General features: G+C 69.6%; 212 protein-coding genes, 1 tRNA gene and 1 riboswitch (1 of these 214 only partly in view). Of the genes, 104 read left to right on the top strand and 109 right to left on the bottom strand.

Features of this window, described 5'->3' with window-relative positions; genetic code table 11:
• Positions 1-3,452, top strand: the 3' portion of a protein-coding gene (locus tag M9917_RS15975; protein WP_297255292.1) for an apolipoprotein A-IV repeat region-like domain-containing protein. 2,440 nt of this gene lie to the left of the window's left edge; 3,452 of the gene's 5,892 nt are visible here — the last part of the coding sequence; its start codon lies off the left edge, out of view; its stop codon occupies positions 3,450-3,452.
• A 77-nt stretch (positions 3,453-3,529) separates the two neighbouring features.
• Here M9917_RS15975 and M9917_RS15970 read toward each other — a convergent pair whose 3' ends face one another.
• The 4 genes from M9917_RS15970 to M9917_RS15955 are packed head-to-tail and all read right to left on the bottom strand — an operon-like array spanning position 3,530 to position 7,237.
• Complete coding sequence (locus tag M9917_RS15970) at positions 3,530-4,129, bottom strand: ABC-type transport auxiliary lipoprotein family protein (RefSeq protein WP_297255291.1); 600 nt, start codon at positions 4,127-4,129, stop codon at positions 3,530-3,532.
• Between the two features lie 4 nt (positions 4,130-4,133).
• Positions 4,134-5,276, bottom strand: coding sequence for an MlaD family protein (locus tag M9917_RS15965; RefSeq protein ID WP_297255289.1), 1,143 nt, complete (start codon positions 5,274-5,276; stop codon positions 4,134-4,136).
• A gap of 3 nt (positions 5,277-5,279) precedes the next feature.
• A complete protein-coding gene (locus M9917_RS15960) occupies positions 5,280-6,089 on the bottom strand; it encodes an ABC transporter ATP-binding protein (protein ID WP_297255287.1) in 810 nt (269 codons plus the stop codon).
• 2 nt (positions 6,090-6,091) lie between these two features.
• On the bottom strand, positions 6,092-7,237 hold the full coding sequence (locus M9917_RS15955) for an ABC transporter permease (RefSeq protein WP_297255286.1): 1,146 nt from the start codon (positions 7,235-7,237) through the stop codon (positions 6,092-6,094).
• Between the two features lie 236 nt (positions 7,238-7,473).
• Between M9917_RS15955 and M9917_RS15950 the strand changes: the two genes are divergently transcribed.
• The gene (locus M9917_RS15950; protein ID WP_297255284.1) at positions 7,474-8,313 is read left to right on the top strand and encodes a hypothetical protein; all 840 of its coding nucleotides are present in this window, start codon (positions 7,474-7,476) and stop codon (positions 8,311-8,313) included.
• 26 nt (positions 8,314-8,339) lie between these two features.
• The gene (locus tag M9917_RS15945; RefSeq protein ID WP_297255282.1) at positions 8,340-9,140 is read left to right on the top strand and encodes a creatininase family protein; all 801 of its coding nucleotides are present in this window, start codon (positions 8,340-8,342) and stop codon (positions 9,138-9,140) included.
• Here the strand turns inward: M9917_RS15945 and otnK are convergent.
• Positions 9,125-10,411 carry a 3-oxo-tetronate kinase gene (gene otnK, locus M9917_RS15940; protein ID WP_297255280.1) on the bottom strand — a complete coding sequence of 429 codons (1,287 nt, stop codon included), beginning with the start codon at positions 10,409-10,411 and terminating at the stop codon, positions 9,125-9,127. The two genes, M9917_RS15945 and otnK, sit on opposite strands and share 16 nt — an antisense overlap.
• A gap of 199 nt (positions 10,412-10,610) precedes the next feature.
• Between otnK and M9917_RS15935 the strand changes: the two genes are divergently transcribed.
• The 3 genes from M9917_RS15935 to M9917_RS15925 all read left to right on the top strand — a co-directional run bounded on the left by M9917_RS15935 (position 10,611) and on the right by M9917_RS15925 (position 13,847).
• Positions 10,611-12,416 carry a gamma-glutamyltransferase family protein gene (locus M9917_RS15935; RefSeq protein WP_297255278.1) on the top strand — a complete coding sequence of 602 codons (1,806 nt, stop codon included), beginning with the start codon at positions 10,611-10,613 and terminating at the stop codon, positions 12,414-12,416.
• A 67-nt stretch (positions 12,417-12,483) separates the two neighbouring features.
• Positions 12,484-13,212, top strand: a complete 729-nt coding sequence (locus M9917_RS15930) for a DUF1028 domain-containing protein (protein WP_297255277.1) — start codon at positions 12,484-12,486, stop codon at positions 13,210-13,212.
• 68 nt (positions 13,213-13,280) lie between these two features.
• Positions 13,281-13,847: a DUF2345 domain-containing protein gene (locus M9917_RS15925; protein ID WP_297255275.1), complete on the top strand. Its 567-nt coding sequence runs from the start codon at positions 13,281-13,283 to the stop codon at positions 13,845-13,847.
• 117 nt (positions 13,848-13,964) lie between these two features.
• Here the strand turns inward: M9917_RS15925 and M9917_RS15920 are convergent, their stop codons facing one another.
• From M9917_RS15920 to M9917_RS15900, 5 genes are all read right to left on the bottom strand, one after another.
• Complete coding sequence (locus M9917_RS15920; protein ID WP_297257097.1) at positions 13,965-15,080, bottom strand: D-TA family PLP-dependent enzyme; 1,116 nt, start codon at positions 15,078-15,080, stop codon at positions 13,965-13,967.
• A gap of 2 nt (positions 15,081-15,082) precedes the next feature.
• Positions 15,083-15,541 carry a RidA family protein gene (locus tag M9917_RS15915; RefSeq protein ID WP_297255273.1) on the bottom strand — a complete coding sequence of 153 codons (459 nt, stop codon included), beginning with the start codon at positions 15,539-15,541 and terminating at the stop codon, positions 15,083-15,085.
• 15 nt (positions 15,542-15,556) lie between these two features.
• Positions 15,557-16,051: a GNAT family N-acetyltransferase gene (locus tag M9917_RS15910; protein ID WP_297257096.1), complete on the bottom strand. Its 495-nt coding sequence runs from the start codon at positions 16,049-16,051 to the stop codon at positions 15,557-15,559.
• A 77-nt stretch (positions 16,052-16,128) separates the two neighbouring features.
• On the bottom strand, positions 16,129-17,292 hold the full coding sequence (locus tag M9917_RS15905; RefSeq protein ID WP_297255271.1) for an amidohydrolase/deacetylase family metallohydrolase: 1,164 nt from the start codon (positions 17,290-17,292) through the stop codon (positions 16,129-16,131).
• 97 nt (positions 17,293-17,389) lie between these two features.
• Positions 17,390-18,811, bottom strand: coding sequence for an amidase (locus tag M9917_RS15900; RefSeq protein WP_297255269.1), 1,422 nt, complete (start codon positions 18,809-18,811; stop codon positions 17,390-17,392).
• A gap of 249 nt (positions 18,812-19,060) precedes the next feature.
• On the opposite strand from M9917_RS15900, the gene M9917_RS15895 reads away from it, so the two are divergent.
• Positions 19,061-19,828, top strand: coding sequence for a L,D-transpeptidase (locus M9917_RS15895; RefSeq protein WP_297255267.1), 768 nt, complete (start codon positions 19,061-19,063; stop codon positions 19,826-19,828).
• Between the two features lie 91 nt (positions 19,829-19,919).
• Entirely contained in the window at positions 19,920-20,603 is a 684-nt protein-coding gene (locus M9917_RS15890) for a DUF2076 domain-containing protein (protein WP_297255266.1), read from the top strand.
• 10 nt (positions 20,604-20,613) lie between these two features.
• Here M9917_RS15890 and M9917_RS15885 read toward each other — a convergent pair whose 3' ends face one another.
• Positions 20,614-21,417, bottom strand: a complete 804-nt coding sequence (locus M9917_RS15885) for a L,D-transpeptidase (protein ID WP_465246386.1) — start codon at positions 21,415-21,417, stop codon at positions 20,614-20,616.
• A gap of 167 nt (positions 21,418-21,584) precedes the next feature.
• A complete protein-coding gene (locus M9917_RS15880; RefSeq protein ID WP_297255264.1) occupies positions 21,585-23,015 on the bottom strand; it encodes a lipopolysaccharide biosynthesis protein in 1,431 nt (476 codons plus the stop codon).
• Positions 23,016-23,298: 283 nt separating this feature from the next.
• Between M9917_RS15880 and M9917_RS15875 the strand changes: the two genes are divergently transcribed.
• From M9917_RS15875 to M9917_RS15855, 5 genes are all read left to right on the top strand, one after another.
• Complete coding sequence (locus tag M9917_RS15875) at positions 23,299-24,141, top strand: DMT family transporter (RefSeq protein WP_297255262.1); 843 nt, start codon at positions 23,299-23,301, stop codon at positions 24,139-24,141.
• Positions 24,142-24,323: 182 nt separating this feature from the next.
• On the top strand, positions 24,324-24,611 hold the full coding sequence (gene groES, locus M9917_RS15870; RefSeq protein WP_297255260.1) for a co-chaperone GroES: 288 nt from the start codon (positions 24,324-24,326) through the stop codon (positions 24,609-24,611).
• 49 nt (positions 24,612-24,660) lie between these two features.
• Positions 24,661-26,301, top strand: a complete 1,641-nt coding sequence (gene groL / locus M9917_RS15865; protein WP_297255259.1) for a chaperonin GroEL — start codon at positions 24,661-24,663, stop codon at positions 26,299-26,301.
• A 237-nt stretch (positions 26,302-26,538) separates the two neighbouring features.
• Entirely contained in the window at positions 26,539-27,648 is a 1,110-nt protein-coding gene (locus tag M9917_RS15860; RefSeq protein WP_297255257.1) for a branched-chain amino acid ABC transporter substrate-binding protein, read from the top strand.
• A 303-nt stretch (positions 27,649-27,951) separates the two neighbouring features.
• Complete coding sequence (locus tag M9917_RS15855; RefSeq protein WP_297255255.1) at positions 27,952-30,045, top strand: ABC transporter ATP-binding protein/permease; 2,094 nt, start codon at positions 27,952-27,954, stop codon at positions 30,043-30,045.
• A 30-nt stretch (positions 30,046-30,075) separates the two neighbouring features.
• Here the strand turns inward: M9917_RS15855 and M9917_RS15850 are convergent, their stop codons facing one another.
• From M9917_RS15850 to M9917_RS15835, 4 genes are all read right to left on the bottom strand, one after another.
• Complete coding sequence (locus M9917_RS15850) at positions 30,076-30,561, bottom strand: META domain-containing protein (protein WP_297255253.1); 486 nt, start codon at positions 30,559-30,561, stop codon at positions 30,076-30,078.
• Between the two features lie 188 nt (positions 30,562-30,749).
• On the bottom strand, positions 30,750-31,736 hold the full coding sequence (gene hisG / locus M9917_RS15845; protein ID WP_297255251.1) for an ATP phosphoribosyltransferase: 987 nt from the start codon (positions 31,734-31,736) through the stop codon (positions 30,750-30,752).
• Positions 31,733-32,896: an ATP phosphoribosyltransferase regulatory subunit gene (locus tag M9917_RS15840; RefSeq protein ID WP_465246385.1), complete on the bottom strand. Its 1,164-nt coding sequence runs from the start codon at positions 32,894-32,896 to the stop codon at positions 31,733-31,735. Before M9917_RS15840 ends, hisG begins: the two co-directional genes overlap by 4 nt.
• 105 nt (positions 32,897-33,001) lie before the next feature.
• Positions 33,002-33,907: a LysR family transcriptional regulator gene (locus M9917_RS15835; protein WP_297255247.1), complete on the bottom strand. Its 906-nt coding sequence runs from the start codon at positions 33,905-33,907 to the stop codon at positions 33,002-33,004.
• Between the two features lie 143 nt (positions 33,908-34,050).
• Between M9917_RS15835 and M9917_RS15830 the strand changes: the two genes are divergently transcribed.
• The 5 genes from M9917_RS15830 to M9917_RS15810 all read left to right on the top strand — a co-directional run bounded on the left by M9917_RS15830 (position 34,051) and on the right by M9917_RS15810 (position 40,715).
• The gene (locus M9917_RS15830; RefSeq protein ID WP_297255245.1) at positions 34,051-35,487 is read left to right on the top strand and encodes an FAD-binding oxidoreductase; all 1,437 of its coding nucleotides are present in this window, start codon (positions 34,051-34,053) and stop codon (positions 35,485-35,487) included.
• Positions 35,484-36,671, top strand: a complete 1,188-nt coding sequence (locus M9917_RS15825; RefSeq protein ID WP_297255244.1) for an FAD-binding protein — start codon at positions 35,484-35,486, stop codon at positions 36,669-36,671. Before M9917_RS15830 ends, M9917_RS15825 begins: the two co-directional genes overlap by 4 nt.
• The gene (gene glcF / locus M9917_RS15820) at positions 36,671-38,041 is read left to right on the top strand and encodes a glycolate oxidase subunit GlcF (protein ID WP_297255242.1); all 1,371 of its coding nucleotides are present in this window, start codon (positions 36,671-36,673) and stop codon (positions 38,039-38,041) included. The genes M9917_RS15825 and glcF overlap by 1 nt, the downstream gene beginning before the upstream one ends.
• A 135-nt stretch (positions 38,042-38,176) precedes the next feature.
• The gene (gene hisS / locus M9917_RS15815) at positions 38,177-39,751 is read left to right on the top strand and encodes a histidine--tRNA ligase (protein ID WP_297255240.1); all 1,575 of its coding nucleotides are present in this window, start codon (positions 38,177-38,179) and stop codon (positions 39,749-39,751) included.
• Between the two features lie 31 nt (positions 39,752-39,782).
• Positions 39,783-40,715 carry an SMP-30/gluconolactonase/LRE family protein gene (locus tag M9917_RS15810; RefSeq protein ID WP_297255238.1) on the top strand — a complete coding sequence of 311 codons (933 nt, stop codon included), beginning with the start codon at positions 39,783-39,785 and terminating at the stop codon, positions 40,713-40,715.
• Here the strand turns inward: M9917_RS15810 and M9917_RS15805 are convergent.
• The 4 genes from M9917_RS15805 to mscL form a co-directional block, all read right to left on the bottom strand.
• Positions 40,712-42,067: a protoporphyrinogen/coproporphyrinogen oxidase gene (locus M9917_RS15805; protein ID WP_297255237.1), complete on the bottom strand. Its 1,356-nt coding sequence runs from the start codon at positions 42,065-42,067 to the stop codon at positions 40,712-40,714. The genes M9917_RS15810 and M9917_RS15805 overlap by 4 nt on opposite strands.
• Positions 42,068-42,184: 117 nt before the next feature.
• Complete coding sequence (locus M9917_RS15800; RefSeq protein WP_297255235.1) at positions 42,185-43,261, bottom strand: AbrB family transcriptional regulator; 1,077 nt, start codon at positions 43,259-43,261, stop codon at positions 42,185-42,187.
• Between the two features lie 119 nt (positions 43,262-43,380).
• Positions 43,381-44,574 (bottom strand): pyridoxal phosphate-dependent aminotransferase, encoded by a 1,194-nt coding sequence (locus M9917_RS15795; RefSeq protein WP_297255234.1) that lies wholly within the window; start codon positions 44,572-44,574, stop codon positions 43,381-43,383.
• A 224-nt stretch (positions 44,575-44,798) separates the two neighbouring features.
• On the bottom strand, positions 44,799-45,218 hold the full coding sequence (gene mscL / locus M9917_RS15790; RefSeq protein WP_297255232.1) for a large conductance mechanosensitive channel protein MscL: 420 nt from the start codon (positions 45,216-45,218) through the stop codon (positions 44,799-44,801).
• Positions 45,219-45,509: 291 nt separating this feature from the next.
• Here mscL and M9917_RS15785 point away from each other — a divergent pair, with 291 nt between their 5' ends.
• From M9917_RS15785 to M9917_RS15745, 9 genes are all read left to right on the top strand, one after another.
• Positions 45,510-49,082 (top strand): hybrid sensor histidine kinase/response regulator, encoded by a 3,573-nt coding sequence (locus tag M9917_RS15785; RefSeq protein WP_297255231.1) that lies wholly within the window; start codon positions 45,510-45,512, stop codon positions 49,080-49,082.
• Positions 49,083-49,095: 13 nt separating this feature from the next.
• Entirely contained in the window at positions 49,096-49,608 is a 513-nt protein-coding gene (locus M9917_RS15780) for a tyrosine phosphatase family protein (protein WP_297255230.1), read from the top strand.
• A 135-nt stretch (positions 49,609-49,743) separates the two neighbouring features.
• The gene (locus M9917_RS15775) at positions 49,744-50,208 is read left to right on the top strand and encodes an Lrp/AsnC family transcriptional regulator (protein WP_297257094.1); all 465 of its coding nucleotides are present in this window, start codon (positions 49,744-49,746) and stop codon (positions 50,206-50,208) included.
• 74 nt (positions 50,209-50,282) lie between these two features.
• Positions 50,283-50,552, top strand: a complete 270-nt coding sequence (locus M9917_RS15770; RefSeq protein ID WP_297255228.1) for an exodeoxyribonuclease VII small subunit — start codon at positions 50,283-50,285, stop codon at positions 50,550-50,552.
• Between the two features lie 22 nt (positions 50,553-50,574).
• A complete protein-coding gene (locus M9917_RS15765; RefSeq protein WP_297255226.1) occupies positions 50,575-51,819 on the top strand; it encodes a hypothetical protein in 1,245 nt (414 codons plus the stop codon).
• A gap of 11 nt (positions 51,820-51,830) precedes the next feature.
• Positions 51,831-52,418 (top strand): hypothetical protein, encoded by a 588-nt coding sequence (locus M9917_RS15760; protein ID WP_297255224.1) that lies wholly within the window; start codon positions 51,831-51,833, stop codon positions 52,416-52,418.
• A gap of 93 nt (positions 52,419-52,511) precedes the next feature.
• Positions 52,512-53,432, top strand: coding sequence for a pirin family protein (locus M9917_RS15755; protein ID WP_297255223.1), 921 nt, complete (start codon positions 52,512-52,514; stop codon positions 53,430-53,432).
• Positions 53,433-53,505: 73 nt separating this feature from the next.
• Positions 53,506-55,416 carry a 1-deoxy-D-xylulose-5-phosphate synthase gene (gene dxs, locus M9917_RS15750; RefSeq protein WP_297255221.1) on the top strand — a complete coding sequence of 637 codons (1,911 nt, stop codon included), beginning with the start codon at positions 53,506-53,508 and terminating at the stop codon, positions 55,414-55,416.
• Positions 55,413-56,141 (top strand): TlyA family RNA methyltransferase, encoded by a 729-nt coding sequence (locus M9917_RS15745; protein ID WP_297257093.1) that lies wholly within the window; start codon positions 55,413-55,415, stop codon positions 56,139-56,141. The genes dxs and M9917_RS15745 overlap by 4 nt, the downstream gene beginning before the upstream one ends.
• Here the strand turns inward: M9917_RS15745 and M9917_RS15740 are convergent, their stop codons facing one another.
• Positions 56,142-56,642, bottom strand: coding sequence for a hypothetical protein (locus M9917_RS15740; RefSeq protein WP_297255219.1), 501 nt, complete (start codon positions 56,640-56,642; stop codon positions 56,142-56,144).
• A gap of 87 nt (positions 56,643-56,729) precedes the next feature.
• On the opposite strand from M9917_RS15740, the gene M9917_RS15735 reads away from it, so the two are divergent.
• From M9917_RS15735 to M9917_RS15725, 3 genes are all read left to right on the top strand, one after another.
• Entirely contained in the window at positions 56,730-57,476 is a 747-nt protein-coding gene (locus M9917_RS15735; protein ID WP_297255217.1) for an SOS response-associated peptidase, read from the top strand.
• Between the two features lie 277 nt (positions 57,477-57,753).
• Positions 57,754-58,743: a magnesium transporter CorA family protein gene (locus M9917_RS15730; protein ID WP_297255215.1), complete on the top strand. Its 990-nt coding sequence runs from the start codon at positions 57,754-57,756 to the stop codon at positions 58,741-58,743.
• A 33-nt stretch (positions 58,744-58,776) separates the two neighbouring features.
• Positions 58,777-60,555 (top strand): SLC13 family permease, encoded by a 1,779-nt coding sequence (locus M9917_RS15725; protein ID WP_297255213.1) that lies wholly within the window; start codon positions 58,777-58,779, stop codon positions 60,553-60,555.
• Here the strand turns inward: M9917_RS15725 and corA are convergent.
• Positions 60,552-61,607, bottom strand: a complete 1,056-nt coding sequence (gene corA, locus M9917_RS15720; protein WP_297255211.1) for a magnesium/cobalt transporter CorA — start codon at positions 61,605-61,607, stop codon at positions 60,552-60,554. The genes M9917_RS15725 and corA overlap by 4 nt on opposite strands.
• 82 nt (positions 61,608-61,689) lie before the next feature.
• Entirely contained in the window at positions 61,690-62,739 is a 1,050-nt protein-coding gene (locus M9917_RS15715; RefSeq protein WP_297255209.1) for a cysteine synthase A, read from the bottom strand.
• 141 nt (positions 62,740-62,880) lie between these two features.
• Here M9917_RS15715 and M9917_RS15710 point away from each other — a divergent pair, with 141 nt between their 5' ends.
• Together M9917_RS15710 and M9917_RS15705 are read left to right on the top strand one after the other, a co-directional pair.
• On the top strand, positions 62,881-64,119 hold the full coding sequence (locus M9917_RS15710) for a class I SAM-dependent RNA methyltransferase (protein ID WP_297255207.1): 1,239 nt from the start codon (positions 62,881-62,883) through the stop codon (positions 64,117-64,119).
• A gap of 16 nt (positions 64,120-64,135) precedes the next feature.
• Positions 64,136-65,548, top strand: coding sequence for an FAD-binding oxidoreductase (locus tag M9917_RS15705; protein ID WP_297255205.1), 1,413 nt, complete (start codon positions 64,136-64,138; stop codon positions 65,546-65,548).
• 24 nt (positions 65,549-65,572) lie between these two features.
• Here the strand turns inward: M9917_RS15705 and M9917_RS15700 are convergent, their stop codons facing one another.
• From M9917_RS15700 to M9917_RS15690, 3 genes are read right to left on the bottom strand one after another with little or no spacing between them, the layout of a single operon-like run.
• Positions 65,573-66,433 carry an SDR family oxidoreductase gene (locus M9917_RS15700; RefSeq protein ID WP_297255203.1) on the bottom strand — a complete coding sequence of 287 codons (861 nt, stop codon included), beginning with the start codon at positions 66,431-66,433 and terminating at the stop codon, positions 65,573-65,575.
• Entirely contained in the window at positions 66,417-67,298 is an 882-nt protein-coding gene (locus M9917_RS15695; RefSeq protein ID WP_297255202.1) for an SDR family NAD(P)-dependent oxidoreductase, read from the bottom strand. The genes M9917_RS15700 and M9917_RS15695 overlap by 17 nt, the downstream gene beginning before the upstream one ends.
• Positions 67,295-69,049, bottom strand: a complete 1,755-nt coding sequence (locus tag M9917_RS15690) for an acyl-CoA dehydrogenase (RefSeq protein ID WP_297255200.1) — start codon at positions 69,047-69,049, stop codon at positions 67,295-67,297. Before M9917_RS15690 ends, M9917_RS15695 begins: the two co-directional genes overlap by 4 nt.
• A 174-nt stretch (positions 69,050-69,223) precedes the next feature.
• Here M9917_RS15690 and M9917_RS15685 point away from each other — a divergent pair, with 174 nt between their 5' ends.
• Together M9917_RS15685 and M9917_RS15680 are read left to right on the top strand one after the other, a co-directional pair.
• The gene (locus M9917_RS15685; RefSeq protein WP_297255198.1) at positions 69,224-70,216 is read left to right on the top strand and encodes an L-threonylcarbamoyladenylate synthase; all 993 of its coding nucleotides are present in this window, start codon (positions 69,224-69,226) and stop codon (positions 70,214-70,216) included.
• A 63-nt stretch (positions 70,217-70,279) separates the two neighbouring features.
• Positions 70,280-71,185: a LysR family transcriptional regulator gene (locus tag M9917_RS15680; RefSeq protein ID WP_297255196.1), complete on the top strand. Its 906-nt coding sequence runs from the start codon at positions 70,280-70,282 to the stop codon at positions 71,183-71,185.
• 142 nt (positions 71,186-71,327) lie between these two features.
• On the opposite strand, the gene M9917_RS15675 is transcribed toward M9917_RS15680, so the two are convergent.
• Positions 71,328-72,563, bottom strand: a complete 1,236-nt coding sequence (locus M9917_RS15675) for an MFS transporter (RefSeq protein ID WP_297255195.1) — start codon at positions 72,561-72,563, stop codon at positions 71,328-71,330.
• A gap of 208 nt (positions 72,564-72,771) precedes the next feature.
• Here M9917_RS15675 and M9917_RS15670 point away from each other — a divergent pair, with 208 nt between their 5' ends.
• Positions 72,772-74,070 carry a cell wall hydrolase gene (locus M9917_RS15670; RefSeq protein ID WP_297255193.1) on the top strand — a complete coding sequence of 433 codons (1,299 nt, stop codon included), beginning with the start codon at positions 72,772-72,774 and terminating at the stop codon, positions 74,068-74,070.
• A 230-nt stretch (positions 74,071-74,300) separates the two neighbouring features.
• A complete protein-coding gene (locus M9917_RS15665) occupies positions 74,301-74,894 on the top strand; it encodes a hypothetical protein (protein WP_297255191.1) in 594 nt (197 codons plus the stop codon).
• Positions 74,895-75,003: 109 nt separating this feature from the next.
• Here M9917_RS15665 and M9917_RS15660 read toward each other — a convergent pair whose 3' ends face one another.
• The 6 genes from M9917_RS15660 to M9917_RS15635 all read right to left on the bottom strand — a co-directional run bounded on the left by M9917_RS15660 (position 75,004) and on the right by M9917_RS15635 (position 81,239).
• Entirely contained in the window at positions 75,004-75,270 is a 267-nt protein-coding gene (locus tag M9917_RS15660) for a hypothetical protein (protein ID WP_297255189.1), read from the bottom strand.
• 7 nt (positions 75,271-75,277) lie between these two features.
• Positions 75,278-75,547, bottom strand: coding sequence for a translation initiation factor IF-1 (gene infA, locus M9917_RS15655; protein ID WP_047578165.1), 270 nt, complete (start codon positions 75,545-75,547; stop codon positions 75,278-75,280).
• Positions 75,548-75,626: 79 nt separating this feature from the next.
• Positions 75,627-77,051 (bottom strand): DEAD/DEAH box helicase, encoded by a 1,425-nt coding sequence (locus M9917_RS15650; protein ID WP_297255183.1) that lies wholly within the window; start codon positions 77,049-77,051, stop codon positions 75,627-75,629.
• 283 nt (positions 77,052-77,334) lie between these two features.
• Entirely contained in the window at positions 77,335-77,544 is a 210-nt protein-coding gene (locus tag M9917_RS15645; RefSeq protein ID WP_297255181.1) for a cold-shock protein, read from the bottom strand.
• 234 nt (positions 77,545-77,778) lie between these two features.
• A complete protein-coding gene (gene ppdK / locus M9917_RS15640) occupies positions 77,779-80,463 on the bottom strand; it encodes a pyruvate, phosphate dikinase (protein ID WP_297255179.1) in 2,685 nt (894 codons plus the stop codon).
• A 281-nt stretch (positions 80,464-80,744) separates the two neighbouring features.
• Positions 80,745-81,239, bottom strand: a complete 495-nt coding sequence (locus tag M9917_RS15635) for a YcgN family cysteine cluster protein (RefSeq protein WP_297255177.1) — start codon at positions 81,237-81,239, stop codon at positions 80,745-80,747.
• A gap of 240 nt (positions 81,240-81,479) precedes the next feature.
• Between M9917_RS15635 and M9917_RS15630 the strand changes: the two genes are divergently transcribed.
• From M9917_RS15630 to M9917_RS15620, 3 genes are read left to right on the top strand one after another with little or no spacing between them, the layout of a single operon-like run.
• Complete coding sequence (locus tag M9917_RS15630; RefSeq protein WP_297255175.1) at positions 81,480-83,717, top strand: transglycosylase domain-containing protein; 2,238 nt, start codon at positions 81,480-81,482, stop codon at positions 83,715-83,717.
• 57 nt (positions 83,718-83,774) lie between these two features.
• Positions 83,775-84,350: a DUF1214 domain-containing protein gene (locus M9917_RS15625; RefSeq protein ID WP_297255174.1), complete on the top strand. Its 576-nt coding sequence runs from the start codon at positions 83,775-83,777 to the stop codon at positions 84,348-84,350.
• Positions 84,347-84,949, top strand: coding sequence for a DUF1254 domain-containing protein (locus M9917_RS15620; protein ID WP_297255171.1), 603 nt, complete (start codon positions 84,347-84,349; stop codon positions 84,947-84,949). Before M9917_RS15625 ends, M9917_RS15620 begins: the two co-directional genes overlap by 4 nt.
• A gap of 103 nt (positions 84,950-85,052) precedes the next feature.
• On the opposite strand, the gene M9917_RS15615 is transcribed toward M9917_RS15620, so the two are convergent.
• The gene (locus tag M9917_RS15615; RefSeq protein WP_297255170.1) at positions 85,053-85,805 is read right to left on the bottom strand and encodes a hypothetical protein; all 753 of its coding nucleotides are present in this window, start codon (positions 85,803-85,805) and stop codon (positions 85,053-85,055) included.
• Positions 85,802-86,011 carry a hypothetical protein gene (locus M9917_RS15610; protein WP_297255168.1) on the bottom strand — a complete coding sequence of 70 codons (210 nt, stop codon included), beginning with the start codon at positions 86,009-86,011 and terminating at the stop codon, positions 85,802-85,804. The genes M9917_RS15615 and M9917_RS15610 overlap by 4 nt, the downstream gene beginning before the upstream one ends.
• A gap of 173 nt (positions 86,012-86,184) precedes the next feature.
• Here M9917_RS15610 and M9917_RS15605 point away from each other — a divergent pair, with 173 nt between their 5' ends.
• Positions 86,185-87,309 carry a DUF2336 domain-containing protein gene (locus M9917_RS15605; protein ID WP_297255166.1) on the top strand — a complete coding sequence of 375 codons (1,125 nt, stop codon included), beginning with the start codon at positions 86,185-86,187 and terminating at the stop codon, positions 87,307-87,309.
• A 69-nt stretch (positions 87,310-87,378) separates the two neighbouring features.
• Here M9917_RS15605 and M9917_RS15600 read toward each other — a convergent pair whose 3' ends face one another.
• The 3 genes from M9917_RS15600 to M9917_RS15590 are packed head-to-tail and all read right to left on the bottom strand — an operon-like array spanning position 87,379 to position 90,109.
• Complete coding sequence (locus tag M9917_RS15600; RefSeq protein WP_297255164.1) at positions 87,379-87,714, bottom strand: DUF1491 family protein; 336 nt, start codon at positions 87,712-87,714, stop codon at positions 87,379-87,381.
• Positions 87,715-87,730: 16 nt separating this feature from the next.
• A complete protein-coding gene (locus M9917_RS15595; protein ID WP_297255162.1) occupies positions 87,731-88,282 on the bottom strand; it encodes a hypothetical protein in 552 nt (183 codons plus the stop codon).
• A 15-nt stretch (positions 88,283-88,297) separates the two neighbouring features.
• The gene (locus tag M9917_RS15590) at positions 88,298-90,109 is read right to left on the bottom strand and encodes a sensor histidine kinase (RefSeq protein WP_297255160.1); all 1,812 of its coding nucleotides are present in this window, start codon (positions 90,107-90,109) and stop codon (positions 88,298-88,300) included.
• A 328-nt stretch (positions 90,110-90,437) separates the two neighbouring features.
• Here M9917_RS15590 and M9917_RS15585 point away from each other — a divergent pair, with 328 nt between their 5' ends.
• Positions 90,438-90,695 (top strand): hypothetical protein, encoded by a 258-nt coding sequence (locus M9917_RS15585; RefSeq protein ID WP_297255158.1) that lies wholly within the window; start codon positions 90,438-90,440, stop codon positions 90,693-90,695.
• A gap of 40 nt (positions 90,696-90,735) precedes the next feature.
• Positions 90,736-91,164: a SufE family protein gene (locus tag M9917_RS15580; protein ID WP_297255157.1), complete on the top strand. Its 429-nt coding sequence runs from the start codon at positions 90,736-90,738 to the stop codon at positions 91,162-91,164.
• 7 nt (positions 91,165-91,171) lie between these two features.
• Here M9917_RS15580 and M9917_RS15575 read toward each other — a convergent pair whose 3' ends face one another.
• The 3 genes from M9917_RS15575 to M9917_RS15565 all read right to left on the bottom strand — a co-directional run bounded on the left by M9917_RS15575 (position 91,172) and on the right by M9917_RS15565 (position 92,984).
• Positions 91,172-91,945, bottom strand: a complete 774-nt coding sequence (locus M9917_RS15575; RefSeq protein WP_297255155.1) for a DUF6456 domain-containing protein — start codon at positions 91,943-91,945, stop codon at positions 91,172-91,174.
• Positions 91,942-92,310, bottom strand: coding sequence for a helix-turn-helix domain-containing protein (locus M9917_RS15570; protein ID WP_297255154.1), 369 nt, complete (start codon positions 92,308-92,310; stop codon positions 91,942-91,944). Before M9917_RS15570 ends, M9917_RS15575 begins: the two co-directional genes overlap by 4 nt.
• 257 nt (positions 92,311-92,567) lie before the next feature.
• Positions 92,568-92,984: a Ros/MucR family transcriptional regulator gene (locus M9917_RS15565; RefSeq protein ID WP_297255152.1), complete on the bottom strand. Its 417-nt coding sequence runs from the start codon at positions 92,982-92,984 to the stop codon at positions 92,568-92,570.
• 339 nt (positions 92,985-93,323) lie between these two features.
• Between M9917_RS15565 and M9917_RS15560 the strand changes: the two genes are divergently transcribed.
• Positions 93,324-95,468 carry a S9 family peptidase gene (locus M9917_RS15560; RefSeq protein WP_297255150.1) on the top strand — a complete coding sequence of 715 codons (2,145 nt, stop codon included), beginning with the start codon at positions 93,324-93,326 and terminating at the stop codon, positions 95,466-95,468.
• A 108-nt stretch (positions 95,469-95,576) separates the two neighbouring features.
• Here the strand turns inward: M9917_RS15560 and M9917_RS15555 are convergent, their stop codons facing one another.
• Positions 95,577-96,644 carry a hypothetical protein gene (locus M9917_RS15555; protein ID WP_297255149.1) on the bottom strand — a complete coding sequence of 356 codons (1,068 nt, stop codon included), beginning with the start codon at positions 96,642-96,644 and terminating at the stop codon, positions 95,577-95,579.
• 290 nt (positions 96,645-96,934) lie between these two features.
• On the opposite strand from M9917_RS15555, the gene M9917_RS15550 reads away from it, so the two are divergent.
• Positions 96,935-97,531 (top strand): superoxide dismutase, encoded by a 597-nt coding sequence (locus M9917_RS15550; protein ID WP_297255147.1) that lies wholly within the window; start codon positions 96,935-96,937, stop codon positions 97,529-97,531.
• A 70-nt stretch (positions 97,532-97,601) separates the two neighbouring features.
• On the opposite strand, the gene M9917_RS15545 is transcribed toward M9917_RS15550, so the two are convergent.
• Together M9917_RS15545 and M9917_RS15540 are read right to left on the bottom strand one after the other, a co-directional pair.
• Positions 97,602-99,287, bottom strand: coding sequence for a methyl-accepting chemotaxis protein (locus M9917_RS15545; RefSeq protein WP_297255145.1), 1,686 nt, complete (start codon positions 99,285-99,287; stop codon positions 97,602-97,604).
• Positions 99,288-99,388: 101 nt separating this feature from the next.
• The gene (locus M9917_RS15540; protein WP_297255143.1) at positions 99,389-100,231 is read right to left on the bottom strand and encodes a ChbG/HpnK family deacetylase; all 843 of its coding nucleotides are present in this window, start codon (positions 100,229-100,231) and stop codon (positions 99,389-99,391) included.
• Between the two features lie 229 nt (positions 100,232-100,460).
• On the opposite strand from M9917_RS15540, the gene M9917_RS15535 reads away from it, so the two are divergent.
• On the top strand, positions 100,461-101,420 hold the full coding sequence (locus M9917_RS15535; protein ID WP_465246384.1) for a glycosyltransferase family 2 protein: 960 nt from the start codon (positions 100,461-100,463) through the stop codon (positions 101,418-101,420).
• Positions 101,421-101,428: 8 nt separating this feature from the next.
• Positions 101,429-102,955, top strand: coding sequence for a murein biosynthesis integral membrane protein MurJ (gene murJ / locus M9917_RS15530; RefSeq protein ID WP_297255141.1), 1,527 nt, complete (start codon positions 101,429-101,431; stop codon positions 102,953-102,955).
• Here murJ and M9917_RS15525 read toward each other — a convergent pair.
• Entirely contained in the window at positions 102,948-103,934 is a 987-nt protein-coding gene (locus M9917_RS15525) for an NAD(P)H-dependent flavin oxidoreductase (protein WP_297255139.1), read from the bottom strand. The genes murJ and M9917_RS15525 overlap by 8 nt on opposite strands.
• Positions 103,935-103,951: 17 nt before the next feature.
• Entirely contained in the window at positions 103,952-104,824 is an 873-nt protein-coding gene (locus M9917_RS15520) for a branched-chain amino acid aminotransferase (protein WP_297255137.1), read from the bottom strand.
• Positions 104,825-105,101: 277 nt separating this feature from the next.
• Between M9917_RS15520 and M9917_RS15515 the strand changes: the two genes are divergently transcribed.
• Positions 105,102-105,710 carry a 4'-phosphopantetheinyl transferase family protein gene (locus M9917_RS15515; RefSeq protein ID WP_297255135.1) on the top strand — a complete coding sequence of 203 codons (609 nt, stop codon included), beginning with the start codon at positions 105,102-105,104 and terminating at the stop codon, positions 105,708-105,710.
• Between the two features lie 12 nt (positions 105,711-105,722).
• On the opposite strand, the gene M9917_RS15510 is transcribed toward M9917_RS15515, so the two are convergent.
• Both M9917_RS15510 and M9917_RS15505 read right to left on the bottom strand, forming a co-directional pair.
• Entirely contained in the window at positions 105,723-106,463 is a 741-nt protein-coding gene (locus M9917_RS15510) for a TerC family protein (RefSeq protein ID WP_297255132.1), read from the bottom strand.
• A 22-nt stretch (positions 106,464-106,485) separates the two neighbouring features.
• On the bottom strand, positions 106,486-107,190 hold the full coding sequence (locus M9917_RS15505) for a TerC family protein (RefSeq protein WP_297255131.1): 705 nt from the start codon (positions 107,188-107,190) through the stop codon (positions 106,486-106,488).
• On the opposite strand from M9917_RS15505, the gene M9917_RS15500 reads away from it, so the two are divergent.
• Positions 107,168-107,341: a hypothetical protein gene (locus M9917_RS15500; RefSeq protein WP_297255129.1), complete on the top strand. Its 174-nt coding sequence runs from the start codon at positions 107,168-107,170 to the stop codon at positions 107,339-107,341. The two genes, M9917_RS15505 and M9917_RS15500, sit on opposite strands and share 23 nt — an antisense overlap.
• Positions 107,342-107,445: 104 nt before the next feature.
• Here the strand turns inward: M9917_RS15500 and M9917_RS15495 are convergent, their stop codons facing one another.
• From M9917_RS15495 to pheS, 4 genes are all read right to left on the bottom strand, one after another.
• Positions 107,446-108,522 (bottom strand): tartrate dehydrogenase, encoded by a 1,077-nt coding sequence (locus M9917_RS15495; RefSeq protein ID WP_297255128.1) that lies wholly within the window; start codon positions 108,520-108,522, stop codon positions 107,446-107,448.
• On the bottom strand, positions 108,519-109,430 hold the full coding sequence (locus tag M9917_RS15490) for an alpha/beta fold hydrolase (RefSeq protein WP_297255126.1): 912 nt from the start codon (positions 109,428-109,430) through the stop codon (positions 108,519-108,521). Before M9917_RS15490 ends, M9917_RS15495 begins: the two co-directional genes overlap by 4 nt.
• 115 nt (positions 109,431-109,545) lie before the next feature.
• A complete protein-coding gene (gene pheT / locus M9917_RS15485) occupies positions 109,546-111,969 on the bottom strand; it encodes a phenylalanine--tRNA ligase subunit beta (RefSeq protein WP_297255124.1) in 2,424 nt (807 codons plus the stop codon).
• 29 nt (positions 111,970-111,998) lie between these two features.
• Positions 111,999-113,081: a phenylalanine--tRNA ligase subunit alpha gene (gene pheS / locus M9917_RS15480; RefSeq protein WP_297255122.1), complete on the bottom strand. Its 1,083-nt coding sequence runs from the start codon at positions 113,079-113,081 to the stop codon at positions 111,999-112,001.
• 95 nt (positions 113,082-113,176) lie between these two features.
• Here pheS and M9917_RS15475 point away from each other — a divergent pair, with 95 nt between their 5' ends.
• Positions 113,177-113,938, top strand: coding sequence for an LOG family protein (locus M9917_RS15475; protein WP_297255121.1), 762 nt, complete (start codon positions 113,177-113,179; stop codon positions 113,936-113,938).
• Positions 113,939-114,001: 63 nt separating this feature from the next.
• Here the strand turns inward: M9917_RS15475 and rplT are convergent, their stop codons facing one another.
• The 4 genes from rplT to M9917_RS15455 form a co-directional block, all read right to left on the bottom strand.
• Complete coding sequence (gene rplT / locus M9917_RS15470) at positions 114,002-114,376, bottom strand: 50S ribosomal protein L20 (protein WP_297255119.1); 375 nt, start codon at positions 114,374-114,376, stop codon at positions 114,002-114,004.
• Between the two features lie 28 nt (positions 114,377-114,404).
• Positions 114,405-114,605, bottom strand: coding sequence for a 50S ribosomal protein L35 (rpmI, locus tag M9917_RS15465; RefSeq protein WP_297255117.1), 201 nt, complete (start codon positions 114,603-114,605; stop codon positions 114,405-114,407).
• A gap of 226 nt (positions 114,606-114,831) precedes the next feature.
• Positions 114,832-115,374 (bottom strand): translation initiation factor IF-3, encoded by a 543-nt coding sequence (infC, locus tag M9917_RS15460; protein ID WP_047575650.1) that lies wholly within the window; start codon positions 115,372-115,374, stop codon positions 114,832-114,834.
• Positions 115,375-115,466: 92 nt separating this feature from the next.
• On the bottom strand, positions 115,467-116,684 hold the full coding sequence (locus tag M9917_RS15455) for a glycosyltransferase family 4 protein (RefSeq protein WP_297255115.1): 1,218 nt from the start codon (positions 116,682-116,684) through the stop codon (positions 115,467-115,469).
• Positions 116,685-116,854: 170 nt separating this feature from the next.
• Here M9917_RS15455 and M9917_RS15450 point away from each other — a divergent pair, with 170 nt between their 5' ends.
• The gene (locus M9917_RS15450; RefSeq protein WP_297257091.1) at positions 116,855-117,571 is read left to right on the top strand and encodes an alpha/beta hydrolase; all 717 of its coding nucleotides are present in this window, start codon (positions 116,855-116,857) and stop codon (positions 117,569-117,571) included.
• On the opposite strand, the gene M9917_RS15445 is transcribed toward M9917_RS15450, so the two are convergent.
• The 4 genes from M9917_RS15445 to M9917_RS15430 form a co-directional block, all read right to left on the bottom strand.
• Positions 117,558-117,824, bottom strand: a complete 267-nt coding sequence (locus tag M9917_RS15445) for a BQ00720 family protein (protein WP_297255113.1) — start codon at positions 117,822-117,824, stop codon at positions 117,558-117,560. The two genes, M9917_RS15450 and M9917_RS15445, sit on opposite strands and share 14 nt — an antisense overlap.
• A gap of 111 nt (positions 117,825-117,935) precedes the next feature.
• On the bottom strand, positions 117,936-118,364 hold the full coding sequence (locus M9917_RS15440) for an Hsp20 family protein (RefSeq protein WP_297255111.1): 429 nt from the start codon (positions 118,362-118,364) through the stop codon (positions 117,936-117,938).
• A 160-nt stretch (positions 118,365-118,524) separates the two neighbouring features.
• A tRNA-His gene (locus M9917_RS15435) sits at positions 118,525-118,601 on the bottom strand.
• Positions 118,602-118,727: 126 nt separating this feature from the next.
• Positions 118,728-118,964, bottom strand: a complete 237-nt coding sequence (locus tag M9917_RS15430) for a phasin family protein (protein ID WP_297255109.1) — start codon at positions 118,962-118,964, stop codon at positions 118,728-118,730.
• On the opposite strand from M9917_RS15430, the gene M9917_RS15425 reads away from it, so the two are divergent.
• Positions 118,945-119,340 (top strand): hypothetical protein, encoded by a 396-nt coding sequence (locus M9917_RS15425; RefSeq protein WP_297255108.1) that lies wholly within the window; start codon positions 118,945-118,947, stop codon positions 119,338-119,340. The genes M9917_RS15430 and M9917_RS15425 overlap by 20 nt on opposite strands.
• Positions 119,341-119,517: 177 nt before the next feature.
• Here M9917_RS15425 and M9917_RS15420 read toward each other — a convergent pair whose 3' ends face one another.
• A complete protein-coding gene (locus tag M9917_RS15420; protein ID WP_297255106.1) occupies positions 119,518-119,913 on the bottom strand; it encodes a phasin in 396 nt (131 codons plus the stop codon).
• Positions 119,914-120,137: 224 nt separating this feature from the next.
• Between M9917_RS15420 and M9917_RS15415 the strand changes: the two genes are divergently transcribed.
• Positions 120,138-122,867 (top strand): ATP-binding protein, encoded by a 2,730-nt coding sequence (locus M9917_RS15415; protein ID WP_297255104.1) that lies wholly within the window; start codon positions 120,138-120,140, stop codon positions 122,865-122,867.
• 67 nt (positions 122,868-122,934) lie between these two features.
• Here the strand turns inward: M9917_RS15415 and mgtE are convergent, their stop codons facing one another.
• Entirely contained in the window at positions 122,935-124,302 is a 1,368-nt protein-coding gene (gene mgtE, locus M9917_RS15410) for a magnesium transporter (RefSeq protein WP_297255102.1), read from the bottom strand.
• Between the two features lie 327 nt (positions 124,303-124,629).
• On the opposite strand from mgtE, the gene M9917_RS15405 reads away from it, so the two are divergent.
• From M9917_RS15405 to M9917_RS15380, 6 genes are all read left to right on the top strand, one after another.
• Positions 124,630-125,292 carry a glutathione S-transferase family protein gene (locus M9917_RS15405; RefSeq protein ID WP_297255100.1) on the top strand — a complete coding sequence of 221 codons (663 nt, stop codon included), beginning with the start codon at positions 124,630-124,632 and terminating at the stop codon, positions 125,290-125,292.
• 223 nt (positions 125,293-125,515) lie between these two features.
• Positions 125,516-126,502, top strand: a complete 987-nt coding sequence (locus M9917_RS15400) for a LysR family transcriptional regulator (protein ID WP_297255098.1) — start codon at positions 125,516-125,518, stop codon at positions 126,500-126,502.
• On the top strand, positions 126,499-127,017 hold the full coding sequence (locus tag M9917_RS15395; protein ID WP_297255096.1) for a tripartite tricarboxylate transporter TctB family protein: 519 nt from the start codon (positions 126,499-126,501) through the stop codon (positions 127,015-127,017). The genes M9917_RS15400 and M9917_RS15395 overlap by 4 nt, the downstream gene beginning before the upstream one ends.
• Before the next feature lie 3 nt (positions 127,018-127,020).
• The gene (locus M9917_RS15390) at positions 127,021-128,529 is read left to right on the top strand and encodes a tripartite tricarboxylate transporter permease (RefSeq protein ID WP_297255095.1); all 1,509 of its coding nucleotides are present in this window, start codon (positions 127,021-127,023) and stop codon (positions 128,527-128,529) included.
• A gap of 65 nt (positions 128,530-128,594) precedes the next feature.
• Positions 128,595-129,572 (top strand): tripartite tricarboxylate transporter substrate-binding protein, encoded by a 978-nt coding sequence (locus M9917_RS15385; RefSeq protein ID WP_297255092.1) that lies wholly within the window; start codon positions 128,595-128,597, stop codon positions 129,570-129,572.
• Between the two features lie 242 nt (positions 129,573-129,814).
• Positions 129,815-130,246 (top strand): DUF1236 domain-containing protein, encoded by a 432-nt coding sequence (locus M9917_RS15380; protein ID WP_297255090.1) that lies wholly within the window; start codon positions 129,815-129,817, stop codon positions 130,244-130,246.
• Between the two features lie 43 nt (positions 130,247-130,289).
• Here M9917_RS15380 and upp read toward each other — a convergent pair whose 3' ends face one another.
• The 4 genes from upp to M9917_RS15360 form a co-directional block, all read right to left on the bottom strand.
• On the bottom strand, positions 130,290-130,931 hold the full coding sequence (gene upp, locus M9917_RS15375) for a uracil phosphoribosyltransferase (RefSeq protein WP_297255088.1): 642 nt from the start codon (positions 130,929-130,931) through the stop codon (positions 130,290-130,292).
• Between the two features lie 130 nt (positions 130,932-131,061).
• A complete protein-coding gene (locus M9917_RS15370) occupies positions 131,062-131,223 on the bottom strand; it encodes a Thivi_2564 family membrane protein (protein WP_297255086.1) in 162 nt (53 codons plus the stop codon).
• Positions 131,224-131,341: 118 nt separating this feature from the next.
• Positions 131,342-133,588, bottom strand: coding sequence for a glycine--tRNA ligase subunit beta (glyS, locus tag M9917_RS15365; protein WP_297255084.1), 2,247 nt, complete (start codon positions 133,586-133,588; stop codon positions 131,342-131,344).
• Entirely contained in the window at positions 133,588-134,490 is a 903-nt protein-coding gene (locus M9917_RS15360; RefSeq protein ID WP_297257090.1) for a glycine--tRNA ligase subunit alpha, read from the bottom strand. The genes glyS and M9917_RS15360 overlap by 1 nt, the downstream gene beginning before the upstream one ends.
• A gap of 256 nt (positions 134,491-134,746) precedes the next feature.
• Here M9917_RS15360 and M9917_RS15355 point away from each other — a divergent pair, with 256 nt between their 5' ends.
• Together M9917_RS15355 and M9917_RS15350 are read left to right on the top strand one after the other, a co-directional pair.
• Entirely contained in the window at positions 134,747-135,004 is a 258-nt protein-coding gene (locus M9917_RS15355; protein WP_297255082.1) for a hypothetical protein, read from the top strand.
• A gap of 154 nt (positions 135,005-135,158) precedes the next feature.
• A complete protein-coding gene (locus tag M9917_RS15350) occupies positions 135,159-135,443 on the top strand; it encodes a hypothetical protein (RefSeq protein ID WP_297255080.1) in 285 nt (94 codons plus the stop codon).
• Here M9917_RS15350 and M9917_RS15345 read toward each other — a convergent pair.
• On the bottom strand, positions 135,434-136,207 hold the full coding sequence (locus M9917_RS15345; RefSeq protein ID WP_297255079.1) for a tRNA1(Val) (adenine(37)-N6)-methyltransferase: 774 nt from the start codon (positions 136,205-136,207) through the stop codon (positions 135,434-135,436). The genes M9917_RS15350 and M9917_RS15345 overlap by 10 nt on opposite strands.
• On the bottom strand, positions 136,200-136,424 hold the full coding sequence (locus M9917_RS15340) for a putative signal transducing protein (RefSeq protein WP_297255077.1): 225 nt from the start codon (positions 136,422-136,424) through the stop codon (positions 136,200-136,202). The genes M9917_RS15345 and M9917_RS15340 overlap by 8 nt, the downstream gene beginning before the upstream one ends.
• Positions 136,425-136,563: 139 nt before the next feature.
• Between M9917_RS15340 and M9917_RS15335 the strand changes: the two genes are divergently transcribed.
• The gene (locus M9917_RS15335; protein ID WP_297255076.1) at positions 136,564-137,580 is read left to right on the top strand and encodes a polyprenyl synthetase family protein; all 1,017 of its coding nucleotides are present in this window, start codon (positions 136,564-136,566) and stop codon (positions 137,578-137,580) included.
• A 68-nt stretch (positions 137,581-137,648) separates the two neighbouring features.
• Here M9917_RS15335 and M9917_RS15330 read toward each other — a convergent pair whose 3' ends face one another.
• A complete protein-coding gene (locus M9917_RS15330) occupies positions 137,649-138,524 on the bottom strand; it encodes a 4-(cytidine 5'-diphospho)-2-C-methyl-D-erythritol kinase (protein WP_297255074.1) in 876 nt (291 codons plus the stop codon).
• Between the two features lie 29 nt (positions 138,525-138,553).
• A complete protein-coding gene (locus M9917_RS15325) occupies positions 138,554-140,320 on the bottom strand; it encodes a tetratricopeptide repeat protein (protein WP_297255072.1) in 1,767 nt (588 codons plus the stop codon).
• Positions 140,321-140,523: 203 nt separating this feature from the next.
• On the opposite strand from M9917_RS15325, the gene M9917_RS15320 reads away from it, so the two are divergent.
• Positions 140,524-140,712, top strand: coding sequence for a hypothetical protein (locus tag M9917_RS15320; protein WP_297255070.1), 189 nt, complete (start codon positions 140,524-140,526; stop codon positions 140,710-140,712).
• Between the two features lie 78 nt (positions 140,713-140,790).
• Here the strand turns inward: M9917_RS15320 and M9917_RS15315 are convergent, their stop codons facing one another.
• Positions 140,791-142,470 (bottom strand): electron transfer flavoprotein-ubiquinone oxidoreductase, encoded by a 1,680-nt coding sequence (locus tag M9917_RS15315; RefSeq protein WP_297255069.1) that lies wholly within the window; start codon positions 142,468-142,470, stop codon positions 140,791-140,793.
• A gap of 125 nt (positions 142,471-142,595) precedes the next feature.
• Here M9917_RS15315 and M9917_RS15310 point away from each other — a divergent pair, with 125 nt between their 5' ends.
• The 3 genes from M9917_RS15310 (at position 142,596) to M9917_RS15300 (ending at position 144,881) form a co-directional block, all read left to right on the top strand.
• Positions 142,596-143,423, top strand: a complete 828-nt coding sequence (locus M9917_RS15310; protein WP_297255067.1) for a uracil-DNA glycosylase — start codon at positions 142,596-142,598, stop codon at positions 143,421-143,423.
• A gap of 114 nt (positions 143,424-143,537) precedes the next feature.
• Positions 143,538-144,419 carry a KPN_02809 family neutral zinc metallopeptidase gene (gene ypfJ, locus M9917_RS15305; RefSeq protein ID WP_297255065.1) on the top strand — a complete coding sequence of 294 codons (882 nt, stop codon included), beginning with the start codon at positions 143,538-143,540 and terminating at the stop codon, positions 144,417-144,419.
• An 87-nt stretch (positions 144,420-144,506) separates the two neighbouring features.
• Positions 144,507-144,881, top strand: coding sequence for a hypothetical protein (locus tag M9917_RS15300; RefSeq protein ID WP_297255063.1), 375 nt, complete (start codon positions 144,507-144,509; stop codon positions 144,879-144,881).
• A 182-nt stretch (positions 144,882-145,063) separates the two neighbouring features.
• Here the strand turns inward: M9917_RS15300 and M9917_RS15295 are convergent, their stop codons facing one another.
• Positions 145,064-145,189 (bottom strand): hypothetical protein, encoded by a 126-nt coding sequence (locus tag M9917_RS15295; RefSeq protein ID WP_297255061.1) that lies wholly within the window; start codon positions 145,187-145,189, stop codon positions 145,064-145,066.
• A gap of 117 nt (positions 145,190-145,306) precedes the next feature.
• Positions 145,307-145,792: a hypothetical protein gene (locus tag M9917_RS15290; RefSeq protein ID WP_297255059.1), complete on the bottom strand. Its 486-nt coding sequence runs from the start codon at positions 145,790-145,792 to the stop codon at positions 145,307-145,309.
• Positions 145,793-145,917: 125 nt separating this feature from the next.
• Here M9917_RS15290 and M9917_RS15285 point away from each other — a divergent pair, with 125 nt between their 5' ends.
• Positions 145,918-147,042: a PA0069 family radical SAM protein gene (locus M9917_RS15285; RefSeq protein WP_297255057.1), complete on the top strand. Its 1,125-nt coding sequence runs from the start codon at positions 145,918-145,920 to the stop codon at positions 147,040-147,042.
• A gap of 9 nt (positions 147,043-147,051) precedes the next feature.
• Here the strand turns inward: M9917_RS15285 and M9917_RS15280 are convergent, their stop codons facing one another.
• The 3 genes from M9917_RS15280 to M9917_RS15270 all read right to left on the bottom strand — a co-directional run bounded on the left by M9917_RS15280 (position 147,052) and on the right by M9917_RS15270 (position 151,756).
• Entirely contained in the window at positions 147,052-150,507 is a 3,456-nt protein-coding gene (locus M9917_RS15280) for a chromosome segregation SMC family protein (RefSeq protein WP_297255056.1), read from the bottom strand.
• A gap of 39 nt (positions 150,508-150,546) precedes the next feature.
• A complete protein-coding gene (locus tag M9917_RS15275; protein ID WP_297255054.1) occupies positions 150,547-151,167 on the bottom strand; it encodes a DsbA family protein in 621 nt (206 codons plus the stop codon).
• Positions 151,168-151,258: 91 nt separating this feature from the next.
• Positions 151,259-151,756, bottom strand: a complete 498-nt coding sequence (locus tag M9917_RS15270; RefSeq protein ID WP_465246383.1) for a DUF721 domain-containing protein — start codon at positions 151,754-151,756, stop codon at positions 151,259-151,261.
• A gap of 57 nt (positions 151,757-151,813) precedes the next feature.
• Here M9917_RS15270 and mutY point away from each other — a divergent pair, with 57 nt between their 5' ends.
• Positions 151,814-152,917 carry an A/G-specific adenine glycosylase gene (gene mutY, locus M9917_RS15265; protein WP_465246399.1) on the top strand — a complete coding sequence of 368 codons (1,104 nt, stop codon included), beginning with the start codon at positions 151,814-151,816 and terminating at the stop codon, positions 152,915-152,917.
• On the opposite strand, the gene M9917_RS15260 is transcribed toward mutY, so the two are convergent.
• On the bottom strand, positions 152,892-154,109 hold the full coding sequence (locus tag M9917_RS15260; protein WP_465246382.1) for a DNA methyltransferase: 1,218 nt from the start codon (positions 154,107-154,109) through the stop codon (positions 152,892-152,894). The genes mutY and M9917_RS15260 overlap by 26 nt on opposite strands.
• A gap of 205 nt (positions 154,110-154,314) precedes the next feature.
• The gene (locus M9917_RS15255; RefSeq protein WP_297255048.1) at positions 154,315-154,926 is read right to left on the bottom strand and encodes a ribonuclease HII; all 612 of its coding nucleotides are present in this window, start codon (positions 154,924-154,926) and stop codon (positions 154,315-154,317) included.
• Between the two features lie 348 nt (positions 154,927-155,274).
• Here M9917_RS15255 and M9917_RS15250 point away from each other — a divergent pair, with 348 nt between their 5' ends.
• The 5 genes from M9917_RS15250 to M9917_RS15230 all read left to right on the top strand — a co-directional run bounded on the left by M9917_RS15250 (position 155,275) and on the right by M9917_RS15230 (position 157,913).
• Positions 155,275-155,625 (top strand): AtpZ/AtpI family protein, encoded by a 351-nt coding sequence (locus M9917_RS15250; RefSeq protein ID WP_297255046.1) that lies wholly within the window; start codon positions 155,275-155,277, stop codon positions 155,623-155,625.
• A 41-nt stretch (positions 155,626-155,666) separates the two neighbouring features.
• Positions 155,667-156,431 (top strand): F0F1 ATP synthase subunit A, encoded by a 765-nt coding sequence (locus M9917_RS15245; RefSeq protein WP_297255045.1) that lies wholly within the window; start codon positions 155,667-155,669, stop codon positions 156,429-156,431.
• A gap of 64 nt (positions 156,432-156,495) precedes the next feature.
• Complete coding sequence (locus M9917_RS15240; RefSeq protein ID WP_297255043.1) at positions 156,496-156,723, top strand: F0F1 ATP synthase subunit C; 228 nt, start codon at positions 156,496-156,498, stop codon at positions 156,721-156,723.
• Between the two features lie 90 nt (positions 156,724-156,813).
• Entirely contained in the window at positions 156,814-157,425 is a 612-nt protein-coding gene (locus tag M9917_RS15235; RefSeq protein ID WP_297255041.1) for a F0F1 ATP synthase subunit B family protein, read from the top strand.
• Between the two features lie 11 nt (positions 157,426-157,436).
• Positions 157,437-157,913, top strand: a complete 477-nt coding sequence (locus tag M9917_RS15230) for a F0F1 ATP synthase subunit B family protein (protein WP_297255039.1) — start codon at positions 157,437-157,439, stop codon at positions 157,911-157,913.
• A 133-nt stretch (positions 157,914-158,046) separates the two neighbouring features.
• Here M9917_RS15230 and M9917_RS15225 read toward each other — a convergent pair whose 3' ends face one another.
• From M9917_RS15225 to M9917_RS15195, 7 genes are all read right to left on the bottom strand, one after another.
• A complete protein-coding gene (locus tag M9917_RS15225; RefSeq protein WP_297255037.1) occupies positions 158,047-159,273 on the bottom strand; it encodes a L,D-transpeptidase family protein in 1,227 nt (408 codons plus the stop codon).
• 81 nt (positions 159,274-159,354) lie between these two features.
• Positions 159,355-160,929: an aminomethyl-transferring glycine dehydrogenase subunit GcvPB gene (gene gcvPB / locus M9917_RS15220; RefSeq protein WP_297255035.1), complete on the bottom strand. Its 1,575-nt coding sequence runs from the start codon at positions 160,927-160,929 to the stop codon at positions 159,355-159,357.
• Entirely contained in the window at positions 160,929-162,269 is a 1,341-nt protein-coding gene (gene gcvPA / locus M9917_RS15215) for an aminomethyl-transferring glycine dehydrogenase subunit GcvPA (RefSeq protein ID WP_297255033.1), read from the bottom strand. The genes gcvPB and gcvPA overlap by 1 nt, the downstream gene beginning before the upstream one ends.
• Before the next feature lie 46 nt (positions 162,270-162,315).
• Complete coding sequence (gene gcvH, locus M9917_RS15210; RefSeq protein WP_297255031.1) at positions 162,316-162,690, bottom strand: glycine cleavage system protein GcvH; 375 nt, start codon at positions 162,688-162,690, stop codon at positions 162,316-162,318.
• Between the two features lie 49 nt (positions 162,691-162,739).
• Positions 162,740-163,894, bottom strand: coding sequence for a glycine cleavage system aminomethyltransferase GcvT (gene gcvT, locus M9917_RS15205; RefSeq protein ID WP_297255030.1), 1,155 nt, complete (start codon positions 163,892-163,894; stop codon positions 162,740-162,742).
• 159 nt (positions 163,895-164,053) lie between these two features.
• Positions 164,054-164,150, bottom strand: a riboswitch (glycine riboswitch).
• Between the two features lie 73 nt (positions 164,151-164,223).
• Positions 164,224-164,835, bottom strand: a complete 612-nt coding sequence (locus M9917_RS15200; RefSeq protein ID WP_297255028.1) for a hypothetical protein — start codon at positions 164,833-164,835, stop codon at positions 164,224-164,226.
• Positions 164,832-165,341 (bottom strand): invasion associated locus B family protein, encoded by a 510-nt coding sequence (locus M9917_RS15195; RefSeq protein ID WP_297255026.1) that lies wholly within the window; start codon positions 165,339-165,341, stop codon positions 164,832-164,834. The genes M9917_RS15200 and M9917_RS15195 overlap by 4 nt, the downstream gene beginning before the upstream one ends.
• A gap of 359 nt (positions 165,342-165,700) precedes the next feature.
• Between M9917_RS15195 and coxB the strand changes: the two genes are divergently transcribed.
• The 12 genes from coxB (at position 165,701) to M9917_RS15135 (ending at position 178,546) form a co-directional block, all read left to right on the top strand.
• Positions 165,701-166,579, top strand: a complete 879-nt coding sequence (gene coxB / locus M9917_RS15190; RefSeq protein ID WP_297255024.1) for a cytochrome c oxidase subunit II — start codon at positions 165,701-165,703, stop codon at positions 166,577-166,579.
• 20 nt (positions 166,580-166,599) lie between these two features.
• Positions 166,600-168,231: a cytochrome c oxidase subunit I gene (gene ctaD, locus M9917_RS15185; RefSeq protein WP_297255023.1), complete on the top strand. Its 1,632-nt coding sequence runs from the start codon at positions 166,600-166,602 to the stop codon at positions 168,229-168,231.
• Positions 168,232-168,331: 100 nt separating this feature from the next.
• A complete protein-coding gene (locus M9917_RS15180) occupies positions 168,332-169,276 on the top strand; it encodes a heme o synthase (RefSeq protein ID WP_297255022.1) in 945 nt (314 codons plus the stop codon).
• Complete coding sequence (locus tag M9917_RS15175; RefSeq protein ID WP_297255020.1) at positions 169,273-169,446, top strand: hypothetical protein; 174 nt, start codon at positions 169,273-169,275, stop codon at positions 169,444-169,446. The genes M9917_RS15180 and M9917_RS15175 overlap by 4 nt, the downstream gene beginning before the upstream one ends.
• Entirely contained in the window at positions 169,446-170,057 is a 612-nt protein-coding gene (locus M9917_RS15170) for a cytochrome c oxidase assembly protein (RefSeq protein ID WP_297255018.1), read from the top strand. The genes M9917_RS15175 and M9917_RS15170 overlap by 1 nt, the downstream gene beginning before the upstream one ends.
• A 29-nt stretch (positions 170,058-170,086) precedes the next feature.
• On the top strand, positions 170,087-170,950 hold the full coding sequence (locus M9917_RS15165; RefSeq protein WP_297255016.1) for a cytochrome c oxidase subunit 3: 864 nt from the start codon (positions 170,087-170,089) through the stop codon (positions 170,948-170,950).
• A 69-nt stretch (positions 170,951-171,019) separates the two neighbouring features.
• Positions 171,020-171,394 (top strand): DUF983 domain-containing protein, encoded by a 375-nt coding sequence (locus M9917_RS15160; RefSeq protein WP_297255014.1) that lies wholly within the window; start codon positions 171,020-171,022, stop codon positions 171,392-171,394.
• Positions 171,391-172,143, top strand: a complete 753-nt coding sequence (locus tag M9917_RS15155) for an SURF1 family protein (protein ID WP_297255012.1) — start codon at positions 171,391-171,393, stop codon at positions 172,141-172,143. The genes M9917_RS15160 and M9917_RS15155 overlap by 4 nt, the downstream gene beginning before the upstream one ends.
• A 69-nt stretch (positions 172,144-172,212) precedes the next feature.
• Positions 172,213-173,628, top strand: coding sequence for a threonine synthase (gene thrC / locus M9917_RS15150; RefSeq protein WP_297255011.1), 1,416 nt, complete (start codon positions 172,213-172,215; stop codon positions 173,626-173,628).
• Entirely contained in the window at positions 173,625-174,926 is a 1,302-nt protein-coding gene (locus M9917_RS15145) for a M16 family metallopeptidase (protein ID WP_297255009.1), read from the top strand. Before thrC ends, M9917_RS15145 begins: the two co-directional genes overlap by 4 nt.
• 6 nt (positions 174,927-174,932) lie before the next feature.
• Positions 174,933-175,532 (top strand): GNAT family N-acetyltransferase, encoded by a 600-nt coding sequence (locus tag M9917_RS15140; protein ID WP_297255007.1) that lies wholly within the window; start codon positions 174,933-174,935, stop codon positions 175,530-175,532.
• Between the two features lie 137 nt (positions 175,533-175,669).
• Entirely contained in the window at positions 175,670-178,546 is a 2,877-nt protein-coding gene (locus tag M9917_RS15135; RefSeq protein WP_297257088.1) for an EAL domain-containing protein, read from the top strand.
• 82 nt (positions 178,547-178,628) lie between these two features.
• Here M9917_RS15135 and M9917_RS15130 read toward each other — a convergent pair whose 3' ends face one another.
• On the bottom strand, positions 178,629-179,249 hold the full coding sequence (locus M9917_RS15130; RefSeq protein ID WP_297255005.1) for a YqgE/AlgH family protein: 621 nt from the start codon (positions 179,247-179,249) through the stop codon (positions 178,629-178,631).
• Between the two features lie 199 nt (positions 179,250-179,448).
• Here M9917_RS15130 and M9917_RS15125 point away from each other — a divergent pair, with 199 nt between their 5' ends.
• The 3 genes from M9917_RS15125 (at position 179,449) to M9917_RS15115 (ending at position 181,444) form a co-directional block, all read left to right on the top strand.
• Positions 179,449-180,312 (top strand): protein-disulfide reductase DsbD domain-containing protein, encoded by an 864-nt coding sequence (locus M9917_RS15125; RefSeq protein ID WP_297255003.1) that lies wholly within the window; start codon positions 179,449-179,451, stop codon positions 180,310-180,312.
• Positions 180,313-180,364: 52 nt separating this feature from the next.
• Entirely contained in the window at positions 180,365-180,850 is a 486-nt protein-coding gene (locus M9917_RS15120) for a peroxiredoxin (RefSeq protein ID WP_297255001.1), read from the top strand.
• 144 nt (positions 180,851-180,994) lie between these two features.
• Entirely contained in the window at positions 180,995-181,444 is a 450-nt protein-coding gene (locus tag M9917_RS15115; protein WP_297254999.1) for a GNAT family N-acetyltransferase, read from the top strand.
• Positions 181,445-181,455: 11 nt separating this feature from the next.
• On the opposite strand, the gene rnhA is transcribed toward M9917_RS15115, so the two are convergent.
• The 3 genes from rnhA to ispH form a co-directional block, all read right to left on the bottom strand.
• On the bottom strand, positions 181,456-181,899 hold the full coding sequence (gene rnhA, locus M9917_RS15110; RefSeq protein WP_297254997.1) for a ribonuclease HI: 444 nt from the start codon (positions 181,897-181,899) through the stop codon (positions 181,456-181,458).
• Positions 181,900-182,008: 109 nt separating this feature from the next.
• The gene (locus tag M9917_RS15105; protein WP_297254996.1) at positions 182,009-182,974 is read right to left on the bottom strand and encodes a homoserine kinase; all 966 of its coding nucleotides are present in this window, start codon (positions 182,972-182,974) and stop codon (positions 182,009-182,011) included.
• 21 nt (positions 182,975-182,995) lie between these two features.
• Positions 182,996-183,964, bottom strand: coding sequence for a 4-hydroxy-3-methylbut-2-enyl diphosphate reductase (ispH, locus tag M9917_RS15100; RefSeq protein WP_297254994.1), 969 nt, complete (start codon positions 183,962-183,964; stop codon positions 182,996-182,998).
• 149 nt (positions 183,965-184,113) lie between these two features.
• Between ispH and M9917_RS15095 the strand changes: the two genes are divergently transcribed.
• Positions 184,114-185,004 carry a DUF937 domain-containing protein gene (locus M9917_RS15095; protein WP_297254992.1) on the top strand — a complete coding sequence of 297 codons (891 nt, stop codon included), beginning with the start codon at positions 184,114-184,116 and terminating at the stop codon, positions 185,002-185,004.
• Positions 185,005-185,073: 69 nt separating this feature from the next.
• Here M9917_RS15095 and M9917_RS15090 read toward each other — a convergent pair whose 3' ends face one another.
• Complete coding sequence (locus M9917_RS15090; RefSeq protein ID WP_297254990.1) at positions 185,074-185,433, bottom strand: DUF1127 domain-containing protein; 360 nt, start codon at positions 185,431-185,433, stop codon at positions 185,074-185,076.
• Positions 185,434-185,610: 177 nt separating this feature from the next.
• Between M9917_RS15090 and M9917_RS15085 the strand changes: the two genes are divergently transcribed.
• Positions 185,611-186,492, top strand: a complete 882-nt coding sequence (locus M9917_RS15085) for a LysR substrate-binding domain-containing protein (RefSeq protein ID WP_297254988.1) — start codon at positions 185,611-185,613, stop codon at positions 186,490-186,492.
• Positions 186,493-186,504: 12 nt separating this feature from the next.
• Here M9917_RS15085 and M9917_RS15080 read toward each other — a convergent pair whose 3' ends face one another.
• The 3 genes from M9917_RS15080 to M9917_RS15070 form a co-directional block, all read right to left on the bottom strand.
• On the bottom strand, positions 186,505-186,684 hold the full coding sequence (locus M9917_RS15080; protein WP_297254986.1) for a Flp family type IVb pilin: 180 nt from the start codon (positions 186,682-186,684) through the stop codon (positions 186,505-186,507).
• An 89-nt stretch (positions 186,685-186,773) separates the two neighbouring features.
• Entirely contained in the window at positions 186,774-188,153 is a 1,380-nt protein-coding gene (locus M9917_RS15075; RefSeq protein ID WP_297254984.1) for a glutamate--cysteine ligase, read from the bottom strand.
• A gap of 148 nt (positions 188,154-188,301) precedes the next feature.
• Positions 188,302-189,048: a 16S rRNA (uracil(1498)-N(3))-methyltransferase gene (locus tag M9917_RS15070; RefSeq protein WP_297254982.1), complete on the bottom strand. Its 747-nt coding sequence runs from the start codon at positions 189,046-189,048 to the stop codon at positions 188,302-188,304.
• Between the two features lie 205 nt (positions 189,049-189,253).
• Between M9917_RS15070 and M9917_RS15065 the strand changes: the two genes are divergently transcribed.
• Complete coding sequence (locus M9917_RS15065; RefSeq protein WP_297254980.1) at positions 189,254-189,721, top strand: hypothetical protein; 468 nt, start codon at positions 189,254-189,256, stop codon at positions 189,719-189,721.
• A gap of 17 nt (positions 189,722-189,738) precedes the next feature.
• Complete coding sequence (gene ubiA, locus M9917_RS15060) at positions 189,739-190,710, top strand: 4-hydroxybenzoate octaprenyltransferase (RefSeq protein ID WP_297254978.1); 972 nt, start codon at positions 189,739-189,741, stop codon at positions 190,708-190,710.
• Here ubiA and M9917_RS15055 read toward each other — a convergent pair.
• Positions 190,707-191,228 carry a DUF6101 family protein gene (locus tag M9917_RS15055; RefSeq protein WP_297254976.1) on the bottom strand — a complete coding sequence of 174 codons (522 nt, stop codon included), beginning with the start codon at positions 191,226-191,228 and terminating at the stop codon, positions 190,707-190,709. The two genes, ubiA and M9917_RS15055, sit on opposite strands and share 4 nt — an antisense overlap.
• Positions 191,229-191,476: 248 nt before the next feature.
• Between M9917_RS15055 and M9917_RS15050 the strand changes: the two genes are divergently transcribed.
• The 5 genes from M9917_RS15050 (at position 191,477) to lpxK (ending at position 195,684) form a co-directional block, all read left to right on the top strand.
• Positions 191,477-192,304 (top strand): 3'(2'),5'-bisphosphate nucleotidase CysQ, encoded by an 828-nt coding sequence (locus tag M9917_RS15050; RefSeq protein WP_297254974.1) that lies wholly within the window; start codon positions 191,477-191,479, stop codon positions 192,302-192,304.
• Positions 192,305-192,395: 91 nt separating this feature from the next.
• Positions 192,396-192,638, top strand: coding sequence for a DUF4170 domain-containing protein (locus M9917_RS15045; protein WP_297254972.1), 243 nt, complete (start codon positions 192,396-192,398; stop codon positions 192,636-192,638).
• A 12-nt stretch (positions 192,639-192,650) separates the two neighbouring features.
• A complete protein-coding gene (locus M9917_RS15040; RefSeq protein WP_297254970.1) occupies positions 192,651-193,370 on the top strand; it encodes a lysophospholipid acyltransferase family protein in 720 nt (239 codons plus the stop codon).
• A complete protein-coding gene (locus M9917_RS15035; protein WP_297254968.1) occupies positions 193,367-194,671 on the top strand; it encodes a 3-deoxy-D-manno-octulosonic acid transferase in 1,305 nt (434 codons plus the stop codon). Before M9917_RS15040 ends, M9917_RS15035 begins: the two co-directional genes overlap by 4 nt.
• The gene (gene lpxK / locus M9917_RS15030; protein WP_297254966.1) at positions 194,671-195,684 is read left to right on the top strand and encodes a tetraacyldisaccharide 4'-kinase; all 1,014 of its coding nucleotides are present in this window, start codon (positions 194,671-194,673) and stop codon (positions 195,682-195,684) included. Before M9917_RS15035 ends, lpxK begins: the two co-directional genes overlap by 1 nt.
• Here lpxK and M9917_RS15025 read toward each other — a convergent pair.
• A complete protein-coding gene (locus M9917_RS15025; protein ID WP_297254964.1) occupies positions 195,662-195,883 on the bottom strand; it encodes a DUF2093 domain-containing protein in 222 nt (73 codons plus the stop codon). The two genes, lpxK and M9917_RS15025, sit on opposite strands and share 23 nt — an antisense overlap.
• Before the next feature lie 110 nt (positions 195,884-195,993).
• On the opposite strand from M9917_RS15025, the gene M9917_RS15020 reads away from it, so the two are divergent.
• On the top strand, positions 195,994-196,806 hold the full coding sequence (locus tag M9917_RS15020; RefSeq protein WP_297254962.1) for a dienelactone hydrolase family protein: 813 nt from the start codon (positions 195,994-195,996) through the stop codon (positions 196,804-196,806).
• Between the two features lie 3 nt (positions 196,807-196,809).
• Here the strand turns inward: M9917_RS15020 and xseA are convergent, their stop codons facing one another.
• A complete protein-coding gene (gene xseA, locus M9917_RS15015) occupies positions 196,810-198,396 on the bottom strand; it encodes an exodeoxyribonuclease VII large subunit (RefSeq protein WP_297254960.1) in 1,587 nt (528 codons plus the stop codon).
• A 94-nt stretch (positions 198,397-198,490) separates the two neighbouring features.
• Between xseA and purD the strand changes: the two genes are divergently transcribed.
• Genes purD through M9917_RS15000 form a run of 3 tightly spaced genes read left to right on the top strand, consistent with a single transcriptional unit; the run spans position 198,491 to position 201,558 of the window.
• Positions 198,491-199,768: a phosphoribosylamine--glycine ligase gene (gene purD / locus M9917_RS15010; protein WP_297254958.1), complete on the top strand. Its 1,278-nt coding sequence runs from the start codon at positions 198,491-198,493 to the stop codon at positions 199,766-199,768.
• Between the two features lie 33 nt (positions 199,769-199,801).
• Positions 199,802-200,716, top strand: a complete 915-nt coding sequence (locus M9917_RS15005) for an alpha/beta fold hydrolase (protein WP_297254956.1) — start codon at positions 199,802-199,804, stop codon at positions 200,714-200,716.
• An 8-nt stretch (positions 200,717-200,724) separates the two neighbouring features.
• Positions 200,725-201,558 (top strand): patatin-like phospholipase family protein, encoded by an 834-nt coding sequence (locus M9917_RS15000; protein WP_297254954.1) that lies wholly within the window; start codon positions 200,725-200,727, stop codon positions 201,556-201,558.
• On the opposite strand, the gene M9917_RS14995 is transcribed toward M9917_RS15000, so the two are convergent.
• Complete coding sequence (locus tag M9917_RS14995) at positions 201,555-202,019, bottom strand: nucleoside deaminase (protein ID WP_297254952.1); 465 nt, start codon at positions 202,017-202,019, stop codon at positions 201,555-201,557. The genes M9917_RS15000 and M9917_RS14995 overlap by 4 nt on opposite strands.
• A 123-nt stretch (positions 202,020-202,142) precedes the next feature.
• Between M9917_RS14995 and M9917_RS14990 the strand changes: the two genes are divergently transcribed.
• The 3 genes from M9917_RS14990 (at position 202,143) to M9917_RS14980 (ending at position 205,412) form a co-directional block, all read left to right on the top strand.
• Positions 202,143-204,041, top strand: coding sequence for a pseudouridine synthase (locus M9917_RS14990; RefSeq protein ID WP_297254950.1), 1,899 nt, complete (start codon positions 202,143-202,145; stop codon positions 204,039-204,041).
• Positions 204,042-204,044: 3 nt separating this feature from the next.
• A complete protein-coding gene (gene rsmD, locus M9917_RS14985) occupies positions 204,045-204,605 on the top strand; it encodes a 16S rRNA (guanine(966)-N(2))-methyltransferase RsmD (RefSeq protein ID WP_297254948.1) in 561 nt (186 codons plus the stop codon).
• 435 nt (positions 204,606-205,040) lie between these two features.
• Positions 205,041-205,412 carry a DUF2019 domain-containing protein gene (locus M9917_RS14980; protein ID WP_297254946.1) on the top strand — a complete coding sequence of 124 codons (372 nt, stop codon included), beginning with the start codon at positions 205,041-205,043 and terminating at the stop codon, positions 205,410-205,412.
• A gap of 143 nt (positions 205,413-205,555) precedes the next feature.
• Here the strand turns inward: M9917_RS14980 and M9917_RS14975 are convergent, their stop codons facing one another.
• From M9917_RS14975 to M9917_RS14935, 9 genes are all read right to left on the bottom strand, one after another.
• Positions 205,556-206,056 carry a hypothetical protein gene (locus M9917_RS14975; protein WP_297254944.1) on the bottom strand — a complete coding sequence of 167 codons (501 nt, stop codon included), beginning with the start codon at positions 206,054-206,056 and terminating at the stop codon, positions 205,556-205,558.
• A 7-nt stretch (positions 206,057-206,063) separates the two neighbouring features.
• Positions 206,064-207,857, bottom strand: a complete 1,794-nt coding sequence (gene mutL, locus M9917_RS14970; RefSeq protein WP_297254942.1) for a DNA mismatch repair endonuclease MutL — start codon at positions 207,855-207,857, stop codon at positions 206,064-206,066.
• Positions 207,858-207,873: 16 nt separating this feature from the next.
• Positions 207,874-209,199: a glucose-6-phosphate isomerase gene (locus M9917_RS14965; protein ID WP_297254940.1), complete on the bottom strand. Its 1,326-nt coding sequence runs from the start codon at positions 209,197-209,199 to the stop codon at positions 207,874-207,876.
• 36 nt (positions 209,200-209,235) lie between these two features.
• Entirely contained in the window at positions 209,236-210,531 is a 1,296-nt protein-coding gene (locus M9917_RS14960; RefSeq protein ID WP_297254938.1) for a M16 family metallopeptidase, read from the bottom strand.
• Positions 210,532-210,559: 28 nt separating this feature from the next.
• Positions 210,560-211,849, bottom strand: coding sequence for a M16 family metallopeptidase (locus M9917_RS14955; protein WP_297254936.1), 1,290 nt, complete (start codon positions 211,847-211,849; stop codon positions 210,560-210,562).
• A gap of 132 nt (positions 211,850-211,981) precedes the next feature.
• Positions 211,982-212,623 carry a hypothetical protein gene (locus M9917_RS14950; RefSeq protein ID WP_297254934.1) on the bottom strand — a complete coding sequence of 214 codons (642 nt, stop codon included), beginning with the start codon at positions 212,621-212,623 and terminating at the stop codon, positions 211,982-211,984.
• A 76-nt stretch (positions 212,624-212,699) separates the two neighbouring features.
• Entirely contained in the window at positions 212,700-213,182 is a 483-nt protein-coding gene (lspA, locus tag M9917_RS14945; protein ID WP_465246381.1) for a signal peptidase II, read from the bottom strand.
• On the bottom strand, positions 213,182-216,154 hold the full coding sequence (ileS, locus tag M9917_RS14940; RefSeq protein ID WP_297254932.1) for an isoleucine--tRNA ligase: 2,973 nt from the start codon (positions 216,152-216,154) through the stop codon (positions 213,182-213,184). The genes lspA and ileS overlap by 1 nt, the downstream gene beginning before the upstream one ends.
• Before the next feature lie 202 nt (positions 216,155-216,356).
• Positions 216,357-217,340, bottom strand: coding sequence for a bifunctional riboflavin kinase/FAD synthetase (locus M9917_RS14935; protein WP_297254930.1), 984 nt, complete (start codon positions 217,338-217,340; stop codon positions 216,357-216,359).
• Positions 217,341-217,558: 218 nt separating this feature from the next.
• On the opposite strand from M9917_RS14935, the gene M9917_RS14930 reads away from it, so the two are divergent.
• Entirely contained in the window at positions 217,559-217,945 is a 387-nt protein-coding gene (locus M9917_RS14930) for a response regulator (protein WP_297254928.1), read from the top strand.
• A 105-nt stretch (positions 217,946-218,050) separates the two neighbouring features.
• On the opposite strand, the gene M9917_RS14925 is transcribed toward M9917_RS14930, so the two are convergent.
• The 3 genes from M9917_RS14925 to M9917_RS14915 form a co-directional block, all read right to left on the bottom strand.
• A complete protein-coding gene (locus M9917_RS14925; protein WP_297254926.1) occupies positions 218,051-218,920 on the bottom strand; it encodes a TIGR01459 family HAD-type hydrolase in 870 nt (289 codons plus the stop codon).
• 201 nt (positions 218,921-219,121) lie between these two features.
• Positions 219,122-220,543, bottom strand: a complete 1,422-nt coding sequence (locus M9917_RS14920; RefSeq protein ID WP_297254925.1) for an EAL domain-containing protein — start codon at positions 220,541-220,543, stop codon at positions 219,122-219,124.
• Between the two features lie 106 nt (positions 220,544-220,649).
• On the bottom strand, positions 220,650-221,804 hold the full coding sequence (locus M9917_RS14915; RefSeq protein ID WP_297254923.1) for a tetratricopeptide repeat protein: 1,155 nt from the start codon (positions 221,802-221,804) through the stop codon (positions 220,650-220,652).
• Between the last annotated feature and the right edge of the window lie 97 nt (positions 221,805-221,901).

Genomic DNA, 221,901 nt, shown 5'->3' with positions numbered 1-221,901 from the left:
CGCTGGCTTCGCGCATCGCCGGCAGCATCGAGGCGGCCCAGAGCGCGCTCGAGCAGCAGCAGAGCGGCTTCCTCGCCAGCGTCAGCGAAACGGCCGAGAAGGCCGGCGCCCTCATCGGCGAGCAGAGCGAGGATCTGGCGCGCCGCATGAGCGAGGCGACCCGCAGCCTCGCCGAGACGATCAATGGCGACGGCCGCCAGGTCGCCGACCGCGTCGCCGAGGCGACGCAAGGCTTGCGCGAGAGCTTCACCGTCCATGCCGAGGAGGCGCGCAGCCTGCTCGCCGGCACCGGCCGCGAGATCGTGCTGGCACTGACCCAGCAGGGCGGGCGCGTCAACGAGGCGCTCTCGGCCAATGCCGAATCGATGCTGCGTTCGGTCGAAGGCCGCGCCCAGGCGCTGAACGAGGCGCTGGCGCTGCGCCACGACGCGCTCGTCAAGCTCTTCGACGAGCGCGGGCTGGAGATCGAGGGCGCGCTCGGCGCCCGGCTCTCGGCGCTCTCGGCGCTGTTCGAGACGCAAGGCCGCGACGTGGAGCAGGCGCTCGCCCAGCGGCTCAACGCCTTCGAGGACCTGATCGTCCACCAGGGCGGCACGCTGACCGCCAAGATCTCCGGCGACGCGCAGGAGCTCACCGCGGCGCTCAATGCCGGCATCGCGCAAGTCGAGAAGCTGATCTCCGAGGATGGCGTCGCGCTCGCCGACAAGGCCGGCACCCGCGCGCTCGAGGCGGCAGAGCTGCTCGCCGGCCGCACGCGCGAGGCGGCGGACGCGATGGAAAGCCAGATCAAGCTGTTCGAGGACCGCTCCGGCGCCAAGAGCGCCGAGATCGCCGGCACGCTCGACAGCCTGATCGCGCGCATCGACGGCAGCCTCGGCGCGCGCGCCACCGCCCTCAACGAGGCGCTGGTCGAGCGCACGGTCGACATCGCCCGCGTGCTGGCCGAGGGCGGGCGCGAGGTCACCCGCGCGCTCGCGGCCAAGGCCGACGAGATCGGCGAGGTCGTCACCTCCAAGAGCGAATCGCTCACCCGCACGCTCAGCGACAAGGCCGACACGATCAACGCGACGCTGGGCGGGCGCGCCCTCCAGATCGCCGATACGCTCGACCAGAGCGTCGCGCGCTTCGAGGAGCGCGTCGTCGGCCGGCTCGATACCGTGTCGCACACACTCGATACCCGCGGCGACGAGATCGCCGCCACGCTGCAAGGCCGTTCCGAGGCGGTCGCGGCCGTGCTTGGCGAGCGCGCCCGCGAGCTGCGCGCCCTGTTCGACGTCGAGGGCGGCGGCATGGTCTCGGCGCTGGCCGGCCAGGGCGAGGCCATCGCCGCCGCGCTCGACCAGCGGGCCGAGCAGCTGCGCACCCTGTTCGACGATCGCGGCCTCGGCATCGTCGCGGCGCTGGGCCGGCGCGGCGACGCCATCTCCAACGCGCTCGACCAGCGCGCCGAGCAGCTGCGCACGATCTTCGAGGACCAGGGCACCGGCGTCGTCGGCGCGCTCGAAAGCCAGGGCGCGGCCGTCGCCGCCGCGCTGGAGGAGCAGACCAAGGCCCTGCAAACCGCCTTCCAGGCCAAGGGCTTCAGCCTCGTCGCCACGCTCGGCCACCAGGGCGAGACGATCACCCGCTCGCTCGACGAGCGGGTCGAGGCGCTGCGCAGCGTCTTCGACGACAAGGGCAACGGCGCCGTCGAGGCGCTGAACCAGCGCGGCGAGGCGCTGGCCGTCGAGTTCGCCACGGTCGGCGAGACGGTGGTCAGGGCGCTGGAGCAGCGCGGCAACGCCATCGTCGCGGGCTTGCGCGACCGGGGCGCGGCCATCGCCAACGCGGTCGAGACTTCGTCCAACGCGCTGCGCGAGACGCTGGAATCCGGCTCGCGCCAGTCGATCGAGGCGCTGGTCGGTACCAACGACAAGCTGCGCGAGGAGCTCGGCGGCATGCTCGGGCGCCTCGGCGAGGCCAACACGCTGATGCAGCAGATCGTCAACGGCGCGAACCGCAACCTCGCCGCCGTCGAGAACAGCCTGTCGACCCGCGTCGGCGAGTTGCAGACCGTGATCGGCACCGTGATGGCCGAGGCGGGCTCCGCTTCGCAGCAGGTCACGGCCCAGATCGCGGAGCTGAAGAGCTTCTCGGAAGGCACGCTCAAGGAAACCGCGGCGCTGATCGACCAGCTCGACGACCGCGGCACCTCCCTCGGCGAGGCGACGCAGGCGAGCAGCGCCGCGCTCAATGCCGTCGCCGGCCGGCTGGAGCAGATCGAGGGCCGCGTCGGCAAGGCGCTCACCGAGCGCCGCGAGGCGCTGGAGCAGCTGCACGGCCTCATCGCCAACCGCACCGACGACGTCGAGGCGATCACCCGCTCCTTCGCCACGCTGATCGACGAATCGCTCGGCTCGGCCGAGGCGCGCGCCAGGCAGATCGGCGCGGTCCTGTCGGATTCGGCCGAATCGACGACGAACGCGATCGCCCAGCAGTTCGAGGCGATCCGCTCCGCCACCGGCCGCGAGCGCGAGCGCACGGCAGAGGCGCTGCGGGCGGCCTATGCCCAGGTCTCGACCGAGATCGGCGGCGAGATCGCCAAGGTCACCGAGCGCTTCCAGAAGGCGGCGCAGGAGATGCGCGGCATCACCGGCGACATCCAGCGCGAGCTGGAGGCGACCCGCGCCGAATTGAAGCGCGGCGTGCTCGAGCTGCCGGCGGAGGCGCAGGAATCGACCTCGGCCATGCGCCGGGTCGTGGCCGAGCAGATCAAGGCGCTGAACGACCTCACCGAGATCGTGACGCGGGCCGGCCGCCGCGGCGAGGTTTCGCTGCCGATCGAGCCCGTCGCGCCCCGGCGCCCGGCCGCGGCCGCTTCCGTACAGCCCGCCCGGGCCTTCGCGCCGCCTCGGCAAGCCGAGCCCGCCGCGGAGGAGCCGCTGCTGCGGCCCTCCATCGACGCGGTGCGCGAGCCCGAGCCGCCGGCGGCGCCGGTGCAGGAGGTGCGGCGCCGCGAGCCCGAGCGGGCCGCCCCGCAGCAGCCGGCCAAGGCCGGCTGGCTCTCGGATCTGCTCAGCCGCGCCTCGCGCGAGGACAGGCCGCCGGAACCGGCGCGGCCGACGACGCATTCGATCGAGAAGCTCGATTCGCTCTCCGTCGACATCGCGCGGATGATCGACCATGACGCCGCCGTCGAATTGTGGGACCGCTACAAGCGCGGCGAGCGCAACGTCTTCACGCGCCGGCTCTACACCTTGCAGGGCCAGCAGACCTTCGACGAAATCCGCCGCAAGTACCGGCGCGATTCCGAGTTCAAGGACACGGTCGACCGCTATATCGACGAGTTCGAGCGCCTCCTCGGCGAGGCCTCCAAGGACGACCGCGACTCGATGGTGGCCAAGACCTACCTGACCTCGGAGACCGGCAAGGTCTATACCATGCTGGCCCATGCCAGCGGGCGCTTCGAATAGGCGCAGGCGCCCGCGCGAAACGGGAAAGGCCGCCCGAGAGGGCGGCCTTTTGCTTTGCAGGCTAAACCGTCAGCGGCTCAGCGCGCCCAGCGCACGATCTCGACCAGGACCTGCGACAGCGCCTGGTCGAGCGCGCGGGTGGCACCCGGCCCGTCGACCGCGCCGGCCGGCACGCGCGCCGAAAACAGCCGCGCCCGCTCGATCCGCCCGCTCCGGTCGCCGACCATCCGCGCCGTGATCTCGACCACCGCCGTCCCGGTCGCGGCATCGATCGAGAAGCTGCGGATATCGGTGTTGAGCTGGAGATCGGGCGAAATGCGCTGGCCCGGCCCCGAGACCGAGCCGACACGCCCGGCATTCTCGAAAGTCTGGATCAGCCGTGCCTGTACCAGCGCCGGAACCCGGTCGGCCCATTGCGCCCCGCCGATGAAGGAGAGCGCGCCGCTCGAATCCCTGACGATGACGCGATCGGAATCGAGCGCCTGCACCGCCGTCGGCTCGGCCACGACCATCACGGCCCGCGAGCCCGCCGCCCGACTGAGCCCGCCCGGCGCCGAAAGATCGAAGGTGGTCGGCGTCGCCCCCCCGCCGCAGCCGGCGAGCAGCGCGGCCGCGGCGAGCACCGGCAGGAAGCGGTAAGCCCTGCGGGCCGCAGGAAATCGAACCTCGGTCGTCATGAGGCTAGCGCGTTCCGTTGTATTGCGGCAGCGGCGGCCTGCCGCCGAAAATGAACTGCTGCGGGTTGCGTTCGAAATTCCGCAAGGTGCGGTTGAGTTCCGTCAGCGTGCGTCGGCCGTCGGCCGCCAGCGTTTCGACGTCGCGCAGGCCCGGCCCGGTGAAGCGGCTGATGCCAGCGGTGATCTCTGCCGTGCGCTTGTCGAGATTGTCGGCTAGCGCGCGGATCGACCTGGCGGCGTCGGCGACCTCCTGGAAGGCGCTGCGGCCATCGGTGCCCGAGGCGGTGGCGAGGAAGGTCTGGGCCGCCTTCAGCACGCCCTCGACCTGATCGGCCGCCCTGTCGAGCTTGGCCGAGATCGAGGCGGCATCCTTGACCACCTTGGCGACATCGGCGCTCGAGCCGCCGAGCGCGCCGGTGAACCTGTCGACGTTCTCGACGATGCTCACGATCTTCTGCCGGTCGACCGAGCGCACCACGCCGGTCAGTTCCTCGCTGAGCGATTGCAGCTTCTGCGAGAGCGGCTGGATCGTCTCGGCGATGTTGCCGAAGCCCGCCATCAGCTTGTCGAGGCCGTCGGCATTGTCGCTGAGCGCCTTCGAGAAGGTCTCGACATTGCGCACCGTGTTGTTGATCGGCGCGGCGTTCTGCTTGATCAGCCCGTCCAGCGAGGTCAGCACCGTGTCGGCCCGCTGCGCGACGTTGCGCACGGTCTCGATGATATCCTGGATCTCGGAGCGCTCGGCGATGATCGTCGGCATCGGCTCGCCGGGCTTGGCCTTCAGGATCGGCGCGGCCGGATCGCCGCCGATGAGCTGCAGGGCGACCACGCCGGCGAGCCCTTGCGCCTCGATGCGCGCGCGCGTGTCCTCGCGCAAGGGCGTCGTGTTGCCGACCTGGATCACGGCGTAGATCCGGCGCGGATCGTCGGGCTGGAGCTCGATATTGGTGACCTCGCCGACGCGCAGGCCGTTGAACAGCACGCTCGACCCGCGCCCCAGCCCCGTCACTGTGCCGGTGAAGATGACGCGCACGTTCTCCTTGCGCCCGGCCCCGCCGCCGTTGAACCAGTAGACAAAGCCGAAGGCCGCCGCGAGGACCGCGAGCGTGAACAGGCCGACGAGTGCGTAGTTGGCGCGCGATTCCATCGTCTAGAGGCTCTGTCCCCGCTCTCCCGCCGGCAGCCGGGCCGTGGCGCGCTCGCCACCGAAATAGGCCCTCAACCATGGATGGTCGGACGCCAGCATCGTCGCCAGCGGGCCGACCGCGATCACCTTCTTGTCCGCCAGCGCGGCGATTCGGTCGCAGGCATGATACAGGCTGTCGAGATCATGGGTCACCATGAAGACGGTGAGGCCGAGCGTCTGCTTCAGCGTCAGGATCAGGTCGTCGAACTCGGCGGCGCCGATCGGGTCGAGCCCCGAGGTCGGCTCGTCGAGGAAGACGATCTCCGGATCGAGCGCCAGCGCACGCGCCAGCGCCGCCCGCTTGATCATGCCGCCCGAAAGCTCCGAGGGCGCCTTGTCGGCGGCGTCCGGCGGCAGGCCGACCAGATCGAGCTTCACCATCGCCAGTTCGTCGAGCAGATCGGGCGAGAGCTTGAGATATTCACGCATCGGCACCTGGATGTTCTGCTTGACCGTCAGCGCGGAGAACAGCGCGCCCTGCTGGAACATCACGCCGAAACGCCGCTCGAGCACGCGGTGTTCCTGGGGGGTGAGGCTGTCGACATCCTCGCCGAAGACCTCGATCGTGCCGCGCGCCTGGCGCACCAGGCCGAGGATCGTGCGCGTCAGCACCGACTTGCCCTGCCCCGAGCCGCCGACGAAGCCGAGGATCTCGCCGCGCATCACGTCGAGGTTCAGGCCCTCCATGATCACCTTCTCGCCGAAGGCGACCTTGAGGTCGCGGACCCGGATGACGACCTCCGGCGAGGCGGGGGTATCGTGTCGCTGCGCCATCGTCAGAACTCGATCGAGGCGAAGAACATGGCGAAGAGGCCGTCGACGACGATGACCATGAAGATCGCCTTGACCACCGAGGCGGTGACCTGCCGGCCGAGCGATTCGGCCGAGCCCTTGACCGCGAGCCCCTCGATCGAGGCGATCAGCCCGATGACGAAGGCCATGAACGGCGCCTTGATCAGGCCGACGGCGAAATGCTTCCAGGTGATGACCGATTGCAGCCGGGCGAGGAAGGTGTCGACGCCGATGCCGCCATAGAGCCAGGAGACCAGCCCCGCCCCGGTCAGCCCCGCCATCGCCGAGATGAAGGTCAGGATCGGCAGCGAGATGATCAGCGCCAGGATGCGCGGCACCACCAGGACCTCGATCGGATCGAGCCCCATCACGCGCAGCGCGTCGATCTCCTCGCGCATCTTCATCGAGCCGATCTCGGCGGTGAAGGCCGAGCCCGAGCGCCCGGCGATCATGATCGAGGTCAAGAGCACCGCGAGCTCCCGCAGGACCAGGATGCCGGTCAGGTCGACGACGAAGGCGGCGGCCCCGAACCGCTGGAGCTGGAAGATGCCCTGCTGGGCGACGATGCAGCCGACGAGGAAGGAGATCAGCATGATGATCGGCGCGCCGTCGAAGGCGATCAGCTCGACCTGGTTGACCAGCGACGGCCCCCGGAACCTGCGCGGGCGGAGGATGACGCCGGCCGAGCCGACCACCACCTCGCCGAGGAACATCGCCCCGCCGACCATGTCGCGGCCGAAGCGCACCATGCCCTCGCCGATGTCGACGAGGACGTCGACGATGCCGAAAGACCGGCGCGGCTTCGGCCGGTCCGCGTCATGGACCTTGACCTCGGCCAGGAGGATCGCGTGCTCGGGCCGGCTGCTGACGAGCTCGACCCCGGCGCCGCCCCGGTCCTGACGGGCCTTCAGCCGGTTGAGGACATAGGCGCCGAGCGTATCGAGCCGCGTCACCTGCGAGAGGTCGATGCGCGCGCGGGCGCCCGCGCGCAGGTGTCCGGCGATGTCGCCGACCAGCTTTTCGATGCGCGGGGCGCGGTCGGCACTCCACGAGCCCGAGAGCGTGACCGCGAGCGTTCCCGCATCGTCGCTGAGCGCCGCCTGCGGTTCAGCGGTGTCGAGGCTCGCCATGTCGCCGTGAGATCCTCATCCCCTGGCCGCGCGCCGGCCCTGCACCCCCGTCATCCTGTATTGCCGCGGCGCCCGCGCTTGGCAAGCATCGGGCGGCGCGGGCGCGCGCCGGCGTCGATTTCCTCTCCCTTTGAGCCGGGCGGCAGCAATTCCTTAAGCAATCGTAAGGCAGGTTCGGCCCCATGAACCTCACGGCCGCCGCCTGATTCGGCCGGCCCTTCGAAGGCAGATTCGTCATGGGCGACGCGCGCGCGCTGACACCGCTGAGCCAGACCGATTACGCGGCGATCGAAGCCGCGGTGATGGAGACCGGGCGCGGCCGCTGGTTCATGGCGGAATACGCCAGGCGCAACCGGCAGGCCGATACGCTGCAGCTGCTCGGGGCGATCCAGCGGATCGAGCGGGTCGTCGGCCTCAGCGTGCAGGAGACGAGCCGGGAGGCCAGCCTGATCGAGGCCGCCGCCCTGATCAGCGACCTGCGCACCGATCTCGAGCGCATCAGCGGCAAGGCCGAGGCCCGCTCCTCCGGGCTCGCGGCCCAGATCGAGAAGGCGGCCGGCGCCGCGCTCTCCGCCACCGAGAGCATCCAGGAGGCGGCCTGGCGCCTGCGCGAAAGCGGGGCCGACGCCGGCGCCTGCGACACGCTCGACCGGCGCACCGCCGAGATCTCGACGGCGATCGGCGTCGTCGACAGCGTCGTCCAGCGGATCGACAAGATCGCCGATACGATCGCGATGCTGGATTCGAGCCTCAGGGCCTTCGGCGAGGTTTCGCGCGAGACCGGCATGAGCTTCGAGACGATCACGGCCGAGACGATGACCGTGCCGCCGCCCTCCGCCGCTCCCAGCCGCCATCACGGCGATCTCGAGATGGCGCTCGACGGCCAGGAAACCGCCGCGCTCACCTTCAACGACCGGCCGGTCACCGAGGCGCGCCTCAACACCGTCCACCTGCTCGAGGACGACATCGTCTTCGACGACCCGGCCGGCGCGCCGCCGGAAGCGAGCTGGTCGGAAACGGCGCTGCGCGAGATCGACGCGCTGCCCGCCGATCGCAAGCTCGCCTATTTCGTCTGAGCCGCGCCGCGCTTGCAGGTCCGATCATGACCGCACGCTTCTGGGGCGAGCTGAAGAGCTCCGATTTCGCCTCGCTTTCGCCCGCGCGCACCGTCGCGGTCCTGCCCCTGGCGGCGATCGAGCAGCACGGCCCGCATCTGCCGCTCTCCGTCGACACCACGGTGATGGACGGGATGCTGGCGGAAGCGATGCCGCTGGTGCCGGCCGGTCCTGACGTGCTCGTCCTGCCGACGCAGGCTATCGGCAAGTCGAACGAGCACCTCAATGCGCCCGGCACGCTGACGATCGGCTGGGACAGCGCGATCCGCTCCTGGATCGAAATCGGCGAGAGCGTGAAGCGGGCGGGCCTGCGCAAGCTCGTGCTGGTCACCGCCCATGGCGGCAATGTCGACCCGATGAGGATCGCGGCGCGCGAGCTGCGCGTCGGCCACGGCATGCTCGCGGTCACCACGGCCTGGATGTCCTTCGGCCTGCCCGAGGGCCTCTATGGCGAGCTCGACATCCGCCACGGCATCCATGGCGGCGATGTCGAGACCTCGCTGATGCTGCATTTCCGGCCCGATCTCGTCGACATGGGCAAGGCCGCGCTGTTCAAGCCGCTCGCCGTGACCATGGCCGAGGAGGCTTACGCGCATCTGCGCCCGACCGGCCCGCACGGCTTCGCCTGGATGGCCGAGGACGTGAACCCGGCCGGCGTCGCCGGCGACGCCCGCCTCGCGACGGCCGCGAAGGGCAAGGCGACGGCCGCCTTCCAGGCCGAGCGCTTCGCCCGGCTGATGGCCGATGTCGCGCGCCTGCCGCTCGACACGCTCTACGAGGCGGGCTGAGCAGCGGGGCCCAGCAGCGTCCACGCCTTCACGAAGAAATCCGGAGCGCCGAAATTGCCGGATTTCAGCGCCACGACCATGCGCGGCCCGTCGACCACGCGCGTCCAGGGCACGCCGGGATCGATCTCGCAGCCGATCTCCAGGGTCCGGATCGCCAAGCCCAGCACGGCCGCGCCCGAGGTCTCGCCGCCCGCGACGAGAAGCCGCGTCACGCCACCCTCGGCGAGGCGCCGCGCCAGCTCCGCGAAAGTGTGCTCTACGAGACTGCCGGCCCGCTCGCGGCCGAGCCTCTCCTGCACGGCCGAGACCTCGGCCGGATCGCTGCTGGAATAGACCAGGAACGGCCTGTCGGCCGGCTGCGCCAGCGCCCAGGCGGCGAGGCCGGCCGCATCCTGGCGGCCCTCGGCCAAGGCGAGCGGATCGAGCTTCAGCGCCGGATAGCCCGCCGCCAGCGCCGCCTCGATCTGGCCGCGCGTCGCGGTCGAGCAACTGCCTGAGAGGATGCCGGCGCGACCGGGCGGCGCCGTGAACGCCGGCGGGCCGGCACGCTCCGGCAGGAGGCCGGCGCTGCGGAAATTCCGCGGCAGGCCCATGGCGATGCCCGAGCCGCCGGTCACGAGGACATCGCCCGATACCGCCCGGCCGAGCGTCATCAGATCCTCATCGGTCACGGCGTCGGTGACGGCGTAACGGACGCCGTCGGCCTCGAGCGTCGCCAGGCGCGCCTTCACCGCCTCGGGTCCGGCGAGGACCGTGGCGTAGTCGACGAGGCCGACCCCGGTCTTCGCCTGGGCGGACATCAGCCGCATCAGGTTCGAATCGCGCATCGGCGTCAGCGGGTGGTCCTTCATCGGGCTCTCGTGCAGCGGCAGCGCGCCGACGAAGAGGCAGCCCTGATAGATCGAGCGGCCATTGGCCGGGAAGGCCGGGCAGATGATGGCGCGCTTCGCGCCCAGCCGTTCCATCAGCGCGTTCGCCACCGGCCCGATATTGCCTTCAGCCGTCGAATCGAAGGTCGAGCAGTATTTGAACAGGATCTGGCGCGCGCCACCCTTCAGCAGCGCCTCGCAGGCGGCCAGCGAATCGGCGACGGCCTCGACGACCGGATTCGTCCGCGACTTCAGCGCCACGACGACGGCATCCGCCTCCGGCAGGCCCGCGCCCGCCGAAGGCGCACCGATGACCTGCACGGTGCGCATGCCGGCGCGGCTCAGCATCAGCGCGACGTCGGTCGCGCCCGTCATGTCGTCGGCGATCACGCCCAGCAGCATGCGTGTTTCCCCCCCTGTCCCCATGGCGACCGTCGCCGCATCCTGCATGTCCTCCGGCGGCTGGGAACCCCCGCCATCCGGGCATCATCGACGCCGGCGAAAATCCGAGTCAATTTGGCGCGGCGGAAAACGACTGCGACAAGGCGGGTTCGGGCGCTCGCCGCCACCGCGATTCGACGGAACACCAAATCTCAAGGGTATGCCCATGTTCACCACCCGGCCCGAAATCCTCGGCACCTTCGGCGTCGTCACCTCGACGCACTGGCTCGCCACCGCAGCGGGCATGGCGATGCTGGAAAAAGGCGGCAACGCCTTCGACGCCTGCGCGGCCTCGGCCTTCGTGCTGCAGGTGGTGGAGCCGCATCTGGTCGGCCCGGCCGGCGACATGCCGGCGGTGTTCTATTCGGCCGAGACGAAGAAGGTCGAGGTTCTGTGCGCGCAGGGGCCGGCCCCGCAGGCGGCGACGATTGCGGCCTACAAGGCGCTCGGCCTCGACCTGATCCCGGGTTCCGGGCTGCTCGCGACCGTCGTTCCCGGCGCCTTCGGCGGCTGGATGGCACTGCTGCGCGACCATGGCAGGCTGACGCTGCGCGAGGTGCTGGAGCCGGCGATCGGCTATTTCGAGAACGGCCATCCGATGCTGCCGCGCGTCTCGGATTCGATCCGGGAGCTGACCGATCTCTTCACCGGCGAATGGCCGACCTCCGGCGCGGTCTACCTGCCCGGCGGCCATGTGCCGCAGGCGCTGAAGCTCTTCGCCAACAAGGCGGCGGCGCAGACCTACAAGCGCATCCTCTCCGAGGCGGAGGCGAAGGGCAGCGACCGCCAGGAACAGATCCAGGGCGCCTACGACGCCTGGTACAATGGCTTCGTCGCCGAGGCGATGGACCGCTTCTGCCGCACGCAGGAAGTGATGGATTCCTCCGGCCGCCGCAACAGGGGCCTGCTCACCGCCGACGACATGGCCCGCTGGCAGCCGAGCTACGAGACGCCGGCCTCGGTCAGCTATCACGATTGGGAGGTGTTCAAGACCGGCCCCTGGGGCCAGGGCCCGGTCTTCCTCCAGACGCTGAAGATCCTCGAAGGCATCGACATCGCCGGGATGGGGCCGACGAGCCCCGATTTCGTCCACCATGTCGTCGAGGCGATGAAGCTTTCCTTCGCCGACCGCGAGGCCTATTACGGCGACCCGGATTTCGTGAAGGTGCCGCTCGCGACGCTGCTCTCGGAGGACTATGCCGCAGGCCGCCGCGGGCTGATCGGCGAGCGCGCCTCGCTGGAGCTGCGGCCCGGCGTCGTCTCCGGCTACGAGGCGCAGGTCGCGCAGGCGCTGAGCGCGCTCGGCGCCGTCGTCCAGCCGGGCGAGGGCGGCGCCAGCGTCGGCGAGCCGACCATGGCCTCGATGGTCGCGGCCGGGCGCAAGGGCGACACCGTCCATATCGACGTCGTCGACAGATGGGGCAACATGATCGCGGCGACGCCCTCCGGCGGCTGGCTGCAATCCTCGCCCGTCATCCCGGAGCTCGGCTTCCCGCTCAACTCGCGCGCCCAGATGTTCTGGCTGGAAGAGGGGCTGCCCGCCTCGCTCGCGCCCGGCAAGCGGCCGCGCACGACGCTGACGCCGACGCTCGCCTTCGAGAAGGGGGAGCCGCGCCTCGCCTTCGGCACGCCGGGCGGCGACCAGCAGGAGCAATGGCAGCTCGGCCTGTTCCTGCGCCGGGTCCATCACGGCCTCAACCTGCAGGAGGCGATCGATCTGCCGCTGTTCCACACGCAGCATTTCCCCTCCTCCTTCTATCCGCGCGCCTCGCGGCCGGGCCATATGATGGTCGAGGAGAGCATCGGCGCCGCCGCGCTCGCCGAACTGGAACGGCGCGGCCACGCGGTCGAGAAGGCGCCGGCCTGGACGGTCGGGCGGCTCACCGCGGCGGAACGCAGCAGCGACGGTCTCTTGCGCGCTGCCGCGACGCCGCGTCTGATGCAGGCCTACGCCGCCGGGCGATAAGGCTGCGGAGCGCCGTCGGCATGAGGGCTCGGCGGATGCGCGATCACCGCGACTGGAAGGAGCCCGCATGACCTGGTCCATCGTCGCCCGCGATGCCGCGACCGGCGCCTATGGCGTCGCCGTCTCGACCTGCGCCTTCGCCGTGGGCGCCCGGGTGCCCTATGGCTGCGGGCGGATCGGCGCCATCGCGACGCAGGCCTTCGTCAACCCGCTCTACGGCATCGACGGGCTGAGGCTCCTGCAGGAGGGGCGCTCGGCGGTCGAGATCATCGCGACGCTGACGGCGGCCGACGCAGGCCGCGCCCACCGCCAGCTCCACGTCATCGACCGCGACGGCAGGATCGCCGCCCATACCGGGCCCGAGTGCATCGACTGGTGCGGCGCCGTCGACGGGCCGCAGGTCTCGGTGGCGGGCAACATGCTCGCCGGGCCGCAGGTGGTGCAGGAAACGCTCAAGGCCTATATCGCCGCCTCGGGGCTGGATTTCGACGAGCGGCTGCTGGTCGCGCTCGAGGCCGGCGAGAAGGCGGGCGGCGACAAGCGCGGCAAGCAGTCCGCCGCCATCCGGATCTGGAACGGGGAGCCGGTGCCCGGCCTCGACATCCGCGTCGACGATCATGCCGATCCGCTGAAGGAATTGAGAAGGCTCTGGCGCGTGGCGCATCAGCGCGCGGTGCCGTTCCAGCAGGCGTCACCGTCACGCGGGCGCCCAGCCGGCGTCACCGACCGGGCCGAGCTCGACCGGATCTGCGCGGAATATGCGGCGGCGTGGAACGCACGGCACCCGGAAAGCTGAGCGGCGCGCGCATTCTCGCCGCGCCCGGCGCGTGATAGGCTGAGGCTCTTTGCCGCAGCGGGGATGCGATGGCCGATCGGGACAACGAAGCTCTGCAGAGGCGCATCGCCACGCTGGAGGCGCAGGTCGCAGCCCTCCTCCAGGCGATCTCGGCGGATCGCGGCGGCAATGTCGTCATCAACGCGCCGGGCTCGCTGACCGTCAATTGCGGGCACGGCATCGCGCTCACGACCGGCGGCGCGATGACGCTGACCGCGGGCGCCAACCTCGCCATCGCCGCCGGCGCCAATGCCGGCCTCACCGCCGGCAATCGCCTGCGCGTCAGCAGCGGCCAGGAAGCCTCGTTCGAGACACGCAGCTTCAACGTCGCCGCGGCTGTGGGCTGCACGATCAACAGCGGGCAGAACCTCGCCGTCACCTGCGGCAAGGAGATCGCGGTCACGGCCGGCAAGACGGTCTCGATCCAGGGCTCCGACGCGGCGGCGCTGAAGAGCGGCGCCGCCGCGCTGAACCTGAAGAAGGACGGCAGCGCCGAGCTTCAGGGGCGCGACATCACGCTCAAGGCTTCCGGACGCATCGATGCCAAGGCGTCCAGCCAGGTCGCGCTCAAGGGATCGAAGATCTTCCAGAATTAGAGCATTTTCGAGCGAAGTGGACACCGGTTCGCGTGAAGAAAATGCGATAAAACAAGGACCTGGAGCATCGGACCGAAAAGTGGAATCCACTTTTCGGTCCGATGCTGAGACAAAAGCTCAGGTCAGCTTGCCGCGCGCCGGCACCGGCAATTCCCCGATCAGCCTGTCGCCGCGCACGGTGATCAACCGACCGACCGTGTTGACGACGACGCAGACATGGTTGGGCACGATGCGCACCACCTCGCCGACCACGGGCCGCTCGTTCGTCGCCGTGAGGTCGAGGAAGCCGTGCTCCTCGGCGAGCTGCGCGATCCGCGCCCGCGGATATTCGAGGATGTAGCCGTGGCCGTCGAGGCCGCCGATGTCGCTCGTCAGCGTCTTCGAGCCGGAATCGAGGATGCCGCGCTCGGGCGCCGCCCGGCTCACCACCGAGGCGTAGACGCTCAGCGCGCAGTCCTCCAGCCTCGCCACCCCGGCCGCCATCTGCATGCGGTCGTTGAAGATCGAGGTGCCGGAGCGGTGCTCCGTCGCGCCCTTGAGCTTGCCCATGTTGGGGATGTTGGGCGAGCCGCCGGTCGAGACGATATCGGCCTTGAGGCCGGCGTCGCGCAGGCCCGCATTGGCGGTGTCGAGGAAGACTTGCGTCCGCTCCCAGCCATCCTCAGGCGGGTACATCAGGAAACCGGCGAAGCGCAGTCCCGGCGAGGCCGCGACCATCTTCGCCAGTTCCACCGCCTCGCCCGGCGTCACGACGCCGGCGCGCTTGCGCCCGGTGTCGCATTCGATCACCACCTCGAGGTCGCGCCCGGCGATCTCGGCTGAGCGCGGCAGGCCGGAGATGGTGACGGGGTTGTCGGCGGCGACGATCATCCGCACGCGGCGCTGGAGGGCGCCGAGGCGGCCGAGCTTCTCCTCGCCGAGGATGTTGTAGCTGATCATGATGTCGTCGAGGCCGCCATCGGCCATGACCTCGGCCTCGCCGAGCTTCTGGCAGGTGATGCCGCGCGCGCCGGCCTCGACCTGGAGCCGCGCCAGCTCCGGCGATTTATGCGTCTTGATATGCGGGCGGTTGGCGAGGCCGGCCGCATCGCAGGCGGCCTGGAGGCGGGCGATGTTGGCATCGACCCTGTCGAGGTCGACGACCACGGCGGGCGTTCCGTAGACGCGGGCGATCTCGGCGGCGAGCGGGGTCGAGGCCGGCTGGTCGACGGCGCTCGAGGTGGTCGCGGTCACGCTCACGGCAGCACCTTGACGATGACCTCGATCTCCACCGTCATGCGGTTGGGCAGCGAGCCCATGCCGACGGCCGAGCGGGCATGGCGGCCGCGCTCGCCGAGCACCGCGACGAACAGGTCCGAGCAGCCGTTGATCACCTTGGGATGGTCCGAGAAATCGGGCGCGGCATTGACCATGCCGAGGAGCTTGACCACCTCGATCCTGTCGAGCGAGCCCACCGCCTTCTTCATCGCCGCGAGCAGGCCGAGGCCGGTCTGCCTGGCATGGTCATAGGCCTGCTCGATGGTCACGTCGGCGCCGACCTTGCCGGTCGGATAGCTGCCGTCGGCGCGCCTGGGGCCCTGGCCCGAGAGATAGAGCATGTCGCCGACCTGCTTGAAGCTGACATAGGTCGCGACCGGCGTCGGCGCCTCCGGCAGCGTCAGCCCCAGTTCCTTCAGCCTGTCTTCGGCGCTCATCGCAATCCTCTCCTCTCAAGTCTCGTCGCGGCGCATGTAGCGGGCCGCATCGTCATAGCTCGCGAGCTTCAGCGCAAGCGCGGGATCATGCACCTCGCGAAAGCCCTGCCGCCGCCAGAAGCCGCCCGACTCATTGACCGCGACCAGCGTGAGGCTGGTATAGCCGGTTCCGGCGGCATGGCGGGCGATCGCGGCGACGATCGCACCCGCCGCCCCGCTGCCGCGCGCGGCCGGCAGCAAGGCGAGGTCGTGCAGGTACCAGTTCACGGTGCCGGGCCGGATGGCGCCGAGCAGCGAATTCAGCGCGGGAACGGCGCCCGCCGGCCAGGGATGGCTGACGAGATAGCCTTGAAGCGCCCCGTCGCGAGCCGCGAGCACATGGCAACCCTCCGGCGCCAGCCACAGCCGCTCGGCGAAGACCGCCTCGTCCTCCGGATAATCCGGATGCACATGGGCCGCGACCCTCATCACGGCCGGCAGATCGGCCGGCGCCATGGGGCGCCAGAGCATGTCCCGCAACAGACACCCCTCCGTCATTCCGGGGCGGCTTCGCGCCGGCGAAGAACCCGGAATGACGGGGGACGCGATCAGGCCGCCGCCTTCGGGAACTTGCTCGTCCGCTTCGGGTGCCACCATCTGCCCTTGAGTACGACGCCCTCGGAGAGGATCCGCCTGTCGCCGATGAGATGCTCGCCGGCCGCGTCGACATAGTCGAACCTGCCTTCCTTCACGGTCAGGATCGTCGCGTCGCCGAGCGAGCCGACCCTGAGCGAGCCGTATTCCGGGCGCTTCAGCGCCATGGCGGCGTTCACCGTCGCGGCGGCGATGACGTTGCCGAGACTCATGCCCATGCACAGGAACTTCGACATCGTCGTGACCTGGTCGAAGGCCGGGCCGTCGATGCAGAGCGCGTGCACGTCGGAGGAAATGGTGTCCGGCTCGAAGCCGTTGGCCAGCATGGCGCGCCCGGTCTTGAAGGCGAAGGAGCCCTGGCCATGGCCGATATCGAAGAGGACGCCGCGCTTGCGGGCGGCGATCACCTCCGGCTTCACCGTGCCCTGCGCGGTCGCCGGCGTGTTCGGGAAGGGGCGGAAGGCGTGGGTCAGCACGTCGCCGGGCCTCAGCATGGCGAGGACCTCCTCATAGGAGGGCGGCGGCTCGTCGATATGGCACATCAGCGGCAGACCGACCTCGTTGGCGACCTGCAATCCGATGTTGAGCGGCACCGCGCCTGAATTTTCCGAGGCGTGGAAGCCGACGCGGACCTTGATGCCGACGACGACGTCGCGGTTGGCCTCCGCCACCGCGGCGCAGTCGATCGGGTTCATCAGGCGCAGATCGCCGCTCTCGCCGACCATGACCCGCTTGTCGAAGCCGTAGATGCCGGCATGCGAGACGTGGAGATAGGCGAGGATGCGCGCCTGGCTTTGCTCGATCACGTGCTTGCGGAAGCCCGCCCAGTTGCCGGGCCCGGCCGAGCCGGTATCGACCGAGGTGGTGACGCCGGAGGCGCGGCAGAAGGCGTCGGCGTCGATGCCGAGCGAGGTGCCGCCCCAGTAGACATGGGTGTGCAGGTCGATCAGGCCGGGCGTGACGATGTAGCCGGAAACGTCACGGATCTCCCTGGCGCCCTTCAGGTCCTTGCCGAAGCCCGAGACCTTGCCGTCCTTGAAGGCGACGTCGAGGACGCCGTCGTGCTTCTGCGACGGATCGATGACGCGGCCGCCCTTGAGGATGAGATCGTGGGTCATGCGATTGAGGTCTCCGGAAAGAGCGCATTCGCCTTTCCCTTCGCAGGGAAGGGAGAGGGGCGAAAGCGAAAAGTCAAGGCGATCCGGAGCCTGCGTCCTATCCCGCCCGGGCGGGTTCGCGCGGCGCATCGATCCGCGCGAAGGGCCGCACCTGCTCGAAGGCCGCAGCCGCCCGCAGCACCAGCGCGTCCTTGCCGAAGGCGCCGACGATCTGCAGCCCCGCCGGCAAGCCGGCTTTCGTCAGGCCGCAGGGCACGGAGGCGGCCGGCTGCTCGGTGATGTTGAAGGGGTAGGTGAAGGGCGTCCAGGCCGTCCAGTCCTCGCCGTAGGCGCCGTGCGCCGGCGTGTCGCGCCCCACGGTGAAGGCCGGCAGCGGCAGGGCCGGCGTCAGCAGCAGGTCGTAGCGCTGATGGAACTGCGCCATGTGCAGGGCCAAGGCGCTGCGCCGGTTGAGCAGCGCATCGACATAGGTCGCGGCGGCAATCGCCTCGCCCCGCTCGGCCAGCGCGACGAGGCCGGGGTCCATCCGCGCACGCCCGGCCGCGCCGACGCCACCGAGCGCGAGCGCCGCGCCCGACGCCCAGAGCGTCATCAGGGTCTCGATCGGATCGGCGAAGCCCGGATCGGCCTCCTCGACCACCGCGCCGAGCTCCGCGAAGACCTGCGCGGCGGCGGCCGTCAGCGCCGCGACCTCGGGATCGACGGCGACATCCAGGCCCAGGCGCGGCGACCAGGCGACGCGCAGGCCCCTCAAGCCGCCCTTCAGCCCGTCGACATAATCTGGCGGGCGATCGACCAGCGCCGTCATGTCGCGCTGATCGGGCTGGCTGATGACCTTCATCGCCAGCGCCGTGTCGGTGACGCTGCGCGCCAGCGGGCCGAGATGGGCGAGGAAACCCATGGTCGAGATCGGCCAGGCGGGAACGCGGCCATAGCTCGGCTTCAGGCCGACGACGCCGGTGAAGGCGGCCGGGATGCGGATGGAGCCGGCACCGTCGGTGCCGATATGGATGCAGCCGAGATTGAGCGCGGCTGAGACGGCGGCCCCTGCGGAGGAGCCGCCCGGCCCCATGCCGGTGTCCCAGGGATTGCGGGTGATGCCGGTGAGCGGGGAATCGCCGACGCCCTTCCAGCCATATTCCGGCATGGCGGTCTTGCCGAGGAAGACGGTGCCGGCCTCGCGCAGCCGTGCCGCGACGGGGGAATCCTCGGTGAAGGGCGCGTCGGAGGTGACGTTCGAGCCACGGCGCATCGGCCAGCCGGCGACGCCGAGATTGTCCTTGATGGTGACCGGCACGCCGTCGAGCGGGCCGATCGCCTCGCCCTTCAGCCAGCGTGCCTGCGAGGCTTCCGCCATGGCGAGCGTCACGGCCTCGTCGCGCAGCGCGAAGGCGTTGACCGCGGGCTCGAAGCGCTCGATGCGGGCGAGCACATCCCTCGCGACCTCGACCGGGGAAAGCGTCTTGGCCGCATAGAGCGGGCCGAGATCGGCGGCGGAGAGCGAGGCGATCGTGGTCATGCGGGAACCTCCCGGGCGGCGGCGCGGCAGGATGCAGACCATGGCGGCGCTTGTCGACCCGCATCCGCTTCCGACGCGGCCGGAATGCCTGTTGCCGAACGGCCACAGCGTTGCGCGGACATAATTCGGCCATCTTCTGCCCACCCCGAGGCCATCTCGGCGACCTTGAACGAAAGCCCTCGACGGCGCATGGAACCAGGGCGCCGTCACCATCGTTCATTCCTGTCCGTCATGCCGAGTTGCCCGTCGATGCCCCCCGTCCGCCCGTTAGCCTCCCCCCTCGCCCGGCCGACCCGCCGCGCCTTCGCCGCCCTGAGCCCGCTCTTCCTCGCCGCCTGCGTGGCGAACCGACGGCCCGAGCCTGTCGAGGCCGCCTATCCGGGGCCGCATATCAGCGCCGAATATCTGGCGATGTACGGCGAGCGGCCCGATGAGCTGCACCCGCTGCCGGCGACGGACCTCAGCGAGGTCGACCCGCAGTTCCTGCGCCGCATCGTCTCCTACCCGACCCGCGAGCAGCCCGGCACGATCGTCGTCGATACCGACAACCGCTATCTCTATCTCGTGCAGGAGGGCGGCAAGGCGATCCGCTACGGCATCGGCGTCGGCAAGCAGGGCATGTCCTGGCGCGGCCGCGCCACGGTCGCGCGCAAGGCGCAGTGGCCACGCTGGACGCCGACCGCGGCGATGATCGCCCGCGAGCCGGAGCGCAACCGCCCCTGGGCGGCCGGCATGGCCGGCGGCCTCGACAATCCGCTCGGGGCGCGTGCGCTCTATCTCTACCAGGGCAACCGCGACACCATGTACCGCATCCACGGCACCTCGGAGCCGTGGTCGATCGGCAAGTCGGTGTCGTCGGGCTGCATCCGCATGTTCAACCAGGACATCATCGACCTCTACGGCCGCGTGCCGACCGGGACGGCCGTCCTCGTGCTCAACCGCGGCACGCTCCAGCCGGGCTCCGAGATCGACGAGATGCCGCCGCCGGACGACGACTACGAGTTCGGCCGCATCTGAGGCCGGGCGCGGCGGCGCCTTGATACCGCCGCGGACAACGCCCACCTCTCGCCTATGGCGCAGCCCGCGCCCCCAACGAGAGGAGATGACGATGACGCCGCAGGAACGCGACGTGATCGCCGGGATTTTCGACCGCCTCCGGCAGGCGGCCAACCAGCCCCGCGACCCCGAGGCCGAGTCTCTCATCGCCGAGCGCCTGCGCGAGCAGCCCTATGCGCCCTACGCCCTGGCCCAGGCGGTCTATGTCCAGGAACAGGCGCTGGCGAAGCTGAACCACGAGGTCGAGAGCCTGCGGGCACAGCTCAGCCAGGCCGGGCCGGCGCCGGCCGGCGGTTTCCTGTCCGGCATCTTCGGCGGCGCGGCGGCGCCGCGTGCGGGATCGGTTCCGCCGGTGCCGCCACGCGCCGATGCCACCGCCCCCTCCGCCGCCTGGAACACGCAGGCGCGAGGCGCTGCGGACCCATCCGAGCAGACGAAGCCCGGGCCGTGGAGCAACCAGCAGCAGCCGCGCGGCGGCGGCTTCATGGCGAACGCGCTGACCACGGCGGCCGGCGTCGCCGGCGGGGTGATGCTGGGCAACGTGCTGGCCAACGCCTTCGGCGGCGGCAAGCCGCAGACGGCGAGCGATGCCGGCAGCGGTTCCTCGGCACCGTCGCAGCAGGCCGCCGACGACCGGACGGAGCAGGATCGGCACGACGACGCCGGCTACGACCAGGCCAACTATGAAGACGACGATCCCGGCTTCGACGACGGCGGCGGGGGCGACTGGGCCTGAGGCCCGTGCCTCAGATCACCAGCACCTTCGCGCCGACACGGACGCGCTCGTAGAGATCGGTGACGTCGTCATTGGTCATGCGGATGCAGCCCGAGGAGACCGCCTGCCCGATCGTGTTCGGCTCGTTGGTGCCGTGGATGCGGTAGAGCGAGGAGCCGAGATACATGGCGCGCGCGCCCATCGGGTTTTCGGGGCCGCCGGCCATGAAGCGCGGCAGGTCGGGCCGGCGCTTCAGCATCTCGGCCGGGGGCGTCCAGCTCGGCCATTCCGCCTTGCGGGTGATGGTCTTCATGCCGGCCCAGGAGAAGCCCGGCCGGCCGACGCCGATGCCGTAGCGCATGGCCTTGCCGCGAGGCTGCACCAGGAAGAGGAAGCGCTGCGGCGTGTCGATGATGATCGTGCCGGGCTTGTGCGGCCCGTCATAGGCGACTTCCTGCTTGCGGAAGCGCGGATCGAGGATCTGCTGGATGCCCTGGCGCGTCTCGGCCGGCTCGCCGAGCGCGGCCATGCGACGCGTGGCGGGCTGCTGGCGCGCCGCCGCGAACGGATCGGGCGCATAGCCGGCCTCGGGCTGCACGCGCTGGCCATAAGCCGCGTAGCCGCCGGGACGGTTGTAGACCGCGCCGCCACGGCCATAAGGCGTCGGGTCGCGGCCGGTCATCAGCATCTCGATCAGCCCGCCGCCATATTGGCCGCGCCCTGCCGCCATCGGGTCGTTCGGCGCGGCATAGCCATGGCCCTGCGCGAGAGCCGGCCCGGCTGCGGCAAGCGCTCCGGCAAAGGCGAGGAACGGGAGGAGGATCTTTCGACGCATGACGCAGGCACTCTCGACATCGACTGCCGGAAGCCTGCGGCGGCGCCTCAAAGGAATGGTGAATCGCCGCCGCCGGGGCCGGAAAACCTGCCTGAAACCACGCAATTCGCGGAATTAACCTTAGCGTCCGGTCAAGCGACAGGGTGAAGGAAAGCTTGCCGGCCTCGTCACCGGCGCGCCGCGCGCCGGGCGAGCCAGCGCAGCTTCAGGCCGCTGCGCCAGCGGCCGACATCGCAGGCCAGGATCACCGCCGCATAGACGAGCGCGCCGAGCCCGGCCTGAAGCGGCAGCTCGAGGCCCGCCGGCAGCGTGCCGCGCAGGGGCCAGACCGCGAGCGCCATCGCCACGGCAGCGGCGAGGACGCAAGCGATCTCGCGCAGCGGCGGCCAGGCCGGCAGCATGCGCAGCGCGATGACCGCCATCACGATCAGCGCCGTCAGATAGGCGCCGCTCTGCGCCAGCGCGACTGTCGCGGGCACGGACGGTCCCGGCCAGCCGAAGACGAGGACGAGGTCGACGGCAAGCCCCGCGAGCGCGGCGAGCGCGGCGACGAGCGTGCGCTTGGCCAGGAGGAAGACGGGCGCGAGCGCCGCCTGGAACAGCGCGATCGCCGCGAAGCCCGGCAGCAGCAGCGTCATATGGCCGGCGAAATGGCCACGGAACCCGGCCGGAACGAGGAGCCGCTCGAAGGCCGGCAGGGTAAGCCAGAAGCCGAGCGCGACCGGCAGCACCAGGGCCAGCACGACGACCATGTTGCGGGCGATGCGCTTTTGCGCCGCGAGGCGCCCGCGCGTCTCGTCGAGGCGGATGACCTCGCGCAGCAGCACGATCTCCAGCATCGTCGCCAGTACGGGAAAAAGCCGCAGGCCGATATCGGAGGCGAGCGAGAAGAAGCCCGCCTCGGCGAAGCCATGGCTCTCGGCCAGCACCGCGCGGTTGAGGAGCGGGATCGCGGCATGGATCGCGTTGCCCGCCACCAGCGGCAGGCCGTAGCGCGCGAAGCCGCGCATCAGGTCGGTCCTGAACGGACCCGGCGCCGGCTTCGCATCGGCCAGCCGGCCACGGATGGCGAGCACGGCGCCACCGGCGCTGAGGAGGCCGCCGAGGAGGACGATGGTGGGGTCGCGCGTCGCCCAGGCGCCGCCGGCCATCAGCAGCAGGGCGGCCCCGCTCCTGACCAGGACGAGCCGGGCGTAGGCCGCGTCGAGGAAGCGGGCGCGGGCGATCGCCGCGTGATAGTCGAACCAGCCCGCGGCGACGCCGCCGGCGACCGAAGCCATCAGCAGCGCCGCCGGCAGCCCGGTATCGACGCCCGCCAGCAGCGCCGCCGCGAGCAGCGCTGAGAGCGACAGGCCGATGCCGGCGAAGAGCAGGTCGAGCGTCGCCCGGATGCCGGGATCGCTCTCACGGCTCTCGGCGGAATAGAAGCGGACGACGCAGAGCTTCAGCCAGTCGAGCAGCGCGGTGTTGACCAGCACGACGATGGCCGCGCCGATGGCGTAGCGCCCGAAGGCATCCGGCCCGAGGAACAGGGCGATGACGAGCCCGAGGACGAAATTCAGCCCGGCATTGACGATGAAGGGCAAAAGGACGCTCATCGTGCCTTCGTCATCCCATCCCGCTCGCGGCCCCGGCGACTCAGCCGGGCTTCCGGCGACGCACCTCCTTATACCAACGGCCTTCGTGCCCGCCTCATCGTCATTGCGAGCGCAGCGGGGCAGCGGCGGTTTTCCAAGCGGCCGCTTTCCCCGAAGACCCCCTGCAAGAACGGCATGGAGGGGCTGTGGCGCCCGGCCCTAGGCGAAACCTCCGATCCGCCCTAGACCGGAACGCGGTTCCCATGCCGTCCATGGGGCGCCCTCCCGGACGCAGCCCGACATCATGACATGGTCCATCGCCCTGCGCGCCACGCTCGGCATTGCCCTGCTCACCGTCATGGATGCGGTGGTGAAGGGCCAGATGCAGCACCACCCCTTCGCGATGGCGCTGTTCATGCGCTTCCTGATGGGCGGGCTGTGCGCGCTTGCCGTGCTCGCCATCGTGCGCCCTCCCCGGCCGACCCGCGCCAGCGTGATCGGCAACCTCGCGCGGGTTCCGCTGGTCGTGCTGTCCGCGGGAAGCTTCTTCTACTCGATCTCGGTGCTGCCGCTGGCGGAAGCGCTGACGCTCTCCTTCCTCGCACCGGTCTTCGTCGCCCTGCTCGGCGGGCTGCTGCTCAAGGAGAAGATCGACCGGCGCATCCTGCAGGCGCTCGGCTTCGGGCTCGCCGGCATGCTGGTGATGGTCTGGCCGCGCCTGCAGGGCCATGTCGGCGGGACGGGGCTCGGCGTCGCGGCCGCGCTGTTCTCGGCGGTGACCTATGCCTTCAACCTGATCCTGCTGCGGCGCATAGCGGTTCGCGAGCACCCGGCCATCATCGTCGCCTTCCAGAACGCCGGGCCGGCTTTTTTCATCGCCGTGCCGGCCTGGCACGTCTTCGTGCCGATGAGCCTCGGCGACCTCACCGCCTATTTCAGCGCCGGAGTGCTCGCCGTGGCGGGCCACCTCACGCTGACCTCGGCCTATGCCCGCGCGGCGGCTTCGCGGCTGGCGCCGATCGAGTACACGGCGCTGGTCTGGGCGAGCCTGCTCGGCTTCTTCCTGTTCGACGAGGTGCCGCTCTACACGACCTATCTCGGGGCGGTGCTGATCGTGGCCGGGACCATCGCGATCAGCCGGCGCTAGGCGGCTTCGCGCCGACGACCGGCCACATTTACTTTATTGCGGGAGGCATCCTTGACTCCGCAAACCCCCGCGCCTATCTCCGCTCCCATCTGTTAGCACTCTCATCAGGAGACTGCTAACAGCCTCCCCCGGGGCCTTTCAGCGGCGCCCGTAGCGAATGAGACCGAGAGGAAGACAGAACCATGAAGTTCCGTCCTTTGCATGACCGCGTCGTGGTCCGCCGCCTGGATGGCGAGGAAAAGACCAAGGGTGGCATCATCATCCCCGACACCGCCAAGGAAAAGCCCCAGGAGGGCGAGATCGTCGCCGTCGGCCCGGGCGCCCGTGACGATGCCGGCAAGCTCGTCGCCCTCGACGTCAAGAAGGGCGATCGCGTGCTCTTCGGCAAGTGGTCGGGCACCGAGGTCAAGATCGACGGCCAGGATCTCCTGATCATGAAGGAATCCGACATCATGGGCGTCGTCGGCTGATCGCCGCCCGGACGTTCTTTCCCGTTTCCATTTCCAAGGATTAGCTCTCATGGCTGCCAAAGACGTCAAGTTTTCCTCCGACGCCCGCGACAAGATGCTGCGCGGCGTGGATGTCCTCGCCAACGCCGTGAAGGTCACGCTCGGTCCCAAGGGCCGCAACGTCGTGATCGAGAAGTCGTTCGGCGCTCCCCGCATCACCAAGGACGGCGTCACCGTCGCCAAGGAGATCGAGCTCGCCGACAAGTTCGAGAACATGGGCGCCCAGATGGTCCGCGAAGTCGCTTCGCGCCAGAACGACCATGCCGGCGACGGCACCACCACCGCCACCGTGCTCGCCCAGGCGATCGTCCGCGAGGGCGCCAAGTCGGTCGCGGCCGGCATGAACCCGATGGACCTGAAGCGCGGCATCGACCTCGCCGTCGACGCCATCGTCGCCGACCTCAAGAAGAACTCCAAGAAGGTCACCTCGAACGCGGAAGTCGCGCAGGTCGGTACGATCTCGGCCAATGGCGACGCCTCGGTCGGCGAGATGATCTCGAAGGCCATGCAGAAGGTCGGCAACGAGGGCGTGATCACCGTCGAGGAGGCCAAGACCGCCGAGACCGAGCTCGACGTCGTCGAGGGCATGCAGTTCGACCGCGGCTATCTCTCGCCATACTTCATCACCAACTCCGAGAAGATGGTCGCCGAGCTCGACGACCCCTACATCCTCGTCTTCGAGAAGAAGCTCTCCTCGCTCCAGGCGATGCTGCCGATCCTCGAGGCCGTGGTGCAGACCGGCAAGCCGCTCCTGATCATCGCCGAGGACGTCGAGGGCGAGGCGCTCGCCACGCTCGTCGTCAACAAGCTGCGCGGCGGCCTCAAGGTCGCGGCCGTCAAGGCTCCGGGCTTCGGTGACCGCCGCAAGGCCATGCTCGAGGACATCTCGATCCTGACCGCCGGCCAGATGATCTCGGAAGACCTCGGCATCAAGCTCGAGACCGTGACGCTCAACATGCTCGGCCGCGCCAAGCGCGTGCGCATCGAGAAGGAGAACACCACGATCATCGACGGCGCCGGCAAGAAGAAGGACATCGAGGCCCGCGTCACGCAGATCAAGGCGCAGATCGAGGAGACGACCTCGGACTACGACCGCGAGAAGCTCCAGGAGCGCCTGGCCAAGCTCGCCGGCGGCGTCGCGGTGATCCGCGTCGGCGGCGCGACCGAGGTCGAGGTCAAGGAGAAGAAGGACCGCGTCGACGATGCCCTGAACGCGACCCGCGCCGCGGTCGAGGAAGGCATCCTGCCGGGCGGCGGCGTCGCCCTGCTGCGCGCGCTGAACTCGGTCAAGTCGCTCAAGACCCAGAACGACGACCAGAAGACCGGCGTCGAGATCGTCCGCAAGGCGATCGCCGCTCCGGCCCGCCAGATCGTCGACAACGCCGGCGATGACGGCGCGGTCGTGATCGGCAAGCTGATCGAGGCCAAGGACTACGCCTATGGCTACAACGCCCAGACCGGCCAGTACGGCGATCTGGTCAAGGCCGGCATCATCGACCCGACCAAGGTCGTGCGCACGGCGATCCAGGACGCGGCTTCGATCGCGGGCCTGCTGATCACCACCGAGGCGATGATCGCCGAGGCGCCGAAGAAGGACGCCCCGATGCCCCCGATGGGCGGCGGCGGTGGCATGGGCGGCATGGACTTCTGAGGAAGTCCAAACGCCCAAAGCGTACAAATGCCGAAATCGGGCAAGCCCGGTTTCGGAGGCGGCATGGACTTCTGAGGAAGTCCAGCTCCCACCGAAATGATGGAAGGCCCGGCGCAAGCCGGGCCTTCTTTTTTGCGCTGCCGGGACCAGCCTTCCGTTCCGTGGCCTTCCTCGCCTATAAAAGCGGCAAGCGCCTCCGCCAGGACGCGTGCCACGCAAAACGATCGGGAGAGGCCCATGACGACCTCCAAATTCCTCACCGGCGTCGCCTTCGCCGCAACGCTCCTCGCCACGCAGGCCGCGCGTGCCGACATCACCATCGGCCTCGTCGCGCCGCTGACCGGGCCGGTCGCCGCCTATGGCGACCAGGTCAAGAACGGCGCCCAGACCGCCGTCGACGTGATCAACAAGAATGGCGGCGTGCTCGGCGAGAAGCTCGTGCTGAAGCTCGCCGACGATGCCGGCGATCCGAAGCAGGGCGTCTCCTCCGCCAATCTGCTGGTCGGCGAGAAGGTCAAGTTCGTGGTCGGGCCGGTGACCTCCGGCGTCGCCATGGCGGTCTCGGACGTCTTCGCCGAAAGCGGCGTCGTGATGGTGACGCCGACCGCGACATCCCCGGCGCTGACGACGCGCGGCCTCACCAACGTCTTCCGCACCTGCGGCCGCGACGACCAGCAGGCGGAGATCGCCACGGCTTATGTCCTCAAGCATCTGAAGGACAAGAAGATCGCGATCGTCCACGACAAGGGCACCTACGGCAAGGGCCTCGCCGACGCCTTCCAGAAGGGCATCAATGCCGGCGGGCTGAAGGAGGTCGTCGCGCTCACCGTCAACCCCGGCGACAAGGACCTCTCGGCCGTGGTGACGCGGCTCAAGGCCGCGAATGCCGAGGTGATCTATTTCGGCGGCTACCATCCCGAGGGCGGGCTGCTCGCTCGCCAGCTCGCCGATGCCGGCGTCAAGGCGACGATCATCGGCGGCGAGGGCCTTTCCAACACCGAGTTCGCGGCGATCGGCGGCGAGCACGCCACCGGCACCCTCTTCACCAACGCGACCGACGCGCTGAAGAACCCCGATTCCGCCCAGGCCGTCGCGGCGCTGAAGGAGAAGGGCATCCCGCCGGAGGCCTTCACGCTCAACGCCTATGCCGCCGTCGAGGTGCTCAAGGCCGCGATCGAGAAGGCCGGCAAGCCCGCCGATGCGGCCGGCGCCGCCAAGGCTCTGGTCTCCGGCATGCCGATCAAGACCGCGATCGGCACGCTGACCTACGGCAAGACCGGCGATCTGAGCTCGCCGAGCTTCTCGATGTACAAATGGGACGCCGGCAAGATCGTCGCGGCGGAGTGATCCGGCGTCGACAGCCTGCGCGGGAACCCCTCTCCTGCATCGAAGTCGGCTGTTGCCGACTTCGACACTTTGAGTGCTGATCCCGGGCAGGCCCGAGATCAGGGAGAGGGGTAGGGGTTGAGGTGTAGGCCGTTGGTCCCGTGAAGCTCGACCTCACCGCCGCGCAGCGACCACGCTCGCTGAAGCCAGCCTCTCCGCCTGATGACAATTTGCTCATCCGGGCGCGGCGCCATTGAAAGGCCATCGGCGCTGCGACATGGTCCGAATCGTGGCCCCAACCGTCTCCCGCCAGGATTCCCGCCCATGCGCCTGTTGAGCATCCTCGTCGCCGTGCTGGCGGCCGTCGCGCTGGTCGTCGGCCAGCAGGCCGGGTCGGCCGGGGTCATCGGCATGGGCGTCATCGGCCTCATCCTGGCGGCGGTGACCTTCCGCTCGCCGACCCTGCCCTTCTTCCTGCGGATCTTCTCCAGCGTCTTCGCCATCGAATATCTGGTGTTCGGCGCGGCGGCGATCACAGCCGAGCTCGGCCAATGGCCCGCCGCCCTGCAGATCCCGCCGGTGCCGACCAGCCTGCCGACAACCGTTGGCGTCTTCGCGATCCTGATCTACGCGATCTCCTTCGTGCCGGTGATCGGGCGCATCGCTCGCATCGCCTCGCCCTATTTCGAATCCGACGAGATCACCACCGCCAATCTCTGGCCGATCGGCCCGTTCAGGATCAGGCTGGGCACGCTCGCGGTTGCGCTCTTCGTCTTCCTGATCGTGCTCAACCAGGTGCAGGTCGGCATCACGCTGCGCCTCTCCTTCTTCAACCGCGACATGTACGACGCGCTGCAGAACAAGGATGCGGCGGCGTTCTGGTACCAGCTCTTCTACGTGTTCTGCGTCTGGGCCGTGCTCTGGGTGATCTCGAACCTGATCGAGCTGTTCGCCAACTACACCATCCTGATCCGCTGGCGGCAGTACATGGCGAACGAGTACACGCGGCGCTGGCTCGACCATGCCACGCATTACCGGATCGCGCTCGCCGGCAGCGTCGACAACCCCGACCAGCGCATCGCCGAGGACACCCGCTCCTTCGTCAACCAGACCTACGGCTTCGCGCTGCCCCTGCTCTCGCAGGTCTCCACGCTGGTCTCGTTCTCGATCATCCTCTGGAACATCCAGGTCAGCTTCACGCTGCCCGGCACCTCCATCGCGATTCCGGGCTATATCTTCTGGGTGGCGTTCTTCTATGCGGTGGCGGCGACGTGGCTCACCCATGTCATCGGCCGCCCCCTGATCCGCCTCGAATTCGAGCAGGAGAAGCGGGAGGCGGATTTCCGCTTCGCCCTGGCCCGACTGCGCGAATATTCCGAGCAGATCGCGCTGATGGTCGGCGAGCCGACCGAGCGCGCCCATCTCGCCCAGCGCTTCCGCGACATCGTCGAGAACTTCTACCGGCTGGTCTGGCGCCGGCTGAAGCTGACCAGCTTCACCCTGTCCTACAACCAGCTCAGCGTCGTGCTGCCCTACATCATTCTGGCGCCGTATTATTTCGCCGGCACGATCACGCTCGGCATCATGATGCAGGTCGCCGGCGCCTTCGACCGGGTGCAGACGGCGCTCTCCTTCATCATCAACAGCTACTCCTCGATCGCCCAGTATCTCGCCTCGATCAACCGCCTGACCTCCTTCGAGAAGGCCGTCGCGGAGGCGCAGCACGGCGCGATCAGCGAGGAGGCGCTCGGCCGCGAGACCTCGCGCGACGAGAGCCTGCACATCCGCGACGCCACGCTCGCCCTGCCCAACGGCAAGCCGATCGTCAGGCTCGGCGCGCTCGATCTGGGCCAAGCCCGCTCGACGCTGCTGATCGGCCCCTCCGGCTCCGGCAAGTCGACGCTGTTTCGCGCCATCGCCGGCATCTGGCCCTTCGGCGACGGCAAGGTCGGCATCCCGGCGGAAGCCGAAATCATGCTGCTGCCGCAGCGCCCCTATCTGCCGCAAGGCTCGCTCAGGGCAGCGCTCGCCTATCCGGCCGCGGAAGACGCCTATGACGACGCCGCGATCCGCACCGCCATGGAAAAGGTCAAGCTCGGCCATCTCGCGGATCGGCTCGACGAGATCGATCTGTGGGGCCAGCGGCTCTCGGGCGGCGAGCAGCAGCGGCTGGCCGTGGCGCGCGCGCTTCTGAACCGGCCGGACTGGCTCTTCCTCGACGAGGCGACCGCCTCGCTCGACGAGAAGCTCGAGGACGAGATCTACGCGACGATCGAGCGCGAGTTGCCGCAGACGCGCATCGTCTCGATCGGCCACCGCACGACGCTGCGCGCCATGCACGAGGCCATCGTCGTGATGGAGCCGAATGCGGACGGCACCTTCACGCCGACGCCCGTCGTGAAAACGCCGGCCGCCTGAGGCGACCGGCGCGGAACGAAGAGGAGCCGATCAGAGCGAGCGGCTGAGGGTCAATTCGCCGGCCCCGCCCTTCAGCACGAGGCGGCCGTTGACGAGGTCCCATTTCTGGGTGGCGCGCAGCGCCATCAGGAAGGCGCGCTCGAAATCGAGGGCGCCCTTGTCGCAGGCACGCTTGGTAAGGGCGATGGGCCCGACCGCGAAGCTCTGCTCGCGCAGCGGATAGGCGGAGGCCGAGAAGGTGTTGCAGCCGCCGAAGCCGGTGCCGCGCAGGTTCTGGTCGACGATCAGGGTGGCGCGCCGGTCCTGGACCGGCTTGCCGTTCAACGTCATGAGGCTCCAGCTCGCGCCGAACGGAAACTGCTTCTCCTGCTGCGGCATCGGGATCGGCCGCGTTCCGCCGCCGAGCTCCTCGCGCGACGGCGTCTGCTGGCGGCGCTGCGCCGCAGCCTCGCCCGGCATCAGCATCGGTGCGGTCAGGGCCGCAAGAACGGCCGCAAGGCCAAGGCGTCGGATCATGATCGTCTTACCCGCATTCACGCGTGCGGCAGTGCGACCTGCCGCCAAATCGGTTAACGCCTAAAGCATCGGATCGGAAAGTGGTATCCACTTTTCGGAAAAATCCGATGCGTCGACAATCGGGTCCAATTGGTTCGGGATCAAGGCCGAAGCGTGGGCGATCCCGCCGTTCCGAAGCTGCCGCATGGTCAGATCCGTGCGTTCAGCCGCTCCAGCAGCGGGTTCGCGCGGCGGAAGACATAGGCCGGGGCGCTGACGGTGACATCGTCGGCACCGAGCCCGTCGAGATGTTCGACCAGCGCGAAGACCACCTTGTCCGGGCAATGCAGCGTCAGCGGCGCACCAGTGGCGGGCGGCCCGAAGGGCAGGCGCGCGCCGAAACGCTCCTTCAGCCCGGCGAGCGCCTCGGCCGTCAGATCGAGCCGGGCGCGGACCTCGCGCAGCGTACGCCCCTCCTCCTCGGCGGCGATGCGCGACAGGATCGTTCGCGCCGCCGCCCGCGCCCGCTCGCCCCAGGGCGCCCGCATCGCGGCGACGAGATTGGCTTCCGAGGCCAGCATCACCCCGTCGTCGAGCACTTTCAGCGCATTGGCGGCAAGCGTCGCGCCGGTCGTGGTGATGTCGACCACGATCTCGGCCGTTCCGGCGGCGGGCGCGCCCTCGGTCGCGCCGAGGCTTTCGACGATGCGGTAATCGGCGAGGCCGTGGGCGGCGAAGAAGCGGCGGGTCAGGTTCACGTATTTCGTCGCGACGCGCAGCTTCCGGCCGTGGCGTGCCCGCATCGCCGAGGCGACGTCGTCGAGATCGGCCATGGTTCGCACGTCGATCCAGGCTTGCGGCACGGCGACGACGACATTGGCATGGCCGAAGCCGAGGGGGGTGAGCATCTCCACCGCCGCATCGGCGTCGGAGAGCTGCTCGCGCACGAGGTCCTCGCCGGTGATGCCGATATGGGCGGCGCCGGAAGCGAGCTGCGCCACGATCTCGGAGGCCGAGAGGAAGGCGACCTCCGCCCCCTCGACGCCGGCGATGGCGCCGCGATAGTCGCGCTCGCCGCGCGACTTGACGAATTTCAGCCCGGCGCGGCCGAAGAAGGCGGTGGCGTTCTCCTGCAACCGCCCCTTGGAGGGCACGGCGAGGACGAGCGGGGCGTCGTCGGCTTGCGGCCGGCTCATGCGGCGTCTCCCGTCAGGCGGTCGAGCCAGAGCGAGGCGCCGACGGCCGCAAGCGGCCCGCGTGCGCCAAGCCGGCCGAGAAGGTTGTCATAGCGGCCACCGCCGGCGACCGGCTTGCCGTCGCCGCGGGCGGTGTCGTGCAGCTCGAAGATGAAGCCGGTATAGTAGTCGAGATTGCGGGCGAAGCCGGCCGAGAAGCGGATAGCGCCGATATCGACGCCGCGCGCGGCGAGGAAGCCGGTGCGCTCGTCGAAGGCGTCGAGCTCGCGGCCAAGATCGAGCGCCGCCTCCCCAGCGAGCGCGCGCAGCGCCGCCGACGCCGTATCGGGATCGCCGGAGACGGCGAGCACCCGCTTGAGCAGCGCCTTGACGTCGCCATTGACCGGGTTCTCCCGCTCGGCGGCGCGCGCCAGGAAGCGCTCGGCGATATCGGCGGCGGAGCGCCCGCCGACGGTCGAGATGCCGGCGATGGAGAGCACGTCCTCGACGAAGGCGCGGGCGGCCTTGGGATCCTGCCCCTCGAGCGCCTTGAGCAGGCCGGCATGGGCGGGCTCACCCTCCGCGGCCGGCGGATCGAGCGCGGCGACGGCGTCCGCGCCCCTGCCCTGCACCACGGCGCGCACCAGCCGGCGCCGCGCCCCTTGCGGCACGCAAAGCCCGTCGAGCAGCGCGCCGAGCAGCGCGACATCGCCCATGACGATGCGCGGCGCGTCAAGCCCCAGCGCCGCCGTCGCCTCGATGGTGAGCGCCATGATCTCGGCATCGGCGGCGGCGCGATCGTCGCGGCCGAAGGATTCGATGCCCGCCTGCTGGAACTCGCCGGGCTCGCCCGCGCGCATGCGGAAGACCGGGCCGGCATAGGCATAGGCCGCCGGCTCCGTCCGGCCCGAGGCGATGTGATCGAGCGCGACGGGGATGGTGTATTCGGGGCGCAGGCACCAGTCGCGGCCGTCGGCGTCCTGCGTCATGAAGATGCGGCGGCGGATATCCTCGCCCGAGAGATCGAGGAAGACGTCCGCCGGCTGGAGGATCGCCGGTTCGGCATGGGCATAGCCCTCGCTCGCGAAGAGCGCGATCACGGTCTCGATGCTGGCGCGGCTTGCGGGCACGGCTCGTCCTGTCCTGTTTTCGGCCGATGCTCCAACAATAGGATGGATCATCGTTATCGCGTCCGGTAGGACGCGCGATGATCTAGCAGCGATGCGGTGGATTTTCGAGAGTTTTGCGGGAATTGGGTGAACGGGAATCCGCAGGCCGCCGCGGGCTCACAGGGCAAGCCCCGCATCCCAATAGGGCGTGGCGCCGTAGAGCTCGCCGAGATAGTCGACGAAGGCGCGCACCTTCTGCTCGAGATGCCGGCGGCTCGGATAGACCGCGTAGACCGCGACGCGCGAGCCGACCGCATAGGCCGGCAGGACCCGCCGCAGCGCGCCCGATTTCAGCTCCGGCCCGACATCCCAGGTCGAGCGCAGCGCGATGCCCAGGCCAGCCAGCAGCGCCTCGCGCACGACCTCGCTCGAATTGGTGCGCAAGGGACCGTTGACCCTGACCGGGACCGGCCCCTCCGGCCCGTCGAGCCGCCAGTGGTCGGCATTGTGGGCGATCAGCCGGTGGCCGGCGAGGGCGGCGATATCGGCCGGCGTGCCGTGCTCGGCGAGGTACCCCGGCGTCGCGCAGAGCACCCGGTGGTTGGGCGCCAGCCGCTTGGCGACAAGGCTCGAATCCTGGAGATCGGCAATCCGGATCGCCAGGTCGAAACCCTCGCCGACGACGTCGACGAAGGCATCGCCGAGCACGAGATCGACCGTCACCAGCGGGTTGGCGTCGAGGAAGCGCTTGAGATGCGGCGCGATGTGCATGCGCCCGAACGAGGTCGGCGCCGAGACCCTGAGCGTCCCGCGCACCTGGCCGGCGCCGCTCGCGACCCAGGCTTCCGCCTCCTCGATCGAGGCCAGGATCGAGACGACGCGCTCGTAGAAGCCGTGCCCGGCCTCGGTGAGGGCGAGCTGGCGCGTCGTGCGCTGGAGCAGGCGCACGCCGAGCCGCTCCTCCAGCCGGCGGATGCGCTTGGAGATCACGGCCGGCGACAGGTTGAGCTGCCGCCCGGCCGCCGACATGCTCCGGGTCGTGACCACATGCGCGAAGACGTCTAGATCGCCGAACCGGTCCATCGATGCGCCACCTTTTCCAATCCGGAAATAATGTCTGGCTTTGGTCGCGCTGCAAGGGGCATTTAATTGTTCTAAACTCCGCCGCGCGGAGATGGCGGGTTTCAGCGGCGCCTTGCGCCTTACGAAAAAGCGGGAGAGAAAAGATGGGCGCGATCGCTTTTCCGATGCCGGATGCCGGCGTCCTCGCCCGCCGCGAGGCGATCATCGCCGGCCTTTCGCAGCTCGTCGCGCCGAACGCGCTGATCACCGGCGAGGACGAGCGCCGCCCCTACGAGACCGATGCGCTCAGCGCCTATCGCCGCATGCCGCTGGCGGTGGTGCTGCCCTCGACGACGCAGGAGGTCGCGGCCGTCCTGCGCTATTGCCGGCAGGAGGGCGTGCCGGTGGTGCCGCGCGGCTCGGGCACCTCGCTCTCCGGCGGGGCGATCCCGCAGGAGGACGCGGTGGTCGTCGGCGTCTCCAAGATGAGCCGCATCCTTTCGATCGACTACGCGAACCGCGTCGCCCGGGTCGAGGCCGGCGTCACCAATCTGGCGGTGACGGGGGCGGTCTCGGCCGAGGGCTTCTTCTACGCGCCCGACCCGTCCTCGCAGCTCGCCTGCTCGATCGGCGGCAATATCGGCATGAACTCCGGCGGGCCGCACTGCCTGAAATACGGCGTCACCACCAACAACGTGCTGGGCGTGACCCTGGTGACGCTCGAGGGCGAGATCGTCGAGATCGGCGGCTCCCATCTCGATTCCGCCGGCTACGACCTGCTCGGGCTGATCATCGGCTCGGAGGGCCAGCTCGGCATCGTCACGGAGGCGAGCGTGCGCATTCTGCGCGCGGCGGAGGGCGCGCGGCCGGTGATGTTCGGCTTCCCGACCAGCGAGCAGGCCGGCGCGGCGGTGGCGGCGATCATCGGCGCCGGCATCATCCCGGTCGCGATGGAGTTCATGGACAAGCAGGCGATCGACATCTGCGAGGCTTTCGCCAAGGCCGGCTATCCGATGGATTGCGGCGCGCTCCTGATCATCGAGGTCGAGGGCTCGGACGAGGAGATGGATGCCGGGCTCGCCCGCATCGTCGCCATCGCCCGCGAGCACGGCGTCACCACGGTGAAGGAATCACGCTCGGCGATGGAGGCGGCGGCGATCTGGAAGGGCCGCAAATCCGCCTTCGGCGCCACCGGCCGCGTCGCCGACTACATCTGCATGGACGGCACCATCCCCACGGGGCAACTGCCGCATGTGCTCAGGCGCATGGACGAGATCGTGAAGAGCTACGGGCTTCGCGTCGCCAACGTCTTCCACGCCGGCGACGGCAACCTGCACCCGCTTGTCCTCTACAACTGCAACGACCCGGTCGAGGCGCAGAAGGCGGAGGATGCCGGAATGGACATCCTCAAGCTCTGCGTCGAGGTCGGCGGCTGCCTGACCGGCGAGCACGGCGTCGGCATCGAGAAGCGCGACCTGATGAACGTCCAGTTCAACCCGGAGGACCTCGCCCAGCAGATGCGGGTCAGGGCGGTGTTCGATCCCGCCTGGCTGCTCAACCCGGCCAAGGTGTTCCCGCTGGAAGGCAGGGTGGTCGCGTGATCGTCCACACCCCCACCACCGAGGCGCAGGCCTGCGCCGTCGTGAAGTCGGTCGTCGACAGCGCCACGCCGCTGGCGCTGTGCGGCGGCGGCACGCGCGCCGGCCTCGGCCGCCCGGTGCAGGCCGCGAGCACGCTATCCAGCGCCGGCCTCACCGGCATCACGCTCTACGAGCCGGCCGAGATGGTGATCGCCGCGCGGGCCGGCACGCCGCTCGCGCTGGTGCAGGAGACGCTCGCCGCGCACGGCCAGATCCTGCCCTTCGAGCCGATGGACCACCGTGCCCTCTACGGCAGCGAGGGCGAGCCGACGATCGGCGCCGTCGCCGCCTGCAACATCTCCGGCCCGCGCCGGATCAATGCCGGCGCGGCGCGCGATTCCCTGATCGGTGTGCGGCTGGTCAACGGCCGCGGCGAGATGATCAAATCCGGTGGGCGGGTGATGAAGAACGTCACCGGCCTGGATCTGGTCAAGCTCATGAGCGGCAGCCACGGCACGCTCGGCTTCCTCACCGAAGTCACCTTCCGCGTGCTGCCGCGGCCTGAACGCATCGTCACGCTGCAATGGCGCGGCCTTTCGAGCGACGAGGGCGTCGCGCTTCTGTCGAAGGCGCTGGGCTCGCCCTTCGAGCCGATGGCCGCGGCGCATCTTCCCGCCGGCCTCGCCGGCGAGGCGGCGCTGACCCTGCTGCGGCTGGAGAATTTCGCGGATCCGATCGCCTACCGCGCAGGAGAGCTCGCCGCGCTGCTTGGCGCATACGGCGTGCCCGACCGTCTCGAAGGGGCCGGGCCTGACGCGCTCTGGCGCGACATCCGCGACGCGGCTTTCTTCGCCGATACCGGGGAGGCCGTCTGGCGGCTCTCGCTTGCCCCGACGAACGGCCCGAAGGCCACCGCCGCCATCGCGCGCGCGCTTCCCGCCGCGCGCTCATTCCACGACTGGGGCGGCGGGCTGGTGTGGCTTGCGGTTCCGGCCGATGGCGATGCCGGCGCCGCCGCGATCCGCGCCGCGCTGAGGCCGCTCGGGGGACACGCCACGCTGGTGCGGGCGCCTGACGCGGTGCGGGCTGCCGCCGACGTGTTCCAGCCTCTGTCCGGGCCGCTGATGCGCCTGACAGCCGGCATCAAGACAAGCTTCGACCCGGCCGGCATCTTCGAGCCCGGCCGGATGTATGCGGGGATCTGATGCAGACCAACTTCACCCCCGAGCGCCTCGCCTCCGATCCGCGCATGCCGGCCTCGGAGAAGATCCTGCGCACCTGCGTGCATTGCGGCTTCTGCACCGCGACCTGCCCGACCTATCTCCTGCTCGGCGACGAGCTCGATTCCCCGCGCGGGCGCATCTACCTGATCAAGGACATGCTGGAGACCGGCAAGCCCGTAACCGACGAGGTGGTGACGCATATCGACCGCTGCCTCTCCTGCCTCTCCTGCATGACGACCTGCCCCTCCGGCGTGCACTACATGCACCTCATCGACCATGCCCGCGCCCATATCGAGGAGACCTATGAGCGCTCCTGGCACGACCGGCTGCTGCGCAAGGTGCTGGCGGCGATCCTGCCCTATCCCGGGCGCTTGCGCGCCGCGATGCTGCTGGCGCTGCCGGCAAAGCCGTTCGCCTCCGTCCTCGGCCTGATCCCGGCCATCGGCCCGCGCCTGAAGGCGATGCTGGCGCTGGCGCCGGCGCGGCTGCCGACACGCTCGGCGATGGAGGGGCCGCAGAGCTTTTCGCCCGAGGCCGGGCGGGTGAAGCGCGTCGCGCTGCTCTCGGGCTGCGCCCAGCCGGTGCTCAACCCGGCGATCAACGAGGCGACGATCCGCCTGCTCAACCGCCACGGCGTCGAGGTCGTGCTGCCGAAGGGCGAGGGCTGCTGCGGCGCGCTCGTCCACCACATGGGGCGCGAGCACGACGCGCTGTCCTTCGCGCGCGCCAATATCGACGCCTGGACGGCGGAGATCGAGGGCGAGGGGCTCGACGCCATCCTGATCACCGCCTCCGGCTGCGGCACCACGATCAAGGATTACGGCTTCATGTTCCGGAACGAGCCGGCTTATGCCGAGAAGGCGGCACGGGTCGCCGCGCTGGCGAAGGACATCACCGAGTTCCTGGAGACTATGGAGCTTTCGCCCGTGCGCGACGTCGCCATGCCGATCGCCTATCATTCCGCCTGCTCGATGCAGCACGGCCAGCAGTTGAAGGACGGGCCGAAGCGGCTGCTGACGGGAGCCGGCTTCAAGGTGAAGGACGTGCCGGAGGGGCACATCTGCTGCGGTTCGGCCGGCGTCTACAACATCCTCCAGCCCGAGATCGCCGGGCGGCTGCGCGAGCGCAAGATCGGCAATATCGAGCGCACCAGGCCGGTACTTGTGGCGACCGGGAACATCGGCTGCATGACCCAGATCGCGAAGGGTTTCGCCGACAAGGGCTCGGGCGTGCCGGTGGTCCACACCGCCGAGCTGCTCGACTGGGCGACCGGCGGCCCGCTGCCGGAGAAGCTCGCACGGGCAGGGATCGCGGACAGGCCGTTGCGGGAGCGCGCCCCGGCGGCGGAATAGCGCCCTTCTCCCCTCGGGGGAGAATGACGCGCTTGCCCCTTACGTCCACGCAGGCTACCGAGCGCCTGTGTTGGTTCGTGTCGTCTTTTTGCCGAGCAACACACAACAACACACAACAACACGAAACGAACGCCCATGTCCGCCGACGCATCCGCCCCTGCCAAGCTGAAGGCCCGCCAGCCGCGCGGCTTCGTCGATCGCGGTCCGGCCGATGTCGCCGCCACCGAGCGCATGCTGTCCGTCATCCGCGAGAGCTTCTCGGTCTACGGCTTCGAGCCGGTCGAGACGCCCTTCGTCGAATACACCGACGCGCTCGGCAAGTTCCTGCCCGACCAGGACCGGCCGAACGAGGGCGTCTTCTCCTTCCAGGACGACGATGAGCAGTGGCTCTCGCTGCGCTACGACCTGACGGCGCCGCTCGCCCGCTATGTCGCGGAGAATTTCGACGCGCTGCCGAAACCCTATCGCAGCTATCGCGTCGGCTATGTCTTCCGCAACGAGAAGCCGGGGCCGGGCCGTTTCCGCCAGTTCATGCAGTTCGACGCCGATATCGTCGGCGCGGGCTCCGTCGCGGCCGATGCCGAGATCTGCATGCTCGCGGCCGACACGATGGAAAAGCTCGGCATCAAGCGCGGCGACTACGTCGTGAAGGTCAACAATCGGAAGGTTCTCGACGGCGTGATGGATGCGGCCGGGATCGATCCCGCCCAGCGTCTCACCGTGCTGCGCGCGATCGACAAGGCCGACAAGTTCCCGCTGGAGGAGGTCCGCAAGCTCCTCGGCGAGGGCCGCAAGGACGAAAGCGGCGACTTCACCAAGGGCGCCGGGCTATCCGCTGCGCAGTCCGACCGCGTCCTGCGCTATCTCGCCCTCGGCCAGAAGCTCGCCGAGCTGGGCAAGGCCAATACCGGGGACAGCGAAGGCTCGGCCGCGCTGTCCGCCGCGGCGCTCGACGACCTCCGTGGCCTCGTCGAAGGCGCCGGGAACGGCGAGGCCGGCATCGCGGAACTGGAGCAGATCCGCGCGCTGATCACGGCGGCCGGCTATCTCGGGCGCGTCATCATCGACCCCTCCGTCGTCCGCGGCCTCGAATACTATACCGGCCCGGTCTACGAGGTGGAGCTGACCTTCCCCGTCACCAACGAGGACGGGCAGGTTGTGCGCTTCGGCTCGGTCGCGGGCGGCGGGCGCTATGACGGGCTCGTCGGCCGCTTCCGGCCCGATCCCGTGCCGGCGACGGGCTTTTCCATCGGCGTCTCGCGGCTCTATGCGGCGTTGAAGGCGGTGAAATCCCCCATCGTCGACAGCCGCAACGAATTGCCGCTCGTCGTCGTCACCGCGATGGACAACAAGTCGCCGGAGTTCATGCCGGGCTATCAGGCTTTCGTCTCCGCGCTCCGGCAGGCGACGGATGCGGGGGGCAAGCCGCTGATGCGCGCCGATCTCTATCTCGGCACCTCCGGCTTCAACGCCCAGATGAAGTATGCAGACCGGCGCGGCGCCGTCTGCGCCGTCATTCAGGGCTCGTCCGAGCGCGAGGCCGGGACGGTCGTGATCAAGGACCTGATCCTCGGCGCGGCGCTCGCCGCCGCCGGCCGCGACGTCAAGGATTCGGCCGAGCACAAGGCGAGGCAGGCCGAGGCCCAGTTTTCCGTGCCGGTCGCGGATCTGGTCGAAGAGGTGAAGCGGGTGCTGGCGCGGCACGCGTGAAGGGCGCCGCCGCCGGCGAGGGAGGACAACCATGTTCGGCGTGCTCGAGGGCACAGGCGTCAGCGTGCTCGATCCGCGTTTCCAGGGCGTCGTCCCCGGCTCCGCCCGGATCGAGCGGCTGTGGACGGGCGGGCGCTGGACGGAGGGGCCGGTCTGGTTTGCCGCCCACAACACGCTCGTCTGGTCGGATATCCCGAACGACCGGATGCTGCGCTACGACGCGCTGTCGGGCCAGACGGGCCTCTTCCGCCAGCCGGCGCGCAACGCCAACGGCAATACGGTCGATGCCGAGGGCCGGCTCGTCACCTGCGAGCATGGCGGGCGGCAGGTGACACGCACCGAGCATGACGGCTCGCTCACGGTGCTGGCGAGCCATTATGGCGGCAGGCGCCTGAACTCGCCCAACGACGCCGTGGTGAAGTCGGACGGCTCAATCTGGTTCACCGACCCCGATTACGGCATCCTCAGCGACTACGAGGGCGACAAGGCGCCAAGCGAGATCGGCGCCTGCCATGTCTACCGGATCGATGGGGCAAGCGGCGAGATCGCCATCGTCGCCGACGATTTCGTCAAGCCGAACGGCCTCGCCTTCTCGCCGGACGAGAGCATCCTCTACATCGCCGATTCGGGCGCGAGCCACGATCCCGAGCACGGGCCGCGGCATATCCGCTCCTTCAGGGTGGGGGCGGACGGGCGCACGCTCAACCGCTCGCGCGTGTTCGCCACCTGCACGGCCGGGCTGTTCGACGGCCTGCGCCTCGACGTCGAAGGCCGGATCTGGACGAGCGCCGGCGACGGCGTCCATGTCTACGATCCGGACGGCACGCTGATCGGCAAGGTCGCGATCCCCGAGACCGTCGCGAATCTCACCTGGGGCGGGCCGAAGCTCAACCGCCTGTTCATCTGCGGCACGACCTCGCTCTATGCGGTGATGACCTTAACCAACGGAGCGGCGCGGCCTTAATCGTCCCGCCCGACATAAGCCGCAACGTCGCCCATCCGCTTCAGCGTGCGCCAGTAGATGTCCTCCATCAGGAGATGGGCGAACTCGCCGTTGCGGCCGATGCTGTAGAGGCCGTCGACTCCGGTGCCGCGGGCGAAATCGCGGCGTCGCTCCTCGTATCGCGACAGATAGACGGGATAGGCGAAGGGCGTCCTCAACATGCCGCCCGCGCCGAGATAGCGGGCGCGAAGATGCGGATAGATGCGGGCAAGCCCCTCGAGGCAGGCTTCGGCGAGCTTCTCGTCCGGCATGGTCCACCAGGCGTCGCCGACCTCGCAACCGATGTCGAAGGTGAGCTGCGTGCGCCCCTGCGGCGCGAGCCAGGGCATCGAGAACGGTGCTTCCGTCACGCGGAAGAAGGCTTGCGTCCTGTCCGGCACCCACAGCATCGTGTCGGGCAGGAGATGGCGGCCCTCGAAGCGCAGATTGACGAAGATCATCGGGCGGTAGCGGAAGCCGCGCAGCGCGTCGAGCGCGTCGGTGCCCTCGACCAGACCCGGCAGGACATGCACCGGCGCGGTCGAGATCACCGCCGAGACGCCGATCTCGCGGCCGTTGACCTTCACCGCCGCGACCTTGCCGTTCTCGACGAAGATGCGCTCGACCCTGGATTCGAGCGCGATGCTGTCGCTGAGGCCGGCGACGGTCGGCTCCAGCAGCTTCGCGACGCCGCCCTCGGGGTAGACATGGTAGACCGCCGGGCTTTCCGGCATCTCGTGCGAATAGCCGTTGCAGACCGCCTTGCCCGAAAGCCGCGACGCCGCCTTCAGATAGAGCGTCTTCATTACCCCGGCGGCGAGCTTCTCGCCGACCGCGGGCGAAAGCTCGGCCGCAGGCGCGCCCGACCAGGCTTCGGCCAGCGGGATCGCGACATCCTCGGCGAGCGCGCCGCCATAGGCGTTGCGGAACCAGTCGGCCGCGCTCGCGACCGGCCGGGGGCTGAGGCGGGCCGCGACGGCGCTTACCGCATAGCGCGGCGAGAGCGCGAGCCCGAAGGGATAGCCGTAGCTCCGGCCGCCCAGCATCACCGCCTCGCCGTAATGGCGGACCGTGCGCGAGACCGTGCCCGCCCCCATGGCGTCGGCCAGCCGGTTGGAGACGAAATGGGCGCCGAAATCATAGGTATAGCCCTCGGCGTCCTTGAAGGACGAGGCCATGCCCCCGACGGAGCGGCCGCTTTCGAAGACGGTGGCGCGAAGCCCGCGCCGCTCCAGCTCGAAGGCGGCGGTGAGCCCGGCGATGCCCGCCCCCACAACCGCGACCGGCCGGGCAAGGCGGCGCCAGACGGCGGGAGCCTGTACGGCGATGTTCATGGCGCTCGCTCCGCAATCATCGATCCCTGTCGATGACCGATGCCTAACAGGAGCGAATGAATTCGGATTTGCGCCGAAGCGACAATCAAAGACCCGAAATACAACGAATCTTTAAGCTTAACCGGCCGGCGGCCGGCGCCGCGGCGCATTCCCCATCCGGCCCATGACCAGCGGCACGGCCAGCCCGACGGCGACAAAGCGCATGAGATGATGCGCGCCGACATAAAGCGTATCGAGCCCCATGGCGAAGGCGAGCATCGCCATCGCCTCCAGCCCGCCGGGCGCGAAGGCCGCCATGCCGCTGGCATAGGAGACGCCGGCGAGCCAGGCCGCGGGCCAGGCGAACAGGAAGGCCACCACGATCGAGACGGCGAAGCTGCCGATGGCGAGCGGGAACAGCCTCCTAAGCTCGCTGCGCGGGATATGCGCGATGCGCCCGCCCATGGTGGCGCCGAGCAGGACCTGCACGGCGATCTGGATCTGCAGCGGCAGCCCCCCTTCGATGAGGCCTGTGGCGTGCAGCACGGAGCTGGCGAGCGTCGCGCCGAGCATCAGCGGGGCGGACAGGCCGAGCCGCTGGAAGACGAGCCCCAGCGCCAGCCCCGCCATCGTCACGCCGAACATGGTGCCGGCATCGATTGCGTTGACGACGGGAGCCGGCGTGCCGGCAACGGCGCCGCTCAGTTGCATCGCGCTCGGCAGGAGCGCCACCAGCACGAGCAGGCGAAACAGCTGGACGACCGAGATCCGGCCGATATCGGCGCCCTTGGTCTGCGCCACCGCGAGCACGGTCGCGAGCGCGCCGGGCGCGGTGGCGAGCAGCGCATCGACCCAGGGCCAGCGCGCGACATGCCTGAGATAGGCGCCGGTCACGAGCATGATCGCGACGATGCCGATCAGCAGGACGAGGAGGGAGGCGGGATAGCGGGCCGCCGCCGCCAGCGCCTCGGGCGTCGCCGCCGAACCGAGGATCACGCCGGACAGGACCATGGTGGCATCGAACCAGGACCGGCGCAGGCTCGGCAGCGGGCGCAGCAGCGCGACGGTCACGCTCAGCAGCGCCGAGCCGGAGAGCCAGGCTGCGGGCATGCCCAGGAGGGCGAAGCCCCCGCCCCCGATCGCCGCCAGCGCGATGACCAGGATCTCGCGCCGGAGGATAGCCAGCCGCTTCGAAGGATAGCCGAACGGTTTCATCGTCCTCCCGCCGCGCCAGGGGCAAGCGGCGCCGGGCGTTCATGACGATGGTCCGGCGACGGGTCAACCGGGCGGCTCCCCGCGGCGCGCAGGGCGGCGTTGCGCCGCGAGCGGCGGCGTCAGAGGCCGGCCAGCGCCTTCTGCAAGCGCGCCACGGCCTCGACCAGATCGGCGGATTTGCGGGCGAAGCAGAGGCGAAGGCCGCTCTCGCCGCCGGCCCCGAAGGCCGTGCCGGGTGCGAGGCCGACATTGGCGCGATCGATCAGATCGAGCGCGAGCGCACGTGAATCCGCGTGCCCGTCGACCGAGAAGAACTGGTAGAACGCCCCATCCGGCGCCGAGAGCGTGACGCGGTTCGTCGCCTTCAGCCCCTCGAAGACGATCCGGCGCCCCTCGGCCGCGCGCGCGATCTGCTCGGCGACGAAGCCCTCGCCCTCGTCGAGGGCGGCGACGGCGCCGCGCTGGACGAAGACCGGCGAGCCGGAGGACGAATACTGGATCAGGTTCTCGATGATCTGGCCGAAGGCCGCAGGGGCCTCGATCCAGCCGATGCGCCAGCCGGTCATCGCCCAGTTCTTCGAGAAGCTCTGGACGAAGACGACGCGATCCTGCGCCTCCATCACGTCGTGGAAGGAGGAGGCGCGCGGCGAGCCGTCATAGACGAAGCGGCCGTAGATCTCGTCGGCGACGATCCAGATGCCGTGCCTGCGCGAGAGCGCGAGCAATGCTTCCTGCTCGGCGCGCGTCGCGGTCCAGCCGGTGGGGTTGGAGGGCGAATTCACCAGGATGGCGCGCGTGCGCGGCGTGATCGCGGCGGCAAGCCTGTCGAGATCGAGGGTGAAGCGGCCTTGCGCATAATCCATCGGCACGCAGACGGGCACCGCCCCGCAAACGCCGACGGCCGCGCCGAAATTCGGCCAGGCCGGGGTCGGGACGACGATCTCGTCGCCGGGGCCGGCGACCAGCCGCACCGCGATCTGCACCGCATGCATGCCGGAGGCGGTGACGAAGAAGCTCTCGGGCGAGAAGCCGCGGCCGTAGAGGCGCTGGTGATAGCGGGCGAGCGCATCGCGCAGCTCGGGGATGCCGCGCTGCCAGGTGTAGAAGGTCTCGCCGGCCTCAAGCGAGCGCACCGCGGCATCGGTGATGAAGGCCGGGGTGGAGAGGTCGCCCTCCCCGACCCAGAGCGGGATCAGGCCCGGCCGCTGCCGGCCATGATCCACCACTTCGCTGATCCCGCTCGGCGGCGCGTTGCGGGCTTCGGGGCGAAGCCCGGCAACCAGGGTGCTGCCCGGCGGGATGGCGCTGTTCATCGGGATCGGCCTCAGCGATTGGAAGACCGACCTTTAACCGATCGCGGGACAGGAAAGCATCAAATCGCGAGATCAGGTCAATCGGCGGCCGTGATGATTCAAGACCGCGCTTGAGCACCGGACCGAAAAGTGGAATCCACTTTTCGGAAAGATCCGATGCTCCAACAATAAGACGGATCATCGTTATCGCGTCCGATAGGACGCGCGATGATCCAGCGACCGGCTCAGGCCGATTTCTGCCTGAGCAGATCGCGGATCTCGCCGAGCAGGACGACATCCTCGGGCTTGGCCGCGGGCGCCGCTTCCTCCGCCGGCTTCTGCTTCTGGAGCTGGTTGATGCCCTTCACCACCAGGAACAGCACGAAGGCGATGATCAGGAAGTTGATCGCCACCGTGACGAAGTTGCCATAGGCCAGCACGGCGCCCTGTGCGCGGGCCGCCTCGAGCGTCGTCGCGGTGACGCCGCTGTTGAGCCCGATGAAATAGTTCGAGAAGTCGACGCCGCCGAGCGCGCCGATGAAGGGCATGATGATATCGGTGACGAGCGAATCGACGATCCTGCCGAAGGCCGCGCCGATGATGACGCCGATGGCGAGATCGACGACATTGCCCCGCAGGGCGAATTTTTTGAATTCTTCCAACATGCTGCACCCCTTGAGAATCGCCAGGTCTGCCCCCACAGCCGCCGCTGGACGCTAGACCGGTCAGGCGCCGCAGGGGAAGCCCGAAAACGCTGACGCGACGGCACCGTTCGGGGTTCGGCGCCAAAGAGCTGGGGATGCATCGGGCTTCAGACTTGCGCCGATGGCCTCTGGCGGGCCGGCGGGTCGTCCGATAATCTGGAGCATCGGCCCGAAAAGCGGACGTTCGAAGCGGATCCTCATGGCGCCACCCTCCCGGCCTCGTTCGCGCATCGCACCCGACAGGGGGGCGGCATGATTCCCGCCTGGTCCGTGGTGCTGGTCGCGCTCGCCTATCTGTGCGGGCTGTTCGCCGTCGCGCATGTCGCCGACACCTCGGGGCGCAGGCTGATGGCCGGCCGGGCACGGACGACGGTCTATGCGCTGGCGCTCGGCGTCTACTGCACCTCCTGGACCTTCTACGGCTCGGTCGGCTTCGCCAACCGCGCGGGCTTCGATTTCCTCGGCATCTATGTCGGGCCGATCCTGGTCATCGGGCTGGGCCACCGCTTCGTCGCCCGCATCGTCGGCATCGCCCGGTCGCAGAACATCACCTCGATCGCCGATTTCGTCGGCGCGCGCTACGGCAAGAGCGAGCGCGTCGCGGCGCTGGTGTGCATCGTCGCGGTGATCGGGGCGCTGCCCTACATCTCCCTCCAGCTCAAGGCCGTCGCGAACTCGCTCTCGGTCTTCCTCGAAGCGGCCGGCAGCCATGCGCCGGCGCCGGATGTGCCTGTGCTGAGCGACCTGCCCTTCCTGGTCGCGATCGTGCTCGCCGGCTTCGCCTGCGCCTTCGGCACCCGCCATATCGACGCCACCGAGCACCAGGACGGGCTGGTGCTGGCGATCGCGGTCGAATCCCTGATCAAGCTCGTCGCCTTCCTCGTACTCGGTTTCTTCGTCGTCTACGGGCTGTTCGGCGGCCCCGGCGACCTCCTGGCCCAGGCGGCGAAACCGGCCGGCGGCGCCCCGCCGGTCTGGGAGCGGACATCGAGCTGGCCGAATTTCCTGACGCTGACGCTGTTGTCGAGCTGCGCGGCGCTGCTGCTCGCCCGGCAGTTCCACATGACGATCGTCGAGAACCGCCAGGTGCGCGACGTGCGCCGCGCCGCCTGGATGTTCCCGCTCTATCTCATGCTGATCAACCTGTTCGTGCTGCCGCTGGCGGCGGCCGGCGAGATCCTGATCCCCGGCGGCGGCGTCGACCGCGACATGACCGTGCTGCTGCTGCCGCTCCAGCGGGAGGCCGGGCTGATCGCGCTCTTCGTCTTCATCGGCGGGCTCTCGGCCGCCACCGCGATGGTGATCGTCGCCTCCGTCGCGCTCGCGATCATGATCTCCAACCATCTCGTGATGCCGCTCCTGCTGCGCGGCCGGCGGGGCCTGAGCGACCCCGGGCGCCCGACCAGGCTGTTCGGCAGGCGCGGCGGCGGCAACAGCAATCTCGGCGGCGACCTCGGCTCGCAGGTGGTGATCATCCGGCGGCTGAGCATCTTCCTGGTGATCCTGTTGGGCTATCTCTATTACCGCGCCTCCGGCGAGGCGGCGCTGGTCTCGATCGGGCTGCTTTCCTTCGCCGCCACGGCGCAGATCGCGCCGGCCTTCTTCGGCGGCCTCGTCTGGCGGCGCGGCACGGCGCTGGGGGCGGCGGCGGGGCTGACGATCGGGACGCTGGTCTGGGCCTATACGCTCCTGATGCCGAGTCTGGCGCTGCCCGGCGGCTGGTGGAGCAGCGTCGTCACGCACGGCCCGTTCGGGGCCGGCATCCTCAGGCCGGAGGCGCTGTTCGGCCTGGAATGGCCGGGGCTGCCGCATGGCGTGTTCTGGAGCCTCGGGCTCAACATCCTCGCCTATGTCGGCTTCTCGCTGCTGCGGCCCGCCAATGCGATGGAGCGGCTGCAGGCGAACGCCTTCGTCGAATCCCAGCCGGCGACGATGGCGCAGTCCTTCTCGCTCTGGCGCACCACCATCACCGAGGGCGAACTGCAATCGACGATCGCGCGCTATCTCGGGCAGGAGCGTACGCAACGCGCCTTCGAGGGCTTCAACAGCAGCCGCGGCGCGGCCTCGGAAAGCGGGCGCCAGGCCGATATCCATCTCCTGCGCTTCGGCGAGCACCTGCTCTCCTCGGCGATCGGCGCCGCCTCCTCGCGGCTCGTGCTGTCGCTGCTGCTCAAGCGGCGCAACCTCTCGACCGAGGCCGCCTTCAAGCTGCTCGACGACGCCTCGGCGGCGCTGCAGTACAACCGCGACATCCTCCAGCACGGGCTCGACCATGCCGGCCAGGGCATCACCGTGCTCGACCGGGACCTGAGGCTGCTCGCCTGGAACCAGGCTTTCATCCAGCTCTACGACCTGCCGCCCTCGCTGGTGCGCTTCGGCACCGGGCTCGACGAGATCGTGCGCTTCAACGCGGCGCGCGGCGCCTATGGCGACGGCGCGCAGGACGAATTGATGGCGGCGCGGCTGGAAAGCTTCATCAACGACCGCGAGCCGGTGCGCCTCAAGCTCTACCCGTCGCGGAAGGTCATCGAGGTGCGCACCAACGCCCTGCCCGATGGCGGCTTCGTCACGACCTACACCGACATCACCGAGACGGTCGCCGGCGAGGAGGAGCTCGAGCGCGCCAATGAGAGCCTCGAGCGTCGCGTCGCCGAACGCACCGAGGAACTGCTCCACGTCAATGCCGAGCTCCAGCGCGCCAAGGCGGAGGCCGAGGCCGCCAATGCCTCGAAGACGCGCTTCCTCGCCGCCGCCAGCCACGACATCCTGCAACCGCTCAACGCGGCGCGCCTCTATGCCACCTCGCTGGTCGAGCGCGACCGCGGCAGCGGCCAGCCCGAGCTCGCCGAGAACATCGACGCCTCGCTCGACGCCGTCGAGGAGATCCTGACCGCGCTGCTCGAGATCTCGCGGCTCGACGGCGGCGCGCTGAAGCCCGAGCTCTCCTCCTTCCGCCTCGACGAGCTGATGCGCCAGCTCCAGCGCGAATTCGAGCCGAGCGCCCAGGAAAAGGGCCTGAAGCTCGTCTTCATGCCGACCAGCCTGACGCTCCGCTCGGACCGGCGGCTGCTGCGCCGGCTGCTCCAGAACCTGATCTCCAACGCCATCAAGTACACGCCCGGCGGCAAGGTGCTGATCGGCTGCCGGCGCCGGGGCAACCAGGTCGCGGTCGAGGTGATCGATACCGGCCTCGGCATTCCCCAGCGCCAGCAGAAGACCGTGTTCCGCGAGTTCCAGCGGCTCGACCAGGGCGCGAAGGTCGCGCGGGGCCTGGGGCTCGGCCTCTCGATCGTGCAGCGCATCGCGCGCGCCCTCGACCACGGGCTGACGCTCGATTCCGCGCCGGGGCGCGGCAGCCGCTTCTCGGTCCTGGTCCCGCGGGCCGCGCCGCTGCCGGCGATGACGACCGCGACGGCGCCCCATCACACCCCGGCCGGGCAACTCGCGGGGATGCGGCTCATCGTCATCGACAACGAGCCGGCCATCCTCGACGGCATGAAGCGCCTGCTCGAAGGCTGGGGTTGCCAGGTCACGACCGCCGCCGGGCTGGAGGAGGCGCTGCCGCATGTCGGCGGCAGGAGCGAGCCGGATGTCGTGATCGCCGACTACCATCTCGACCACGGCAACGGGCTGACCGCGATCAGCGCGCTCAGAGCCCGCGCCCGCACGCCGATGCCGGCGATCCTGCTCACCGCCGACCGGACGCCGCATGTACGGGAGGCTGCCGCCGCGCTCGACGTGCATCTGCTCAACAAGCCGCTGAAGCCCGCCGCGCTGCGCGCCCTGCTGGCACAATGGCGCGCGACGCGGCTCGCGGCGGAATAGGCGGCCAACGCCCATGCCCACGCTGCACGTATCCCCGCTGTCGCGGCTCGAGGAGACCGTCGCGCTGACCCGCGCCCGGCATCTGGTGACGCTGATCAATCTCGGCACCCCCGTCCGGCGCCCTCAGGGCATCGAACCCGACCGGCATCTCCTCCTCGGCCTGTCCGACATCAGCCGGCCGCTGGACGGGCATGTGCTCGCGGGCGAGGGCGACGTCGCGCGCCTTCTTGCCTTCCTGCGCGGCTGGGACCGCGCCGCGCCGATGGTGATCCATTGCTGGGCCGGGATCAGCCGCTCGACGGCCGCGGCCTATATCGCGGCCTGCGCGCTCGAGCCCGCCCGCGACGAGGAGGAAGCGGCCAAGGCGCTGCGCGCCGCCGCCCCCTCCGCGACGCCGAACGCCCGGCTCGTCGCGCTCGCCGACGCGGCGCTTGGCCGGCACGGCCGGATGATCCGCGCGATCGCGGGAATCGGGCGCGGCGCGGACGCCTTCGAGGGCACGCCCTTCGCCATGCCGCTCGCCTGAGCACGCAGCTTCCTGCGGGCTTTCATTACTATTGCCCGTGGATGCTACGGCGCTTTTGCCGGATCGCTGCACAAGATTGCTTGCGCTGGCTGAATTTTGCGACGATGCATCGCGCGGGAGGTTTTCGCCGTGACCATGACGATCGAGCTCGATTCGCGCGACCGCTCCATCCTGCGGATTCTCCAGCAGGACGGGCGCATCACCAATTCGGACCTGGCCGAGAAGGTGCATCTGTCGCCCTCGGCCTGCCTGAGGCGCGTGCGCCAGCTCGAGGAGAGCGGCCTGATCCGCGGCTATGCGATGATGCTCGACGACAGGATCGCGGGCTTTCCCGGCACCGCATTCGTCTTCGTCACGCTCGACCAGCAGGGCCGCGCCTCGCTGGAGAGCTTCGAGCAGGCGGTGCAGGGCCTGCCCGAGATCCTCGAATGCCATCTGCTCGCCGGCGCGCATGATTACCTGATGCGGGTGATCTATCGCGACAGCGCCGATTTCGAGCGCATCCACACCGACATCATCACGCAGCTGCCGGGCGTGACGCGCGTGCAATCGACGCTGGCGCTGCGGACGATCAAGAAGACCTCGGCCCTGCCGGTCTGAAGGCCGCCCCGCCGAAGCGGGTTGCGGCAAGCGGCCGTCCGGCCGATAAGCTTGCGGCAAAGAGGAATCAGCCCGTGAGCGCAGAGAAGACCCAGGATACTCCCCCGGCCGATGTCGCAGCCCTCCCCTTCGAGGCGGCGATGAAGGAACTCGAAGGCATCGTGGCGCGGCTGGAACGCGGCGACGTGCCGCTCGAGGAATCGATCGCGATCTATACCCGCGGCGAGGCGCTGAAGGCGCGCTGCGACGCGCTCCTGAAGCAGGCGGAAGCGCGCATCGAGAAGATCACGCTCGGCGCCGACGGCAAGCCGACGGGAACCGCCCCGCTCGACGTCGAGAGCTGACGCACGCGCGCCCACGGACAGCATGCGCACGACACCGGCCATCGTGCTCCCCGGCGCCCCCGCCCCCGCGGAGCCGTTCACGGTCACGGCCGAGATCGGGCTCGAAGACCGGATCGCCGCCGCGCTCTTCTGCTATCGCGACCTGTTCGCCACCGGGCGCCGGCGCATGCTGCATGCCTTCGCCTGGATGATGCTCATGCTCGTCATCATGGCGGGCTTCCAGGCCTGGCAGACGAGCGGCAGGGACGGCATCGGTGCCTTTGCCTCCCGCTTCGGTTCACAGCTTCTCGGCTATGGTGGCCTGCCGCTTCTCGTCGTCGCGGTGCTGGCCTTGGCCTATGCTCTCGCCTGGCCGGCGATCACCCGCAGGCGGCTCAGGAACTGGTATCGCGACGAGGGGCTGGACCGGCCCTTCACCGGCATCTACCGGTTCGAGCCGGGCGGGCTCATCTCCAGCGGCTCCGGCCGATCGAGCGCCACGGCCTGCCGCCGCATCGCCGGCGTCACCAGGGCACCGGAGCATCTCTTCATCCAGCTCAAGGATATGGAGGACGCCATCGCCCTGCCGCTGCGGACGATGGACGCAGAGCAGGCCCAGCGCATCGAGGCATGGGCCGGCTCCTGCCATGCCGGCGCCGCGCGGGCAGAGCCCTTCCCGGAGCTGGCGGGCGAGCCGGCGCAGGAGCCGATCCTGACGGCCCGCTTCGTCCGGACCGAGGCCGACCGTGTCGTCGAGCTCGGCTGGCAGATGGAGCGGCCCGGCATGAAGCGGCGGCGGCGGCGCGGCTTTGCGCTCGCCTTCGTCGTCACGGCGCTGATCCCGCCGCTTCTCGTCGCCCTGCTCTGGCTGATCGATCCCGAGCGGGTGCCGCTGCGCCATTCCTTCCCGCTCTTCGTCGAGATGTTCGCGACCCATTTCTGGAAATGGGTGCTCGGCTTCTGGGCGGTGGTCGCCATCGTCATCGCGATCCATCCCCGGCTGCGGCGCATGCAGGCCCGGCAGATCGCGCGGCAATTGCAGAGGCGCGTGCAAGCTTATGAAACCGAAGTCAGGCTGTTCGAGGATCGTTTCGAGACGGTGCAGGACGGCCTGCGCAACCGCTTCGACCGGGCGGGGTTTGCGCGCGCCGAGCGGCAGAAGGAGCATATCCTGCTGCATCGGCGGGGTGACGAACCGCTGATCCTGCCGTTGCGGGCGCTGGAAGGCGACAGGCTGGCCCTGTTCGAGCGGATCGTCGATACTCATATCGGCCGGGGTGCCGGGTAATCGGAGGCAGGATGAGGATGAAGCTCGTCTGGTGGCTCGCGGCGGTTTTCACGGCGCCGATCCTGCCGGCTAAGGCCGAGACGGTGACGCTGCCGCACGGGCTCTCGATCACGCTGCCCGAAGGCTGGCGCGTCAATGGACCCTCCGAAGGCAGGGTCTCCGGGAGCGGCGGCCTCCGGCGCATCCAGCTCGTCTGCGAGAACGAGGCCTGCAAGCAGACGCAGGAGACCTGCACCATCCTGATGCGCGACGGGAAGGACGCCGAGGGCGCCGACGACGCGGCGAGGCTGCGGGCGCTCTATGCCTCCCCCCTCGACCGCTACTTCCGCCTGCGCGCCGTGCTGCGCTCGACCAGCAAGGACGCCGAGATCCGCAAGCCGCTGGAGATCACGCGCCTCGGCGGGCGGGAATGGTATCGCGTCGAGACCGATGCGCGGCACAACCGCAAGTCGGGGTTCTTCGCCGAGACGGTCGTCGACGGCCGTTATGTCGGCGGGATCTGCAAGACCTGCGAGACGGGCGAGGTGCGCCACCGCGACGGCGAGGCGATCCTGTCCGGCCTGACATCGGGCACCGTCAGAGCCGCGACGCTGCGCTGAGGATTGCGCCAGCGCCGGAAACCCTTTGCACGGCGGCGGCTTGCCCACCGAGCTCCCCGGCCCCAGATTCGGCTCCATGAGAAGGAGGCCGCCATGTCGCAACTGCCCGCCGACGATCCGACCCTGGGCGATGCCCGCTCCTGCGAGGCGATCGAGAAGGTGATCGTGTCCCGCTCCCATGATCTCGGCGGCTTCCAGGTCCGCCGGGCGCTGCCGGCGATCGGCCAGCGCATGGTCGGCCCCTTCATCTTCTTCGACCAGATGGGGCCGGCCGAGTTCCATCTCGGCGAGGGGCTCGACGTGCGCCCGCACCCGCATATCGGCCTCTCGACCGTGACGTATCTGTTCGACGGCGAGATCATGCACCGCGACTCGCTCGGCACCGCGCTCGCCATCAGGCCGGGCGCTGTCAACCTGATGACGGCCGGGCGCGGCATCGTCCATTCCGAGCGGACGGGGCTGGAGGCGCGCGCCACCGGCCCGAAGCTCTACGGCATCCAGGCCTGGCTCGCCTTGCCGAAGACGCATGAGGAGATCGCGCCGGAATTCGTGCATCACGGCGCGCCCGAATTGCCACGCATCGTCGAAGGCGGAAAACGCATCAGCCTGATCATGGGCCGGGCCTATGGCGAGACCTCGCCGGTCCGCTTCCCGTGGGAGGCGCTCTATGCGGAGGCCGTGCTCTCGCCCGGCGCGGTCCTGCCGCTCGACGCCGATTACGACGAGCGCGCGGTTTATGTCGTCTCCGGCCGGATCGACATCGCCGGCGAGGAGTTCGGCGCCGGCCAGCTCCTCGTCTTCAAGCCGGGCGACCGCATCTCGATCCTCGGCGTCGACCAGAGCCGGCTGATGCTCGTCGGCGGCGAGCCGATGGACGGGCCGCGCCATATCTGGTGGAACTTCGTCTCCTCCTCGAAGGAGCGCATCGAGCAGGCGAAGCAGGAATGGAAGACCGGCCGCTTCGACACCGTGCCGGGCGACGAGAGCGAGTTCATCCCGCTGCCCGAGCGTTAGAGCGCACCGGGTTTGCCAGCACGGCGCTGAGGCTCTATTCCGGAGCGGCCCCAGCGAAGGATTGAGACCGCTCGTGCCCCGCCCCTCCACACCGCTCCTCGACACGATCAACGATCCGGCCGATCTCAGGCAGCTCCGCGACACTCAGTTGAAAGAGCTCGCCGACGAGCTCAGGCTCGAGACGATCGATGCCGTATCCGCCACCGGCGGGCATCTCGGCGCCGGGCTCGGCGTGGTCGAGCTCACCGTCGCGCTGCACCACGTCTTCGACACGCCGCGCGACCGGCTGATCTGGGATGTCGGCCACCAGGCCTATCCGCACAAGATCCTGACCGGGCGGCGCGGGCGCATCCGCACGCTGCGCCAGCCCGGCGGGCTCTCCGGCTTCACCCGGCGCGCCGAGAGCCCCTACGACCCGTTCGGCGCGGCGCATTCCTCGACCTCGATCTCGGCCGGGCTCGGCATGGCGGTGGCGCGCGACCTCGCCGGGCGGCGCAACGCCGTCGTCGCGGTGATCGGCGACGGCGCCATGTCCGCCGGCATGGCCTATGAGGCGATGAACAATGCCGGCGCGCTCGATTCGCGCCTCATCGTCATCCTCAACGACAACGACATGTCGATCGCCCCGCCGGTCGGCGCGATGTCGGCCTATCTGGCGCGGCTGGTCTCGGGGCGGACCTACCGCTCGATCCGCGAGGCCGCCCGCGAGCTCGCCGGCAAGCTGCCGCGCTTCCTGCACGACAAGGCCAAGCGCACCGAGGAATATGCCCGCGGCTTCTGGACCGGCGGCACGCTGTTCGAGGAGCTCGGCTTCTACTATGTCGGGCCGATCGACGGGCATAACCTCGACCATCTGCTGCCGGTGCTGCGCAATGTCCGCGATGCCGGCGACGGGCCGATCCTCGTCCATGTCGTGACGCAGAAGGGCAAGGGCTACGCCCCGGCCGAGGCCAGCGCCGACAAATACCACGGCGTGGTCAAGTTCGACCCCGTCACCGGCCAGCAGGCCAAGGCGCCGGCGAACGCGCCGAGCTTCACCGGCGTCTTCGCCAATTCCCTGATCAAGGAAGCGCGGGAGGACGACAGGATCGTCGCCGTCACCGCCGCCATGCCGTCGGGCACCGGGCTCGACGCCTTCGGCAAGGAGTTTCCGGGCCGGACCTTCGATGTCGGCATCGCCGAGCAGCATGCGGTGACCTTCGCGGCGGGCTTGGCGTGCGAGGGCTACAAGCCCTTCGTCGCGATCTATTCGACCTTCATGCAGCGCGCCTACGACCAGATCGTCCATGACGTGGCGATCCAGAAGCTGCCCGTGCGCTTCGCGCTGGATCGTGCGGGGCTCGTCGGCGCGGATGGTGCGACGCATGCCGGCTCCTTCGACGTCGCCTATCTCGCCTGCCTGCCCAACATGGTGGTGATGGCGGCGGCCGACGAGGCGGAACTGACCCATATGGTCGCGACCGCCGCGGCTTACGACGACGGTCCGATCGCGCTGCGCTATCCGCGCGGCGAGGGCGTCGGCGTCGAGATCCCCGATGTCGGCGTACCGCTTCCCATCGGCAAGGGCCGCATCGTCCGCGAGGGCACGCGGATCGCGCTCGTCTCGCTCGGGACGCGGCTCGCCGACTGCCTCAAGGCGGCCGAAGGGCTGGCGCAGCGCGGGCTCTCGGCCACCGTGGCGGATGCGCGCTTCGCCAAGCCGCTCGACGCGGCGCTGATCCTCAGGCTCGCCCGCGAGCACGAGGTCCTCATCACGGTCGAGGAAGGCTCGGTCGGCGGCTTCGGCAGCCATGTGCTGCATCTCCTGGCGCAGAACGGCGCGCTCGACGCCGGGCTCAAGGTCCGGAGCCTGACGCTGCCGGACGTCTTCCAGGACCACGACAAGCCGGACGCGATGTATGCCGCCGCCGGGCTCGACGCGGCCGGCATCATCCGCGCCGTCGAGGCGGCGCTGGGCCAGCCGAGCGCGGTGAGGCTCGCCTGAAGAGCCGGGCCGACCAGCTGCTCGTCGCGCGCGGCTTCTTCGAAAGCCGGGCGCGGGCGCAGGCCGCGATCGCGGCCGGGCTCGTCACCGCGAATGGCGCCCCCGTGCGCAAGGCGTCCGAGATGCTGGCGCGGGATGCCGCGCTGAGCGCGCAGGCGCCGCACCCTTACGTCTCGCGCGGGGGGCTGAAGCTCGCCGGCGCGCTCGACGCCTTCGGCTTCGATCCGGCGGGCCGTGTCTGCCTCGATGTCGGCGCCTCGACCGGGGGGTTCACCGACCTCCTGCTGCAACGCGGGGCGCGCCATGTCGTGGCCGTCGATGTCGGCCACGGCCAGCTGCACGCCTCGCTCAGCGCCGATCCGCGCGTCTCGAGCTTCGAGGGGCAGGACATCCGCACGCTCGAGGCCGCCGCTCTGCCCCAGCGGCCGGATCTCGCGGCGATCGACGTCAGCTTCATCTCGCTCAGGCTCGTGCTGCCGGCCGTCGCCGCGCTGCTTACGCCGCAAGCGGACATCGCCGCGCTGATCAAGCCGCAATTCGAGGCCGGGCGCGCCGCGCTGAAGAAGGGCATCGTGCGCGACGAGGCGGTGCGCGCCCAGGTCTGCGAGGAGATCGTCGCGGTGCTGGAGGCGCTCGGCTTTCGCGTCGCGGCACCGATCCCCTCCCCGATCGAGGGCGGCGACGGCAATCGCGAATATCTCGTCGGCGCGCGGCGGGGCGCCTGATCAGCCCGCGAACAGGGCGTCGACCTGCGCCTGCAAGGCGATATCCTCGAACGGAGCGACATCGTCGGCGCCGTTGGTGTTGATGAAGCGCGTGGCGCGGGCGATCTGCCGGCGCAAGGTCTCGCCGGCGACCTCGACATAAGTCTCCAGCTCCGGCGGCGGCGTCTCGGCGAGGCGCGCCGTCACGGTGCGGATCAGCGCCGACATCGACAGGCACAGCGTATCGAAGGCCTCGGCCCGCCCTGCCTCCAGCCCATCATAGGCGGCCAGCGCCGAGGCGGCGCAGCGCAGGGTCGAGGCGACGAAATGCTCGCGATAGCCGACGCATTCCCAGGCCTGGAGATCGGCGAGCACGCTCTCGTCCATCGCCGCCATCTCGATCAGCATCAGGGCTTCGCTGTAGCGGTTGAGGAAATCCGTCGACAGGCGCGGCGACGGACCGCCGCCGTCGTGCCGGTCGGCCGTCGCCCCAGCCAGCATTTCCGTCGCGATGACGCTCATCGGCTACCCCAAACCGGCGGGACTCTATCGAGGCAACCGCAAATAAAGTGTTGCTTGGCGTCGCCCGCCGCACGCTAAACACCGCCCATGTGCGGACGCTATGCGATCACCCTGCCCCCGGAAGCCATGCGCGCGAGCTTCGGCTATCGCGAGCAACCGAATTTCCCGCCGCGCTACAACATCGCGCCGACGCAGCCCGTGCCCGTCATCCGGCCGCATGGAAGCGCGCGGCAGTTCCTGCTGATGCGCTGGGGCTTCATCCCCGGCTGGGTCAGGGACGCGAAGGATTTTCCGCTCGTCATCAACATCCGCGGCGAGAGCGCGGCCGAAAAACCCTCCTTCCGCAACGCGCTCGCGCGGCGGCGCTGCCTGATGCCGGCGGACGCCTTCTACGAGTGGCGGCGCAGCGGCACAGGCAAGCAGGCCCGCAACGACGCCTTCCTGTTCCGTCGGCCGGATCGTGGTTTCTTCGCCTTCGCCGCGCTGTGGGAGACCTGGTCCGCGCCCGACGGCTCGGAGATCGACACGGTCGCGATGCTGACCGGGCCGGCCAGCGGGCCGATGGCGGCGATCCACCATCGCGCTCCGATCATCCTCGCTGCGCACGACCACGACGCCTGGCTCGACCCCGGCGCGACGCCGCAGCAGACCCGGCGCCTCATCGAGCCGCCGCCGGACGATCTGCTCGAGATCGTCGCCATCGGCCCGGCGATCAACAAGGTGGCGAATGACGGGCCGGAGCTGCAGGAGCCGGCGAGCGCCGCCGCTCCGGCGGAGCCGGCGCGAAAAGTTGCGAAGCATCCGGAAGACGATCCGCAGGGCAGCCTGTTCTGAAAGAAAGCGGCGTCGCCCGAGCGAAGCGCGCCATACCGAACGAGGGAAGCACGGGGGACCACCCTGCCCTCCGGTAGAGGGCTAAGCGGCAGGCCGTTGGACGTTATCGCTGCGGCCTGACCGTTGCCGCGACGAGGAAATATGCAGCGGGCCCAAGGGCCTGCGCCTCTCGTTACAGGCGAGGGATTTCCGCGCGCGCCGTCATCGGTTTGACATGTACCTCGGATCGGAGTTCCTGCCGGTCTTCCGTCCCGACCGTGCAGCGAGTTATCCGCCCATGCTGACGATCCATGGCCCATGCCCCGATTCGCGCGACAGGCTGCGCCTCGGCACGCCCGGCGAGGATGGGGGCTTTCCCGACGACGCCGTCTGGATCGACATGCTCAGGCCGACGCCGGAGGAGGACAGGCGGGTCGAGCGCCATCTCGGCATCGAGATCCCGACCCGCGAGGAGATGCACGACCTCGAGCCCTCCGAGATCATCTATACCGAGAACGGCGCGCGCTACATGACCGCGCGCGTCATCTGCCAGTCCGAAACCATCGTGCCGCGGCTCGCCGACGTCACCTTCATCCTGACCGAGAAGGCGCTGGTGACGGTGCGCTACGACGAGCCGGGCGCCTTCGCCATCTTCCTCAACCGCGTCACAAGGCCCGGAGGCTGCGGCCAGCAGCCGGAAGCCGTGCTCGACGGGTTGATCGAGACCATCGTCGACCGCGCGGCGGAAGTGCTGCGCGGCGTCGGCGACCGGATCGACGTCGCCTCGCGGCGCGTCTTCGCCGGGCGCGGCCAGGATGTCGAGCGCGGCGGCGTCTATCAGGTCGTGATCCAGAAGATCGGCCAGTACGAGCACATCATCTCGAACGTCCGCGAGAGCATGGTCTCGGTCGAGCGCGTGTTGCTCTTCCTCTCGGCCAACTACACGAGGCCGAAGAAGGCCCAGACGGGGTTCTCGGCGGAGTGGCGCTCGGCGGTGCGCGACGTGCAGGCGATCGAGGAGCACGCCACCTTCCTCTCCAACAAGCTGCAATTCATGCTGGACGCGACGCTCGGCCTCGTCTCGATCGAGCAGAACAAGATCATCAAGCTGTTTTCGGTCGTCTCGGTCGCGCTGATGCCGCCGACGCTGATCGCCTCGATCTACGGCATGAACTTCAAGACCATGCCGGAGTTGGACTGGCAGCTGGGCTATCCCATGGCGATCGGGCTGATGATCCTGTTCGCGGTGCTGCCCTATCTGTATTTCCGCTGGAAGAAGTGGCTGTGAGGCGCGCGCCGTGAGCGATAGGTTGAAGGCCGGATGACCCAGCCGCAGATCCTTTCCATCCTTCTCGTCACCGGCATGATGGCGGGGTTCCTCTGGGGGCGGCTGCGCTATGACATCGTCGCGATGCTGGCGCTCACGCTCTCCGTCGTGCTCGGGCTGGTGCCGGCGGGCGACGCCTTCAAGGGCTTTTCGGACGACATCGTCATCATCGTCGGCAGCGCCCTCGTGCTCAGCGCAGCGGTGGCGCGCTCGCGCATCATCGAGCGGCTGTTCTCCAAGCTCGGCTCGGGGCTCACCTCGACGCAGCTCCAGCTGCCGCTGCTGGTCTTCGTCGTCGCGGTGATGTCGGCGATCATCAAGAACATCGGCGCGCTCGCGATGATGCTGCCGATCGCCTACCAGCTCGCCCGCAAGAGCGGGAAATCGCCCTCGATCTTCCTGATGCCGATGGCCTTCGCCTCACTGCTCGGCGGCATCGTCACGCTCGTCGGCACCTCGCCCAACGTCATCGTCGCCCGCGTCCGCCAGGAGCTCGGCGGCGAGCCGTTCCGCATGTTCGATTTCGCCCCCGTCGGGATCGTCGTGGCAGTTGCCGGCTGCCTTTTCCTCTGCGTCGGCTACCGCCTGCTGCCGCGCGACCGGCGCGGGGCGGTCTCGCTCGACCAGGCGATCGACATCAAGGATTACCTGACCGAGGCGAGGCTGCGCGAGAAATCGCCGCTCGCCGGCAAGGCGGTGGCGGATCTGAAGGCGATCGGCGGCAACGCCATCGAGATCGTCTCGATCCTGCGCGAGGAGCGCCGCGTCCAGGCGCCGCTTCCCGATGCCAGCCTGCGCGCCGGCGACATCCTGCTCCTGCGCGGCGACGCCGCCGTGCTGGAGCGGGTCGTCGCCGAAGGCGGGCTCGATCTCGTCGGCAAGGACCGGCCGACGCAGAAAGAGGACGCGCTCGATCCCGATCGCATCGCCGAGGCGATCATCGGCCCGGATTCGACGCTGATCGGCCAGTCGGCCGGCGACATGGCGCTGCACGCCCGCTTCGGCGTCAACATGATCGCGATCAGCCGCTCCGGCGAGCGCTTCAGCCAGAGGCTGCGCGACATCCGCCTCCGGGCCGGGGACATCGTCGTCATCCAGGGCGACGAGAAGCTCCTGGCCGAAAAGCTCTCCGGGCTCGGCCTCTTGCCGCTGGCCGACCGGCTGGTGCCGCTCGGCTCGACGCGCCGCGCCGTGCTGACCGCGACGATCGCGCTCGGGACGATCGTCGCGCTCGCCGCGGGGCTGGCGCCGGTGCCCTTCGTCTTCTTCACCGCGGCGGTGCTGCTGATCGCGTTGCGCTGCGTGCCGCTGCGCGAGGCCTACCGCAACATCGACGCGCCGATCCTGGTGATGCTGGCGGCGCTGATCCCGGTCTCCGATTCGCTGCGCACGACCGGCACCACCGATCTCTTCGCCTCCTGGCTCGCGACGATCGGCGGCGGGCTGCCGGGCTGGGCCGCGCTCGCGCTGATCCTGGTGGCGGCGATGGCGGTGACGCCCTTCCTCAACAATGCCGCGACGGTGCTGATCATGGCGCCGATCGGCGCCGGCTTCGCCAAAAACCTCGGCTACAACCCCGACGCCTTCCTGATGGCGGTGGCGATCGGCGCGGCCTGCGACTTCCTCACCCCGATCGGCCACCAGTGCAACACGCTGGTGATGGGGCCGGGCGGCTATCGCTTCAGCGATTATGCCCGGCTCGGCGCGCCGCTCTCGGTGCTGGTCATCCTGCTCGCTGTGCCGATGATCCTGCTGGTCTGGCCGTTGCGTTAAAGCCAGCCATTGCGCCTGAAGCGCCAGTACAGCACGGCGCAGGAGATCACGATCACGGCCAGCACCCCGTAATAGCCGTAAGCCAGCTCGAGCTCCGGCATGTTCCTGAAGTTCATGCCGTAGATGCCGGCGACCGCGGTCGGCACGGCGAGGATGGCGGCCCAGGAGGCGAGGCGCTTGGTGATCGCGTTCTCCTGGCTCTGGCCGACGAGCAGGCTCGCCTCGAAGGCGAAGGCCAGGACCTCGCGCAGGCTGTCGATCTTCTCCTGCACGGTGCGGACATGGTCGGTCACGTCGCGGAACATCGGGGCGAGCGTCGGCCTGACCTGCGGGACGGTGCCGTTCATCAGCCGCTGGCAGACGTCGACCAGCGGCGCGACCGCGTTGCGCAGGCGCAGAAGGTCACGGCGCAGCATGTAGAGCCGCTCGATATCGGCGCGCGCCATCGGCTTGGCGAGGACCTTGTCCTCGATCGCCTCGACCTCGTCGTGGATCGCTTCCAGCACCGGCATGTAGTTGTCGACGATGAAGTCGAGGATGGCATAGAGAATGAAATCCTCGCCCTTCGCCAGCGAGGTCGGGCAGGTCTCCCAATGCTGCCGGACCGAGGTGTAGGAGGTCGAGGCGCCGTGCCGCACGCTGACGAGATAGCCGCGGCCGACGAAGAGATGCGTTTCGCCGAAGGTGATGCGCCCGTCGATCAGCTGGGCCGTGCGGGCGACGACGAAAAGCGCGTCGCCATATTGCTCGAGCTTGGGCCGCTGATGCGCGTTGGTGGCGTCCTCGACCGCGAGCGGGTGCAGGTTGAACTGCTCCTGCACGCAGCCGAGCAGCTCGGGCTCGGGCTCGAACAGCCCGATCCAGACGACATGGTCGTCCTTGCGCGCCCATTCCCCGGCATCCGTGACCGGGATGTCGGCGATGCGCACGCCATCGACATAGACACCGGACGCGACGACGCCGGCCGCATGGGCCTGGCCCTGTTCGGCGGCGGGAGCGGGGAGCTGTTGCGGCGCCGCGACGGCGGCGAGCCTGATAGGTGAGACGGACATCCGGCCACTCGTCGCGCGCGGGATCGTCGGCGCAGGCTAGAACCGTTCCGCCGTCGTGGAAACCGTTTTTGCAGGCAGGCTGTTACGAAGCCATGACAGTAGCCATGACCTCATTCAGCGCCGCGCCGTCGCGCTCGAGCCAGCCTGGAACCGGCAGGCCCTTGGAGCGCAGGAAATCCGGGTTGAACAGCTTCGACTGGTAGCGCGTGCCGTAATCGGCGAGCACGGTCACGATGGTGTGGCCGGGGCCCATCTGCCGTGCCAGCCGGATCGCGCCGGCGACGTTGATGCCCGACGAGCCGCCCAGGCACAGGCCCTCATGCTCGAGTAGGTCGAAGACGATCTCGACCGCTTCCGCATCCGGGATCTGGAAGGCGGTGTCGATCGGCGCATCCACGAGATTGGCGGTGATCCGGCCCTGGCCGATGCCCTCGGTGATCGAGGAGCCCTCGGCCTTCAGCACCCCGCCGGTGTAGTAGGAATAGAGCGCAGCCCCCATCGGATCGGAAAGCCCGATCGTGACCTTCGGATCGCGCGCCTTCAGCGCCATGCCGATGCCGGCGAGCGTCCCGCCCGAGCCGACCGCGCAGATGAAGCCGTCGACCTTGCCCGCCGTTTGCTCCCAGATCTCGGGACCGGTCGTATCGATATGGGCCTGCCGGTTGGCGGTGTTGTCGAACTGGTTCGCCCAGACCGCGCCGTTCGGCTCGGTCTTCGCCAGGGCTTCGGCGAGCCGGCCGGAAACCTTCACATAGTTGTTGGGGTTGGCGTAGGGCACGGCCGGCACCTCGACCAGCGTCGCGCCGGCGAGCCGCAGCATGTCCTTCTTCTCCTGGCTCTGCGTCTGCGGGATCACGATCACCGAGCGATAGCCCAGCGCATTGCCGACGAGCGCGATGCCGATGCCGGTATTGCCGGCCGTGCCCTCGACGATGACGCCGCCCGGCCTGAGAAGCCCCCTGGCCTCGGCGTCGCGGATGATCCCGAACGCGGCGCGGTCCTTCACCGACTGGCCGGGATTCATGAACTCGGCCTTGCCGAGGATGGTGCAGCCGGTTTCCGCAGAGGCGCGCCGGAGCTTGATGAGCGGGGTGTTGCCGATGGCTTCGATGACGCCGTCGCGGATGGTCATGGCCGGATTTCCCAATTTCGTCCCGACCTGATAGGCGAAAGAGCCTCAGCGGTCACCAGCGGGCGGGCCTCGCACCCCGAGTTCGGAACAATGCCAGTCGCCAAGCGCCAGCCGGGAGAAAAGTCTTCTCCGCAGCTCGCCATGAACGAAATTCTCACCGTCGACCGTCTCGGCCAGCGCGGCGACGGCATCGCCGAGGCGCCGTCCGGGAGCGTCTTCATCCCCTATGCCTTGCCGGGCGAGACGGTGCGTGCCGTCGTCGACGGCGAGCGCGGCGGGCTTGTCGAGATCATCGTCCCGTCCGAATCGCGCATCGCCGCGATCTGCCCGCTCTTCACCCGCTGCGGCGGCTGCGCCGCCCAGCACATGGCGCCCGGCCTCTATCGCGAATGGAAGCGCCGGCAGGTCGTCACCGCGCTGGAGCGCGCCGGCATCGCGGCACCCGTGGCCGAGCTGGTCGATGCCCATGGCGCCGGGCGCCGGCGCGTCACCTTCCACGCCCGCCGCGAAGGCGAGGCGATGGTCGTCGGCTTCATGGCGGCGCGCAGCCACGACCTGATCGCGGTCGAGCATTGTCCGGTGCTGGCGCCGGGCCTCGCGCGCGCGCCCGTGGTCGCCGGGATGCTGGCGAGCCGCATGGGCGGTACCGGCAAGCCGCTCGACATCCAGATCACCGCCTCCGAGGCCGGGCTCGATGTCGACATCCGCGGCCATGGCCCGCTCGGCGACAGGCTCAGGCTCGCTTTGACGCAGCTTGCCGAGCGGCTCGATCTCGCAAGGCTCGCCAACCATGGCGAGATCGTCGTCGAGCGCCGCCCGCCCTTGCAGCGCATGGGCCGGGCGCTGGTCTCGCCCGCGCCCGGCGGCTTCCTCCAGGCGACGGCGCTGGGCGAGGAGACCCTGGCGGGGATCGTCATGGCGGCGCTGCCGAGGGGTAAGCGTGCCGCCGATCTCTTCGCCGGCTGCGGCCCCTTCGGCTTTCGCCTCGCCGAGCGCATGCAGGTCACGGCCGTCGAGAGCGACAAGGCGGCGATGCTGGCGCTGGCGAGGGCTGCGGGCGCGACGCAGGGGTTGAAGCCGATCGTGACCGAGACCCGCGACCTCTTCCGCCGTCCGCTGCTGGAGCATGAGCTCGGCGCCTTCCACGTCGTCGTGCTCGATCCGCCCCGCGCGGGCGCGGAGGCGCAGGCGAAGCGGCTGGCGGCCTCGAAGGTCAGGGACGTGATCTATGTCTCCTGCGATGCGGGAAGCTTCGCGCGCGACGCCGCGACGCTGGTTGCGGGCGGATATGCGCTGGAGGCCGTGACGCCGGTCGACCAGTTCCGCTATTCCGCTCATGTCGAGCTCGTCGGTGTGTTCCGGCGCGGCAGCAAGGGCTGAGGGGCAAGGCTTCAGGATGAGCGCAATTCTCGATCGCATGGCCGGCATCGTCGGCGTGAGGAACATCGTCGCCGATGCCGACGCGATGGTGCCCTATCTCAAGGAATGGCGCGATCTCTTCCGCGGCAAGGCGCAAGGCATCGTCCGCCCCGGCTCGACCGCCGAGGTGGCGGAACTGGTGAAGCTCGCGGCCGAGACCGGCACGGCGCTGGTGCCGCAGGGCGGCAATACCGGCCTCGTCGGCGGCCAGATCCCGACCGCCGAGGGCCGGGAGGTCATCCTCTGCCTGCAGCGCCTGGACAAGGTCCGCGCCGTCGATGTCGAGGGCGACACCATGGTGGTCGAGGCCGGCGTCACGCTGAAGCGCGCCCAGGAGGCGGCGGAGGAGGCAGGGCGCCTGTTCCCGCTCTCGCTCGCCTCGGAAGGCTCCTGCACCATCGGCGGCAACCTCTCGACCAATGCCGGCGGCACCGCCGTGCTGGCCTATGGCAATGCGCGCGATCTCTGCATGGGGCTCGAGGTCGTGCTGCCGGACGGGCGGATCTGGAACGGCTTGCGGCAACTGCGCAAGGACAACACCGGCTACGACCTGAAGAACCTCTTCATCGGCGCCGAGGGCACGCTCGGCATCATCACGGCGGCGGTCTTGAAGCTCTTTCCGTCGCCCGCGGCGCGCGCCACCGCCTTCCTCGCCGTGCCCGATCCCGCCGCCGCGCTCGCGCTGCTCAATGCCGCCAGGGCCGGCGCCGGCGGCACGCTCACCACCTTCGAGCTGATGCCGCGCATCGGGCTGGAATTCGTGCTGCGCCATGCCTCCGGCGCGCGCGATCCGCTGTCGGAGCCGTCGCCCTGGTATGTCCTGATGGAGGTCTCCGCCCAGAGCGCCGCCGGGCTCGACCAGCATGTCGAAGCCTTCCTCGGCGAGGCGCTGGAGCAGGGCATCGTCACCGATGCCGCGCTCGCCGGCTCGCTTTCCCAGCGCGCCGATTTCTGGAAGCTGCGCGAGATGATGTCCGAGGTGCAGATCCACGAGGGCGGCTCGATCAAGCACGACGTTTCGGTGCCGGTTCACCTCACGCCGGAATTCCTGAAGCGGGCGATCGCCGTGGTCGAGGCGATGGTGCCGGGCTGCCGGCCGGTGCCCTTCGGCCATCTCGGCGACGGCAACATCCATTTCAACGTCAGCCAGCCGGTGGGCGCCGACAAGGCGGCCTATCTCGCGCGCTGGAGCGCGATGAACGAGGCGGTCCACGCCATCGTGACCGAGCTCAAGGGCTCGATCTCGGCCGAGCACGGCATCGGCCGCCTGAAGCGCGACCTGCTGCCGGGCGTCAAGGACGAGGTCGAGCTCGACCTGATGCGCACGATCAAGCAGACGCTCGACCCGAAGGGCATCCTGAACCCGGGCGCGGTGCTGGCGACGGAATAGCCGGCTGGTGCAGCGTTCGTTACCTCAAACCCCGCCCTTCACGCCCTGCGGCGGCAGGCTGTCGGCCGGGACGAAGAAATCCGGCATCAGCGGCACGGACGGGTCGACGCGATAGGGCGTGAAATCGGTGACGCCCTCACCGGCCAGGAAGCTGTCGTCGATCAGGAAGTTGCCGGAGAAGGCGCGCGACGGCTTCGAGAACACCCTGCAGGCCGCATCGGCCAGGATCTCGGGCGTGCGGCTCGCCTGCACCATCCTGTCGCCGCCGAGCAGGTTCTTCACGGCGGCGGTGGCGATCGTCGTTCGCGGCCAGAGCGCGTTGACGGCGATGCCCTTGGCCGCGAGCTCGCCGGCCAGCCCCAGCACGCACAGGCTCATGCCGTATTTGGCGATGGAATAGGCCAGATGCGGCGCAAACCACTGCGTCTTCATGTCGAGCGGCGGCGACAGCATCAGGATATGCGGGTTTTCCGCCTTCTCCAGATGCGGAACGGCATATTTCGAGACCATGAAGGTGCCGCGCGTGTTGACCTGATGCATCAGGTCGAAGCGCTTCATCTCGGTCGCCTGCGTATTGGTGAGCTGGATCGCGCTGGCGTTGTTCACGACGATATCGATGCCGCCGAAGGTCTCGGCCGTCTTCGCGATCGCCTGCGCCACGCTCTCCTCGTCGCGGACATCGACCGCGAGCGGCAGGCATTTGCCGCCGGCCGCCTCGATCTCGCTGGCGGCGCTGTAGATCGTGCCCGGGAGCTTCGGATGCGGCGCGGCGGTCTTGGCGGCGATGGCGACGTTGGCGCCGTCGCGCGCGGCCCTCAGCGCGATCGCAAGCCCGATGCCGCGCGAGCCGCCGGTGATGAAGAGCGTCTTACCCTGAAGCGACATCGCCGCCTCCCTGGTCGGTCGTGATGAGGTAGCGGCCCGGCTGCGAGCCATCCTTGTCGGTGAAGCCGTATTCGCGCGCGAGATCGGCGACATGGAGGATCCGGCCGGCATGGCGCGCGACCTCAAGGTCGGCTGCGAGCGCAGCGACGGCGCGGCCGGCATAGAGCGGCGTCTCGGTGGCCTCGTGGCCAAGCCCGGCGTCACGGACGCGCTCGGTCAGGACATGGCCGGGCGATAAGCCCAGCGCGGTGACGCCGAAGGGCTTCAACTCCTCAGCCATCGCGAAGCTCAGCCGGTTCATCGCCGCCGTGGCGAGATCGTAGAAGGCATCGCCGAGATAGGCGCCGCCCATGTCGAAGCTCAAGCCGACGATGAGGCCGGAGCGCATCTGCGCCATCGCCGGCGCGACGGCCCGCGCCAGCAGGAGCTGGGCATAGACGCCGCTCTCGAAGCATTGGCCGAGCCTCGCGACCGGGCGGCGCCAGAACGGCGTGCCGAAGCCGGAGCCGTCGGGATAGCGCTCGCCGTCATAGCCCTCGTTGCCGCCCCAGACCGCATCGACGACGCAGTCGAGCCGGCCGAAGCGGCGCAGGGCCCAGGCGACGAGGCGGTCGACCTCGCGCTCGCTGGTGTGGTCGCAGCGGTAGGGATAGCCCTTGCCGCCGGCGGCCTCGACCTCGCGCGCCGTATCTTCGAAGGTCTCGGGCCGCTGGTCGGTGCGCGGGCCGGCCTCGCTGGAACGGCCGGTGACGACGACGGTCGCTCCCGCCTCGCCCAGCGCCCTGGCGATGCCGCGTCCGAGCCCGCGCGAGGCCCCGGCGACGAGGCAGATGCGGCCGGCGAGCGGAGGCGCGCCCTCGCTCATGCCGAAAAGACCGCGGCTGCATCGGTGACGGCGCCGGCGCCTTCCATCACCGTCAGCGCGAGCGCCGGCGCCTCGGTCGCAAGGCATTCGGCATGGAAGCGGGCGGTGGCGAGATCGGCTTGCGAACGCGTCGCGAGCGCCTTCCTCGCCAGCCCCGTGCCGCCCTCGGCCAGGGCGAAGAGCTTCAGATAGGGCGTCGCGCCCGCCAGCACCTCGGGCAGGCCGGCCGCCAGCAGCCATTCCGTCGCGCGCTCCAGCGCCTCGACCGCGGCGCCAAGGCGGGTGGCGGCATGGCCGAGGCCGGGCGCATCGGCGCGCGCGACCTCGGCGACGATGCCGCGCATCCCGGCGATCAGCGCCCTGACCGCCTCGCCGCCGGACAGGGGCAATTTGCGGGTGACGAGATCGATCGCCTGGATGCCGTTGGTGCCCTCGTAGATCGCGGCGATACGGGCGTCGCGCAGATGCTGGGCGGCGCCTGTCTCCTCGATGTAGCCCATGCCGCCATGGACCTGGATGCCGGTCGAGGCGACCTCGATGCCGATATCGGTGGCATAGGCCTTGGCGACCGGGGTGAGGATCGCGGCGCGCTCGGCCGCCGCCCGGCGCTGACCTGCGTCGGTCTCGCGATGCGCGCGGTCGAGCGCTTCCGCCACCCGATAGCAGATCGCGCGCGCGGCTTGCGTCCTGGCGCGCATCTCCATCAGCATGCGGCGCACGTCCGGATGGACGATGATCGGGCTCATCGGGGCACCTTTCGGCGCGTCGAGCGCGGTGCCCTGCCGGCGCTCATGGGCGAAGGCAAGCGCCTGCTGACAGGCTCGCTCCGCGATCGCGACGCCCTGCAGGGCGACGTTGAGGCGGGCGTTGTTCATCATCGTGAACATGCAGGCGAGGCCGCGATTCTCCTCGCCGATCAGCCAGCCGATGGCGCCGCCCTTGTCCCCGAAGGCCATGGTGCAGGTCGGGGAAGCATGGATGCCGAGCTTGTGCTCCAGCCCCGCGCAGCGCAGGTCGTTATGGGCGCCCAGAGAGCCGTCGGCGTTCACCAGATATTTCGGCACGAGGAAGAGCGAGATGCCGCGCGTGCCGGCCGGCGCATCGGGCAGGCGCGCCAGCACGAGATGGACGATATTCTCCGTCAGGTCGTGCTCGCCATAGGTGATGAAGATCTTCTGGCCGGTGATGCGATAGGTGCCGTCGCCCGCGCGCTCGGCCTTCGCTCGCAGCGCGTTGAGATCGGAGCCGGCTTGCGGCTCCGTCAGGTTCATGGTGCCCATCCATTCGCCGGAGATAAGCTTCGCGAGATAGGTCTCCTTCAGATGCTCCGAGCCATGGGCGTAAAGCGCCTCGATCGCGCCGACCGTCAGCAGCGGGCCGAGCGCGAAGGCGAAGGCGGCCGCATTCCACATCTCGGTGCAGGCCGATTGCAGCAGGAGCGGCAGCCCCTGCCCGCCATAGGCTTGCGGCGCCGGCAGCGCGTTCCAGCCGGCCGCCGCCCAGGCTCGGTAAGCTTCCTTCCAGCCCGGCGCGGTGGTCACAGCGCCGTCCTTCAGCGTCGCGCCATGGACGTCGCCGACGCGATTCAGCGGCGCGATCACGTCGGCGGCGAAGCGCGCCGCCTCGTCGAGGACGGCTTGCGCGAGATCGCCCTCCAGCTCCGGCGCCAGCCCCTCCGCGATCAACCGATCGAGGCCGGCGACATGGCGCAGGGTCGCCAGCATGTCGGAGACCGGGGCGCGATAGCTCATGTTTCGTCTCTCCTCGCGATTCCAGCCCGCCCGAAAGACGGCCGCGGCGCGCTTTTGCCGTTGCCGCGATGGTAGCGAGGAACTATCGCCTATGCCATGCCGCCGAAGCCGGCCCTGGTTTCGAGGCTGCCCATCAGTTAGTTTATATATAAACCATATCTGGTCAATCCCAGCGTGAGCGAACCCGGCCCCGCCATCCGCCAGACGAAGCGGCTTTCCGCCGATGCCGCCGGCATCGCCGAGGCGGCGGCGCTGCTGCGGGCGGGCGGGCTCGTCGCGCTGCCGACGGAGACCGTCTACGGGCTTGCCGCCGATGCGACCTCCGGCAGCGCCGTCGCCGGCATCTATGCGGCCAAGGAGCGGCCGAGCTTCAACCCGCTGATCGCGCATCTGCCCGACCTCGCCGGCGCGCGCCGGCAGGGCCTGTTCGATGCGAACGCGCTTACGCTGGCGCAAGCCTTCTGGCCGGGCCCGCTGACGCTGGTCGTGCCGGCTTCGCCCGGCTGCACGGTCAGCGAGCTGGCGCGGGCGGGCCTCTCCTCGGTCGCGCTGCGCGTGCCCGTGCATCCGGTCGCGCAGGCGGTCCTCGCGGCGGCCGGGCGGCCGATCGCGGCCCCCTCCGCCAACCGCTCCGGCCGGATCAGCCCGACCAGCGCCCGGCATGTGCTCGCCGATCTCGAGGGACGCATCGACGCCGTGCTCGACGCCGGCCCGGCCGCGGTCGGCGTCGAATCGACCATCGTCGCCTGCCTCGACGGGGCGCCGCGCCTGCTCCGGCCCGGCGGCGTGCCGCGCGAGGCGATCGAGCATGTGCTCGGCCGCCCGCTGGTCATCGCGAGCGAAACCGGCCATGGGCCGATCGCACCCGGCATGCTCGCCTCGCATTACGCCCCGGCGGCGCGGATGCGGCTCGATGCCGACGCGCCACATGACGGCGAAGCCTGGCTCGGCTTCGGCCCCGAGGCGCGGGCGCACCCGGCCGCGCTCAACCTCAGCCCGGCGGGCGATCTCGGCGAGGCCGCCGCCAATCTGTTCGGGCATATGCGCCGGCTCGACGAGGCGGGGCATGCGGTCATCGCCGTCGCCCGCATTCCCGAGCAGGGGCTGGGCGAGGCGATCAACGACCGGCTGCGGCGGGCGGCAGCACCGCGTCAAACAGGAATTTGAATTCCTCCAGCTTGCATCCATGCAAGATATCGGCTTGCGTACCGGGAGGAGGACGTCTTGCCGATGAACGCCAAGCTCGCCTGGGACGATTTCCGGCTGATCAAGGCCATTGCCGATCATGACGGGCTGACCGGGGCGGCAGCCGCGCTCTCGGTCAATCATTCGACCGTGTTCCGCCGGCTCGGCCAGATCGAGGAGATCGTCGGCGTGCCGCTGTTCGAGCGGCGCAAGACCGGCTATGTCGCGACGGTGGCCGGGGCCGAGATGGCGGCGCTGGCCGGACGCATCGACGAGGACGTCACCGCCTTCGCGCGGCGCCTCGCCGGGCGCGACGTCGCGCCCTCGGGCGAATTGCGCATCACCACCACCGACACGCTCTACCAGAACGCGCTGCTGCCAGTCTTCGCGGCCTTCCGCCGGGCCAATCCGCTGATCCGGCTCGACGTCGTCGTCGGCAACCAGGCGCTGAACCTGTCGAAGCGCGACGCCGACATCGCCATCCGCGCCAGCGACACGCCGGGCGAGACGCTGGTCGGGCGGCGCATCGCCACCATCGCCTGGGCGGTGTACGGCCGGGCCGAGGACGGCGTGAGCGAGGCGGAGAAGGCCGATCCCGCCCTGCTCTACCAGCGCGACTGGGTCGCGCTCGGCGACCAGCTCTCGCATCTGAAGGCGGCACGCTTCGTGCGCGAGCACGTCGCGCCGGAGCGGATCGCGCTCAGGAGCTCGGCCGTGCTCGGCATGGCCGAAGCCGTGGCGCAGGGCTTAGGCATCGGGCCGGTGCCGTGCTTCATCGCCGACCGGCGGCCGGACCTGATGCGGCTCCTGCCGCCACAGCCGGATTTCGCCACGGGCCTGTGGCTTCTGACCCACCCGGACATCCGCCATGTACCGCGCGTGCGGGCGTTCATGGATTTCTGCGGCGGCGAGCTCGCCCGGCAGCGCAGCCTGTTCGAGGGCAGACCCTAGACGGCGTGGACAGTTGACGGATCGCTCCCGGTCGACACCACCGCTGTCATTCCGGGGCGCGCCATAGGCGCGAAGCCCCGGAATGACGATCCTATGGCAAGTGTCCACACCCCGGATCGCCAGCCCATGAGCGCCTTTCGGTTCAGGCCGGCTGCGCCGCCTCGCGCGCGACCGGCCGCTCGACGATCGGCAGGTTGATCAGGGCGGAGGCGACGCCGAGCGCGACCGAAAGCCACCAGACGATCTGGTAGCTGCCCATGGTCTCGTAGAGCACGCCGCCGAGCCAGACGCCGAGGAAGCCGCCGAGCTGATGCGAGAAGAAGGCGAAGCCATAGAGCATCGCCATGTATTTCGTGCCGAACATCAGCATGACCAGCGAGGAGGTCGGCGGCACCGTCGAGAGCCAGAACAGGCCGATCACGACGCCGAAGGAAAGCGCCGTCGCCGGGCTCGCCGGCAACAGGATGAAGACGGTGATCGCCACCGCACGGCCGAAATAGATCCAGGCGAGCAGATAGCGCTTGGGCATCCGCGTCGAGAGCCAGCCCGAGGAGAACGAGCCAACGGCATTGGCGAGCCCGATCACGGCGAGCGTCCAGCCGCCGACCCAGACCGGCAGGCCGGCATCCTTCAGATAGGCCGGCATGTGCACGGTGATGAAGGCGAGCTGGAAGCCGCAGGTGAAGAAGCCGAGCACGAGCAGGACGTAGCTGCGATGCTTGAAGGCCTCGCCCAGCGCCTGCCGCACGGTCTGGTTGGGCAGGTTCGCCGCGGCGGCGGCGCCGCTCCGCGGCCCGCTCCGGCGCGTCGCCAGCACGAGGGAGATCGGCAGGATCGGCAGGAGCGCGAAGGCGAAGGCGGTGAGCGCCTGCTGCCAGCCCAGCGTGTCGATCAGGATGTTGCCGATCGGCGGGAACAGGAACTGGCCGAAGGAGCCGGCGGCCGTGGCGGCGCCGAAGGCCAGCGGCCGCCACCCGTCCGGCAGGAGCTTGCCGAAGGCGGCGAGAATGAGGCCGAACGAGCAGGCCGAGAGGCCGAAGCCGACCAGCACGCCGGCACCGAGATAAAGCTGCAGCGGGGTCGTCGCATGGGCCATGACGACGAGGCCGGCGGCATAGAGCAGCGCGCCGGCGCAGAGCACGCGCACCATGCCGTGGCGATCGGCGAGCGCGCCGGCGAAGGGCGCGCCCAGCCCCCAGAGCAGGTTCTGGATCGCCAGCGCCAGGCCGAAGATATCGCGGCCCCAGTGGAACTGGAGCGTCATCGGAATCTGGAACAGGCCGGCGCTCGCACGCGGCCCGAAGCTGATCAGCGCGATCGCGCAGCCGGCGGCGACGATGATCTCGGGGGCATGGCTGCGCGGCGGAGCGGACGTCATGGATCACTCCGAAGCGTCGGACGAGGGGCGGCAGATTATCGCCCTGCCGCCACGGCAACCAGCGCGATTTCGTGAGGCTCCGCATCACCGGCAAGCATGGGACGTACCTGCGTTAACCGGCGCTCAACCTTACCGGGGCGATAACGGTTTCGACGAAGGCATGCGGCCACCGCCGCGCCTTTCGTCGGGTCGGGACGGGTGTGTCGCTTTGAGTCATTGGCGTGTGCACAGGCATGGGCGCAAGCTGCGCCCGCTCGGCATCCGATGGGCCGCCGGCACCGTCGCGCCCTGGGCCCTGTCCGCCGGCCTGCTGATCTCCTTCACCGCCTCCGCCGGCCAGAATTTCGGGGCAAGCGGCCTGCCCTCCAGCACCGTCTGGCGGGTTGCGCCCGGCCCCGCCTCGGAACTCGCCGAAGGTCCTTCCATGCTGGTCGCGGCCAGCGCCTTCCGGCTGCCGGGCCTGGCGCTGACCTCGGCCATCGTCCAGGCGCGGCTTTCCTTCGAGGATCCGGAGCGCCGCATCGTCATCGATCCGCGCGCGCCGCGCGAGGAGATGAAGCGCGCGGCTTCAGGCTTTCCCGAGGTCGACCGCACGGCGAAAGGCGACATGCTGCCGAGCCTCAGGCCGGGGCTCACCGGAAACCCGGCGCTCGAGCTCGAGCGCGTGGTCTTCGGCGACACGCAGCCGAAGCTGATCTCGGGCGGCTTCTCGCTCGACGCGCTCAGCGCAGCGGAAGCCCCGGACGGGCCGCAGACCGGCTTCGAGCCCTATGCCGGCGACGAGGGCCTGACCGATCCGGCCTCGTCGGAATCCTCGCCCGTCTCGCTCAAGCCGAAGATCACCTCGGCGCGCCAGGGCGAGCTGCATCTGGAAAGCATCGACGGCTCCTCGCCCCTGGTCCCGCAGGCGAGCCAGCGCTCCTCCGCGACGCCGCTCGCCGGCTCGGTCACCGGCACGCTGACGCCGCCCGCCTGGCCGGCCCATGCCGCGCCCCAGCAGCAGCGCGGGCAGATCGCGCTCGTGCCGCCCCAGCGCGACCTGCGCCTCGCCCAGCCCGGCGTGAAACAGGATTATGCCGGGCTGATCGCGCCGGAGAACATGGCGAAGGAGCAGCGCTGCCTGGCGGAGGCGGTCTATTTCGAGGCGCGCTCGGAATCGCTGATGGGACAGGCGGCGGTGGCACAGGTGGTGCTCAACCGGGTCAAGAGCGGGCTCTATCCGGCGAGCGTCTGCGGCGTGGTCTACCAGAACAGCAACCGCTACCTCTCCTGCCAGTTCACCTTCACCTGCGAGGGCAAGTCGCTGCGCATCACCGAGCCCGCCGCCTGGCGCGACGCCGTCCGGATCGCGCGCGAGGTCTATGACGGCACGACCTACCTGCCCGATGTCGGCGCCTCGACCCATTATCATGCCAACTACGTCCGGCCGTACTGGGCGAAAAGGCTGAAAAAAATGGACACGATCGGCCAGCACGTCTTCTACAAGTTGCGGCCGGGCCAGAGCTGAGCGTCCCTCTACGGCCGCACCGTCATTGCTGCTGTCATCGGCGCGCGTTCGGATCGCTAAAATCCGCGCCTTTTCCTTCACCTGCCGGCAAGCTGCGTGAACGCCCGGCACGAGCCGGACTTGGTTAATTTTACCTTGTTTTCGTGTTTACCTTGCGTTCATCACTTCGAGCGGGCTTCCTGTCCCCAACGAACGGCGCCCGACGCCGGAACCGACAGGGCAAGTCCAACATGGTGCGCGTACTCTCCTCATCACGGATCATCGCAGCCTCCAGCCTCGCGACGGCACTGCTCTTCGCCGCCTCGGCCGCCGAGGCCGGCGGCTGCCGCGGCTCGGCCTGCTACAACCTCGTCACCACGCCGCCGGTCTTCGGCACCGTCGACGAGACCTATCAGGTCCGCCCGGCGCAGGTGCAGCGCCGCGTCATTCCGGCCGAATACGAGACCGTCACCGACACCGTGATGATAGCTCCCGAGCGCCGCATCCCCCACCATCGCGCCGCCGTCTACGAGACCGTGACCGAGAAGGTGATGATCGCGGCGGCCGGCCGCCGCTGGGAGGTGACGCGCGACGCCCGTGGCAACATGGTCGGCTGCTGGGTCGACGTGCCCGCCCGCTACGGATTCCAGAGCCGCCGCGTCGAGGTTTCCCCGGCCAGCATCGACTACGAGACGGTCCCCGCCGTCTACACCCAGCGCCAGCGCCAGGTGATGGTGCGTCCGACCCAGGTCGTGCGGGAGGAGATCCCCGCCGTCTACGAGACGCGCCAGCGCCAGGTGATGGTCAGCCCCGGCTCGCAGCATTGGGCCCCCGCCCGCCGCTGAGCGGACAGGACAAAAGTTTCACGCAGACCCTTTAGTTACCACGGAACGACCCACTTAGCCCCGGCCTCGCGCCGGGGTTTTTTCTTGGGCAGGTTTCCCGGGCGGGCCTTCAGGCGAAGTTGGCGCTGGCGAGGACGATGCAGACGCCGGCGACGAAGGCGAGGAAGCGGGCCGGCATGCCGACCAGCGTGCCCAGCGGGCGGCCCATCACATAGCCGAGGGCGAGCTCAACGAAGCCCAGCCCGATCAGCACGATGGCGAAAGGCGGCAGGGCGCCGTCGGTGGAGATGAAACCGGCGCTGACCCCGGAGGCGACCAGGGCGCCGAGGACGGCGCCCAGCACGATGAACAGGAGCTCGTTCCGCGACAGGCGCATCGGTCGCTCAGCGCCGGCGGAAGTTCTGGCGCGGGGGGCCGCCCGGCGCGGGGCCGGCGGTCTTTTGGCGGAAGTTGATGCGGCCGCGGTCGAGATCGTAGGGCGACATCTCGACGATGACGCGGTCGCCGGCGATGGTGCGGATGCGGTTCTTCTTCATCTTGCCGGCGGCATAGGCCAGGATGACGTGATCGTTGTCGAGCTTGACCCGGTAATTGCCGTCGGGAAGCACCTCGACCACGGTGCCGTCGAATTCGAGCAGTTCTTCTTTCGCCATCTGTCGTCCTTCGTGAGCCCTTGAGGCGCGTGGGCGGGCCGCCATCGGAGGGGCCCGCCCGGTTCTGGCCGATCGCGCGTCAGCGCGCGCGCCGCCGGGCGCCGTTGGTGCGTGGTTGCTGTGTTCTTTGCTGCAAGAACGCGACGCCGCCAAGCCCTTCTTTTGCGGAAACGCCGTCTTTTCGCTGCGTCGCGGCCTCTGGGCGCGGGCCGCGCTCGGGATGGCGCGGGCGCTCGTGACGCTCCTGCCGGGCGCCGCCATTGGCGGCGTGCGGACGCTGGCCGTTCTGCTCGGGCTTGCCGCCACGGGCCTGCGGCTGGCCGCGCCCGCCGCCGCGCCCGTTCTGCGGCGGCTTCTTCGGGGTGCGGCCGTCCCAATAGGGCACGGGGCCGATCGGGCTGATCGCGACCTTGGTCAGCTTCTCGATGGCCGCGAGATCGCCGCGCTCCTCCGGCGTGCAGAAGGCGATTGCCGTGCCGGCGGCACCGGCGCGCGCCGTGCGGCCGATGCGGTGGACATACGTTTCCGGCACGTTCGGCAGGTCGAAATTCACGACATGGCTGATGCCGTCGACATCGATGCCGCGCGCCGCGATGTCGGTGGCGACGAGGATACGCAAGTCGCCATCGCGGAAGGCGCCGAGCGCCCGCTCGCGCTGGCTCTGGCTCTTGTTGCCGTGGATCGCGGCCGCCTCGATGCCGGACTGGCCGAGCTGGCGCACGACCTTGTCGGCGCCGTGCTTGGTGCGGGTGAAGACGATGGCGCGCTCGAGCTCGGGCACGTTCAGCGTCTTCGCCAGCAGGGCCGGCTTGTCGCCGGGCTCGGTGAAGATCACGCGCTGGTCGATCTTCTCGGCGGTGGTCGCGACCGGCGCGACCGCGACCTCGACCGGGTCGGTGAGATAGGCGGAGGCGATCTCGCGGATCGGCTTCGGCATGGTCGCCGAGAAGAGCAGCGTCTGGCGCTCCTTCGGGATCAGGGTCGCGATGCGGCGCAGCGCGTGGATGAAGCCGAGGTCGAGCATCTGGTCGGCCTCGTCGAGGACGAGGAACTCGATCTCGCGCAGCGAGACGGCGCGCTGGTCGACGAGGTCGATCAGGCGGCCGGGCGTGGCGACGAGGATGTCGACCTTCTCGCCGAGCGCACGGATCTGCTTGCCGACCGGCACGCCGCCGAAGATCACCGTCGACTTCAGCGTGGTGAAGCGGGCGTAGGTGCTGATCGAGGCCTCGATCTGGGCCGAGAGCTCGCGTGTCGGCGACAGGATCAGCACGCGCACGGCGCGCGGCGAGACGCGGCGCGGCGTCGCCATCAGCCGATGCAGCATCGGCAGCGCGAAGGCCGCGGTCTTGCCGGTGCCGGTCTGGGCGGCGCCGAGCAGGTCGCGGCCTTCGAGAATATGGGGAATGGCCTGCGCCTGGATCGGCGTCGGCGTTTCATAGCCCTCGGCCGCGAGCGCCTTGAGAAGGGGCTCGGCGAGGCCGAGATCGGTAAATTTGGTCAAGAAGGGTCTTTCCGGACGCCGCGATGCGAGGGGCGCATGTGGGTTTCGGCTGCGCCGCAGGCTCGCATCCGGCCTGAATTCAAGATAGTCGGACCCGCCGGCGAACCGCTAGCCACAGCGCCGGCAGGCTTGTCGTGGACCGGGGCACCAGATCATCACGCGTCCTGTCGGACGCGATAACGATGATCTGCCTCATTGCTGGAGCATCGGATCTGTCCGAAAAGTGGATTCCACTTTTCGCATCCGATGCTCTCGGCGCTCCCGGTCGATTTCGGTATCGGCTTTAGGCGACGACGAGGTTGCCGGCCGAGGTCTTGCCGGTCTTGCGATCGGCGACGAGCTCGTAGGAGACGACCTGGCCGTCGCGAAGCTCGCGCAGGCCGGCGCGCTCGACGGCGCTGATGTGGACGAATACGTCCTGGCCGCCGTTCTCAGGGGTGATGAAGCCGTAGCCCTTGGTGGCGTTGAACCACTTCACGGTGCCCTTGTTCATTGAATAGAGTCCTTACGTTTCAGATCCGCGGCTGTCCTGGAACACGGCATGACGCGCGGACGCCTCGCCGTGACAATGTAGCGATGTGTGGTGGATCTGATTCGTGACCGCACGCCGGAAAACCGGCAAACGGAGGAGTGGCCAGAACCCGGCCGCATCTCGTCTTACATCGGTGCGCATAGCACGAAATGCAAGCGTGGTCCAGCAAGGGCGCTGACACGCGATCCGGGCGCCTCAGCCGTCCTTCGGCTTGATCGCGCCCAGCGCGGCCTGCGCCGCCGCCAGACGCGCGATCGGCACGCGGAAGGGCGAGCAGGAGACGTAGTCGAGGCCGACGCTCTCGCAGAAGCCGATCGAGGCCGGATCGCCGCCATGCTCGCCGCAGATGCCGAGCTTGATGTTGGCCCGTGCCTTGCGGCCGCGCTCGGCGGCGAGCCTGACCAGTTCGCCGACGCCGTCCTGGTCGATGGTGACGAAGGGGTCGGCCTCCAGGATGCCCTTGGCGGTGTAGGAGCCGAGGAAGGAGGAGGCGTCGTCGCGCGAGATGCCGAGCGTCGTCTGCGTCAGGTCGTTGGTGCCGAAGGAGAAGAACTCGGCGCTCCCGGCGATCTCGGCGGCGCGCAGCGCGGCGCGCGGCAGCTCGATCATGGTACCGACCTGATAGTCGATCTTCGTGCCGCTCTCCGCGATCACGGCGCTCGCCATGGCGTCGATCCGCGCCTTGACGAGATCGAGCTCGGGCTTGCCCATGACGAGCGGCACCATCACCTCCGGGATCACCGGCTTGCCGGTCTCCCTGGCGGCGATCACGGCCGCCTCGAAGATGGCGCGGGCCTGCATCTCGGCGATCTCCGGGAAGGCCACCGCGAGGCGGCAGCCGCGGAAGCCGAGCATCGGGTTGAACTCGTGCAGCTCGGCGGCGCGCTGCCTCAGCGCGTCGGGCGTGACGCCGAGCGCGGCGGCGACCTCGGCGATCTCCTTCTCGCCATGCGGCAGGAACTCGTGCAGCGGCGGATCGAGCAGGCGGATCGTCACCGGCAGCCCGCTCATGATGGTGAAGAGCTGGACGAAGTCCTGGCGCTGCATCGGCAGGAGCTTGGCCAGCGCGGCGCGGCGGCCCCTGTCGTCGGAAGAGAGGATCATCTCGCGCACCGACTGGATGCGGCTCTCGTCGAAGAACATGTGCTCGGTGCGGCACAAGCCGATGCCCTCGGCGCCGAATTCGCGCGCGGTGCGGGCGTCGTCGGGCGTCTCGGCATTGGCGCGGACCTTGAGGCGGCGGACCTTGTCGGCCCAGCCCATCAGCGTCGCGAACTCGCCGGAAAGCTCCGGCTTCTGCATCCTGACCTCGCCGAGCAGGACCTGGCCGTTGCCGCCGTCGATGGTGAGGACGTCGCCGGCCTTCAGCGTCGTCGGGCCGATCGCGAGCGTGCCCCTGGCGTAGTCGACGCGGATCTGGCCGGCGCCGGAGACGCAGGGCTTGCCCATGCCGCGCGCCACCACCGCCGCATGCGAGGTCATGCCGCCGCGCGTGGTCAGGATGCCCTCGGCGGCGTGCATGCCGTGGATGTCCTCAGGCGAGGTCTCGACGCGCACGAGGATGACCTTGCGGCCGGCCTTCTTCGCGGCTTCCGCATCGTCCGAGTTGAAGACGATCTCGCCGGCGGCGGCGCCGGGCGAGGCCGGCAGGCCGGTGGTCAGCACGCGCCGCTCGGCCTTGGGGTCGATCGTCGGGTGCAGGAGCTGGTCGAGCGCGGAAGGCTCGACGCGGCCGACCGCCTCCTCCTCCGAGATCAGCCCTTCGCTGGCGAGATCGACCGCGATCCTGAGCGCCGCCTTGGCGGTGCGCTTGCCGGAACGGGTCTGCAGCATCCAGAGCTTGCCCTCCTGGATGGTGAACTCCATGTCCTGCATGTCGCGATAGTGCTTCTCGAGGATGCCGTAGATGCGGCAGAGCTCCGCATAGGCTTCCGGCATCGCCGTCTCCATCGACGGCTTGTCGGAGCCCGCCTCCTTCTTCGCGGCCTCGGTGATGTCCTGCGGCGTGCGGATGCCGGCGACGACATCCTCGCCCTGGGCGTTGATCAGGAACTCGCCATAGAGCGCGTTCTCGCCGGTCGAGGGGTTGCGGGTGAAGGCGACGCCGGTCGCGGAGGTGTCGCCCATATTGCCGAACACCATCGACTGGACGTTGACCGCCGTGCCCCAGCTCGCAGGAATGGCGTTGAGCTCGCGGTACTTGATGGCGCGCGCGTTCATCCAAGAGGAGAAGACGGCGCCGACCGCGCCCCAGAGCTGCTTTTGCGGATCCTGCGGGAAGTCGGAGCCGAGCTCCTTCCGGACGATCTGCTTGTACTGGCCGACCAGATGCTTCCAGTCATCGGCTGAGAGATCGGTGTCGAGATGGTGGCCCTTGCGTTCCTTGTAGTCCTCCAGCGCCTCCTCGAAGAGGCCGTGGTCGATGTCGAGCACGACGTTGGAATACATGGTGATGAAGCGGCGGTAGCTGTCCCAGGCGAAGCGGGCGTCGCCCGAAGCCTTGGCCACCGCCTCGACCGTCTCGTCGTTAAGGCCGAGATTGAGGACGGTGTCCATCATGCCGGGCATCGAGGCGCGTGCGCCGGAGCGCACCGAGACGAGCAGCGGATTGGCGGCGTCGCCGAAGGTCTTGCCCGTCAGCCTGCCCATGCCGGCGAGCGCGGCCTTGACCTCGAGGTCGAGCTCGGCCGGGAACTCTTTGCCGTGGTCGTAATACCAGGTGCAGACCTCGGTGGTGATGGTGAAGCCGGGGGGTACGGGCAGGCCCAGATTGCTCATCTCGGCGAGGTTCGCGCCCTTGCCGCCGAGCAGGTTCTTCATGCCCGCCTCACCCTCGGCCTTGCCGTCGCCGAAGGTATAGACCCACTTCCCACCTGCCATCACATAGCCTCTTCTGTTCAGCCGGGCAGGGCAAACGCCGCGCCGGCGCGAAAGTTTCGTGCGTGTGCCGTCGATGACCCCCGGGTCACCGGCAGCGGGACGGGCCGGTCATGCCCAAAACGACATGAACAATCAATGAGCGCGTGCAGCATCGTTGATGCGGTGCAATAGCACTTGATCGCGACGTCGAGCCATACCCCTGTCATTCCGGGGCTTCGCGGAGCGAAGAACCCGGAACCCACGACTGGGGGTGGAACGATCCGGCACTTGCCCGCGCCGCTTCAAGCGTCCCTCTCACGCGCCGCCCGCGGCCAGCGCAGCGGCCAGGCGACGATGCGCTCGGTGATCTCCTCCTCCGGCATCTCGTCCTCGTTGGCGAAGACGCGGCCGCGCACGGAAATGCCGGCCGCGACCACCGTCTCCGGATCGCCTGAGACCAGCGGATGCCACCAGGGCAGGTCCTTGCCCTCGGCGACGAGGCGATAGGCGCAGCTCGGCGGCAGCCAGGGCAGCGTGCGGACCTCGTGCGGCGTCAGCGTCACGCAATCGGGCACCTTGAGCGAACGGTTCGGGTAGTCGCGGCAGCGGCAGGTGCCGGCATCGAACAGGCGGCAGCCGACATCGGTCGCGAAGATGCGGCCGGTATCCTCGTCCTCGAGCTTGACGAGGCAGCAGCGGCCGCAGCCGTCGCAGAGGGATTCCCATTGCTCGCGCGTCATCGTCTCCAGCGGCGTCGTACGCCAGAAGGGCTCGGCGGCTGCGGGTTTCACGGTCATGGCGGCCTTATGCGCCCCGCGGCGGCAAGATGGAAGGCCCCTGCCCCGTCTCATGTGCCGGGATGGCACGGCCGCTCCGGCACATTTCCTGCTCCCCGCCCGTGACATTCCCCCTGCCGCCCCTTATCGGGACGGGGAACGCCACTATGTGTCCTTTATCGGGCGCTCTGCTGTTGCCAAGACGGCCCCGGCGCGGCAGGAGTTGGGCCGGGGGCCGTTCGGGAAAGCCTGGATAAGGCCATGGAGTTCAGGAAGGCAGGCTGGAGAACGCGGCTGAAGCGCTTCGCGCTCGCCGCCGATTCACGGCTGGACGCCGGCCTGTGGAACGCCGGGCGCCGGGCCGGCGAGATCCATGAACGCATCCGCAGCGCAGCCGACCGGCTGACCGTCACCGGGGCTAAGCGCGTCGCCGCCGAATTCGCCAGCGAGGGGCTGAACATCGGCATCGTCGGCGCCCTCGTCATGCTGATGCTGGCGCTGCCGGCCTTCCAGATCGGCAACGAGGAGGCGCTGAGGAACCAGGTCCTCGCCGTCACCTTCCTCGACCGCTACGGCACGCCGATCGGCCATCGCGGCGCCCGGCACGACGACTCCCTGAAGCTCGAGGAGATGCCGGACCATCTGCTCAAGGCCGTGCTCGCCACCGAGGACCGCCGCTTCTACGACCATTTCGGCATCGACCTGATCGGCACCTTGCGGGCGGTCACGGTCAATGCGCGCGCCTCCGGCGTCGTCCAGGGCGGCTCGTCGCTGACCCAGCAGCTCGCCAAGAACCTGTTCCTCAACAACGAGCGCTCGCTCGACCGCAAGATCAAGGAAGCCTTCCTGGCGCTGTGGCTCGAAGCGCGGCTCAGCAAGAACGAGATCCTCAAGCTCTATCTCGACCGCGCCTATATGGGCGGCGGCACCTTCGGCGCGGCGGCGGCGGCGGAGTATTATTTCGGCAAGTCGGTGAGGGACGTCTCGCTCGCGGAGGCGGCCATGCTCGCCGGGCTGTTCAAGGCGCCGACGAAATACGCTCCCCATGTCAACCTGCCGGCCGCGCGTGCGCGCGCCAACGACGTGCTCAACGCCATGGTCGATGCCGGCTTCATGACGGCCGGCCAGGTCGACAGCGCCAAGCGCAACCCGGCGACGCCGATCGACCGCAAGCGCGACGCCAGCCCCGACTATTATCTCGACTGGGCCTTCGACGCGGTGAAGGAGCTCGCGGCCGAAGGCAAGCTCGGGCCCGACCGGGTGCTGACGGTGAAGACGCCGCATGATTCCGCGATCCAGGCGCGCGCCGACGAGGCGATCGAGACGATCCTGCGCCAGCACGGCCCGGCCTACCGGGTGAAGCAGGCGGCGACAGCGATCCTCGATCCCGACGGGGCGGTGCGCGCCATCGTCGGCGGGCGCGACTATGGCGCGAGCCAGTTCAACCGCGCGACGGCGGGCCTGCGCCAGCCGGGCTCCTCATTCAAGCCCTTCGTCTATGCCGCCGCGCTCTCGGCCGGGCTCTACAAGCCGAACACGATCGTCACCGACCGGCCGGTCTGCATCGGCAACTGGTGCCCGAAGAACTATGGCGGCTCGTTCTCGGGCTCGATGCCGCTGACCGTCGCGCTGGCGAAGTCGATCAACACGATCCCCGTGCAGATGTCGATCGCCATCGGCAAGGCGACCGGCGAGACGCATGAGGCGCGCGCCGCCGCGATCGGCCGCAAGAAAATCGTCGAGACGGCCCATGCCATGGGCCTGACGACGCCCTTGACCGACACCGTCTCGCTGCCGATCGGCGCGGGCGAGGTCACGGTGATCGACATGGCGGCGGGCTACGCCGTGCTCGCCAATGGCGGGCGGCGGGCGAAGCCCTATGCGGCGATCGAGATCGCCAATTCGCAGGGCGAGACGATCTACCGCCACGACCGCGACGAACCCGAGCCCCGGCAGGTGCTGAGCACGCAGGTCGCGCAGGACATGAACTTCATGCTCTCCAAGGTGCCGACCGAGGGCACGGCGCGCCGCGCCGCGCTCGACGGCGTCGTCACCGCCGGCAAGACCGGCACCACCAACGGCTACAAGGACGCCTGGTATGTCGGCTATTCCGGCAACCTCGTCGGCGCCGTCTGGTTCGGCAACGACAACTCGGCCGAGACCGCGAACATGACCGGTGGCTCGCTGCCGGCGATGACCTGGAAGGAGATCATGCAGTTCGCCCATCAGGGGCTGGAGCTGAAGCCGATCCCGGGCGTGCCGGTTCCCGAGCCGAAGGGCGTGGCGGTCGCCAGGGCCGGCAGCGCGCCCGCGGCGGCAGGCCCTGCCGCCGGGCCGGGCGCCGGCCATATGCCGCGCCAGTCCTTCGAGGTGCTCTCGACCGTGGGCGCGATGTTCCGCTCCGTCGAGCCCAGGCGCGCCGTCGGCCGCCCGGTGCAGGTCGGCATCCGCGAGATATCGGGGGCTGAGCCCCGTCTGCGCCGCGGCACGGACGGTTGACGGCGGCCGGGCCGGCGGGTCAACTCCGCGCCGGAATTCTCCCAGCGGCAGGGTAGCGTGCGGATTCTCGACCTCGCCTATATCCTCGCGCTCGGCGCCGGCCTCGGCCTCGGCTCGGCGCATTGGGCGGTCGCCGGGCGCCCGGCGATCGGCCGCGTCGAGGTCGGCGCCTGGACGGCCTGGCCGCGCAGCGGCAGCCGCGCGGTCGACCCTTACATGCGCGCCTATCTCGCCCGCGGCGTGCATCTGCCGCTCGGCTCCGGCGAGGGGCTGGAGCTGATCGCCGAGCGCGACGACGCGGGCCGGGCGCTGGACGGGCGCTGCCGCTACCGGCTCTCCGGCGCGACGCCGACGACGCGCGGCTGGACGATCGGCATCACCGACGCCGAGGGCCTGCCGTTCCGGCTGCCGCTGGAGCGCACGGGCTTCACCGATGCGGAGATCGTGCGCCCGGAGGATGGCGGGCTTGCCATCGTCGCCTCCGCCACGCCGGAGGCCGGCAACTGGCTGCCCCTGCCGGCGAGCGGGCGCTTCCAGATCCGCCTGCGGCTCTACGACACGCCGATCTCGAGCCAGACCGGCGAGACGCGGGCCGCCAACCTGCCGCGCATCGCGCGTCTCGATTGCCGATGAGCGCGGTCAGCCATAGCCCACCGCTTGCCGGCTGGCGGGCGCGGCTCGGCGCCGGTTTCGCGCGCTTCGCGATGACGACGCTGGCCGGGCTGATGCTCGCGGGGATCGTGCATATCGTCACGATCCTGGCGATCCCCGCCCTGTCCCGGAACGACGCCGCCAACGCCTATCGCGAGCTCGGCGGCGAGGGGCATGCCGAGGCGCTTGCCGCCCCCGGCCTGCCGGCGCTGCGCGAGGCCGACCCCGATATCGTCACCGCCGTCTGCGGCTACGATCTCTCGGCCGGCCCGGTCAGGGTCGTCGCCCTGACCGGCACGCTGCCGCTGGGGCTGACGCTGCACCGGCAGGGCGGCGGCGTGCTCTACGCCATCACCGACCGCGCCGCGATCCGCGGCAGGCTCGAATTCCTGGTGATGACCGAAGACCAGCGCGACGAGCGCATCGCCGCCGACGAGGAGGGAGAGACCAGCCGGGAACTGCGCGTCGTCTCCGACACCGGGCGGGGGCTGATCGTGGCGCGCGTGCTCACGCGCCTTCCCTCCGACCGGGCCGATGCGGAGGCACTCGCGACCGGCGTCGCCTGCGGGCCGGCGGATTGAGCTAGAGCATTTCCACGTTTCTCCGAACCGCGAAAATGCTCTAAGCTTTTGTTTTGTCGCATTTTCTTCACGCGAACCGGTACCCACTTCGCTCGAAAATGCTCTAGCCTTTGTAGACGACCGGCCGCTTGCCTTCGCCGAAGGCGCCGTTGAGCGGCATCTGGCAGAGTGGCCGTGCTTCCATCTCCAGCGCCATGATCGCGCGCTCCGCCTTCACCGCCTCGCGCGAGGGCATCGCGACGACGAGATTGGCGAGCGCGTGACGATAGCTGCGGATGCGGAAATCGAGGCGCTCGCAGACCCAGAAGATCAGCCCCTCGTTCTCGACGACGCGCGCCTCGGCCGGCCCCCGCTTTTCCGCCGGGACATCGGGCGAGAGCTCCGCCGTGCGCATGCGCACCCGGTCCATGCTCACCACCCGCCCCGCATCGGCGCGGAACGGGCCGATCAGCAGGCGGTCGGCATTGGCGTCCTCCGCCAGCCGGTTGTAACGCGACGCCTGGGAGGCGAAGGAGCCGGAGGTCAGCGCCCGGAAATAATCCGAGACGTCGGTCGACTGGTAGACCACCGGCAGGATGCGCTGATGAGCGAGATTGGAGACCTCGCCCTCGAAGACGCTGCGCTCATGGCTTGGCATGACGAAGCGCCAGGCGCGGTCGCGCAGCCGCTCCTCGTCGTCGGTCAGGCGGAAATAGGACGCCGCTTCGCCGCGCATCGTCGCGGACCAGAAGCCCGCCTCGGGCGCGACGAGCTCGGACCAGAGGTTCGGGCGCGGGCGGCCGAGATCGCCGGTGGTGGCCGCGCTGCAGGCCGAGACGAGGGCGCCCGCCAGCAGGCCGGCCAGCGGCGGCCTCACGCCGGTTGCCGGCCGGTGCGGCTGCGCGCCGCGGCCTTGCGGACCTGCCCGGCGGCCGGAGGCTTCGAGGCCGGCGGCCGGGCCTCGGGCGCGCGCTCGTAACGCACGCCGGTGAAGAACAGGATCTCAGCCGTCCGCGGCGGAGAGGAGCCGCCCGGGGATGGCCTGGAGCGCCGCTGCGGCGCGAAGGGGATGACGACGGCCATGATGCGCCTCCTTGTCCGGCGCCTAAGTTGCGGGGCGAGGACCGGCAGGGTGTGGATCGGCTACCCGAGTCACGGACGCTCGCGAATCCATCAGGGCCAGACATGGTTAACGCGGTCTTAACGAACGGGGATTATTGCTGTTCCACCGCCGGTTTCTCCACCTCGAGCCCGCCATGCCCGCATCCGTTTCCCAGGAACTCGCCGATCTCGCCCGCCTCGCGCGCGAAGGCGGGCTCGACCTCAGCCCGATCTCGCTCAGGGTCAAGACGGACCTCCTCCTGTCGACGCCGCACCCCTCGCCCGACGATCTCGCCGCCTTCGGCGAGATGGCCGGCGCGCTCTTGCCGGGCATCGACGAGGCGACGGCGATGATCCTGGCGCGCAAGCTCGCCGGCTGGCCGCATACGCCCCCTTCCGTCCTGGCCGGCCTCGCCGCGAAGGGCGGCGCCGTGCCGGCGGAGCTGATCCGCCACGGCATGCCCCTGTCGGAGGCGGCGCTCGAGCGCCTCGTCGAGACCGGGGACGAGCCGACGCGCGCCGCGCTTTCGATGCGCGGCGATCTCACCGCCCGCACCGTCCTCATGCTGGTATCGGGCGCCGATCGCGAGGTCGACCTGCTGCTGATCGCCAACCGCGACGCGCCGCTGCCGCGCGCCGCGGTCGAGAGCCTGATCGCCCGCGCGCGGATCGACCCGGCCTATCGGCCGGGCCTGCTCGCCCGCGACGACCTCAGCAATATCGAGCGCGCGCCGCTGTTCCTCGAGGCGGGGGCGCAGCGGCGCCTCGCCATCATCGAATCGCTGATGGCGCGCGAGGCGCTGCACGCGAGCGAGCGGCGTCCCGCCCTCACCGGCCCGGTCTTCGCCGGCTGGCTCGATCTCGCCGCCAGCGATCGCGACGACGCCTTCGCGGCCATCGCCGAGCATCTCGGCGGCGGCGCGACGCTGGCCGACGCCATGGCCCGCGACGCTTCGCGGGAGCTTGCGGCGCTGGCCCTGACGGCGAGCGGGGCGAGCGTCGAGGAAGCGACGCGCTTCCTGATCCGGCTCGGCGACGAGACGGCCCATTCGGTCGAGCGCATCTTCGCGCTGGTGAGCCTGATGCGCACGGTCAAGCCGGCGATCGCGCTGCGCCTGACCATGCAGATCGCCGGCACGAGCGCCTCGGCGCCGCAGCGGCGCGGCCAGCACCAGCCCGCCATGGACCCGAGCGGAACCCCCTCACGCGCCGGAGCCGCCCGGCCGGAGACGCAACCGGCGATGTCGGAGATCCTCGGAAAGCTCGGCGCGCGGCGCTGAGAGCCGCCCCCTCGTCATTCCGGGGCTTCGCGTCAGCGAAGAACCCGGAAAGACAGCGATATAGCGCCCTCACCCCGCGACCAGCGGAAGCCGCGGGTCGCCCGCCCGGTTCTCGATCTCGATGAGCCAGAGGTCGCCGTCGAAGCGCAGCTCGCGCGCGACCTTGTCCTCGACCGCGAGCGGATCTGAATCGAGCAGGAGCTGGAAGCGGCGCTCGCCGTCGTCCTCGGCCAGCGCCTGCGGTGCCGGGCCGTAGAGCGCGGCGGTGCCGTCAAGCCGGTCGAGCTTGACGAAGATCGCGCCCGCCTCGCGCGCGCCGCGGCGGCGCAGCACGGCGACAAGGCCGTCGCGCCCGGCCTGCCGCAGATAGGCGGAGACCCAGAAATCGCTGGTCAGCCGCGCCATGCCCGGCGCCGCCCGCTCAGTTCAGCGCCGTCCGGCGCGGCGCGGCCACGGAGCGGTTCGCGGCCCTGATGTCGGCCGGCGGGCGGATCTCGCCGCCATTGATCAGATCGGCGATCGGATCGCGCGCCGGGGCGGGCGTGACGCGCGGAGCCTGCGCGGCGCGGGGCGCCGCGACCGGCGCCGGCGGCCGGGGCTGCGCCTCGCGGGCCGGCTGCGCCTGCGTCAGATCGCTCGGCCGCGCCGGCGGCCTGACCGGCTGCGCCGCCGGCGCCTCAGGCACTGGCGCGGGCTCGGCCCGGCGCTCGGTGGCGGCGCGGGGCTGCGAGACGGGCGCGGCGGAGAGCATCGGAGCCGGATGGCGCGCCTTCTGGAACAGCAGCGCATTGGCGACGATGGCGAGCGAAACGACGCCGCAGGCGACGAGCACCAGCGCCCGGCCAGGCCGCCGCCCGGCGAGGCGCACGAGCCGGCCGAACCAGGAGGTCTTGCGGCGCGAGGCTTGAGCGCGACGCACCGGCGCGGACAGGGAAGCGCCGGAATGGGCGCGGGCGGCCATGGTCATCGACATTGCGTCAGCTCGTCTTCAGGCGGTCAGGCGGAAAGGTTCTTTGGTTTCGAGGCCCCGGCGCGGGGAGCGGGCGAAGGTCGCGATCCTGGCCGGCGGCTCGGCGGCATCGGTGCTGCCGACCGGCAGCCGGACCGAGACGCGGGTGCCGACGCCCGGCGCGCTCTCGATCGTCAGGCGGCCGCGATGCAGGCCGACGAGCCCGCGCACCACGGACAGGCCGAGCCCGGTGCCCTCATGGGGGCGGTCATAGGCGCCCTTGGCCTGGAAGAACGGATCGCCCAGCCGGGGCAGGTCGGCGGCGGCGATGCCGACGCCGGTGTCGGAGACGGAGATGTCGATCATGTCGCCGTCGCGCACGACGGCGAGCGTCACCCGTCCCTCGGCGGGGGTGAACTTGATCGCATTGGAAAGCAGGTTGAGCACGACCTGCTTCAACGCGCGCCGGTCGGCCTCGATCACGGGCAGGGCCGGGCCGACCACGCAGTCGAGCGCGATGCCGCCCGTCTCGGCGCGCAGCGCCATCAGCGCGCAGCAATCGCGGGCGAGCGCGGCGAGATCGAGCGGCTCGCGCTCGATCGTCATCGCCCCGCTCTCGATCTTCGAGATGTCGAGCAGCGTGTTCACGACATCGAGGAGATGATGGCCCGAGGCATGGATGATGCGGGCGTATTCGAGGCGCCGCTCGGCATCGAGCCAGCCATTGTCGTCGGCGCTCAGCATCTCGGAGAAGCCGATGATGGCGTTGAGCGGCGTGCGCAGCTCATGGCTCACCGTCGCCAGGAAGCGGCCCTTGACGTCGTTGGCGCGCAGCGCCTCGGCATGGCCGCGCTCCAGGTCTTCCTCGGCGGCGCGGCGCTGGGTCACGTCGCGCATCACGCAGACGACGGCGGCGCCGTCCGCGGAAGCAGCACCCGCGACCCGGCAGGCCTGCATCTCGAGCCATAGCGAAACCGGCAGGCGAACCTCGCCCTCGGCCTCGGCCGGCGGCAGGAAGAGCGTGCGGAACGAAACCGTCACCCCCTCGTCGCCATGGGCGGCATCGCTCAGCGCCTTGAGGAAGAGCGGCCGGTCGGCGATGTGTACGCGCTCGAACAGGCCGCGCCCGAGCAATTCGCGCGGCTCCGCGCCGGCAAGCGTGCGCGCCGCGGCATTGGCAAAGACGACCGCGCCACCGGCGTCGTGCCAGGTGACGAGATCGCCGACATGATCGAGCAGAAGCTGCGAGCGCGCATCGGAGGCGCGCTGCTCGCGCTCCTCGACACGGCGCCGGCGCAGCAGCAGCGCCGTCGCGGCGAGCGCCTGGACCAGCGCGGAGACGGCAAGAAGCGGCACCGCTGCGCCGGCAAGCGGCGCCGCCTCGGCGAAGAGGCTGAGGCCGTCGAGCCCGACGGCGGCGGCGAGCGCCGCCACGGCGATCCAGCCGGCGCGCAGCGTGAAGCCGGATGCGCCGAAGAGAGCCGCCTCGACCGGCACGATCGCCAGCCACGGCAGCAGCGGGGACGTAACCCCGCCGGTCACGCTCGCCAGCGCCACGATGAACAGGGACAGCGCCGCGGAAGACAGCGCATGCGCGGTACCGAGCCGGCCCGTCCGCGAGACCAGCGCGACCGAGAGCATCGCGAGCGCCGCAGCCACGATCACGGCGGCCTCGCAGGCGCCGGGCGCGCCGCGCCAGGCCAGATAGGCCGGGGCGAGACCGAGCACCCCGCCGCCGGCGACGAGCCGCGACAGGATGAAACGCTCGTGGCGCTGCCTTTCCGCCGGGTCCGGCTGCGCCGATGCATGCACCAGTGCCGCCGCCTGTGTCCTCAGTGCCGTGATCGCCATACGGAAACGCAACGCCCATACTCTCGCGGAGGACCCCCAGCCGCTCGGACATCACGCCACGGCCGGTTTAAGCGGGGCTTAAGGCGCCGGGCGGTGAAACGGGGGAATCACCTCCTAATTCTGATTTTCTATTTATTTTTCATGATGTTATTCAAATTCGCCGGAATGTCCGCAGCCGCGCCGATGTTCGCGGCAAGGTGAATGGAAGCTGAAGATCGGCGGTGGCATTCGACTCGCATTTGAGCGTTCGGAATGACGCGATTTTTCCGGATCGTGGCGTAGGGTTCTTCCTGAGGCACGCCAGAAGGCGCCGGCGACGGAGACCAGAATGGGCCATCTGCTGCGAAAGATCGCTATCATCGGCCTGATCGCCGTGAATTCGCCGGTTCACAGCGGCAAGCCGGACGATGCCGCCTCGCCGCGGGCGGCCGAGGCCGTCCGCTCCCAGGCGCGCGGGGTGGCGGCGAGCCTCACCGCAGCCCGCGAGGCAGCCGAGATCCTGGCGGGGATGGACCCTGCGATGCGCGAGCGCATCCTGAGCGCCGCGGCGGTGGCCGTGGCGGGCAAGCAGGCCATACCGCGCTGAACGCTTGACGCCCTGCCGCAATCGCGGGAAGAGGCCGGTCATGACGACAAGCCTCGACGACATCGTCGCGAATTTCGAACTGCTCGACGAGTGGGACGATCGCTACCGCTACCTGATCGAGCTCGGCAAGAGCCTCCAGCCCCTGCCGGAGGAAGCGCATGTCGACGCCAACAAGGTGCGCGGCTGCGCGAGCCAGGTCTGGCTCGTCTCGCATCGCGAAGGCGGCAGCGGGCCGCAGACCCGGCTGCGTTTCGTCGGCGACAGCGACGCCCATATCGTGCGCGGGCTGGTGGCGCTGGCGCTGGCGATCTTCTCGGGCCGCGAGGCCGCTGAGATCCTCGCCACCGACGCCTTCGCCATCTATGAGCGCCTCGGGCTCGCCGCCCATCTCACGCCCCAGCGCTCGAACGGTGTGCGCGCGATGATCGACCGGATCAAGCGCGACGCCGAGGCCGCGGCCGCCGCCTGACTCGGGCTCAAGCCGGCGGCGGAAATGCGCTCGGCCGGGCGCCCTCCGCCTGCCAGCCGCGCAGGCCGGGCGGGCGGGCGGGCCGATCCAGGCCGTAATGCGCGACGAGCGCGGCAAGCGCGACGCGCAGCACGACCTTGGCCGAGCGCGGCGGCCAGCGCCGCTCCGTCTCGACGCGGTCGAGCCCCTTGAGGAAGCCGCAGACATCGATCGCGAGGCCCGACAGCTCGGGCCCCAGCCGGTCGCAGGCCTGCCTGACGCGCTGGCGCGCGGCAAGCGCCGTATCGGAGGATCCGGCGACGTCGCGCGGCCCCGCCCTGGCCTCGTCCGGGGTGAGCGCCGCATCCCAGTTCATCGTCGTGCGCGGCAGCATCCCGGCGAGCGTGATATCGGCCCGGAAGCGCTCGCCGGCAGCGAACTCCGCATCGCTGATCTGGGGCCTGCCGTCCTTGTCCCGCCGGCGGTGCAGCCAGAGCAGCGGGCTTTCGCGGTCATCCATGGCCGGTGCGCGCGCCGTCTCGGCGGCAGGCGCAGCCGGCGCTTCTGCCACGAGGCCAAGCCGGGCCGCCGCCCCCTCCCCCGACCAGGCGACGAGCCCCTCGGCCAGCAGGGCCTGCACCGTCCCGGCCGTCACATGACCGGCGCCGAGGCTCGTGCCGTTCACCGTCCGGTAGAGCGCGATGCGGCCGCAGCCGAGCGGCGAGAGACGGGCGTGGCATCCGGGCCCGGCGAGGTGCTTCAGGAGCCGGTCGCGTTCGCCGTGTTGCGTGCGCGCGCTCATCGGCCGGCCTCCGCAGGCTGCTGCGCCAGTCTCGCCATGGTGGCGAGCAACGCGGCCTCCAGCGCGGTGAGGCCGAATTCGAGGCGGGGATCGTCGCGGCGGTCCTCGATCAGGGCGCAGGCGTGGCGGACGGTCGTGCGGTCCCGGCCGAAGCAGATCCCGACGCGGGTCAGGCTGAGGCCGAAGACGACATGGGCGAGATACATCGCCGTCTGGCGCGCCAGCGCGATCGGCCTGCGGCCCCGGTTCGCGGCGCGCAGACCGGCGAGCGGAACGCGCGCCGCAGCCACGCTCGCCGCCTCCGCCAGGCGCGCGCCAGCCGCCGCGCGCAGGGCGATTTGCGTTTGGTCCTCGATTTTGTTCATGATATGTTCCTATGCCCATGCATATTAAAACGGCATGGAACATAGGATTATATTCTTATATCCAAATTGGCAAGCCGGAAGATGCGCTTATCACCGCCCCTTCCGCCAGGGGCGCAAAGCAAACAGGGGCGCAAGACAAAAGCCGCCGAGGTCATCGGCGGCCTTTGTCGAGGTCGGCAGATCCGGATCGCCATGCGCTCCCGGGAGGCGGTGTGGCGATCCAGCCCAGTCGGACGCCTTTGCGCCGGACGGCGCGGTCAGCGGCGCTTGCGGCGCTGCTGGCCCAGGCCCATCTTCTTGGCGAGCTGCGAGCGCGCCTCGGCATAGTTCGGCGCGACCATCGGATAATCCGGCGGCAGGCCCCACTTCTCGCGATACTGCTCGGGCGACATGTTGTACTGCGTGCGCAGGTGGCGCTTCAGCGACTTGAACTTCTTCCCGTCCTCGAGGCAGATCAGATAATCGGCCGTGATCGACTTCTTCACGGGAATGGCGGGCTTTGGGGCCTCGACCTGGACCACCGGGGCGGCGCCGTCGATGACGCGGCTCAACGCCGAATGCACTTCATTGATCAGCGCCGGCAGGTCGGAGGCGGGCACGGAGTTATTGGAAACGTAGGCGGAGACGATATCCGCCGTCAGCCCAATGAAATCCGCTCCTTCGTTTTCGGTCATGGCGATGTTCTCCTTATCGTTCTTGGTGACGTTCCGCACTGATCGTCAACCGCCTCTTTCCGATAACCTAGCTCTATCCTGCCGGTAATGGTCAAGCACCACCGGCACCAGAATCGGACAACGCGGGTTGATCACGATATGCCTGTAGTCGATACTGTTTAGTTACGCAAGCCAGCAATTCCCAATAATCGAACCCTTCAAAGCTCAACAATTCATCGTCCGGATGCTGCATTGCGTTGGCGCTGAAATCAAAGCCGAGGCCGGCACCGCGTCTTGCGGCATGTCTTGCAAGCTGTTCGCTGCGCCTCTACCTGTCGGCATCCAGCCACGGAGACCGCCATGCGCCCGGACCAGGATCACGCTTCCCGGAGCGCCCGCACGCGCCGGCCGCCAGCGCCGCCCAGCGCCGAGATCCGGACCACCGAGAGACAGGTCCACGGTGTCACGCTTCGCGACGATTACGGCTGGCTGCGCGCCGCGAACTGGAAGGAGGTGCTGCGCAAGCCCAAGGCCCTGCCGGCCGATATCCGCGGCTATCTCGATGCGGAAAACGCCTATTGCAAGGCTCTGATGGCGCCGACGCGGGCCTTGCAGAAGGAGTTGGTCAGGGAGATGCGCGGCCGGATCAAGGAGGACGATGCCAGCGTCCCGCAGCCGGACGGGCCGTTCCTCTATTATTCACGCTACCGCAAGGGCGCCGAGCACGCGCTGATCTGCCGCAAGCCGCGCAGCGGCGGCCGGGGCCGCCGGGGGGGCGAGGAGATCATGCTCGACGCCGACGCGCTCGCCGCGGGCCGGGATTTCTTCGATCTCGGCGACGCGGCCCACAGCCCCGACCACCGCCTGCTCGGCTGGAGCGCCGACGAGGCCGGCTCCGAACTGTACGCGATCCGCGTCCGCGATCTGGAGAGCGGCGCCGACCTGCCCGACCGCGTCGCGGACACCACGGGCGAGATCGTATGGGCGAGCGATTCGCGCTCGTTCTTCTATGTCGCGCTCGATGCCGACCATCGCCCCTCGCGCGTCAAGCGCCACCGCCTCGGCGAGCCCGCCGAGGCCGACGAGCCGCTGCACGAGGAAGCCGATGCCGGCATGTTCGTCGATATCGACAAGACCCAGTCCGGCCGCTTCCTCCTGATCACGATCAGCGACCACGAGACCTCGGAGACGCGCATCCTCGACCTCGGCCAGGCGGAAGCGAAGCCCGTCACGGTCGCGCCCCGCCAGGAGGGGCGCCAGTACAGCCTGGAGCACCATGGCGACGTCTTCGCGATCCTGACCAATGCCGACGGCGCCGAGGACTTCAAGATCGTGACCGCGCCGGTCGATGCGCCGGGTCCGGCGAACTGGCGCGACCTCGTCGCGCACAAGCAAGGGCGCCTCATCCTCGATCATCTGTGCCTGAGGGGGCGGCTGATCCGGCTGGAGCGCGAGGAGGGGCTGCCGCGCATCGTCATCCGCGATCTCGCCGGCGGAGCGGAGAGCAGCATCGCCTTCGACGAGGAAGCCTATGGGCTCGGTCTCAATCCGGGCTTCGAATTCGAGACCGATACGCTGCGCTTCATCTATGCCTCGATGGCGCGGCCGACCGAAACCTACGACTACGACCTCGCCGCCGGCGCGCGGACGCTGCTGAAGCGGCAGGAGATCCCCTCCGGCCACGACCCGGCGGCCTATCGCGTGCGGCGGATCTTCGCCACGGCGCCGGACGGCGAGCGCGTTCCGATCTCGATCCTGCACCGGGCCGAGCTTGCGCTCGACGGCAGCGCGCCCTGCCTGCTCTACGGCTACGGCTCCTACGGCTCCGCGATGTCGGCCTCGTTCCGGACGCGGCCGCTCAGCCTTGTCGATCGCGGCTTCGTCTATGCGATCGCCCATGTGCGCGGCGGCACCGACAAGGGCTGGGGCTGGTATCTCGACGGCAAGCGCGAGAACAAGCGCAATACCTTCACCGATTTCATCGCCGCCGCGGGCGCGCTGACCGACGCCGGCTTCACCGCGCGCGGGCGCATCGTCGCGGAAGGGGGCAGCGCCGGCGGGATGCTGATGGGCGCGGTCGCCAACATGGCGCCGGAGCTGTTCGCCGGCATCGTCGCCGAGGTGCCCTTCGTCGACGTGCTCAACACGATCCTGGACGACACCCTGCCGCTGACGCCGCCGGAATGGCCGGAATGGGGCGATCCGATCCGCGATCCGAAAGCCTTCGCGACCATCCGCAGCTATTCGCCCTATGACAACGTCACCGCCCAGGCCTATCCGCCGATCCTCGCCATGGGCGGGCTGACCGATCCGCGCGTGACCTATTGGGAGCCGGCGAAATGGGTCGCACGCTTACGCGCGACCATGACCGGCGGCGGTCCCATCCTGCTGCACACCAACATGGAGGCCGGCCATGGCGGGGCGGCCGGGCGCTTCGATTCGCTGAAGGAGACGGCGCTGGCCTATGCCTTCGCCATCCAAACGGTGAGCGAAGGCTGGGGCTAGGCATTTTCGAGCGAAGTGGACACCGGTTCGCGTGAAGAAAATGCAATAGAACAAAGATCTGGAGCAATTCCGCGATTTGGAGAATCGCGGAATTGCTCCAGAGCGCGCTCAGGCGCCCAGCCGGCTTTTCTCGCTGGCGAGATAGACCTTCAGCTCGTCCATCGAGGCGAAGCTGTATTCGCCATCCGGCGTCCGCGCCCGGATCGAGCCGTCGGCATAGAGCGTGAAATGCGCGTCGCCGACCTGATAGGCGCCGATGACGCCCTCGTCGGAAGCCGCCGGAGCAGGCTCGGGCGGCACCTCCGCGACAGCGGGCTGCGCCACCTCCTCGACCGGCTCCTCCGCCACCTCGGGGAGCGGTTCCGCTTCCGGCTCGTCCGCCGGGGCGTCGAAGGCGGGAGCCTCGGTCCGCGGCGGCCAGGGCGGGGCCGGCGCCGCGGCGGGAGCCGGCTCGTCGGAGGGCGGGAGATCGAGCCGGGGCTCGCGGCGGTCCATCCAGTCTTCCGCCGCGGCGAAGGGATCCGGCTCCGGCGAGAAGGAGGGCTCGATGCGCCCGTCCTCGCGCACCGGTTCCGTTTCCTCCAGATGCCCAGCCAGGCTCTCGCGCAGGGCGCTGAACTCGTCCTGCCCGTCGATGTCGCCGGCCGCCGTCTCGGCGGGCTCGTGGCTTTCCGCCGCGATCTCGACGGGAGGTTCCGGTTCCGGCGCCGCGTCGAACATGTCGGGCAGCGGTTCGATCGCCTCGGTCGCGGCAGGCTCGCTCTCGACGGCCGGCTCCGGCTCCTCGAGGTTCTGCGCGACGAGGGCGCCGAACAGGTCCCTGTCCCCGGAGGGCGGGGCCGCCTCGGCCGGCACCGGCGGCGGCGCAGCCTCGGCCAGGGCGCCCGTCGCCACGGCGCCGGCGAGCGCAAGCGACGGGTCGGGTTGCGGCGGCGCGGCCGGCAGCGAGGCTTCAGCGCCGGCCGCGACCACCTCCGCCAACGCCCGCCGGAGCGCGCCGACCTGCTTCAGCACCCAGGCGAACGCAAGCATGATCAGGCCGGTGCCGCTCGCGATCGAGCCGATGATGACCTGGGTGAAGCCGCGCTCGAGCACCAGATAGGGCCAGCCGTCATAGATGGCCCAGGCGCCGCCGCCGAACAGAAGCAGACCCAGAACGGTAAAAATCGCGATCAAATCCGTATCCTCGGCAGGGCAGCGCCGGCGCCGGAGTGAAGCGGGCGCCACGTCGCCATCCAACGCATTGAAGAAGGGAGGGTTTCCAGTCGAAGCGGCTCAAAGGCTGCGCAATCTGACGCGATTGCGGCGACCTGTCGAGGCGACATGCGCATTTCGCGGCAGGAGCGGTTGTCGGCCGGCGCCGGGGCGCTTAACTATCATGAGGAATGGCAGGGCCCCGCGGCTCCGCCTGCCCCAGCGGCAGGCCATTCTCATTCAAGCGATTTCACAAGCCCGAGGAGAGGCGCATGTCCTTTACCCTTCCCGATCTTCCCTACGCCCATGATGCCCTCCAGCCCTTCATGTCGAAGGAGACGCTCGAGTACCATCACGACAAGCACCACCTTGCCTATGTGAACAACGGCAACAACGCCATCAAAGGCACGGAATTCGAGGGCAAGTCGCTCGAGGATATCGTCAAGGGCTCCTACGGCAAGAACGCCGCCGTCTTCAACAATGCCGGCCAGCACTACAACCATCTCCACTTCTGGAAATGGATGAAGCCGAACGGCGGCGGCAAGATCCCCGGCGCGCTGGAGAAGGCGATCGTCGACGCCTTCGGCTCGGTCGACAAGTTCAAGGAAGACTTCATCGCCGCCGGCGCCGGACAGTTCGGCTCCGGCTGGGCCTGGCTCGAGGTCAAGGGCGGCAAGCTTTCCGTCAGCAAGACCCCCAACGGCGAGAACCCGCTGGTCCACGGCGCCACCCCGATCCTCGGCGTCGACGTCTGGGAGCACTCCTACTACATCGACTACCGCAACCGCCGCCCGGACTATCTCAAGGCGTTCCTCGAAAGCCTGGTGAACTGGGACTACGTCGCGGAGCTGCATGCCGCCGCCAAGTGAGCCGGCGGAAAACGGATACGGAAACGGGGCCTCGCGGCCCCGTTTTTTTATGGCTTCGCCAGTGCCGCGCTCAGGCGGCGACGTTGCGCAGGAACTGATCCACCGTCGAATCGAGGCGCTGGGCCTGGTCGGCGACCTCGCCGGCCGCGCCGCGCACCTGCTCGGCCGAGCGGCCCGTCTCCTCGACGCTGTCGGCGAGCACGCTCAGATCGCTCGACACCGAGAGCGCCGAGGAGCTCGCCATGGCGACCCCGCTCGCGATCTCGCCAGTCGCGATGGCCTGCTGCTCGATCGAGGTGGCGACCGAATTGGCGAATTTCTCGATGGCGTTCATGCGCTCGGCGATGTTCTGGATCGAGCCGACGACCTCGCCGGTCGCGCCCTGGATCGCGGCGACCTGGGCCACGATGCGGTCGGTCGCATCCGCGGTCTGGGCGGCCAGCGACTTGACCTCGGAGGCGACCACGGCGAAGCCGCGGCCGGCCTCGCCGGCGCGCGCCGCCTCGATGGTGGCGTTGAGCGCGAGCAGGTTGGTCTGGGCGGCGATGTCGCGGATCAGGTTGACCACCTCGCCGATGGCGCGGGCGGTCTCGTCGAGCGCCTGCACGGAGCCGGCGGTATCGCGCGAGACGGAGGCCGCCTCGACGATCTCGGTGCGGACACGGCGGACCTGGAACTCGACCTCGCGGATGGCCGCGCCCATCTCCTCGGCCGCCTGCGCGGCGTTCTCGACATTGCCGGAGGCGCCGTGCGCGGTGTTGGCGGCGCGCGCGGCGCGCCCGGAGGATTCGGCGGCGACGCGGGCAAGCCCGTCGGAGGCCTCGCGCATGCGCTCGGCATTGTTCTTGAACGCCTCGAGCGCCAGGCCGACATCGGTGCGGAACGAAGTGATCGCATGGTCGACGCCGCGCTGGCGCGCCAGACGCTCGACCTCGGCGAGGCTCTGCTGCTCCTCGAGCGCCGCCCGCTCGGCCAGGCGGATCTTGAGGACACCGAGCGCACGCGCGATCGCGCCGATCTCGTCACGACGATCCAGCGCATCGATCGGCGTCGCGAGATTCCCGTCGGAAATGCTGACGATCGCCTTCGTCATGCTGCGCAGGGGGCGCATTGCCCGCCACAGGCTGAACCAGAGGAGCGGGCCGAGCACCAGGAGGATGAGCAGGCCGAGCCCCATGGTCAGGAACTGCTCGGAAGCCGCCCTGGCCATCAGGCGGGTCTTGTCGAAGCGCAGCGCCACATAGCCGATCTGCCTGTTCTCAGCGCCGACGCGCACGACATGGACCTTCGTCAGGTAGACGCTGTCCTCGATGTCGATCTCGGTGCGCGTCTGCAGCGCCTTCCAGGGCTCCATGCCGATCATCTCGGCCAGCAAGCTCGGCGTCAGCGACAGGCGCGCCTCCGTGCTGCGGGCGGCGGAGGCCAGGGTGGTCAGCTCGTCGCCGACGATACCGGCATCGAAATCGGGGTCGCGCTGCAGCGAGGTGAGGATGTTTCCGAGCGTGCCGTTGTCCCGCGACAGGATCAGCGACGGCGCGGCGTTGACCACCATCAGGGTCAGCCCCGTGACCTTCTGATGCAGATCGGCGCGGGTGCGGGCGTCGTTGTAGCGGGCGATCGCCATCACCACGAAGAGGACCGCCACGGCCACGATCGCGACCGCCGCTGCTGCAATCTGCCGGCTGAGGGAGCCCAGGCCCTGCCCGCCCGGCTGCGCCGGTTCTCCCGCGACGGCTGCGCGCCTGAACAATTTCATCAAACCGGTGATCCCCGAAACCGGCGCAGGCTCCGCGAAGGGCCGCGCCCTGATCGCGCCACAATGGCTGATCCCGGTAAACAAATCGCTTGCGCGGACGATCAATCGCCGAGTTCGCCGAAGCGGCGCAGGGGCATATCCGGCGGCGGCGCGAAGGCTGCGATCGCGGCATGCTCGACAGGGCGCGTCGCGACCACGGGATCGAGGCCGGAAAGCTCGCCGTCGACGAAGCCCGGATGGCACATCACCAGATGGCAGGGGCCCGGCGCGATCAGGAACCGCGCCAGATCGGCGGCGAAATTCCGCCCCGGATCGAAAGGCGCGACGCCCGAAAAGCCGCGATTGACGCGAAAGCCCCGTTTCAGCACGGCAGAGCGGAAGCCGGTGGCGAGGCCGGCGATGACGAGCGCCTTGCCGACCGCCACGCCGCGCGCGCGGATCGCGGCCGGGCGGTCGGCCGGATCGCGCAGATAGAGCGCGCCGGCCGGGTAGCGCCGGGCGAGAGTGTCGAGCAGCGCGCGGCGCACGCCGGGCAGCACATGCACATGCTGGTGCCCGTCGACGAAATCGGGCGGGCGGCCGAGCGCATCCTCGAAGGCATCGAGCTGGCGGGCGATCTCGGCTACGATCTCCGCCCGCGCCGCCGGCGAGGTCGCGGCGGCCAGCGCGACATCCTTCAGGCCCGGCAGGGTGCCGCCGGGCGCCAGGCGCGGCATCGCCGAGAGCGGACCCGCGCAGGTCAGGTTGAGATGCAGGCCGAGATCGGCCCTGGCCTCGAAGGGACGAAGCTCCGGCGCCAGCCGGCGCCAGTGCGGGCGGCTGGTCATCGCGCCGGTGGCGGTCAGCCGGCCGCGCTCCAGCAGATCGAGGATCGCGCGGCTGACGCCCTCCGTCATCGCGAAATCATCGGCGCAGAGGATGAAGCCCTTGGCCATCGCGCTCATTGCTCTTCATTGACCGGGCTCGCGCTATAGCGCGACGCCTCGCGGATGAAAACGCACCGCTTGCGGAAGCCATCGGGCTTGTCGGCCGGCGCGCTTTACGGTTCTGTACGTCGCGCCGCCCGGCGAGGGCGGATCAACGGCGATCGAAAGGTGGTTCGTGTCGGATATCGGGTCCCGGCCGGTTCAGCGTGCGCCCCGGGCCTCCCGCTGGCCGGAGCTTTCCGTCGTCGTGCCCGTGCACAACGAGGTCGACAACCTGTCCCCGCTCGTCGAGCGCCTGCGGGCGGCGCTCGACGGGGAGGTCGCCTCCTGGGAGATCGTCTTCGTCGACGACGGCAGCCGCGACGGCACGCTCGCGGCGATTCGCGATTTCAACGCCGCCGATCCGCGCATCAACGCCGTCTCCTTCAGCCGCAACTTCGGCAAGGAGATCGCGATCGCGGCCGGGCTCGACCATGCGCTGGGCGACGCGGTCGTGATCATGGACGCCGATCTCCAGCACCCGCCGGAGACGATCCCCGCCTTCCTCGCCAAATGGCGCGAGGGCTATCTCAACGTCTACGGCCAGCGCTCGGGCCGCGAGGACGAGACCGCGCTGAAGCGCGGCTTCGCCAAGCTGTTCTACCGCATCTTCGGCTATTTCGGCGAAACGCCGCTGCCGGAGGGCGCCGGCGATTTCCGCCTGCTCGACCGCAAGGCCGTCGACGCGCTGCGGGCGCTGCCGGAGCGGGCGCGCTTCTCGAAGGGGCTCTATGCCTGGGTCGGCTTCCGCTCGGCCGGCGTGCCCTTCCAGGTCGCCGAGCGCGGGCACGGGCAATCCAAGTTCAAATACCGCAAGCTGTTCTCCTTCGCCTTCGACGGGTTGTCCTCCTTCTCGACCGTGCCGCTCAAGATCGCGACCTGGTCGGGCGCGCTGATCGCCGTGATCGCGACGCTGTCGGCGCTCTACTTCATGCTGCGGACGCTCCTGTTCGGCACCGACCTGCCCGGCTTCCCCTCGCTGATCGTCTCGATCATGTTCTTCTCAGGCATCCAGCTCGTCTCGCTCGGCATGATCGGCGAATATGTCGGGCGCATCTTCGCCGAGGTGAAGCGCCGGCCGCTCTACCTGATCGGCGAGCGCGTCGGCTTCGAGGCCCGCACCGTCGATCATCCGCGCGGCGACGCCCTGCCGCCGCTGATCCGCTAGCCGTCTCCATGCTCAGAAACATCCTGTCGGTCGGCGGCTATACGCTGATCTCGCGGCTCACCGGCTTCGTGCGCGACATCGTGCTGGCGGCCGTGCTCGGTGCCGGCGCGACGATGGACGCCTTCTCGGTCGCGCTGCGCCTGCCCAACCATTTCCGCGCGATCTTCGGCGAAGGCGCCGTCAACCAGGCCTATGTGCCGACCTATGCCCAGATCGCCGAGAAGGATGGGCAGGCGGCGGCCGGCCTCTTCGCCGACCGGCTCTTCACCGTGCAGTTCATCGTGCAGATCGTGCTGCTCGCGCTGGCGCTGCCGCTGATGCCGCAGCTGGTCGCGCTGCTGGCGCCGGGCTTCAGCGCCGACCCGGCGGTGTTCGAGCTCGCGGTCACGCTGACGCGAATCACCTTCCCCTATCTCCTGTTCGTGACCATGGTCACCTTCCTGGGCGCCACGCTCAATGCCGTCGACCGCTTCGCCGCCTTCGCCGCCGCGCCGATCCTGCTCAACGTCTGCATCGTCGCGGCGCTGGCCGTGGCCTTCCTGTTCCCGAGCGCGGCGCACGCCGCCGCCTGGGGCGTCGCGATCTCGGGCGTCGCGCAATGGGGCCTGCTCTATGTCGCGGCGAAGCGCGCCGGGGTCGGAAGCCGGCTGGTGCGGCCCCGGATGGATCAAGGCGTCAGGCGCTTCCTCAAGATGTTCGGGCCGGCCGTGATCGGCTCCGCCGGCGTGCAGATCGCGATCTTCGCCGATACGATCATCGCCTCGCTTCTGCCGCGCGGCGGCTATGCGGCGCTCTATTATGCCGAGCGGCTCTATCAGCTGCCGCTCGGGCTGATCGCGATCGCGGTCGGCACCGTCGCGCTTTCGGCGATGAGCCGCGCCATCGCGAAGGGCGACGAGGCCGCCGCCAACGCCGCGCAGAACCGCGCCGTCGCGATCTCGCTTTTCGCCAGCGCGCCCTTCGTCGCCGCCTTCGTCGCCGTGCCCGAGCTGATGGTGGCGGGGCTTTTCCAGCGCGGCGCCTTCGGTGCTGAGGCGAGCGCGGCGGCGGGTGCCGTGCTCTTCGCCTATGCGCTCGGCCTGCCGGCGATCGTGATGATCCGGGCGCAGGTCTCGGCCTTCCAGGCGCGCGGCGACACCATGACGCCGATGCTGGTGGCGCTTGCGGCAATCGCCTGCAACCTCGCGCTGAAGCTCCTGCTCTGGCGCGACTGGGGCGCGCCGGGGCTGGCGCTGGCGACCGCAGCCGGCGCCTGGATCAACCTCGTCACGCTGTTCGTGCTGGCGCTCAGGCGCGGCTGGACGGAGCCGGACCGGCGGCTGCCGGCTTTCGCAGGCGTCGTCTGCGGCGCGGCGGCGATCTGCGGCCTCGCCGCCTGGTGGGGAAAGCCGCTGGCGCTCAGCCTGACCGCCTCCCTGCCCTTCCAACCGCTGCTGATGACGATGCTCATGGTGTCGGGCATCGCGGCCGTGCTCTACGCCCTCCTCGCCGGCGGCGGGCTGAAGGCGGCGGGGCTCTTGCGCTTGCTCAGATAGATCGGACGACGAGGCGCCCTGCCCCGCCAAGCAGCGCCGCCGCTTCCGCGACCATGCGCTGGACGATCTCGCCGGCTGAAGGAATATCGCCGACCAGCCCGACCGCTTCGCCGAAGATCACGGCAGCCCTGTCCGGATCTCCCGCGAGGAAGGCTTCGCGATAGGCCGGCGCCTCCTCGGCGACCGCCGCCTTCAGCGCGGCCTCGCGCCCGGCCCATCGGCCGATGAAGGCATTGTCCGAGACGCGGATGTCGAAGGGCTTCGGCCAGTCGAGCCCGCGGGCGATGTCGGGCAGCGCGGTGCGCACGGTCCCGTCGCCGGTCGCGGCCAGCGCCGCGGCGTGATGGCGCTCATGCACCAGCGCCTCGCGGCTCGCCCAGAAGCGCGTGCCGGCGAGCACGCCATCGGCGCCGAGCATCAGCGCGGCGGCGAGCCCGCGTCCATCGGCGATGCCGCCGGCGGCGACGATGAGCGTATCGGGGCTTTCGCGGGCGACCAGATCGGCCGCCTCGGGCACGAAGGGCAGCGTGGCGCGGCTGGCGCCGTGACCGCCGGCCTCCGTCCCCTGCGCGACGACGATCGCGGCGCCGGACTCGAGGGCCTGCCGGACATGGGCGAGCGACTGGCACTGGCAGATCAGCGGCACGCCCGCCGCCTCGATCTCGGCGGCGAAGGGGCGCGGATCGCCGAAGGAGAGCATCAGCGCGGCGGGCCTGTGCGCCAGCGCCCGCGTCAGAAGCTCCGGCGTCTTCGCCAGCGACCAGGTGATGAAGCCGCAGCCGACCGCCGTCTCGCCGGCCGCCGCGAATTCCCGCTCGATCCAGGCGCTATCGCCATAGCCGCAGCCGATGAGGCCGAGGCCCCCCGCACGGCTGACAGCCGCGGCGAGCGCCCCGCCGCCCGCCAGCGCCATCGGCGCCGAGAGGATCGGATGGGCGATGCCGAGGCGCCGGGTCAGCCGCGTGGCGAGGCGTGCCATGGATTCGGCCCTCCGGCTCAGGCGGCCTTCGCCTTGCCGTGGGCGAAGTCCATGTAGAGTTCGCGCGCGCGGCGCAAGAGCGGGCCGGGCTGGAGCACGCGGTCGTCGATGCGCGTCACCGGCACGCATTTCGCGTAGTTGCCCGAGGTGAAGATCTCGTCGGCCTCAGCGAAATCCTCGTAGCGCAGGCTGCATTCCTCGACGCGCACGCCGTCGGCGCGCAGGAGCCTGATGACGCGCTGGCGGGTGATGCCGTTGAGGAAGGTGCCGTTCGGGACCGGGGTCCTGACCACGCCGTCCCTGGCGAGGAAGACGTTCGAGGTCGCGGTCTCGGCGACATTGCCCTGCATGTCGAGCACCAGCGCGTTGTCGAAGCCGGCGGCCCTGGCCGCCCGCAGCACCCGGGCGTTGTTCGGATAGAGGCAGCCCGCCTTGGAATCGGTCGGGGCGGTCTCCTGCGTCGGGCGGCGATAGGCGCCCCTGGTCACGGAGAAGCCGGTGCCGGGGCCCGGCATCGGCGCCTCGAACAGGCAGAGCGCGAAGCGGGTCGAGTCCGCATCGGGCATGATGGTCGAGGGGCCGTCGGCCTCGGCCCAGTACATCGGCTTGACGTAGAGCGCCGTGCCCGGCGCAAATTTGCGCACACCTTCATGCATCGTCTCGACGATGAACTCCGGCGTGACCGTCGGGTTGAGGCCGAGCGCCAGCGCCGAGCGGTTGACGCGGGCGGCATGCAGGTCGATGTCGGGTGCGACGCCGTCGAAATAGCGGCCCCCGTCGAAGACCGAGGAGCACTGCCACAGCGCATGGCTGCGCGGGCCGACGATGCCGGGATTGCCCTCGTGCCAGGCGCCGTCGAGCCAGGTCCAGGTCTGGGAATACCATGCCATGGCGGCGCTCCGTTCCAGCCGATCCTACCGTGCCGCAGCGTCCTCCCGCCACCGCCCGCAGTCAACATGCGGCGGCGCCGATCGGAATGACGGGATGTGATGGAAGCGATCGGAAGAGGTGATGGATCGCTGATCCTTCGCCCCGTCGCCCGCGGCATGGTCTATAGCGATTCCGCAATTCCCCGAATCGCAGAATTGCTCCAGGCCTTTGCTTTATCGCATTTTCTTCACGCGAGCCGGTGTCCACTTCGCTCGAGAATGCTCTGGAGAAGGAGCCATGCACTGGTCCGATCATGCCGATGCCATAGCCCCTGCCCTGCCCGCTGTCTGGCTCGTGCGGACGGGCGAGAAGCCGCGCGATCTGACGGAGCGCTCCGCGCTCAGGCGCGGCACGGCACGGCGCATCCTGGCCCGCCAGCTCGGCTGCCGGGACAGCGAGGTCGCGATCGGCCATGATCCCGCGGGCCGCCCGTTCATCGCCCTGCCGGACGCGCCCGGCCTGCATCTGTCGCTGGCGACGCGGGCCGGCATCGTCGCCATCGGGCTGGCGCGCCACCCGCTCGGCGTCGATATCGAGGCGGTCGAGGCGGAAGCCCCGCCGCCGCTCGATCTGCTGCATCCGCAGGAGCGGGAGCTTCTGGACAGGGCTGCGCCCGCCGCCCGTCCCCTCGCCTTCGCCCGCCTCTGGGCCGCGAAGGAAGCCTATGTGAAGGCGCTCGGCACCGGCTTCGCCCGGGCGCCGGAGAGCTTTTCCGTCTTCCTTTCGTCGGATGGGCGCTTTTGCGTCGCCGATCCCTTGCGCCGGGCGGAGGCCTCCGGCGAGATCCGCCTCATCGAAGACGGCGGCCGGAACGTCCTGGCCGCCGCCGCGATCGTTCTCGCCTGAGGCCTTGAGGCCTCAGCCCGGCTGGTCGACGGATTTCTTCCTCAGCATGTAGCCGACGGCGCAGACGAAGACCGCGCCGACCACCGCCGCCGTGTAATGCGGCAGGTTCGCCGGGCCGATGCCGAGCGGGCTCACATCGGTCGCGACCGGCACCACCCAGTTCGGCCAGTTCGCCTGGAGCCAGCCCAGCACGGCGATGTCACCGACGATCATCTCCGCCGCGATCCAGCCGAGCAGCGCCGCGCCGGCCCAGACCAGGATCGGGAAGCGCTCGATGATCGAGGTCAGGAGCTGCGCGCCCATGATGATCAGCGGGATCGAGAGCAGGAGGCCGAAGATGAAGAGCTCGGCATGGCCGCGCGCGGCCGCCGCGATGGCGATGACGTTGTCGAGGCTCATCACGGCGTCGGCGATGGCGATGGTCCGCACGGCCTTCCACAGGCTTTCGCTGGCCTCGATGTTGCCGTGCGCTTCCTCCTCGCCGACGGCGAGCTTGATCGCGATCCAGAACAGCAGGATGCCACCGACGATCTTCAGATAGGGCACGCCGAGCAGATAGGTCACGACCAGCGCGAAGACGATGCGCAGGCTGACGGCGGCGCCGGCGCCGAGCCAGATGCCGATCTTCTTGCGGTTCTCCGGCAGGGAGCGGCAGGCGAGCGCGATGACGATCGCATTGTCGCCGGAGAGCAGGAGATCGATCCAGATGATCTGAAGCAGCGACACCCAGAAGGTGGAGGAGGTGAAATCCATCGGCGGTCTGCCCTTTTTTTGGTCAATGAGCCGGATCGGGCCGGCGCGATTTGATCAGATAACCGAGGCCGAGCACCAGCAGCGCCCCCAGGATCGCAGCCGGATATTCGAGCTTCCGCAGCAGATCCTCACCGAAGCGGGCGATCAGCCAGGGGTCGCTCTCGAACATCTCGCCCGCGACCCAGCCGAGCAGCGCCGCCCCCGCCCAGACCAGAACGGGAAAGCGCGCCAGCAGGCCGGTGATCAGCGAGGCACCGAGCACGATCAGCGGGACCGAGAGGACGAGGCCGGCGACGAGCAAGGGAAGCGAATCCCTGGCGACGGCGGCGATCGCCAGCACATTGTCGAGGCTCATGACGATGTCGGCGACGGCCACCGTCTGCACCGCCTTCCAGAGCTTGTTGCTGGCGGCGACCGCATTCTCGTCCTGCCCCTCTTCCTCGACGATGAGCTTCACCGCGATCCAGACGAGCAGGACCGCGCCGAGCAGGCGCAGGAAAGGCGCGTTCAGCAGCGAGGCGATCGCGACCGTGAACAGCACGCGCAGCATGACCGCGACGCCGGCACCGAGGGCGATGCCCTTCACCCGCTGCTGCGGCGCGAGCGCGCGGCAGGCGAGCGCGATGACGACGGCGTTGTCGCCCGAGAGCACGATGTTGAGCAGGACGATCTCGGCGAGCTTCCCCCAGACCAGCGGATCGACGATGGAAACCGACGACAAGTCCATGTTCCAAAAACCTCAGGCTATTTTCTCGGGAAACGTCATCGCCGAACCACCTTGGGCAGTGCGGACAATTGCCGAATCCTTCCCGGCCGGCGCCACCATTGTCATTCGGGCGCGCGCCGCAGGCGCGAACCCGGAACCCACGACCGGGTAGGACAGTTCCTGTCCGGTTGCGGGCCCCTCACCCGGTCGTGGGTTCCGGGTTCTTCGCTGCGCGAAGCCCCGGAATGACAGCGGCAGGGCAAGTGTCCACATCGCCTAGAGCGCCTGCTCGACCGCCTTGCCGGCAGCCTCGGTGCCCAGCGCGCCGCCGAGGTCGCGGGTGCGGGTGCGGGCATCGCCGAGCGCGCGCTCGATCGCCGCCTCGATTCCCTTGGCGGCCTCGTGCTCGCCGAGATGGTCGAGCATCATCGCGCCCGACCAGATCATGCCGACCGGATTGGCGATGCCCTGCCCCGCGATGTCGGGCGCCGAGCCATGGACCGGCTCGAACAGGGACGGATGGTCGCCGGCCGGGTTGATGTTGCCCGATGGTGCGATGCCGATCGTGCCGGTGCAGGCGGGGCCGAGATCGGACAGGATGTCGCCGAACAGGTTCGAGGCGACGACGACGTCGAAACGGTCCGGGTTCAGCACGAAATGCGCGGTCAGGATGTCGATATGGTACTGGTCGACCGCGATGTCCGGATAATGCTTCGCCATCTCCTTCACCCGCTCGTCCCAATAGGGCATGGTGATCGAGATGCCGTTCGACTTGGTGGCCGAGGTCAGCTTCCTGCGCGGCCGGCGGCTCGCCAGCTCGAAGGCGTATTTCAGCACGCGGTCGATGCCGACGCGGCTCATCACCGTCTCCTGGATGACGATCTCGCGCTCGGTACCGGCATACATGCGCCCGCCGACCGAGGAATATTCGCCCTCGGTATTCTCGCGCACGACGAAGAAATCGATGTCGCCGGGCTTGCGGCCGGCGAGCGGGCCGGGCACGCCCGGCATCAGCCGCACCGGCCTGAGGTTGACGTATTGGTCGAACTCGCGCCGGAACAGCAGCAGCGAGCCCCAGAGCGAGACATGGTCCGGCACCTGCGCCGGCATGCCGACGGCGCCGAAATAGATCGCGTCATGGCCGCCGATCTTCTCCTTCCAGTCGTCGGGCAACATCTTGCCGTGCCGGGCGTAGTAGTCGCAGGAGGAGAAATCGAACTGGTCTAGCCTGAGCTCGAAGCCGAATTTCTTCGCCGCCGCCTCCAGAACGCGCAGGCCCTCGGGCATGACCTCCCTGCCGATGCCGTCGCCGGCGATGACGGCGATGCGGTAGATGCGATTGGTCCCGGTCATGCGTCGTCTCCGAAGAAGGCCCTGAACTCGGCTGCGACGAGATCGGGGACCTCCTCCGCCAGATAATGGCCGCCCGACAGGGCATGGCCGCGTACATCCTGCGCACGCTCTCGCCATAAGGCCAGAGGGTCGAAGCATCTGCCGATGATGCCGTTGGCGCCCCAGAGCGCGAGCAGCGGCTGCGCCAGCTTGCGCCCGCCATCCGCGTCGTCATGGCGGATGTCGATGGTGGCGGCGGCGCGGTAATCCTCGCAGGAGCCGTGGATCACCGCCGGATCGGCAAAGCAGCGCAGGTAGTGAGCCAGGGCTTCGGGGGCGAAAGGCGTCATGCCAGCCGAGCCGGAACCGCATTTCTTGCGCCAATACGCCTCCGGATCGGCGCCGATCATGCGCTCCGGGAAGGGCGCGGGCTGGATCAGGAAGAACCAGTGCCAATAGGCGCGGGCGAAGGCGTCGGTCGTATGCGCATACATCTCGCGCGTCGGCGCGATGTCGAGCGTGGCGAGACGGGTGACGCGGTCGGCATGGTCGAGCGCGAGGCGATGGCCGACGCGAGCGCCGCGATCATGCCCGCCGACGCAGAAGCGCTGATGGCCGAGCGCGCTCATCACCTCTGCCATATCCTGCGCCATGGCGCGCTTGGAATAGGGAGCGTGCGCGGCGTCGCTCTCCGGCTTGCCGCTGTCGCCATAGCCGCGCAGATCGGCGCAGACGAGGGTGAAGCGGTCCTTCAGCCGCGCCGCGACCTCGTGCCAGAGCGCATGGGTCTGCGGATAGCCGTGCAGCAGCAGGAGCGGCGGCCCTTCGCCGCCGGTGCGCACGCGGATCAGCGTGCCCGACGTCTTAACGTCGAGCAGGCGAAACCCGGGAAACAGATTGTCCGTGACAGGGCGTTCGGCGAGGGGCATGGAATCGGGAGAGGCAAGAACAGGTCACCGGATACCCCGAAAGGGCCGGGATTTCCCCCACGGATTATTACACAATCCTGACCAATGGTGGGAAGCGCCACCCTCGCCCGCCCCCTCAGCCGCGCAGGGTGGCGCCGTGGCGCTTGCTCATCTCGGCGACGATCCTGGCACCCACCGCCTCGATCTCGGCCTCGGTCAGCGTCTTCTCGGTCGGCTGCAGGGTGACAGCCAGCGCCACCGACTTGCGGCCGGCATCGACGCCTTGCCCCTCATAGAGATCGAAGACCCCGACGGAGGCGATCAGCGCGCGGTCGGCGCCCTGCGCGGTCTTGACCATCTCGCCGGCCGCCACCGCCTTGTCGACGATGAAGGCGAAATCGCGCGTCACCGGCTGGAATTCGGAGAGGGAAAGCTTCGGCTTGACCTTGGTCGGCCGGTGCTTCGGCGGCGGCAGCGCATCGAGATGGATCTCGAAGGCGATGAGCGGCCCCTTCACGTCGAGCGCCTTGAGGATCCGGGGATGGACCTCGCCGAAGGCGCCGATCACGCCCTTGGGGCCGAATTGCAGCGTGGCCGAGCGGCCGGGATGGGCCCAGGCGGGGCCGCCGGCGACGAGCTGGAGGCCGCCGGTCGGAACGCCGAGCCCCGAGAGCAGGCCGAGCGCGTCCGCCTTGGCGTCGAAGACGTCGACGGGCTTCACGCCGCCGTCCCAATGCCGGCCGGTGCCACCGAGGCGGGCGGTGCCGCGGCGCAGGCCGGTGGCCGCGACGAGCTGGCCCTCCGGCTCGTCGCTTTTGAAGACCTGCCCGACCTCGAACAGCGCGACATCGGGAAAGCCGCGATCGGCATTGCTCTGCGCGGCGCGGATCAGCCCCGGCAGCAGCGAGGGCCGCATGTCGGAGAGATCGGCCGCGATCGGGTTGGCGAGCGCGAGCGCAGGCGAACCGCCGCCGAAGAGCTTGGCCTGATCATGCGAAATGAAGGACCAGGTCACCGCCTCGACGAGGCCGCGCGCCGCGAGCGCGCGCTTGGCGAGGCGGGTGCGCTTCTGGAGCACGGTCAGCACCGGCTTGATCACTTCGCCCCGGATGCGCGGCAGCGGCGTCGCGGCGACGCGATCGAGGCCGGCGATGCGGACGATCTCCTCGACCAGATCAGCCTTGCCGCCGACATCGGCGCGCCAGGAGGGGGCTGCGACCTTGACCCGGTCGCCCGCGCCCGAGACATGGAAGCCGAGCGAGGTCAGCGCCAGCTTCATCTCGACCTGCGGCAGGTCGAGCCCGGTCAGGCGCCTGACCTCAGACCAGGGGAAGTCGATCGCGGCCGGGCTGTCGGGTATTTCGCCCACGAATTCCATCTCGGAGGCTTGCCCGCCGCAGAGCTCGATCACCATCGCGGTGGCGAGATCGAGGCCGGGGCGGGTGAAGTCCGGATCGACGCCGCGCTCGAAGCGATAACGCGCGTCCGAGTTGATGCCGAGCGCGCGGCCCGAGCGGGCGACGTTGAGCGGGTCCCAGAGCGCGCTCTCGATCAGCACGTCGGTGGTGGCCTCGCTGCTGCCCGACGCCTCGCCGCCCATGATGCCGGCGAGCGATTCGACGCCGTTCCCGTCGGCGATGACGACCTGCTCGTCGCTCAGCGCATAGGTCTTGCCGTCGAGGGCGAGGATCGTCTCGCCCGGCTTGGCGCAGCGCACGGTGAGGTTGCCCTTGACCTTGGCGGCATCGAAGACGTGCAGCGGCCGGTTGCGGTCGAGCGTCATGAAATTGGTGATGTCGACCAGCGCGTTGATCGGCCTGAGGCCCACCGCGCGCAGCCGCGCCTGCAGCCAGTCCGGCGAGGGACCGTTCTTCACCCCGCGCACGAGGCGCAGCGCGAAGGCCGGGCAGAGCTTGCGGTCCTCGTCAGCGAAATCGAGCGTGACCTTGACCGGGCACGGAAAGGCGCCGCGCACCGGCGGCACAGGCTTTGATTTCAGCTTGCCGAGGCCGGCGGCGGCGAGGTCGCGGGCGATGCCGGCGACGCCGAGCGCATCGGCGCGGTTCGGCGTCACCGCGATCTCGATCACGGCGTCGTCGAGCCCGGCATAAGGCGCGTAGGGCTCACCGACCGGGGCATCGTCCGGCAATTCGATGATGCCGTCATGGTCGTCGGAGAGTTCCAGCTCGGCTTCCGAGACCAGCATGCCGTTCGATTCGACGCCGCGGATCACGCCCTTGCCGAGCGTGATCTTCTTGCCCGGAATATAGCTGCCGGGCGGGGAGAACACGCCCTTCATGCCGGTGCGGGCATTGGGCGCGCCGCAGACGACCTGCACGGGCTCGCCCGCGCCGGTATCTACCAGGCAGACGCGCAGGCGATCGGCATTGGGGTGCTGCTTCGCCTCGACGACATAGGCGATGGTGAAGGCCGAAAGCGCGGCGGCGCGATCCTCGATCGCCTCGACCTCCAGGCCGATGCGGGTCAGGGCATCAGTGATCTCCGCGACGGAGGCATCGGTGTCGAGGTGCTCTTTGAGCCAGGAAATCGTGAATTTCATCGCGCTATCGGGTCAGCTTTGCCGGATCGTCAGGAGGAGAGGCCGCCGGTGAGCGTCGGCAGATCGAGCGGGCGGAAGCCGTAATGGCTGAGCCAGCGCACATCCGCCTCGAAGAAGGGGCGCAGATCCGGCATGCCGTATTTCAGCATGGCGATGCGGTCGATGCCCATGCCCCAGGCGAAGCCCTGATAGACCTCCGGATCGACCCCGCAATTCCTCAGCACGTTCGGGTGGACCATGCCGCAGCCCAGGATCTCCAGCCAGTCCTCGCCCTCGCCGAAGCGGATCTCGCCGCCCTTGCGCGAGCACTGGATGTCGACCTCCATCGAGGGCTCGGTGAAGGGGAAGAAGGACGGGCGGAAGCGCATCTTCACGTCGTCGATCTCGAAGAAGGACTTGCAGAACTCCTCCAGGATCCATTTCAGGTGGCCGAGATGGGCCGATTTGTCGATGACCAGCCCCTCGACCTGATGGAACATCGGGGTGTGGGTCTGGTCGGAATCGTTGCGGTAGGTGCGGCCCGGACAGATCACGCGGATCGGCGGCTCCTGCGCGAGCATGGTGCGCACCTGCACCGGCGAGGTGTGGGTGCGCAGGAGCTTGCGTTCGCCGTTCGCATCCGGGGCGAAAAAGAAGGTGTCGTGCATCTCGCGGGCCGGGTGGCCTACGGGGAAGTTCAGCCTGGTGAAGTTGAGGTCGTCGGTCTCGACATCCGGTCCCTCGGCGATGGCGAAGCCCATGTCGCCGAAGATCGCGGTGATCTCGTCGATGACCTGGCTGATCGGATGGATGCGGCCGCGCGCCTCGGGGCCGTCCTGCACCGGCAGCGACACGTCGACGCGCTCGGCGGCGAGCCTTGCCTCCAGCGCGGCCTCGCCCAGCGCCTCCTTGCGGGCGGCGATCGCGCCCTGCACGCGGTCGCGCAGGCCGTTGATCCGCGGCCCCATCTCTCTGCGCTCGTCGGGCGTCATGGTGCCCAGCGTCTTCAAAAGCGCCGAGATAGAGCCGGATTTGCCCAGCGCTGCGATGCGCACATCCTCGACGGCGGATTCGTCGGCGGCGGCAGCGAGCGCGGCGAGCGTGTCGCGTTCCAGGGTGGCGATGTCGGTCATGAAGGGTCGCGAGCTTTGAAGTCGTGGGAACGGGCGCGTTCTAGCGGGAACGGCCGGCTTATGCCAGAGCGAAGCGACGAGATCAGGAGGATGCCTTGCCCGACGCCACTGCCCAGAAGGAATCGCCGTCCTATCGGCTCGCCGCGCTCGATCCCGATTTCATCCTCGGCGATTCGACCCGCGGCGCCCGCTTCATGCTGGAATACCAGAAGGCGGAAGACCATTTGCGCCTGCGCGGCGTGGTCTCGACCATCGTCGTCTTCGGCTCGGCGCGCGTACGCGAGGGCAATCCCTGGTACGAGGCGGCGCGGCAGTTCGCGCGGATCGCCTCGGAGCGCGGCGGGGCGCTGCGCGACGGCGAGGCCGGGCGCTACCGCGTCATCGCCACCGGCGGGGGGCCGGGCATCATGGAGGCGGCCAATCGCGGCGCGACCGAGGCCGGCGCGCTCTCGATCGGCTTCAACATCACCCTGCCGCACGAGCAGGAGCCGAACGCCTGGTCGACGCCGGACCTGACCTTCCGCTTCCACTATTTCGCGATGCGCAAGATGCATCTGGCGATGCGCGCGGCGGCGCTCGTCGTCTTCCCCGGCGGCTTCGGCACGCTCGACGAGCTGTTCGAGATCATGACGCTGGTCCAGACCGGCAAGATGGGGCCGGTGCCGATCGTGCTCTACGATTCCGGCTACTGGCGGGGCTTGCTCAACCTCGAGACGATGGCGCAGGCCGGCTTCATCCGCCCGGAAGACCTGAAGCTCTTCGCCTATGCCGATACGCCGGAGGAAACCTACCAGCGCATCGTCGACGGCGCAGGCGACGGCTGGGACCCGCCGCACAACGGCAGCGTGCAGACGTAGCCGCCAAGGAAAAAGGCCGGCGTCGCCGCCGGCCTTTCTACAAATTCAGCGATGCAAAGCCGCTCAGGCGGCCTTGGCCTCGGCACCCAGCGCGCCCTTGACCGTCTCGACCACCGCGGCGAAGGAGGCGGCGTCGTCGATGGCCATGGCCGAGAGGGTCTTGCGGTCGAGCTCGACGCCGGCCTTGATCAGGCCGCCGATGAAGACCGAATAGGTCAGGCCGTGCTCGCGTACCGCGGCGTTGAGGCGCTGGATCCAGAGCGCGCGGAAGGAGCGCTTCTTGTTCTTGCGGTCGCGATAGGCGTACTGCATCGAGCGATCGACGGCCGCCTTGGCGGCGCGGATCGTATTCTTGCGGCGGCCATAGAAGCCCTTGGCGGCCTTGAGCGTCTTCTTGTGCTTGGCGTGGGCGGTCACGCCCCGTTTCACGCGAGCCATGTCATGATCTCCGGTTACTCAGGTGGCGTCAGCCGTTGGGGAGGTAGAACTTCTTCACGTTGGCAGCATCGCCCTCGAACAGGGTCGTGGTGCCGCGAAGATTGCGGATCTGCTTGTTGGTCCGCTTGATCATCCCGTGACGCTTGCCGGCCTGGGCATAGAGGACCTTGCCGGTTCCGGTGATCTTGAACCGCTTCTTGGCGGCCGATTTGGTCTTCATCTTGGGCATTTCAGCTCCTATCGATCGTAGGCCCGCGCGCCTTGCGGCGGCTTTGAGCCAATGTCTTGCTTTCAGGAAGCAAAGAACGACCGCCACGGCAGCCCTTATCAGCCGGGCGATCGAAGGCCGGGCCTATCGCAGAAAAGCAGCCGGCTGGCAAGGATCAACTCGCCGCAGCAACGAAAAAGCGCGCCCTAAAGGCGCGCCCTTTCCGAAAAACCCGCTCGGCCCGGGCTCAGCGCGGGGCGAGCACCATCACCATCTGGCGGCCTTCGAGCTGCCAGTCGCTCTCGACCTTGGCGATCTCGGCGGTATCGACCTTGACGCGCTCCAGCACCTTCACGCCGAGATCCTGATGCGCCATCTCGCGGCCGCGGAAGCGCAGGGTGACCTTCACCTTGTCGCCCTCCTCGAAGAAGCCGTGCATGGCCTTCATTTTCACGTCGTAATCGTGCTTGTCGATGCCCGGGCGCAGCTTGATCTCCTTGATCTCGATGGTGCGCTGCTTCTTGCGCGCCTCCGAAGCCTTCTTCTGCTCGAGGAAGCGGAAGCGGCCGTAATCGAGGATCTTGCAAACCGGAGGGACGGAGTTCGGGGCGATCTCGACGAGGTCGAGGCCGGCATCCTCGGCAAGCTTCAGCGCATCGAAGAAGGAGACCACGCCACGGTTGGCGCCGGTATCGTCGATGAGCTGGACTTCGCGAACCCCGCGGATGTCACGGTTCGAGCGGGGACCTTCCTTGGTCGGGGTCGGGGCGGCACGGTACGGACGGCGAATGGGGACTTCTCCTGTATTTGGCGCAGCTCGCGCCGTTGTCGCAGACACATTGCACAAAGACGCGCGTTGTCAATGGATGACGCGGCGGAACCTCAGCTTCCCAGAAGGGCGCAGTAGACGTCGAGCGTCTCGGCGACCATCGCCTCCAGCGAGAAATGCCGCTCGACATGCGCCCGCGCCCGCCGCGCCAGCGCATCGCGGGCGGAAGGGCGCAAGCCCAGCGCCTCGCCCAGGCCCGCCGCAAGGGCCGCGGCATCGTCCGGCGGCACGCGCCAGCCGGTGCGCTCGCCGGCTGTGGCCTGCGGCGGCGCCAGCACGGTCTCGGGCACGGCGCCGAGATCGGAGACGACGACGGGCGTGCCCATCGCCTGCGCCTCGACCGCGACGCGGCCGAAGGCTTCCGGATCGGTCGAGGGCACCGCGACGACCGCGGCCGCCAGCATCGCCGCCGGCATGTCGGTGCAGTGGCCGACGCGCTTGACGCGGCCCTCCAGCCCGGCCTTGGCGATCAGCCCATCGAGCTCCTTGACGTAGCCGTCGCGCCCTTGCGCGTCGCCGGCGAGGATGAAGGCGGTGTCGGTGTCGCCGCCCTCGGCCATCAGGCGCGCGGCCTCGATCAGCACGCGCTGGCCCTTCCAGCCGGTGAGCCGGCCGGGCAGGAGCACGATGCGCCGATGCGGCTCGACGCCCCAGGCGCGGCGCAGCGCCTGCACCCGCTCGGCCCCGACCGCCGCCGGGGCGAAGGCCGAGAAATTGGTGCCGCGATTGACGATCCTGATCCGGTCGCGGGCGATCGGGTGCTTCGCCAGGATGAGATCGGCGGTATAGGCCGAGTTGGCGATTACCACGTCGCCGCGCGCCATCACCGAATTATAAAGGGTCTTCACCGCCGAGCGGCTGTTGTAGGAGCCGTGATAGGTGGTGACGAAGGGCAGCTTCAGGAGCCGTGCCGCGCCCAGCGCAACCCAGGCCGGGGCGCGCGAGCGGGCGTGGATCAGCTCGACCCCTTCCTGCCTGCAGAGCAGCGCCAGCCTGCGGATGTTGAGGAGCATCGCGACCGGGTTCTTGGAGGCGGCGGGGAACGGCAGCCAGATTCCGCCCTTGGCCTGCAACTCGGCGACGAGACGCCCGCCTTCGGTCGCGACGAGGGCGCGCGCGCCGGCATCGGTCAGCCCCTTGGCGATGTCGACGGCGGTGCGCTCGGCCCCGCCGGCCTCGAGCTCGGGAATGATCTGCAGGATCGTCCGCCCCGCGAGCGGATGCGTCTCTGTCGAAGGCAGCGAAAGATGGGCACCCGGCTTGAAGGACATGCGCTCTTGGTCTGGACTTTCGTGAACGGAGACGAATATGCCCCTATCGGATCGCTGCCGCAGCCTCTAATCGCCGCGGCCCCCTGATTCGTCACAGGAGATTTGCCTTGGAGCGTCAGCCGCCGCAATGGCTCGAAATCGGCGAAGGCCGGCGCCGCCTCGCCTGCCTGATGCAGGAGGGCGACGGCGCCCCCATCGTCTGGCTCGGCGGCTTCCGCTCCGACATGCGCGCGACCAAGGCCGAGGCGCTGGCCGCCTGGGCGCGCGCGCAGGGCCGCGCCGGCCTGCGCTTCGACTATGGCGGCCATGGCGAAAGCGAGGGCGATTTCGCCGGCTTCACCCTGTCCGACTGGCTTGGCGACGCGCTCGCCGCCATCCGCAGCCTGTGCCGGCAGCCTCCGATCCTGGTCGGCTCCTCGATGGGCGGCTGGATCGCCCTGCTCGCGGCGCGCGCGCTGTCGGGCTCGGCCCTGCAGCCGGCGGGCCTCGTGCTGATCGCGCCGGCGGTCGATTTCACCGAGGAGCTGATGTGGGCGCAGATGCCCGATGCCATCCGCCGGACGATTCTGGAGGAAGGCGTCTGGCTGCGCCCCTCGGAGTATTCGCCCGAGCCGACGCCGATCACGCGGGCCCTGATCGAGGACGGGCGCCGCCACCTCCTGTTCGGCGGCGAGATCAAGGCCGGCTGCCCGGTCCATATCCTTCAGGGCATGCGCGACCCCGACGTGCCCTGGCGCCAGGCGCTGAAGCTCGTCGAGCATCTCAGCGGCGATCCGGTCGTGCTGACGCTCGTCAAGGACGGCGACCATCGCCTGTCCGCGCCGGAGGATATCGCGCGGCTGCAGGCGGCGGTCGCCGGGATGGCGGCCGGCCTCAGTGGACGCTGACCATCTTCAGGTCGTGCTCCCAGGCGTTGGCGGTCGCGGCCTCGCGCGAATCCGTCACCAGGATCGGCGCGCCATCGGCCGAGAGCAGGGTGAAGAGCTGCAAGCCGGGCTCGATCTTGGGCGCCTGCGGGAAAATCCGCATCAGCTCGTCCGAGGTCATCGACTTGACATAGGCGACCTCTCCGGTGCCGAGCGCGGCGAATTCCGCAGGCGTCAGCGGGTTGGTCTGAACGGCATTCCTGTCCTGTTTCATCGCGCCCTCCTTCAGAGCAGTGCGAATGCGGTTTCGATAGTGCGCCTTCAATGATGAACAGATGCGAAAACCGCGAACGCATCCTTCGAAAGCCGGACGGTCAACCGTCCTCTACTCGCGGCTCATGATATCGATACGCCGGACGAGCCGTTCCGGTTCCGGCCTGACCAGATCGATCGCGAGCAGGCCGTTCGAAAGGTCGGCGCCGAGGACCTGCATGCCCTCGGCCAGCAGGAAGCTGCGCTGGAACTGGCGCGCGGCGATGCCGCGATGCAGGAACTGCCGGTTCTTGTCGTCGCTCTGGCGGCCGCGGATCGTGAGCTGGTTCTCCTCCAGCGTGATCTCGAGCTCACCGCGGGCGAAGCCGGCCACGGCCAGCGTGATGCGCAGGCGATCGGGCTCCTCTTCCGTTCTGGGCAGCCGCTCGATGTTGTAGGGCGGATAACCCTCACTCGCTCCCTTGGCGACGCGATCGAGCGCACGCTCGATATCGTCGAAGCCGAGCAGGAACGGATGGGACAGGCTTGGCGTACGCGTCATCTTCACAGGCCCTCGAAAGGCGCCTCACGAACATCGGGACCCGCCGCCGGCAGCATCCCGCGGGCGAAAGGCGAACCCTTCCGCTTGTCCGAAGATATGGCGAAGCGCAGGAGCCGCTTCAAGGGGAGGAGGCCTGCGCCTGTGGCCCACGGATGAAGAATGGTACAGCCACCCCGGCTTGAACGGGGGACCTCTAGATCCACAATCTAGCGCTCTAACCAACTGAGCTATGGCTGCCCAAACCGAGGCTGCTTGACCGGCCGCCACGGCGGGGTCGTCAGCGGCGCGGAACCTAGTGCCGACGCGCCGCTTTTGCAACCGTGGAATTCGACGCCGCCGCCGGAAAGGCGCGGCGGCGGCCGGTCAATCCTTGCGCAGCGCGGTGTTGGCCGCCCGCGCCAGTTCCTTCAGGTGCTCGGCATAGGATTCATAGCTGCGGCGCACCGCCTTGGCCTGGAGCGCGATGGCCTCCGAAGCGCTCTTGCTGCGCGCCAGCGTCTGCGCGTCGGTGAGCGTCGCCTCCAGCTCGGCGCAGGCATGGTCGAGCATGCGGGCCTGCAAGGCGCCGAAGGCGCGCGCCATGGTCAGGGTCTGGCTCATCATCGTCTGCGTCGCGACGGCTGCCGCCTCGGGCGGGCGGGGCAAGGGCAGCGAATCGAGCGAAGCCGGCGGCGCCTTGGCGGCCGGCGCGGGAGCCGGAGCAGGCACCACCGGCTCGGCAGGAACCGGCTCGGCAGGAACCGGCTTCGCTTCGGTGACAGGGGTCCCGGCCTTCGGCGCCACGGTCTGCACGACCGGCGTCACCGGTTTCGGCGCGCGCACCATCGCGGGCTTCGCGGCAGGAGCGGGCCGCGCCGCGGCGACGGGAGCCGGCGGCGGCACGGGGGCGGGCTTTGCGGGCGCGGACGGCGCGGCAGCGGATGGCCGCACGGGCGCGGCATTCCGCGTCTTGTCGGATTTCGGCGTGGACGGCTGAATCTCGGCGGGCGCGGAGCTCAGCGCCTTCACCGGAGGCAGGCTGACCGGGACCCTGGACTTGATCCGGGTCGGAGCAGGCTTGACCATGGCGGCTCTCCTTCAACGGCAGGCAGCCGGGCCACAGGGTCCGGCCGAACAGCGGAAACGGCGCCTCGCGGCGCCGGGACGGACGCGCTCAGCGGCCCTTGGTCGCCTTGGTGACGGTTTCGGCGGCCTTGGCTGCGGCGTCCTGCGCGGCAGCGCCGAGGTCCTTGAGCTGGCTCTGGAGGGCGGCGACCTGCGACTTCAGGAACTCCGACTGGTGCTGCATCACCTCGGTCAGGTCCTTCGACTGCACCAGCTTCTGGGCGAGATCGAAAGCGGCCGCGACGTTGTTCTCGGCATAGGCGATCGCCTTGCGGGTCGCTTCCTGGGTGTTGGCACGGGCGCTCTCGGCCGAACCATGGGCGCTGTCGACGGCCTTGTGGGCCGCGCCCATGAAGCCGTCGAACGCCTTGCGGGCTTGCTCGACGCTACGCTCGGCGAATTCGCGCATCTCGGTGGGCACTTCATAAGGCAGCTTGCCGTTCATGGAATCCTCCTGTCCTGTGACGATCCAATCCTCAATAATTGTGCACTGCAATATCACTGTTGCATTGCAATGACAACAGCCAGACCGGTGGCGACGCCGGCCATGTTAACGCTGTTTGGAGGAGATGCGGGAGAGCGATCTTCTGTTCCATGGATTTGCCGCCGTTTGGAAGCTATTAAGGCTTTGTTAGGCATAACGGGTGCGGACCGAACGAGCGGGCGGACATGAGCGAGGCCGGAGAGGACTGGGCGGGACGCAGCGCGGCAGCGGCCGAAGACGCAGGCCTTGCGTCCTTCGCCGCCGGCGGCGCGCTCTTCGTCTGGGACCCGGCCGCGGAAAGGCCGCACCCCGCCAACGCGGCGGCCGAGGCGCTGCTCGGCGGGCGGCCCAACCTGCCGGCGCCAACCCGACAGCGCCTGAACCTGCTGGCCCAGGGCCTCGCCAGCCTCGACGGCATCCGCCTGGAGCGGCTGCGCCTGACGGCGAGCTTCGCCGCGGTCCCCGCGACCTGCGGCTGCAAGCTCGTCGCCCTGCCCGGCGGACAGGCCGTGCTGGCGCTCGCCGTGCAGGCTTCCGAGCTCAGGCGCCTCGGCATCGCGGTTCCCCCGGCCCCGCCCGCCGCGCCCGCCCGGCCGGCCACGATCCGCTTCCTCTGGCAGAGCGACCGCGACGGCAGGCTGACCCGGCTCTCCGAGACGATCTCTGCGCTGGCCGGCGAATCGGCGAGCGCGGGGCTCATCGGCCAAAGCTGGCAGGACCTGCTCGGCCAGGCTGTCATCGACAGCGACGGCGGCCTGATCGAGCGCTTCGCAAGCCCCGCGACCTGGAGCGGCCACAGGGTGCTGTGGCGCACCGAGACGCCGGGCGAGGCCGTGCCGGTCGAGCTTTCCGGCGTGCCCGTCCTCGATGCGGGCCGTCAGCTTTCCGGCTTCCGCGGCTTTGGCATGGCGCGGCTGAACGAACGCCTCCCCTTCCCGGAGGCAGAAGCCGAAGAGCCTGTCGTGGCCGACGAAGACATCAGCGACGCGCCCGGGCCGGACGAACTGTCGCACCAGCCCGAAGAGGAGGCGGAAGAGATCGCCGCCTCGCCCTCTGCCGACGAGCCGCCGGAGACGGAAACGGAAACGGCGGAATCCGCCCCCGAGGCGCCCGAGCCGGACCTTCCGCCCGGCCGGATCGTGCCGCTGCGCAACGGCCATCCGACGGCGATCAGGCCGGTCCTCGAACCGTCGAAATCGCATCTGAGCTCGGCCGAGCGCAACGCCTTCCGCGAGATCGCCAAGGCGCTGGGCGCCCGGCTCACCGACGACGAGGAGCCGGGGGGGCCGCGCCTGCCGCCGGTGGCGCCGCTGCAGGTGCGGGAGAAGCAGGTTCCGCCCGCGGAGGTCGAGGCCGCGGTGCCGGCGCGGCAGCGCAATTCCCATGCGGAGGTGCTCGACCGGCTGCCCGTCGCCGTCCTCGTCAATCGCGACGACGAGGCGCTCTATGCCAACCGCACGCTGCTCGAGCTGCTCGACTATGCCGATCTCGCCGACCTGAAGGCGGGCGGCAATGTCAGCCGCCTGATCAAGGACGCCGCCCGCACCGATGGCGGCGCGATGACGCTGATCGACAGGCTCGGCCATCCGATCGGCGTCGATGCCGTGCTGTCGAGCGTGAACTGGCAGGACGAGCCCGCCACGCTGATGGCCTTCCGCCAGTCCAGGGACGATTGTCGCACGGTGCCGCCGGCGACGCCCGAGGAGGCCGAGGAAGCGGAGCTTGCCGCCGAATTCGCGGCGGAGGAAGCCGAATCGGCCGCCCGCGTCGAGGCGCTGAGGCTCGATGCCGAGGCCCGCGACGCCCGCATCGCCGAGCTCACCGCAATGCTCGACACCGCGACCGACGGCGTCGTGACCGTGGACGATCGCGGCCGCATCCTCTCGCTCAACAAGGCGGCCGAGGCGCTGTTCGGCTACGACCAGCGCGAGGTCACCGGCGAGTTGTTCACCCTGCTCTTCGCCAGCGAGAGCCACGCGCCGGCACTCGACTATCTCGAGGGGCTGAAGGGCGGCGGCGTCGCCTCGGTGATGAACGACGGGCGCGAGGTGCAGGGCCGGGTGCGGCAGGGCGGCAGGATCGCGCTGTTCATGACGATGGGCCAGATCGCGCATGGCGCCGAGCCGCGCTTCTGCGCCGTGCTGCGCGATCTCACCGCCTGGAAGAAGACCGAGGGCGAGCTGGTCGAGGCCCGCAAGGCGGCGGAGATCGCGAGCGCCCAGAAATCCGACGTGCTCGCCAAGATCAGCCATGAGATCCGCACGCCGCTCAACGCCATCATCGGCTTCGCCGAGGTGATGGCCGAGGAGCGCTTCGGGCCGATCGCCAACGAGCGCTACAAGGAATATCTGCGCGACATCCACCAGTCGGGCGGCTACGTCATCAGCCTGGTGAACGACCTGCTCGACCTCGCCAAGATCGAGGCCGGCAAGCTCGATCTCGACTTCGTCAGCGTCAACCTGAACGAGATCGCTCTGTCGACGGTGTCGCTGCTCCAGCCGGAGGCGCAGCGCGGGCGCGTCGTGCTGCGCTCGGGGCTTTCGCCGAAGCTGCCGCCGGTCGTCGCCGACGAGCGCTCGATCCGACAGATCGCGATCAACCTCATCTCCAACGCGGTGAAGTTCACCGATGCCGGCGGGCAGGTGATCATCTCGACCGCGCTCGGCGACCAGGGCGAGGCGATCCTCAGGGTCCGCGACACCGGCATCGGCATGGACGACGACGAGCTGAAGCTCGCGCTCGAGCCCTTCCGCCAGGTGCCGGCGACGCGACGCGCCGGCGGCACGGGCTTAGGCCTGCCCCTGACCAAGGCGCTGGTCGAGGCCAACCGCGCCGCGATGGCGATCACCAGCGTCAAGAAGGAAGGCACGCTGGTCGAGATCACCTTCCCGCCGCAGCGCGTGCTGGCGAGCTGACCTCAGCGTTCGATGCGCGCCATGCTCGGGTTCGACCCGAGCATCTCTGGACGGGAAAACACCCCCGTTACAAAAGCGTCCCGCTCAGGATCACGGCGGCGATGCCGAAATAGATGATGAGCCCGGTGACATCGACCAGCGTCGCGACGAAGGGCGCCGAGGCGCTGGCTGGGTCGAAGCCCAGCCGCTTCAGCGCGAAGGGCAGCATCGAGCCCGCCAGCGAGCCGAAGGTGACGATCCCCAGCAGCGCCGCGCCGACCGTCGCCGCGATCAGCACCCAGTGCGGCCCGTAATCATAGAGCCCGGCCCACTGCCAGAGCGCAATGCGCACCACGCCGATCAGGCCCAGGATGATGCCGAGCGTAACGCCGGTCGGCAGTTCACGCAGCGCCACCCGCCACCAATCCTTCAGCCTGACCTCGCGCAGCGCCAGCGCACGGATGATCAGCGAGGTCGCCTGAGAGCCGGAATTTCCGCCCGCGCTCATGATCAGCGGGATGAACAGCGTCAGCACGATCGCCTTCTCCAGCTCGTCCTCGAAGAACTGCATGGCGGAGGCCGTCAGCATCTCGCCCATCAGCAGGATCGAAAGCCAGCCGGCGCGCTTGCGGATCATCGCGGTGAAGCCGATCTCGTTATAGGGCTGGTCGAGCGCCTCCATGCCGCCGAGCTTCTGCACGTCCTCGGTGGTCTCGGCGATCATCGCGTCGATGACGTCGTCGAAGGTGACGATGCCGATGACGTGCTCCTGCGCATCCACGACCGGCACGGCGAGGAGGTCGTATTTCGTGATCAGGCGCGCCACCTCCTCGCGGTCGACCTCGGGGGCGACGGTGATCGGCTTGCGCGCGGGCACGACCGACTCGACCGGCGCCTCGGGATCGCCGGCGATCAGGCGGCGCAGCGAGACGGCGCGCACGATCTTGCGCGTCACGGAATCGAGCACGTAGATCGCATAGACCGTCTCGCGCGAACGCTCGACGCGGCGGATATGGTCGAGCGTCTGCTGCACCGTCCAGTTCGAGGGCACGCTGACGAACTCGGTCGTCATGATCGAGCCGGCGCTGCGTTCCGGATAGGCCAGGAGCTTGCTGAGGTCGGAGCGGGTCTGGCGGTCGATGCGCCCGCTCAGGCGCTGGCGGGTCTCATCGTCGAACTCCTGGAAGACGTCGGCCGCCCGGTCCGCCGACATGGCCGAGAGCAGCGCCCCGGCGCGGCCCTCCGGCAGCCGCTCCAGCATCTCGGCGGCCGTGGTGAATTCGGGCTGGTCGAGCACCTCGACGGCGCGCTCGAAAGGCAGCTCGGCCAGGACGCGCGTGATCGTCGCCTCGTCCTGCTCGTTCAGCGTCTCGACGATGTCGGCGACGTGCTCATGCGCCAGCGTCCGGGCCAGCGTCACGGCAAGGAGATCCGTGTCGGGGGCGGTCTCGTTCATGGCTCTTGATCCTTGCGATCGGGCCGTCCGGCCGGATCGCAGGCGAGCCGGGGACCCGGTCAGGCGCGCGAGACGGCGTACGGCTTCGACTGTCGACTGGGACTGTCGCTGGGCATCGGGTCGGGGTTTCCTGTGGGCAGCCGGCCGCGAAGGCCGGAAGCACGAGGCCAATGCACCCGCAAGCCGCCGGCGTCAAACGGTTTCTGCACAGGCCGCGGCCCGATCAGGCATTGGCCCAGGCTGCCGGACGAGACTATTGTCGCGACGGCGCACCGGTGCCCGCCGGCCGCCTCGCCGCCCCTGACCCTCTCGCTGGACTTGAAGCCGATGTCCCTGACCATCTATGGCTGCTACCGCTCGCGCACGACGCGCACCATCTGGCTCGCCAGCGAGCTCGGCCTGCCCTTCAAACATGTGCCAGTGATCCAGGCCTATCGCCTGCCCGACCCGGCCGCACCGGGCGCGGCGCTGAACACGCGCAGCCCGGAATTCCTGAAGATCAACCCCAACGGCCATATCCCAAGCATCGACGACGACGGCTTCAAGCTGCACGAATCGCTGGCGATCAACCTCTATCTGGCGCGCAAGCACGGCGGCCCTCTGGCGCCGAAGGACGTGCGGGAGGAAGGCCTGGCAGCGATGTGGTCGCTCTGGGCCGTGACCGAATGCGAGCCCCATGCGCTCAGCCTGCAGCAGCATCTCGCCGCCTTCCCGCCGGAGAAGCGCAAGCCGGAGGTCGCCGAGGCGGCGCTCACCGCGCTCAAAGGCCCCTTCGCCGTGCTCGACAAGGCGCTGGCCGAGGGCAACGGCCATGTCATGGGCGGCCGCTTCACCGTCGCCGATCTCAACCTCGCCGAGGTCATCCGCTACGCCAAGCCGGCCGTGCAGCTCTTCGACGCCGCGCCGCGGGTGAAAGCCTGGCTCGACGCCTGCCAGGCGCGGCCGGCCTTCCAGGCGATGTGGCAGGCCCGCGAGGCCGAAGCCGCCTGAGCATCCGCCTGCGTCATTCCGGGGCTTCGCTTCAGCGAAGAACCCGGAATGACGGCTGCTCGGGCGATTCCCCGCATCGCGGTCCGTCTCGTTCCAAAGGCTTTATTGCCCAAAAATTATGAATTGCTCTAGAGTCGATTCTTCGGCCGGAGTTGCTATCGGGCACGGCTCACCGGCTTCGAGAAGTCGCGGCACAAGCGATACCGGGAACAGGGGACGGCCCATGGATGTGCGGCAGCTGCGATGCTTCATCGCGGTCGCGGAGGAGTTGCATTTCGGCCGGGCGGCCGAGCGGCTCGGCATCGCGCCTCCCGCCCTGTCGCGGCAGATCAGCACGCTCGAGGAGGAGCTCAGCGTCGCGCTCCTGACGCGCACGACCCGGCAGGTCGCGCTGACGCGGGCCGGGCTGATCATGCTCGAGGAAGCGAAGGGCATCCTCGTCAAGATGGAGCATGCCTCGCGTGCCGTGCGCGAGGCCTCGCTCGCCTCGGGCAAGGTGCTGCGCGTCGGCGCGATCGACGCCGCCTCGTCGAGCTTCGTGCCGGAGACGCTGGTGGCCTTCCGCGCCCGCTTCCCCGGCGTCGAGATCAAGTTCGTCGAAGCGATCACCACCGCGCTCATCCAGATGCTGGAGGCGGGCAAGCTCGATCTGGCGCTCACCCGCCCGCCGCGCAAGCCGACCGATTGCGGCTTCGAGATCCTGCGGGTGGAGCGCCCGCTCGTGGTCCTGAACGAGGCGCATCCGCTCGCCGCCCGCGAGCATCTGACGATGCTGGACCTCGTCGGCGAGCCCTTCGTCGTGCCCTCCAAGCGCCTGCGGCCCTATGCCTACGATCTGGTGATGGCCTATTTCGAGAGCGTCGGCGCGGTTCCCAACGTCACGATCGAGGCGACCGAGAAGCCGGCGATGATGTCGGCCGTCGCGGCGGGGCTGGGCATGGCGCTGGCGCCGGACTGGGTCTCGCGGCTCTCCTTCCCCGGCGTGACGCTCAGGCGCCTGCGCGGCGCGATGCTCGACCCGCCGCCGCCCGGAGCGCTCGTCGGCGTCGCCTGGCGCCCGCAGCAGAAGCTGCCGGCGCGCGACCATTTCCTCGCGATCCTGCGGGAAAGCGTGACGCTGCTCGAGGAGCGCCACGTCCTGCCCTTCGCCCCGCCCACAGCACAGAAACGCGCCGTCCGCGCGAAGACGCCAGCCGGAGGAGCCCGATGAATCTGAACCGGATAGAGCAGGCGCGCGGCCTGCGCATACGCTCGACGCAGGATCTCGCCGGCGGCGTGTTCATGGTCGCGCTCGCGCTCGGGGCCTTCTTCTTCGCCTGGGACCTGCCGGCCGGCACGCTGCGCCAGCTCGGCCCCGGCATGCTGCCCAAGGCCTTCGCGGTGATCTGCGGCGGGCTCGGCGTGATGCTGGCGCTCGCCTCGCTGCGCTACGAGGGGGAGGCGCTCTCCGGCTGGTCGTGGAAGGGCATCTTCTTCGCGCTCGGCGGCACCTGCCTGTTCGCGCTGACGATCCGCGGCTTCGAGATCGGCCCGGTCCGGGTTCCGGCACTCGGCCTCATGGTCGCCGGCCCGCTGCTGATCCTGTTCTCGGGGCTGGCGGCCGACGACCGCAAGCTCAGGGAGCTCGCCATCTTCGCCGTGGCGATGTCGGCGGCCTGCATCCTCCTGTTCAAATACGCGCTGAGCCTGCCGATCCCGCTCGCGCCCTGGCTTCTGGGTATCTGAGCCATGGAGATGTTTTCCCATCTGGCGCTCGGCTTCGGCGTCGCGCTGACGCTGAAGAACATCGCGCTGTGCTTCGCCGGCTGCCTCGTCGGCACGCTGATCGGCGTGCTCCCCGGCGTCGGCCCGATCGCGACGATCTCGATCCTCCTGCCGATCACCTTCGGCCTCGAGCCGACCGGAGCCCTGATCATGCTCGCCGGCATCTATTACGGCGCGCAATACGGCGGCTCGACCACCGCGATCCTGGTCAACATCCCCGGCGAGGCGACCTCGGTCGTCACCACGCTCGACGGCCACCAGATGGCCAGGCAGGGCCGCGCCGGCATCGCGCTCGGCACCGCCGCGATCGGCTCGTTCTTCGCCGGCTGCGTCGCCACCCTGATCATCGCCGCGCTCGGCCTGCCGCTGACCCGGATGGCGCTGCTGTTCGGCCCGGCCGAGTATTTCTCGCTGATGGTGATGGGCCTGTGCTTCGCGGTCGTGCTGGCGCGCGGCTCGATCCTCAAGGCCTTCTGCATGATCATGCTGGGCCTGCTGTTCTCGACCGTCGGCACCGACCTCGAGACCGGCCAGGAGCGGCTGACCTTCGGCGTCGCCTCGCTCTCCGACGGCATCGATTTCTCGGTGATGGCGATGGGCGTGTTCGGCTTCGCCGAAGTGCTGCGCAACCTCGAGAGCCCCGAGGCGCGCGACGTCGTCAAGGGCAGGATCGGCCGGCTGCTGCCGGGCTGGGCGGACATGAAGCAGGCGGCGGCGCCGGTGCTGCGCGGCACGGCGATCGGCGGCATCCTCGGCATCCTGCCGGGCAACGGCGCGGTGCTCGGCCCCTTCGCCAGCTATACGATGGAGAAGAAGATCGCCAAGGATCCCTCGCGCTTCGGCAAGGGCGCGATCGAGGGTGTCGCCGGGCCGGAATCGGCCAACAACGCCGGCGCGCAGACCGCCTTCATCCCGCTCTTGACGCTCGGCATCCCGCCGAACGCGGTGATGGCGCTGATGGTCGGCGCGATGACGATCCACGGCATCATTCCCGGCCCGCAGGTGATGACCCGCAACCCGGAGCTGTTCTGGGGCATGGTCGCATCGATGTGGGTCGGAAACCTGATGCTGCTCGTCATCAACCTGCCGCTGGTCGGGATGTGGGTGAAGCTCCTGCAGGTGCCCTACCGGCTGATGTTCCCGGCGATCCTGATCTTCTGCTGCATCGGCATCTATTCGGTGAACAACCAGCCGCTCGACGTCGCCTTCACCGCCCTGTTCGGCCTGTTCGGCTACCTCCTGATCAAGCTCGGCTTCGAGCCGGCGCCGCTGCTGCTCGGCTTCGTGCTCGGCAAGCTGATGGAGGAGAAGCTCCGGCAGGCGCTGATCCTCTCGCGCGGCTCGTTCTACACCTTCATCGACTACCAGAACCGGCCGATCTCGCTTGCCCTGCTGATCGTCGCGGTGCTCATCCTGGTGATCGCGCTCCTGCCCTCGGTCTCGAAGAAGCGCGACGAGGTCTTCACCGAATGACGGGGTTGCCGCGCCGGCACCCCCCTCTAATCTCGCCGTTCAATGAACATCACGGAGGAACACGCATGAAGAAGCTCATCATCGGCCTTGCCACCGCGGCAGCCGCGCTCGGCCTCGCCGCCGGGGCGCAGGCGCAGGGCTACCCGACCAAGCCGATCACCATGATCGTGCCTTTCGCCGCGGGCGGGCCGACCGACATCATCGCGCGCATCGTCGGCGACAACATGTCGAAGACGCTCGGCCAGCAGATCGTGATCGAGAACGTCGCCGGCGCCGGCGGCACCACCGGCATCACCCGGGCCCTGACGGCGGCGCCGGACGGCTACACCATCGCGATGGGGCATCTGGGCACCTTCTCGGCGGCGCCGGCGACCTATCCCGGCCTGAAATACGATCCGATCAACGGCATGCAGGCGATCGGGCTCGCCGGCGGCACGCCGATCCTGATCGTCGCCCGCAAGAACCTCGAGGTGCCCGACCTCAAGGCCTTCATCGCCGCCGTGAAGGCCAATCCGGACAAGTTCAACGAGGCCCATGCCGGCCTCGGCTCGGTCTCCTGGACGACCTGCACCCTGTTCAAGGGCATCCTCGGCGTGCCGCGGATCAACGCCGTCGCCTATCGCGGCACCGGGCCGGCACTGAACGACCTCGTCTCCGGCCAGGTCGACTTCATGTGCGACCAGATCGTCTCCGTCGCCGAGCAGGTGCGCGCCAACACCATCCGCGCCTTCGCCGTCGCCTCCGCCCAGCGCTCGCCGGCCCTGCCGGACGTGCCGACGACGAAGGAGGCCGGCCTGCCCGAGTTCCAGATCGAGGCGTGGAACGGGCTCGCCGGGCCCAAGGGCATGCCGAAGGAGGCGCTCGACAAGCTGGTCGACGCGCTCGACAAGGCGCTGAACGACGAGGGCACCAAGAAGCGCCTGCTCGATCTCGGCACCGTGCTGCCGACCGCCGAGGAGCGGACCCCGGCCGGCTTCGCCGCTCTGATCAAGCGCGACGCCGAGAAGCTCACGCCCGCGCTGTCGGCCGCGCCGAAGCAGTAACGATCGGTTCGGAAGCATCATGACGGCGGGCCTTGCGGCCCGCCGTTTTCATTGGCGAACCGGGCTTGGGAGCGGTTCCGACCGCCCCTGACATATTTCACTCAACTCAACACCCTGATAATTCACATCTTTTTCAGACACGCCTGCGGCCTTTAACATCTCGTGACCCGCCCGGGCCGGAACTGGCCGCGCGCCTTTCCCGTTCCTCCGCCACCGAAGCCCACTTCGAAAGGAGAGGAACCATGTTGAAGAAACTTGCCCTCGTCGCGGCTCTCGCCGCCGCGCCCACCATCGCCTTCGCGCAGAACCAGCCCTCGGGCGGCGCGGTCGGCGGCGCGACCAGCGGTGCCGCGAGCGGCGCCGTCGGCGGCGCGATCGTCGGCGGCCCGGTCGGCGCGGTGGTCGGCGGTGTCGGCGGCGCCGTTGTCGGCGCGATCATCGGCGATGCCGCCCAGCCGCGCCTGCGGACCTATGTCGTCGAGCAGGGCGTGCCGTCCTACCCCTATGCCGAGCCGGTGGTGGTCGGCACGATGCTGCCGGAGCATGGCGTCGTCTATCGCCCGCTGCCGCCGGAATACGGCCCGGCGGCCTCGAACTACCGCTATACGGTGGTGAACGACCGCACGGTCATCGTCGAGCCGCAGACGCGCCGCGTCGTGCAGATCATCGAGTAATGCGGTCCGGCCCGCTCCGCATGGGGCGGGCCACTCGCTGCCGTCAACGCGTGCCGAACATGCGGTCGCCCGCGTCGCCGAGGCCCGGAGCGATATAGCCGTGGTCGTTGAGACGCTCGTCGATCGCCGCCGTCCAGATGCGCACGTCGGGGTGGGCGCCGCGCAGGCGGGCGATGCCTTCCGGCGCCGCCAGCAGGCAGACGAAGCGCAGATCCCTGGCGCCGCGCTCCTTCAGGCGCTCGACCGCCGCGACGGCGGAATTCGCGGTCGCCAGCATCGGGTCCATCACCACGACCATGCGCTCGGCGATGTCGGAGGGCGCCTTGAAGTAATATTCGACGGCCTGGAGCGTATCGGGGTCGCGATAGAGCCCGATATGGGCGACGCGGGCGGCCGGGACCAGCTCCAGCATGCCGTCGAGGAAGCCGACCCCGGCGCGCAGGATCGGCGCGAAGACCAGCTTCTTGCCGGCGATGACCGGCTGCATCGTGGTCGCCAGCGGCGTCTCGACCTCGATCATCTCGATCGGCAGGTCGCGCGTCACCTCGTAGCAGAGCAGCATGCCGATCTCGTTGAGGAGCTCGCGGAAGCTTCTGGTCGAGCGGTCCTTCTGCCGCATCAGCGTCAGCTTGTGCCGCACCAGCGGGTGATCGACGACGATGACGCCGTCCGGGCTTGCGGTCATGCGTCGATTTCCCTCTTTCAAGCGCCCACGGCCCCGGACCGAAAACGAACGAAGGCCCCGGACGGGAACGTCCGGGGCCCTCTGGGCTTGACGCGAAATCTGAACCGGCGCGGCGCCGGCGTCAATCGCCTCAGAAGACGGCGAGATAGCGCAGGAGCGCGATGATGCCGATCACGATCACGATGATCTGCACGACGTTCTTGATCGGCCCGTCGAGCGGCAGCATCCGCACGAGATAGAGCACGAGGCCTATGACCAGAACGGTGATCAGCAGCGAAATCAGGATGGACATGGATTCAGCCCCTTGCTCGGCCGGTAGCCGGCCCCCCGAGCCCGGCCGCGACGCATTCGCGGCCCGTCAGCCCCGCCGACAGAACGTCGCAGGGCGGGAATAGGTTCCGGGGCGCGAATCAGCCGGCGATGCGGTCGAAATCCGCGACCGCGCGCGTCGCCTGGCGCAGCTGGTCGAGCAGCTTCAGGCGGTTGGCGCGCAAGGCGGGATCGGGATCGTTGACCGTGACCTTGTCGAAGAAGGCATCGACCGCCGGGCGAAGCTCGGCCAGCGCCGCCATGGCGCCCTCGTAATCCTCGGCGGCGACGGCGGCCTCTGCCTTCGGCGTCGCCTGCGCCAGGGCGACGGCGAGCGCCTTCTCCTCGATCAGCCCGGCCTCGGCGATGAGGTGCAGGTCCGGCGCGGCGGAAAAGGCGCCCTCCCCGTCCTTCTTCTCCTCGGCCTTGAGGATGTTGGCGGCGCGCCTGTAGCCGGCGAGCAGGTTCTTGCCGTCCTCGGTGTCGAGGAAGCGGCCGAGCGCGGCAACGCGGCGGGTGATCAGGAGAAGGTCGTCCCTTCCTTCTCCCCTCGGGGGAAAAGGTGTCTGCGAAGCAGACGGATGAGGGCCATCGGCGCCCTGCATCCCCTCATCTGCCAGCGCTGACGCGCTGCCACCTTCTCCCCCAAGGGGAGAAGGATCGCCCAGCACCGCGTCGACGAGATCATGCCGCGCGCCCTGGTCGCGGAGCATGACCTTCAGGCGGTCGTGGAAGAAGGAGAGGAGGTCGGCGTCCTTCACGACCCGCGTCAGCGGCAACCGCACCCCGTTCTCGACCACCAGCCGGATCACCCCCAGCGCTGCTCGCCTCAGCGCATAAGGGTCCTTGCTGCCGGTCGGCTTCTCGTCGATGGCCCAGAAGCCGACCAGCGTGTCGAGCTTGTCGGCCAGAGCCACCGCGACCGACACCGGATCGGCCGGCACGCGATCGGAAGGCCCGAGCGGCTTGTAATGCTCCTCGATGGCCGCCGCCACGCTCGAGTCCTCGCCCTGCAATTCCGCGTATTTGCGGCCCATCAGCCCCTGCAATTCGGGGAACTCGCCGACCATCTCGGTCGGCAGGTCGGCCTTGGCGAGCTTCGCGGCACGCTCGGCCTTCTCCGGATCGGCGCCGACGATCGGCGCCAGCTCCCGCGCCAGCGCCGCGATGCGCCGGACGCGCTCGCCTTGCGTGCCGAGCTTGGCGTGGAAGACGACGCCGAGCTTGTCGAGCTTGGCCATGCGCTGGTCGAGCGGCTTCGCCAGATCGAGACCGAGCGCGCTGGCGCTCTCCTTCAAGGTATCGAGATCGGGCAGCGGGCCGCGATCGGTCTGCCAGAAATAGGCGGCGTCGGAGAGGCGGGCGCGCACGACGCGGCCGTTGCCGGCGGTGATCGCCGCGCCGCCGTCGCTCGCCATCAGGTTCGAGACCAGGATGAAGCGGTTGGCGAGATCGCCCGTCTTCGGATCACGCAGCACAAAGCATTTCTGGTTGGCGCGGATGGTGGCGCGGATCGCCTCGCCCGGAATGTCGAGGAAACGCTCCTCGAATGCGCCCATCAGCACCACCGGCCATTCGACGAGGCCGGCGACCTCCTCCAAGAGCCCCTCGTCCTCGACCAGGTCGAGCCCCTGCGCGAAGGCGAGGTTGCGGGCGTCGGCGAGGATGATCTCCTTGCGCCGGTCGGCGTCGAGCACGACCTTCGCCTTCTCCAGCGAGGCGACGTAGTCCGTGAGCCGCTTCACGGTGATCGGGCCCGGCGCATGGAAACGATGGCCATAGGTGACGTTGCCCGAGGCGATGCCGTCGACCGCGAAGGGCACGATCTCCGTGTCCTCGGTCTCGGCGCCGAAAGTGCAGAGGATGGAATGCAGCGGGCGCACCCAGCGCAGGCTCGCGCCCGCCGCCGAAGCCTGCCCCCAGCGCATCGATTTCGGCCAGGGGAAGGCGCGGATCACCGCCGGAACGATCTCGGCGATGGCTTGAAGCGTCTCCTGCCCCGGCTTCTCGATGATCGCGACGTAGGAATCGCCCTTCTTCGGGTCGCTGACGATGGTCGCCTGGTCGAGATGGCTAAGCCCCGCCGCCTTGAGGAAGCCCTGCACGGCGGCTTCCGGCGCGCCGACGCGCGGACCTTTTCGCTCCTCGCGCACGTCGCGGCCGCGCACCGGCAGGCCGGCGACATGCAAAGCGAGCCGGCGCGGCGTGGCGAAGGCCTTGGCGCCCTCATAGACGAGGCCGCGCTCGACCAGCGCGTCGGTGACGAGCTTCTTCAGATCCTCGGCGGCCTTGCGCTGCATGCGCGCCGGGATTTCCTCGGAGAAGAGTTCGAGCAGGAGATCGGGCATCACGCAGCCCCCCCGCCGGCGGTCTTCAGCCAGGCCGCGCCGCAGGCCTTGGCGAGCTCGCGCACGCGCAGGATGTAGCTCTGCCGCTCGGTGACCGAGATCACGCCGCGCGCATCGAGCAGGTTGAAGACATGGCTCGCCTTGATGCACTGGTCATAGGCCGGCAGGGCGAGCTGGTGGCGGGACGGGTCGTCGCCGGCGGCGAGCAGCGCCTTGCATTCGGCTTCCGCATCCGCGAAGTGGCGGAACAGCATTTCAGTGTTCGCATGCTCGAAATTATGCCGCGAATATTCCTGCTCGGCCTGCAGGAAGACGTCGCCGTAGCTGACACGATCGGCGCCGTCGAGGCCGTTGAAATTGAGGTCGTAGACGTTCTCGACGCCCTGGACATACATCGCCAGGCGCTCCAGCCCGTAGGTCAATTCGCCGGCGACCGGCGCGCATTCGACGCCCGCGACCTGCTGGAAGTAAGTGAACTGGCTCACCTCCATGCCGTCGCACCAGCATTCCCAGCCGAGGCCCCAGGCGCCGAGCGTCGGGCTTTCCCAATCGTCCTCGACGAAGCGCACGTCGTGCAGCGCAAGGTCGACGCCGATGGCTTCGAGCGAGTCGAGGTAGAGCTGCTGGATGTCCGGCGGCGACGGCTTCAGGATCACCTGGAACTGGTAATAATGCTGGAGCCTGTTGGGGTTCTCGCCATAGCGGCCGTCCTTGGGGCGGCGCGAGGGCTGGACATAGGCCGCCCGCCAGGGCTTCGGCCCGAGCGCGCGCAGCGTCGTCGCCGGGTGGAAGGTGCCGGCGCCGACCTCCATGTCGTAGGGCTGGAGGACCACGCAACCTCGCTCGGCCCAGAAGCGCTGCAAGGCGATGAGCAGCCCCTGGAAGGAGCGGGTCGGGTCCATCGCCGGGGAGGAAGCCGGGATGGCGGCGTGCGAGACTGGCGCGGGGGCGGACACGTGCCTGCAACCTTCCGATAGCAAGGGAATGGGGGGTGATTAGGGTTCGTGCCCGCCATGGTCAAGCACGGGCCGGAACCGAAGGCGGACAGGTTTCGTTCATATCCCACCTGCTATCAAGGCAGGCAACCGCATGGTTCGCAATGCTCGGGGTGAGCATTTGATGGCGGGCCGGCGGCCGCATAACCAAGGAGACAAGCCCATGTTGACAACCCGCATCATTGCCGCCGCCTTCGGCGCCGCAACCTTGCTCGGTGCCGCCATGAGCAGCGCCCCGGCTTCCGCCGCCCCGTTCTCCGCCGCCCCGGCGTTCGGCGCGGGCGCGGAGACCGGCCTCGTCCAGCAGGCATGGCATCACGGCCGGCCGCATAACGGCCGACACGTGCGCTGCTGGACCGAACACCGCCGGGTCTGGAACGGCCATCGCTGGGTGCGCCGCTCGGTCAGGATCTGCCGCTGAGCCCGCGCAACCATGGCCGCAATGCGGCCGGCGGCTGAAGACAGGCTGAACGGCACGGTCCCGTGCCGTTCAGCTTCACAGTCTTAAGGTTTCATCCAAGGACGGCGTTTCATCCGACGGCAGAGGCTGCCGACGCCCTCCCATGGAGGTTTTCATGTTTCGGACGACGATTGTCACCCTGGCGACGGCCGGCGCGCTCGGCCTCGCGGCGCTCGGCACCAGCCCCGCCGCCGCCTCCCCGCTCGCGGCGGGCCCGATCGCCAGCGAAGGCATGGTGCAGCAGGCGCAGTATTACGGCCCACGCCGTCATTACGCCCCGCCGCGCTACTATGGCCCGCGCCATTACCGGCCGAGGCCCCATTATGCGCCGCCGCGCGTCTACGGCCCGCGGCCCTATTACGGCCCGCCGCGCTACTACGGCCCGCGCCGCTACTGGTAACCGGGAAGACGCGCATAGCCGCGATGGAGCGCCTCGCTCAGGGGCGCGAGCTTGCCATCCGGACTATTGATCACGAAAGCCGGCAGCAACGCTGCCGGCTTTCTGCTGTTCATGACCGCCGTGACGAGGATGCGGATGGCCGGCCTGTCGGCGAAGGCGTGGACCGGCCGGACGGCGAGCGCGCCGAAGCCGGTCGAGAGGCCGGCCAGCACCTCCGGCAGCGCCTCGGCCCGGTGGATCAGCGCCAGATGCCCGCCCGGCCGCAGCAGGCGCCGCGCGGCGCGCAGCCATGGCGCGAGCGCGCCTTCCTCCGCGACATGGGCGGCCTTGCGGTTGGGAACGGGCGAGGCTCTGCTCCCGCCCGGCGGATAGAAAGGCGGATTCATCGCGACCGCATCGAAGGAGGCGGGCACGAGGCCGCGCTCCGACAGGATCGCCGCCCGCGCGGCGACATCGGCCGCGATCACGTCCACGCGCCCGGCCATCCCGTTGAGCGCGGCGTTGCGCCGGGCGAGCGCGGCGAGCTCGGGATCGCGCTCCAGCAGGGTGACACGCAAGCCCGGTTGCGCCAGCGCCGCAGCCAGGCCGACCGTGCCGACGCCGGCCCCGATATCGAGAAGAGCGCCTTCTGCGAGCTCCGGCAGGGCCGCCGCCAGCAGAAGCGCGTCGCTGCCGGCGCGATGGCCCCTGGCCGGCTGCAGCAATCTCAGCCTGCCGTCGAGCAGACGGTCCTCGACGATCTCGCCGAGCCCGGCCTCACTCATGGCGCAGTTCCGCGCCGTAGCCGGCCTCGATCAGCAGCGCCCGCGCGCGCCGGCGATCCGCCTCGCGCACCAGCAGGCGGCGGGGAAAGGCGCCGATCATGCCTTCGAGCGCGCTGATGTGCTGATCCGCGATCAGGCAATCGAGGCCGGCCGAGGCCAGGAGGGCCTCCAGCGCGCCGAGCAGGACGAGATCGTTGGTGCGGACGAGTTCATGCATCCGCCCATGGAACCCGGCCGCCCCGGCGCGCGCAAGAGCCGGTGCGGCGTCGCGACGGTTTGCAGGGGCTGGCGTCCCGTGCGACGGTTGTGGCATGGCTCGGGCGCGCCGCCCGGCGCGGGGATCACGGGGTGTTTCAGTGGGTGTCGTCGTATCCCTCGAGGAACGGGAATCGAATCAGGCCGGCATCGAGCCGCTGGTCGCGCTGACGCGCGCGGACATGGAGCGCGTCAACGCGATGATCCTGTCGCGCACCGGCTCGGACGTGACGATGATCCCGGAGGTCGCCAACCACCTGATCTCCTCGGGCGGCAAGCGCCTGCGGCCAATGCTGACGCTCGCCATGGCCAATCTCTGCGGCTATGCGGGCGAGGGCCATGTCAAGCTCGCGGCCTCCGTCGAGTTCATGCACACCGCCACGCTGCTGCACGACGACGTCGTCGACGAGAGCGACATGCGCCGCGGCAAGCTCGCCGCGCGCATGCTCTGGGGCAACGAGGCGAGCGTGCTGGTCGGCGATTTCCTGCTCGGCCAGGCGTTCAAGATGATGGTCGAGGTCGGCTCGCTGCGCGCGCTCGACATCCTGTCGACGGCCGCCACCGTGATCGCCGAGGGCGAGGTCTTCCAGCTCGCGGTCGCCAAGAACACGGAGACGACCGAGGACGAATATCTTTCGGTGATCCGCGGCAAGACGGCGGAGCTCTTCGCCGCCGCCTGCGAGGTCGGGCCGGTGATCGCCGGCTCCCCGAAGGCGAGCGACGCCGCCTGCCGCAGCTACGGCCTCAATCTCGGCATCGCCTTCCAGCTCATCGACGACGCGCTCGACTATGGCGGCGTCGCCGCCAAGCTCGGCAAGAACACCGGCGACGATTTCCGCGAGGGCAAGATCACGCTGCCGGTGGTGCTCTCCTTCCGCCGCGGCGACGAGGCCGAGCGCGCCTTCTGGAAACGCACGCTCCAGGATGGAGAGATCCGGGAGGGTGACCTGGAAGAAGCGCAGGCGATCATGCGCCGGCACCAGGCGCTCGACGACACGATCGCCCGCGCCGGGCATTATGCGCGCATGGCCAAGGACGCGCTCGGCCTGTTCCCGGCCTCGCCGATGAAGCAGGCGCTCAACGCCGCGGTCGATTTCTGCGTGGCGCGGGCGCATTGAGAGAATACGCGGGGAACCCCCTTCCCTCCGGGATAGCGTTCCCCGCCCGCTTGATTTCGCGGCTGCGTCTAACCCAGCAGCGTCGGCTTCACCCACCAGCCCGGCTGTTCGCGCTGCAACGCCTTCGCCGCCGTGGCGCTGGCATGGCAATCGTCGAACAGCGCGAAGCAGGTCGCTCCCGAGCCGGACATCCGGACGAACCGGCAACCCGATGCCGCGCCGAGCCGCTCCAGAACCTCGCCGATCTCCGACGCGATCCGTTGCGCCGGCGCAGCGAGGTCGTTGGTCGTCGATGCGAACCAGCCCGGCAGCGCCGCGGCCGATGCCGGCGCCGCGAGGCTCGCCTTACCCGCCGCGGAGACCGTCTCGCCGGCCTTCAGTCCGAGCGCCCGGAACACCGCGACCGTCTCGACCGCCACCCCCGGATTGACCAGCACGGCGAACAGCGGTGGCAGCCGCAGCACCGGCCCGAGCCGCTCGCCGATGCCCGCCATCAGCCGTGCGCGCGAATCGAGGCAGACCGGGACGTCGGCCCCGACCTGCATGGCGACCTCGCGCAGGAGCGGATCGGCCGGGGCGATGCCGTTCAGCCGCGCCAGCAGGCGCAGCGCCGCCGCCGCATCGGCCGAGCCGCCGCCCAGCCCCGAGGCGGCCGGCAGGCGCTTGACGAGGTGGAAGCGCCCGAGGCGTGAAGCCGGGCGCGCGGCAGCGAGCGCGCGGGCCGCGCGCAGCACGAGATTGCCGTCATCGGCCGGCAGACCGGCCGCGCGCGGGCCGGCGATCGAGAGGCCAAGCGGTGCAGCGGGATCGAGCGAGAGCGTGTCGCCGATGCGCGCGAAGGCGACGAGGCTTTCGAGCTCGTGATAGCCGTCCGCGCGCCGGCCCAGCACCTTGAGGTCGAGATTGACCTTGGCGCGCGCCCGCGTCGTCAGCGGCAGAACCACGGGGTTGAACTCCGGCGCGGCGACGGGGGTCAGCCGCCGTCCTTCTTCGTCTCCTCGACGGCGTTGGCGGAGGGATCCTCGAGCCCGCGCTCGATCTTGCGCAGGATCTTCTCCAGATCCTCCGGCTCGGGCTTGAGGTCGCGGGCATGGTTCCACTGGTACTTCGCCTCGAGCTGGCGCCCGGTCTTCCAATAGGCGTCGCCGAGATGATCGTTGATGACCGGATCGGAGGGACGCATCTCCATGGCGCGCTCGATCGCGCGCGCGGCTTCCTCGTAGCGGCCGAGGCGGTAATAGGCCCAGCCCAGCGAATCGATGATGTAGCCGTCGCGCGGCCTGAGCTCGACCGCGCGGCGCAGCATGTCGAGCGCCTCGTCGAGCTTGAGATGCCTGTCGACCAGCGAATAGCCGAGATAGTTCAGGACCAGCGCGCGCTCGGAGCCGAGCGGATCGGGCAGGAGCTCGAGCGCCTTGCGCAGATCGGCCTCGGCCTCCGGCCAGCGGTTGCTGCGCTCGCGGGTGATGCCGCGGAAATAATACAGATCCCAGTTGGCGCGGCCGGGCGAAGCGAGCTTGGCGATCGCCTTGTCATAGGTCGCGGCCGCCTCGGCGAACAGCTTGCGCGAGCGATAGACGTTGCCGAGCGCGGAAAGCGCGTCGATATCGTCCGGCCGCTCCGCGATCACCTTGTCGAGATGCTTCACCGCCTCCTCGGACTTGCCGAGGTTCTCCAGCGCCAGCCCCGCCTGGATCTCGGCGTTCGGGCGCAGCGGCGAGGAGGCCGGCATCCTGTCGTAGACGGTGACGGCATCCTCCGGCTGGCGGGCGCGCTCGAGGATGTCGCCGAGCGCCAGGATGGCGAGGTCGTGGCCGGGATCGAGATAGATCGCCATGCGCAGATAGAGCAGCGCCGCCGCCTCGTCGCCCTGGCGGTTGCCGGCGCTGGCGAGGCCGTAGAGCACCTCGGCCGCGCCCTGCTGCGCCGTGGAGATCTGGCGCGACGGCGCCTCCTTCCGGCCGACGAGCGCCATGCCCTCGCGGATGATCGGGTGATTCGGCAAAAGCTGGTCGAAGGCAGCATAGGTTTTGGCGGCCCCCTCGAAATCGCCGGCGCGCGCCTGGTAGCGCGCCCAGACATCGACCACGCGCAGCGTCGTCTTCTCGGCGTCGTAGGCGGCTTTCAGCCGCTTGCCGGCCTCGGTCCTGCGGCTGGCGGCGTCGAGGATCAGCCCGGCGTGATAGTCGCGGAAGAGATTGTAGGAGGGCTCGCCCTTCAGGCGCTCCAGGGTCTCGATGGCGCGGCGGGAATTGCCCGAGCCGAGATAGGACCAGGCCGAGAGCAGCGTCGCGGTGATGTCGGCCGCCCGCCCCTTGCCGCCGCGCTGGAGATGGTTGCGCGCCGTCTGATAGTTCTTCTGCTTGATCGAGCGGATGCCGATGACGAGCTGCGCCAGCCCGTTGCCGGGATCGTGCTGGATCAGCTTGTCGGCGGCCCGGAAGGCGTCCTGCATGGCGCCGTCGGCCAGGAAGGCGACGAAAGCGCGCTCGGTCAGGTCGTTGTTCTGCGGGTCTTCCTTGATCGCCTCGCGCAGATAGACCGAGGCCGCGCCGAGATCGCGCGAGGCGCCGGCGACGATCGCCGCGAGGTAGTTGCCCTCCAGGCTGTCGCCCGGCTCGAGCGAATCGGCGGCGCGGGCTTGAGTCGCGCCCTGGGCGGCGGCCATGGCCGGCAGGAACAGCAACAGCGACAGGGCAGCAGCCGTGCCGGAAGCACGCACTTTCTTCAATAATGTCACGACTGCCATTCTCCCTCGGTCCGCTGCCCCGTCATTCCGGGGCGCGCGCATCCAGCGGACCGTGATCGCTTCGCGTAGGCCGCCAAGATGGCGGTTTCCGGGCGGGCGGGCAAGCTGGCCCAGGCGCCGCGAAGCCCCGGTTTCGTAGCAGCCGCGCAACACTCGCGGGAATCCGTGAGGAACGGAAACCGGAGCAAGGAAAGATGGTCATCACACAAGGATATCGGGACTATATTTCGCCCGCCTGCAGGTTTCGCAGCAACTCAACCGGGATCATTCCAATGAAAAAGATCATTCTGAGCATTGCCGCCGTGGCGCTGCTGGGCGGCTTCGTCGCCGGCTGCGCCAAGGACGAAACCAAGCCGGTCGCGCCGGTCGTCCGCAAGGGCTGACCGGCCTTCGGGCCAACGACAAAGGGCGCGCCGCGCGGCGCGCCCTTCTTGATTCATCGGCCGGCGAATCGCCCGCGATCACATATTCGCGTAGCCAGGTCCGCCGCCGCCTTCCGGCACCGTCCAGGTGATGTTCTGGGCCGGGTCCTTGATGTCGCAGGTCTTGCAGTGGACGCAGTTCTGCGCGTTGATCACGAAGCGCGGATTGGTCTTGGCCTCCGTGTTCTCATAGACCACCTCGTAGACACCGGCCGGACAATAGAGCCGCGCCGGCTCGCCATAGAGCGGCAGGTTCCTCGCGATCGGGATCGTCGGATCGGTCAGCTTCAGATGGGCCGGCTGGTCCTCCTCGTGATTGGTCGAGGAGAGGAAGACCGAGGAAAGCTTGTCAAAGGAGATCTTGCCGTCGGGCTTGGGGTAGCTGATCGGCTTGACCTCGGCGAGCGGCTTCAGCGTGGCGTAGTCCGGCTTGCCGTGCTTCAGCGTGCCGAAGGGCGACCAGCCGAAGAGCTGGTTCAGCCACATGTCGACCCCGCCGAGCCCGATGCCCACAGCCGTGCCGAATTTCGACCAGAGCGGCTTGACGTTGCGGACCGGCTTCAGGTCCCGGCCGATATCGCTGTCGCGCCAGCTCTCCTCGATCTCGACGACCTCGTCGTGCTGACGGCCGGCTTGCAGCGCCGGCAGCAGCTTTTCAGCCGCCAGCATGCCCGAGAGGATGGCGTTGTGGCTGCCCTTGATGCGCGGCACGTTGACGAAGCCCGCCGCGCAGCCGATCAGCGCCCCGCCCGGGAAGCTCAGCTTCGGCACCGACTGGAAGCCGCCCTCGGTGATCGCGCGCGAGCCATAGGCGATGCGCTTTGCGCCCTCGAAGGTGTCGCGGATCAGCGGATGGGTCTTGAAGCGCTGGAACTCGTCGAAGGGCGAGAGCGTCGGATTGGTGTAGTTCAGATGGACGACGAAGCCGACCGAGACCAGGTTGTCGTCGAAATGGTAGAGGAAGGAGCCGCCGCCGGTGCCGTTGCCGAGCGGCCAGCCGAAGGAATGCTGGACGCGGCCCTTGTGGAACTTCTCCGGCTCGACCTGCCAGAGCTCCTTCAGGCCGATGCCGTATTTCTGCGGCTCGCGGCCGGCGTCGAGCGCAAATTTTTTGATCGCGATCTTGGAAAGCGAGCCGCGCGCGCCCTCGCCCAGCAAGGTGTAGCGGCCGCGCAGCTCCATGCCGCGGGTGAAGCGGTCGGAGACGGTGCCGTCCCTGGCGATGCCCATGTCGCCGGTGGCGATGCCGGCGACCGAGCCATCCTCGTTATAGAGCAGCTCGGCGGCGGCGAAGCCCGGATAGATCTCGACACCGAGCGCCTCGGCCCGCGCCGCCAGGAATTTCGCCACCAGCCCGAGCGAGCCGACGAAATTGCCGTGGTTGTTCATCAGCTTCGGCATGCCGAAATTCGGCAGGCGGATGCCGTTGGGCTCGGTCAGGAAGTAGAAGACGTCCTCTGTGACCTCGGTGGTGAGCGGGCGCTCGGGATCGTCGCGCCAGTCCGGCACGAGACGGTCGAGGCCGATCGGATCGATGACGGCGCCAGACAGGATATGGGCGCCGACCTCGGCGCCCTTCTCGACCACGACGACGGAGAGGCTTTCATCGAGCTGCTTCAGCCGGATCGCCGCCGCGAGCCCGGCAGGACCGGCGCCGACGATGACGACGTCATAGTCCATGCTTTCGCGCGGTTCGCTCAGTGCTTCCTTCAAATCCATCCTGCCCTCCGCCTCGAAACCCGCGCCACCCACAACCAGTCTGGAACCCCTCTATCCAAGCGCGCGCGCCATTTTGCAACTGCGCCGGCTCGCGAAGCCGCGCCGGAGGGTGTAGACTTGAACGCATGAGCCTGTCCGATGCCGCCGACCCCGGCGCACCCGATCTTCACGAGCTTCTGAGCTGGTACGCCGAGATGGGCGTGACCGAGGCGCTCGACGAGGTGCCGCGCAACCATTTCGCCGAAGCGGCTCCCCTCCCATCCGCCCCGCGCGCCGCCGGGCAGCTTCGCCCGCTGCCGGGCCGGCCGGCGGCGCCGGCACGGCCGATGCCCGCGGCCGCGACCGCGCCGGACGATGCGACGGTGAGTGCCCGCGCGCTCGCCCGCGAGGCGCGCACGCTCGACGAGCTGAAGGCCGCCATGGCCGGGTTCGAGGGCTGCGCGCTCAAGGCCACGGCCAAGAACCTGGTCTTCGCCGACGGCAACCCGCAAGGCCGGGTGATGATGGTGGGCGAGGCGCCGGGCGCCGACGAGGACCGGCTCGGCCTGCCCTTCGTCGGGCGCTCGGGGCAGTTGCTCGACCGCATGCTGGCGGCGATCGGGCTGAGCCGGAAGGAGGACGTCTACATCGCCAACCTGCTGCCCTGGCGCCCGCCCGGCAACCGCACGCCGACCCCGCAGGAGGTGGCGATCTGCCTGCCCTTCATCCAGCGCCAGATCGAGCTCGCCGATCCCGACATCCTGGTCTGCGTCGGCGGCCCTTCGGCGCAGGGGCTGCTCGGCTTCACCGGCATCTTGCGATCGCGCGGCAAATGGGTGGAATACGACACCGGCACGCGGCGTATCCGCGCCATCGCGACGCTGCACCCGGCCTATCTGCTGCGCCGCCCGCTCGACAAACGCCTGAGCTGGCGCGACCTGCGCGCGCTGAAGGCAGCTTTGGGGGAAAGCTGATCCGGTTCCGGAACCGCCGCGGTCAGCTGGCGTTCAGGAACCGCCTTGCAAAGACGACTTGAGTTCCCCGGCTCTCTTGGCGACATTGCGGGGAGCTTCGCCGGGGACGCCTTCATGCAGTGGAAAGATTACCGCCAGTCCGAAAACCTCGAGGACAGGCGCGGCAGCGGCGGCGGCTTCGCCGGCATGCCCGGCGGGCGCGGCGGCGTCGGAATCGGCACGATGGTGGTGCTCGGCCTGCTCGGCTGGGCGCTCGGCATCGATCCGCGCCTGCTGATCGGCGGCGCCGAGATGCTCGGCGGCATCGGTGGAGGCCGGCAGGCGCAGGAGGCGCAGCCTTCCTCCGGCCCGCCGCAGGACGAGATGGGCCGCTTCGTCTCGGCCGTGCTGGCGCAGAACGAGGACATCTGGTCCAAGATCCTGCCGCAGCAGGCCAATACCCGCTATCAGCCGCCGCGCCTCGTGCTGTTCAACGGCGTCGACCGCTCCGGCTGCGGCACGGCGCAGGCCGCCATGGGGCCGTTCTATTGCCCGGCCGACAAGAAGGTCTATCTCGACACCTCCTTCTTCCGGGAGATGCAGCGCAAGCTCGGCGGCGGCGGCGAGTTCGCCTATGCCTATGTCGTCGGCCACGAGGTCGGCCACCACATCCAGAACCTGCTCGGCATCCTGCCCAAGGCCAACCAGCTGCGCGAGCGCTCCTCCGAGCGCGACGCCAACGCGATCTCGGTGCGCATCGAATTGCAGGCCGACTGCTTCGCCGGCGTCTGGGCGCACAACATCCAGGCGATGGGCCGGCTCGACCAGGGCGACATCGAGCAGGCGATGCGGACCGCCTCGGCCATCGGTGACGACAAGCTGCAAAAGGCGGCGCAGGGCGTGGTCGTGCCGGATTCCTTCACGCACGGCTCCTCGACCCAGCGCATGAAGTGGTTCAACACCGGCTTCCAGTCCGGCTCGATGCAGAGTTGCGACACCTTCCGCAACCAGGTGTAGCGCAATCCTCCGGCCGAACCGTTCCGTTCATCCCGCGTTACTCTTCACCGGGCTAGATTGCGGAACATGAGCCAGAAGGAGAATTCCATGCGTCGTTTCCTGATCGCCGCGGCGATCGCCGCCAGCGCCGCCGCAGCGGCGACAACGGCTTCGGCCACGCCGGCCAGCGAAGCGCTCGCGCCGGCCATCGCGCATCAGCTCGACAGGCAGGCGGTCGAATTCACCGCCAGCGCGGCCAAGCGCGAGCGGATGATGATCATCCAGCAGAACCTGAACCGGCAGCGCCAGGGCGGGCCTGCCTACGGCGCCGGTCGCGGCCGTGGTCCCGGCTACGGCCCGGGCCCCAGGCCGGGTTATGGTCCCGGACCCGGCTACGGCCGTGGCTTCGACCAGGGTTACCGCCCCCGCCCCGGCGGCCCGCCGCCCTATGGCTATGGCCGCCCCCGCTACGACCGCTGGTGACGGCGGTCCGCACAATTTCCGGATTTTTTGACGCGGAGGGCTCATTGCAGCCCTCCGTTTCGTTTTGGCGGGCGCCCGATCCTGGATCGCCAGGCGTCCCACCGGACGCGACGTGACGATCTATCTTCTTGTTTCAGCTTCGGATTTTCCGAACCGTGGCTTCCACTTCCCGGTCCGACGCTCTAGCTCCAGAATCCGTCCTGATGCGCGCGCGGCGAGAACGTATCGTCGCCCTCCTGCTCTTCCTCGCGCTCGTCCTCCTCGCGCTCGGTCTCAAGCGCGCGACGGGAATCGTGCCGTTCAAGCATGGATCTCTCCTTTCGATGTCTGAGGAGCCGCTTTTGGCGTTCGTTAAGCTATGAACTTATGCTGCATTGCACAATACCCTGGCTAGAATGCACTCCGCCATGCATTTCGCGCATGGCCTAACCGGCCCGCTCCCGCAGGACCGGCAGCCGGACGGGGGCGCGGTCGAGGCGGCCGGCCGCCGCCATCGTCCTCGGCAGGACCAGCCCCGGCCGAAGCCCGCGGCCACCGAGGGCGAACAGGACCCGCTCGCGCAGGGATGCGGCGATCCCGCTGAGCGGAATCAGCCCCGGCCGCTGCGGCGCGAGCGAGAGATGGCGCTCCACGACCTGCACCCAATGGGCCTGCGGCGCGTCGCCGGCATCGAACAGCACCAGGCGCTCGCCGCGTGCATGGGCCGCGCCATCCTGCCAGGCCCGGCCCGGATCGGCGCGCAGATAATGCGCGCCGGTCGCGTCTGCGGTCCGCCGCGCCGCCAACGTTCCGGCGGTGTCGACGATCACCGCATGGCCGAGAAGCCCCTCCGCGACCGCCGGAATCAGGATGGAGAGCGTCGCGGCGAGCGCCTCGGGGGAACCATCGCCGCGGATCACAGCCGTGAGCATGAGCGAAATCCTATGCCGCATTGCAGCATGCCACAATCCCGCCACTTGCCTTTTGTTCTTGTTATGTTCACTCTAAAACGGACCAGAAGGCGCCGATTCCCGGCGCCGCCCCGGTTCGAAAAGCCATGCCACAGGCCAGACCCACCCCACGGCCCTTCCCGGCGACGGCCCGTGCCGGCGATCGCGTCGACGCGGAGAGGCGGCGCGGGCGCGGCGCCACGATCAATCCGGGCGGGCGCTACGAGGCCGAGGAACGCATCGCGGAGGATGACGGCTGGGGGTCGCTGGGCGAGCTGCCGCCGTTCCAGACCGAGATCGCCTATGAGAAGGCGCGCAGCATCATCACGCGCAACACCTCGCCCGACATCTCCTTCGACCGCTCGATCAATCCCTATCGCGGCTGCGAGCATGGCTGCGTCTACTGCTTCGCCCGGCCGACCCACGCCTATCTCGGCCTCTCGCCGGGGCTCGACTTCGAGAGCAGGCTGACGGTGAAGCCCGATGCCGCGGCGCTTTTGGAGAAGGAGCTGTCCGCGCCGTCCTACCAGCCGCGCACCATCGCCATCGGCACCAATACCGACGCCTATCAGCCGATCGAGCGGAAGCTCAAGGTCATGCGCGCGATCCTCGAGGTGCTCTCAGCCTTCAACCACCCGGTCGGCATCGTGACGAAATCGGCGCTGGTGCAGCGCGACATCGATATCCTGGCGCCGATGGCGGAGAAGGGGCTGGTCAAGGTCGCGCTCTCGGTGACGACGCTCGATCCGAAGACCGCGCGCGGCATGGAGCCGCGCGCCGCCTCGCCCGCGAAGCGGCTGGAGACGATCCGGCGGCTGGCCGAGGCCGGGATCCCGGTCTCGGTCCTGGTCGCGCCGATCATCCCGGCGATCAACGAGCACGAGATCGAACGCATCCTCGACGCGGCGAAGGCGGCGGGCGCCGAGGGCGCCGGCTACGTTCTGCTCAGGCTGCCGCTCGAGGTCCGCGACATCGTGCAGGAATGGCTCCTGACGCATCATCCCGACAAGCTCAGGCACGTGATGTCGCTGATCCGCTCGACGCGCGGCGGCAAGGACTACGATTCGCAATGGGGCCAGCGCATGGTCGGCTCCGGCCCCTATGCCTGGATGATCGGCCGGCGCTTCGAGATGGCGGCCGAGCGGATCGGCTTCAACGCGGCGCGGCGGCGGCTGCGGACCGATCTCTTCGTCAAGCCGCAGAAGGAGAAGGCGCAGCTCAGCCTGTTCTGAGCGCCGCCCTCAACCCGCCTCGCGGATGGCCTCCGCCGTGGCGAGGTCGACCGAGACCATGCGGCTGACCCCGCGCTCGATCATGGTCACGCCGAACAGCCGCTGCATCCGCGCCATGGTGATCGGGTTGTGGGTGATCAGGATGAAGCGGGTCTCAGTGCTCCGCGCCATCTCGGCGAGCAGGTCGCAATAGCGCTCGACATTGGCGTCGTCGAGCGGCGCGTCGACCTCGTCGAGCACGCAGATCGGCGAGGGGTTGGTCAGGAACACCGCGAAGATCAGCGCGATCGCGGTCAGCGCCTGCTCGCCGCCCGAGAGCAGCGTCATCACCTGCGGCTTCTTGCCGGGCGGGCGGGCGAAGATCTCGAGCCCGGCATCGAGCGGGTCTTCCGAATCCACCAGCCTGAGCTCGGCCTCGCCGCCGCCGAACAAGACGCCGAACAGCCGCTGGAAATGACCGTCGACGACGGTGAAGGCGGCGGCGAGGCGCTCGCGCCCCTCGCGGTTGAGCGCGCCGATCGCCTGCCTGAGGCGGCGGATCGCCTCCGTCAGGTCGTCATGCTCGCCGGACAGCCCCTCGCGCTTGGCCTTGACCGCGACAAGCTCGTCCTCGGCGCGCAGGTTGACGGCGCCGAGCCGCTCGCGCTCGCCCTTGAGATTGACGAGGCGCCGCTCGATCGCCTCCGGTTCCGGCAGGCCGTCGCCCGGCTTGACGCCGGCGATCGCCTGCAGCCCGTCGAGGCCGGTATCGAGGCCATCCTGGATCTGGCGGACGATGTCGGCGAGGCGCTGGCGGGCGGCTTCGAGCCGCGCCTCGGCCGAGGCGCGGCGCTCGCGGGCGCCCGAAAGCCCTTCGAGCGCAAGCCGCGCCTGCCGGTCGGCCTCCGCCAGCGCGGTCTCGCCGGCGGCGAGCCGGTCGGCCGCCGCGCGGCGCGCGCCTTCCGCCCCATCGATTTCGGCGACGAGGCGGCGCCGCTCGACGAGGAAGCTGTCGGGCGCATCGAGGAGGGTCTTGCGCTCGGCATCGGCGGCCTCGATCCGGCGGCGGGTCTCAGCGGCAGCCTGGAGGCTTGCCGCGGCGCGCTCCTCCCAGGCCCGGATCTCGGCGGCGACGGCCTCGCGACGGCGGGCGCGCAATTCCGCTTCCCGGGCCAGGGTCTGGACCCGCGCGCGGGCATCGGAGGCGGCGGTACGGGCTTGCCCCAACAGCAGCCGGGCCTCGAGCAGCCTGTTCTCCAGCGCGGCCGGGGCCGGCAGGAGTGAAAGCCCCGCCTCCTGCGCGGCGACCTGTTGCGTCGCTTCCGAGACCGCCTGGCCAAGGCGCTTGATCGCCTCGGCCAGCGTCGAGCGCTTCACCAGCGTCTCGGCCGCCGCGCGCTCGGCCAGCGTCAGCTGCCCGCGGGCCTGATCGACGGCGCGGCGCGCCAGCCGCGCCGCCTCGATCGCCGCTGTCTCGGCCTCGGCCGCCTGCCGCGCCGCGGTGCTCGCGGCGTCCAATGTCCGGCGCGCTGCCTCCGCTGCCTCGCGGGCCGCTTGTGCCGCGCCTTCGAGATCGGCGAGGCGGTTCTTCTCCGAGAGCCGCCGGGCGGAGGGCGAAGGGGCGTCGGCCGCGCTGGTGAAGCCGTCCCAGCGCCAGAGATCGCCCGCGCGCGAGACCAGCACCTGGCCCTGCCTCAGCGCCGGCCGCAAGGCCTCGCCCGCCTCGGGCGTGACGATGCCGATCTGCCTGAGCCGCCGCAGCAGCGCGGCGGGCGCCGCGACATGGGTGGCGAGCGGCTCGGCGCCCGCCGGCAGGGCGGGGTCGTCCGCGCCTTCGCCGGTATCGCTCCAATGCGCGGGGGCGCCCGTCTCGGTCGAGGCGTCGAGATCGTCACCCAGCGCCGCGCCGAGCGCGATTTCATAGCCCTTGGCGACGCTGACCGCATCGAGGATCGCCGGCCAGCGATCGCCCGCCGCCGGGGCGACGAGCTTGCGCAGCGTGCCGATCTCGGTGTCGAGGCGCTGCGCCCTGCGCTCGGCCTCGGCAAGAGGGCCACGCCGCGCGGCTTCGCGCTCGCGCGCGGAGGCGACCGCCGCGCGTGCCGCGCCCGCCTCGGCATCGGCTCGCTTCAGCGCCGTTTCGGCGACGGCGAGCGCCTCGCGCAGCGCGTCGAGCCGGGCCTTCGCATCGGAGGCGTCGAGGGTTTCGAGATCGTGGACCAGCCTGTCGCGCTCGGCCATGGTGCGGCCCTGGCGCTGGCCGGCCTCCCGCAGCGCGCCTTCCAGCGCCGCCCGCCGCGCGGCGAGATCGGAGAGCGCCGCCTGGGCGGCGGCCTGCCCGGCTTCGGCCACGGCGAGGGCCTCGTCCGCCGCGCGCTCGGCCCCGGCCGCAGCTTCGGCGTCCGATCCGGCACCCTCGCCCTCGCGGGCGAGCGCCGCGCCCTCCCCGGACAACCGGGCGAGGCTGCCGGCGGCGTCGCGCCCGATCGTCTCCTGCCGCGCGAGATCGGCCTGCAATTCGGCAAGGCGCCGCCCCAGTTCCTCCGCCCGCTGGCGGGCGCGGCGATCCTCGGCCTCGAGCTCGTCGAGGCCGCGCTTCAGCCTGACCAGCGCGGCAGCGGCGGCGGCCTCGGCCTCGCGCAGCACCGGCATCGCATGGGCGGCGATGGCCTGCCGTTTCGCGGCCTCGGCCTGCAAGCCGGTCTGATCGGCGACGGCGCCGACCGCCTCCTTCAGCACATGCTCGGCCTGCGTCTGCTGGGCGCGAGCGTCGCCGATGGCGATCAGGCCAAGCATCGCCTCGGCGCGGCGGATATCGGCGGCGAGGCTGCGATAGCGCCCGGCCTGCCGGGCCTGCCGCTGCAAGGCCTCGATCTGCCCGTCGATCTCGCCGAGCACGTCCTCCAGCCGGGTCAGGTTGTCCTCCGCCCCGCGCAGGCGCAGCTCCGCCTCGTGGCGGCGGCTGTGCAGGCCGGCGATGCCGGCGGCGTCCTCCAGGATGCGGCGGCGCGATTGCGGCCGCGCCGCGATGATCTCGCTGATCTGCCCCTGCCGGACCAGGGCGGCGGAGCGGGCGCCGGTGGCGGCATCGGCGAAGAGGAGCTGGACGTCCCGCGCCCGCACCTCCTTGCCGTTGATGCGGTAGGTCGAGCCCTCGTCACGCTCGATCCGGCGCGTGACCTCGAGCACATCGGCCTCGTTGAAGGCGGCGGGCGCCTTGCGGTCGCTGTTGTCGAGGGTGAGCGAGACCTCGGCCATGTTGCGGGCCGGGCGCTCGTTCGAGCCGCCGAAGATGACGTCGTCCATCCCGGCGCCGCGCATGTTCTTGAACGAGCTTTCGCCCATCACCCAGCGCAGCGCCTCGACGAGGTTCGACTTGCCGCAGCCGTTCGGCCCGACGATGCCGGTCAGCCCCGGCTCGATCGGGAACTCCGTCGGCTCGACGAAGGTCTTGAAGCCGGCGAGCTTGAGGCGCGTCAGATGCACGGCCGCTCCTTCGCGACGGCCGCGCCCGGACGCAACCCCTCACTTGCCGAGGAGCGGCTCCAGGATCTTGTCGAACTCTTCGATCGAGAGCGCACCGGAATATTTCTGCCCGTTGACGAAAAATGTCGGCGTCGAATCCACGCCGACCTTGGCCCCGCCATCCTTCACCACCGTGACGGCGTCGTAGATGTCCTGCCGCTTCAGGCAGGCCTCGAAGGAATCCTGCGTGAAACCGGCCTGCTTCACCAGCGCCGACAGCGCATCGACCGGCTTCTCGACGAAGGCCCAGTTCTTCTGCTGCGCGAACAAGAGATCGGTCATCGGATAGAACTTGTCGTTGCCGTTGCAGCGGGCGAGCATGAAACCGGCCGTCGCCAGCGGATCGAGCGGGAATTCGCGCAGGGCGAAGCGCACCTTGCCGGTATCGATATATTTCCTCTTCAACTCCGGCCAGGCCGTGGCGTGGAAATGCGCGCAGTGCGAGCAGGTCAGCGAAGCATATTCGACGATGGTGACCTTGGCATCGGGCGAGCCGAGCCAGACATCGCCGAGCGGGCCGGCATCGGGCAGCTTGGTCTGGGCGCGCGCGGCGGGGGCCAGGCCAAGCGCGGCGGCGGCGATGCCGGCTGCGCCGGTCAGGAGCTGTCGCCTGTTCGTCATCGTGAAGGATCCTCGGAAGGTCGAAACCGGTTGGAGCTATAGTGACCATCGCGATTGTGGCAAGAGCAGATCGCGCCGCGCGGCACGCCGCTCACGAAGCCGTGTCGTCGGCGCGCGCCTGCGCCTCGAGCGCCACCGCCCGGCCGAGCCGGGCGAGCGCCTGGCGCAGGCGCTCGTCCACGACGCCGGAAACCTGCGCCGCGACGCGTACCGCAGCCTCCTGGTCGAGCTCAGGCACCGGCTTCGGCGCGGGCGGCACGGCGACCGGGCCCTGCTTGAGCACGAGCCTGCCGACGGCGCGCCAGCCGAGATGGGTGTTGACGCGCTCGACCACGAGCGGCCCGAGCTGCTGCATCTCGAGCGCGAAGGCGCCCTCGACGCGCACCACCATCGTCGCCGGCTCCGACGGCTCGCCCGGCGCCGGCCGGCGGCGCGGCCAATCGATCCTGAGCGGGTGCGAGCGCGCCGCCAGCCGCTCGCCCACGATCTCCGGCCAGAGCGTGATGATGGCGCGCCCCGCGAAACCCTGCGCGGCGAGCACGGGTGCGATGCAGTCGTCGATCAGCTCGGCGAGCGGTTTGGCGGACATGATTTCATTGTGGGCGCAGGCGCCGCAGCCCGCAAGCGGGACATCAAGACGCTTGCGATGGCGGCCGGCTGCGCTACATCGGCGGACATGACGCCCAAGGCCCGCGCCGCCGAGCTTCTCGCCTGGTACGACCGCCACCGCCGCGCGCTGCCCTGGCGCGCAAGGGCGGGCGAGCGGCCCGATCCCTACCGCGTCTGGGCCTCCGAGATCATGCTGCAGCAGACCACGGTCGGGGCGGTGAAGCCTTATTACGAGCGCTTCATGGCCCGCTTCCCGACCGTGAAGGCGCTGGCCGAGGCGCCGTCCGAGGCGGTCATGCAGGCCTGGGCCGGGCTCGGCTATTATTCGCGCGCCCGCAATCTCCACGCCTGCGCCAGGGTGGTGATGGCGGAGCATCGCGGCCGCTTTCCCGATACCGAGGAGGCGTTACGCGCCCTGCCGGGCATCGGCGCCTATACGGCCGGGGCCGTCGCGGCGATCGCCTTCGACCGGCCGGCGGCGGCCGTCGACGGCAATGTCGAGCGCGTCATGACCCGCCTCTTCGCGATCGAGGACGAGCTGCCGGGCGCCCGGCCGCTGGTCCGCGAGCGCGTGCTGGGCCTGATGCCGCAGGACCGGCCGGGCGATTTCGCTCAAGCCCTGATGGATCTCGGCGCCACGATCTGCACCCCGCGCAACCCCGCCTGCGGGCTTTGCCCCTGGCGCGAGCCCTGCCGGGCGCGGAAAGCCGGCACGCAGGAGAGCTTTCCGCGCAAGGCGCCGAAGAAGGCGGGGGCGACGCGCTACGGCGCCGCCTTCGTGCTGGCGCGGGCGGATGGCGCGCTCCTGCTGCGCACGCGCCCCGCCAAGGGCCTGCTCGGCGGCATGGCCGAGGTGCCGACCAGCGAATGGCGCGCCGATTACGCGCTCGACGGCGCCGCGCAGGACGCGCCCCTGCCCTTGCGCTGGCAAAGGCTGGCGCAGCCGGTGCGGCACGTCTTCACGCATTTCCCACTGGAATTGTCGGTGCTGGTCGGGCAGGCGCCTGTCGCCACGCAGGCGCCGAGGGGCATGCGCTTCACGCCCATGGCGGAGCTTGGCGAGGAACCGCTGCCGAGCCTGATGCGGAAGGTGGTCGAAGCCGGATTGGCGGCGCTCAGGCCGCCGCCATCCGCGCCCTGATCTCGCCGCGCAGCGCGTCGAGGACCGTCAGCCCGCCCTTGCGCTCGACATGCCAGAAGGTCCAGCCGTTGCAGGCCGGCAGGCCCTGCGCCAGCGCGCCGATCTTGTGGATCGAGCCGACCGCGGGCCCGAGGATCAGCGTGCCGTCGGCGCGCACCGTCGCCTTGTGGCGGCGCTTCTCGTCGTGGACTGTCTCGCCCGCCCTGACCAGCCCGGCCTCGACCAGGCTGAGGAACGGCACGCGCGGCTCGCTGCGCTTCGAGGGGGCGACGGAGAAGGCTTCCGGCGCAAGCGGCGTCACCGCCGCGATGCGCTGACGCGCAGCCTTCGCATAAACCGGATCGCGCTCGAGGCCGATGAAGCGGCGGCCGAGCGCCTTGGCGACGGCGCCGGTCGTGCCCGTGCCGAAGAACGGGTCGAGGATGACGTCGCCGGGGTTCGAGGCCGAGAGCAGCACGCGGGCGAGCAGGGCTTCCGGCTTCTGCGTCGGGTGCACCTTGGCGCCGCCGGCGTCCTTCAGGCGCTCCTCGCCGGTGCAGAGCGGCAGATACCAGTCCGAGCGCATCTGGAGGTCGTCGTTGCCGCCCTTCAGCGCCTCGTAATGGAAGGTGTATCTGGAGGTTTCGCCGCGTGCCGCCCAGATCAGCGTCTCATGCGCGTTGGTGAAGCGCCGGCCGCGGAAGTTCGGCATCGGGTTGGCCTTGCGCCAGACGATGTCGTTCAGCATCCAGAAGCCGAGATCCTGCAACGTCGCGCCGACGCGGAAGATATTGTGGTAGCTGCCGATCACCCACAGCGCCCCGTCGGGCTTGAGCAGGCGGCGCGCCGCCGTGAGCCAGTCGCGGGTGAAGGCGTCGTAATCGGAGAAGGAGGCGAACTTGTCCCAGTCGTCGTCGACGGCATCGACGAGGCTGTCGTCGGGCCGGCGCAGATCGCCGCCGAGCTGGAGATTATAGGGCGGATCGGCGAAGATCAGGTCGACGCTCGCCGGCGGCAGGGCGTTCATCGCCGCGACGCAATCGCCGACCAGAATCTGGTCGAGCGGCAGCTCCGCGGCTGTGCCGCTATGATCGGCAAGGCTGTGTTTGGGAAGGCCCTTGGCCTTCATCCGGGCCCCCAGCGCAGGCCGTCCGGTACGCGAAACCTGAATCCGGACGGGAGCACTGGCGGTCCCGGTACGCGAGATACCCATGACGCAAAGACCGCTACGCAACTTCAACGAGCGCGATATTGGTCAGTCAGGGTAAAGGCCGGGTTTCCGCTGTAAAAAAAATGCGTCCCATTCTGGGGCTGCAATTTTTGCCTAGCCCATTGGCAATGAACGGAAATTCCTAACGGCGATTAAGGTTACGGACGTGCCGTTGCGGCAGCATGCGCGCGGCCTGCGGGATGCCGCCCTACCGGAACCAGACGCCCTTCACCGGCGCGAAGGAATAGCGATGCTCCGGGCAGGGGCCGTGCTCGGCGATGGCGCGGCGGTGCTGCGGCGTCGCATAGCCGGCATGGGCGGAGAAGCCATAGGCCGGGTAGCGCCGGCACAGCCGCGCCATCATCCGGTCGCGCGTCACCTTGGCGACGATCGAGGCGGCGGCGATGGAGGCGATCTGCCCGTCACCCTGGATGATCGCCTCGCAGCCGCAGGCCAGCGCCGGGGGATCGTTGCCGTCGACCAGCACATGCAAAGGCGCGAGCGGCAGCGCCGCCGCGGCCCGGCACATGGCCCTGAGCGTCGCCTGGCGGATATTGACGCCGTCGATCTCGGCCGCCGTGGCGCTGGCGACCGAGACCGCCAGCGCGCGCTCCATGATCTCGCCGTAGAGCTCCTCGCGGATCGCCGCCGGCAGCTTCTTCGAATCGTCGAGCCCGGCCGGCACGCGCTCGGGATCGAGGATCACGGCGGCCGCCACCACGGGCCCCGCGAGCGGCCCGCGCCCGGCCTCGTCGATGCCGGCGAGCGGCCAGCGGCCGGCGGCGATGGCGAGCGTTTCGCGGCTGAAATCGGCGGGCATGACGCGCTTATGCAGCATCCTCCGGCGGGGGGCCAGAGCGGCATCGGCGCGCTCCACCGCCATCGGCGCGGCGACCGGCGGCGAAGCGCGCCCGGAAGGCGCCAAAATGCACCGGCGCCGCTGAAAAAATGCCACATTCGCTGCCGCAATGCGGCAAGAATGTCGCACCTTGCCAGAATTATCATATATTTCAATGAATTAAGCATTATCCACCTGCCTTGACAGCGCGGGGGGCTGCCAATAAAGGAGGCCGTGCTGACGACGGCTCGATGCGCGGGTTTGGTCGTGGTTATAGTGGTTTTTCGCCGGATCGCGGCGTAAACGCGGTCGAGACGGAGGCCAAAGACCATGTCCGAACCCGACCCAAACGCCTCAGACCCGGAGTTGCGCGCAAGACTGGGTTCCCTGAAGTCCGCGATCCAGCGGGCCGAGGCGAACGATAAGCCGGGCGCGGGTCCGGCTGGAGAGGACAAGGCGCTCGCGGGCGCGATGTCCTCGGGCTTTCGCGCCGCGACGGATCTCGCAGGCGGCATCATCGCGGGCGCCCTGATCGGGTACCTCGGCGACCGGTGGCTGGGAACGTCCCCGTTCCTGCTGATCGCCTTCGTGGTGATCGGAACCATCGCCGGCCTGAAGGCCGTCTATCGGCTCGGTTCGCGTCCGACCTCAGGGTCGAAGGGCGGGCCGGAGACGCATTGATCGAAAGGCGGCCCTCCCGGCCGCGCGACGAGGAACGAGACATGGCGGCCGGCGGCGGAATCGATCCGATCCACCAATTCCACATCGCTCCCATCGTGGAGCTGAAGCCGTTCGGCCTCGATTTGTCCTTCACCAACACCTCGTTGTGGATGGTGATCGTCATCGGCGTCATCTCCGCGATCATGATCTATGGCTCGAGCCAGCGGGCGGTCGTTCCCGGCCGGCTGCAATCGCTCGCCGAGATGGCCTATGAATTCGTGGCCGCGACCATGACGGGCGTGATGGGCAAGGACGGCCTGCGGTTCTTCCCGTTCGTGTTCTCGCTGTTCATGTTCGTGCTGGCCTCGAACCTGCTCGGCCTGCTTCCCGGTTCCTTCACCGTCACCAGCCAGATCATCGTCACCGCCGCGCTGGCGCTGCTCGTCATCTCGATCGTGGTGGTCTACGGCGTGATGAAGCATGGTAGCCATTTCTTCGGCCTGTTCGTGCCGTCCGGCGTGCCCGGCTGGCTCCTGCCCTTCATGGTGCTGATCGAGACGGTCTCGTTCCTTTCGCGGCCGGTCTCGCTCTCGCTTCGTCTCTTCGGCAACATGCTCGCCGGCCATATCGCGCTCAAGGTCTTCGGCGGCTTCGTCGTCGTGCTGCTGGGCTCCGGCGCCGTGCTGAACTACGCCATCGCGCCGCTGCCGCTCTTGCTGGCGGTCGCGCTGACCGCGCTCGAGGTCCTGGTCGCCGTCCTGCAGGCTTACGTCTTCGCGATCCTGACCTGCGTCTATCTCAACGACGCGCTGCATCCCGGCCACTGAAGGCCGCGCAACGCGCGCGAGAGTTCATCCCACCCGTCAAAACCTTCCACACTGGAGAAAGACCATGGATCCTGTTGCAGCCAAGTTCATCGGCGCCGGCCTCGCCTCGCTCGGCATGGGCCTCGCCGCCATCGGCGTCGGCACCATCTTCGGCAACTTCCTCTCGGGCGCGCTGCGCAACCCCTCCGCCTCGGACGGCCAGTTCCCGCGCGCCTTCATCGGCGCGGCGCTCGCCGAAGGCCTGGGCATCTTCGCCTTCGTCGTCGCGCTCGTGCTGCTCTTCGTGGTCTGACGCTTTTCGTCGGCCGCTCCTCGTCGCGCGTCGCGGCCATCCCGGCCCGCGCGCGGCGGTTTCCAAGTCTTAAGCGCTGAAAGGCTCGCCATGCCGGTTCGATCTTCAGGGTTCGCGCGACAAGGATGGCCGCTGGCTGTCGGCTCGTTCGCCGCTCTGCTGGCGGGAGCGGCTGAAGCGTCCACGCCGGGTCTGACCGGCGAGAAATCGTCCTTTCCGCCCTTCGACCCCGCGCATTTCGCCAGCAACCTGTTCTGGCTCGCGCTCTGCTTCGGCGCGCTGTACTGGCTGATGTCCAGGATCGCGCTGCCGCGGCTCGGCTCCATCATGGAGGAGCGGGCGAGCACGATCGGCCGCGACCTCGACCACGCAAGCCAGATGCAGGCCAAGGCCGAGGAGATGGCGCAAGCCTATGAGAAGGCCCTGGCCGAGGCCCGCAAGAACGCCCAGGGCATCGCCCAGAGCGCGCGCGAAGCCGGCGCCAAGGCCAGCGACGTCAAGCGCCACGCCACCGAGGCGGATCTCGCCGCCAAGCTCGCCGAGGCCGAGGCGACCATCGCCAGGACCAAGTCCGACGCGATGGGCAATGTGCGCGATCTCGGCAGCGATGTCGCCGCGGCGATCGTCACCAAGCTGACCGGGCAGGCTCCCAAGGCCGGAGAGGCGGCGGCGGCTGTCGACCAGGCCCTGGCGAAGGGCTGAGGAGAGTTCGGATGGATACGTTCTGGGTCGGCGTCGCGCTCGTCATCTTCCTCGCCATCCTGGTCAAGTTCGGCGTGCCGGGCGCGATCGTGAAGGCGCTCGACGCCCGCGGCGAGAAGGTCGCGCAGGAGCTGGCGGAAGCCCGCCGCCTGCGCCAGGAGGCCGAGAAGCTGCTCGCCGAATACGACGCCAAGCGCAAGGCCGCCGAGGCCGAGGCCGCCGGGATCATCGCCTCCGCCAAGGAGGAGGCCGAGCGCCTCGCGGGCGAAGCCGAGGCCAAGCTCGCGGACTTCGTCGCCCGCCGCACCAAGGCGGCCGAGGAGAAGATCGCCCAGGCCGAAAGCCAGGCCGAGGCCGATGTCCGCGCCGCGGCGGCCGAAGCCGCCACCAGGGCAGCCGAGACCATCCTGCGCGGCCAGATGGCCGGCAAGGCGGGCGAAGCCGCCTTCGCCGCCGGGCTCAGCGAGGTCAAGGCCAAGCTCAACTGAGGCTTAGCCGATCGCCGCAAGGTTCGACGCCGCGCTCTTGCGAGCGCGGCGTTTTTGCTTCCGAAGCTCGTCATTCCGGGGCGCCCGCAGGGCGAACCCGGAATGACGAAGGGCGGGCTTGCTCGAAGCCGGATCAGTTGCTCGCCGTCACCGGCGCTGCGGCCGGGCGCGCCGGCGGGAGGGCCGCCGCCTTCGGCTTGGGCTTGCGCGGCTGGATCGTCGAGGTGACGATGCCCTGCGGCGTGTCGAGCCCGTAGATGTCGTCGCGGAACTGGACCTGCCCGTCCGCCCCCTGCCAGCCGGTGAGATAGACCCAGGCGACCGGCACCGGCTTCTTCAGCGCGATGTTCTTGCGCTCGCCCTTGGCGATCTCGTCCTCGATCGCTGACCGCGTCCATTCCGAGCCTTCCAGTAGCCAGGCGGCGAGGTCGCGCACGCCCTCGATGCGGGCGCAGCCGGAGGAGTTGAACCGCACATCGTTGCGGAACAGGCTCTTCTTCGGCGTGTCGTGCATATAGACCGCATCGCTGTTGGGCATGTCGATCTTGAGCTGGCCGAGCGAGTTGGTCGGCCCCGGCTCCTGCCGGACGTAGAAATAGGGGTTCGTCAGGCCGGACCAGTTGACGCTCGCCGGGTCGATCTCCTTGTTCTCGGCGCCCAGCAGCTTCATGTTCGACTTGGCGATGAAGCCTGGATCCTTGCGCATATGCGGGATGATGTCGGCCTTCACGATCGACATCGGCACCGTCCAGTAGGGGTTGAGGTTGACCGAGGTGATGTTGGCCTGGATCACCGGCGAGGGCCGGTCCGGCCGGCCGACGATGGCGAGATGGCGCTCACGGACCGTGCCGTTCTCGACCGCCTCGACGCTGGCGCCGGGGATGTTCACCACGACATAGCGGCTGGCGAAGTTGAAGCCGTTGCCCTTGAGGCGCTCCAGCGTGGCGGTGAGCTGGTTGAGGCGTGCCTCGACCGGCGTGTTCATCGCCTTCAGGGTGAGCCGCCCGACCGTGCCGAGATCCGACAGGCCGTGGCGGCGCTGGAAGCGCTTCACCGCCTCGGTCACGGCGGCATCATAGACATCGCCGTCCACCGCCTCGGGCGCGAGATCGCCGCCGGCGACGAGGCGCTGCTTCAGCGCGGTGACGTCCGGCCCTTGCGAATCCGGCTTCAGCGCGGTCGCGCCCGCCGGCACCTTCGGCCAACCACCGCGATTGGCGATGTCCTCATGGGCGATCAGCGCCTCGAGCGTGCGGTCATAGGTGTTCGGGCCGTAGCTCGGCTCGTTCGCACGCACGAGCGCCGTCGAGGCCAGGAGGAGAGCGGCCGCAGCAGCAAGGATGGAGGAACGCACTGACATCAAAACCCCCGGGCCGCGCGGAGCGGCACCGGGACATCATTCCCCGACATGGTCAAGGAAGGCTTAAGATCGCCGGCGGTGTTATTCCGCCGCCTCGGCCGGGGCCGGCTTCTCCCATTTCAGCACGGGCTGGCGCGCGGCGCGGGTCTCGTCGAGACGGCGGATCGGGGCGTGATGCGGGGCGCCGGTGAAGCGCTCCTTGTCGTTGCCCTTGGCGGCCATGGCGAGGTCGCGCAGCGTGGCGATGAAGAGGTCGAGCGTCGCCTTCGATTCCGACTCGGTCGGCTCGATCAGCATGGCGCCATGGACGACGAGCGGGAAATACACCGTCATCGGATGGTAGCCCTCGTCGATCATCGCCTTGGCGAAATCGAGCGTCGAGACGCCGGTGCCCTTGAGCCAGTCGTCGTCGAACAGCACCTCGTGCATCGAGGGGTGGTCCGGGAAGGGCAGCGACATCAGGTCGGAGAGGCCGGCGCGGATATAGTTGGCATTCAGCACCGCGTCCTCCGACGCCTGGCGCATGCCGTCCGAGCCGTGGCTGAGCATATAGGCGAGCGCGCGGACATACATGCCCATCTGGCCGTGGAAGGCGGTGATGCGGCCGAAGGGCTTGTTGCCGGCGGGCGCCTCCTCGCGCGTCTCGACCAGACGCGGGCTGCCATCCGCCTCGACATGGATGAAGGGCACGGGCGCGAAGGGCGCGAGCCGCTGCGACAGCACGACCGGGCCGGCGCCCGGACCGCCGCCGCCATGGGGCGTCGAGAAGGTCTTGTGCAGGTTGATGTGCATGGCGTCGACGCCGAGGTCGCCAGGGCGCGCCTTGCCGACGATGGCGTTGAAATTGGCGCCGTCGCAGTAGAAATAGGCGCCGGCCTCGTGCATCGCCGCGGCGATCTCGACGATCTCGGGCTCGAAGATGCCGCAGGTGTTCGGGTTGGTCAGCATGATCGCGGCGATGTCCGGCCCGAGCAGGGCCTTCACGTCCGCGACCGCGACGGTGCCGTCGGGCCTCGCCGGCACGGCCTTCACCGAGAAGCCGATCAAGGCGGCGGTCGCCGGATTGGTGCCGTGCGCCGATTCGGGCACCAGCACGACGTTGCGGGTGGCGCCCTCCCCCTTGGCCGCAATCGCCGCCTTGATCGCCATCATGCCGCAGGCCTCGCCATGGGCGCCGGCCTTGGGGGAAAGCGCCACGGCCGGCATGCCGGTCAGCGTCATCAGGTAGCGGGCGAGCTCCAGCATCAGCGCGAGCGCGCCGGGCACGCTCGAGAGCGGCTGGAGCGGGTGCACGTCGGCAAAGCCCGGCAGCCGCGCCATCTTCTCGTTGAGGCGGGCATTGTGCTTCATCGTGCAGGAGCCGAGCGGGAACAGCCCGGTGTCGATGCCGTAGTTCTTCTGGCTGAGGCGGACATAGTGGCGCATCGCCTCGGGCTCGGAGAGGCCGGGCAGGCCGATCTCGCCTTGGCGGGCATGCTGGCCCAGCCGCGACCTGAACGGGGCGGGCTTGTCGATATCGACCCCGGTCGCCTCGTCGTGGCCGATCTCGAAGATCAGCGGCTCGATCTGCTGGAGGGCCTTGTTGCCGGTGAAGGTGGCGCGGTCCTCACGAACCGCCTCGCCGGCCTGGGTGGGACGTCCCTGACGGTTCAGCATCACAGCACCTCCGAAAGCGCCTTGGCGAAGGCCGCCCGGTCGTCATCGCTATTCACTTCGGTCGCGGCGACGAGCAGCAGGTCGTCGAGCCCGGCATCCGGCATCAGCCGCGAGACCGGCACGCCGCCGAGCACGCCCTTCCCGGCCAAAGCCTCGACCACCGCGGCGGCGGGCTTCGGCAGCTTCACCGTGAACTCGTTGAAGAAGCTCTCGTTGAGGACCGAGACGCCCTTCACCCCCGCGATGAGGTCGGCGAGCTTCACGGCGTTGGCGTGGTTCACCTCGGCGAGGCGGGTAAGACCGGCCTGCCCGAGCAGCGTCATGTGGATGGTGAAGGCCAGCACGCAGAGACCGGAATTGGTGCAGATGTTCGAGGTCGCCTTGTCGCGGCGGATATGCTGCTCGCGCGTCGAGAGCGTCAGCACGAAGCCGCGCTGGCCGGCCGAATCGACCGTCTCGCCGCAGAGCCTTCCCGGCATCTGGCGGATATATTTCGACTTGGCGGCGAAGAGGCCGACATAGGGGCCGCCGAAATTCAGCGCGTTGCCGATCGACTGGCCTTCTCCGACGACGATGTCGGCGTCCTGCGCGCCCGGCGGCGTCACGGCGCCCAGCGAGACGACCTCGGTGAAGACCGCGATCAGCAGCGCGCCATGGGCATGGGCCTTCTCGGCGATCGGCTTCAGGTCGCGCAGATTGCCGAAGACGTCGGGCGACTGCACGACGACGCAGGAGACGCTGTCGTCGATCTGCGAGAGGATGTCCTCGCTGCCCGTGACGTCGGCTTCAAGCGCCACGACCTCGTCGTTCGCCATCTCGGAGAGGGTTTCGACCACCGCGGCGTAGTGCGGGTGCAGCCCGCCGGAGAGCACGGCCTTGCGGCGCCGGGTGACGCGGTGCGCCATCAGCACCGCCTCGCCCGTGCCGGTCGAGCCGTCATACATCGAGGCGTTGGCGACCTCCATGCCGGTCAGCGCCGCGACCTGGGTCTGGAACTCGAAGAGATATTGCAGCGTGCCCTGCGCGATCTCGGGCTGGTAGGGCGTGTAGCTCGTCAGGAATTCCGAGCGCTGGATCAGATGGTCCACCGTCGCCGGGACATGGTGCTTGTAAGCGCCGGCGCCGACGAAGAAGGGCACGGCGGAGGCGGCGATGTTCTTCCCCGCCATGCGCCCGAGGATGCGCTCGACCTCGAGCTCGCCCTTGGCGCGCGGCAGGTCGAGCGGGGCCTTCAGGAGCTTGCCGGCCGGCACGTCGCTGAACAGCGCATCGATATCGGAGACGCCGATGCGCGCGAGCATGTCCTCGCGATCGGTCTCGGTGAGCGGAAGATAGCGCATGGGGGTTCCTGTCGTGCTCTCAGCGGCCTTCTGCGACGTCACGCCCTCAGAGCGACTTGACGTAGTTCTGGTACTCGGCCTCGCTCATCAGCGCGTCGAGCTCGGAGGCATCCTTGATCCTGAGCTTGAGGAACCAGCCCTTGCCGGCCGGGTCCTCGTTGACGGTGCCGGGCGCCGCCTCGAGCTCGCCGTTGACCTCGACGACCTCGCCGGAGACCGGGGCATAGACCTCGGACGCGGCCTTGACGCTCTCGACCACGGCGGCCTCGCCGCCCTTGGCCAGCGCCTTGCCCACCACCGGCAGCTCGACGAAGACGACGTCTCCGAGCTGGGACTGGGCATAGTCGGAGATGCCGATGGTGCCGAGGTCACCCTCGATGCGGATATATTCGTGGTCCTTGCTGTAACGGGTCTCGGCCATGGTGTCCTCCTGGCGGGCGATGTCTGGCGGGCGATGTCTGGAAAGGGGTTCAGCGCCTGTAGCCGCTCGGCACGAAGGGCATCGGCGCCACGACGGCCGGCAGCGGCTTGCCGCGCACGATGAGATTGAGCGCGGTCCCCGGCGCGGCATGGGCCGGGGCGACATAGCCCATGGCGCAGGGGCCGTTCAGCGTCGGGCCGAAGCCGCCGGAGGTGACGACGCCGATCACCTCGCCCTCGGGCGTGGCGATCTCGGTGCCCTCGCGGGCCGGCGCCCGGCCCTCGGGCTTCAGGCCGACGCGGATGCGCGAGACACCCTCGGCGAGCTCGCGCTGGATGCGCGCGGCGCCCGGAAAACCGCCCTCCTCGCGGCGGCGCTTCTGGATCGACCAGTTGAGGCCGGCCTCGATCGGCGAGGTCGAGGCGTCGATGTCGTGGCCGTAGAGGCAAAGCCCTGCTTCCAGCCGCAGCGAATCACGGGCACCGAGCCCGATCGGCTTGACGGCGGCGTCGAGCAGCAGCGTGTCCCAGATCTCGCCGATCCGGCTGGCGGCGGCGGAAATCTCGTAGCCGTCCTCGCCGGTATAGCCGGAGCGGCTGACATTGGCCTTGACGCCGGCGACCTTCATGCTGCGCGCGGTCATGAAGCCCATCGCGGCGGCCTCCGGCGCGAGCGCCGAAAGCGCGGCCTCCGCGCCCGGCCCCTGCAGCGCGATCAGGCCGCGATGCTCGGCGCGGATCAGCTTCACATCGGCCGGCAGGCGCGCCTCGATATGGGCGTAGTCGGCCTCCTTGCAGGCGGCGTTGACGACGAGAAAGAGCGCGCCGTCCTCGTCGGGCTCGATCGAGCGCGTCACCATCAGATCGTCGAGGATGCCGCCCTCCTCGTTGAGGAGCTGCGAATAGCGCTGCTTGCCGGGGGCGAGATTGACGATGTCGGCGGGAATCAGCGCCTCGAGGGCTCTCGCCGTGGCTTCGTGGCCGGGGCCGACCAGGAAGCACTGGCCCATATGCGAGACGTCGAAGAGACCGGCCTTCTCCCGCGTCCAGTTGTGCTCGGCCAGGATACCCGACGGGTACTGCACCGGCATGTCGTAGCCGGCGAAGGGCACCATGCGGGCGCCGAGCGCGACGTGGCGGGCGTGAAGCGGCGTCTTCAGCGGCGCGGGCGCGCCGGCGGTGTCGGTGGTGGCCTCGGCAGCCATGGCATGCCCCTCCCAGAGTCGTGCGCCAGCCCCGGACGAAATGTCCGGGACGCGCCCCCTCTGTCTCGGGACCTGAGAGATTTCCCCGCCGGCACGAAGCCGCGACGGGTTACACCCTTCGGTGGGCGGCCATCGCTGCCCGCCGCTTTCCAGAGCGCCAAATCCCCTGCGGCCCTTTTGCCTGAGCGTTTCCGGGGCGGTTGCGCCTTCGGCGCCGGTTCCGACGGATCGGTCCGGTCTCTCCCGCGGGGATATGCGGCTTGGGCACAGATACAAGACGCGCCGGCTTAGTCAATCGGCACGCCGGCGTCTTTCACATGGCAAACGCCTCACCGCCCGCGCCGACGGGCGGCGGTGGCGGGCCCGCCACCGCCGAGGCCGACGAAGATCTCGACATCACCCTGGCCGGCCGGTACCATGATGCCCTCCTCGATATGGGTGAAGTCGACGCCCGCCTGCCCGGCGGGAATCGTGCCGCCGACGCGCGCGCTGCGCCGCGCGACGACGCCCGTCCCGCGCGTCACGGTGGTGGTCAGCGTGGCGCCGTAGCTGCCGGGGCGCCCGGCCGGGCCGAGCAGCACGCGGCCCTCGACGCCGATCTTGACGCGGAAGCCGCCGTTGCCGGTCGCGGTGCATTCGCGCGCCACATTGGTGATCGAGACCTGATAGTGCAGGCCGCCCGAATCCTGGCCCGACTGGGCGCGGGTCGCGGCGCCGCCTTCGGAAATGATGACCTCGGGGCAGAACAGCGGCGCTTCCTGGTCGTCGTCCTTCGGCAACTGGTCCGCCGGCGGAGGCGTGGTGGACTGGAACATGACGATGTTGCTCAGCGTGCTCATCGAGCCCTGCTCCCCCGGCTGGGAGGAGCCGCAGCCGGAAAGCCCGAGGCAGATCAGCGGCAAGGCGAGCCAGCGGCCCGCGGTCAGAGTCTGGTCGATCACGGCAGCGCCTCCACGCCCGGGCCGAAGCCGTCGAGCGAGACGGGCACGCCCACCCCCTCCTCCGGCGTCTGGAATACGATGAAGGTCGCGCTCTTGCCGCCCTTGAGCTGGCCGAGCAGGGTGTCGTCCATGACGACCTCGGCAACGCAACCGGTGGTCAGGCAGCGCACGAAGCCGGCGCGGCCGATGTCCTTGTCGTCGATCTTGAGGCCGAGGCCGGACGGCAGCAGCACGCCCAGCGGCGCGACGACGCGCAGGAGCCTGCTCTTCTGATCCGCCGTCTTCAGCACGATGACGAGCAGCGTCAGATTCGGCCGGTCCTCGGCCGCGACGTTCTGGACGAGGGCGCACTGCTCCGTCTTGGCGCCCGGCGGCACCTCGCAGCGCATCTGCCAGTCGCCATGCGTCGAACGCACCGCGCCCTGCGCGAGGGCGGAGCCGGCGGCGAGGCTCGTCGCCATCAGCGCCAGCGCGAGCGCGCCGGCCGCTCCGATGATCCTCAGCATCCCTGCCATCCTCCAGACCGGACTTGAACGAACCCACAGCAGGAGCGCAGAATTCAGGCAAAACGCCGACCGCGCCAGAGAATCCCGCCACCTCTCAACATGAAACGCGTTGGGACCATGCGCTCCCGGCCGTGTCAAGGCGGACGGGCGCCCGGCAGGGGCGCCGCGGGCTCGCGCGATTATGCCGCACGGCGCATGGGGGCCGTCCTCATTGCCCCTCTGGCGCAAGCGTGATCTTTGATTTATCGCAATCACGAAGAACGAGGCGACTTCACGGTCGCCCCTTCGTGCATGGGGCCGCGACAAGGACGTAAGCCGGCCGGCTCCCGTGCAGGTCGATTGAGGAGCATGTGGGATCGATGCGATTTCTGAGCAGGACCTTTGCAACAGCGGCCGCCACGGCCCTTGCCGTCGCCGCGCTGGCGACAGTTCCGGCGATCGCCGGCACCGGCATGCCCTCTGACTGGCAGATCAACCTGCAGGGCGCCGCCACCCCGGTCGCCGAATACATCCACTGGTTCCATGACTGGCTGAACGGCCTCATGGTCGCGGTCACGCTGTTCGTGCTCGTGCTGCTCGCCTATGTCATGTTCCGCTTCAACGCGAAGGCGAACCCGGTCCCCTCCAAGACCACGCACAACGCGGTGATCGAGGTGATCTGGACCGTGATCCCGGTGCTGATCCTCGTCGTCATCGCGATTCCCTCCTTCCGCCTGCTCAGGCTCCAGCTCGAGGTGCCGCCGTCCGACCTGACCCTGAAGGTCACCGGCAACCAGTGGCGCTGGTCCTACGAGTATCCGAAGGAGAGCGGCGGCTTCAGCTTCGATTCGCTGATGCTGAACGAGGAGGAGCGCGCCAAGGCGATCGCATCCAAGAAGATCACCGAGGCCGAGGCGCCGCGCCTGCTCGCCGTCAACAACGAGGTGGTCGTGCCGGTCGACAAGATCGTGCGCGTCCAGGTCACGAGCTCGGACGTCATCCACAAGTTCACCGTGCCGTCCTTCGGCATCAAGATCGACGCCATCCCCGGCCGCCTGAACGAGACCTGGTTCAAGGCCACGCGGGAGGGCATCTATTACGGCCAGTGCTCCTTCGTCTGCGGCCAGGAACACGCCTTCATGCCGATCGCCTTCCGCGTCGTCAGCGAGGAGCGCTACGCTGCCTGGCTCGCCGAGGCGAAGAAGGAATTCGCCAATGCAGAAGACGCCGGCGGCAAGCTCGCCGCCGCGTCCAAGTAAGTCGCCTGAGGAGAACAACGATGGCAACAGCGGCTCCGCACGCGCACGGCCACCATCACGACGAGGCCCATCACGACCACCCGACCGGATGGCGCCGGTGGCTCCTGTCGACCAACCACAAGGACATCGGCACGCTCTACCTGATCTTCGCGATCATGGCGGGCTTCGTCGGCGGCTTCCTCTCGATCCTGATCCGCATCGAGATGATGTATCCGGGCGTGCAGCTCTTCGCCAACGGCCAGAGCTACAACGTCGTGGTCACCGGCCACGGCCTGATCATGATCTTCTTCATGGTGATGCCGGCGCTGATCGGCGGCTTCGGCAACTGGTTCGTGCCGCTGATGATCGGCGCGCCGGACATGGCCTTCCCGCGCATGAACAACATCTCGTTCTGGCTGCTCGTGGCCGCCTTCGTGCTGATGGTGATCTCGATGTTCGCCGAGGGCGCGCCGGGCGCTCACGGCGTCGGCACCGGCTGGACGGTCTATCCGCCCTTCGCCACCGCCGGCCATCCCGGCCCCTCGGTCGATTTCGGCATCCTGTCGCTGCATCTGGCCGGCGCCTCCTCGATCCTGGGGGCGATCAACTTCATCACCACGATCCTGAACATGCGCGCGCCGGGCATGACCATGCACCGCATGCCGCTCTTCGCCTGGGGCGTGCTGGTCACCGCCTTCCTGCTGCTGCTGACGCTGCCGGTCTTGGCGGGCGCGATCACCATGCTGCTGACCGACCGCAATTTCGGCACGACCTTCTTCGATCCTGCCGGCGGCGGCGACCCGATCCTCTACCAGCACCTGTTCTGGTTCTTCGGGCACCCGGAAGTCTACATCATGATCCTGCCGGCCTTCGGCATCATCAGCCACATCGTCTCGACCTTCTCGAAGAAGCCGATCTTCGGCTATCTCGGCATGGCCTATGCGATGGTGGCGATCGGCGTGGTCGGCTTCATCGTCTGGGCGCACCACATGTTCACGGCCGGGCTCTCGCTCAACACGCAGCGTTACTTCGTGTTCGCGACGATGGTGATCGCGGTGCCGACCGGCATCAAGATCTTCTCCTGGATCGCGACGATGTGGGGCGGCTCGATCCGCTTCACCGGGCCGATGATCTGGGCGATCGGCTTCATCTTCGTGTTCACGGTCGGCGGCGTCACCGGCGTGGTTCTGGCCAATGCCGGCGTCGATCGCTCGCTGCACGCGACCTATTACGTGATCGCGCATTTCCACTATGTGCTGTCGCTGGGCGCCGTGTTCGGCATCTTCGCCGGCTTCTACTACTGGTTCCCGAAGATGAGCGGCTACGTGCTGCCGGACGGCGTCGCCAAGCTGCATTTCTGGTTCGCCTTCATCGGCGCGAACCTCCTGTTCTTCCCGCAGCATTTCCTCGGGCTCGCCGGCATGCCGCGTCACTATGTGGACTATCCGGACGCCTTCGCCGGCTGGCATTTCTGGTCGTCGATCGGCTCCTACATCTTTGCCCTCGGCCTTCTGGTCTGGCTCTACGGCATCATCGTCGCCTTCAGCCGCAAGGAACTCGCCGGGGACAATCCGTGGGGCGAAGGCGCGACGACGCTGGAATGGACGCTGTCCTCGCCGCCGCCCTTCCACCAGTTCGAGACGCTGCCGCGCATCACCGGCTCGAACCACTGAGACTGAACATGGGGCGGCGGGCCTCGTCCGGCCCGCCGCCTGCGACCACGCCACGCGCCCCGAGGGGCGCGCCCACCAGAGTACGAAGACAACCCGACCGATGTCCGCCGCATTCGAGACCAGCACCCAGAGCCTGACCGCCTCCACCGGCGAGGCGCGCGACTTCTTCGCGCTGCTGAAGCCACGCGTGATGTCGCTGGTCGTGGTGACGGCGCTGACCGGCATGGCGACCGCGCCGGGCTTCGTGCACCCGGTGATCGGGCTTGCCGCGCTGATGGCGATCGCGGTCGGGGCCGGCGCGTCGGGCTGCCTCAACATGTGGTACGACGCCGATATCGACGCGCTGATGAGCCGCACCGCTAGGCGGCCGATCCCGTCGGGCCGCATCCTGCCCTCGGAGGCGCTGGCCTTCGGGCTGACGCTGTCGGTCGGCTCGGTGCTGGTTCTGGGGCTTGTCGCCAACGCGCTTTCGGCGGCGCTGCTCGCCTTCACCATCTTCTTCTACGCCGTCGTCTATTCGATGTGGCTGAAGCGCTGGACGCCGCAGAACATCGTGATCGGCGGCGCCGCCGGCGCCTTCCCGCCGATGATCGGCGAGGCGGTGGTGACCGGCAACCTCGGCTGGCATTCGCTGGTGCTGTTTTCGATCATCTTCCTGTGGACGCCGCCGCATTTCTGGGCGCTGGCGCTGGTGAAATCCGCCGACTACGCCCGCGCCGGCATCCCGATGATGCCGAATGTCGCAGGCCCCGCCGCGACGCGGCGGCAGATCGTGCTCTATTCGCTGGTCATGGCCCCGGTCGCGGTGCTGCCGGCGCTGATGGGCTTCGGCGGCATGCTCTATCTCGCCGTCTCGGTGACGACGGGCCTCGTCATGATCGCGCTTTCGCTGCGCGTCTGGCTGCGCAGCGAGGGTCCGGCCGCGATCAAGGCCTGCTGGTCGCTGTTCGGCTTCTCGATCATCTATCTGTTCCTGCTCTTCGCCGTTCTGCTCGTCGAGAACGGGCTTAACCTGATGTGGCCGCTTCCGAGGCTGATCGGATGAGCGAGCCGCGCCAGCAGGGAGCCGCCCCCGCCCCGTTCTCGCCCGAGGACATGGCGCGCCGCCGCCGCCGCTCCGTCGCGCTGGCGCTGGTGCTGGGCGGGCTCGTGATCTTCTTCTTCGTGGTGACGCTGGTGAAGACCGGCCCCGCGATCCTGAACCGGCCGCTGTGATGGCCGGCCCCGTCCCCCCGGCACCGCGAGGCAACCCGGCGCGCACCGCGCTGATCTGCGTCGGCGTCGCCTGCGGCATGCTCGGCGCCTCCTTCGCGGCGGTGCCGCTCTACGACCTGTTCTGCAAGGTCACCGGCTTCGGCGGCAGGCCGATCGTCGGCACGGCCGCCGCCGGCAAGATCCTCGACCGGACGGTCGCCGTGCGCTTCGACGCCAATGTCGCGCCGGGGCTCGGCTGGACCTTCGAGGCCGAGAGCCCCGAGACCACGGTCCATGTCGGCGCGACCGAGACCGTGTTCTACAAGATCACCAATCGCTCGCAGCGCACGGTGACGGGCATCGCGACCTACAACGTCGCCCCCGCGCAGGGCGCGGCCTATTTCGTCAAGATCCAGTGTTTCTGCTTCACGGAGCACACGCTGAAACCCGGCGAGAGCTTCGAGGCGCCGGTGGTGTTCTATATCGACCCGGAGATCGCGCAGAACCGCGAGCTCGACGGGCTGCACGCCATCACGCTGTCCTACACCTATTTCGCCTCCAAATCGGGCCAGCCCGTGACGGAGGACAAGGCAAGCGCGCTCGAGGGTGACGCGGGCAATCCGAAACTGTAGAAAAAAGCCGTAGGCGGAGACTGAACACGATGGCCGGGGCCCATACGAAGCACCACGACTACCACCTCGTCGATCCGAGCCCGTGGCCGCTCGTCGGCGCGGCGAGCGCGACGATCATGGCGATCGGCGCGGTGATGTGGATGAAGGCGCTGCCGCTGGGCGGTATGCATATCGGCCCGCTGGTCTTCGGGACGGGCGTGATCGGCGTGCTCTACACCATGCTCTCCTGGTGGATGGACGTGGTGCGCGAGGCCGAGAAGGAAGGCCACCACACCCGCGTCGTCCAGCTCCATCACCGCTACGGCATGATCATGTTCATCGCCTCCGAGGTGATGTTCTTCGTCGCCTGGTTCTGGGCCTATTTCGACGCGAGCCTCTTCGCCGGCGAGGAGATCAACTTCCTCCGCTACGACTTCACCGGCGGGCACTGGCCGCCGAAGGGCATCGAGACCTTCGATCCCTGGCACCTGCCGCTGCTCAACACGCTGATCCTGCTGACCTCGGGCACGACCGTGACCTGGGCGCATCACGCCCTGATCAACAACGATCGCGCCGGGCTGAAGCAGGGCCTGTGGCTGACCGTGATCCTCGGCACGCTGTTCACGATCTGCCAGATTTACGAGTACTCGCACGCCACCTTCGGCTTCAGCGGCAACATCTATGGCGCCACCTTCTTCATGGCGACGGGCTTCCACGGCTTTCACGTCCTGATCGGCACGATCTTCCTGACCGTCTGTCTTTACCGTGCCTATCTCGGCCACTTCAAGCCGGACCAGCATCTCGGCTTCGAGTTCGCCGCCTGGTACTGGCACTTCGTCGACGTGGTCTGGCTGTTCCTGTTCTTCGCGATCTACGTCTGGGGCGCCGGTGCGCATGTGGGCGCCGGGCACTGAAGCCGCACCCGCCGCTATCACCTGACGAAAGGCGGCCGTGAGGCCGCCTTTCCTGCTTCGGAGGCTGTCATGGCCGGTCCTGAACCCACCCCTGCCCCGCCCTGGTCGACGGGGCTTTCCGGGCGCTGCCCGCGCTGCGGCGAAGGCCGGCTGTTCGACGGCTTCCTCAAGCTCAAGCCTCGATGCAGCGCCTGCGGGCTCGATTACGCCTTCGCCGATTCGGCCGATGGCCCGGCGGTCTTCATCATGCTGATCGCCGGCTTCATCGTGCTGGGCCTGGCGCTTTACGTCGAGATCGCCTATGAGCCGCCGATCTGGCTGCACATGCTGATGTGGCTGCCGCTGGCGCTCGTTCTCAGCCTTGGCCTGCTCAGGCCGATGAAGGGGCTGGCGATCGCGCTGCAATATGCCAACAAGGCCGAGGAAGGCAGGCGCCAGACGTGACCGCCACCCGCAAGCCCGGATTGCTGCTGCCGACGCTCGCGACCATCATCGGAGTGCTCATCCTGTGCGGGCTCGGCATCTGGCAGCTTCAGCGGATGGGCGAGAAGCACGCCTATCTCGAACGCCTGCAGCGCGAGGCAGCGGGCGCGCCGGCCCCGATGCCGCCCAGCTCCGACTGGGGAAAGCTCGATGCCGCCGCGCTCGATCTCGCCCATGTCGTGGCGAAGGGCCGTTATATCGACGACAAGATCGCCGGCGTGCGCACCACGATCGGCGCCGGCCCGCCCGGCTCGCGCGGGCTTTCCGGCTTCGGGCGCTGGATCTTCCAGGCTTTCCGGCTGGAGGATGGCGGCGTCATCCTCGTCAATCGCGGCTTCGTGCCGGAAGAGCGGCTCGGCCAGATCGGCCCGTTGAGCGGCGCCGACACCGTCACCGGCTTCCTGCGGGCGCCGGAGGCGCGCAACAGCTTCACGCCCGAGGACCTGCCGGCGATCCGCGAATTCTACACGCGCGATCCAGCCGCGATCGCCGCCGCGCTCGGCCAGCCGCCGGCGCCGTTCTATCTGGAGGCCGCCCGCGAGGGCGACGGGCTGACGCCGCCGGCCGGCGTCGATGTCGGCGAGCTGATCGCGCGCGTGCCCGACAACCACCTGCAATATGCGCTGACCTGGTTCGGGCTGGCGCTGACGCTCATCGGCGTGTTCGCGGCCTTCGCGTGGCAGGCGCGGCGGGGCCCGGCCGCGCACTGACGCCCGACGGTTTTGCCGAATGCGCCGGAGCGGCCTATAGCATCGGGAAAGACTATCGAGGCCACGACCGTGCTGCATGTCTCCACCCGGGGGGAAGCCCCGGCGCTCAGCTTTTCCGACGCGCTCCTGGCGGGGCTTGCCCGCGACGGCGGGCTCTACCTGCCCGAGAGCTGGCCTGCGCTTTCAGCCGCGGAGATCGCCGGTTTCGCCGGCAGGCCCTATGCGGCGGTCGCCGAGCGCGTGCTCGGGCTGCTCAGCGACGGCGATATCGAAAGCGCGGCGCTTTCCGGCATGGTCCGCGATGCCTATGCCGGCTTCCGCCATCCGGCCGTCTGCCCGCTGACGCAGATCGGCGACAATCTCTTCGTGCTCGAGCTGTTCCACGGCCCGACGCTCGCCTTCAAGGACGTGGCGATGCAGCTGCTCGGGCGGCTGATGGACCATGTGCTCGGCCAGCGCGGCCAGCGCGCCACCATCGTCGGCGCGACCTCGGGCGATACCGGCGGGGCGGCGATCGACGCCTTCAAGGGGCTGAAGAGCGTCGATGTCTTCATCCTCTACCCCGAGGGGCGCGTCTCCGAGGTGCAGCGCCGGCAGATGACGACGGTCGCAGCGGACAATGTCCACGCCATCGCGGTCGAGGGCACCTTCGACGACTGCCAGAACCTGGTGAAGGCGATGTTCAACCATCACGCCTTCCGCGACGAGCTCGGGCTGTCGGGCGTCAACTCGATCAACTGGGCGCGCATCGCCGCGCAGGTCGTGTATTATTTCACGGCTGCGGTCTCGCTCGGCGGGCCGGGCCGCCGGGTCTCCTTCAGCGTGCCCACCGGCAATTTCGGCGATATCCTCGCCGGCTGGGTCGCCAAGCGCATGGGGCTGCCGATCGAGCGGCTGATCATCGCGACCAACAGCAACGACATCCTGGCGCGCACGCTTCAAACCGGCGCCTATGAGATGCGCGGCGTGGCGGCGACGACCTCGCCCTCGATGGACATCCAGATCTCCTCTAATTTCGAGCGGCTGCTGTTCGAGGCGCATGGCCGCGACGGCGCCACCGTCCGCCGGCTGATGCAGTCGCTCCAGCAATCGGGCCGCTTCGCGATCGCGGAGGAGCCACTCGCCCGCATCCGCGGCGAGTTCGACGCCGCGGCGCTCGGCGAGGACGAGGTCTCGGCCGAGATCACGAGATGCTGGACCGAGGCCGGCTATCTCATCGATCCGCATACCGCGATCGGCGTCGGCGCCGCCCGGCGGGCGCTGAAGCGCGATCCCGCCACGCCGATGATCGTGCTCGGCACGGCCCATCCGGCCAAGTTCCCGGCGGCGGTGAAGGCGGCGAGCGGGGTCACGCCCGCGCTGCCGGCCCATCTCAGCGACCTGATGGAGCGCAAGGAGCGCCTGACGCTGTTGCCGAACGATCTTGGCAAGGTCGAGGCCTTCGTGCGCCAGCATGCGCGAGCGGTGCGCGGAGCGGCGGCGTGAACGCCGGACCGCAAGGGCTGCACGACCCCGACGTGGCGCTGACCACGCTGCCGTCGGGTCTGCGCATCGTCTCGCAGCGCATGGACCATGCCGCGACCGTCTCGCTCGGCCTGTGGATCGGGGCCGGCGCGCGCGACGAATTGCCGAACGAGCACGGGCTCGCCCATCTGCTCGAGCACATGGCGTTCAAGGGCACGGGCAAGCGCAGCGCGCTCCAGATCGCCGAGGAGATCGAAAGCGTCGGCGGCGATCTCAATGCCGCGACAAGCGTCGAATATACCTGCTACACCGCCCGCGTGCTCGGCTCGGATCTCGGCCTCGCCGTCGACATCCTCGCCGACATCGTCACCTCCCCTTCCCTGACCGGCGAGGAACTGAAGCGCGAGAAGGGCGTGATCCTGCAGGAAATCTCGGCGGTGCAGGACACGCCGGACGACCTCGTCTATGACCGCTTCCTGCAGGCGGCCTTCCCGGACCAGCCGATCGGCCGGCCGATCCTCGGCACCGCCAAGACGGTGAAAGGCTTCACCCCGGCCGCGATCCGCGCCTATCTCGCGCGGCATTATCACGCCGGCAACATCGTGCTCGCGGCGTCGGGCGCCGTCGACCATGAGGAGCTCGTCGCGCTCGCCCGCGAGCACCTGTCGACGCTGCCGGCTAAACCGGCCGAGCCCTTCATCCGCGAGACCGGCGCCTATCGCGGCGGCGAGGCGCGGATCGGCAGCGACGAGGAGCAGGTCCACCTCGTCCTCGGCCTGCCCGGCCTGCCCTTCGCGCAGGGCGCGCATTACCCGCTCCAGATCTTCGCTTCCGTGCTCGGCGGCGGGCTGTCGTCGCGGCTGTTCCAGGAGGTGCGCGAGCAGCGCGGCCTCGCCTATGCCATCGACGCCTTCCACTGGCCCTTCTCCGATTGCGGCGTCTTCGGCATCGGGGCCGGCACCGCGCCGGAGGATGCCGGCGAGCTGATCGAGGTCGCGCTCGGCTGCCTCAGGCAGGCGGCGGAGGACGTCAGCGAGGTCGAGGTCGCCCGCGCCCGCGCCCAGATGAAGGTCGGGCTCCTGGCTTCGCTGGAAAGCCCCGGCGGCAAGCTGGAGCAGATGGCGCGGCAGGTGCTGCTGTTTAACCGGGCGATCCCGCGCGAGGAGCTCGCCGCGCGGCTCGATGCCGTGACGCTCGAGGACGTGCGCGCCGCCGGCCGCTCGCTGCTCGGCCACCAGCCGACGATCGCGGCCGTCGGCCCGGTCCACGGCCTGCCGCCGGCCAAGCGCCTGCGCCAGGCGACACGGGCCGCGGATTGAGCCGCGATGGCGCTGTTCCGTTTCCCGAGCGAGCCGCCGAGCCGCCCGCTGATCCGGACGCAAAACCTCTATCTGCGCGCGCCCCAGGCCGGCGACCATACGGCCTGGGCGGCGCTGCGCACGGAAAGCCGGGCGTTCCTGACGCCCTGGGAGCCGAGCTGGAACGAGGACGACCTGACGCGCGCCTCGTTCCGCCTGCGCGCCAAGCGCGCGGAGCGCGAGATCGCAGCCGACGAAGCCTACTCGCTCTTCATCTTCGACGCGCACACCGACGCGCTCCTCGTCGGGCTGACGCTCGGGCTGATCCGGCGCGGCGTCGCGCAGGCCTCAACGCTCGGCTACTGGATGGGGCAGCGCCATGCCGGCAAGGGCCATATGACGGAAGCCGTGCGCGGGGCCGTGCGCTTCGCCTTTTCCGACCTCGCCCTGCATCGCGTCGAGGCGGCCTGCCTGCCGCATAACCAGCCGTCGCGGCGGCTGCTCGAGCGGGTCGGCTTCCGGAGCGAGGGGCTGGCGCGCGCCTATCTCAGGATCGACGGCAACTGGGCCGATCACCTGCTCTATGCCGTGCTCTCCAGCGACACGCTGCCCGGAGCGAGGCCGTGACCGCGGCGGTCGACCACGGCCTCGCCCGGCCTTGCCCTCGCCACGAGCGGCCGGTAGGGCTTCTCAGCGAACACCGCATCACCGCCTCCCGCCTGATAGCCGAGCACAGCTTGTCCAACCTTGCGCGCCTCTTCCGGATCGGCCTTACCGTGGTCGGGCTTGCCATCTGGTTCTGTCTGGCGGCTGTCGCACCGGCGCTTGCCGTGGAAGCGGCGCGCGTGCCGGTCGATGCCCCTGTGATCGACCTGACCCATATCGTCGAGCGCAACAAATCCGACGGCGACGTCATCCAGATCTCGACCGCGCCGGGGCCGGACGGCATCGTCAGGCGCATCGCCGTCAAGGCCCGCGAGGCGGGCGCGAGGCCCGACTGGATCGTCTTCGCGCTGACCAACGATTCCGACGAGCAGATCGACCGGCTCCTGGTCGCGCCCTTCCACAGGCTGATCGGCTCTGGCGTGATCTGGCCCGATCTCGGCGACAGGCGCATCGAGGCGGTAACCGCGAGCCAGGGCCTCTCGCCCGAGCGCGAGGCGAGCCCCGACGCCGACGTCTTCCTGATCACGCTCGATCCGGGCACGACGGTCACCTTCGTCGCGGAGCTGAAATCGCCCAACCTGCCCCAGCTCTATCTCTACGATGCGGACGCCTACCGGCAGAAGACCAACGGGCTCACCCTCTACAAGGGCATCATCATCGGCATCGCCGGGTTGCTCGCGCTGTTTTTGACCATCATCTTCGTGGTCAAGGGCGCGGTGATCTTCCCGGCGGCGGCGGCGCTGGCCTGGGCGGTCCTGGCCTATGCCGGCCTCGATTTCGGCTTCTTCCAGCGATTGTTCCCGCTGACGCCGCAGATCGAGCGCATATATCGCGCCGGCGCCGAGGTGGTGCTGGCGGCGACGCTGCTCGTCTTCCTCTTCGCCTATCTCAACCTGCAACGCTGGCATGTGCGCTACGGCCATGTCACGGCGATCTGGATCCTCGGGCTTGCCGGTCTGATCGGGCTTGCCGTCTTCGACGCGCCGATGGCGTCGGGCATCGCGCGCATTTCGATCGCCGCCGTCGCGGCGGTGGGCTTCGTGCTCGTCGTGCATCTGGCGACGCATGGCTACGAGCGCGCGGTGATGCTGATCCCGACCTGGTTCCTGCTCGCCGTCTGGGTGACGGCGGCCGGCTTCACCGTGACCGGGCAGTTCCAGCGCGATCTGGTCGCGCCGGCCCTGCTCGGCGGGCTCGTCCTGATCGTGCTCCTGATCGGCTTCACCGTGATCCAGCACGCCTTCGCGGGCGGCGCGATCTCGCAGGGGCTGGTCTCGGACACGGAACGGCGGGCGCTGGCGCTCTCGGGCTCGGGCGACCTCGTCTTCGACTGGGACGTCTCCTCCGACAAGGTCTTCGTCTCGCCGCAGATCGAGACGCTGCTCGGCCTGGCCAAGGGGGCGCTCGAAGGCTCGGCCGCGCGCTGGCTCGAGCATATGCACGTCGCCGACCGCGACCGCTACCGCGTCACGCTCGACGCCGTGCTGGAGCAGCGCCGCGGCAAGCTCAATCTCGACCTGCGCCTGCGTGCCGCGAGCGGCGCCTATCACTGGGTCAACGTCAAGGCGCGGCCGGTGATCGGCTCGGACGGCGAGGTCATCCGCGTCATCGGCACGCTCGCCGACGTCACCGAGCAGCGCACCGCGCAGGAGCGGCTCCTGCACGACGCCGTCCACGACAACCTGACCGGCCTGCCCAACCGCAAGCTGTTCCAGGACCGGCTCGGCGCCATCTTCGGCTTCACCCGCGCCGACGACAATATCCGCCCGACCGTGCTCGTCATCGATGTCGACCGCTTCAAGCAGGTCAACGAATCGGTCGGCTTCGCGGCCGGCGATTCGATCCTCTTGACGCTGGCGCGGCGGCTGGGCCGGCTGCTCAGGGCGCAGGACACGCTCGCCCGCATCGGCGGCGACACCTTCGCGATGATCCTGGTCTCCGAGCGCGACCCCGAGCGCATCCTGGCGCTGGCGGAACTGGTGCGCCGCGCCGTCTCGACGCCGATCACCTATGCCGAGCGCGAGATCGTGCTGACGCCCTCGATCGGGCTTGCCCTGTTCGACCCGGCGCCGGCCTTCCGCAAGGAGGACGCGCTCAAGAACGCCGAGCTCGCCATGGCTCATGCCAAGCGCCAGGGCGGCAACAAGATCGAGGTCTTTGTCCCGGCGATGCGCACCGACCGCAACGACCGGCTCGCGCTCGAAAGCGACCTGCGCCGGGCGATCGAGCGCGGCGAGATCCAGGTGATGTACCAGCCGATCGTCAGGCTGGAGGACCGCACCATCGCCGGCTTCGAGGCGCTGGTGCGCTGGGACCATCCGCGCGAGGGCCGGCTGATGCCGCAGGATTTCCTCGCCATCGCCGAGGAGACCGGGCTGATCGTCGATCTCGGCGTCTATGTCATGGACAGGACGGCGCGCGAGCTGGAAGCCTGGCAGGCGGCGCTCGAGGTCGATCCGCCGATCTTCGCCAGCGTCAACGTGTCGAGCCGGCAATTGCTGCGCCACGACCTCCTGCACGACGTCAAGACCGTACTCGGGCGGAGGCGCGTTCTGCCTGGCACGCTCAAGCTCGAGATCACCGAGAGCCTGGTGATGGAGAACCCGGAATATGCCGCGCAGATGCTGCAACGCATCCGCGATCTCGGTGCCGGCCTGTCGCTCGACGATTTCGGAACGGGCTATTCCTCGCTGTCCTATCTCCAGCGCTTCCCCTTCGACACGATCAAGATCGACCAGAGCTTCGTGCGCCAGATGGGCAATGGCCGCCCGCCGGTGATCCTGCGTTCGATCGTGCAGCTCGCCGCCGACCTCGCCATGGACGTGGTGGCCGAGGGCGCGGAGAGCGAATCGGATGCGATCGAGCTCTACCAGCTCGGCTGCCAATACGCGCAGGGCTACATCTTCGGCCAGCCGATGACGGCGGCGGAGGCGCGCCGCCTGATGGGCGCGGCGGCGGCGACGGAAGCGGCGTAAGCACCTGATCGCAGGGCTTCGAGACCCCTGTCATTCCGGGGCGCGCCGCAGGCGCGAACCCGGAATGACGAATGGGGTTCCCTCAGGCGTGCCCCGCATCCCGCGATAGAAACGCCGGGTCGATGCCGATCTTGCCGAGCGCGCGCTGGTATTTCGTCTCGACGACCTCGTCGAAGAGAAGCTCCGGATCGGCGGCGCAATGCAGCCAGCCATTGGACTGGATCTCGGCCTCGAGCTGGCCGGCCGCCCAGCCGGCATAGCCCAGCGCCAGGACCGCGTTCTCGGGCCCGCCGCCGGTGGCGATGGCGCGCAGGATGTCGAGCGTCGCCGTCAGGCAGATGCCGTCGTCGATCGGCAGGGTCGCCGATTCGAGGAAGAAATCGGCGGTATGCAGGACAAAGCCGCGCTTGGTCTCGACGGGTCCGCCGCGCAGCACCTGCATGCGCTCGGCCCGGCTCGGCAGGCGGATCACCTCCTCGGAGGGAATCACGTCGAGCTGGACGAGCAGGTCGGGAAAGCTCGTCGCCCCCGCCGGCTTGTTGACGATGATGCCCATCGCCCCGTCCTCGGAATGGGCGCAGACATAGACCACGCTGCGGCTGAAGCGCGTATCGGCCATGCCCGGCATCGCGATCAGGCATTGCCCGTCGAGATAGCTGCGGCCGCCGATGCGCGATTGTGAGCCGATCTTCATGACGCCCATGCTAGAGCATCGGACCGGAAAGTGGAATCGGCTTTACCCACGGCACGCGCCGGATCACGTTCGTGTGCATCCGCGCTGGCGATATCGCGATTGTGCCCCAATCCTGCGCGAGATTGCCGGCGCGCCGCAGCGGCGCGAAACGGCGGAGGACGACAGGTTTTGTTCGCTTTTCAGGCTCGCGATCGCTAAAGGCAGGGTCGTGAACCGCATTCTGCCCCTGCTCATCCTGCTGCCTCTGACGCTCGGCCCCGCGGCCCACGCCGAGGAGGCGACGACGGAGGCTGCGATCTCGCCCTGGTCGGAGAGCGAGCATGCGAAGCTGCGCCTGATCGCCGGCCCGACCACCGCGACCGGCAAGCAGCGCGTCGGTGTCGAGATCGTGATGTCGCCGGGCTACAAGACCTATTGGCGCAGCCCCGGCCAGTTCGGCGTGCCGCCGGCCTTCGACTGGACCGGCTCGACCAATATCGGCGGGCTCGACGTGCGCTGGCCGGTGCCGGAGCGCTTCCAGGATTCGGCCGGCTATTCGGTCGGCTATGTCAGCGAGATCGTGATCCCGATCTCGGTCCAGCCGGTCGATCCGTCGCGGCCGGTGATGGTCGTGCTCAAGCTCGACTACGCGGTCTGCGACAGGATCTGCATCCCGGCCAAGGGCGAGGCCAGCCTGTGGCTCGAGCCCGGCGTGACGACGGTGACCTCGGCGCGGCTTGAAAGCTTCGAGGCGCGCGTGCCGGTCCCGGTCAAGCCGGGGGCGCACAAGGGCAAGATCGCCATCCTCGAAGCCGGGCCGGACGAGACCGTGGTCGATCCGGGCCTGCGGCTCATCCTGCAGCCGCCGCCGGAGGGCCGGATCGAGGACGTCTTCGTCGAGGGGTCGGGCATGTGGTCCTTCGGCCGATCCCGGCTGACGCCGCAGGAGGACGGCACGGTCCTCGCCCAGATCCGGATCGACGAGCGGCCGAAGGGCGCGGCCGGGCCGACCCCGCTGATCTTCACCGTGCGCGGGGCGCCACGCCCGGTCGAGACGCGGCTGGAACTCGACATCCCCGCCGGCAAGCCCTAATCCGTCAGGCGCAGCGGCCGGCAAGGCCGCGGGCTTCACGGAGAGACAGCCGATGACCATCAAGGTGGGTGACAAGCTTCCCCAGGCGACGTTCCGCGTCATGACCGCAGACGGCCCCGCCGCGCGCACGACCGACGATCTGTTCAGCGGCAGGAAGGTCGTGCTCTTCGCGGTGCCCGGCGCCTTCACCCCGACCTGCCACCGCAACCACCTGCCGGGCTATCTGGAGAAGGCGGCCGAGATCAAGGCGAAGGGCGTCGACGCCATCATGGTGACCGGCGTCAACGACGTCTTCGTCATGGACGCCTGGTCGAAGGCGACCGGCGGCGCCGGCGTGATCGAGTTCCTCTCGGACGGCAACGCCGATTTCGCCAAGGCGATCGGCCTGTCGATGGACGGCTCGGGCTTCGGCCTCGGCACGCGCTCGCAGCGCTATGCGATGCTGGTCGAGGACGGCGTGGTCAGGGTGCTCAGCGTCGAGGAAGCCGCCGGCAAGGCCGAGGCCTCCGGCGCCGCGGCGATGCTCGAGAAGCTCTGAGCGGCAAGCCGGGGACCCGAGCAAGCCCGCGCAGCCGCTGCGCGGGTTTTTTTATGACCACCATTGTCATTCCGGGGCTTCGCGTCAGCGAAGCCCCGGAATGACAATGGTATGGCTAAAGTCGCCGTGAGAAGGAACGAACCGATGCCCGAGATCACCATCCGCCCGCTCGCCGCGACCGACCGCGACGCCTGGACGCCGCTCTGGCACGGCTACCTCGCCTTCTACAAAGCGACGCTGCCGCCCGCGGTCGACGCGATCACCTTCGGCCGGCTGACCGGCGGGAGCGAGCCGATGGGCGGCTTCATCGCCTTCCGGGGCGACGAGGCGCTGGGCATGGTGAACTGGGTGATCCACCGCTCGACCTGGAGCGAGCGGAATATCTGCTACCTGCAGGATCTGTTCACGGTGCCCGAGGCGCGCGGCAGCGGCGTCGGGCGCGGGCTGATCGAGGCCGTGAACGGAATGGCGCGCGAGAAGGGCTGCTTCCGCGTCTATTGGCAGACGCAGGAATCCAACCTCCAGGCGCGGGAGCTTTACGACAAGGTCGCCGACAAGTCGGGCTTCATCGTCTATCGCCAGCCGCTGGACTGAGCAGGCGGGTCTCAGCCGCCCTTGAACGGCGCCATGCCGGCTCGTGCGAGGGCGTCGGCGCGCTCGTTCATCGCGTCGCCGGCATGGCCCTTGACCCACTTCCATTCGATTTTATGGCGGCCGAGCGCGGCTTCGAGGCGCTGCCAGAGCTCGGCGTTCTTGACCGGCTTGCGATCGGCCGTCTTCCAGCCGTTCTTCTTCCAGCCATGGATCCAGCTGGTGATGCCCTGGCGCAGATACTGGCTGTCGGTGTGGAGCGCGACCGTGCAGGGGCGCTTCAGCGCCTCTAGCGCGGCTATCGCCGCCATCAGCTCCATGCGGTTGTTGGTGGTCTGGGCCTCGCCGCCGCAGAGCTCCTTCTCGACGCCGTTATAGCACAGGATCGCCCCCCAGCCGCCGGGGCCGGGGTTTCCTGAACAGGCCCCGTCCGTCCAGACATCGACCATGGTGCTCATGGCAGGCCCCGGCGATTTCGAGTTGCGCGAATGGGGCAAGCCCCAAGCGCGCCGGGGCCGGGGTTTCCTGAACAGGCCCCGTCCGTCCAGACATCGACCATGGTGCCGCTCACCGCTTCAGCCCGTATTCGCGGGCGTCGAGCACGCGCTGGTGGAAGGCGAGCTTGCGGTCGTATTCGAGCGGGTCGTGCGGCTTGACCAGCGCGCCCGCGGGCACGTTCAGCCAGTCGACCAGCCGCGTCAGCAGGAAGCGCAGCGCCGAGCCGCGGCAAAGCTGCGGCAGCGCCTCGACCTCCGTCTCGGTCAGCGGGCGCACGCTCTCGTAGCCGGCGAGCATCGCCTGGCCCTTGGTCAGGTTGAACGAGCCGTCGGCCTCGAAGCACCAGGAGTTCAGGCAGATCGCCAGATCATAGGCGAAGGCGTCGGTGCAGGCGAAGTAGAAGTCGATCAGCCCCGAGAGCCTGCCGCCGATGAAGAAGACGTTGTTGGGGAAGAGATCGGCATGGATCACGCCGCGCGGCAGATCCTGCGGCCAGCGCGCCTCGTGCACCGCAATCTCGGCGGCGACGCGGCGGGCGAGCCCGGGCGAGACCCTGTCGGCATCGGTGCCGGCCTGCGCGGCAAGCGGGCGCCAGCCGGGAACCGAGAGCGCGTTGACCCGCTCCATCGCGAAATCGGCGCCGGCCTCGTGCAGCAGGGCAAGCCCGCGGCCGAGCTCCTGGCAATGGGCCGCGGTCGGGCGGCGCACCGAAAGCCCGTCGAGGAAGGTGACGATCGCCGCCGGGCGCCCGGCGAGGCGGCCGAGCATCTGCCCGCGCCCGTCGCTGACCGGCTGCGGGCAGATCACCCCGCGCCTGGCCAGATGCTGCATCAGCCCCAGGAAGAAAGGCAGCTCGTCCGGGTTCACCCGCTTCTCGTAGAGGGTGAGGATGAAGGCGCCCTGCGTTGTGCGGATCAGATAGTTCGAGTTCTCGACGCCCTCGGCGATGCCCTTGGCGGAGAGGAGATCGCCGATGCCATAGCGCGCCACGAAGGCGGCCATCTCGTCATCGGGCACTTCGGTATAGACGGCCAAGATGAAGGCTCTCTGCTCAGGTTACTCGGCCGCGTCCGGCGCCGTCTCGCCGCGCAATTCGCGCGGCAGCGGGAAGAAGACATTCTCGTCGGCGGTCGAGACGGTCTCGACGCTGACCTCGTAGCGCTCGGCGAAGGCGTCGATGATCTCCTCGACCAGCACCTCGGGCGCGCTCGCGCCGGCGGTGATGCCGAGGCTGCGAATCTGGCCGAAGACCGCCCAGTCGATCTCGTCCGTGCGCAGGACGAGCCGCGCCACCGGGCAGCCGGCGCGCTCGGCGACCTCGCGCAGACGCTGCGAGTTCGAGGAATTGGGCGAGCCGACGACGATCAGTCCGTCGACCTGCGGGGCGACGCGCTTCACCGCCTCCTGGCGGTTGGTCGTGGCATAGCAGATGTCCTCCTTGTGCGGGGCGATCAGCTCCGGGAAGCGGGCCTGCAATGCGTCCACGATCTCGCGCGTGTCGTCGACCGAGAGCGTCGTCTGGGTGACATAGGCGAGCGCCTGCCCCGCCGGGGGCTCGAGCGCCGCGACGTCGTCGAGCGTCTCGATCAGCGTGATCGCGCCTTCGGGCAACTGGCCCATCGTGCCGATCACCTCCGGGTGGCCGGCATGGCCGACGAGCAGGATATGGCGGCCGCGCTTGTGATGCACTTCGGCCTCGCGATGGACCTTGGTGACCAGCGGGCAGGTGGCGTCGATGGCGAAGAGGGCGCGTGCCTTCGCGGCGGCCGGCACCGCCTTGGCGACGCCATGGGCGGAGAAGATCACCGGCCGCGTCGCATCGGGCACCTCGTCGAGCTCGGCGACGAAGACGGCGCCCTTCCGCTTCAGCGATTCGACCACGTATTTGTTGTGGACGATCTCGTGGCGGACATAGACCGGCGCGCCATGCAGCTTCAGCGCCTTCTCGACGGCGTCGATGGCGCGCACCACCCCGGCGCAGAAGCCGCGCGGGGCGCAGAGCAGGATGGCGAGCGGCGGCTTCATCACGCGCTGGAAAATCTCCGGTCAAAATCCCGCGTCTTCTTTCGGCGGGATCGGGGCGATGTCAAGGAAGCGAATTTGCGGGGCGCGGACACCCTGCTATCGTCGCCGCGGCCACGCAGCCGAAGCCGGCCGGGGAGGAAGCGTCCATGATGAACCTGTTCGATATCATGCAGTCGGCCCAGAACGGCCAGGCCATGCCGAACCTCGCCCAGCAATACGGCCTGAGCCTGCAGCAGACGCAGGCCGCGATCGACGCCCTGCTGCCGGCCTTCTCGATGGGGCTGCAGCGGCAGACGCAGGACCCTTACGCCTTCGGCTCGCTGGCGCAGATGATGACGGCCTCGCCCTATGCCCGCTTCTTCGAGGCCGGCGGCTACGGGATTCCGCCCGAGGCCAAGAGCGCCGGCAACGACGTGCTGGGCCAGCTCTTCGGCTCGCGCGAGGTCAGCCAGGCGATCGCGGCGCAGGCCGCCGCGACCAGCGGCGTCAGCCAGGCCATCCTCAAGCAGATGCTGCCGGTCATCGCCGCCATGCTGATGGGCGGCCTGACCAAGAGCGCCGGCAACCAGGGCTGGGGCGGCATCCTCGGCCAGTTCGCCGAGATGATGCGCGGCCGGATGCCGGGAATGCAGCCGATGCCGCAGCAGCCGCAGATGCCGGGAAACCCGTTCGAGGCGATCCTCAAGGGCATGTTCGGAGGAAGCGGCCAAGCCGGCGGCCAGCCGCAGGCCGCGCCTCAACCCGGCCCGCCGGACCCCTTCGGCGGCGCGCTCGGCCAGATTCTCGGCGGCATGTTCGGCGGCGCGGCAGCCGAGCCCGAGCCGGCTCCGGCTCCCCGCAACGCCCCACGGCGCGCGCCCGCGCCGGAACCGGAGCCCGAGGAGGCCCCGCCCTCGGGCGCGGCGCCGGGCGCCGGCTCGATCGGCCTCGACGCCCTCAACCAGATGTTCGAGCATGGCCGCCAGATCCAGGACGATCACCAGAACGCGCTGAAATCGATCCTCGACGCCATGCTCGGCGGCGGGCAGGGACGCCGCTGACGGTCAGCGCCCGCATGAAAAAGGGCGGAAGCACGAAGCCTCCGCCCGCAGTGACGCGGCGCCAACGGGTCAGGCGCAGCGTGCGACCGTGAGATCGGTCCCGGCCGCCGGGGCCGGCCCCGCGCCGGCATGGCGCAGCGCATGGTCGCGCCGCGCGGCGGCGATGCTCGCGGCAGAGCCCGCGCGCTGCGCCAGGACGGAAGAGGGATCGCCGAGCCAGGACGTGGCCAGCGCCCCGTCGACATCGGAGCGGACGAGGCCGATATCCTTCAGGCCGCGCTCGTCGAGCTCGGCCAGGCGCATCACCTCGCGGCGATGGATGAGCGCACGCGCGACCTGGCGGATTCCGGCGGTTCCGACGGCGGCGGCGCGCGTGGCGCCGGCCGAAACGGACGAGAGCGACTTCGCGGCAATGGTCATGAGCAGCATGACGGCCTCCTGGCACGGAACGGCGATAATCGGCGTCTCCACCCCGCCCGGACGCGCCATTGACGGGGGACATTCGGAGAACGCCTTTGACCCTAGCGGGGCTCTGGCCATCAGCCAAACGAATGGTTATGATGTCTTGCAACACTGATATTGATGGACAGCGAACGAGAAGCGCCCATGGCCCATGTGCTCGACGCCGATCAGCTCAAGACCTTCGTCGCCATCGCCGACACGGGCTCCTTCACCCGCGCCGCAGAGATCGTGTTCAAGACGCAATCGGCCGTATCGATGCAGATGAAGCGGCTGGAGGAGCGGATCGGGCGGCCCCTGTTCGGCCGCGACGGGCGCCATGCCAAGCTGACCGAGGACGGCGAGCGCCTGCTCGACTATGCCCGCCGGATCGTGCGGCTCAACCTCGAATGCGTCGCCGCCTTCGCCGATGCGGACCTGAAGGGGCGCATCCGGCTCGGCGTGCCCGACGACTATGCCGACCGCTACCTGCCGGAGATCCTGGCGCGCTTCGCCCATTCCAACCCGCGCGCCGAGGTCACGGTGGTCTGCGAGCCGACGCCGATGCTGGCGGAGCGGATCGCGACCGGCGATATCGACCTCGCCATCATCACCCATGTCGAGAGCCGCAGCCAGGGCGAGATCATCCGCATCGAGCCGCTGCTCTGGGTCACCTCGGCGCGCCAGAGCGCGCATGAGGAGGACCCGCTGCCGCTGGCGCTCGGCCGGCCGACCTGCAACTGGCGGCTGGCGGCGGTCGAGGCGCTCGAATCGAAGGGGCGCCGCTTCCGCGTGCTCTATGCGAGCTGGAATTCCACCGCCGTCGGCGCGGCCGTGCTCGCGGGGCTTGCGGTCTCGGTGCTGCCGGAGAGCGCGGTGAGACCGGGCATGCGCATCCTGGGACCCTCCGAGGGCTTCTCCACCCTGCCCTCCTGCAAGATCGGGCTCCTGCGCACCCGCTTCGACCCCTCGGTTCTGTCGAACGCGCTCGCCGAGCACATCATCCAGAGCCTCGACAACCTGGCGAGCTTCAAGACGGCGGCGGAATAGGGACAGACGAGATCAGGGGCCGTTGAGGAACGCGGCCGCGGCCATCAGGAACGAATTGACCCGCGTTCCATAGAAGGTGACCGAGGTGATGATCGTGATCGACACGATGCTCGCGACGAGCCCGTATTCGATCGCGGTCGCCCCGCGGTCGTCACGAACAAGCTCGGCAAAGCTGGCCCAGATCTGCTTCATGCCGCAAGACTAGCGGCAAGCTTCGTCCAACTCGTTAATTCCAACGGCGCAATCCGCGCAAAATCGCGTTTTTTACGCCCGCCGGGGCTTCAAAGCTCCATCTCGGTCATGACGGGCTCGACCCGGCCGTGCCAGGCATCGCGGTAGCGCTCTTCCAGGCGCAGGGCCAAATTGCGGCCGCTTTGCAGGATCTCCTGCAACGGCGCCAGGAAGTGCGTCTCGTCCTGCCCCGCCGCGTCGCGACACGCCCGGCGCGCGAGGCCCGCGCGCGACAATTCCACGACCTCGACCGCGATCTCGATGAGCTTGCGCCCGCCGATCCCGGCGGCGAGCCCTTGCCGCGGCACCGCATCGCGCAGCGCCTGGCGCTCGGCCGTGCTCCAGTCCTTGACGAGGTCCCAGGCCGCATCGAGCGAAGCTGTGTCGTAGAGCAGCCCGACCCAGAAGGCCGGCATCGCGGTCAGCATCCCGGCCGGGCCGGCATCGGCGCCGCGCATCTCCAGGAAGCGCTTGAGCCTGACCTCCGGGAACAGGGTCGAGAGGTGGTTCGCCCAGTCGGACATCGTCGCGCACTCGCCCGGCAGCTGCGGCAGCCGGCCGGCCAGGAGGTCGCGGAAGGAGGCGCCGGCGACGTCGTGATAGGTGTCGCCGCGCTTGACGAAATACATCGGCACGTCGAGCGCCCAGTCGACATAGGCCTCATAGGACATGCCCTCGTCGAAGGCGAAGGCCAGCATGCCGGAGCGGGCCTTGTCGGTGTCGCGCCAGATCTCGGAGCGCATCGACTGGAAGCCGTTGAGCTTGCCCTCCAGGAAGGGCGAGGAGGCGAAGAGCGCGGTGGAAAGCGGCTGCAGCGCCAGCGAGACCCTGAGCTTGCGGACCATGTCCGCCTCGCTGGCGAAATCGAGATTGACCTGCACGGTGCAGGTCCGGAACATCATGTCGAGGCCCCGCGTGCCGACCTTCGGCATGTAGTTCGCCATGATCCTGTAACGCCCCTTCGGCATCACCGGCGTCTCACGCAGCGTCCACAGCGGGGACGCCCCCAGCGCGGCGAAGCCGATGCCGTGGGGCGCCGCCACCGCCTTGACATCGGCGAGATGGGCCACAAGCTCGGCCTGCGTCTCATGCAGCGTCCTGAGCGGCGCGCCCGACAGTTCGAACTGCCCGCCGGGCTCCAGCGAGATCGCCCCGCCGCCATCGGGACCGGCGAGCCCGATGATGTGGCCGGCATCGAGGATCGGCTCCCAGTTAAGCCGCTTCCGCATGCCGTCCAGCAAGGCGCGGATGCCGCCGGCCCCCGCCCGCCCCTCATAGGGCACGGGCGCGAGATCGCCGCGGTAGAACGGGAACTTCTCGTGCTCGGTCCCGATCCGGAAGGACGAGGCCGGTTTCTCGCCGGCGGCGATCCAGGCGATCAGCTCGGCCTTGGAGCCGATCGGGGTCGAATCGGACACGTCGCGGGCCATGGGTACTCCGGCAATCGAGGCATGACGACCGGCCCCGGCGCCGAAGGCGCGGGCTCGAGGCTGGCTGAGGAAGCTAGAGACATAGGCGAGCGCCGGGCACTCGACAACGACCGGAGCGCAACGGCGACCGGCGCTGACGGCAGGCCGGTCAACCTCTCGGCCAGTCGCCGAGAACCGCCTGGACCAGAGCAAGCGCGGCCACCGCCGCGGTATCCGCCCTGAGGATGCGCGGGCCGAGCGAGACCGGCAGCGTGTTGGGCCGCGCCCTAATCAGCGCCCGCTCGGCCTCGTCGAAGCCGCCTTCGGGGCCGATCAGCACGGCAAGCGGGGCCGGTTCGCGCGCCGCCAGCGCCGCGACCGGGCTTTCCTGCCCCATCCCCTCGTCGCAGAAGACCAGGAGCCGCTCCGGCGAAAGCTCCGCCAGCGCGGCTTCGAGCGGGCGCTCCGGCGCGATCACCGGCAGGCTCAGGATGCCGCATTGCTCGGCCGCCTCGACGGCGTTGGCGCGCAGGCGCTCGCGGTTGAGCCGCGAGACCTGCGTGCGCCGGGTCAGCACCGGCTGGAGGGTGCCGGCCCCCATCTCGACCGCCTTCTGCGCCATGTAGTCGAGCCGCGCAGCTTTCAGCGGCGCGAACAGATAATGCAGGTCCGGCGCCGGCGGCTGCGGCTTCGTCTGCCGGACGGGTTCGAGGCTCGCCTGCTTGCGCCCTTCCGGCACGAGGCACGCCAGCCATTCGCCGTCGCGCCCGTTGAAGACGAGGACGGTGTCCCCGGCCCGCAGGCGCAGGACGTTGAGGAGGTAATTGGCCTGGTCGCGGTCGAGCGGGAGGATCGCGGCCGCAGACAGCGCAGGCTCGACGAAGAGCCGGTGGCGGGCGAAATCGGGGGCGGACATGGGCGCTGGCGGCTCCGGGAAACGACACGGGTGGTGGGCGGCGTCAAAAACGCCATAATCGCCTTGTAGCAGCTTGCGCTTCCCACAGGTCTATCGGTGGATGCGCAAGAGTCGTTGGCGTCGGCGGCGCCGGCTGTTAAGGACGCATTCGGGGATCGGCCGGGCGGGGCCGGCAATCGGGAGTAAGGACACCATGCGGCGTAGGATGGCTTCAGGCGCAATCGCGGTGATCGGCCTTGCCGTGGCACCGTTCCTGGCGGCTCATCCGGCGAGCGCGCAGGTCTCGGGCTGCGAGCAGATCCAGAAGCTGCTCACCGAGCGCCAGTCGATCGTGGCGCGGCTCTCCGCCTCCCAGAAGGCCAAGAAGAAGATGACGCCGCAGGAAGCCTGCAGCGCCTTCGGCCGCCTCGCCAACAACGGCGACGCCGCGATCAAGTTCGCCACCGCCAACCAGGACTGGTGCCAGATCCCGGCCTCCTTCATCGAGGGCATGCAGGCCGACAACAAGAAGGTGGTGGGCTTCCGCGCCCAGGCGTGCAACGCCGTGAAGCAGCAGGCCCAGATGGAGCGCCGCGCCCGGCAGCAGGCACAGGGCGCCAACCCGTTCGGCGGCGCCGATTCCATCACCGGCGGCGCCGGCGGCGGAATGCGCATTCCGCGGGGCGCTCTCTGAGCGGGCGCAGCGAGGCGATGTCGGGCCCCAATTCGGCGCAGGCGACGCCGGGCCGCGACGCCCCGCTTCCCGATGCGATCACGGGGCATTGGGTCGATCGCCGGGCGCCGCGCGCCATCCGGCCGTTCCTGAAGCTCGCGCGCATCGAACGACCGATCGGCTGGTGGCTCCTGCTGCTGCCATGCTGGTGGGCGGCGGGGCTTGCCGCCATCGCCGCCGGCCAGCCTTACCCCGATCCCTGGCACTGCCTCATCTTTCTCGTCGGCGCGGTCCTGATGCGCGGGGCGGGCTGCACCTTCAACGACATCGTCGACCGCAAGCTCGACGCCGAGGTCGCGCGCACGCGCGGCCGCCCGCTCCCCTCCGGGCAGGTGACGGCGAAGGCCGCCGCGCTGTTCATGGTCGCGCAGGCGCTCGGTGGCCTCGTCGTGCTCATGCAGTTCAACCGCTTCACCATCCTGCTGGGCATCGCCTCGCTTGCGATCGTCGCGGTCTATCCGTTCATGAAGCGGGTGACGGACATGCCCCAGTTCGTGCTGGGGCTGGCCTTCTCCTGGGGCGGGCTGATGGGCTGGAGCGCCGTCTTCGGCCGGCTCGACCCGCCGGCCTTCCTGATCTACGCCGCGGCCATCGCCTGGACCGTCGGCTACGACACGATCTACGCGATGCAGGACCTCGAGGACGACGTCATCGCCGGCATCCGCTCGAGCGCGCGTTATTTCGGCGGCCATACCCGCGAAGCGGTGGCGCTGTGCTTTGCGCTCGCCGCCGGGCTTTCCGGCGCGGCGATCTGGCAGGTCGGCGGCGGCCTCGCCGCCTGGCTCGGCTTTGCCGCCTTCGCGCTCCATCTCGCCCGGCAGGTGACGCGGATCAATGGCGCGAGCGCGGCGCAGGCGCTCAGTCTGTTCCGTTCAAACCGGGATGCCGGGCTCATGCTGGCGGCCGGGCTCGCGCTCGATGCGATGAGCCGGAACTGGCTTTTGGGCTAATCCGTCATCCTGTCGCCGCCGACGATCACCGGCAGCTCGGCGAGGCGCCCGGTCTTGCGGCGGGTGAGGAAGCGCGGCCGGCGGCCCCGGAGCAGGCCATGGCGGCGGCGGATGCGAACCGCGCCCAGCGCCAGCCGCCCGAGCTGCGGATAAGGCTCGCTCACCACGCCCTCGGCGGTCTCGAGCAGGAGAGTCAGCCCGCTGGTGCGGCCGAAATCCCGCCAGAGCGCGACCGCGTCGTCCGCGCCGGCCGAGGCCACCACCACCGAGCGGCCGTCGCCCGCCGTGAGCGCCAGCTCGAAGCGCTCGTCGTCGCCGGCCGGATGGGCCATGCGCAGCGCGACCCCGCGCCAGGCGGCGGCGCCACGCAGGATCCGCACGGAGCCGACGCGCTCGATCGCCGGGGCGACCGGCCGGGGCGGCATCGGGTTGCGGGAAACGATCGCTGTTTGTGTCGGACCGCCGGGAAGGAGCGGTGCAAGACCGCCCTCCCCGGCGGCCGGCGTGACGCTGGCCATCGGTAATAACGCCTCTCTGATCCCTGCCGCAGCGGAGCCCTCTGTCGATGCCGGGGCTCTCGTGCTTGCCTTGCGAGGATGGCGGCCGGCCCGTGTCCGAGCGCTTAAGGGGTTGGGTTAAAGGAAGATGATTTTGCCGCGATTCCACCCGGAACCAGCGGTTTTCCGCCGGATGCTTGACGGAATCTTTCGAGGCCCGGCCGCATTTTCGGCTTGAAACAGCGCCTTTCGCGGCCGATAGGGAGAGCATGAATCCTACCACGCTACCGATCGCGGCCGAACTCATGAGGGCCGCCGGTGAAAGCTGCCTGGAAGCCGGTGCGATCGCGCTCGAGCTGTTCCGGCCCGGCGCGGCGACCGCGGCGCGGACCTGGTCGAAGAGCGGCGGATCGCCGGTGACCGAGGCCGATATCGGGGTCGACACCTTCCTGCGGATCCGGCTTTCGGAATTGCTGCCGGACGCCGCCTGGCTCTCCGAGGAGACGGTCGACGACGCCCAGCGGCTGTCGCGCCGCTTCGTCTGGGTCGTCGACCCGATCGACGGCACGCGCGCCTTCATGCAGGGCTCGCCGGACTGGGCGGTCTGCGTCGCGCTGCTCGACCAGGGCTCGCCCGTACTCGGCATCGTCCATGCCCCGGCCTGCGGGGCGACCTATCGCGCGCTTCTCGGCGGCGGCGCGACCTTGAACGGCGCGGCGATCCGCACCTCCGCCGCGCAAAGCCTGACCGGCGCGCGCATCGCCGGCCCCAGGCCGATGCTCGAGGCGCTGGCGCAGTTCGAGAGCTTCCAGGCCGTCGGCCGGATCCCCTCGCTCGCGCTCAGGCTGACGCGCATCGCGGAGGGCACGATCGATGCCGGGCTGATCTCGCCCGATGCCCGCGACTGGGATCTGGCGGCGGCCGATCTCGTGCTGAGCGAGGCCGGCGGGCGGCTCACCGACGGCGAGGGCCGGCCCGTCGCCTATAATCGCGACGTGCCCGTCCACGGCCTGCTCGCGGCGAGCACCGAGAGCCTCGCCTTGCCGTTGCAGGCGGCGGTCGAACGTTTGCGCGACGGACGGACGCAGCCCGCCTGACGGTTTTTTTCGACGTGCCCGGCATGGCCCGCTCGCAGGGAACGCCGGGATGACTTATGGGGCGCCACGTAAGCCCTTGCAGGAGGATTCGATGAGCGCGGAACCGGACCAGAAACAGCTCCTCCATCTCGTCCTTGGCGGCGAGCTCGCCTCGCTCGAAGGCATCACCTTCAAGGATCTGTCGAAGCTCGACATCGTCGGCGTCTTCCCCAACTACGCCAGCGCCCATGCAGCCTGGAAGGCCAAGGCACAGCAGACGGTCGACCAGGCGCAGACACGCTATTTCATCGTCCATCTCCACCGGCTGCTCGACCCCGAGACCGGCAAGGGCTGAGCGTAGAGGCCGATGGGCTTTTCGATCCTCAAGACGCGCATGGCGCAGGAAACGCTCGGCCGGCTGCTCGCCGGCTATCTGCGCCTCGTCCGGCGCACGAACCGGATCGCCTTCGAGCCCGCCGACATCTACGATCATGTCCGGCCGGAGCTGCCGCTGATCTTCGCGATGTGGCACGGCCAGCACATCATGATCCCCTTCGCCCGGCCGGAGTGGATGCCGGCCTGCTCGCTGGTCTCGCGCCATGGCGATGGCGGCTTCAACGCGGTGGCGCTGCGCGAGCTCGGCATCGGCGCGATCCGCGGCTCGGGCGCGCTCGGCAGGAAGATCCGCGAGAAGGGCGGCGCCAGCGCCTTCCTCGCCATGATGCGCCGGCTCGCGGCCGGCGACACCATGGTGCTCACCGCCGACGTGCCCAAGCGCGCCCGCATCGTCGGGCCCGGCATCATCGCGCTGGCGCGAGCGTCCGGCCGGCCGATCCGGGCGGTCGCGGTCGTGACCAGCCGCCGCATCGATTTCAAGAGCTGGGACCGCGCCTCGATCGGCCTGCCCTTCGGGCGCTGCGCCATCGTCGTAGGCGAGCCGATCCTGGTCGCGCGCGACGCCGACGAGGCGACGCAGGAAGCGGCGCGGCTCGAGCTGCAGGCAAGCCTCGACGACGTTCATGCCCGCGGCTACGCGCTCGTCGGCAGCCGCGACCCGGGCGCCGGTCTGCGCGAGCAACCGGCATGAGCGGCAAGGGCGCGATCCTGCACGGCTATCGCTACGCCACGGCCCTGCTCGAGCCTGCGGCGGCGGGGCTTCTCATCTGGCGCCGGCGGCGCGGCAAGGAGGATCCCGCCCGGCTCGCCGAGCGGCGCGGCCAGGCGAGCGTCAAGCGACCGAACAAGCCCCTGGTCTGGCTGCACGGCGCCAGCGTCGGCGAGACGGTGACGCTGCTGCCGCTGATCGCCAAGTTGCAGAAGCGGGGTTTCGCGGTGCTGGTGACGTCCGGCACCGTCACCTCGGCCAGGCTGATGGCCGCGCGCCTGCCGGGCGGCGCGATCCACCAGTACATCCCGCTCGACGTGCCGCGCTACATGCGCCGCTTCATGGATCACTGGCGCCCGAGCTTATGCCTGATCTGCGAATCCGAGATCTGGCCGAACCTCCTGGTCGAGGCGCAGCGGCGCGACATCCCCGTGGTGATGGTCAACGGCCGGATGTCGGAGCGCTCCTTCGCGCGCTGGTACAGGATGCCCAGGACCTCGTGCTTCCTGCTCTCCTGCTTCGAAGCCTGCCTCGCCCAGTCGCAGGGCGATGCCGAGCGGCTCGCCCAGCTCGGCGCGCCGCGCGTCAGCGTCGCCGGCAATCTGAAATTCGACGTGCCGGCCCCGCCCGCCGATTCCGACACGCTCGCCATCCTCGACGGCCAGACGACCGGTCGCCCGGTCTGGATCGCCGCCAGCACCCATCCGGGCGAGGACGAGCTCGTGCTCGCCGCCCATCTCGCCATCAAGCCCTATCTGCCGAAGCTGCTCACCATCATCGCGCCGCGCCACCCGCAGCGCGGCCCGGACATCGAGGCGCTGGTCGAGGCGAACGAGGTTGCCGTCTCACGCAGGGCCGCCGGCGAGAGCCCGGAGCGGACCGTCGATCTCTACATCGCCGATACCGTCAACGAGCTCGGGCTGTTCTACCGGCTCTCCCAGGTCGCCTTCCTCGGCGGCTCGCTGGTCGAGGGCATCGGCGGACACAATCCGATCGAGCCGGCCAAGCTCGGCTGCGCGCTGCTGCACGGACCGCATGTCCACAACGCCGCCGAGATCTTCGCCGCCTTCGATCGTGACGGCGGCGCGCGCGAGGTCACCGACGCGCAGGCGCTGGCAGGCGCCGTGCTGCGCTGGCTCAACGACCCGGCCGGCGCCCGGCAGGCGGCGCGGGCCGCCGCGCAGACCGCGGCCGGGCTCGGCGGCGCGCTCGGCCGCACCCTCGACGCCATCGAGCCGCTCCTGATGCGGGTCGCGCTCGGCCAGCGCGAGAGCGTCTCCTGATGCGGCTCAGCGCGCCACGCTTCTGGTGGCGGGATAAGCCCGGCCTGCTCGCCCGGCTCTTGCAGCCGCTCGGCTTCGTCTACGGGCGGATCACCGCGCGGCGGATGCGGCAGCCGGGCATCGAGGCGGGGCTGCCGGTGATCTGCATCGGCAATTTCGTCGCCGGCGGCGCCGGCAAGACGCCGACAGCGATCGCCGTCGTCCGCCTCCTGGCGGAGCGGGGCGAAAAGCCCTTCGTGCTGATGCGCGGCTATGGCGGCAGGCTTTCCGGGCCGGTCGAGGTCGACCCCGACCGGCATCGCGCCGCCGATGTCGGCGACGAGCCTCTGCTGATGGCCCGCCATGCCCGCACCGTCATCGCCCGCGACCGGGCGGCCGGCGCGCGGCTGGCGCGGGGCCTGGGCGCGAGCCTCGTCGTCATGGATGACGGGTTGCAGAATCCGGCGCTCACCCGGCATCTGAAGCTTGCGGTGGTGGACGGGGCGAGCGGCGCCGGCAATGGCCTATGCCTGCCGGCCGGCCCCTTGCGCGCCCCGCTCGCCATGCAGATGGACGAAGCCGACGCCGTCATCGTGATCGGCCGGGGCGAGGCCGGGGAGCGAGTCGCGGCGCTCGCGCGCACGCAGGGCAAGCCGGTCGTCGCGGCGAGGCTGGAGCCCGCGGAAGCCGCCGCACGCCGGCTCGCCGGGGCGAAGGTCGTGGCGTTGTCGGGGATCGGGCGGCCGGAAAAATTCGCCGCGACGCTCAGGGAAACGGGCGCGAGCCTCGTTGCCGAGCAGGTCCATGGCGACCACCACGCCTATGGCTTAGCGGATATCGCCGCCGTGCTCGCGACAGCACGGGGGCACGGCGCGCTCATCGCGACGACGGAGAAGGACTGGACCAAGCTCGCGCCGCTCTGGCCGGAGGAGGCGCTGGGCTCGCTCGTCGTGGTTCCGGTCACGCTGGCTTTCGCGGAACCGGCCGCGATTGCGGACCTGCTCGCCACCGTCACGCCCGGCCGGCGCGCTTGAGCCTGAGCAGGGCGGCTTCCGAGGTGGCGTAGGCCTCCTGCCATTCGATCGACCAGTAGCGCAGATCGTCGAGACGGATCGGCGCGCCCGTCACGGCGCAGCGCACGAAAGCGCCCGGCTTGACGACGCGGAAATCGCCGGGGCCGTAATCGATGACCGCTTCGGGGCCGTGCGGCGGAAGGCGCTCGCTGATATTCATCGAAATCGCATCAAATCATTGATCGGGAAACGGAAAGCCGGGATACTCGGCCGCCTGTGATAATCCTCTGGTCGGCGATGTCCAGTCTCCAGCGCCTCGCGGCGTGCCTGATGACCCTTGCGCTGCTCGCAGCCCAACCCGCCCACGCCGGCGGCTATGAGCGCGTCGCGATTCCGGCCGACCATGGAACGCTCATGGGCGTCCTCTACCGGCCGCCCGGCGAGGGTCCGTTCCCGGCCGTGGTCGCCCTGCATGGTTGCGGCGGCCTGTGGCGCGAGCAAGGCAAGCTCTCGCTCAGGCATGCCGACTGGGGCGAGCGGCTCGCCGCCGCGGGCTTTGTCGTGCTGATGCCGGACAGCTACGGCTCGCGCGGGCTCGGCTCGCAATGCGGCGTGAAGGACCTGACGGTCAGGGCCGGACGCGAGCGCGTCGCCGATGCCATGGCCGCGCGGATCTGGCTGCAGCAGCGTGGCGACGTCAGGCCCGATGCCATCGCGCTGCTGGGCTGGTCGGGCGGGGGCCTGACCGTGCTGACGGCGATCCGCAGGGACCGGGCGCCCGCCGATGGCGGGCCGGATTTCAGGCGCGCCGCCGCCTTCTATCCGAACTGCCGGACCCAGTCGGAATCGCCGAGCTTCTCCGCCCGCATCCCGCTGATGATCCTGATCGGCGACGCCGACGACTGGACCCCGGCCGCGCCCTGCAGCCATCTCGCCAAGGCCGCGCAGGCGCGCGGCGAGCCGGTCGATCTCGTGCTCTATCCCGGCGCCCTGCATGATTTCGACCATCCGCGGCTGGAGGTGAGGGAGCGCGAGAACATCCCCTCCTCCCCCAGCGCCACCGGCAAGGTCACGGTCGGCACCAACATGGCCGCGCGCGAGGACGCGCTGAAGCGGGTGAAAGCGTTCCTCGCCGCGCCCTGAGCTTCAGAACAGGTCGCCCTGTCCGCCCGGCGCCGGCCCCTTGCGGGCCGGCCGGGCCGCCGGCGGCCTCGCTTCCCCGCCCGTGACGGTGACGCCGAAGCTGCCATCCGCCAGCCGGACCGTGAGCGCCCGGCCCGGCAAGGCGGCCTCGACGCTGCGCACCAGCCCGCCGGCGTCGTCGCGGATCAGGGCATAGCCGCGCGCGAGCACGGCTTCCGGCCCGAGCGAGCCGATCAGCGCCCAGAGCGAGCCGAGCCGGTCGGCGCGCCGGTGCAGCCCCTGGCCGAAGGCGCGCCCGGCCCGTTCCGCCAGGGCGGCGCCGCGCTCGCGGCGCTGGGCGAGGCTCTGGCCGAAGGCGTTCTGCGCCCGCGCTTCCAGCATCGCTAGCCTGTCGCGGCCATGGGCGATGCGGGTGCGCTCGCGGGCGATGGCATTGCCCCGCGCGGCGGCCAGCACGCGCCCGAAACCGGCAAGCTCAGCGCGCAGCCTCGCGAGCGCGACGCGCGGCGAGCGCGCCTCCAGCCGGCGCGACAGGGCCTGCAGGGCCTGTTCATGCTCGCGCGCATTGCGGGCGAGCGCCGGCGCGAGCCTGGTCGCTGCGAGGTCGAGCCGCTGGCGCGGCCCGGAGAGGACGGCCTCGGGCCCCGGCAGCGCGCGGGCGAGCGCCCTCAGATCGCCGCGGCGGCGATCCGACAGGCGCAGCATCGCCCCGGCATGGCGGCGCGCGAGATCGGCAATGAGGCCCATCAGCTCGGCCCGGACCGGCACGACCTTCTCGGCAGCGCCGGTCGGCGTAGGCGCCCGCAGATCGGCGGCGTGGTCGATCAGCGTCCAGTCGGTCTCGTGGCCGACGGCCGAGACCAACGGGATATCGGAGGCGGCGGCGGCGCGGACCACGACCTCCTCGTTGAAGCTCATCAGATCCTCAAGCGAGCCGCCGCCGCGCGCGACGATGACGACGTCCGGCCGCGGGATACGCCCGCCCTGCGGCAGCGCGTTGAAGCCGGCGATGGCGTTCGCGACCTCGGCGGCGCTGGTCTCGCCCTGCACCCTGACGGGCCAGACCAGGACATGGCGGGGAAAACGGTCCTCCAGCCGGTGCAGGATGTCGCGGATGACGGCGCCGGTCGGCGAGGTGACGACGCCGATGACGGTCGGCAGATAGGGGATGAGCTGCTTGCGCTCCTCGGCGAACAGCCCTTCCGCCGCAAGCCGCCGGCGCCGCTCCTCCAGCAGGGCCATCAGCGCGCCGGCGCCTGCCAGTTCCAGCGAATCGATGACGATCTGATAGCTCGACTTGCCAGCGAAGGTGGTGACCTTGCCGGTGGCGACGACCTCCAGCCCCTCCTGCGGGCGCATCTTCAGCCGGGCGAAGACGCCCTTCCAGATCACCGCGTCGATCTTGGCGTTCATGTCCTTGAGCGAGAAATAGACATGGCCGGAGGCGACCGGGCCGCGATAGCCGGAAATCTCGCCGCGCACGCGCACGAAGCCGAAAGAATCCTCGATGGTGCGCTTCAGCGCCCCGGACAGGTCCGAGACGCTCCATTCGGGCGCATTGCCGGTCGTCTCATGCGATTCGCGATCCATGGCCGGACCATAGCGGGACGGAAGAGACAGCAGAAGCGTTGCCCGCGCCCCCGGGTGCCGCTATTTCCGCCCCTGACGGAGCGGAGACGGCACCATGAAGATTCTTCTGATCGGCTCGGGCGGACGGGAGCATGCGCTCGCCTGGGCGATCTCGGCCTCGCCGCTCTGCGACACGCTCTTCATCGCGCCGGGCAATCCCGGCACGGCGCGATGCGGCGAGAACGTCGTGGTCGATGTCGCCGACCACGCAGGCGTCGTCGCCTTCTGCCGCCTGCAGGGCATCGACCTCGTCGTGGTCGGGCCGGAAGGGCCGCTGGTCGCCGGCATCGCCGACGATCTCAACGCGGCCGGAATCAAGGTCTTCGGCCCGTCGAAGGCGGCGGCCCAGCTCGAGGGCTCGAAGGGCTTCACCAAGGAGCTCTGCGCCGAATTCAATATCCCGACCGCCGGCTTCGGCCGCTTCGGCGACGCCGCTGCGGCAAAGGCTTACGTCGCGGCCAAGGGCGCGCCGATCGTGATCAAGGCCGACGGGCTCGCCGCCGGCAAGGGCGTGATCATGGCGCAGACGCCGGAGGAGGCTAATGCGGCGATCGAGATGATGTTCGCAGGCGGGCTGGGCTCGGCCGGCGCCGCGGTCGTGATCGAGGAATGGATGGTCGGCGAGGAGGCGAGCTTCTTCGCGCTCTGCGACGGGACGCACGCGCTCCCGCTCGCCTCGGCGCAGGACCACAAGCGCGTCGGCGACGGCGACACCGGCCCCAATACCGGCGGCATGGGCGCCTATTCGCCCGCGCCCGTGATGACGCCGGCGATGACGGAGCGCGTCATGGCCGAGATCATCCGCCCGACGCTCGCCGGCATGGTGAAGCGCGGCACGCCGTTCCAGGGCGTGCTCTTCGCCGGGCTGATGATCACGGCGCAGGGGCCGAAGCTGATCGAATACAACACCCGCTTCGGCGACCCGGAATGCGAGGTGCTGATGCCGCGCCTCAAAAGCGACATCGTGCCGGCCCTGCTGGCCGCCTGCGACGGCGTGCTCGACACGGTCGATCTGCGCTGGCGCGACGAGGCGGCGCTGACCGTCGTGCTCGCGGCGAAGGGCTATCCCGGCAGGCCGGAGACCGGCAGCGTCATCCGCGGCGTCGAGAAGGCGGAAGCCCTGGACGAGACCATCGTCTTCCATGCCGGCACCAAGCTCGTGAATGGCGATCTCGTCGCCAATGGCGGGCGCGTGCTGAATGTCGTCGGGCTCGGCAAGACGGTCGGCGAAGCGCAGGCGCGCGCCTACCGGGCCATCGACCGGATCGACTGGCCGGAAGGCTTCTGCCGCCGCGACATCGGCTGGCAGGCGGTGAAGCGCGAACAGGGCTGACAGGACGCCACGGCCGGAGCTATGCTTCGAGGCATGGCGAACATCGACCGTCTCTTCCCCGGCTTCAAGGCACATTGGATCGACGGGCCGGTCGGCAAGATCTTCGCGCGCGTCGGCGGCGAAGGCCCGCCGCTGGTGCTGCTCCACGGCTTTCCGCAGACCCATGCCGAATGGCACCGGATGGCGCCGGAGCTGGCGAAGACGCACACCGTCGTCTGCCCGGACCTGCGCGGCTATGGCTGGTCGGCCGCGCCGCATGGCGACGGCGGCATCGCGACCTACAGCAAGCGCGGCATGGGCGAGGACATCGTCGCGGTGATGCAGGCGCTCGGCCATCTGCGCTTTTGCATGATCGGCCATGATCGCGGGGCGCGGGTGGCCTATCGCCTCGCGCTCGACCATCCGGGCCGCGTCGAGCGGCTCGTCCTGCTCGACATCCTGCCGACCGTCTCGATGTGGGAGGGCATGGATGCGGCCCGCGCCATGCAGGTCTATCACTGGACCTTCCTGGCCCAGCCCGAGCCGACGCCCGAGAACCTGCTCAAGGCCGATCCGGTCGGCTGGCTCGACCACACCATCGCAAGCTGGAGCCGGGCGAAGAAGCTCGACCTGTTCGATCCGCTGGCGCTGCGCTCCTACGCCGAATCCTTCAGCGACCCGTCGCGGACCCATGCCGCTTGCGAGGACTATCGCGCCGGTGCCACCACCGATGTCGCGCATGACAAGGCCGATCTCGCCGCCGGCACCCGCATCCTCTGCCCGACGCTGGTGCTCTGGGGCGAAGCCGGCATCCCGGCGAAGGGCGCAAGCCCGCTCGCGATCTGGCGGCAGACCTTCGCGCCACAGGCTGAGGGACGGGCGATCGACAGCGGGCATTTCCTGCCCGAGGAGAACCCGCAGGATACGCTTGCCGCGCTGAAGCCGTTCCTGGCGCAGGCCACGGACTGACGACCGCGATGTCGCCGACGCCCGAGATCGCGCTCGTGCTCGGGGCCGGCGGGGCGCGCGGCCTCGGCCATATCGCGGTGCTGGAGGCCTTCGACGAGCTCGGCCTCAGGCCGGCGCGGATCTCCGGCTCGTCGATCGGGGCGATCATCGGCGCGGCCTTCGCCGCCGGGCTCTCCGGCCGCGAGCTGCGCGCGCATGCGCTCTCGACCTTCCGCGACCGGGCGCGGGTGATCGCGCGGCTCATCGACTGCCGCGTCGGCAAGCTCGCCGATCTGATGCGCGGGCTCGGCAACCCCGTCCTCATCGACGGCGAACGGCTGCTCGATCTGTTCTGGCCGCAAGCCGTACCCGACCGCTTCGAGGAGCTCGCGATCCCGTTCACGGCGGTCGCGGCCGACTACCACCGCCATGCCCGCGTCGCGCTGAGCGAGGGGCCGCTGACGCCGGCGGTCGCCGCCTCGCTCGCCATTCCCGGGCTGGTGCGGCCGGTCGCGCTCGGCGGGCGCGTGCTGATCGACGGTGGCGCCATCGACCCCCTGCCCTATGCGGAACTGGCGGCGCCCGGCCGCATCGTCGTCGCGGTCGACGTCAGCGCGCCGGGGGCCGAGGCGGGCGAGACGCGCATTCCCGGCGCAATGGAGGCGCTCGTCGGCGCCTCGCAGATCCTCACCCGCACGCTGGTCCAGCGCATGATCGAGCGCGGGCCGCCCGACATCCTGATCCGGGCCGGCATGGACCGCGTCGGCGGGCTCGACTTCTTCAAGGCGAAGGCGATCCTGGCGGCGGCCGAGCCGGTCAAGGACGAGGTCAAGCGCGCCCTGGCGCACGCGCTCGGAGGCTAGCGCCGCTCGCGGAAGAATGCCCGCAGCAGCGCGGCGGCCTCGCTCTCGCGCAGGCCGCCATAGACCTCGGGCGCGTGGTGGCAGGTCGGGCTGTCATAGAGCCTGACGCCGTTCTCGACGGCGCCGCCCTTCGGATCGACCGCACCGAAATAAAGCCGCCTGATCCGGGCAAACGAGATCGCCGCCGCGCACATCGGGCAGGGCTCGAGCGTGACATAGAGATCGCAGCCGGCCAGCCGCTCGCTGCCGAGAGCCGCCGAGGCCGATCTCAGCGCCAGCATCTCGGCATGGGCGGTCGGGTCCTTCAGCTCCAGCGTGCGGTTGCCGGCGCGGGCGAGGATCGCGCCCTCGCGCACCACCACCGCGCCGACCGGCACCTCGCCGCGCGCGGCGGCCGCCCTCGCCTCGTCGAAGGCCGCCGCCATGGCGTCGACGGTGGAAACCCGTTGCGGCTCAGACATCGAAAACCCCGGCTTTGACGCTCGCGGCGCGGGACAGCCTCTGCTACAAGCGCCGGTCATAGCGAATAAGCGAGCCAGGCCCTTCCCGCAAAGCGGTTGTGCTCGGCCGGCTCAGGAGCAGCCATGAAAGACAACGACAGCAGAGGCCGCGGACCCCGCAAGGGCGGCGGCAGCGGCAGCCGTGGCGGCGGCAAGGGCCCCGCAGGCAAGAGCTTCGGCAGCCGACCCGGCGGCGAAGGCCGCGGCCCCGCAGGCGATGGCGAGCGCAGGCCGTTCCGCGGCCATGCCGATGGCAACGAACGCCCGGCCCGCCGCTTCGAGCGCCCGGCAGGCGACGAGCGCCCGGCCCCGAGCCCGCGCCGCTTCGACGGCGACAGGCCGGCGCGCTTCAAGGCCGAGGGCGAAGGCCGCGGCTTTCGGCCGCGCACCGGCGAGGAGCGCCAGCGCCGGCCGGAGCGCGACGCCGCACCCGAGCGCAAGCTGATCGCAGCCGCGGAGCCGGAGCGCATCGCCAAGGTGATGGCGCGCGCCGGCGTCGCCTCGCGCCGCGACAGCGAGGCGATGATCGCGGAAGGCCGCGTCAGCGTGAACGGCACGGTGCTGGCGAGCCCGGCCTTCGACGTGAAGCCGACCGACACCGTGCTGGTCGACGGCGAGCCGCTGCCGGCGCGCGAGCGCACGCGGCTGTGGCTCCATCACAAGCCGCGCGGCGTGGTGACGACCAATTTCGATCCCGAAGGCCGGCCGACCGTCTTCGACGCGCTGCCGGAGGATCTGCCGCGCGTGCTGACGATCGGCCGGCTCGACATCAACACCGAGGGCCTCTTGCTGCTCACCAACGATGGCGGGCTCGCGCGGGTGCTGGAGCTGCCCGAGACCGGCTGGCTCCGGCGCTACCGCGTGCGCGCCTTCGGCGAGGTGACGCAGGACGTGCTCGACACGGTGAAGGACGGCGTCACCGTCGACGGCATCCAGTACGGGCCGGTGATCGCCCGCTTCGAGCGCCGGCAGGGCTCCAACACCTGGCTCACCGTCGATCTGCGCGAGGGCAAGAACCGCGAGGTCAAGACCGTGCTCGAGCATCTCGGGCTGACGGTGAACCGGCTGATCCGCGTCTCCTTCGGCCCGTTCCAGCTCGGCGACCTCGCCGAGGGCGAGGCCGAGGAGATCCGCTCGCGCGTGCTGCAGGACCAGCTCGGCGTCGAGCTTGCCGCCAAGGCCGGCGCCGATTTCGAATCGCCGCGACGCGACGCCCTGCCCGCCGCGCCGCGCGCCGCCCCTGCCGCCGAGGATCGCCCGCGCCGCCGGCCCGTCGCGAAGGACGGCCCGGACGAGACGGCGCGCCCCTCGCGCGGCGATAGGCCCTGGACGCGCACCGTCTGGCGCGACGCCGAGGCCGAGCCGCAGCGCGCCCGCAAGGCGCCACCGCGCCGCGGAGCCGATCCGAAGCTGGAGCGGCAGGAGCGCGAGGCTTCAGGCACGCTCCAGCGCCGGCGCGACACGCCGATCGCCGACCCCAAGGGCCGACGCGTGCTGGTCGAGCGCATCAGCGCGCCCACGACCGACGAGCCCGCCGCGCCGGCGCGCGACGGCAGGCGCCGGCCCGACCGCAAGCCGCGCCCCGAACGGGGCGAGGAGGCACGCGCGCCGCGTTCCTTCGCCCGGCCCGGCGACGGCGAAAGGCCGATGCGGCGCTCGCGCGCTGGCGAGGCCGGCGGGCGCGAGCGCGTGGATGAGCGGCCCCGGCAGGAGCGCGCTCCGCGCGAGGAGCGCCCGGCGGAAGACCGGCCACGCGGCCGCGGTTTCGGCGACAAGCCGGGCGGCAAGAGTTTCGGGGGCAAGAGCTTCGGAGGCAAGGGCTTCGGGGGCAAGGGCTCCGCGGCCAAGAGCCTCGGTTCCCGCTCCTCGGAGCGGCCGGGCGGCGGCGGGCGCCCCTTCGGCGGCAAGCCGGGCGGCGGGCGGCCGAGCGGCCGGGGCCCGCGCCCCGGCGGCGGCGCGCCGCGCGGCGGCAAGCGCGGCTAGGCGATGCGCATCGTCGGCGGGCGTCTCGGCGGCCGGCCCCTGGCCGGTCCCAAACCGGGGATCGGCGGCATCCGGCCGACCTCGGACCGCCTGCGCGAATCCCTGTTCAACGTGCTCGCCCATGCCTATGGCGGCGCGGTCGAGGGCGCGCGCGTGCTCGACCTCTTCGCCGGCACCGGCGCGCTCGGCTTCGAGGCGCTCTCGCGCGGGGCCGCCTTCGCGCTCATGGTCGATGACGGCACCGAGGCCCGCGGCCTGATCCGCGAGAACCAGATGGCGCTCGGGCTCGCGGGATTCAGCCGCATCTTCCGCCGCGACGCGACCAAGCTCGGCGCGATCACAGGCATGGCTCCTTTTAGCCTCGTCTTCTGCGACCCGCCCTATCGCAAGGGGCTGGGCGAGAAGGCGCTCGCTTCCGCCCGCGCTGGCGGCTGGCTCGCGCCGGAGGCGCTGATCGTGCTGGAAGAGGCGGCGGATGCCGAAATCGACCCGCCGGAGGGCTTTGCTGAGTTGGAACGGCGGGCCTATGGCGAGACGCAGGTGATGATCTTGCGGGCCGGATAAGCCTTAAGCAGTGTGGACATTTGACGGATCGCTCCCGGTCGACACCACCGCTGTCAATCCGGGGCGCGCCATAGGCGCGAACCTAAGAACCCACGATTGCGTGAGACATCCGATGCGCGGTTGTCAGGGCTCACCCGGTCGTGGGTTCCGGGTTCTTCGCTCCGCGAAGCCCCGGAATGACAATCCTATGGCAAATATCCACACCGCCTAAGCCTGCCGAGAGCTTATCTTCGGCCCGTTTCCGCGCTCCGATATTGACGGCGTGGCGAACGTGGTCAGTATCCCTCGCTATAAGCGCCATGAGATCACGGGGTGGTATACAAGGGCGAATCCCGAATTTGGCAATCTGTCACCCAGAGCTTACTTGCGAGAGAAGATCTGGACCGAACACGTGGAAGTCGGCCATCGGGCTCTCAGGCTTTTCGAGGTGTTGAAATGACCCCATCAAAGCTGAAATCGCTGACATCAGAAGAGCTGAAACGCCTCTTCGAGCAGCTTTGCATCCAGCAATACGACGCTATCGAGCGCAACGAGAACGCCAGCTACAACAGGCGCTACAAGAAGATTTTAGCGATCCAGAACGAGCTCAAAGCCCGTCCCGGAGACCAGAGGCGAATTCTGATGAGCTTGTTTGGGCACCCCAACATGCAGGTCCGCCTCACGGCCGCCCATACCAATCTCGCCGTCGACTACATCGCTGCCCGCCGCGAGCTTCAGGCCATCATCGACGAGCAGTGGTTTCCACAATCCGGCGATGCCGGCATGACGCTCTGGAACATCGATCGCGGCTTCTACCGGCCGACCTGACCCCTCACCATCTCCCTAACGGCATGCGCTAGAGCATCGGACCGAAAAGTGGAATCCACTTTTCGGAAAAATCCGATGCCCCGACAATGAGATAGATCATCGTTATCGCGTCCGATAGGACGCGCGATGATCTAGCCGGCGCTTCAGCTCTTGACGACGCTGAACCTGCCATTGGGCGATGTCGGCCGGTTGATCTGGATCCTCTCCCCCTGCGCTATGACGCCTATGTCATGCTCGCCGTCCGGCAACACCACCGTCGCCCTGTCGTTGACGAAGACGATGACCCGCCTGCCGGTCGGGTCCCCGGCGACGGCCCAATGCCTGATCTGGCTGTAATACGGCTCCGCCCGCCAGGCGCGCGGCGCGCCCGGATCGACCTGTATCTTCAGGAAATTGGTTTCCGGGTCGATCGCCATGACGAGCTTCGAGCGCTCCGGCTTCCACTCCGGGCCGAGAATATCCGTGATGATCCAAAGGCAGTTGAACGTCCTGCACGTGTTCGGGCGCGCCTCGTAATTGCCGCACCCCTTGCCCGGCACGCAGAATTTGCACCACGACCCCATTCTCTTGTCGAGCTCGGGGATGTGATAGACTTTGCAGCACAGCGTGCATGTGCCGCAGGTTCTCGGTTGTGCCAGGGTCATGATCGTCTCACCTGCGCCCGAACAGCCTTTCGATATCGCTGAGCTTCAGCTCGACATAGGTCGGGCGGCCGTGGTTGCACTGGCCGGAATTGGGCGTGACCTCCATCTCGCGCAGGAGCGCGTCCATCTCCTCGGGGCGCAGGCGGCGGCCGGCGCGCACCGAGTTGTGGCAGGCCATCGTCGCCAGCACATGGTCGAGCCGGCGCTCCAGCGAGCCCGCCGTGCCGTGCTCGGCCAGCGCATCGGCGACGTCGCGGACGAGGCGCTGGAGATTGCCGCCGGCGAGCGCGCTCGGCGCCTCGCGCACCAGAACCGCGCCGGGGCCGAAGGCTTCCAGCACGAGGCCGAGGCTTGCAAGCTCGGCACCCGCCGCGATCAGCCGGGCGGCGTCGACGGAATCGAGCTCGACCACCTCGGGCAGCAGCAAGGGCTGGCGGGCGATGCCGTTGCGGGCCCGCTCGGCCTTGAGGCGCTCATAGACCAGCCGCTCATGGGCGGCGTGCTGGTCGACGATGACGACGCCCTCGCGGGTCTGGGCGACGATATAGGTCTCGTGGAGCTGGGCGCGCGCGGCGCCGAGCGGCCGGTCGAGCGCATCGGACGAGGGCTCGGCGAGATGCGCGCGGGTGTCCGTGGAAGGGGCGCCGACATCGGCGAAGCCGGCCTGCGGCGCGGCGGTCGGCGCGCTCCAGGCCGGCGCCTGCGGGAAGGAAGGACGCGGGATCGCGTTGCCGCCGCCGCCCATCGCGAGCACGGCGCGGAAGGCATCGAGCGTGCGGGCGCCGCCCGTGGTGGTGGCGCGGTGGCCGGCGGCGGCGAGCGAAGCCTTCAGGGCCGAGACGACGAGACCGCGCACCAGCGCCGGATCGCGGAAGCGCACCTCGCTCTTGGCCGGGTGGACGTTGACGTCGACCGCGCGCGGATCGCAGCCGACATCGAGGAAGAGGACCGGGTAGCGGTCGGAGGGGACGACATCGGCATAGGCGCCGCGCACCGCCGACAGAAGCAATTTGTCGCGCACCGGGCGGCCGTTGACGGCGAGATGGATGCCGGCCGCGGTGCCGCGATGGAAGGTCGGCAGTCCGGCGAAGCCCAGGAGGCGGATGCCCTCGCGCTCGGCCTCGATCTTCAGCGCGTTCTCGGGGAAGTCGCGCCCGAGCGCCCGGCCCAGCCGACGCAGGAGCCCCTCCTCGCCGATCGGCTCGGCCGGCCAGTCGAAGGCGCCGGCATGCTCGCCCGCGAGCGAGAAGCGGATCTGCGGGTGGGCGATGGCGAGGCGGCGCAGCATCTCGGTGACGGCCTGGGCCTCGGCCCGGTCGCTCTTGAGGAATTTCAGGCGCGCCGGGGTGAAGACGAAGAGATCGCTGACCTCGATGCGGGTGCCGGGCGCGGCCGCGACCGGGCGGACGGCGCCCCTCTCGCCGGCCTCGACGACGAGGCCCACGCCCTGCGGCGCGTCGTGCCGGCGTGTCGCGATCGAGAGCCTGGCGACCGAGCCGATCGAGGGCAAGGCCTCGCCGCGGAAGCCGAGCGAGCGGATGGCGAAGAGGTCGCCGTCCGGCAGCTTCGAGGTGGCGTGGCGCTCGACGGCGAGCGCGAGGTCGTCCGGCGTCATGCCGTCACCGTCGTCGACGACGCGGATCAGCCCGCGCCCGCCGCCCGCGATGGTGACGGCAACGCTACGCGCCCCGGCGTCGATCGCGTTCTCGACCAGCTCCTTGACGGCGGCGGCCGGCCGCTCGATCACCTCGCCGGCGGCGATGCGGTCGACCAGGACGGGGTCGAGGCGGCGGACGGTCATCCCGAGGGACCGCGACTCAAGCCCGCCCCTCGGCGAGATAGCGCTTGGCGAGGAGCTTGGCCTCCTCCACCGCCGGCTGGTCGAAGGGGTCGACGCCCATGGCGTAGCCGGTCAGAATCGTCTCCAGCATGAAATGCATCAGCATCTCGCCATGGCTCGCCTCGTCGATCCGCGCGACATGGAAGCGGCGCACCGCGCAGCCGTTGCGGGCGAAGGTGTCGATCATCGCGACGCCCTGCGCCGCCACCAGGTCGCCGATGGTCTTGCCGGCGAAATCGGCCTGGCCGATCTTCTCCGCGAGACCGGCATCGATCCGTGGGCCCTTGCCCTTCACATCGGTCGTGATGACGGTGAAGAACCTGTCCTTCGGCCCGGCGAGGTAGAGCTGCTGCTGCGAATGCTGGTCGACGGGGCCGAGCGCGCCGACGGGCTGCGTGCCCTTTCCGTCCTTGCCGAGGCTCTCGGCCCAGAGCTGCATCCACCAGCGGGTGAGCAGCGCGAGCTTGTCGGCATAGGGCATCAGAACCGCTATATTCTTGCCCGAGCGCATCGCGGAAAGATGCAGCGCCGCGCCGACCGCCGCCGGCGTCTCGCGGACGCCCTTGCCGGCGAAGAGCGGCGCCACCGCCCGGCCTGCGCCGTGCCTGAGCGCCTTGATGTCGAGGCCCAGCACGGCGGCCGGCAGCAGGCCGCAATTGGTCATTACCGAATAGCGCCCGCCGACATCGGTATGATGCTCGAGGAAGGGTGTGCCGAAGGGTTCGAGCAGCGCGCGCAAGGGGTGCAGCTTGCCGGGTCTGGCCGGCTCGGAGAGCCCCTGGAAATGCTCGCCGATCTCACGATCGGTGAGATGGGCGCCGCGCAGCGCCTCGATCGCCGCGATCGCCTGCAGCAGCGTCTCGCCGGTGCCGCCGGATTTCGAGATCGCGACGAACTTCGTCGTCCTGAGCGGCAGCTTCGCCAGCAGCGCCGCATAGGTCGCCGGGTCGAGATTGTCGATGAAATGCACGCGCGGATCGGGGGCGAACTGCGAAAGCCCGGCGATGCCGTAGCCGGTGAGCTGCGCCAGCGTCTGGCCGCCGAGGCTGGAACCGCCGGTGCCGAGCACCAGAACGTCGGTGGTGCCGCCGGATTTCAGCCGCGCGGCGGCGGCCTTCACCGGTGCGAGATCGGCGGTGTCGCCCGGCAGCTTCAGGAGCGGGAGCGAGCCGTCCTTCGCCTGCGCGCGCAGCCTCGCCAGCGCCGGTTCGAGATCAGCCAGCGCCTTGTCGAAGGCCGCATCGGGAATGCCGCCCTCGCCGACGCTGGATTCGAGCGCGAGATCGAAGCTTTGCTGAAGCATGGAGTGAATCCGTTTCAACGCGGGAAGAAGGCTATTTCAGACCAGCCCGACCGGCCTGCCGACCGCCTGCACGAGCAGGTCCGGGTTGCCGAAGAGGCGCCGCGCGACGCGCTTCACGTCGTCGAGCGTAACAGTGGCGAAGAGGCCGTTGCGGCGGGCGAGGAAATCCGGCCCGTCGCCGCGCAGCGCCAGGTGCAGCAATTCGCCGGCGATCTTGGGCGAGGTGTCGAAGCGCAGCGGATAGGAGCCGACGATGTAGCGCTTGGCCTCCTCGACCTCGTGCTCGGTCGGGCCGTCCTCCGCGAGCTTGCCCATCTCCTCGCGGATCACCTGCATCGCCAGCGCGGCGCGGTCGTTGCGGGTGGCGGTGCCGCCGACCAGCATGGCGCTCTCGCGCAGCGGCACGAGGCTCGAGGAGACGCCATAGGCGAGGCCGCGCTTCTCGCGCACCTCCATGAACAGCCGCGAGGTGAAGGCCGAGCCGCCGAGGATGTGGTTCAGCACGCTCGCCGGGATGAAATCGGGGTCGTCCCACATCAGCCCCGGCCCGACGAAGCGCAGCACGGTCTGCGGCACGTCGAGATCGATGAGATGGGTCTGGCCCAGCCCCTGGATCGGCAGGGGCTTTGCCGGGCGCGGGCGCGGCGCGCTCTTGGACAGGCCGCCGAAGAGCGGATCGAGGCGCTGGGCGAGCTCGCTCTCCGTGATGTCCCCGACCACGACGATCTTCAAGCCGCCGCGATCGAGCAGCGCCGGCATCAGCGCCTTCAGGGCCGGCGCCTCCAGCCGGGAGACGCTGTCGATGTCGCCCTTTTCCGGCCGGCCGTAAGGATGGCCCGGAAAGGCCGCGGCATAGAGCGCGTTGCGGCACATCGCTTCAGGGTTCTGCGCCTGGCGCTGCAGCCCGGCGATGATCTGGGCGCGGACGCGGGCGACGGCGTCGGCATCGAAGCGCGGCTCATTGAGCGCCAGCGCCAGCAGGTCGAAGGCGGTGTCGCGATGCGTCGAGAGCGTCTGGAGATGGCCGTGGAAATCGTCGCGGCGGGCCTCGAAGCCGAGATCGATCGCGTGGTCGGCCATCCGGCCCTGGAAGGCCTCGGCATCGAGATCGCCGGCGCCCTCGTCGAGCAGGCCGGAGATGAGATAGGCGCTGCCGGCGGCATCGTCCGGATCGCAGCCGGCGCCGCCGTCGAAGGCGAAATCGACCGCGATCAGCGGCAGGCTGTGCTCCTCGACCAGCCAGGCTTCGACGCCGCCGGGCGAGCGGACGGTCTTGACGGCGATGGCGGGCCCGGCCGTATCGAGCGTCGGTGTCGGAATGGGGGCGTTCATGGCGCTTCCTGTCGGCGGAATGGCGGCGTCAGGCCGGCAGCAAGAGGCCGGTGACGCTGCGGTCGGACTTCAGATAGCGGCGCGCCGCCTCGACGACCGCGTCGCGGCCGACGGCCTCGATGCGCCCCGGCCAGGCGAGCACGTCCTCGACCGTCTCTCCTACCGCCAGCGCCGCGCCGAAGATGCGGGCGAGCGAGGACTGGTTGTCGCGGGCGAAGACCGTCTCGGCGACGAGCCGGGTGCGGGCCCGCGCCAGCTCCAGCTCGCTCGGCCCGTCAGCAAGGAAGGCCGCAAGCGCGGCGTCGAGCCCGGCTTCCAGCGCCGCCATCGCGACGCCGGGGCGCGGGCTGACCGAGAGCTGGAAGGCGGCGCGGTCGACCATCGAGCCCATGAAATAGGCGCTGGCGCCGGCCGCGAGCTCCGCCTCGACGCAGAGCCTGCGATAGAGCCGCGAGGTGGTGCCACCGCCGAGGATCTCGGCCACGAGCTCGAGCGCGAGCACCTCGTCGCTTTCGCCGGCCATGTAGGTCGGGGTCAGCCAGCCGCGGCGCAGCGAGGGCTGCTGCACCCGCGGATCGTTGAGCTGAACGCGGCGGCAGGCGCGCGGCTCGGGCTCGATCGGGCGGCAGCGCACGGGTGCTGCGCCGCGGGCGGCGATCCTGCCATAGGTCTCCTCGGCGAGCGCGCGCACCTGCGCGCCATCGGTGTCGCCGGCGACGACGAGGATCGCGTTCTCGGGCGTGTAGAAGCGCTGGTAATAGGCGAAGGCGTCGTCGCGGCTCAGCCGCTCGATCTCGTGCTCCCAGCCGATGATCGGCGTGCCGTAGGGGTGATGGAAGAAGAGCGATGCCGAGAATTCCTCGCCGAGCTGGGCGGCCGGATCGGCATCGACGCGCATGCGCCGCTCCTCCAGCACCACGTCGCGCTCCGGAGCAACCACCTCCTCGTCGAAGGAGAGGCCCGTCATCCGGTCGGCCTCGTAGTCCATCATGGCGCGCAGATGCGCCTTGGGCACGCGCTGGAAATAGGCGGTGTAGTCGAAGGATGTGAAGGCGTTCTCCTGGCCGCCGAAGCCGGCGACGATCTTGGAGAAGGCGCCGGCCGGCCAGCGCTCCGTACCCTTGAACATCAGATGCTCGAGGAAATGCGCGATGCCCGAGCGGCCGGCCGGATCGTCGGCCGAGCCGTTGCGATACCAGACCATATGCGTGACGACCGGCGCACGCCGGTCCTGCACGGCCACGACATCGAGGCCGTTGGCCAACCGGAAGGTTTCGACCGGCGCCGCCTGCCCGGTCCGGCCCGCATGGATATTCACCTGATACCGTCTCCCGAAGCGAAAAAGGGCGGACGCGACGCGCCCGCCCTCAAAGACAAATTGGTCAGGCGGCGCCGCTTCGGCAAGGGGCGAAGCGCAGCCGCGATCACGCTCCCGCCGATGCCGGCCGGCTCACCGCATCACCGGGCCGCGGCCGGTCGAGAATTCACGCGCGCCGACGGCCTGCTTGTCTTCGACCGGGCCGGCCTGGCCGGGGCCGAGCGGGGCCGTCGAGGCCGGGCGGCGATAGCCGGCCGGCGGCTCGGCCAGGGTGCGGCGCGGCGGCTCGGCGCCATAGGCCAGCGCATCCTGGTCGATCTGGTTCTGGCGCGCGGCGAGCTCGCGGCCGACGCGGATCGGCTGGATGGCGGTGTCGTAGGCACTGTCGCCCAACGTACTCGCAGACCCCGTCGGCTGGCGCGTCGTCCGGCCGCGGCGGATCTCTTGCGGCGACATGCGCGGATTGCTCTGCAGGCCGAGCACCGTGGTGAAGGGAGCCGGGTTGGCCTCGTCCCTGCGGCGCTGCACATCGGGATCGTTCGGCCAGGCGGCGTTGCGCTCGCTCGCCGCCTGCTGCGGAGGCGGCAGCGTCGAATTCGGCGGCACCACCAGCGGCGCGCGATTGCGGTAGTCGATATCGCCGGCCTCGCCCTTGCCGAAGACACCCTTCATCAGGTTGTAGAACAGCATGCCCTCCTGCGCGAAGGCGGGCGAGGCTGCGAGCACCAGCCCGCCGGCGATGAGCAGAGGAGCCACGCGCATGCGTCCGGCCATGTCAAATCTCCCTTCGGACAAATTCCCGTCCCGTCTGAAACCCCAGACGAACGGCGAAACGATGGCAAAACCGTCGTCAGGCCGTGTTTTCCGCACGCGGGCGGAAGGACTCATACATGAGGCCGAGCACGCCGACAACGATCGCGACATCGGCGATGTTGAAGATGTACCAGCTGAAGCTGCCCCAATGCAGGTGGACGAAGTCGACGACGGCACCGTAGAGCGCGCGATCGACGCCGTTGCCGAGCGCCCCGCCGATGATCAGCGCGAGGTTCAGCACGGTGAAGCGGCGCCGCTCGCGCCACATCCAGCGCCAGAGCCAGACGGCCGCGACGAAGGAGACGGCGACGAGCAGCCAGCGGCCGAGATCGGTGCCCTGCTGGAACAGCCCGTAGGAGATGCCGCGGTTCCAGGCCAGCACGATCGTCATGAAGGGGGCGAGCTCGAACGGGCCGTTCTCGGCGAGCCCGGCGCCGAAGAGCAGCCACAGCTTCAGCGCCTGATCGGCCAGGAAGACGATCAGGACGACGGTGAGGCCGAAGCGGCGCATCGGTGCCATCAGCCCCCCACCCCCAGCTCCTTCAGGGCCTTCGCATCGCGCGGCGTCACCTGCGGATAGGCCGGATCGGCCGTCGCGGGATCGAAATATTTCCATGAGCGGGCGCATTTGATGCCGGCGGCACGATGCGGCACGACCGCGACGCCCGGCACCTCCGCGAGGCGGAAGGCGTCGGCCGGTCCATCGCCGCTCTCGACCCGGATGCCGGAGGTGATGCAGATCTCGGCCAGATCGACGCCGGAGAGCGCGGCACGCAGATCGGTATCGGCGACGAAGACCTGCGGCGCCGCCTCCAGCGAGGAGCCGAGGCGCTTGGCGGCCCGCTCCAATTCGAGCGCGCCGGTGACGACGCGGCGCACGCGGCGGATCTTGCCCCAGCGCTCGGCGAGCTCCGGATCGAGCCAACGGGCCTCGGCCGCGACGAAGCGCTCGAGATGGACCGAGCCCTCGCCCGCCTTCTGGTCCGGATAACGGTCGAGCCAGGCTTCCTCGGCGGTGAAGACCAGGATCGGCGCGAGCCAGGTCGTGAGACAGCGGAAGAGATGATCGACGACGGTCAGCGCGCTCTTGCGGATATGGCTCGACAGCGGGTCGCAATAGAGCGCGTCCTTGCGCACGTCGAAATAGAAGGCCGAGAGCTCGGTGTTCATGAACTGCGAGAGCAGGAACACCACCTTCTTGTAGTCATAGGTGCGATAGGCTTCCTCGACCTGCGGGCCGAGCTCGGCGAGGCGATGCAGCATCAGCCGCTCCAGCTCCGGCATGGTCTGGGGGTCGCAGACGCGGACGTCCTCGCTGAAATGGGCGAGCGTGCCGAGCATCCAGCGCATGGTGTTGCGCAGCTTGCGATAGGTCTCGACGAAGGTCTTGAGGATCTCCTTGCCGATGCGCAGATCGTCGGAATAATCCGCCGCCGCGACCCACAGGCGCAGGATGTCGGCGCCGGAATCCTTGATGACGTCCTGGGGCGCGGTGACGTTGCCCTTCGACTTCGACATCTTCTCGCCCTTCTCGTCCAGGCAGAAGCCATGGGTGAGAACGATGTCGTAGGGCGCGCGGCCGCGCGTACCGCAGCTTTCCAGAAGGCTCGAATGGAACCAGCCGCGATGCTGGTCGGAGCCTTCGAGATACATCACCCGGTCCTTGCCGCCCTCGCCGCGCCGGCGGGCGCGCAGGTCGTCGCGCCGCTCCAGCGTGAAGGCATGGGTGGAGCCTGAATCGAACCAGACGTCGAGCACGTCCGTCACGCGCTCGTAGCGGGCCGGATCGTAGCCGAAGGGGGTGAGGAAGCGGGCGCCGTCCAGATCGGTGAACCAGGCATCGGCGCCTTCCGCCTCGAAGGCGTCGGCGATGGCGGCGTTGACCCCGGCATCGACGAGGATCGCCTTGGTCTCCTTCTCGACGAAGACGGTGATCGGCACGCCCCAGGCGCGCTGGCGCGAGACGACCCAGTCCGGCCGGTTGGCGATCATGCCGGTGATGCGGTTCTCGCCGGCGGCGGGAACCCACTCCGTCTCCCTGATCGCCCCGAGCGCGACCTCGCGCAGCGTGCGATTGCCGAGCGTATCGACCGCCTTGTCCATGGCGATGAACCATTGCGGCGTGTTGCGGAAGATCACCGGCTTCTTCGAGCGCCACGAATGCGGATACTGGTGCTTCAGCCGCCCGCGCGCGATGATGTTGCCGGCCTCGGCCAGCGCCTTGATGACGACGTCGTTGGCATTGCCCTTCTCACCCTTGTCGGTGATGACCTGCGCGCCCTCGAAGCCCGGCGCCTCCTTGGTGAAGCGACCGTCGGCGTCGACGGTGTAGGGGATGCGGGTCTCGATGCCGCGCCCGGCCAGCCCACGGCCATTGGCCATCCAGATGTCGAAGTCCTCGCGGCCATGGCCCGGCGCGGTATGGACGAAGCCGGTGCCGGCATCGTCGGTGACATGGTCGCCGTCGAGGAGGGGCACATCGAAATCGTAGCCACGTCCGCGCAAGGGGTGGGCGGCGGCCAGCGCGGCGAGCTCGGCGTCGGAGACATCCGCGATAAGCTCGAACGCCTCGACCTTGGCGGCCTTGAAGACGCTCTCGGCGAGGTTCCTGGCGAGGATATAGGTGGCGCCGACCTTGGCCCAGTTGTTCTCCGGCGCGGCCGTGACCTTGTAGAGGCCGTAGGCGATCCGGTTCGAGAAGGAGATCGCGCGGTTGCCGGGGATCGTCCAGGGCGTCGTCGTCCAGATGACGATCGCCGATCCGGTAAGCGCCGCCGGCGCGTTCAGCACCGGGAACGCCACATAGACCGTGTCGCTGACATGCTCCTCGTATTCGACCTCGGCCTCGGCCAGCGCGGTCTTCTCGACCACCGACCACATCACCGGCTTGGAGCCGCGGTAGAGCTGGCCGGTCTCGGCGAACTTCATCAGCTCGCGGGCGATCTGCGCCTCCGCGGAATAGGCCATCGTCAGATAGGGATGGTCCCAGTCGCCCTCGACGCCGAGGCGCTTGAACTCCTCGCGCTGGACGTCGACCCAGTGCTCGGCGAAGGCGCGGCATTCCTTGCGGAACTCGACGACCGGGACGTCGTCCTTGTTCAGCCCCTTGGCGCGGTACTGCTCCTCGATCTTCCACTCGATCGGCAGGCCGTGGCAGTCCCAGCCCGGCACGTAGTTGGAATCGTAGCCGAGCATCTGCTGCGAGCGCGTGACGAGGTCCTTCAGCACCTTGTTGAGCGCGTGCCCGATATGGATGTTGCCGTTGGCATAGGGCGGGCCGTCATGCAGGACGAAACGGTCCCGGGCTTTCCCGGCCTCGCGCAGCTTGCGGTAGAGATCGATCCTCGCCCAGCGGTCGAGCAGCTCCGGTTCGCGCTGGGGCAGGCCGGCGCGCATCGGGAACTCGGTCCTGGGCAGGAACAGCGTCTGGGAATAATCGACGCCCTCACCTGCGGGCTTTGCAGCTTCGGCGGTCTTCGTCTTGTCGGTCATCATCCGGCTCGGACAGTCGGGACGGCGGGCCGTTCGGGGCCTCGGGCGTCCGCATGAAACGGGAAAAGCGGTCTTCAACCCCGACTGCGCAAGCACCCGCGCTCAATCTAGCGCGAGGCGGCAGCCGGGCCTGTAATTCGCCGGGAAAGATCGATCGGCAGGGCGCGTTGGGCGAGCATGGGGGGCTTCTAGCAGGCGCGGCCTACGGAAGGAAGGGCGGTGTCTTGGCCAGGATCGCCCGCGCGCGGGCGCAGTCGGCATCCATCTGGGCTATCAGCGCTTCGAGCGAAGCGAATTTCTCCTCGCCGCGCAGCCAGTCGACGAAGGCGACGTCGACGCGCCGGCCATAGAGATCGCCGGAGAAATCGAAGACGAAGGTCTCCAGCCGGGGCGCGCCGTCGTCGAAGGTCGGGCGGCGGCCGAAGCTGGCTGCGCCGTCATGCCAGACGCCGTCGATCTTCATCCGCACCGCATAGATGCCGTGGCGCAGGCGGCAATCGCGGGCAAGCTGCATGTTGGCGGTGGGGAAGCCCAGATCGCGGCCGCGCTTGTCGCCATGGCCGATAACCCCGCGCACGATCCAGGGCCGGCCGAGGAAGGCGGCGGCGCGCGCGACGTCGCCTTCCTCCAGCGCCGTGCGGATCAGCGTCGAGGAGACCGGCTCGCCCCGCCAGGCGAAGGGCGGCACGACCTCGACCGGGATGCCGGCGGCGAGGCCGCGGGCCTCAAGCATCTCCGGCGAGCCGGCCCGGCCCTTGCCGAAATGGAAATCATAGCCGCAGACGAGGCCTGCGGCGCCGAGCCTGCCGATCAGCAGGTCGTCGACGAAGCTTTCGGCGGTCAGCGCCGCGATCTCGCGGTCGAAGGGTAGGACGAAGACCCGGGCGAGACCCGCCTCGGCGAGCAGCTCCAGCTTGAGCTGCGGCGAGGTCAGCCGGAAGACCGGCTCGTCGGGGCGGAAGACGCTGCGCGGATGCGGCTCGAAGGTGAAGGCGGCCGGCCGGGTGCCGCGCTCGGCGGCGAGCGCCGCGGCCACGCGCGCGAGCTCGGCATGGCCGCGATGGACGCCATCGAAATTGCCCAGCGCCAGGACGGCGCCGCGCAGGGCATCGGGAAGCGGCTTGGCGAGGTCGAGAACCACGGCCGCCGGCTCCTCGCGCGGCGGCAGATCGACGGGGGATGGCATCAGTCGAAAACGTCCAGGCGCCCGCGGGAACCGGGCGATCGCCGTCTTTGCTGCGAAGGCCGGGCGGACGTCAAGCCATGGGCTGCGCGCGGGCGCCTGACCTTGCGTCACTCTCCGATCGGATTAACCGGTTTGCAAGACGCCCCGGCTATCAACCCAGGAGAGCGGAACGGGCCGGCATCTTCCGGCCCCGCGACCGCCATGCCCGGAGCAGCGCCATGGCTCTCGATCCATCCATGCCGATCCTCGTCGTCGACGATTACCAGACGATGGTCCGCATCATCCGCAATTTGCTGAAACAGCTCGGCTTCGAGAATGTCGACGATGCCTCGGACGGCTCGAGCGCCATCGAGAAGATGCGCGACAAGAAATACGGGCTGGTGATCTCCGACTGGAACATGGAGCCGATGACCGGCTTCGAGCTGCTCCGGAAGGTGCGCGAGGAGGAGGCGCTGGCGGAAACGCCCTTCATCATCGTCACCGCCGAATCGCGGACCGAGAACGTCGTCGCCGCGAAGAAGGCCGGCGTCAGCAACTACATCGTAAAGCCGTTCAACGCGCAGATGCTGAAGACGAAGATCGAATCGGTCTGCGCCGCCGCATAGAGCATTTCCGCGTTCTTCGAACCGCAAAAATACTCCATCTTTTTGTATCGCATTTTTCTCACGCGAACCGGTGTCCACTTCGCTCGAAAATGCTCTGAGCCGACCTCACCAGGTGAGATGCGGCATCGCATAGGCCGGGCGATGCGCCTGCCGGCGAAACCAGCCGTGGCGCTCGTCCCATGAGGCTTGCATCAGGTCCTGGGCGTGGATGCCGGCCAGCACCATGATCCCCGTCACGCCGAAGGCATCGGCGCCGGCGATGTCGGTGCGGAGCGCATCGCCCACGGCGCAGATTCTGTCGCGGGCGAGCGGGCTGCCGCGGGCGGCTTCGGCGGCCGCCACCGCCGCCTCGTAGATCGGCCGGTGCGGCTTGCCGGCATAGATCGTCCGCCCGCCGATCTCCTCATAGGCGAGCCCGATCGCGCCGGCGCAGGGAACGATGCGCCCGCCGCGCTCGACGACGAGGTCGGGATTGGCGCAGATCAGCGGAAGCCCGCGCGCGGCGAAGCCGGCGAGCAGATCGGCATAGCTTGCCGCCGTCTCCGTCTCGTCGTCGAACAGCCCGGTGCAGAGCACATAGGCCGCCTCGTCGGGGCCGGTCTCACGCACGTCGAGCCCGGCGATCAGCGGCAGGTCGCGGTCGGGGCCGAGGCGGAACACCGGCTCGCCGGCGCGCTCGCGGATCAGCAGGCGGCAGACATCGCCGGAGGTGACGATCGCATCCCAGGCCGCGCGCGGCACGCCGAAGCGATCGAGCTGGCCGACGATCACCTCGGCCGGGCGCGGCGCATTGGTGACGAGGACGACGCTCGTGCCGCGCTCGCGCATCCGCGTCAGCGCCGTGAGGGCGTCGCGATAGGCCGCCACGCCGTTATGGACCACGCCCCAGACATCGCACAGGCAGAGATCGAAACGGTCCGCGATCTCGGAAAAGCCCGAAAGCGGAAGGGTTGAAGCGATCCCCGATGGCGACACTGTCTCGATCTCCGGCGGCTGCGCGAGCGGAAGGCCCGCGCTTCCCCGCGATGCTGATCTAAAGCATCGGATGCGAAAAGTGGAATCCACTTTTCGGAAAATTCCGATGCTCCAACAATGAGATAGATCATCGTTACCGTGTCCGGCAGGACGCGCGATGATCCAGACGGGATTCGCCGGCAAAGGAACCGGCCGCGCGCATCAGGCGCTGGCGCGGCGCAGCACGGCCCGGAACGGCAACCGCTCCGGGCGGGCGGCAGGCGCGGGCTCGACCTCCGGCGCCGTCGCGGCTTCGGCCGGCGGCGCCGGCGCGGCGGCAGGGGCCGGCTCGGCGAAGACCCCCGGCTTGACCGGGCGCGGCGGCGAGAAGGCCAGCCCCTGCCCCATCGCGGCGCCGAGCTCGATCATGTCGGCGGCGGCGGGGTTGTCCTCGACCTGGTCGGCGACGAGAACGATCGACATGCGGGCCAGGAGGGCGGCGAGGTCGCCGGCGGCGATATCGCTGCCGACCCGGCCTTCGAGATGCGCCTGGAGCAGCGCCGCGGGCGCCTTCACGTAGCGGATGCCGCGGTCGAACAGGGCGCGCGGATCGAGGCGCAGATCGGCGAGCTGGTCGAGGGCGAAGCGCACGCCGTTCGCCGACATCGCGCCGAGCAGGCCGAGGCTGGTCGGGTCGAGCGCGCGGAACACCGCCTGCGGCATCTCGATGACGAGATGGCCGCTGTGGTCGCGGTATTTGTCGAGGATGCGGGTGAGCGCCGCCAGCGCCCGCGACGAGCCCCAGGTCGCGGCGCTGAAATTGCATGAGACGAAGAGCCCCGCATCCTTCTGGCCGAGATGGCGGGCGATGGCCAGCGTCCGGGTCAGGACGAGGGCGTCCAGCGTCGGCCCGAAGCCGCGCGCCTCGACCGTCTCGATGAATTCATGCGGCAGGAGCAGCGTGGTCTCGTCCAGCCGCAGGCGTGCCAGCGCCTCGTAGCCGCAGGTGCGCCGCTGCGGCAGCGAGACGATCGGCTGGAGATGGACCTCGAGCCGGCCCTCGCTCAGCGCCCTGCCGATCAGCGCCGCCCGCTCGGCCTCGGCCTCCTCCCGCGCGGCGGCCGCGGCAGCGGCGCGCTCGGCGGCGAGCGCCTCGGCCCGCGCCCGGCGCGCCGCTTCCGGATCGAGCACCACCTCGGGCGCCGGGGCGGGGGATGCGGTGGCGGGCTCCGGCAGGCGCGCCAGCACGGTCTCGTGGTCGGCAAGCGTGGTCGCGACCTGATGGATCAGGTCGCCGAGCAGGCCGACCTCGGCCGTCAGCTCATGGATCGCGGCGCGCGCCGGGGCGGCATCGGCATCGCGCATCGGCATCTGCTCGACGCGCTGCGACAGGGCGTCGAGGCGGATGGCGCTGGTGGCGAGCCTGACCTTGACCTCGCCGAGGCCCGCCATGGCCTGCTCGTGGCGGGCAAGCCCGCGCCGCTCGAAGGCGTGCATCGCCAGCATCAGCCCGCTCCCCGCGGCGATGAGGCCCAGCGCCGCGCCGAGCCCGCCCGGAAGCAGGATCGCGGCCACGGCGCCGACCGACAGGCCGGTGACGGCGCCGGCGAGAGGATGCAGGGCTTTCAGGCGCACAGGTGCCACGGCAGCGCTCGCGCTACGATTCAGAAGCGGGACGGGGAACGAATCACGGTATCGACCGGCAGATTAACCCTGCCGGCGCGGTTAAGCGAGCAAGCCCGCGCGGACACTACGGCTTCTTCAGCCCGAGCGCGGTCAGGATCTTGTCGATCACCGGCCCGGCGAAGCCCCGCCGCTCGAGGAAGGAGCGCGGATCGCGTGCGAAGGCGGGGGATTTCACGGCGAGCTGGGCGAGCGCCTTCGCCTGCCGCGCAGCATCGCCGTCGGCGGCCGCCTTGAGCGCCTGGCCGAGCAGGCTGAGCGGGCTCGTATCCGCCGCCAGCATGCCCTCGTAGCTCTCGGAGTCCTTCCCCGCGCCGATCAGATAGGCGCCGAGGAACGCATAGAAATCGTAGCGCGACGGCCGACCGACGCTGAGATCGGTTGCCCGCTCCAGCAGCGGCACCCCCTCGAGAGGGCGCCCGAGCCGGACGTAGAGCGCCCCGACATCGGCGAGGACCTCCGGGTCGTAGGGATTGCGGGTCCGGGCCATGCTGCCCATCCGGATCGCCGCCTCGGTCGCGCCGCGCAGCAGCAGCACCTTCATCATCGCCTGATAGGCGCGGGCTCCGGACGGCGCGAGGCGAAGGGCCGTCAACGCCGCGGCGAGTGCGCGATCGCGCATGGCGCCGGTTTCTTCCCCACCCTCGTCGGCGCCGGGCGCATCCGGATCGAGCCCGGCCTCGCCGAGCATCACGATCGCCAGATGAGCCCAGCCCGGATAGAAGCCCGGCTCCTCCTCGACCAACCGGTTCAGGCAGAGCCGGGCCGCCCGGTGCCGGGCCGGCTGCAGGGCGCGCCTCGCATCGTAGGCCAGCAGGATGCAGCCGATGGCGCCGGAGGGCAGGAACTGGCGCGCATCGGCGAGGATGATGCCGAAGGGCTCGGTCAGCTGCGTCGCCAGCCGCCGCGCCATCTCGGCGAGCTCCCTGTCTCCCAACGCCGCGAAGGAGGCGCTGCCCGACGAGGTCGTCCAGACGATGCGGCCGTCCCTGACGGAGCGCAGACGGCCGAACCCCTCCGTCCCGCCGCCATCGGGCTGGACGTCCAGCTCGAACAGGTAATCGACCTCTTCCGGGGCGGTGGAGCCGGAGGGCGGCGTCTTGATCGTGACGAGATCGTCGAACCGCGCCATCGCATCGACGAGCAGCGCCGAGAAGCGGCGCAGGAGATCGGCGAGCGCGGGATCGGAAGGCGAATGGGGAATCGTGATCGCGACACGCACGAGAAGCGGCGGTGGCGGGCGCCCCCCGGCGGCCGCCCCCCCCCGCGGCCTTCCCGCCCCCCGAGGCCGGGATGCCAGCCCCGTCCAAAGAAGCGGG

This window comes from Bosea sp. (in: a-proteobacteria), assembly GCF_023953965.1.
Classification (GTDB): domain Bacteria; phylum Pseudomonadota; class Alphaproteobacteria; order Rhizobiales; family Beijerinckiaceae; genus Allobosea.
This window is presented reverse-complemented; position numbering and strand designations above follow the sequence as displayed.

What these genes read in the sequence shown, in the direction of transcription:
- M9917_RS15970 (WP_297255291.1), bottom strand. Translation starts at nt 4,129, where the DNA reads ATGACGACCGAGGTTCGATTTCCTGCGGCCCGCAGGGCTTACCGCTTC.
- M9917_RS15965 (WP_297255289.1), bottom strand. Translation starts at nt 5,276, where the DNA reads ATGGAATCGCGCGCCAACTACGCACTCGTCGGCCTGTTCACGCTCGCG.
- M9917_RS15960 (WP_297255287.1), bottom strand. Translation starts at nt 6,089, where the DNA reads ATGGCGCAGCGACACGATACCCCCGCCTCGCCGGAGGTCGTCATCCGG.
- M9917_RS15955 (WP_297255286.1), bottom strand. Translation starts at nt 7,237, where the DNA reads ATGGCGAGCCTCGACACCGCTGAACCGCAGGCGGCGCTCAGCGACGAT.
- M9917_RS15950 (WP_297255284.1), top strand. Translation starts at nt 7,474, where the DNA reads ATGGGCGACGCGCGCGCGCTGACACCGCTGAGCCAGACCGATTACGCG.
- M9917_RS15945 (WP_297255282.1), top strand. Translation starts at nt 8,340, where the DNA reads ATGACCGCACGCTTCTGGGGCGAGCTGAAGAGCTCCGATTTCGCCTCG.
- otnK (WP_297255280.1), bottom strand. Translation starts at nt 10,411, where the DNA reads ATGCTGCTGGGCGTGATCGCCGACGACATGACGGGCGCGACCGACGTC.
- M9917_RS15935 (WP_297255278.1), top strand. Translation starts at nt 10,611, where the DNA reads ATGCCCATGTTCACCACCCGGCCCGAAATCCTCGGCACCTTCGGCGTC.
- M9917_RS15930 (WP_297255277.1), top strand. Translation starts at nt 12,484, where the DNA reads ATGACCTGGTCCATCGTCGCCCGCGATGCCGCGACCGGCGCCTATGGC.
- M9917_RS15925 (WP_297255275.1), top strand. Translation starts at nt 13,281, where the DNA reads ATGGCCGATCGGGACAACGAAGCTCTGCAGAGGCGCATCGCCACGCTG.
- M9917_RS15915 (WP_297255273.1), bottom strand. Translation starts at nt 15,541, where the DNA reads ATGAGCGCCGAAGACAGGCTGAAGGAACTGGGGCTGACGCTGCCGGAG.
- M9917_RS15910 (WP_297257096.1), bottom strand. Translation starts at nt 16,051, where the DNA reads ATGCTCTGGCGCCCCATGGCGCCGGCCGATCTGCCGGCCGTGATGAGG.
- M9917_RS15905 (WP_297255271.1), bottom strand. Translation starts at nt 17,292, where the DNA reads ATGACCCACGATCTCATCCTCAAGGGCGGCCGCGTCATCGATCCGTCG.
- M9917_RS15900 (WP_297255269.1), bottom strand. Translation starts at nt 18,811, where the DNA reads ATGACCACGATCGCCTCGCTCTCCGCCGCCGATCTCGGCCCGCTCTAT.
- M9917_RS15895 (WP_297255267.1), top strand. Translation starts at nt 19,061, where the DNA reads ATGCCCCCCGTCCGCCCGTTAGCCTCCCCCCTCGCCCGGCCGACCCGC.
- M9917_RS15890 (WP_297255266.1), top strand. Translation starts at nt 19,920, where the DNA reads ATGACGCCGCAGGAACGCGACGTGATCGCCGGGATTTTCGACCGCCTC.
- M9917_RS15885 (WP_465246386.1), bottom strand. Translation starts at nt 21,417, where the DNA reads ATGCGTCGAAAGATCCTCCTCCCGTTCCTCGCCTTTGCCGGAGCGCTT.
- M9917_RS15880 (WP_297255264.1), bottom strand. Translation starts at nt 23,015, where the DNA reads ATGAGCGTCCTTTTGCCCTTCATCGTCAATGCCGGGCTGAATTTCGTC.
- M9917_RS15875 (WP_297255262.1), top strand. Translation starts at nt 23,299, where the DNA reads ATGACATGGTCCATCGCCCTGCGCGCCACGCTCGGCATTGCCCTGCTC.
- groES (WP_297255260.1), top strand. Translation starts at nt 24,324, where the DNA reads ATGAAGTTCCGTCCTTTGCATGACCGCGTCGTGGTCCGCCGCCTGGAT.
- groL (WP_297255259.1), top strand. Translation starts at nt 24,661, where the DNA reads ATGGCTGCCAAAGACGTCAAGTTTTCCTCCGACGCCCGCGACAAGATG.
- M9917_RS15860 (WP_297255257.1), top strand. Translation starts at nt 26,539, where the DNA reads ATGACGACCTCCAAATTCCTCACCGGCGTCGCCTTCGCCGCAACGCTC.
- M9917_RS15855 (WP_297255255.1), top strand. Translation starts at nt 27,952, where the DNA reads ATGCGCCTGTTGAGCATCCTCGTCGCCGTGCTGGCGGCCGTCGCGCTG.
- M9917_RS15850 (WP_297255253.1), bottom strand. Translation starts at nt 30,561, where the DNA reads ATGATCCGACGCCTTGGCCTTGCGGCCGTTCTTGCGGCCCTGACCGCA.
- hisG (WP_297255251.1), bottom strand. Translation starts at nt 31,736, where the DNA reads ATGAGCCGGCCGCAAGCCGACGACGCCCCGCTCGTCCTCGCCGTGCCC.
- M9917_RS15840 (WP_465246385.1), bottom strand. Translation starts at nt 32,896, where the DNA reads ATGATCCATCCTATTGTTGGAGCATCGGCCGAAAACAGGACAGGACGA.
- M9917_RS15835 (WP_297255247.1), bottom strand. Translation starts at nt 33,907, where the DNA reads ATGGACCGGTTCGGCGATCTAGACGTCTTCGCGCATGTGGTCACGACC.
- M9917_RS15830 (WP_297255245.1), top strand. Translation starts at nt 34,051, where the DNA reads ATGGGCGCGATCGCTTTTCCGATGCCGGATGCCGGCGTCCTCGCCCGC.
- glcF (WP_297255242.1), top strand. Translation starts at nt 36,671, where the DNA reads ATGCAGACCAACTTCACCCCCGAGCGCCTCGCCTCCGATCCGCGCATG.
- hisS (WP_297255240.1), top strand. Translation starts at nt 38,177, where the DNA reads ATGTCCGCCGACGCATCCGCCCCTGCCAAGCTGAAGGCCCGCCAGCCG.
- M9917_RS15810 (WP_297255238.1), top strand. Translation starts at nt 39,783, where the DNA reads ATGTTCGGCGTGCTCGAGGGCACAGGCGTCAGCGTGCTCGATCCGCGT.
- M9917_RS15805 (WP_297255237.1), bottom strand. Translation starts at nt 42,067, where the DNA reads ATGAACATCGCCGTACAGGCTCCCGCCGTCTGGCGCCGCCTTGCCCGG.
- M9917_RS15800 (WP_297255235.1), bottom strand. Translation starts at nt 43,261, where the DNA reads ATGAAACCGTTCGGCTATCCTTCGAAGCGGCTGGCTATCCTCCGGCGC.
- M9917_RS15795 (WP_297255234.1), bottom strand. Translation starts at nt 44,574, where the DNA reads ATGAACAGCGCCATCCCGCCGGGCAGCACCCTGGTTGCCGGGCTTCGC.
- mscL (WP_297255232.1), bottom strand. Translation starts at nt 45,218, where the DNA reads ATGTTGGAAGAATTCAAAAAATTCGCCCTGCGGGGCAATGTCGTCGAT.
- M9917_RS15785 (WP_297255231.1), top strand. Translation starts at nt 45,510, where the DNA reads ATGATTCCCGCCTGGTCCGTGGTGCTGGTCGCGCTCGCCTATCTGTGC.
- M9917_RS15780 (WP_297255230.1), top strand. Translation starts at nt 49,096, where the DNA reads ATGCCCACGCTGCACGTATCCCCGCTGTCGCGGCTCGAGGAGACCGTC.
- M9917_RS15775 (WP_297257094.1), top strand. Translation starts at nt 49,744, where the DNA reads ATGACGATCGAGCTCGATTCGCGCGACCGCTCCATCCTGCGGATTCTC.
- M9917_RS15765 (WP_297255226.1), top strand. Translation starts at nt 50,575, where the DNA reads ATGCGCACGACACCGGCCATCGTGCTCCCCGGCGCCCCCGCCCCCGCG.
- M9917_RS15760 (WP_297255224.1), top strand. Translation starts at nt 51,831, where the DNA reads ATGAGGATGAAGCTCGTCTGGTGGCTCGCGGCGGTTTTCACGGCGCCG.
- M9917_RS15755 (WP_297255223.1), top strand. Translation starts at nt 52,512, where the DNA reads ATGTCGCAACTGCCCGCCGACGATCCGACCCTGGGCGATGCCCGCTCC.
- M9917_RS15740 (WP_297255219.1), bottom strand. Translation starts at nt 56,642, where the DNA reads ATGAGCGTCATCGCGACGGAAATGCTGGCTGGGGCGACGGCCGACCGG.
- M9917_RS15735 (WP_297255217.1), top strand. Translation starts at nt 56,730, where the DNA reads ATGTGCGGACGCTATGCGATCACCCTGCCCCCGGAAGCCATGCGCGCG.
- M9917_RS15730 (WP_297255215.1), top strand. Translation starts at nt 57,754, where the DNA reads ATGCTGACGATCCATGGCCCATGCCCCGATTCGCGCGACAGGCTGCGC.
- M9917_RS15725 (WP_297255213.1), top strand. Translation starts at nt 58,777, where the DNA reads ATGACCCAGCCGCAGATCCTTTCCATCCTTCTCGTCACCGGCATGATG.
- corA (WP_297255211.1), bottom strand. Translation starts at nt 61,607, where the DNA reads ATGTCCGTCTCACCTATCAGGCTCGCCGCCGTCGCGGCGCCGCAACAG.
- M9917_RS15715 (WP_297255209.1), bottom strand. Translation starts at nt 62,739, where the DNA reads ATGACCATCCGCGACGGCGTCATCGAAGCCATCGGCAACACCCCGCTC.
- M9917_RS15710 (WP_297255207.1), top strand. Translation starts at nt 62,881, where the DNA reads ATGAACGAAATTCTCACCGTCGACCGTCTCGGCCAGCGCGGCGACGGC.
- M9917_RS15705 (WP_297255205.1), top strand. Translation starts at nt 64,136, where the DNA reads ATGAGCGCAATTCTCGATCGCATGGCCGGCATCGTCGGCGTGAGGAAC.
- M9917_RS15700 (WP_297255203.1), bottom strand. Translation starts at nt 66,433, where the DNA reads ATGTCGCTTCAGGGTAAGACGCTCTTCATCACCGGCGGCTCGCGCGGC.
- M9917_RS15695 (WP_297255202.1), bottom strand. Translation starts at nt 67,298, where the DNA reads ATGAGCGAGGGCGCGCCTCCGCTCGCCGGCCGCATCTGCCTCGTCGCC.
- M9917_RS15690 (WP_297255200.1), bottom strand. Translation starts at nt 69,049, where the DNA reads ATGAGCTATCGCGCCCCGGTCTCCGACATGCTGGCGACCCTGCGCCAT.
- M9917_RS15680 (WP_297255196.1), top strand. Translation starts at nt 70,280, where the DNA reads ATGAACGCCAAGCTCGCCTGGGACGATTTCCGGCTGATCAAGGCCATT.
- M9917_RS15675 (WP_297255195.1), bottom strand. Translation starts at nt 72,563, where the DNA reads ATGACGTCCGCTCCGCCGCGCAGCCATGCCCCCGAGATCATCGTCGCC.
- M9917_RS15665 (WP_297255191.1), top strand. Translation starts at nt 74,301, where the DNA reads ATGGTGCGCGTACTCTCCTCATCACGGATCATCGCAGCCTCCAGCCTC.
- M9917_RS15660 (WP_297255189.1), bottom strand. Translation starts at nt 75,270, where the DNA reads ATGCGCCTGTCGCGGAACGAGCTCCTGTTCATCGTGCTGGGCGCCGTC.
- infA (WP_047578165.1), bottom strand. Translation starts at nt 75,547, where the DNA reads ATGGCGAAAGAAGAACTGCTCGAATTCGACGGCACCGTGGTCGAGGTG.
- M9917_RS15645 (WP_297255181.1), bottom strand. Translation starts at nt 77,544, where the DNA reads ATGAACAAGGGCACCGTGAAGTGGTTCAACGCCACCAAGGGCTACGGC.
- ppdK (WP_297255179.1), bottom strand. Translation starts at nt 80,463, where the DNA reads ATGGCAGGTGGGAAGTGGGTCTATACCTTCGGCGACGGCAAGGCCGAG.
- M9917_RS15635 (WP_297255177.1), bottom strand. Translation starts at nt 81,239, where the DNA reads ATGACCGTGAAACCCGCAGCCGCCGAGCCCTTCTGGCGTACGACGCCG.
- M9917_RS15630 (WP_297255175.1), top strand. Translation starts at nt 81,480, where the DNA reads ATGGAGTTCAGGAAGGCAGGCTGGAGAACGCGGCTGAAGCGCTTCGCG.
- M9917_RS15620 (WP_297255171.1), top strand. Translation starts at nt 84,347, where the DNA reads ATGAGCGCGGTCAGCCATAGCCCACCGCTTGCCGGCTGGCGGGCGCGG.
- M9917_RS15610 (WP_297255168.1), bottom strand. Translation starts at nt 86,011, where the DNA reads ATGGCCGTCGTCATCCCCTTCGCGCCGCAGCGGCGCTCCAGGCCATCC.
- M9917_RS15605 (WP_297255166.1), top strand. Translation starts at nt 86,185, where the DNA reads ATGCCCGCATCCGTTTCCCAGGAACTCGCCGATCTCGCCCGCCTCGCG.
- M9917_RS15600 (WP_297255164.1), bottom strand. Translation starts at nt 87,714, where the DNA reads ATGGCGCGGCTGACCAGCGATTTCTGGGTCTCCGCCTATCTGCGGCAG.
- M9917_RS15595 (WP_297255162.1), bottom strand. Translation starts at nt 88,282, where the DNA reads ATGTCGATGACCATGGCCGCCCGCGCCCATTCCGGCGCTTCCCTGTCC.
- M9917_RS15590 (WP_297255160.1), bottom strand. Translation starts at nt 90,109, where the DNA reads ATGGCGATCACGGCACTGAGGACACAGGCGGCGGCACTGGTGCATGCA.
- M9917_RS15585 (WP_297255158.1), top strand. Translation starts at nt 90,438, where the DNA reads ATGGGCCATCTGCTGCGAAAGATCGCTATCATCGGCCTGATCGCCGTG.
- M9917_RS15580 (WP_297255157.1), top strand. Translation starts at nt 90,736, where the DNA reads ATGACGACAAGCCTCGACGACATCGTCGCGAATTTCGAACTGCTCGAC.
- M9917_RS15575 (WP_297255155.1), bottom strand. Translation starts at nt 91,945, where the DNA reads ATGAGCGCGCGCACGCAACACGGCGAACGCGACCGGCTCCTGAAGCAC.
- M9917_RS15570 (WP_297255154.1), bottom strand. Translation starts at nt 92,310, where the DNA reads ATGAACAAAATCGAGGACCAAACGCAAATCGCCCTGCGCGCGGCGGCT.
- M9917_RS15565 (WP_297255152.1), bottom strand. Translation starts at nt 92,984, where the DNA reads ATGACCGAAAACGAAGGAGCGGATTTCATTGGGCTGACGGCGGATATC.
- M9917_RS15560 (WP_297255150.1), top strand. Translation starts at nt 93,324, where the DNA reads ATGCGCCCGGACCAGGATCACGCTTCCCGGAGCGCCCGCACGCGCCGG.
- M9917_RS15550 (WP_297255147.1), top strand. Translation starts at nt 96,935, where the DNA reads ATGTCCTTTACCCTTCCCGATCTTCCCTACGCCCATGATGCCCTCCAG.
- M9917_RS15545 (WP_297255145.1), bottom strand. Translation starts at nt 99,287, where the DNA reads ATGAAATTGTTCAGGCGCGCAGCCGTCGCGGGAGAACCGGCGCAGCCG.
- M9917_RS15540 (WP_297255143.1), bottom strand. Translation starts at nt 100,231, where the DNA reads ATGAGCGCGATGGCCAAGGGCTTCATCCTCTGCGCCGATGATTTCGCG.
- murJ (WP_297255141.1), top strand. Translation starts at nt 101,429, where the DNA reads ATGCTCAGAAACATCCTGTCGGTCGGCGGCTATACGCTGATCTCGCGG.
- M9917_RS15525 (WP_297255139.1), bottom strand. Translation starts at nt 103,934, where the DNA reads ATGGCACGCCTCGCCACGCGGCTGACCCGGCGCCTCGGCATCGCCCAT.
- M9917_RS15520 (WP_297255137.1), bottom strand. Translation starts at nt 104,824, where the DNA reads ATGGCATGGTATTCCCAGACCTGGACCTGGCTCGACGGCGCCTGGCAC.
- M9917_RS15515 (WP_297255135.1), top strand. Translation starts at nt 105,102, where the DNA reads ATGCACTGGTCCGATCATGCCGATGCCATAGCCCCTGCCCTGCCCGCT.
- M9917_RS15510 (WP_297255132.1), bottom strand. Translation starts at nt 106,463, where the DNA reads ATGGATTTCACCTCCTCCACCTTCTGGGTGTCGCTGCTTCAGATCATC.
- M9917_RS15500 (WP_297255129.1), top strand. Translation starts at nt 107,168, where the DNA reads ATGGAAACCGACGACAAGTCCATGTTCCAAAAACCTCAGGCTATTTTC.
- M9917_RS15505 (WP_297255131.1), bottom strand. Translation starts at nt 107,190, where the DNA reads ATGGACTTGTCGTCGGTTTCCATCGTCGATCCGCTGGTCTGGGGGAAG.
- M9917_RS15495 (WP_297255128.1), bottom strand. Translation starts at nt 108,522, where the DNA reads ATGACCGGGACCAATCGCATCTACCGCATCGCCGTCATCGCCGGCGAC.
- M9917_RS15490 (WP_297255126.1), bottom strand. Translation starts at nt 109,430, where the DNA reads ATGCCCCTCGCCGAACGCCCTGTCACGGACAATCTGTTTCCCGGGTTT.
- pheT (WP_297255124.1), bottom strand. Translation starts at nt 111,969, where the DNA reads ATGAAATTCACGATTTCCTGGCTCAAAGAGCACCTCGACACCGATGCC.
- pheS (WP_297255122.1), bottom strand. Translation starts at nt 113,081, where the DNA reads ATGACCGACATCGCCACCCTGGAACGCGACACGCTCGCCGCGCTCGCT.
- rplT (WP_297255119.1), bottom strand. Translation starts at nt 114,376, where the DNA reads ATGGCTCGCGTGAAACGGGGCGTGACCGCCCACGCCAAGCACAAGAAG.
- rpmI (WP_297255117.1), bottom strand. Translation starts at nt 114,605, where the DNA reads ATGCCCAAGATGAAGACCAAATCGGCCGCCAAGAAGCGGTTCAAGATC.
- M9917_RS15455 (WP_297255115.1), bottom strand. Translation starts at nt 116,684, where the DNA reads ATGTCCTTCAAGCCGGGTGCCCATCTTTCGCTGCCTTCGACAGAGACG.
- M9917_RS15450 (WP_297257091.1), top strand. Translation starts at nt 116,855, where the DNA reads ATGCAGGAGGGCGACGGCGCCCCCATCGTCTGGCTCGGCGGCTTCCGC.
- M9917_RS15445 (WP_297255113.1), bottom strand. Translation starts at nt 117,824, where the DNA reads ATGAAACAGGACAGGAATGCCGTTCAGACCAACCCGCTGACGCCTGCG.
- M9917_RS15440 (WP_297255111.1), bottom strand. Translation starts at nt 118,364, where the DNA reads ATGACGCGTACGCCAAGCCTGTCCCATCCGTTCCTGCTCGGCTTCGAC.
- M9917_RS15425 (WP_297255108.1), top strand. Translation starts at nt 118,945, where the DNA reads ATGGTCAGGGTCTGGCTCATCATCGTCTGCGTCGCGACGGCTGCCGCC.
- M9917_RS15430 (WP_297255109.1), bottom strand. Translation starts at nt 118,964, where the DNA reads ATGAGCCAGACCCTGACCATGGCGCGCGCCTTCGGCGCCTTGCAGGCC.
- M9917_RS15420 (WP_297255106.1), bottom strand. Translation starts at nt 119,913, where the DNA reads ATGAACGGCAAGCTGCCTTATGAAGTGCCCACCGAGATGCGCGAATTC.
- M9917_RS15415 (WP_297255104.1), top strand. Translation starts at nt 120,138, where the DNA reads ATGAGCGAGGCCGGAGAGGACTGGGCGGGACGCAGCGCGGCAGCGGCC.
- mgtE (WP_297255102.1), bottom strand. Translation starts at nt 124,302, where the DNA reads ATGAACGAGACCGCCCCCGACACGGATCTCCTTGCCGTGACGCTGGCC.
- M9917_RS15405 (WP_297255100.1), top strand. Translation starts at nt 124,630, where the DNA reads ATGTCCCTGACCATCTATGGCTGCTACCGCTCGCGCACGACGCGCACC.
- M9917_RS15400 (WP_297255098.1), top strand. Translation starts at nt 125,516, where the DNA reads ATGGATGTGCGGCAGCTGCGATGCTTCATCGCGGTCGCGGAGGAGTTG.
- M9917_RS15395 (WP_297255096.1), top strand. Translation starts at nt 126,499, where the DNA reads ATGAATCTGAACCGGATAGAGCAGGCGCGCGGCCTGCGCATACGCTCG.
- M9917_RS15390 (WP_297255095.1), top strand. Translation starts at nt 127,021, where the DNA reads ATGGAGATGTTTTCCCATCTGGCGCTCGGCTTCGGCGTCGCGCTGACG.
- M9917_RS15385 (WP_297255092.1), top strand. Translation starts at nt 128,595, where the DNA reads ATGAAGAAGCTCATCATCGGCCTTGCCACCGCGGCAGCCGCGCTCGGC.
- M9917_RS15380 (WP_297255090.1), top strand. Translation starts at nt 129,815, where the DNA reads ATGTTGAAGAAACTTGCCCTCGTCGCGGCTCTCGCCGCCGCGCCCACC.
- upp (WP_297255088.1), bottom strand. Translation starts at nt 130,931, where the DNA reads ATGACCGCAAGCCCGGACGGCGTCATCGTCGTCGATCACCCGCTGGTG.
- M9917_RS15370 (WP_297255086.1), bottom strand. Translation starts at nt 131,223, where the DNA reads ATGTCCATCCTGATTTCGCTGCTGATCACCGTTCTGGTCATAGGCCTC.
- glyS (WP_297255084.1), bottom strand. Translation starts at nt 133,588, where the DNA reads ATGCCCGATCTCCTGCTCGAACTCTTCTCCGAGGAAATCCCGGCGCGC.
- M9917_RS15360 (WP_297257090.1), bottom strand. Translation starts at nt 134,490, where the DNA reads ATGGACCCGACCCGCTCCTTCCAGGGGCTGCTCATCGCCTTGCAGCGC.
- M9917_RS15355 (WP_297255082.1), top strand. Translation starts at nt 134,747, where the DNA reads ATGTTGACAACCCGCATCATTGCCGCCGCCTTCGGCGCCGCAACCTTG.
- M9917_RS15350 (WP_297255080.1), top strand. Translation starts at nt 135,159, where the DNA reads ATGTTTCGGACGACGATTGTCACCCTGGCGACGGCCGGCGCGCTCGGC.
- M9917_RS15345 (WP_297255079.1), bottom strand. Translation starts at nt 136,207, where the DNA reads ATGAGTGAGGCCGGGCTCGGCGAGATCGTCGAGGACCGTCTGCTCGAC.
- M9917_RS15340 (WP_297255077.1), bottom strand. Translation starts at nt 136,424, where the DNA reads ATGCATGAACTCGTCCGCACCAACGATCTCGTCCTGCTCGGCGCGCTG.
- M9917_RS15320 (WP_297255070.1), top strand. Translation starts at nt 140,524, where the DNA reads ATGGTCATCACACAAGGATATCGGGACTATATTTCGCCCGCCTGCAGG.
- M9917_RS15315 (WP_297255069.1), bottom strand. Translation starts at nt 142,470, where the DNA reads ATGGATTTGAAGGAAGCACTGAGCGAACCGCGCGAAAGCATGGACTAT.
- M9917_RS15310 (WP_297255067.1), top strand. Translation starts at nt 142,596, where the DNA reads ATGAGCCTGTCCGATGCCGCCGACCCCGGCGCACCCGATCTTCACGAG.
- ypfJ (WP_297255065.1), top strand. Translation starts at nt 143,538, where the DNA reads ATGCAGTGGAAAGATTACCGCCAGTCCGAAAACCTCGAGGACAGGCGC.
- M9917_RS15300 (WP_297255063.1), top strand. Translation starts at nt 144,507, where the DNA reads ATGCGTCGTTTCCTGATCGCCGCGGCGATCGCCGCCAGCGCCGCCGCA.
- M9917_RS15295 (WP_297255061.1), bottom strand. Translation starts at nt 145,189, where the DNA reads ATGCTTGAACGGCACGATTCCCGTCGCGCGCTTGAGACCGAGCGCGAG.
- M9917_RS15290 (WP_297255059.1), bottom strand. Translation starts at nt 145,792, where the DNA reads ATGCTCACGGCTGTGATCCGCGGCGATGGTTCCCCCGAGGCGCTCGCC.
- M9917_RS15285 (WP_297255057.1), top strand. Translation starts at nt 145,918, where the DNA reads ATGCCACAGGCCAGACCCACCCCACGGCCCTTCCCGGCGACGGCCCGT.
- M9917_RS15275 (WP_297255054.1), bottom strand. Translation starts at nt 151,167, where the DNA reads ATGACGAACAGGCGACAGCTCCTGACCGGCGCAGCCGGCATCGCCGCC.
- M9917_RS15270 (WP_465246383.1), bottom strand. Translation starts at nt 151,756, where the DNA reads ATGTCCGCCAAACCGCTCGCCGAGCTGATCGACGACTGCATCGCACCC.
- mutY (WP_465246399.1), top strand. Translation starts at nt 151,814, where the DNA reads ATGGCGGCCGGCTGCGCTACATCGGCGGACATGACGCCCAAGGCCCGC.
- M9917_RS15260 (WP_465246382.1), bottom strand. Translation starts at nt 154,109, where the DNA reads ATGGGTATCTCGCGTACCGGGACCGCCAGTGCTCCCGTCCGGATTCAG.
- M9917_RS15255 (WP_297255048.1), bottom strand. Translation starts at nt 154,926, where the DNA reads ATGCCCGCCGATTTCAGCCGCGAAACGCTCGCCATCGCCGCCGGCCGC.
- M9917_RS15250 (WP_297255046.1), top strand. Translation starts at nt 155,275, where the DNA reads ATGTCCGAACCCGACCCAAACGCCTCAGACCCGGAGTTGCGCGCAAGA.
- M9917_RS15245 (WP_297255045.1), top strand. Translation starts at nt 155,667, where the DNA reads ATGGCGGCCGGCGGCGGAATCGATCCGATCCACCAATTCCACATCGCT.
- M9917_RS15240 (WP_297255043.1), top strand. Translation starts at nt 156,496, where the DNA reads ATGGATCCTGTTGCAGCCAAGTTCATCGGCGCCGGCCTCGCCTCGCTC.
- M9917_RS15235 (WP_297255041.1), top strand. Translation starts at nt 156,814, where the DNA reads ATGCCGGTTCGATCTTCAGGGTTCGCGCGACAAGGATGGCCGCTGGCT.
- M9917_RS15230 (WP_297255039.1), top strand. Translation starts at nt 157,437, where the DNA reads ATGGATACGTTCTGGGTCGGCGTCGCGCTCGTCATCTTCCTCGCCATC.
- M9917_RS15225 (WP_297255037.1), bottom strand. Translation starts at nt 159,273, where the DNA reads ATGTCAGTGCGTTCCTCCATCCTTGCTGCTGCGGCCGCTCTCCTCCTG.
- gcvPB (WP_297255035.1), bottom strand. Translation starts at nt 160,929, where the DNA reads ATGCTGAACCGTCAGGGACGTCCCACCCAGGCCGGCGAGGCGGTTCGT.
- gcvPA (WP_297255033.1), bottom strand. Translation starts at nt 162,269, where the DNA reads ATGCGCTATCTTCCGCTCACCGAGACCGATCGCGAGGACATGCTCGCG.
- gcvH (WP_297255031.1), bottom strand. Translation starts at nt 162,690, where the DNA reads ATGGCCGAGACCCGTTACAGCAAGGACCACGAATATATCCGCATCGAG.
- gcvT (WP_297255030.1), bottom strand. Translation starts at nt 163,894, where the DNA reads ATGGCTGCCGAGGCCACCACCGACACCGCCGGCGCGCCCGCGCCGCTG.
- M9917_RS15195 (WP_297255026.1), bottom strand. Translation starts at nt 165,341, where the DNA reads ATGCTGAGGATCATCGGAGCGGCCGGCGCGCTCGCGCTGGCGCTGATG.
- coxB (WP_297255024.1), top strand. Translation starts at nt 165,701, where the DNA reads ATGCGATTTCTGAGCAGGACCTTTGCAACAGCGGCCGCCACGGCCCTT.
- ctaD (WP_297255023.1), top strand. Translation starts at nt 166,600, where the DNA reads ATGGCAACAGCGGCTCCGCACGCGCACGGCCACCATCACGACGAGGCC.
- M9917_RS15180 (WP_297255022.1), top strand. Translation starts at nt 168,332, where the DNA reads ATGTCCGCCGCATTCGAGACCAGCACCCAGAGCCTGACCGCCTCCACC.
- M9917_RS15175 (WP_297255020.1), top strand. Translation starts at nt 169,273, where the DNA reads ATGAGCGAGCCGCGCCAGCAGGGAGCCGCCCCCGCCCCGTTCTCGCCC.
- M9917_RS15170 (WP_297255018.1), top strand. Translation starts at nt 169,446, where the DNA reads ATGGCCGGCCCCGTCCCCCCGGCACCGCGAGGCAACCCGGCGCGCACC.
- M9917_RS15165 (WP_297255016.1), top strand. Translation starts at nt 170,087, where the DNA reads ATGGCCGGGGCCCATACGAAGCACCACGACTACCACCTCGTCGATCCG.
- M9917_RS15160 (WP_297255014.1), top strand. Translation starts at nt 171,020, where the DNA reads ATGGCCGGTCCTGAACCCACCCCTGCCCCGCCCTGGTCGACGGGGCTT.
- M9917_RS15140 (WP_297255007.1), top strand. Translation starts at nt 174,933, where the DNA reads ATGGCGCTGTTCCGTTTCCCGAGCGAGCCGCCGAGCCGCCCGCTGATC.
- M9917_RS15130 (WP_297255005.1), bottom strand. Translation starts at nt 179,249, where the DNA reads ATGGGCGTCATGAAGATCGGCTCACAATCGCGCATCGGCGGCCGCAGC.
- M9917_RS15120 (WP_297255001.1), top strand. Translation starts at nt 180,365, where the DNA reads ATGACCATCAAGGTGGGTGACAAGCTTCCCCAGGCGACGTTCCGCGTC.
- M9917_RS15115 (WP_297254999.1), top strand. Translation starts at nt 180,995, where the DNA reads ATGCCCGAGATCACCATCCGCCCGCTCGCCGCGACCGACCGCGACGCC.
- rnhA (WP_297254997.1), bottom strand. Translation starts at nt 181,899, where the DNA reads ATGAGCACCATGGTCGATGTCTGGACGGACGGGGCCTGTTCAGGAAAC.
- ispH (WP_297254994.1), bottom strand. Translation starts at nt 183,964, where the DNA reads ATGAAGCCGCCGCTCGCCATCCTGCTCTGCGCCCCGCGCGGCTTCTGC.
- M9917_RS15095 (WP_297254992.1), top strand. Translation starts at nt 184,114, where the DNA reads ATGAACCTGTTCGATATCATGCAGTCGGCCCAGAACGGCCAGGCCATG.
- M9917_RS15090 (WP_297254990.1), bottom strand. Translation starts at nt 185,433, where the DNA reads ATGCTGCTCATGACCATTGCCGCGAAGTCGCTCTCGTCCGTTTCGGCC.
- M9917_RS15085 (WP_297254988.1), top strand. Translation starts at nt 185,611, where the DNA reads ATGGCCCATGTGCTCGACGCCGATCAGCTCAAGACCTTCGTCGCCATC.
- M9917_RS15080 (WP_297254986.1), bottom strand. Translation starts at nt 186,684, where the DNA reads ATGAAGCAGATCTGGGCCAGCTTTGCCGAGCTTGTTCGTGACGACCGC.
- M9917_RS15075 (WP_297254984.1), bottom strand. Translation starts at nt 188,153, where the DNA reads ATGGCCCGCGACGTGTCCGATTCGACCCCGATCGGCTCCAAGGCCGAG.
- M9917_RS15070 (WP_297254982.1), bottom strand. Translation starts at nt 189,048, where the DNA reads ATGTCCGCCCCCGATTTCGCCCGCCACCGGCTCTTCGTCGAGCCTGCG.
- M9917_RS15065 (WP_297254980.1), top strand. Translation starts at nt 189,254, where the DNA reads ATGGCTTCAGGCGCAATCGCGGTGATCGGCCTTGCCGTGGCACCGTTC.
- ubiA (WP_297254978.1), top strand. Translation starts at nt 189,739, where the DNA reads ATGTCGGGCCCCAATTCGGCGCAGGCGACGCCGGGCCGCGACGCCCCG.
- M9917_RS15055 (WP_297254976.1), bottom strand. Translation starts at nt 191,228, where the DNA reads ATGGCCAGCGTCACGCCGGCCGCCGGGGAGGGCGGTCTTGCACCGCTC.
- M9917_RS15050 (WP_297254974.1), top strand. Translation starts at nt 191,477, where the DNA reads ATGAATCCTACCACGCTACCGATCGCGGCCGAACTCATGAGGGCCGCC.
- M9917_RS15045 (WP_297254972.1), top strand. Translation starts at nt 192,396, where the DNA reads ATGAGCGCGGAACCGGACCAGAAACAGCTCCTCCATCTCGTCCTTGGC.
- M9917_RS15040 (WP_297254970.1), top strand. Translation starts at nt 192,651, where the DNA reads ATGGGCTTTTCGATCCTCAAGACGCGCATGGCGCAGGAAACGCTCGGC.
- M9917_RS15035 (WP_297254968.1), top strand. Translation starts at nt 193,367, where the DNA reads ATGAGCGGCAAGGGCGCGATCCTGCACGGCTATCGCTACGCCACGGCC.
- lpxK (WP_297254966.1), top strand. Translation starts at nt 194,671, where the DNA reads ATGCGGCTCAGCGCGCCACGCTTCTGGTGGCGGGATAAGCCCGGCCTG.
- M9917_RS15025 (WP_297254964.1), bottom strand. Translation starts at nt 195,883, where the DNA reads ATGAATATCAGCGAGCGCCTTCCGCCGCACGGCCCCGAAGCGGTCATC.
- M9917_RS15020 (WP_297254962.1), top strand. Translation starts at nt 195,994, where the DNA reads ATGACCCTTGCGCTGCTCGCAGCCCAACCCGCCCACGCCGGCGGCTAT.
- xseA (WP_297254960.1), bottom strand. Translation starts at nt 198,396, where the DNA reads ATGGATCGCGAATCGCATGAGACGACCGGCAATGCGCCCGAATGGAGC.
- purD (WP_297254958.1), top strand. Translation starts at nt 198,491, where the DNA reads ATGAAGATTCTTCTGATCGGCTCGGGCGGACGGGAGCATGCGCTCGCC.
- M9917_RS15005 (WP_297254956.1), top strand. Translation starts at nt 199,802, where the DNA reads ATGGCGAACATCGACCGTCTCTTCCCCGGCTTCAAGGCACATTGGATC.
- M9917_RS15000 (WP_297254954.1), top strand. Translation starts at nt 200,725, where the DNA reads ATGTCGCCGACGCCCGAGATCGCGCTCGTGCTCGGGGCCGGCGGGGCG.
- M9917_RS14995 (WP_297254952.1), bottom strand. Translation starts at nt 202,019, where the DNA reads ATGTCTGAGCCGCAACGGGTTTCCACCGTCGACGCCATGGCGGCGGCC.
- M9917_RS14990 (WP_297254950.1), top strand. Translation starts at nt 202,143, where the DNA reads ATGAAAGACAACGACAGCAGAGGCCGCGGACCCCGCAAGGGCGGCGGC.
- rsmD (WP_297254948.1), top strand. Translation starts at nt 204,045, where the DNA reads ATGCGCATCGTCGGCGGGCGTCTCGGCGGCCGGCCCCTGGCCGGTCCC.
- M9917_RS14980 (WP_297254946.1), top strand. Translation starts at nt 205,041, where the DNA reads ATGACCCCATCAAAGCTGAAATCGCTGACATCAGAAGAGCTGAAACGC.
- M9917_RS14975 (WP_297254944.1), bottom strand. Translation starts at nt 206,056, where the DNA reads ATGACCCTGGCACAACCGAGAACCTGCGGCACATGCACGCTGTGCTGC.
- mutL (WP_297254942.1), bottom strand. Translation starts at nt 207,857, where the DNA reads ATGACCGTCCGCCGCCTCGACCCCGTCCTGGTCGACCGCATCGCCGCC.
- M9917_RS14965 (WP_297254940.1), bottom strand. Translation starts at nt 209,199, where the DNA reads ATGCTTCAGCAAAGCTTCGATCTCGCGCTCGAATCCAGCGTCGGCGAG.
- M9917_RS14960 (WP_297254938.1), bottom strand. Translation starts at nt 210,531, where the DNA reads ATGAACGCCCCCATTCCGACACCGACGCTCGATACGGCCGGGCCCGCC.
- M9917_RS14950 (WP_297254934.1), bottom strand. Translation starts at nt 212,623, where the DNA reads ATGGCCGGACGCATGCGCGTGGCTCCTCTGCTCATCGCCGGCGGGCTG.
- lspA (WP_465246381.1), bottom strand. Translation starts at nt 213,182, where the DNA reads ATGGCACCGATGCGCCGCTTCGGCCTCACCGTCGTCCTGATCGTCTTC.
- ileS (WP_297254932.1), bottom strand. Translation starts at nt 216,154, where the DNA reads ATGACCGACAAGACGAAGACCGCCGAAGCTGCAAAGCCCGCAGGTGAG.
- M9917_RS14935 (WP_297254930.1), bottom strand. Translation starts at nt 217,340, where the DNA reads ATGCCATCCCCCGTCGATCTGCCGCCGCGCGAGGAGCCGGCGGCCGTG.
- M9917_RS14930 (WP_297254928.1), top strand. Translation starts at nt 217,559, where the DNA reads ATGGCTCTCGATCCATCCATGCCGATCCTCGTCGTCGACGATTACCAG.